Source organism: Halostella limicola (assembly GCF_003675875.1).
GTDB lineage: Archaea > Halobacteriota > Halobacteria > Halobacteriales > Natronoarchaeaceae > Halostella > Halostella limicola.
In genome coordinates this window covers 108,126-329,639 of the sequence record NZ_RCDI01000002.1, presented here as the reverse complement: position 1 = coordinate 329,639, position 221,514 = coordinate 108,126, and the positions used below count along the sequence as shown (strand labels likewise).

The following is a 221,514-nucleotide window of genomic DNA, read 5'->3' as shown; positions in this document are numbered from 1 at the left end:
ATCTGCTTCATCTTGCGAGGGTTCATCCCCCCGCCGCCTCCTCCGAACATACGCGGACGGTCGCGTTACTGCGAGAAAAGACTGACGAAGGTTATTCGCCGGCGCCCTCTCGGACCTTCACAGCCATCCCCGTCTCGAAGTCGAGCATGGCGTCGGCGGACAGCTCCGCGCGGCCGACGCCGAGCAACTCGCCGGACTCGTGGACGACCAGCACCTCGTCGTCCGGGCGCACCCCGGGGTCGACCTCGTCGACGAACTTGGCGAACGCGTTGCGCCCGTCGCGGACGAACGGTTCGCTCTCGTCGCCGACGACGACGCGGGCGGTCGGCGCCGCCAGTCCCGCCGCGAGGCGGCGCCCGCCGGCGAGCGCGAGGGTGAACCGCCCGTCGATGCCGTGAGAGACGAGGCGCCCGTCCTCGGCCAGCACCTGCTGGGGGCGACCGGTGCTGGTGCGTTTGATCTCGAGCGGTTCGTCGGGTGGGAACAGCGCCGAGCCCGCGCCGCCGCCGAACTGGTAATCGGCGACGGTGCGCAGGCGCGCCAGATCGCTTTCGTCGTCGGTCATTGCCGCCGATTTCGACCGCGATACTCGAAAGCCCTTCGACACGCGGGCGTCGGGGTCGCGCTTCGTTCCTTCCGCTGCTGGCCGAACGGGTTCGGGGAAAGGTACAGGCCCTGCCACGTATTATGGTAATAGGTAACACAGGGCCGTCCGGCGATTAGAGAAAAATATAAGCGTGCGGTTCCGATCTACGATCACAATGGATACGAAGAAAGTCGCGCTCGGGGTCGTGCTGCTCGCCGTGAGCAGCGCCATCCTCCTGGCATCCGGAATCATGCGGGGACAGTCGCTGCTCATCCCCGCCGCACTCGCCTCGCTCGGCATGGCCGCCGGGTCGCTGCTCATCGGTACGTCGGGCAGCGACGGTCGTCCGGTCTGATTCTCCGGCCCGCTTACGGCGGGACGGTCGCCGCGCTCAGAGGAGGAAGGTGTCGGGGCGTTCGCTCAGGTCGATGAACGCGTCGACTGCCTCGACCAGTTCGTCGGACGTCGACTCCTGGAACCCCATCGCCTCGACGCGGACGCCCTCGTGACGCAGGTGCGAACAGAGCCGCGAGAAGTCGCCGTCGCCGGTACAGAGGACGATGGTGTCGACGTGGTTCGTCAGCGTCACGGCGTCGAGGCACATCCCCACGTCCCAGTCGGCCTTCTTGGACCCGTCCTTGAACGTCTTGATGTCCTTGATCTTCGTCTCGTAGCCGATGTCGGTGAGCGCGTCGAAGAAGCTCTCCTCCTCGGGTGAGTCCGCCCGGATCACGTACGCGATGGCGCGGACGAGCTCGCGGTCCTGTACCCCCTTCTCCAGCAACGACGAGTAGTCGATGTTTCTGCTGTAGATGCTCTGTGCCGTGTGGTAGAGGTTCTGCGCGTCGGCGAGCATCGCGACGCGCTGGCCCGCATGTATGTCAACCATGGCTCAACAGAGGCGGCCCCCCGCCAAAATGGCTTCGACGGAAGGCCGAGCATCCGGAGGAACCGATCCCGACTGGCCCGGAAAAACGGAAACGCGGCTCAGTAACTGCGGAGTTTCTCGATGCGCTTCTCGACCGGCGGGTGCGTGGCGAGGATCTTCTTCATGAGGCCGCCCTCGCTGTCGAAGATACACAGCGCGCTCACCTCGTCGCTGACGCGGCTCTCCCGGCCCTCGGACCCGCGCTGGATCTTCTCCAGCGCGCGGGCGAGGGGGTCGCCGGAGCCGACGTACTGCGCGGCGTCGCTGTCGGCGACGTACTCGCGGTAGCGCGAGATGGCCAGCACGAACAGCATCACGAACATCTGGGTGAGGATGCCGGCGATGTAGCCGAGCACGAAGTCGGCGATGTCGTTGTCGCCGGACAGCATGACCGCCCACTGGACGGCAATGCCGAAGATGGAGGCGATCGACTGCCCGAGTACCATCGTCACCACGTCACGGTTGTCGATGTGTGCCAGTTCGTGGGCGATGACGCCCTCCAGTTCGTCGCGGTCGAGGAGGCGGATGAGCTCCCGCGAGACGACCACGACGCCCGCGCCGCGTCGCCCGGTCGCGAAGGCGTTGGGGACACCCATGTCCGCGACCATCAGCTTCGGCTTCTCTAGGTCCATCTCCTTGCAGAGGTCCTCGACCATCCAGTGGATCTCCTGGTACTGCTGTTCGTCCATCTCCTCGGCGCCGACGCTCCGGAGCGACGCCCACTTCCCGAACTTGTACTGGAAGCCGGCGAAGAGGACGGTTCCGACGAGCACCAGCGGCCACGCGCTCGTACCGAACAGGAGCAGGGCGAAGCCCGCCCCCGCGGCGTAAAACGCGAAGAGGAGGGTGCCGACGACCGCCATCCGGAGTTTGAGTCCTACGTGTCTCATACGCGGTACTATCGGCGCGCGACGCATAAATCCCTTATTCATCCTGATAGATGGTAGCGTGGACCGCTCCACGTGCGGTGCGGGGGCGCCGTAGCCCGCGGCCCGCAACGCGCCGACGGGGCAGGTTTCGCTCCCGACACAAGTGCTAAGTCCCCGCTGCCCCTGTTTCCCGGTAATGCCGGACGCCGCTCTCAGGGGGGACGCTCGCAGTCGGCCCGCGAGCGGCGCGGCCGCTCTTCTGAAAAAACGCCCGTGAGGAGCGCTCGCGGCGAGGGTGGCGTCCTCGTCCCGGGTGCGCCCGACGGGCACCGCGCGACGAACGACAGCGACACTACCAGAGACACACCATGACACGCGACATCGACTTCAGCGGCGTCTACCCGGCAATGGTCACGCCGTTCGACGCCGACGAGCGCATCGACTTCGAACAGCTCCGCGACGACGCCCGGCGCCTGGAGAGCGCGGGCGTCGACGGCCTCGTCCCCGTCGGCTCCACCGGGGAGTCCGCGACGCTCACCCACGACGAGCACGTGGAGGTCGTCGAGGCCGTCATCGACGCCGTCGACGACGTCCCCGTCATCGCGGGCACCGGGAGCAACAACACCCGCGAGGCGCTGGAGCTCTCCGAGCGCGCGGCCGACGCCGGGGCCGACGCGCTCCTGCTCATCTCGCCGTACTACAACAAGCCCGAGCAGCGCGGCCTCGTCGAGCACTACCGGACCGTCGCCGACGCGGTCGACCTGCCGCAGATCGTCTACAACGTCCCCTCGCGGACGGGGCGGAACATCGACCCCGACACCGCCGTCGAACTGGCGAGCCACGAGAACATCACCGGCTTCAAGGCCGCCAGCGGCGACCTCGGTCAGATAACCGAGATCGTCGAGCGCACGCGCGACGAGCAGTTCGCCGTCCTCTCGGGCGACGACGCGCTCACCCTGCCGACCATCTCGGTCGGGGGCAGCGGCACCATCAGCGTCGCCGCCAACGTCGAGCCCGAGCGCACCTGCGCGATGGTCGGCGCGGCGCTGGCGGGCGACTACGAGCGCGCCCGCCAGATCCACCACGAGCTCGGCGAGCTGTTCCGCGCGCTGTTCGTCGAGACCAATCCCATTCCAGTGAAGGAGGCGATGCAGGTCCGCGGGCACGGCCCCGCGCGGCTGCGCTCGCCGCTCACGCGCCTCTCCGAGGAGCACCGCGACTACGTGCAGGACGTGCTCGACGCTCTCGAAACCGAGGACCTCGAGGACGAGTACGCGGAGGTCGAGCGATGACCGTACGGCTCGCGATCACCGGCGCGACCGGGCGGATGGGCCGCGAACTGATCGCCGAGGCGGCCGACCGCGGCGACGTCGAGGTCGTGCTGGCGGTCAATCGCGACCCCGACGCCGACGAGGTGGACGGCGTCGCGGTCGAGGACGCGGCCGACTTCGAGGCGCTGGTCGCGGACCGCGAACCGAACGCCGTCATCGACTTCACCGGCCCAGAGTCGAGCGTCGAGTACGTCGAGGCGGCCGCCGACGCCGGCGTCCCGGCCGTCGTCGGCACGACCGGCTTCTCCGACGACCAGATCGACGCGCTGCGGGCTGCGAGCGAGGCGGTGCCCGTCCTCAAGGCGGCGAACTTCGCCCGCGGCGTACAGGCCCTGCTCGACGTGGTCGGCGACGCCGTCGCGAACCTGCCGGGCTACGACGTGGAGCTCGTCGAGACCCACCACAACGCGAAGCGCGACGCGCCCAGCGGCACCGCGAAGTCCATCCTTCGGGAGGTGGAGAGCGCACGGGGGATCGACGAAGGCGAGGACCGCCGCGTCCACGGCCGCGAGGGCGAGGCCCCGCGCGAGGACGGCGAGATCGGCGTCCACGCGCTCCGGGCGGGCGACGTGACCGGCGAACACGAGGTGATCGTCGCCGGCAACCACGAGGAGGTGCGGCTCACCCACCGCGCCGAGAGCCGCGGCGTGTTCGCCGCGGGCGCGGTGGACGCGGCCGTCTGGATAACGCAACGGGAATCAGGGTGGTACGACTTCGGTGACGTACTGGAGGATTCAGCATGAGTCAGGCGACGCTTCAGTCAGAGATCGAGGACCTGTGGCAGCGCTATCAGAACGACGAGATCGACGCGGAGAGCGCGGGCGCGGACGCCGCGGACACGCTCGAAGCGTTCCTCGACGCCCTGGAGGCGGGCGAGGTGCGCGCCGCCGAACGATCCGGGGGCGAGTGGGAGGCCAACGAGTGGGTGAAGGAGGGGATCCTCCTCAACTTCGGCCTCCGCGAGACCGAGGCCCGCGAGTACGGCGGCGTCCGGTACCACGACGTGCTCCCCCTGCGCGACACCGCCGACCTCGGCGAACGCGGCACGCGCAACACGCCAGACGGCACGACGATCCGGCGGGGCGCGTACCTCGGCGAGGACTGCATCATGATGAGCCCCTCGTTCGTCAACATCGGCGCGTACGTGGGCGACGGGACGCTCGTCGACTCGGCCGACACGGTCGGTTCGTGCGCCCAGATCGGCGAGAACGTCAAGCTCGGCGCGAACACGCTGATCGGCGGCGTCCTCGAACCGGTCGAGGACGCGCCGGTGATCGTCGAGGACGACGTCTCGCTCGGCGCGGGCTGTCGCGTCACCAGCGGCTTCGTCGTCGGCGAGGGGTCGGTCGTCGGGGAGAACACGCTCCTGACGCCGCGCATCCCCGTCTACGACCTCGTCGAGGAGGAGGTGCTCTACGGCGAACTGCCGCCGGAACGGCGCGCGTTCACCCGCTTCGTCGAGTCGTCGGTCGGCGAGCACGACCTCTTCGACGGCGGCGCGTACAAGCCCGCCGTCGTGGCGACGAGCATCGAGCAGGAGACGCTCGAAGCGGCGGCGAAGGAGGAGACCCTGCGCGAATGAGTTCGGCGACCCCGGCGGTGCGCAGGCTGGACGACTGGGACGCCGAGCGGCTGCGCGACCTCCGCTCGGAGCGCGGGAGCCCGCTGTACGTCCTCGACCTCGACCGCGTCCGCGAGAACTTCCGTCGCCTCGACGCCGCCTTCCCCGACGCGGACGTGCGCTACGCCGCGAAGGCGAACACGCTGGGCCGCGCGATGGCGGCGCTCGGCGACGAGGGCGCGGGGATCGAGTGCGCATCCGCCGGCGAGACCGCCCGCGCGATCGACGCGCTGTCGGGCGTCGTCGACGACCCGGGCGCTCGCGTCCAGTACACCGCAGTCAACCCGCCGGACGCCGACCTCGATACAGCAGTCGAACTGTGGCACGAGTTCCCCGGCCTGACGGTGACCGTCGGCGCGGCGGACACCCTCGACCGCCTCGCCGAGCGCGGCTACGACGGCCGCCTCTGCCTGCGCGTCAACCCCGGCGTCGGCGCGGGCCACCACGAGAAGGTCCGCACCGGCGCGGACGCGAAGTTCGGCGTCCCGTACGACCGCGCGGCCGACCTGCTCGCCGACGCCGCCGACCGCGGGTTCGACGTCGTCGGGGTCCACGCCCACGCGGGCAGCGGCATCTCGGGCGATGACCTCTCGAACCACCGCGACCTCGTCGCGCGGATGGGCGACCTCGCGCGGGACGCCCCCGTCGACCTGGAGTTCGTGGACGTGGGCGGCGGTTTCGGCGTCCCGTACCGCCCGGACGAGGACCCGCTGGACCTGGACGCCGTCGCCGAGGCGACCCGCGACGCGCTGGGCGAGGTCGACGCCGAACTGGCGATCGAACCCGGGCGCTACCTCGTCGCCGACGCGGGCGTCCTGCTGACCGACGTGAACACGGTGAAGGAGACCGCTGAGACGACCGTCGTCGGCGTCGACGCGGGGATGACGACCCTGCTCCGCCCGGCGATGTACGACGCCTACCACCACCTGCGGAACCTCGCGCCGGACGCCGCAGACCGCGAGACGGTCGCCCAGACGGTGACCGGCCCCATCTGCGAAAGCGCGGACGTGCTCTGCACGGACCGCGACCTGCCGGCCCCCGAGCGCGGCGACACGCTCGCCGTCGGCAACGCCGGCGCGTACGGCTACGAGATGACGAGCCAGTACAACTCCCGACCGCGGCCCGCGACGGTGACGCTCTCCGGCGGCGAGGCGACGCTGGCGCGCCGCCGGGAGACGCTCGCCGACCTGACGAGACTGGAGGAACCATGATCAGCTACGACAAGTACCACGGCACCGGCAACGACTTCGTGATCGTCGACGCGGACGAGGACGTCCCCGACTGGGCGGCGTTCGCGCGCGCCCACTGCGACCGGGAGACGGGCGCGGGCGCCGACGACCCCGACCGAACCACGGGCGCGGACGGCGTCCTCGTCCTCGACCTCGACGACGCGCCGACGCCGCCCGAGGTGGAAATGCGCCTCTACCAGCCGGACGGCGGCACCGCGGCGATGTGCGGCAACGGCGCCCGCTGCGTCGCGCGGTGGGTCGCCGACCGCACCGGCGCGGACGAGGTGGTCATCCACACCCCGGCGGGCACCCGCCGGGCGGAAGTCCGCGGCGATGAGGTGGCCGTCGAGATGGGGCTGCCCTCGTTCGACCCGGAGGACGTCCCCCTCGCCGGCGACGAACCGCTGGTCGAGGAGACCGTCGAGGGCGTCGAGGTGACGGCCCTGACCACCGGCGTCCCCCACGCCGTCGCGTTCGTGGAGGACGTGGACGAGGTGAATCTGGACGCGTTCGCCGCGCCGATCCGCCACGCGGACGTCTTCCCCGAGGGGGCGAACGTCAACGTCGCCGCCGAGAGCGGGGACGGCGACGGGTTCGACCAGCGCACCTTCGAGCGCGGCGTGGAGGGCGAGACCGACGCCTGCGGCACGGGCGCGGTCGCCATCGCGGTGGCCGCGCGGCGGACCGGCCGCACCGACGACGAGACCGTCGCGGTCTCGCCGCCCGGCGGCGACCTCTCCGTGCGCGTCCCCCGGCAGGGGCCGGCGATACTGCGCGGTCCGGTCGAGCGCGAGTTCGCCGGTGAACTCCCCGCCGCGCCCCAGCCATGAGCTTCGGCCCGGTCGACTTCCTGGAAGACGCGGTCCCGATAGACTCCACCGAGGACGTGAGCGAGATGCGCGACTTCCTCGTCTCGACGCTCGCCGAGCACGGCGTCGAGGCGACCGTCGACGACGCCGGGAACACTGTCGCCGCCCGCGGGACCGGCGGCCCGCACGTCCTCCTCAACACCCACGTCGACACTGTGCCGCCGCACGTGCCGTACGAGCGGGGGACGGCGCGTAGCGCCGCAGAAGAAACGAGCGGCGAGACGCCGCGAGTCGACGGCGACGTGATCCGCGGCCGCGGCTCCTGCGACGCGAAGGGGCCGCTCGCCGCCCTGCTCTCGGCGTTTCTCGGCGCGGACCTGAGCGACGGGAACGGCCGCCTCACGCTCGCCGTATCGCCGGACGAGGAGACGCTGTCGACGGGCGCTGCGGCGCTCGACCTCGACGACCTCGATCCGGACTGGTGTATCGTCGGCGAGCCGACCGGGCTGGACGTCTGCAACGCCGCGAAGGGGCGCTTCCAGGGGACGATCGCTCTCTCGGGCGAGAACGCCCACGCTGCGGAACCCCAGGAGGGGACGAACGCGGTGGACGCGCTGGAGGAGGTCCTGCGGGCTCTGGAGACGTTCGACGACCGCGACGACGCGCCGCCCGCCCACGACTCGCTCGGCGCGGCGACGCTCACGCCGACCACTGTGGCGGGCGGCAGCGCGACCAACCAGATCCCGGCGGAGTGCGAACTCGTCGTCGACCGGCGGAGCGTCCCGCCGGAGACCAGCGAGGGCTTTCGCTCGTCGCTGGAAGCCCACCTGCGCGAACGCGTGCCCGACGACGTGGGCGTCTCCTTCGACCTGACCGACCGCGAGAGCCCGTTCCTCGAAGCGTTCTCGACGCCGGCCGACGACCCGCTGGTGACGGCGCTCCGTGGGGCGGCCGGCGGCGACGTGCGTCCCTTCACCGCCGCGACGGAGGCATCCTACTTCGCCGCGGTCGCGCCGACGGTCGTGTTCGGTCCGGGCGACCTGGCCGACGAGGCGGGCGCCGTCGCCCACGCCGACCGCGAGTACGTCCGCGTCGACGAGGTGCGGCGGGCCGCGGACGCGCTGGCGGCGGCGCTCGGCGAGCTGCTCGGGTGAGCCATTATTGCAGTCTCGGAAGGGATAGATTCAGGATGGAAGAGCCACGATAGCGACGAATGGGCGCGATCGAGGTCGACGGCCTCACGAAGGACTACGGCGAGGTGCTCGCCAACGACGGCGTCGCGTTCGACGTCGCCGACGGCGAGGTCTTCGGCTACCTGGGTCCGAACGGGGCCGGCAAGACGACGACGATCCGGACGCTGATGGGCTTCCAGTCGCCGACGGCGGGGACCGCGACGGTGCTGGACGCGGACGTGCGCGAGGAATCGGAGCTCATCGCCGCCAAGGAGCGTATCGGGTACCTCCCCGCCAACCCGGCGTTCGACGAGACGGTCACGGGCCGGCAGGTGCTCGACCTGCACGGGTCGATCAAGGGCGAGCGTCGCCGGACGGAACTGCTCGAACTGTTCGACCCCCCGCTCGACCGGAAGATCCGGGACTACTCCACGGGGAACGTCCAGAAGCTGGGGCTGGTGCAGGCGTTCATGCACGACCCGGACCTGGTCGTGATGGACGAGCCGACGGCCGGACTGGACCCGCTGATGCAGCAGCGGTTCAACGATTTCGTCCGCGCCGAGCGCGAGGCCGGCACGACGGTGTTTCTCTCCTCGCACGTGCTGAGCGAGGTGCGTCGGATCTGCGACCGCGTCGGGATCATCCGGGAGGGTCGCATCGTCGCGGTCGAGCGCGTGGTCGACCTGCTCGGCCGCTCGGGGAAGTCGGTACGGGCCCGCGTCGCCGGGTCGGTCGAGGCGAGCGACGTGACCATCGACGGCGTCCACGACCTCGCCGTGCGCGCCGCCGACCTGGGGAGCGAGGAAGTCGCGGTCGGTGGCGACCCGGTCTCCGGGCCCGCGACGGAGCTGACGTTCACCTACACCGGCGACGTGAACGAACTGGTCGACTTCCTCGACGGGTGTGACCTGCTCGAACTCGACGTGGAGGAGGCCCCGCTCGAAGACGTGTTCATGCGGTTCTACGGAGACGACTGATGCTGGAGATCGCACGCTTCGACGGTCGGAAGCGACTGAAGGGCGCACTGGCGATGACGGTCGCCATCGGCGCGCTGACCGCGATGTACGTCGCGCTGTATCCGTCGGTCTCGGCGTCGGCCGACCTGGACCAACTGCTCGAGGCGTATCCGCCGGCGCTGCGCGAGGCGTTCGACGTCCGGACGCTGAACACCATCGAGGGCTTTCTCGCGACCGAACTGTACGCGTTCGCCTGGGTCATCCTGCTCGGCCTCTACTTCGCGTACGCCGCCGCCGGTCTCGTCGCCGCCGACGTCGAGCGAGGCCGGATGGACGTGCTGCTCGCCATGCCCGTCTCGCGTAGCCGGGTCGTTCTGGAGAAGTTCGCCTCGCTCGGCGTCCCCCTGGTCGTCGCCAACACGCTGATCCCGCTCGTGGTGTTCGCGTCGACCTACGCCGTCGGCGAGGAGATCGGCGTGGTCGACGTGCTCGCGGCGCACGCCCTCTCGATACCCTACCTGCTCGCCTGCGCGGGCATCGGCCTCGTCGCGTCGGTCGCCCTCGACCGTGCGTCGCTCGCGCAACGCGTCGCAGCGGGGGCCGTGTTCGGCCTCTTCCTCTTCGAGTCGCTCGTCTCGAACACGGAGTACGAATGGGTCGGCGGTATCTCCCCGACGCGGTACTACTCGCCGGGCGACGTTCTCGTCGACGGCACGTACGACCTCGCCGGATCCGTGATCCTGCTCGCGGGGACGGCGGCGCTAGTGCTTGCGAGCCGCGAGTGGTTCCGCAGGACGGACATCGAGTGAGAAACGGCAGCGAACGCGGGGCTACTCCGCGCCGTCGGCCAGTTCGTTCGCGACGCCGGTGTACGTCTCCGGCGAGAGCGACCGCAGTTCGGCGCGGGTCTCGTCGTCGACGTCGAGGTCGTCGAACAGCTCGCGGAAGTCCTCGATGGAGACCGACCGGCCGCGGGTGAGCGCCTTGACGCGCTCGTAGGCGTCCTCGTGGCCCTCGCGCCGGAGGATGGTCTGGACGGCCTCGCCGATGACCTCGGGCGTGGCGTTCAGCTCGTCGCGCATCACCTGCTCGTTCGGGACGACCTTCGCCAGGCCGTCCTGCGCTTTCGTGTAGCCGATCAGGCAGTGCGCGAGCGCGGCGCCGACGTTTCGCTTCACGGTGGAGTCGGAGAGGTCGCGCTGGAGGCGGGACTTGGTGACGTAGTCGGCGAGGAAGGTCAGGTCGCTGTTGGCCTTCGAGAGGTTCCCCTCGCTGTTCTCGAAGTCGATGGGGTTGACCTTGTGCGGCATCGTCGACGAGCCCGTCTCGCCCTCGGTCGCCTCCTGCCCGAGGTAGCGGTCGCTGACGTAGAGCCAGACGTCGAGGTCGAGGTCGAGCAGGACGTTGTTGGCGGCCCGGAGCGCGTCGAACAGCTCCGCGAGGTCGTCGCAGGGGTTGACCTGCGTCGTCAGCGGCTCGTACTCCATGCCCAGCCCCGTGACGAACTCCTCGGCGAAGCGCTGCCAGTCGACGCCGGGGAAGGCGGCGACGTGAGCCGCGAACGTGCCGCTCGCGCCGCCGAGCTTGCCCGAGAGTCCGTCGAGCGCCCGACGGATGCGGCCCGTGGCGCGGCCGAGGCGCGCGGCGTAGACGGCCATCTCCTTGCCGAACGTCGTCGGCGTCGCGGGCTGGCCGTGGGTGCGCGCGAGCATCGGGAGGTCGCGGTGCTCCCGCGCCATCTCGCCCAGGGCGTCCCGGACGCCGCGGATCTCCGACAGCAGCACCTCCTCGACGGCGGGACCGACGAGCAGGCGGTGCGCGAGGTTGTTCACGTCCTCGCTGGTGAGCCCGAAGTGGATCCACGAGGAGACGTGGTCCATCCCCTCGGGCAGGTGGTGTCGGATGTAGTACTCCACGGCCTTCACGTCGTGGTTGGTCGCCTCGTACTCGCCGTAGCCCTCCGTCTCCAGTTGCTTGACGAGGCGCGCGTCCTCCTCCGCGAAGTCCTTGTACAGCGCCCGCAGCGTCTGGCGCGCCTCGGTGTCGAGCTCCAGCGGCGTCGCGTCGAGGTCAGCGAGCGAGACGAGGTACTCGATCTCGACGCGCACGCGGGCCCGCATCAGCGCGGCCTCGCTGGCGTACGGCGCCAGCGGCGCTGTCCGGGACGCGTACCGACCGTCGAGCGGCGACACGGCGTGCAGGGATTCGGTCATACTCGTGCGTGCCGCGCCGCGAGGCAAAAGCGTGTCGGAACCCGAAGTAGCACGGACGTGTACAGGTGGCGGATCATCGAGCGAAATACTTGCGAATATATCCACGTTTTTGCATACACATGCGTTCCGGACCGCAACTACTTTGCCGTCCGCGCGACCGAACTGAGGTATGCGAATCGCAGGACTCGCCAGCAACCGCGGCCGAAACCTGATGCACATCGCCGACAAGGCCCCGGGCGGCGCCGAGCTCGCCGTCGTCCTGACCAACGACGCCGACGCGCCGGTCCTCGACGAGGCCGAGAAGCGCGGCATTCCGACCGAGACCGTCGAGCGCGACGAGGGCGAGGACCGCCGCGCCCACGAGCGCCGCGTCCTCGACGCCCTCGCGGATCACGACTTCGATCTCGTCTGTCTCGACGGCTACATGCGCATCCTCTCCGACGAGTTCCTCGACGAGGCGCCGACCACGCTCAACGTCCACCCCTCGCTGCTCCCCTCTTTCCCCGGGACGGACGCGTGGGGCGACGCGCTCGACGCCGGCGTGGACGTGACCGGCTGTACCGTCCACGTCGTCACGGACGCCACCGACGAGGACGGCGCAGTCGTCGAGGAAGACGTCGACGCCGGCCCGATCGTGACACAGGAGCCGGTCCCGGTCTACGACGGCGACGACGAGGACGACCTCGCGGACCGCGTCCTCTACGAGGGCGAGTTCAAGGCGTACCCCCGTGCGGTGAAGTGGTTCGCCGAGGACCGCGCGACGGTCGACCGCGAGGCGAACGTCGTCCGCACGCCCGAAAACGGGGACGAACAGCTCCCTCTGCGCTTCCTCGCGAGCGGCGACCGCGTCGCCGACCTCCGGTACGGCGAGAACCCCCATCAGGACGCCGCCGCCTACGCCGACTACTCCTGCGAGGAGGCGTCGGTCCTCGACGCCGACCAGCTGAACGAGGGTGCGAAGGCGCTGTCGTACAACAACTACAACGACGCCGACGCCGCGCTCAACCTCGTCAAGGAGTACGACGGGCCGGCCGCCGCCGTCATCAAGCACACCAACCCCGCCGGCGCCGCTGTCGCCGACACGCTGGCCGACGCCTACCGCGACGCGCTGTCGACCGACGCCAAGAGCGCCTTCGGCGGCATCGTCGCGCTGAACTGCGAGTGCGACGCAGAGACCGCCGCCGAGATAACGGACTCGTTCAAGGAGGTCGTCGTCGCGCCGGGCTACACCGACGACGCGCTGGACGAGCTGTTCGAGAAGGACAACCTCCGGGTCCTCGATGTAGGGCCCGGGGACGGTCGGACGGGCGAGGCCGACCGGTCCGCGCTCGACACCCCCGTCGAACAGCACACCGAGAAGCGCCTCGCCGGCGGTCGCCTCGTGCAGGAGCGCGACCGGCAGGCCCCGACCGCGGACGACCTCGAAGTCGTCACCGAGCGCGAGCCGACCGACGAGCAGGTCGAGTCGATGCTGTTCGCCTGGCAGACGATCAAGCACGTCAAGTCGAACGCCATCCTGTTCGCCGACGGCACGGAGACGGTCGGCGTCGGCGCCGGGCAGGTATCCCGGGTCGACGCCGTGGAGATCGCGAAGATGAAAGCCGAGAGCGACGCCGAGGGCAAGTCCGCGGCGGGCGCGGTGATGGCCTCCGACGCGTTCTTCCCGTTCCCGGACGGCATCGAGGCCGCCGCCGAGGCGGGCATCGAGGCCGTCATCCAGCCCGGCGGGTCGGTCAACGACGACGACGTGATCGAGGCCTGCGACGAGCACGACATCGCGATGGTGTTCACCGGGAGCCGCGCGTTCCGCCACGACTGACACCGCGGAGCGGTCCCGAACCGGCAACTCGTTCGCGGGTGCATCGCGCTTAAGCCGCACCGACCCGTCAGCCGGACGCGTGGCGGGAGCGGAGCGCAAGGGCGTCGACATGACGACGGGCGCTATCGCGCCCAAACTCGGGCGGTTAGCCTGGCCGCTGGTGCTCGGGAACCTGCTCCAGACGGTGTACAACGTCGCGGACATGTTCTGGGTCGGGCGGGTCGGCCCCGAGGCCGTCGCGGCCGTCTCGTTGATGTTCCCGCTCTCGTGGATGTTCGTCTCGACGGCGATGGGCATCACGGCGGCCACCATCGCGTTCGTCTCCCAGCACGTCGGCGCGGGCGAGCGCCGCGAGGCCGACCACGTCGTCGCTCAGACTATCCTGCTGACGCTCGCGGTGTCGGGAGCGCTGGCCGCGCTCGGGTTCGCATTTCGTCGCCCGCTTCTGACGCTCATCGGCGCGCGGGGGCAGGTGTTCGTCGAGGCGCTCGCGTACGTCGAGGTCATCTTCGCCGCGCTGCCGTTCACCTTCCTCTTCTTCGCGTTCCGCGCGGCGCTGCAGGGCGCGGGCGACACGAAGACGGCGATGTGGCTGATGGTGCTGTCGGCGGGCGCGAACGTCGTCCTCGACCCCTTCTTCATCCTCGGCTGGGGGCCGTTCCCCGAGTGGGGGACGTTCGGCGCGGGCGTCGCCACCTTCCTCTCGCGGGGCGCCGTGACGGTGGCGGGCATCGCGGTCCTGCTCCACGGCGGCTTCGGCGTCCGCCTGCGGATCGGGGACCTGCGGCCCGACCCCGACACGCTGACGGACCTCGTCGACGTGGGCTACCCGGCGACGCTGGACGGGTGGGCGCGCAGCTTCGCCGCGGTCGTGATGGCAGGGTTCGTCGCGCGGTTCGGCCCGGCGGCGACCGCCGCGTACGGGATCGGCGTGCGCCTGATGTCGATCTCCTGGAGCGTCGCGGGCGCGGTGGGGCAGGCGACGGCGACCGGCGTCGGCCAGAACCTCGGCGCGGGGACGCCGGACCGCGCCGCCCGCGTCACCTACGTCGCGACGCTCGCCACCATGGGCATCCTGTTCGCGGCGGCCGCGCTGGTCGTCGCCTTCCCCGCCGTCGCGATGCGGGTGTTCATCGACGACCCCGCCGTCGTGGCCGAGGGGATCGTCTTCCTCCGCGTCATCGCGCCGTTCTGGGCCTTCTTCGGCGGCGTGATGGTGATCCAGGGCGCGTTCCGCGGCGCGGGGAAGACGAAGGTGGCGATGGTGCTGTCGCTGCTCTCGCGGTGGGTGCTGCGCGTGCCCTTCGCCGTCGTCTTCGCGTTCGCGTGGAGCGTCGCGGTGCCGGGGCTCGGCGTCACCGTCTCCGCGCTCGACTGGGGCGTCGAGGGGATCTGGTGGGCGTTCTCCGTCGGCGCCTTCGGATCGTTCCTCGTCGCCGTGCTGTGGTTCCGCCGGGGAACATGGACCGAGGGCGTCGTCGAGGGCGAGGGCGGTCCGGAGGGGCCGCCGGCCGGGCCCGTAACGCCCACCGACGAGAGCGACCCCGAGTCCGTGGACGACTGACCCGGCCGCGCCGGTCGCGTGACTCCCTCGCCGACCGCGCAAGGTTCATGTCCGTCGCCCCGGACTGCCGCGTATGGGTTTGCTGGACCGACTGCTGGAGCCGCTCGGAGACGGGACGGCCGACGACGGCGGGGACGACCCCGACGCGCCGCCGCGGCCGTCCACGGGCGACCGCGACGCGAAGCGCGGCAGCCACGGGAGCCACTGGGACGCGCTGGTCGACGGCGACGAGGCCATCGGTCGCGCGGTCCAGCGGACGATCGAGACCGGCGACGCCGTCCGCGCGCCGCCGGTCGACGGGCGAGAGGTAGTCGGCTTCCGGGCGGGGGAGGGCCCCGTCCGGTCGACGGCCGTCACGGCCGACGGCGAGATGCTGACCGCCTACCCGGAGCTGGACGGGATCGCACAGGAGTTCGCGGTGGACGAGGAGATACCCTGGGCGAACGGCGTCGAGGCGCAGTTCCGGGGACGCCTCGGTCCGGCGTCGGCCGCGTTCTTCCCGACGGACTTCTACGCCGAGGGTGGCGAGCGGGACGGCGACCGCCGCGTCGAGCTCGCCGGACTGGCGTACTACTGCGCGCCGCAGTCCGGCGCGAGCGACGACGCGGTCGCCGACGTCGACGGGGCCGTCGGCGGAGAGGGAGCGGACGACGTGGACGGGAACGGCGGCGTCGTCGGCTTCGCGCCCTTCGACCGCGGCGACGTCGACGACTACGTCTTCCGGACGCGGGCGAAGGAAGTGACGGCGACGACGTTCGACGGCCGCGCGGTGTACCGGATCCGCGCGCCGCTGTTCCGGCGCAACGGGGAGGACGTAGACGTCTCGCTCTACGCCGCCGACCGCGTGCTTGACGGGGTCGTCCCCGAAGCCGGCGACCATCTGGAGGGCGTCCTCTGGCTACAGGGGCGGACGGAGTGAGCCGGTACCCGGTTCAGCACGGACTCACGTCGGTGCCTAACCGTCGGCTTGTCTGCGCTTACCGAGTCGGTTCCGAGAAATCTCACCCTTCGACGGACTGCGGCCCCTCCACATCCCCCGAACCTCGCGGCGGCGTCGCTGCTCGCTGCCGGGCGCCTGACGGCGTCAGTGCTCGGGCTCGTCCCACGGTTCGAATACCTGCACCGCATCCCCCGTGACGACCACCTCGTACTCGTGGTAGGGGAACTGGAGCCGGATCGACGCCGTCTCCGACGCCGCGAACAGGCCGTTCAGGGCATCCGGGCTGATCCGATCGGCGATCAGGTCCAGTTCGTCGGGGCGACGGTTCTCCAGGGCGGCGATCACCATGGAGACGCCGTCGACCGGCTCCTCCTCGGGGCCGAGCTCGTAGCGCTGCATACTTTCGAGTCGTCCACCGGTATATAAAATCCGGATGATCGTTGCGAACAGATGATCCTCGAAGGGACGTCTTGTCCTGCGAAAGCCGGGCTTTGGCGAGGGGCCGGGAGCGGGGCGTTCGCCGCGAGCGATCGTCCCGGTTCGACACTCTAAAGCGCGCGGCATCTGTTGTCGCAGGTATGGAGTATCACGAGGCGGCGAACTTCCTCTACGATCTGCGGTCGTTCGGCATCCGTCCGGGGACGGAGTCGACCGCGGATCTGCTCGCCCACCTCGACGTCGCCGACGGCCCGCGGTTCGTTCAGGTCGCGGGGTCGAACGGCAAGGGAAGCACCGCGCGGATGGTCGAGCGGGTCCTCCGCGAGGCCGGGCTGTCGGTCGGACTGTACACCTCGCCGCACTTCGATGACCTGCGCGAGCGCGTCCGGATCGACGGCAGGAAGATCCCCCGGAAGGCGGTGACCGAGTTCGTCGAGGCCGCCCGCTCGTACGTCACCGACCGGGCGGCGGACGGCGCGTCGCCGACGTTCTTCGAGGCGATGACGGCGATGGCGGTGTGGCAGTTCGCCCGCCGCGACGTGGACGTCGCCGTGCTCGAAGTGGGCATCGGCGGGAAGCTCGACGCGACGAGCGCCGTCGACCCGGTCGCGAGCGCCGTGACGAACGTCGCGCTGGAGCACACGAGCGTCCTCGGCGACACCGTCGAGGAGATCGCCCGCGACAAGGCCCACGTCGCGCCCGAGGGCGCTCCGCTGGTGACCGGCGCGACCGGCGACACGCTGGCGGCGGTCCGCGAGGTGGCGGGCGACGTGGTGACCGTCGGCGAGGGCGACGCCGACGTGACCGTCACGTACGAGGGGCGGGTCAACCACACCGAGGCGGGCGTCACCGTCGAGGGGCCGGACTGGCGCGTCGAGACGCGCCTCTCGACGATCGGCGCGCACCAGGCGTCGAACGCCGGCATCGCGAGCGTCCTCGCCCGGCAGGTCGCGGACGTCTCCGAGGAGTCGCTCGAACGCGGCCTCCGGAACGCCCACTGGCCCGGCCGCTTCGAGGTGATGCGGCAGTCGCCGACGGTCGTCCTCGACGGCGCGCACAATCCGGCCGCCTGCGAGCGCCTCGCGGCGACGGTCGAGGAGTTCGACTACGACGACCTCCACCTCGTGTTCGGCGCGATGCACGACAAGGACCACCGCGAGATGGCCGCGGCGCTCCCGACGCCGGACAGCGTGACGACCTGCAAGCCGAACCTCGACCGCGCCGAGAGCGAGGACGTGCTCGCCGAGGTGTTCGAGCGCGCCGGCGCCGGCGAGATCCACTCCCGAAACTCCGTGGCGGGCGCGTTGGAGCGGACGCTCCAGGCCGCCGGCGATGGCGACTTCGTGCTCGTGACGGGGTCGCTGTTCGCCGTCGCCGAGGCGCGGGCGCGCTGGACGAGCGCGCCGATCCCGAAGACGCTCCGCGACATAGAGGACTCCCGCGAGGCGCTGGAGAACGCCGACGTGACCGCGCCGGGCGTCTGGCGGATGCGCGGCAAGGGCGTCCACCGCGCGCTGAAGGTGCGCGTCCAGCGACGGCAGGCCCAGTACCTCAAGGAGGAGATGCTGTCGCTCGGCGGCGAGTGCGCCATCTCGGGGTTGAACGAGCGCGAGGACGTCGTCCTCGACGCCGTGCTGATGGGGACGCTCGCGCAGTTCAAGCGCCTCGCCGAGAAACTCGACGACCAGCCGTACGGGCTCTCCGTGTTCGCCGACGACGTGCGGGACGCGCTCGACATCGGCGCCGGGCCGCCGGAACGGGGCTACCCGTGGCAGGACGGCACGGCGGTGATGGGCATCCTCAACGTCACGCCCGACTCCTTCCACGACGGCGGCGAGTACGACCGCGTGGACGCCGCCGTCCGCCGCGCCGAGGAGATGGTCGAGAACGGCGCGGACGTGATCGACGTGGGCGGGGAGAGCACCCGCCCCGGCGCGGACCCCGTCCCGGCCGAGGAGGAGATAGACCGCATCGTCCCCGTGATCGAGCGGATCAGCGACCTCGACGCGATGGTGTCGGTCGACACGCGCAAGGCCGCGGTCGCCGAGGCCGCTCTGGAGGCGGGCGCCGACCTGCTCAACGACGTGTCCGGGCTCGACGACCCGGAGATGCGCTTCGTCGCCGCCGAGCACGACGCACCGCTGGTCGTGATGCACAGCATCGACGCGCCGGTCGTCCCGGAGCGCGACGTCGAGTACGACGACGTGGTCGAGGACGTGATCGAGCAGCTGCAAGAGCGCGTCCTGCTGGCCGAGAAGGCCGGCCTCGACCGCGAGCAGATCGTCGTCGACCCCGGCCTCGGCTTCGGCAAGTCGCCGGAGGAGGACATGGAACTGCTCGCCCGGGCCGACGAACTCCACGCGCTCGACTGCCCGGTGCTCATCGGCCACTCGCACAAGTCCATGTTCGAGCGCGCCGGCTACGAGCACGGCGAGCGCCTCCACCCGACCGTCGCGGCGACGGCGCTGGCCGCCGAACGCGGCGCGGACCTCGTCCGTGTTCACGACGTGGCCGAGAACGCCGCCGCCGTCCGCGTCCGCGACGCGATGGAGTCGGCGGGTCGAGAGTAGTCGTCGGCTCGCCGCGGCTCTTCTCTCCGGTCGCTGTCCTGTCCACTCGCCCCAGAAAAGTTCTATGAACCACGTTAACGTATCTCTCCCCGGAACAATGACCGTAATCGCACGCCTCGAAGTCACGCCGCTCGCGGACGACAGCATGACCGCGGAGATCGTACAGGCGCTCGAAGCGCTCGACGAGCAGGGGCTCACCTACGAGATGACGCCGACGGGGACGGTCATCGAAGCGGACTCCGCCGACGAGGCGTTCGAGGCGGCGAAGGCCGCCCACGACGCCATCGAGGGCGACCGCGTCATCACGTCGGTCGAAGTCGACGACCAGCGCGAGCGCTCGCAGGACATCGGCGACCGCATCGCCGCGGTCGAGGACGCGCTCGGACGACCGCCCCGGAGCAGCTAGAACAGCCCCGATCCCTCTCGGAGCGTCCGGTAACACTCCAGGTACTCCTCCAGCACGGCATCCCGGTCGTACGACGCGAACGACTCGTCGAGGTCCAATCGGTCCAGTCTCCCCGCGTCGACGATGGCGTCGGCCAGCTCCTGCTCGCTGGTGGTTCGGAACCCGCGCGGGCGGTTCTCGACGAGTTCGTGCGCGCTGGACTCGGCGTGGTACTCGACGATGCCGACGCAGCCCGACGCGAGCCCCCACAGCAGCTCCGTCGCGAACGGGGACCGCCGCGCGGTCTGGACGAACACGTGCGCGCCGCGGTAGATGGCGATCCGTTCGTCGCGCGAACACGACCCGACGAACTCCACCCGGTCGTCGATGCGCAGGTCGCGGGCCTGCTGCTCGTACTCCTCGCGCCGGGGGCCGTCGCCGATCACGGTCGCGGACCAGTCCCGGTCGCGCAGCTCGGCGAGCGCCAGCAGCATGCTCTCCAGGTTCGCCCCCTCGTCGAGTCGGCGGGCGTACACGAGGCTCCCGCGGTCGTCGGGCTCGGTGTCGCGGATGCGCTCGACGTCGATGCTGTCTGGGATCACCCGAACGTCGTCGCCGTCCGCGCCCGCCTCCCGCACCTCCGTCTTGACCAGCCGCGAGGGGGTGACGACGACGTCCGGTCGCCGCACGGCCCACCGCCGCGACCGCGCGCTCCCGGCGGCGGCCTCCTCGTCGCCGTACCACTCGACGATCAGCGGACAGCGGGCGAGCGTCGAGCCGATGCTCGCCGGCGTCACCTGCGCCGGCGGGAGTGCCCCCGCGTGAACGATGTCGGGCCGGACGGAAGCGATCGCGACGGGCAGACGGAGCAGGAACGACTGTCGCGCGTCGGGGCTGACCACGACGCCGTGATAAGTGATGTCGCCCTCCTCGCGCCTGTCTCCGTAACCGTCCCACCACTGCGAGCAGAGCACGTGGACGTCGTGACCGCGGTTCGCCAGGCTCTCCGCGACGCGGCGCAGTCGCCGAAGCGCTTCGGTGTCCCGCTGTTTCCACGTTTCCAACGATGCGACGGCGACGCGCATTTACGCAGGGTCACGCAGTGATCCGTTAAAAATCCCGGACGTTTGAAGGCGTGGACGAGTGGAGTACCTACAGTTGCCTGCGCACGGCAAGTGCGGCTCCGGCGACGAGTGCCAGAAGTCCGCCCAGGTTCGCTGACGGCAGGTCGGCGAACAACGCGTTTTCGTTTTCGATCTCGGCGTCGAACGAGTTCCCGTTCCACTCGTACTTCACCAGTAGCGTCTCTCCACTCGGGCACGGGTTCGACTGCGACACGCCCGAAATCGAAGTTCCTTCACCAAAGGTGAACGATCCTCCATCCCCTCCATTGAACCGCTCAAACTCACCGCCGCCGTAGACAACGACAGAACTGATCGTGACGTTAGTTGCCGACCATTCCGCAGAGATCGGCTCGCTAGTGTCAGTCGTTCCGTCCTCCGTCTTGTAGCCCGTCGCCTGGACCGACGTATCGAAGTCTTCCGGGACCTCGGTGTCCTCGGCGATACATAGCGCGACGAAACTTATCGCCGGCTGTTGGCTATCGGGCGGAGTGGTGGTTTCCGTGGTCGTTTCAGTCGTTGTCGGCGTAGTGGTGGTCGGAGTGGTCGTGGTTGGCGTAGTGGTGGTCGGAGTGGTCGTGGTTGGCGTAGTGGTGGTCGGAGTGGTCGTGGTTGGCGTAGTGGTAGTCGGCGTGGTCGTTTCCGTAGTAGTGCGAGTCGTCGTCTCAGTCGTGGTCGTCTCGGTGGTGGTGTCGGTGGTCGTCGGCGTGGTTGTCTCAGTCGTCGTGGGTGTAGTCGTCTCGGTGGTGGTTTGGGTCTCGGTCGTCGTCTCCTGCTCGGTAGTGGTGTCGGTCGTCTGCGGCGCTATCTCGACCTCGGTCGTCGTTTCTTTCTCCGTGGTCGTCTCGCGTTCGGTGGTCGTGTCTTTCTCGGTAGCGGTCTCTGTCGTCTCCTTTTCCGTCTTCGTCTCGTGTTCGGTGGTCGTCTCCTTCTTCGTCGTCTTCGGTTCCTCCTCCTCGACCGGACACTTCCCGTTCACGAGGTACGCGGCGCCGTTGTTCTCGCCGACGGTGTCGTTGCGCGGCGCGCCGACGGCGACGTCCTCGTTGCCGTCGCCGCTGAGGTCCTCCACGTCGGAGACGGCGACGCCGGCGCGGTCGCCGGCGCCCTCGCCGTGGAGTTTCGCCTCTGCGGTCGCGAGGCTCCGGTTCTCCGGTGCGTCGTCGCTGCCGTAGACGAGGTAGGCGGTCCCGCTGTTGTTGCCGGTCGAATCCGCCATCGGCGCGCCGACGAGCACGTCGTCGATCGCGTCGCAGGTCACGTCGCCGGACCCGGCCGACGAGACGGAGTAGCCGGCGCGGTCGCCGGCGTCCTCGCCGCGCAGGCGCACGTCGGCGTCGGCGAGGTCGATCTCGTCGGGGAGCGAGTCGCTCCCGTGGACGACGTAGGCCGACCCCGCGGCGTTCCCCGTGGTGTCGTTGCGCGGCGCGCCGACGAGGACGTCGTCGACGCTGTCGTTGTTGACGTCGCCCGCGTCGGAGACCGACCACCCGGCCAGGTCGCCGGCCCCTTCGCCGTTCATCTTGGTTGCCGCCGCGAGCGAGGCAGCGCCGCCGTCGGTCACCAGGTAGGCCGCGCCGGCGTTCGGCGCGGTGCTGTTGTTCTGAGGTGCGCCGACGAGCACGTCGTCGACGCCGTCGTCGTTCGCGTCGCCGGCGTTCGCGACGGCCCATCCGGCGCGGTCGCTCGCGCTCTCGCCGTGATACGCGGCGTCGGCGTCGCTCGCCGACAGCATCACGTCGCCGTCGATCTCGAAGACGTAGGCCGCGCCGGCCTCCTCGCCGGCGCCGCTGTTGCGCGGCGCGCCGGCGACGACGGCGTCGGTGCCGTCGCCGTCGACGTCCGCCGCGGCGACCGAGAGGCCGAACTGGTCGCCCGCCCCCTCGCCGAGGAGTTTCGCGTCGGCCTCGGAGAGGTTCACCGACCCTTCGAGGTCGTCGGCGCCGTAGAAGACGTAGGCCGCGCCGGCGTCGGACCCGGCCTCGTCTTCCAGCGGCGCGCCGACGATCAGGTCGCTCAGGCCGTCGCCGTTCACGTCGCCGCTGGCGACGCTGTACCCGGCCCAGTCGCCGCCGCTCTCGCCGCGGAGCGTCAGGTTCGCGTCGGCGGCGTCGTACTCCCCGTCCTCGACGGGGCCGTAGAAGAGGTACGCCGCCCCGCTGCGGTTGGCGGTGGCGTCGGCGAACTGTGCGCCGACGATCACGTCGTCGTTGCCGTCGCCGTTCACGTCTCCGGCGGGCGCGATCGCCGACCCGAACCGGTCGTCGCCTCGGTCGCCGCGTATCGTCGCCTCGGCGTCTGTGAGGTTGATCTCTCCGGAGAGCGTGCCGCCCTCCTGTTGCTGTACGACGTCCGCACCGTCGGAGGCGTCGCCGGAGTCGAACCCGTCGTCTCCCCCCGCTGCCGCGCCGATCGGTCCGAACCCGGCGACGAGAATGCCGAGTACGGTGATCGCCGCGAGAGCGACTGCACGCCTCCGTTCCTTACTCCCTCCCATCGATGGATCAGATCCGCATGAAAACACAGGAGAATGATCCTTTGTTATGAACGAGGGATCGAGCGTTCTCCTCGGATTACTCACCTCGCTTTCTATCGCGGAGCGGAGAAACGAGAAGTATGGTGGATGTTATCAAGTAAGTAGTTAGAGTTCTAACCTGTATCCCATCGTTCGGTAACGTCCGATGACGGGTGTGAAACGGTGCTGTACAGTCAGGAAATCCAACGTTACTCTCCGACGCGAGCACCGAGACGAGCGACCTCTCGCCCTTCCGGCGTTCGCCCTCCGCAGACGTCCGCAGCCAGCGAGAGCGGGGGCGTTCCGCGACCCGAACGGCTTTCCGGCCGGCGGTTGCACCCCGGCGCATGGGCTACGACATCGAACGGTATCTCAACGTCAGGAAGGCGTACGGCGCGTCGTTCGGCCCGGACGGCGAGCGCCTCGCCTTCCTGCTCGACACCACGGGCGTCCCGCAGGTGTGGACGGTCGACGAGGCCGGCGCGTGGCCGGAGCAGCGGACCTACTACGAGGAGCGGATCACCTTCGCCTCGTGGTCGCCCGAACGCGGCGAACTCGCCTTCGGGATGGACGAGGGGGGCAACGAGCGCGCCCAGCTCTTCCGCCTCGACGCCGGCGACGGTTCCATCACGTCGCTGACCGCGATGCCCGAGGCGAAGCACCGCTGGGGCGGGTGGAGCCACGACGGCGAGCGGTTCGCCTTCGCGTCGAACCGCCGCGACGAGGCGGTGTTCGACGTGTACGTGCAGGGTCGCGACGAAACGGGGGAGGAGGCCGAACTCGTCCACGAGGGCGACGGCTGGCTCTCCGTCGGCGGGTGGAGCCCCGACGACGAACGCCTGATCGTCCACGAGGCCCACGCCAGCTTCGACCACGACCTCCACGTGCTCCACCTCGACTCCGGCGAGCTGGAACACCTCACGCCGGACACCGACGACGTGCGCTACCAGAGCACCCAGTGGGGGCCGGACGGCGACGCGCTCTACCTCGTCACCGACGAGGGGAGCGACACGCTGTATCTCGCCCGCCTCGACCTCGACAGTCGCGAGGTCGAGGTCGTCGAGGACGGGGGCGAGTGGAACCTCGACGGCGTCGCGCTGGACGAGGACACGGGACGGCTCGCCTACTCCCGCAACGTCGACGGCTACACGGAACTCACCGTCGGCGAACTCGCCGGCGAAACCGAGATAGACGAGTTCCCCGACCCCGACCTGCCGGGCGGCGTCCGCGGCGGCGTCGACTTCGGGCCGGACGCCGAGCGCTTCGCGATCACCGCCAACGGCGACGCGATCAACCCGAACGTCTACGTGGTGGACGTGGAGACGGGCGAGGCCGAGTGCTGGACCGACGCCCCGACCGCCGGCATCCCGCGGGAGACGTTCCGCGAGTCCGACCTCGTCCACGTCGAGAGCTTCGACGGGCTGGAGGTGCCCGGGTTCTTCACTCTCCCCGAGGACGCCGAGGCCGGCGAGACGCCCGTCATCGTCGACATCCACGGCGGCCCGGAGAGCCAGCGCCGCCCCTCCTTCTACGGCGTCAAGCAGTACTTCCTGAACCGCGGCTACGCCGTTTTCGAGCCGAACGTCCGCGGGTCGTCGGGCTACGGGCGCGAGTACACCCACCTCGACGACGTGCGCAACCGGATGGACTCGGTCGCGGACGTCGAGGCCTGCGTCGAGTGGCTGCGCGACCACGACGCCGTCGACCCCGACCGCATCGCCGCCATGGGCGGGTCCTACGGCGGATTCATGGTGCTCGCCTGCCTCACCGAGTACCCCGACCTCTGGGCCGCCGGCGTCGACATCGTGGGCATCGCCAACTTCGTCACCTTCCTCGAGAACACCGGCGACTGGCGTCGCCACCTCCGCGAGGCCGAGTACGGCAGCCTCGACGAGGACCGCGAGTTCCTGGAGGAGATAAGCCCCATCAACAACGCCGACCGCATCGAGGCCCCGCTGTTCGTCCTCCACGGCGAGAACGACCCGCGCGTCCCCGTCGGCGAGGCCGAACAGATCGCCGAGGAGGCCGAGAAGCGGGGCGTCCCCGTCAGGAAGCTGATCTTCGACGACGAGGGCCACGGCTTCACGAAGCTGGAGAACCGCATCGAGGCGAACGCCGCCATCGCGGAGTTCCTCGACGAGCACGTGTAGCCGCGGCCGTCCGTCGCGTACCGTCGACGGCCCCCGCCGCATCGAGATGCGGATATGTTAAATTTACTCCGAACGGATCCGCAACAACTATTGTTGTTCGATCTACAGATCGGGACGAGAGTCCCCGCTCTCGAGTACCAGCTATGACTGCTATCGAAACCGACTCACTGACGAAGCGGTTCGGCGAGGACGTGCTGGCCGTCGACGACCTGAACCTGACGGTCGAGGACGGCGAGATATTCGGCTTCCTCGGCCCCAACGGCGCCGGGAAGTCGACGACGATCAACATGCTGCTCGACTTCATCCGGCCGACGGAGGGGTCGGCGACGGTGCTCGGCCACGACGCGCAGGCGGAGACCGAGGCGATCCGTCGGAAGGTCGGCGTCCTCCCGGAGGGCGCGGAAGTGTACGACCGGCTGACCGGCCGCGAGCACGTGGAGTGGGCCATCCGGACGAAAGGCGTCGACGACGACCCGGACGCCATCCTCGACCAGGTCGGCCTCGACCCCGAGGACGCCGACCGGAAGGCCGGCGGTTACTCGAAGGGGATGGCCCAGCGCCTCTCGTTCGGGATGGCGCTGGTCGGCGACCCCGACCTGCTCATCCTCGACGAGCCGTCGTCGGGGCTCGACCCGAACGGCATCCAGGAGATGCGCGACCTCATCCGCGAGAAGGCCGCCGACGGCACGACGGTGTTTTTCTCCAGCCACATCCTGCCGGAGGTCGAGGCGGTCTGTGACCGCGTCGCCATCATGAACGAGGGCCGGCTCGCGACGGTCGACACCATCGAGAACCTGCAGGACAACTCCGACGCGCAGGCCCGCATCGACGTGGAACTGGGCGGCATCCCCGACCGCCTCGACGTGTCGAACGTCGACGGCGTGGTCCGCGCCGACGTCGACGACGGCACGGTCTCGGTGATCTGCGAGGACCCGACAGTGAAAGTCGACGTGGTGAAGGCCCTCGACCGGCAGGCCGAGGTCGTCGACATCCTCTCGGAGGACACCTCGCTCGAAGAGCTGTTCAACACCTATACCGGCGGGGGCAGCGTCGAGACGGAGTCGCCCCGGGAGAAGATGGAGGCGACGCCATGAGCGTAGCGAACGTCCTGCGGAAGGACTTCAAGGACGTCCGGCGGGCGAGGCTCATCTGGGCCCCCGCGGTGTTGTACACGCTCTTCATGCTCCTGTTCTTCTGGGGGCAGACGCAGGGGCCCGATCCGCAGTTCTCCCTGCTGATCCAGAGCCTCGCCGGCATGGGCGGGGCACTACTGATCCCGCTGATAGCGCTGGTGGCGGCGTACCTCTCGATCGCTGGAGAGCGCGAGTCCGGCAGCATCAAGTTCCTGCTCGGGCTGCCGAACTCCCGGTCCGACGTGGTCCTCGGCAAGGTGCTGTCTCGCGCGGCGGTCGTCGCGGCAGGGCTCCTGCTGGCGTTCGCGGTCGGCGTCGTCGCGGCGGCGGTGCTGGTGCCGGACATGGCCTTCGAGTACGGCGACTACGCGATCTTCATCGGTCTGACGGTGCTGTACGCGGTGACCTACGTGGCTATCGCCGTCAGCATCTCCGCCGTGACGGCGAGTCGGTCGCGGGCGATGGGCGGCGCCATCGGCTTCTTCTTCGTGTTCAATCTCGTCTGGAACTTCCTGCCGGTGAACCCGAGGAACATGGTGCAGTTCCTCGCGGACCAGGTCGGCACCGACGTCTCCCAGAACGCGCTCGATCTCATCTGGGCGTCGAGCCCGACCGGCGCGTACTTCGGCTCGCTGCAACTCCTCAGCACGGGGCAGTTCAGCAGCGGCGGCGCCGACCCCTTCTATTTGGAAGGCTGGTTCATGGTCCTCATCCTCCTGGCGTGGCTGGTCGTCCCGCTGGCGATCGGCACCTGGCGGTTCCAGCGCGCGGAACTGGGCTGACACCGATCCGACTCACAACCATGACGGAACCCGACACTGACCCACCGACGTATCGGTCCGGCATCGCCGCCGAGAGACGTGTGGACGCGACGACCCCGACGGAGGTGACGCCATGAGCGTCGCGAACGTCCTCCTGAAGGACTTCAAGGACGTCCGACGGGCGAAGCTCGTCTGGGCGCCGGCCCTGCTGTACACACTGTTCATGCTCCTGTTCTTCTGGGGGCAGAGCCAGGGCACGGAACCGGACTTCTATCAGGTGCTGTGGGGACTGGCCGGCATCGGCGGCGCGATGCTCGTGCCGCTGATAGCGCTGGTGGCGGCGTACCTCTCGATCGCCGGGGAGCGCGAGTCCGGCAGCATCAAGTGGCTGCTCGGGCTGCCGAACTCCCGGTCCGACGTCGTCTTCGGGAAACTGCTCTCCCGGTCGGCAGTCGTCACCGCGGGACTGTTGCTGTCGTTCGCGGTCGGCGTGGGCGCGGCGGCGGTGCTGGTGCCGGACATGACCTTCGAGTACGGCGACTACGCGACGTTCGTCGCCGTGACCGTCCTGTACGCGCTGGCGTACGTGGCCGTCGCGGTCGCCATCTCGGCCTCGACGTCGAGCCGGTCCCGGGCGATGGGAAGCGCCATCGGCTTCTTCTTCGTGTTCAACCTCGTCTGGAACTTCCTGCCGGTCGGCCCGGCGCAGATGCTGCAGTTCGTCGCCGACGAGTTCGGCTTCGACGTCTCGCAGAACACGATCAACCTCATCTACAGCCTCAGCCCGACCGGCGCGTACATGAACTCCATGAAGCTCATCATGCCGGACCAGTTCATGCGCGGCGTCGGGGCCATGGTCACCGACCTCCCGTTCTACCTGGAGGGGTGGTTCATGGTCGTCATCATGGCCGCGTGGGTCGTGGTGCCGGTCGCGCTCGGCGCGTGGCGGTTCCAGCGCGCGGAACTCGGCTGACCACCAGTCGAGTCGGCGGGCCGTCAACGCGCCGCCTCGTGGGGAGTATTGTGACCGTCTCCGGTATACGCCGATCCCGCGACGGCGAAATACGGAGACGAACTACGACAGCCCCTCTCAGATGACGCCGGTCTTTCTCGCGGCCTCGCGGGCCGCGTGCTCCTCGACGCCGTTGCCGAGGATGGTGTACCGGTCGCGGATCTGGTGGGCGGTCGTCAGCGCCTCGATCACGGTCTCGTCGTCGATGCCGAGCTCGTCGGCGGTGGTCGGCGCGTCGATGCTGGCGAGCGCCGCCCGGATCTCGCGCCAGATGCCGCGGTCGCCGCCGTGGAGGTAGGCCGTGACGATGGAGCCGACGCCGACCTGATGCCCGTGCAGCGCCTCGTTCGGCGCGATGCGGTCGAGCTGGTGCGAGAAGAGGTGCTCCGCGCCGCTCGCCGGTCGGGAGGAGCCGGCGATCGACATGGCGACGCCGCTGGAGACGAGCGCCTTCACGACGACCCACGCCGACTCCTCCAGGCCGGGCCGCACCGTGTCGGCGTTGTCGACGAGCATCTCGGCGGTCATCTCTGCGAGCGAGGCGGCGTACTCCGAGTACTCGACGTTTTTCAGCCGGTTGGCGAGCCGCCAGTCCATCACCGCGGTGTAGTTGCTGATGATGTCGGCGCAGCCGGCGGTGGTGAGCTCCCACGGCGCGTCCGCGAGGATCTCGGTGTCGGCGACGACCGCGAGCGGCGGGTCGGCGGCGACGCTGTGGCGCGTATCGCCCTCGGGAACGGAGCCGCGGCCGGAGACGATCCCGTCGTGGCTCGCAGCCGTGGGGACGGAGACGAACCCGCGGCCGATGTCGTCGCTGGCCATCTTCGCGATGTCGATCGGTTTCCCGCCGCCGACGCCGACGAGGAAGCCGGGGTCGACCTCGCGGGCCTTGTCGATCACCGTCTGGATGGCGTCGAAGCTCGCCTCCTCGACGAGCACCATCTCCGGCTCGTTGCCGGCCTCGGTGAACGCCTCGGCGATCCGCTCGCCGGCGATCTCCCAGGGAGAGGGGCTGGAGACGATGAGCGGCGTGCCGTGCAGATGAAGCTCGTCGACGGCGTCGACCGTCTGGTCGAGGACGCCGTGGCCCACGACGACGTTGCGGGGCAGGCGGATCCACGTCGACTTGTCGAACATACCTGTGCCGTCTCGTCGGGGGGTAAAGGGGTTTACCCCTCCGAGCGACCGTGTTCGACCGGTCGCGGGGTGACAGAGTGGGATCCCCTCCTCACTGCCGATCTCCTCCCGCGGCGCCCGAGTCGTCGATTATACCGTTGAGACTGTTCTGGTTCTCAAAACCATTAGATGACATCAGATGGTTTTTGTATCCATACCGTGGACTCAATTTATACCATCGTGGCCCTTCCTTACGCACACAGCAGAACGAGGCGACGCGGTTCGCCTCGGCACCAGATAACCATGACAAACGCAACGACGCCCATCGAAGCGGCATTCGAACTGCAGCGCCGAACCGTCGAACACAGCCAGCAGCTGGTCGAGCAGAGCCTCGACTTCCAGCAGAACGCCGCCGAAGCGTTCTTCCAGAGCGGTCTCTCCGCACAGCGCAGCGCCCAGCGCCAGGCGACCGAACTATCGCGGGAAGTCTTCGACGCCCATCTCGACGCGGTCAGGTCGGCCGTCGACGACGACGAGTTCCGCGCGACGATCGACCAGCAGTTCGAGGACAACGCAGAGCAGACCCAGACGCTGCTGAACCAGCAGTACGAGCAGGGCGCCGACCTGTTCCAGCGTCTGCTGCACGTCCAGCTCGACGCGCTCGAGTCGGCAGTCGACGACGTCGACGTCCAGTCGGCGGTCGACCGGCAGTTCGACGAGTTCGAACGGAGCCAGGACGAGGCCTGGGACGAGTTCGAAGCGGAGTTCCGCGAAACGGTCGAGGACCTGTCCGAGCGGCAGAAGCGGCTGCTCGCGGAGTCGACCCAGTCGTTCCTCGACGCCCAAGAGGAGGCCGAACAACAGACCGTCGAGGGCGTTCAGCGCGCCGAAGAGACCGCCGAGTCGGTCCAGCAGCAGACCGAAGAGACCGTGCGGACCGCCCAGCAACAGACCGCCGCGGTCACCGAAACGACTCAGGAAGCCACCAGAGGAACGGCCGGTGACGCCGCCGAAGCGACCGAAGACGTCGTCGTCGAGACCACCGATGCGCTCGAGGACGTCGCCGGGCAGGAGGCCGAACAGGAACTGGAAGCCATCGACGGCATCGGCTCGACGTTCGCCGAACGACTCGCCGACGTCGGCATCGAGAACGTCAACGACCTCGCGTACGCGCAGGCGGAGACTGTCGCCGAGGCCGCTGATATCTCGGAGACTCAGGCCGAGGACTGGATCGAGGCGGCGGAGTCCCAGGAGTAGTCCCCGGTCCCGGTTTCACGACGCGGTCGTCGAGATTTTTTGCGATCCGCGACGCGCAGACGCGTCTTCTTCGACGACGCCGAGAAACACCGGCGGGTCCGTCTGGTCTCTCAAACGCACCGCGGCGCGTTGACGGTCGACCGCGGGTCAGCGCACTCGTCCCGTCGGCGCTGCTCTCGGTGAGTCCTTCGGAGGGACGGGCCGTCGCGTTCTCGCGGGACGACGGCCGCGCAGTGGATGGGAGGAGCGTGTTCCTCGAAGCGAACGCGCGACCCTCCTACCTCGCCCGGTCTAGAGCGTGTCCAGCACGCCCAGCACGCGCTCCTCGGCCTCGCGGCCGGGGTCGTGCTCGCTCCCGTCGCGGTCGCTCTCCATGTGGTCCTCGACGCTGCGGGCCATCGCCTCGTCGAGCGGCGTCGACTCCCACCCCAGGCTCGCCAGTTTGTCCGTGGCGAGGATGTGCGGGTAGTCCCGATAGAGGATGAAGTCGTCGAGCGCCAGCCCCGCCGCGGCGAGTTCCCGCTCGCCGGCGTGGACCGTCTCGATCTCGGTACCGAGGCTATCGGCGATCAGTTCGACCATCTCCCCGAGCGTGACCATCCGTCGGTCGCCGACGTTGTACGCCTCGCCCGGGTCGCCCTCCTCGGCGACGACGCGGATGGCGCTCGCAACGTCCTCGACGTACGCGCGGTGCCAGACGTTCGTCCCGTCGCCGGGAACGACGATCCGGTCGAACCGGTTCACGCGGTCGATCCAGTAGTCCAGGCGCTCGGTGTAGTCGTGCGGCCCGTACACGATGCAGGGCCGGACGCTCATCGCGTTCACGCCGTCCGCCGCCGCCGCGAACACGGCGCGGTCGCCCTCGGCTTTCCGCGGGCCGTACGAGGACTGGGAGTCGTCGGTCGCCTGCTCCTCGGTGCACTCGCACAGCGGCGTCTCGCCCTCGCGCTTCGGCAGTTCCTCCCGGCCGTAGGCGGACCCGCTGGAGACGAAGACGTAGGCGCCGACGTCGTCGAAGATCCGCGTCGCCGTCCGCACCTCGCGGGGCTTGTACGCGACGCAGTCCACGACGGCGTCGGGGTCGGCCTCGCGCGCGGCCGCCGCGAGGTCGCCGTCGTCAGTCCGGTCGCCCTCGATGTGGGCGACGTCGTCCGCATCGGCGAACGGGTTCTCGTGGTTCCCGCGGTTGAAGACGGTGACCTCGTAGCCGTGCTCGCGGAACTCGTCGACGACGTGGCGGCCGATGAAGCGCGTACCGCCGATGACGAACAGGTGGTCCATACGTGCGGGTGCGGACAGCGTCAGCAAAACGGTGGCGATCGCAGAGACGGGCCGTGTCAGCCGGAAGCAGGCGTAGCGGATCGGGCCTTTCAACTGCGACCGTCGCCCACTCTCGCCCGTGCCCGGAACGTACGTCCTCGTCGTCGATCTGGCCGAACCGGCGACCGTCGAGGTCGGCGCGCTCGGCGACCGCGAGTTCGACGCCGGCACCTACGCCTACGTCGGGAGCGCGTTCGGCCCCGGCGGGTTCTCGCGGGTCGACAGGCACCGCGAACTCGCGGCCGGGGAGCGCGACGCCCGCCACTGGCACGTCGACTACCTGCTCGGCCACCCGTCGGCGTCGCTCGCGGAGGCGATCACGTACCCCGACGCCGACATAGAGTGTCACCTCGCAGGCGCGCTTCCCGGCGAGCGGGTGTCCGGCGTGGGGGCCTCGGACTGCGACTGCGACGCGCACCTGCTCGCCGCGCCCAACCGGGAGGCCCTGCTGGCGGAAGCCCGAACGATCCGGAAAAACGAAACCGAATAGGACGGCGGCGCGTCAGTCGTCGGACGACGCCGCGAAGCCGGTCGACTCGGCAGACGCACCGACCGTCGCGGGTTCGGGCGGGGACTCGCGGACGTCCTCGGCCCCCTCCTCGGTGATGACGCGGTGGTACGCGTCCGGCATCACCTTCACGAACCGGGGGAGGTACTCCTCCCAGTTCTCCAGCACCTCCTTGCCCTTCTCGCTGTCCGTGTAGGCGACGTGGTTCTCGACGAGGCGCTTCAGCATGCGGCGGTCCTTCTCCTCCAGGGAGTCGGAGAGCGTCACCATGCCGGTGTTCGCCTTCGACTCGAAGTCGCCGGACTCGTCGAGGACGTACGCGACGCCCCCGGACATGCCGGCCGCGAAGTTCTTCCCGGTGTCACCGAGTACGGCGACGGCGCCGCCGGTCATGTACTCGCAGCCGTGGTCGCCGACGCCCTCGACGACGGCTTTCACGCCGGAGTTGCGGACGGCGAAGCGCTCGCCGGCGACGCCGTTGACGTACGCCTCGCCCTCGGTCGCGCCGTACAGCGCGACGTTGCCGATGCAGATGTTCTCGTCGGCCTCGTAGTTCGCGGTCTCGGGCGTCGTCACCGAGAGCTTGCCGCCGGAGAGGCCCTTGCCGACGTAGTCGTTGGCGCTCCCGGTCAGGTGCAGCGAGACGCCGCCGGCGAGGAACGCGCCGAAGCTCTGGCCGGCGGTGCCCCGGAGGTCGACGTTGACGGTGTCCTCGGGGAGGCCGGCGACGCCGTGGCGCGACGACACCTCGTTCGACAGCATCGCGCCGACCGCGCGGTCGGCGTTCGTCACGTCGGTCACGACGTCGACCGGCTCCTCGCGCTCCAGCGCGGCCTCGGCGGCCTCGATCAGGTCGTGGTCGAGCTGCTCGTCGATCTCGTGGGTCTGCTCGCGGATCTTCCGGCGCTGGTCGCCGTTCGGCACGGCGAGCACTTCCGAGAGGTCGACGTTGCGGGCCTTCGGGTGGTCGACGTCGTCGCGCTGGGCGAGCAGGTCGACGCGGCCGACCATCTCGTCGACCGTCTCGAAGCCGAGTTCGGCCATGATCTCCCGCAGCTCCTGCGCGATGAACGTCATGTAGTTGATGACGTGCTCGGGCTCGCCGGGGAACCGGTTGCGAAGCTCCTCGCGCTGGGTGGCGACGCCGACGGGGCAGGTGTTCTTGTGGCACTGGCGGGCCATCACGCAGCCGCTGGTGACGAGCGACGCCGTGCCGAACACGTACTCCTCCGCGCCGAGCAGCGCGCCGACCGCCACGTCGCGGCCGGTCTTCATGCCGCCGTCGACGGAGACGCGGATGCGGTCGCGAAGGTCCGTCTCGGCGAGCATCTGGTTCGCCTCCGCGAGGCCGAGCTCCCACGGGAGGCCGGCGTTCTTGATGGAGGTGCGGGGACTCGCACCGGTGCCGCCGGAGTGGCCCGAGATGTGGACCACGTCGGCGTTGGCCTTCGCGACGCCGGCCGCGATGGTGCCGATGCCCGCCTCGGAGACGAGCTTGACGTTGATGTCGGCCTCGGGGTTGGCCGCCTTCAGATCGTGGATGAGCTGCTTGAGGTCCTCGATGGAGTAGATGTCGTGCAGCGGCGGCGGCGAGATGAGGCCGACGCCGGGCGTCGCGTGGCGGACGTGGGCGATCATCTCGTTGACCTTCATTCCGGGCAGGTGGCCGCCCTCGCCGGGCTTCGACCCCTGCGCCATCTTGATCTGGAGCTCGTCGGCGCTCGACAGGTATGCCGAGGTGACGCCGAAGCGGCCGGAGGCGACCTGCTTGACGTTGCACTCCTTCTCGGTGCCGAAGCGCTCGGGCGGCTCGCCGCCCTCGCCCGTGTTCGACTTGCCGCCGATGCGGTTCATCGCGATGGAGTTGTTCTCGTGGGCCTCCGGCGAGATGCTCCCGAGGCTCATCGCGGCCGTCGAGAAGCGCTCGACGACGTCGGCGATCGGCTCGACGTCCTCGACGGGGATCGACTCGCGCTCGTCCGCGGCGAACTCGAGCAGCCCGCGGAGCGTCTGGAGGTTCTCCCCCTGGTCGTTGATCTTCTCCGCGAAGTCGAGGTAGGTGTCGTAGTCGCCCTGACGGACGGCCTGCTGGAGCGTGCCGACCGTGTCGGGGTTCCACTGGTGGTGGATGCCGTCCGAGCGGTGCTCGTACTCGCCCACGCGCTCGATGTCCGCGCCCTCGAAGGCCGCCTCGTGGCGCGCTTCGAGGTCCTCCTCGATCTCCTCGATACCGATGCCGCCCGTGCGGGACTCCGTGCCCTCGAAGTACTCGGCGACGAAGTCGTCGTCGAGGCCGACCGCCTCGAAGATCTGCGCGCCCTGGTAGCTCTCGACCGTCGAGATGCCCATCTTCGCCATCGTCTTCAGAAGGCCGTCCTCCAGCGCGCCGACGTAGGCCTCGACGGCGTCCTCCACGTCCGCGCCGTCCTCGCCGGCGACGACGTCGGCGATGGTCTGGTAGGCCAGGTAGGGGTTGACGGCGTCGGCGCCGTAGCCGACGAGCGTCGCGAGGTGGTGGACCGCGCGCGGGTCGCCGCTCTCGACGACGATGCCGGCGTGGTTGCGCAGGCCGTTCCGGACGAGGTGGTGGTGGACCGCGCCCATCGCCAGCAGGCTGGGGATCGGGACGCGGTCGGGACCCGCTGCGCGGTCCGAGAGGACGATCACGTCGTTGCCGGCCTCGATGGCCTCGCGGGCGGCGTCGCGGACGTCCTCGACGGCCTCGCGGAGGTCTTTCTCGGGACGGTAGGTGACGTCGACCGTCTTCGAGGAGATGCCGTTCGCGGAGACGTTGCGGATCGCCGCCGTCTGGGCGTCGGTGAGCACCGGCGAGTCGAGCACCAGCTGTCGCGCGTGGTCCTGCGACTCGGCGAGCAGGTTGCGCTGGAAGCCGAGCCGCGATTCGAGGCTGGTGACGAGCTCCTCGCGGATGTAGTCCAGCGGCGGGTTCGTCACCTGCGCGAACAGCTGCTTGAAGTAGGTGAACAGCGGGCGGTTGTAGTCCGACAGCACCGACAGCGGCGTGTCGTCGCCCATGGACCCGACGGGGTCTTTCCCCCGCTTCATCATCGGCTCGATGAGGTTCTCCAGCTCGTCGCGGCTGTAGCCGTACGTTGCCTGGTGGGCGCGCAGGTCCTCGACGCTCGTCCGCGGTTCGCGGTCGTCGGCGACGTCGTCGAGGTGGACCTGCTCCTGGTCGACCCACTCGCCGTACCGCTCGTCGACGAGGTCGTCGAACACCTCGTCGTCGGGGATGACGCGGCCCTCCTTCGGGTCGGCCAGGAAGATCTGACCGGGCTTGAGCCGGCCGCGCTCCTCGATGTCCTCGGGGTCGGTCTCCAGCGCGCCGGCCTCGCTGGCCATGACGAGCGTGTTGTCCGTCGTCACGTCGTAGCGACAGGGACGCAGGCCGTTGCGGTCGAGCACGGCGCCGATGCGCTCGCCGTCGGTCGCCGCGACGAGGGCGGGACCGTCCCACGGCTCGACGAGCGAGGCGTGGAAGTCGTACCAGTCCCGCCGGTCCTCGTCCATCGCGTCGTCGCCCCGCCACGCCTCCGGGATGAGCATCCGCAGGGCGTGCGGGAGGTCGCGGCCGTCCTCCATCAGGAGTTCGAGCGCGTTGTCGACGGAGGCGGTGTCGGACTGCTCGGGGTCGTTGATGACGGGCTTGATCGTCTCCACGTCGTCGCCGAGGGTCTCGCTCACGAGGTCAGTCTCGCGAGCGCGCATCCAGTTGATGTTGCCCTGGATGGTGTTGAACTCGCCGTTGTGGATGATGTTGCGGTACGGGTGCGCGAGGTGCCACGCGCCGAGCGTGTTCGTCGAGAAGCGCGCGTGGACCATCGCGAACGTCGACTTCACGCGCTCGTCGGTGAGGTCGGGGTAGTAGTCGGCGACCTGGTCGCCCTTGAGGAGGCCCTTGTAGACGACCGTCTCGCGGTCCAGCGAGCAGACGTAGAAGCGCTCGGCGCCGTCGGGCGACTCCGCCTCGACGCGGTTCTCCAGCGCGCGGCGGGCGACGTACAGCGCGCGGTCGAACCCGTCGACGTCGAGCCCGTCCGGGCGGACGAAACACTGCCGCACGTCGGGTTCGGACTCGACGGCGGTCGCGCCCAGGTCCGCGTTGTCGGTCGGTACGTCGCGCCAGGCGAAGACGTCGAGGTCGTACTCGACGAGGGTCTCCTCGACGAGGTCGGTCAGGACCGCTGCGGCGGCGTCGTCCCGCGGGAAGAACATCGATCCGACGGCGTAGGTGTCGGGCAGCGAGGCATCGAGAACTCCTTCGAAGAACTCGTGGGGCGTCTGCAGCAGGACGCCGGCCCCGTCGCCGGTCGACTCCTCCGCGCCGGTCGTGCCGCGGTGTTCGAGGTTCTCGAGCAGTTCGAGACCGTCGGCGACTACCTCGTGGCCGGTGCCGTCGTCGAGGTCCATGACGACCCCGACGCCGCAGTTGGACCGCTCGTCCGTCGGGTCGGCGAGACCCTCGGTGCGGTCCGGTCGCGTGTGTGGCTCTTTCATACCCCGTACGAACGACTGCCCCAATAAGAGGTTACTCCTAAATGGCTAAGTGTAATACACACCCATACTAGGGCATTAATATTATTGAACTACGCGAACGTGCACCGGCGATCGGTCGTCGTACGGTCGGAAAGGACGGGATCGAGCACGAAAGTAGACGATCGAGAGGGATAATCACCGGACGCGAGACTTTGGGTTTGGATGTGTGCGACAATCTGTCCAGAACGGACAAACAGTTATTTGGCCTAATTCTTGACAAACATCAGTCCATGCGAGTGAATGCCACGGCCTATTCGATAGCCCCGTTGCGGGGAATGTCGTGGGGGATCTGTCAGACCGGCGAACGGCCCCGGCGCGGTCGACGGTCGAAAGGAGGGAGGAACCGTCGGACCGCGATCGCACCGGCCTTGACTCGGCTCAGTAGGACTTCGCGAAGTAGGCCGTCTCCGTCGCCTCGTCGCCGCAGACGCCGCACTCGTCGTCGAGGGGCTCCTCGTCCCGGTCCAGCGGGGTCATGACGATCTCGGCGGCGATCTCCTCCTTGATGGCGGTCTCGCAGGCCTCGTCGCCGCACCACGGCGTCTTCACGTAGCCGCCGTAGCGGCCGATGGTGCCGAGGATGTCCTCGGGGCTGTGGGCCTCGCGGATGTTCTCCTCCAGATTCTCCTCCGCAGCGGCGTACAGCTTGTCGTACACCGCGTCGAAGTGGTCCTCGACGGCGTCGACGATGCCGCTGCGCTCCTCCTCGATCGTCTCGCCGTCGGGCCGGTGGACGACCGTCACGCGCTCGTCCTCGACCTCGTTGGGGCCGATCTCGAAGCGCACCGGGACGCCGTTCAGCTCGTGCTCGTTGAACTTGAAGCCGGGGTTGCGCTCGTCGCGGTCGTCGAGTTCGACGCTGACGCCCGCGTCTTCGAGCTCGGCGGCGATCTCGGCGGAGTACTGGAGCACCTCGTCTTTGGTGTCCTCCTGCCAGATGGGGACGATGGCGACCTGCGTGGGGGCGACCGTCGGCGGGAGGACGAGCCCCTGGTCGTCGCTGTGGGTCATGATCAGTGCGCCGAGCGCGCGCCAGGAGAGCCCCCACGAGGTGGTGTGGGCGACCTTCTCCTCCTCGTTCTCGTCGAGGAAGGTGATGTCGAACGCCTCGGCGAACGACTGGCCGAGGTAGTGGCTGGTGCCGCCCTGCACGGACTTACCGTCGGGCATCAGCGCCTCGACGGTGGTCGTCGTGTCGGCGCCGGGGAACTTGTCGTGGGGCGGCTTGCGACCGCGCAGCACCGGGATGGCGAGCACGTCCTCGTAGAGGCGCTCGTACTGGTCGAGGCGGGTCATCGTCTCGTCCCAGGCCTCGTCCTCGGTCTCGTGGGCGGTGTGGCCCTCCTGCCAGAGGAACTCCTTGGTGCGGAAGAACGGCTTCGTCTCGGTGGCCTCCCACCGGACGACGCTACACCACTGGTTCAGACGCAGGGGCAAGTCGCGGTGGCTCCGCGTCCACTGGGCCATGAACGGCGCGATGATGCTCTCGCTCGTCGGGCGGACGGCGAGTCGTTCCTCCAGTTCCTCGTGGCCGCCCTTGGTGACCCACGCCACCTCGGGGTCGAACCCCTCGACGATGTCCTTCTCCCGTTCGAGGAAGCTCTCGGGGATGAACATCGGGAAGTAGGCGTTGTCGACGCCCGTCTCCTTGAACCAGCCGTCGAGGTGGTCCTGGATCGACTCCCAGAGGGCGTACCCGCGGGGACGGGTGATGATGAACCCGCCCATCGGCGCGTAGTCCGCGAGACCCGCCTTCTGGACGACCTCGGCGTACCACTCGCCGGGGCTGTGCTCCTTGCTCTCGGTTATCCCGAGCTCCTGCTCGCCACTCATGTTCCTTCGTCGTGCCACCGTGGTAATAAACGCGCCGTGTTCGTGCCCCGCGCCGCTCGTCGCGGCGGACCGGCTCCAGTGACCGCCCCGCTCCGGCGCGGCGAGACGTGACAACGCGTGACAAAAGCCTTCTTGCGCGTCGCTGTCGTACGAAACGACGTGCCGCCGGAACGCCGATCCGTCCTTCCGAATCATGGCATCCGATCACATCGACGACGTGCTGGTTACGCTCAGCGACCCACGGCGACGGCACGTGCTGTACTACCTGCAGCAGCACGGCTCAGCCTCGATCGAGGAATTAGCGGACGTGCTCACCGGCTGGCTGACCGTCGCGGACGACATCGTCGTCACGCCGAAGCGCCGACAGGACGTCAGGCTGGGACTCTACCACTCGCACCTGCCCGCGCTCGCCGACGTGGACCTGGTCTCGTACGACCAGTCGAGCGGCGACGTCTCGCTCGAATCGCTCCCCGACTACGTCGACGCGCTGCTGGGGGAAACGCTCACCGTCGAACGGCGCGAGTCCCCCCGGGCCGCGACGGTGTCGGACGGCCCGTCCCGCGAGGAGTGACAGCGATGGCGCTCGCGGACTTCATCGAGGCGACCGAGGCGGAGGAGCAGACCGTCGTCGAGTACTCGCCCTCGCCGTCGTCGGAGCTGGAGGAGCTGTTCGCGACGCGCAACGTCCAGGTGGTTCACCGGACGCTCCCGGACGACGGGAGCCGCGGGTTCGTCGTCGTCAGGCGCGGCGGCGACTTCTACGGCGCGCTCTCGCTCGCGGCGATCGAGCGCGCGCTCGCACCGTCCGTGGGAGCCCCTGGCGCGCGCGCCGAGGCGGCGTTTCGCGACTTCCTCGATCTCTTCGACGAGACGGTGTTCACCGCCTACGACCGCCGGAAGATGCTCGCGACGTCCAGGGAGATAGAGGACCGCGCCTGGCGGGTCGGCCGGGGCGCGCTGTACGCCGGGTTCCAGTCGGCGGACGCGCTGCAGCGCCAGGCGCGACTGTACGGGCAGTTCGGCGAGAAAGAGGACCTCGACGTCCACGTCTACCTCGCCGACGACTGGGAGTCGCCCGCGCTCGACGCCGTCACGATCCACGCCGAGTCCGCCGCCGAGATCGGCGACGTGTGGTTCGTCGTCTTCGAGTCCCCCGACGAGATGTACACCTGCGCCCTGATCGCGGAGGAGCGCTCCGCCGGGGAGTTCTACGGTTTCTGGACCTACGACCCCGACACGGTCGGCGACGTCGTCGCCTACCTCCGCGGGACGTACTAAACCCGGAACGGGCTCGGCCCCTCGGTCCAGTCCCAGCCCGGCAGCCGCGTCTGGAACCCCGCCGCGAGCGCGGCGTCGAGGTCGTCGCTCCCCGCGGTGGCGTCGTCGGGGTGGTGGGTGACGTCGGCGTAGTGAAAGGCGGCCTCGCCGAGCAGGTTCAGCGGCTGCCCGCCGGCGATCATGCCCGCCAGTTCCCGCCCGAGCAGCTCGTCGACCACGAACCCCGGATAGTCGCCTTCGACGTCCAGATCCCGGAGGAGACGCACCAGCGCGGCGACGTTAACCGCCAGGTCGCCGTCGGCGAACACAGCGTCGACTTCCTCGCGGTAGCGCGCTTCGGAGACGCGGTCGACGTCTGTCTCGAAGATCTCCGTGAAGTCCGCCCGGATGTCGTTGATCAGCGGCACGACGACGTCCGCGCGCTCGCGGACCCAGTCTCGTTCCGCCCTGACGGCGTCGGGAGAGAGTCGCATCGACCGGCGATAGGGCGCCCACCGGCATCACTCCGGCGGGCGTCGACCGTTCCCCCGGCTGTCCTCCTCTCGGGGATCGACCGTTCCACCCCGTCCCTCTCGACGGCCGACCGCGCCGGCGCGGTCCGGTATTGCGAAGGCTTTTATAACAAGGAAGTAATATGCCCGAGTAAGCGGGTTCTCCCAGTCCTTCCCGCAACGAGTGGGACCGATCCCCGCGCGTGACGCCGAATCACGCCGCCCACAGGACAACCCGGACGATATCCCTATGTGTACCGTATTGCGACGAAGTGACGAATCGCCGGACAGCGCGTCGACCGCAGGGGCGGTCGCGAGCGTCCGGCGGCGCGACGACGCGTCCGGCGCACCCGCGGACGACAGGGAGGACCCCGACGGAACAATGCTATCCAGTTCTCATTATGAGTTCAGTTGACCAACAACTCGACGACCTGCGCACAGAGATCACGAGCGAACTCCCGAACGACATCACGGTGTCCGACGTCAAGTACGAGGGCCCCGAACTCGTCGTGTACACGCGCGATCCGAAGAAGTTCGCGCAGAAGGGCGACCTCATCCGAAAGCTCGCCAGCAAGCTCCGCAAGCGCATCACCGTTCGCCCCGACCCCGACGTCCTCTCGAAGCCCCGCGACGCTCGCGAACAGATCATGGCCGTCATCCCCGACGAGGCGGGCGTGACGGATCTGGACTTCCACGCTGACACCGGCGAAGTGGTCATCGAGGCCGAGAAGCCCGGCATGGTGATCGGTCGCCACGGGAGCACCCTCCGCGAGATAACGCAGGAGGTCGGCTGGACGCCCGAGGTCGTCCGCACGCCGCCGATCGAGTCCTCCACCGTCTCGAACGTCCGCAACTTCCTGAAGCAGGAGCGCGACGAGCGCCGCGACATCTTGGAGCGCGTCGGCCGCCAGATCCACCGCGAGGAGATGTCCGACGACGAGTTCGTCCGTATCACCACGCTCGGCTGCTGCCGCGAGGTCGGCCGCGCCGCCTTCATCCTCTCGACGCCCGAGACGCGCATCCTCATCGACTGCGGCGACAAGCCCGGCGCCGAGGGCGAGGTGCCGTACCTGCAGGTGCCCGAGGCGCTCGGTGCGGGTGCGCAGAACATCGACGCCGTCGTCCTGACCCACGCCCATCTCGACCACTCCGCGCTCATCCCCCTCCTGTTCAAGTACGGCTACGACGGCCCCATCTACACCACCGAACCGACGCGCGACCTGATGGGCCTCCTCCAGCTGGACTACCTGGACGTCGCCGCGAAGGAGGGCCGCGCGCCCCCGTACGACTCCGAGATGGTCCGCGAGGCGATCAAACACACCATCCCGCTGGAGTACGGCGACGTCACCGACATCGCGCCGGACGTGAAGCTCACGCTGCACAACGCCGGCCACATCCTCGGGAGCGCCGTCTCCCACTTCCACATCGGCGACGGCCTCTACAACGTCGCGTTCTCCGGCGACATCCACTACGACGACACCCGCCTGTTCAACGGCGCGGTCAACGACTTCCCCCGTGTCGAGACGCTCGTTCTGGAGTCCACTTACGGCGGCCGCAACGACTACCAGACCGATCAGGAGGACTCCGAGCGCAAGCTCAAGCGGGTGATTAACGAGACGCACGACCGCGGCGGGAAGGTGCTCATCCCCGCGTTCGCGGTGGGGCGCTCCCAGGAGATGATGCTCGTCCTCGAGGAGGCGATGCGCGAGGGCGACATCCCCGAGATGCCCGTCCACCTCGACGGGATGATCTGGGAGGCGACGGCCATCCACACCACCTACCCCGAGTACCTGCGCGACGACCTCCGCGACCGCATCTTCCACGAGGACGAGAACCCCTTCCTCGCCGACCAGTTCAACCACATCGACGGCGGCGAGGAGGAGCGCCGCGAGGTCGCCGACGGCGGCCCCTGCATCGTCCTCTCGACCTCCGGGATGGTCACCGGCGGCCCCATCATGTCGTGGCTCCGCCACCTCGGCGGCGAGGAGGAGAGCACGCTCACCTTCGTCGGCTACCAGGCCCAGGGGACGCTCGGCCGCCGCATCCAGAACGGCTGGGACGAGATCCCGATCAACGACCGCGACAGCAGCGGCCGCCGGGGCGGCAACACGCTCACGCTGAACATGGACGTCGAGACCGTCGACGGCTTCTCCGGCCACGCCGACCGCCAGGGCCTGGAGAACTTCGTGAAGACGATGAACCCGCGCCCCGAGAAGGTGCTGTGCGTCCACGGCGACGAGTCCTCGACGCAGGACCTCTCCTCGGCGCTGTACCACGACTACAACATGCGGACGTTCGCGCCGAAGAACCTGGAGACGTTCCGCTTCGTCTGAAAGCCCTCGGCGCTCCTTGGCAGTCGCGCCTCGCCCTTTCAATGTCCTCCAACGAGTGCCTTCGGCACTCGTTCCAGGCCCGCCAGTCTGCGCGAGCTACCGTGAGGCCTTCGGCCTCACGAGCCTTCACTCGCTTCGCTCGTGAAGACGCCGGCGGTCGCCGGCGTACGCTTCGAGCGCCTGCCCTCCCCCGTCCGCTCGGCATGAACGCCGAGCGCGGCCGCTTTATGATGGGTGGTTCTGCAGACGCCCGCGCTCGCTTCCGAAGCCGTTACCTCGGCCCCCGACCTCCCCTCGCACATGACGAACGCGGCGATACTGTTCGCGCTGGCGGCGATGGTCTCGTGGGGCGTGTGGGCGGTGCTCGCCGACGTGGCGACGCGGTACATCGACCCCGTCTCCGCGATGATCTTCTCCTACGCGACGAGCGTCGGCATCGCGCTGGCGTACGTCTACGCGCGGGACCAGCCCGTGGCGACGGCGAGGACCGGCGTGGCGGTCGCGCTCGGCGCGGGCGTGTTCGCGGGCATCGCGGCCGTCGCCTTCTACGCGGGGCTGGAGCGAGGGCAGACGAGCGTCGTCACTACCGTCAGCGCGCTGTACTTCGTCGTCGCGGCGGTGATCGGCGTCGCCGTCTTCGGCGAGACCGTCGAGGCGACCGACGTCGCCGGCGTCGGCTTCGCCGTGCTGGCCGTCGCGCTGCTGGCGCGCTAATCGCTCTCCGCGGCGGCGTCCGCGGGGTCCTCGACCTCGCCGGTCGCCGGGTAGACGCCCACCTGGTCGCAGAGGTCCTCCATCGGGCACGCCTCGGGCCCCTCCAGGCAGGCCGGCTTGCGCGCCGTGCAGTACTCGCGGCCGAACTGGATCATCGCCGTGTGACCGAAGCCGCACTTCTCCGCCGGTACCGTCCGCTCCAGTTCCGCGCGCACTCCCTCGTGGTCGGCGTCCGGCGGCGCGAGGCCGAGGCGGCGCGCGATTCGGTGGACGTGCGTGTCGACCGGGAAGACGCCGCCGCGGCCGCCCGAGAACAGCAGCACGCAGTCGGCCGTCTTCGGCCCGACGCCGTTGACCGAGAGGAGCCGCTCGCGGACCGCGGACGGCTCCCCCGACCGCACGAACTCGTCGAACGCCGCCTCGGAGCCGAACTCCTCCAAGACCCACTCGGCCGCACGGATCAGCACCTTCGACTTCTGGTTGTACAGGCCCGCGCCGGAGATGGTCTCGGCGAGTTCCGATCGCTCGGCCTCGGCGAGCGACTCGGCGAGGTCCCTGTCGCCAGCTCGCGCCTCGCCACCCCCGTACCGCTCCATCAGCGCATCGTGAGCGGGTTGGCTCGCCTTGTCGCTTGTGTTCTGGCTCAGGATCGTGCGGACCAGACACTCGAAGGCGTCACGGCCGCCGTAGGCCTTCTGCCAGTACATGCCGCCGAGGCGGTCGACGACGGCCTCCGATCGGGTCGTCGGGTCGTCCGCGGCGTCGAACTCCGCGGCGCGGCCGCCGCCGCTCTCGCCGCCGCTGATGTTCTCCGTCGGCTCGTCGGACATGCGCGCCACTTGGGGCGCTCGAAGGAAAGGCGTCCCGCTATTCGACGCGGACGGTCACGGTCAGGTCAGCGCCGTCCGCCAGCGCCTCGACCAGGTCGCGGTCGAACCCGGCGGCGGCGAACTCCGCGCCGAGCAGGAACGTCCGCTCGTCGACGTAGTCGCTGGTGCGGCCCACCATGCTGCGCTCGCTGGAGAGTTCGAGGTCGGGGTCGCCCCGGCCCCGCACGGTCTCCGCGTACCCGCCCACCTCGAAGGTGGCGGTGATGGTGGCGTCCGCGTCCCGGCAGGCCTCGACGAAGTCGGGGTCGAAGTCGGCGGGGGCGCGGTCGGCCTCGACCGCGAGGATGCAGTCGCCGGCGGGCGTGAGGTAGTCGTCCGTCGTCACCTCGAAGGTGCTCCCGTGCTCGGCGGTCACGTTCTCGTGGCCGCGAGCGCGGATGGTCTCTTCCATGGCCGCCGGTTGCCGACGCCGGCACTTAGCGGGAGCGCTTGACGACGGTCACCGTGACCGCGCCGCAGTCGCACTCGTAGGCGCGACGGACGCCGCCGTCGCGCTCCATCTCCAGCATCAGGTTCTCCTCGGTGAGCGGCCGCTCGCAGGCGTCGTCCTCGCAGGTCGCGGTGAGCCGTTCGAGCATGTTCGGCGCTTCGCCGCCACCTATTGTTAAAGCGACCCGTCCGCGGAGTGAAAGTGAAAGTGAAGCGACGACGTAACAATTATTTCACGTGGGTACAGTGTCGCGAGTAGTGATGACGGGCACGTGGACAGCGGCGGCGGTCGATCCGAACGACGACGGAACGCCTCCGGACGCCGAGGAGTGGGTCGACGTGACAGTGCCCGGACGCCCCGAGCGGTTCGCGGGCGAGGACGCGGTGGCGTACCGCCTGCGGTTCGACGACCCCCGCGCCGGCGACGCCCAGCGGACGGTGCTGGAACTCCGCGGCCTGTACGCCCACGCCCGGGTCTGGATGAACGGCGAACTGCTCGGCGACCACGACGCCTACTTCGCGCCGGCGAGATACGAGTTCGACCCCGAAGAACGCAACGAGCTCGTCGTCGAGTGCCGCGCGCCCGAGGACGCCTTCGGCGGGGTGCAGGCGACCGAGACGCTCCCCGACGAGGCCGCGGTCCCCGGTATCTGGTGGGACGCGCAGGTCCGCGTCCGCCCCGCGACGTTCCTCGACGACCTCTCGGTCGCGCCGCGGTTCGACGGCGACGACGCCGCGATCGAGGCGGCGGTCACCGTCGACGCCGAGGAGCCGATCGACGACTACGTCACGCTCTCGCTCCGCCCCGAGGGCTTTCGCGGCGGCGGCGCGATGGAGCGGGTCCGGGTCGCCGCCGACGCGGGCGAGCGAACGACCGTCACGCGCGAGATGGCGGTGCGGGACCCCTCGCCGTGGTGGCCGCAGGACCACGGCCCCCAGCACCGCTACACTGTCCGGGCGAAACTCGGCGACACGTCCGTCAGCGAGACGACCGGCTTCCGAACGGTCTCGTACGACGAGGACGACGGGCTGCTGGTCAACGGCCGGCGGGTGCGAGCCCGCGGCGTGAACGTCCTCCCCGCCGCCGACCCAGCGGCCGACGTGGAACGAGCGGCCGAGGCGAATGCGAATCTGGTACGCGCGCACGCGCACGTCCCGCCGCGCGAGTTCCACGAGGCGTGTGACGAGACCGGGCTACTGGTCTGGCAGGACCTCCCGCTCACTGGCCCCCGGGAGTACGACGTCGACCGCGGGCGCGAACTCGCGGCGGCGCTCGTCGACGAGTACGGCCACCACCCCAGTATCGGCGCGTACGGCGTCCACGACGACCCGCGCGACCCGTTCGCGGAGCCGCTCGGGGCCGGACGGACGAGCAGGTACCGCTTCCGCTGGCGCGCCTGGCGGACCGAGTACGACCACGGCGCCGACGAGTCGGTCGCCGAGGCGTTCCCCGACGAGGTGCCGACGTTTCCGGTGGCCGGGCCGCCCGGGACCGCGCCAGACGCCGCGCACCTCTACCCGGGGTGGAAGTACGGCGCGGCGACCGACGCCGAGTGGCTCCTCGACCGCTACCCCGACCTGGGCCGGGTCGTCTCCGAGTACGGAGCCGGCGCGCTCGCGGCCGACGTCGACGGCCCCGTGCCGGGGTTCGACGCCGAGGCCCACGCCGCGAAGGTCGACGCGGACGGCATCGACGCCTCGCAGGCGTACCAGACGGCGACGCTGAAAACCGTCACCGACGCGCTCCGCCGGCGCGGAACGGACGTGGCGGCGGCGTTCGCGCTCCGGGACCCCGCGCCGGGCGCGGGCATGGGCGTCCTCGCGCACGACGGGACGGAGAAGACGAGCTACGAGGCGCTCGCCCGCTCGTTCGAACCCGTCCAGACAGTCCTCGACGGACCGCCGTCGCCCGGAGCCGTCGGCGTGACCGTCGTCAACGACGGGCCGGACCCGGTCGAGCCCACGCTCTCGTGGGCGGCGGGCGACGCGGAGGGGACGGAGACGGTGACCGTCGATCCGGGCGAGCGGGTAGACGCGGGTGCGGCGTCGATACCGCCGGACGCGGAGTCGCTCGAACTCCTCCTGACGCTGTCCGACCGCACCGTCTTCAACGAGTACCGTTTATAACCGCCGCGCGAGGGTGTGTCAACCGTTTCCACGGCCTCGCTGGGCCGCTTGCTAACGGTTTTCAGTGGTTCTACCACCGATACATTTATAACCGAACCTGCCCAACTAACTGGTACCAGAACGTCACCGGCGTTCCGGCAGCATCGCTCGCACGGCCAGAATGACAGGGAATCCTTATCCACGGTCAGTAACACACGGTCAGCAGCGATTGCTCCGGGTCGGTGCGGTATGGCACAGAGGTTTGACTAACACATGGTAGACCAATCGAAAAACGTCGAACTCACAGAGGACGATCTCGACAACGAATCCAAAGGACAGCTCATCAAGAAGGCGGGACAGCTCCGCGACCGACGAAACGAGCTGAACCAGATGGCGTCGGAGCGCGCGTCCAAGCGCGACGACCTCAACGCGAAGACCCGCGAGAAGGTCGACGAGGCCCAGGAACACCGCGAGAAGCGCGACGAGCTCAACGAGCTGGTTCAGGAACACAAGGAGCAGCGCAACGAGCTGAACGCGAAGGCCAACGAGCTCTTCGACAAGGTCGAGGAGATGAAGTCCGACCTCGAACTCGACGAGGGTAAGGACCTGGAGGAGCTCGAAGACGAGATCGAGGAACTGGAGTTCAAGCAGCAGACCGAGGTGCTCAGCACCGAGGACGAGCGCGAGCTCATCGAGAAGATCGAGGCCAAGCGCGAGGAGTACCAGCAGCGCAAGGAGAAGCTCGACCAGAACGAGGACCTCGAGGAGTACGTCGAGAAGGCCGAGTCCGTCCGTTCCGAGGCCTCCAAGCACCACCAGAAGGTGACCGAGCTCGCCGACAAGGCCCAGGAGCACCACAACCAGATGATCGAGGCCTACCGCGAGGCCGACGACATCCGGGACGAGGCCGACGAGATGCACGAGAAGTTCGTCGAGGCCCAGGAGGCGGCCGACCGCCACCACGAGGACTTCGTCCGCGTCCAGAAGCGCCTGCGCGAGCTGGACAAGCAGGAGGAGGAAGAGCGCAAGTCCGAGCGCGAGCAGAAGGAAGAGGAGGCCAAGGAAGAGGCCGAGGAGATCTACCAGAAGTTCAAGGAAGGCGAAACCCTCGACACCGAGGACCTGATGAAGCTCCAGAAGACGGGGCTGCTGTAAGCGGTTTTCTCTCTACTCTGCGTTCTCCACCGGCGTAGCGACGCGTCCGCCGACACGACCCGGCGCGTCGCCGTTCTCCATCGCCGGCGACGCCTCGCGCGACGCCGCACTCCTCCACCCTTATCCGTTCGGACCCGTAACACGACTCCAGAGACGCCTATGCGAGACACGCTACAGTCGCTCGGACAGGTAGGGATCGTCGCGGTCGGCGCCCTGATCGCCGCCGCTGTCGGCGTGGGGCTGTTCGTGCTGGTGCCGGCCAGAACCTCCGCCGGCGTCCTCGGCGTTTTGCTCGTCGTGGCCACGGCGCTCGCGGGGCTGAAAGTCGCCGGCAACGTCGCGGGGTCGGTGTTCGCCGACTACAACGTCGGCGAGGTGGAGGTGTCGGGACCGATCACCGCCGACGGCGGCGGGATGCCGTTCCGTCCCGGGGGCGCGTCCGCGGACGACCTCGTCGAGCAGATCGAACGGGCCGACGCGGACGGGAACGTCGAGGCGCTGCTGGTGAAGCTGAACACCCCCGGTGGCCAGCCGGTCGCGAGCGACGACGTCCGGCGGGCTGTCGAGTCGTTCGACGGGCCGACGATCGCCCACGCGAAGGACCTGTGCGCGAGCGGCGGCTACATGATAGCCTGCGGCTGCGACGAGTTCGTCGCCCACGAGGACAGCCTCGTCGGGAGCATCGGCGTCATCGCGAACCAGCGGAAGTTCGCGGAGTTCGCCGACCGCTACGGCGTCGACCTCGAACGGTTCGTCGGCGGCGAGTACAAGGACACGCTCGACCCGATGAAACCGATCTCGGACGACGAGCGGGCGTACTTCCAGGGCGTCATCGACGAGAGCTACGAGAGCTTCGTCGACCTCGTCGCGGAGTCGCGCGACCTCGACCGCGAGTTCGTCGCCGACACCGAGGCCCGGATCTACCACGGCCGGCAGGCGAACGCGAACGGGCTGGTCGACGGGCTGGGCGCTCGCGACGACGTCGAGGAGCGACTCGCGGAGCGGGCGGACCTCGACGAGGCGACGGTCGAGCGGTTCGAGCCGGAGCGGGGGATCGGCGAGAAGCTGAGCATCGGCGCGCAGGCGGTCGCCCACGCGTTCGGGCGGGGGATCGCCGGCGTTCTCGCCGACCGCGACGGCTCGGTCGTCGAGTTCGAACTGAAGTAAGTCGGGGGTTTTTATTCTCCCACCGCGATGACGCATCCACAGTGACCACGCTCGTCGTGTGTGTCGACCGTACCGACGACATCGGCCGGAAGACCGGGCTGTCGACGCCCGTCTCCGGGTGGGAAGCGGTCCACTCCCTCGTGACGGACGTCGGCCTCGCCGACCCGGAAGACTCCAGCGTCAACTGCCTGCTGGAGGCGCTCCGCGTCGCCCGCGACCTGCGGGACGAGAACGAGGAGGCGGTCGTCGCGGTCGTCTCCGGCGGGAGCGATAACGTCGTCGGCGCGGACCGATCGGTCGCGCGACAGCTCGACGACCTCGTCGCCGAGCACGACCCGGACTCGGCCGTCGTCGTCATCGACAGCGCGCAGGACGAGCGGCTGGTCCCCATCGTCGAGAGCCGCGTCCGCGTCGACTCCGTCGACCGGGTGGTCGTCCGGCAGGCCCGGGACATCGAGTCCACGTACTACCTCCTGAAGCAGTTCCTCGCGGACGAGGAGCTCCGCCAGACGGTCCTCGTCCCCATCGGCCTCGCCCTGCTCGTCTCCCCCGTGCTCGCGTACTTCGCCGGGCCGGCGGTCGCGGTGTCGGCGATAACCGCGGTCATCGGCGTCTTCCTGCTGTACAAGGGGCTGGGCATCGACGAGTACCTCACCGGCCTCGCGGTCAGGGTCAGGGAGTCGCTGTACTCCGGGCGGGTCTCCATCGTCACCTACGTCGTCGCGGCGGGCCTGTCGCTCGTCGGCGTGTTCGTCGGCGCGCTGGGGGTCTCCAGCCTCGGCGGCGAGAACGGCGTGATCATCCCCGCGATGCAGTTCGCCTACGACAGCGTCCCGTGGCTGGCGATGGCGGCGCTCGCGGCCAGCACGGGCCGCCTGCTGGACGTCGCCATCCAGGAGGACAGCGTCCGCAGCTCCTACCTGAACATCCCCTTCGGCGTGGTCGCGGTCGGCCTCGTCGTCCGCGGCTTCTCGTCGTACTTCCTCGAACGGGCGGGCATCTTGCCGGCCTTCGAAGTCCCCGCGCTCAGGCTCGGTGTCGTCTCCGTCACGCCGTTCTCGCTGTCGGCGGGGCAGCGCCTCGCGACGTTCGTCGTGGCGGGCGTGCTCGTCAGCCTGATCGGCGTCCGCATCGCCTCCCACCTCGGCGGCACGAGCATCGACGAGGAGGAGGTCCCCCGCGGCGGTCCGTAGCTGGTTTATCCACGCCGCCACTCGTCGCAAGCATGGCAGACACTGCGGAGGGCGCGTGGGTCTCTCTCTTCTCGGGCGGCAAGGACTCGTCGTGGGCGCTGTACCGGGCGCTCGAACGCGGGCTCTCCGTCGACCGACTCGTCACCGTCCACCCCGAGGAGGACTCGTACATGTACCACGTCCCGGCGACGGATCTCGCCGAACTCGCCGCCGAGAGCGTCGGCGTCCCGCTGGTGGACGTCCGCCCGGGCGACATGGGCGCGGCGGACGCCGCCGAGTCGGGCGCGCAGGGCGACGCCGAACTCGAACCGCTGGAGGCGGCGGTCGCCGCGCTGGACGACGAGCTGGCGGGCGGCGTCGCGGGCGTCACCGCGGGAGCCGTCGAGAGCGAGTACCAGACCAGCCGCATCGAGGGGATGTGCGAGCGTCTCGGGATCGAGCTGTTCGCGCCCCTCTGGCAGCGCGACCCCGAGGCGCTCGCCGAGGAGATGCTCGACGCCGGCTTCGAGATAACGGTCGTGCAGGTGGCGGCGTACGGCCTCGACGAGTCGTGGCTCGGCCGGACGATAGACCGCGAGGCGCTCGACGACCTCCGGGAGCTCAACGACGAGTACGGCGTCCACGTCCTCGGCGAGGGCGGCGAGTTCGAGACGCTGGTGACCGACGGGCCGCACATGGATCGACCCATCGAACTCGAGTACGAGACGGAGTGGGACGGCTCGCGCGGCACGCTGAGGATCACGGACGCGCGGCTCGGGTGAGCGTCAGTCGGCGGCCGGACGCCCGCCGCCGCTCCTAGTCGCCGTTACGCCCCGTTCCTAATCGCCGTTTCTGATCTCCGTGTGCGCGCCGATGAGCGCCCCGGCCAGATCGAGGTTTTCCAAGTCCGTCTCGCGGTCGATGATGGAGTTGCGGATGTCGCTCCCGATGAGGGTCGTGTTCGGGAAGATGATCGAGGAGTCGACGTTCGAGTTGACGAGTTCGGCGCCGCTCATGACGTGGACGTTCTCGCCGACGGTCGTGTTCTCGACCGTCGCGTCGTCGGCGATGCGGTTGTCGCCGTTCAGGTGCCAGGCGACGGCTTCGAGGTAGCTCTCGGGCGTACCGATGTCGAACCACGCCTCGTCGAAGGTGAACGCGTACACCGGCTGGCGGGACTGCAGCCACTGGATGAACCAGCCCGGCTCGTCGGGGTTGTTGTCCCCGGCGAGGTACTCGTCCAGCGCGCCGAGGGTGTCCGCGGTGAAGGCGTAGCAGGCGATGGAGACGAGCGTGCTCTTGGGGTCGTCGGGCTTCTCCTGGAAGTCGACGATCCGCTCGCCCTCCAGTTCGACGAGCCCGTAGGACTTGGCGAGTTCCTTCGATCCGACGTCGTAGGCCGCGAGGGTCGGCTCCCCCTTGCGCTGGAAGAAGTCGACGAAGTCGGAGATGTCGAAGCTGATCAGGTTGTCCCCGGCGATGACGAGCATGTCGTCGTCGACGCCCTCGCGCTCGACGAGCTGGGCGAGCGCGCCGACGACGCCGAACTTCTCGTCCTCCTCGGAGGTGTCCTCGATGGAGAGCGTCGGCTTCTCGTACTCGCTCTCGGCGAGGTGGCGCTCGAAGTCCTCCGCGAAGCGCTCGTTCGTGCTGACGTAGACATCGTCGATCCGGTCGTCGGCTTCGAGTTCCTCGAAGATCTGGTCGACGACCGTCGAGTCGCCGATCGGCAGAAACATCTTCGGCCGATTCTTCGTGATCGGCCAGAGGCGAGTTGCATATCCTCCAGCGAGTACGACAGCGTCCATACCCTACCAGTCGACGCCCCGTAGTAAGTCATTTATCCTTCGATAGATGTGACCGCCCGACACGGTGCGGGGTCAGAGCGTCTCGTCGACGAACTCCGAGACGATGAGGTCCTCGGCGGTCCGGAGGCGGTACTGGACGGTCGAGCGCGGCACGCCGAGGTCGTCGGCCAGATCCGCGACGGTGACCGCGCGCGGCCGGTCGTAGTACCCCTGCTCGACCGCGGTCTCTAACACGTCCCAGTGCTTCGGCGACAGCTTCGCGAAGGCGCGCGAGTGGGCGTCCCAGTTGCCCGCCCGGGAGATGTGCGAGACGTCGAGCGCGAGGCCGTCGCGCAGGTTCTCCTCGATGGCGTCGTACAGCTCCCCGATCGGCTGGTCGCCGGAGTAGAGGATCCGCCAGCGGTACTCGTCGCCGTTGCGCCGGGACTCGAACACGACGCCCTCCCCGACGTGCTGGAGCACGTAGTACGGGATGGAGCGACAGCGGTGGACCTCCTCGCGGAAGGTGTAGACGGTGCGGGAGTTCGCCTTCCGGTCGAGGGTGTGGTACGTCCGCGGGGTCTCGCAGTCCTGCACGTCCAGACACTCGTTGCACCGCCCCTCGTCGAGGAACACGTCGTCGAACGCCTCCAGCGCGTCCGCTTCCCCCTTCACGTGGTCAATGCGCCACATCGTCTCTTCGGTGGTGAAACACACGGACGACCGGGCGACCAGGCTGGAGTGGTTCCGGAACACGTCCATCAACTCGTCCGCGCCGGGATCGAACCGGACGACGAACTCGAACTCGCGCATCTGCTCGTTGCGCTGCTGACCAGTAGACATTTAGCTTGTGCTAATCGCTCCGCTCGCAATACCATAAAACAGTCGGAATGTCCCCGATGAGTGTTCGCATCAGTAGAGCTAGCAATAGCTGAACCGACTCGCTTTGACGGACGCGGGAGCGGCGTCCGCGGTCCGCGAGGCGGACGCGGACTTCTTTAACGGCCGCCGGCCCGCGCTGTCGGTCGTCGGCGTCGACGCCCTGCCCGGCAACGCCGACGTCCAGATCGACGTCCGCGGCGTCAAGCGATAGGCGACCGACTTCCGCGACGGCGGGACGGCGGCTGACTGCCGCCGCTATCGCTTCTGCCCTCTGACCGCCGGCAAGCACCACCTTCTATTAGCCTCGGCTTCCTTTCCCGAACCATTCAATGAGATCGGAAGACGAGATCCGGGCCCGGATCGAGGCGCTGGAGGAGAAATACGACGCGAACGACCCGCCGACGACGCCCGTCGAGGACGAGATGGAAGTCGAACTCCTGCGGGCCATCGCGGAGCTGGAGTGGGCGCTCGACGAACGCGACGAGCCGCCGTTCTTTACCAAATAAGGCATCTTTTTCCCCTCTGGACGCCTTCGGCGGCCGTCGGCCAACAAACGCCGACCAGAAAAAGTCGCGAGCGCAGCGAACGAGGGCTCCGAAGGATCGAAGCTCCTACCGTCGGGTTGCGCGGCCCCTGGCCCCTCGTCCGGTTCGCCCTGAAAGCCTTTATCCGCGGAGCGTCGAGAGGGCGTATGCGCGAGGCCGACGCCACCACCCGCGAGCGGATGGCCGACCGGTTGCGCGAGGAGACGCTGTCGCTCTCCGCGCTCGCCACCGAGTTCGACACGACCGCCGAAGTCGCCCTGAGTCACGTCCAGCACGTCGCGCGCTCGCTCGACGGGACGGGCGAGCAGTTGCTCGCCGCGCCGCCGGAGTGTCGCGATTGCGGCTTCACCGACTTCGACGACCTGGCGAACCGCCCCTCGCGGTGTCCCGAGTGCAAGAGCGAGTCGATCGAGGAACCGTCGTTCAAGGTCGAGTAGCCGGCGCCGTGCCCGTTCGTGAACTTTCCTCCCTCTAGGAGTCGGTAGAGAATTTAACGTCTCCTAGGTGTCTCAGGGAACCAGTTACTTTGTCACACACCAATATGGAGAATATGCGCCCGGAAATCACGACCGAGGGGATCGAAGCGTACGAATGTTTAACGTGCGGGGCCAGAACGACGGGGGTGGACTCCCGCGAGTGCTCCGACTGCGGCGGGACGCTCCGACATCTGGGAAAGGCCCGGGACCTGTAGCTACGTCCCGTCGAAGTCGATCCGGCTACCGGTCGAGAGGTCGACGTCCGCCGACGGCCCGACCGCCTTGAACTCGAAGCGGTCGTCCGAGAGGTAGACGCCGCCGTCCTCGACCGACACGTCGACCTCGTCCAGCGTCGCGCCCTCGCAGGGGCCGTGCGTGCACTCGCCGTCCGACGCGCGGAACGTCGCGCCGTGTTTCTCACAGAGTATCTCGCCGTCGCGCATCGCCGCGCCGGACCCCTTGTCGAGGCGCACGTCGGTCCAGTGCTGGCAGTAGTTCTTCCAGGCGACGACGCCGTCGCCACCGCTTTCGCCGTTCAGCCGCGTCAGCACGACCTCCGTCTCGTCGAAGCCGTCGCGGACCGTAAAGAGGAGCGTCCCGTCGTCGGGCACGTCGTCCGCGTCGGCGATCCGGTCGTCCTCGTCCATGGAGGTCCTGAGAGGCCGGGCGGTTTGAATGGTGCGAAAGCGCCCCGGCGCGGGGCGGCCGTCAGTAGTGCCGGCGCTCGACCAGCGCGTCGAACAGGCGCGCCAGCAGGTTCGTCACCGGGCCGTCGCCGATCTCCACGCCGTCGACCGCGGCGACCGGGCGGACCTCCCAGGACGTGTTGGTGAGAAACGCTTCCTCGGCCTCGCGGACGTCCTCCGACGCGTAGCGACCGGTCCGGAGGGGCACGTCGGTCTCCGACTCGACCAGGTCCGCGACGACCGAGCGCGTGACCCCCGGCAGGATGGGCAGGTCCTCGCTCGGGGTGTGAAGCCCGGCGTCGTCGACGAAAAAGAGGTTGCTCGTCGCGCCCTCGGCGACGTCCCCCTCCGGGCCGCGCAGGAGCGCCTCGTCGGCGTCGACGAGCTCGTTGCGCGCGAGGATGCCGTTCAGGTAGTTGTGCGTCTTCGCGTCGGCCGGGAGCGCGGCGTCGGCCGGCTTCCGCGTCTCGACCGTCTGGACGGTCGCGGGGTCGTCCCACACTGGCGACCCCTCGACGCCACCTCGGGGGAGTTCCTTCGCGATCACCACCACCGTCGGGTCCACGTCGGGACTCGGCGTCAGCTTCCCGGGCTGGACGCCGCGGGTGATCGAGAGGCGGACGTAGGCGTCGTCGAGGTCGTTCGCGTCGAGCACCTCCTGCACGCGGACGCGCAGGTCGGCGTCGGAGACGCCGTGGTCGATGCCGAGCGACTCGCAGGTCCGTTCGAGGCGCTCGACGTGGGCGCGCCACTCGAACACGTCGCCGCCGTAGGCCCGCAGCGTCTCGAAGGCGGCGTCGCCGTACATGAACCCGCGGTCGCGGACGCTCACCGTCGCCTCTTCGGCCGGGACGAGGTCGCCGTCTACGTGGTACTGCATACGAAGTTGCGTATCAATCGCTTGCCCGCGTCGAGCGACCGGGCCGTCGATTCGTCACCGGCCTCGCGCTCCGCGGTGCCGGTGAGGATGCTCTCCGGGTGGAACTGGACCCCGACGTGGGGCTTCGACTCGTGGCGCACGCCCATCAGGACGGCGCGCTCGTCGTCGGTCCGCGCCGTCTCGACGAGGGGGTCCGGGAGGTCCGCGCGCTCGACCGCCAGCGAGTGGTAGCGTCCGACCTCGAAGGGGTCCGGCAGGTCCTCGAAGACTCCCTCGCCGTCGTGGGTGACCAGCGAGGGCTTGCCGTGGACGACCTCCGGCGCGCGCCCCACCGGCGCGCCGTGAGCGGCACAGAGCGCCTGGTGACCCAGACAGACCCCTAGCGCCGGGTAGTCGGTCTCGGCGAAGACCGGTATCGAGACGCCCGCCTCCGCCGGCGTTCCCGGGCCGGGCGAGACGACGATGCCGTCCGGGTCCAGCTCGCGGATCCCCGCGACGTCTATCCCGTCGTTGCGCCGGACGACGACGCCGTCGGCGTCGCGGTCGAGGACGGTGGCGGCCCCGCCGCCGTTCCCCGACTCCGTCGCGGGGCACGGTGAGGCGACGGCCTCGCCGACGTACTGGACGAGGTTGTAGGCGAACGAGTCGTAGTTGTCGATCACGAGGATCACGGCGCACCACCGTCGGAGTCCGCGTCGGCGGGCGCCTCGGCCGCGGCGGTCGCCGCGTCGCTCGACTCGTCGCCCTCTACCGCCAGTCCCGCCCGCTCGCCGAGCGCCTCGTCGACGGCAGTCACCAGCGCGCGGGCCTTGTCGAGCGTCTCGTCGTACTCGCGGTCGGGGTCGGAGTCGTCCACGACGCCCGCGCCGACGCGCAGGTGGTACCGGTCGCCGCTGCGCACGAGCGTCCGGATGACGATGTTCAGCGTCGCGCGCCCGTCGTAGCCGAAGATACCGACGCTGCCGGTGTAGGGGCCGCGCCGGGTCGCCTCCACCTCGTCGATGATCTCCATCGTCCGGGGCTTGGGCGCGCCGGTGATGGTGCCGCCGGGGAACGTCGCGGCTATCGCGTCGGCGAGGCTCGCGTCGTCGCGGAGTTCGCCTGTCACGGAGGAGACGAGATGCATCACCTCCGAGTACCGGTCGACGCGGCGGTACTCCTCGACCGCGACGCTGCCGTACTCGCTGACCTTCCCGAGGTCGTTGCGTTCGAGGTCGACCAGCATCGCGTGCTCCGCGCGCTCCTTCTCGTCCGTCGTAAGGTCCGCCTCCAGCTCCTCGTCCTCGGTGGGCGTCGCGCCGCGCGGGCGCGTGCCGGCGATCGGTTCCGTCCGGAGGCGGTCGCCCTCGCGTTCGAGGAGGAGTTCGGGGCTCGCGCTCACCAGGTCGACGCCGGGGAACTCCAGCAGCGCGGAGTAGGGCGCGGGGTTGACGCGCCGGACGGCGTCGAACGCCTCGACGGGGTGGACTGCGGCGGGCGCGGTCAGGCGCTGGGAGACGTTCGCCTGAAACGTGTCGCCCGCCCGGACGTACTCCTTGACGGTCCGCACGCGGTCCGCGAAGGCGTCGCGGCCGCAGTCGCTCTCGAAGGTGGCGGCGTCCGTCTCGGCGGGCGGGTCGCCGACTGTCGCGTCGCCGTCGACGGCCGCCCGCGCCAGTTCCAGCGCGCGCTCCCGGCCGCGCTCGTACGCGGCGACGATATCGTCCTCGGTCGGGGCGTCTGGCCCGCCGACGCGCGGGCAGGCGGTCACGCGGAGGACGACGCCCACCTCGTCGGCGTCCGACCCTTCGCCACCGCCGTCGGCCGCGTCGCGGGGCTCCTCCCACGCGGCGAAGCGGTCGTAGGCGGCGACCTGCAGTCGGGGGAGGCCGCGGTCGTCCTCGGCCGACGCCGGCAGGTCCTCCAGTTCGCGGGCCACGTCGTAGGAGATCCACCCGATCGCGCCGCAGGGGTAGGGAACGTCGCAGTCTCCCCGGTGGAGGGTTTCGCCGGCCAGCAACCCCTCCAGCGCGGCGAGCGAGGGGTGTCCCTTCCGGCCCGCGGCGTCGGCGCTGACGGTCAGTCGGTCGACCGGGTCGACGCCGAAGTAGCCCCAGCCGGACTGCCCGCCGGTCGTTTCGAGGTAGGCGTCGCCGCCGTCGCCGCGGCGCGCCCGGCGGTACGCATCGAAGGGATCCGGGACGCGGACGCGGACCTCGACGGGGACACGGGCGCCCGCCGGGGCGGACGCGGCCGTCCGGCGGAACGACTCGCGGTCGGTCGTCGCGACGGGGTCAGTCATGTCCGAGGAGAAGTCACCGCTCACCAACGCTCTTCCGGTTATCGGACCTTCGCCCGTTCGATCCACTCGCTGACGCGCTTCTCGGAGAGGTCGGTCTGGGCCGCGATCTCCTCGGCGTCGGCGTCGGCCAGCTGCGCGACGCTGTCGATGCCGACGTTCGCCAGGCGCTCGCCGTAGGCCGGGCCAATCCCCTTGATCTCGGTGACGTCCTCGCCGTCAGCCCCGTCGGACGGTTCGGCGGCCGTCTCCTCGCCGGCCGCCTCCGCGGTCTCGTCTTCCTCGGCCTCCTCCGCGGTCTCGTCCTCGACGGCTTCCTCGATGAGTTCGTCCTCGCTGGCGGCCTCGTCGGCCGGCTCGGCGGGTTCGCTCTCTCCGGCAGCCGGCTCGTCGTCCGCCTCGACGACCGGTTCGTCGGGTTCCTCGACGCTCGCCGCGTCGGTCGGTTCGGATGGCGCGTCGGTCGGTTCGGACGGCTCGGCCGCGCCGCTTCCCGCGGCCGTCTCGCCCGCCCCCGGGGAGGTGTCGGTCCCCTTCACCGCGTCCTCCGACCCGGTGTCGGGCTCCTCCGCGGGTTCCCGCTCGACCGTCACGCCGACGTCGCGTTGTCGCTCGGCGTCGGACTCGTCGTCGTCGAATCCGAGCAACGACTTCAGCTTTTTCAGCACCATTGGCTGACAATAGATTTTCGCCCTACTTAAACTCGTCCGCCATCGGTTCGAGACGATCCCTGAGCGCCTCGTTCATCGCGTCGACGGGGGCGTCGCGGCCGGTCCAGCGCTCGAACGCTTCCGCCCCCTGATACAGCAGCATCCACGCGCCGTCGACCGTCGTCGCGCCGGCGGCGTCCGCGTCCCGGAGCAGGCGCGTCTCCAGCGGGGTGTACACCGCGTCCATCACCGTCAGGTTCCCGTGGAGCGCGTCCGCGGGCACCGGTGAGGCGTCCTCCTCCATCCCGACGCTCGTCGCGTTGACGAGCACGTCGGCGTCCGCGAGGAGTTCGGGAACGGCGTCGAGCCCGTGGCCGCTCGCGCCGGGCACCTCGTCGGCGAGGTCGTGCGCCGTCGACTCGGTGCGGTTGGCGATCCGGACGGTCGACCCGGCGTCGGACAGCGCGAACGCGATCGCGCGGCCCGCCCCGCCCGCGCCGACGACGACCGCCGAAGCGCCGTCGAGGTCCGCGCCGTGGTCTTCGAGCGATCGGCGCGCGCCCGCGGCGTCGGTGTTGTGCCCGGTCGGGCGGTCGCCCGAGAAGTCGACGGTGTTGACCGCGCCGATGCGGGTCGCGAGATCGTCGGCCTCGACGACCTCCAGCACGTCGCGCTTGAACGGGATGGTGACGTTCAGCCCGGCGACGCCGAGCGCGTCCGCGCCCTCGACCGCGGCCGCGATGTCGCCTTTCTCCGGTTCGAACGTGACGTAGCGCGCGTCGATGTCCAACGCGTCGTACGCCGCCTCGTGCATCGGCGGCGACAGCGAGTGGCCGACGGGGTTGCCGACCAGTCCGTAGACGTCCATGTGCGACACGCCGTTCCGTGTCACAATAACAGACACGCTCTCCGGACAACGCAAGAACTACCTTCGGCGTGGCTGTCCACCCTGATGATGAAGAATCGGCTGCAACACCCTCTCGTCGCCGTCGCGGTCGTGACGCTGGTGACAATCCCGTGGGTCGTCGTCGACCTCACGGGGATGGCGGAGTCGCTCGGTCACGTGGGCACCGTCGCCGTGAGCGGACTATCGGTCCTCGGCGCGTCGTTCCTGCTCGCTTGGGGCGCCGAGACCGCGGAGAAGGACGTGCCGCGCGCGTTCGCCATCGCCGTGCTCGCCATCCTGGCGGTGGCGCCCGAGTACGCCGTCGACGCCCTGTACGCGTGGCAGGCGGGTCAGGGACGGCCCGGCGCTGGCGACCTCGCCGTCGCCAACATGACCGGCGCGAACCGGATCCTCATCGGGCTCGGCTGGTCCGGCATCGCCCTGTTCTCCATCTACCGCGCGAAGACAAGCGGGGACGTGGCGGTCGAACACAACGACGGCTTCCTCAAGGACGCCGTCCTGCTCGACCGGAGCATCGCCACCGAAGTGTTCTTCCTCGCGCTCGCGACCCTGTGGGCCTTCTTCGTCCCGCTCAACGGCGGGATCGGCGCGCTCGACCTGATCATCCTCGTCGGCATCTACGTCGTCTACATCGGGATCATCGTCCGCGGCGAACCCGAGGACGACGAGGTGCACGTTGGCGTGCCGGCGTACCTCCAGAAGACGCCGAAGACCACGCGGATACCTGCCGTCCTCGTGCTCTTCGCCTACTCCGGCTACCTCATCTTCACCGCGGTCGAGCCGTTCGCACACGGGCTGGAGGAGATCGGTATCCAGTACGGCATCCCCGAGTTCTTCATGATCCAGTGGGTCGCGCCGCTGGCGAGCGAGAGCCCGGAGCTGATCGTCACCGCCTACCTCGTGAACAAGGCGCGGACGACCGCGGCCTTCAACGCGCTCATCTCCTCGAAGCTCAACCAGTGGACGCTGCTCATCGGGACGCTCGGCGTCGTCTACAGCATCTCGCTGGGGAGCTACGGCGTGCTGGAGTTCAACTCCAAGCAGGCGGCCGAGATCTGGATCACGGCGGCGCAGAGCTTCTTCGCGCTCGCCGTGCTGATCAACTTCCGCATCACGATGCGCGAGGCGGTGACGCTGCTCGTGCTGTTCGTCTCGCAGGTGCTCATCGAGTACCTCCACATCCGGGGCGTGGTCGAGTTCATCAGCACCTTCGACCTGCTCATCGTCTACACCGTCGTCTACATGATCATCGGCGGCGTCATGTTCCTCACGCAGATGGACCACGTGCGGACCGTCGGCCGACTGGCGAAGGCGAACGCCACCGGCGGCCAGCCCGTGGTCGAGTCTGACTGACCACCGGACCGGCGGCCTCGTTCCGCGTACGCCGACGCGTCGCTGTCGACACGCTTTTTCCCGCCCGCGAACAACCGCCGCGAGTGATAGCGATCGTCGTCAGCCGCGCGGACGAGGCCTCCGAGCACGTCGGCGAGCACCTGCTGGAACTGGGCGACTGGGAGCGCCGCCGGGACGAGGAGCGGCCGGACGCCGACGGCGGCGGCGTCTACTACCGAACCGACGGCTTCGAACTCCGGACGTTCGACGACCTCCACCTGCACGTCGACGACCCGGCGGCCGCGTTCGACGACCCCGACTGGCTCGCGTTCGCGTCGCGGCACTCCGGCGACACGGGGGCGCTTCTGACGGCGCACTTCACGGGGAACTTCGGTCCCGCGGAGTACGGCGGCCAGGACCAGGCCCTCGCGGAGGCGTGTCCGAACGCCCACGCCCGCGTCGTCGCGGCGTTCGCCGAGCGCGCGCCCGAGGAGTACGACGTCGGGATGGAGTGTACGCACCACGGCCCGAGCGAGGTGAGCGTCCCGTCCATGTTCGTCGAGCTCGGCAGCGGCGAGGCCGAGTGGGAGGACCCGGCCGGCGCGCGCGCCGTCGCGGGGGCCATCCTCGACCTCCGCGGCGTCGACCCGCACCGCGACCGGACGCTCGTCGGCTTCGGCGGCGGCCACTACGCCCCGCGGTTCACCCGGATCGTACGCGAGACGGGGTGGGCAGTGGGCCACATCGCCGCCGACTGGTGTCTGGACGCGATGGGCGCGCCGGAGGAAAACCGCGACGTGGTCCGGCGGGCGTTCGAGCAAAGCGGCGCGACCCACGCCGTGGTCGACGGCGACCGCCCCGAGCTGGAGGGCGTGATCGAGGGCCTCGGCTACCGCGCCGTGAGCGAGACGTGGGCGCGGGAGGTCGACGACGTTCCCCTCTCGCTCGCCGAGGCGCTCGAAGCGGCGCTGGTCCCGGTCGACGACGGACTGCGGTTCGGCGACCGCGCGCGACGCCGCGACCCCGACTCCGACGGCGGCGGCGAGCGCGTCCCGGCCGACTTCGACGTCGTCCCCCTGCCCGACGACCTGCTCGCGGAGGCGCAGGCGATCGACCCCGACGCGACGCGCGAGGCGGTCGCGTCGGCGACGGTCGCGTTCGAGACGCGCGAGGGCGGCACGCGCGCCAGGGGCCGCGCGGCCGTCCCGGCCGGCGACGACCTCGACGACCTCGTCGAGGCGCTCGCGGCGATCCTCCGCGAGAAGTTCGACGACGTGGCCGTCGAGGACGACGCCGTCGTCGCCACCGAGACCGCGTTCGACCCGGAACTGGCCGCGAAGCTCGGCGTCCCGCAGGGGCCCGAGTTCGGCGCGCTGGCCGACGGCGAGGCGGTCACCGTCGACGGCGAGACGATCCCCCCCGAAGTGGTTCACTCGGAGCGAACGCACCGGTTCGAGACCTAATTTCGCCCTAAACTATCAGGGATCTGTCCGCGGTCGGGGGGAAAGGTAATTAACCTGCATCAAATAATGGGGCCTAAGAATGGATTCGATCGTAGACGAAGCAATCGACGAGGCCGAAGACGAGGGAGCTGATCCCACGGACCCGGGGGCGCACCGGGACGTGAACCCGTCGGGGAAGATGACTGACGACGAACTGAAAGACGTTCTCGAAGACCTCCAGACCAACATCACGGTGGTCGGCTGCGGCGGCGCGGGCGGCAACACCGTCGACCGCATGGCCGAGGAGGGGATCCACGGCGCGAAGCTGGTCGCCGCGAACACCGACGTTCAGCACCTCGTCGGCATCGAGGCCGACACCAAGATCCTGATGGGCGAGCAGAAGACGGAGGGCCGCGGCGCGGGCTCGCTCCCGCAGGTCGGTGAGGAGGCCGCCATCGAATCGCAGGACGAGATCGTCGACGCCATCGACGGCTCCGACATGGTGTTCGTCACCGCCGGCCTCGGCGGCGGCACCGGGACCGGCTCCGCGCCGGTCGTCGCGAAGGCCGCGCGCGAGTCCGGGGCGCTCACCATCTCGATCGTCACGACGCCGTTCACCGCGGAGGGCGAGGTACGGCGGACCAACGCCGAGGCGGGCCTCGAACGGCTCCGCGACGTGAGCGACACGGTCATCGTCGTCCCGAACGACCGCCTGCTCGACTCGGTCGGCAAGCTCCCCGTCCGGCAGGCGTTCAAGGTCGCCGACGAGGTGCTGATGCGCTCCGTGAAGGGCATCACCGAGCTCATCACCAAGCCCGGGTTGGTCAACCTGGACTTCGCCGACGTCCGCACCGTGATGGAGCGGGGCGGCGTCGCCATGATCGGCCTCGGCGAGTCCGACTCCGACGCGAAGGCGCAGGACTCGGTGAAGACGGCGCTTCGCTCGCCGCTGCTCGACGTCGACATCTCCGGCGCGAACTCCGCGCTGGTCAACGTCACCGGCGGGCAGGACATGTCCATCGAGGAGGCCGAGGGCGTCGTCGAGGAGATCTACGACCGGATCGACCCCGACGCCCGCATCATCTGGGGGACCTCCATCGACGAGACCCTCGAAGGCAGCATGCGCACGATGATCGTCGTCACCGGCGTCGAGTCGCCGCAGATCTACGGCCGCAACGAGGCCGCGCAGGAAGAGGCCGCCCAGCGCGCGGAAGACATCGACTACGTCGAGTAACCTCCGCGCTCTTCTCTCGGCGACGTGAGGCAGAGCAATAGATAGAAAAAGGCTCGTCCGCAATCTCCAAATATGAAAGTTCCATACGACCTTACCTCGTACGTTCGGGTGCTGAAGATGGCAAGCACCCCCTCCTGGGAGGAGTTCTCCCAGATCGCAAAGATAGCCGGTGCCGGCATCCTGTTAGTCGGGATGCTCGGCTTCGCGATTTACCTCCTGATGACGTTCGTCCCGGGGGCCTGACCGATGCCGATCTACGCCGTCAAGACAACCGCGAGTCAGGAGCGCACCGTCGCGGACATGATCATGAACCGCGAGGAGGACGCGATCCACGCCGCGCTCGCCCCCGACTCGCTGACCAGCTACGTGATGGTCGAGGCCGACGACGACGCCATCATCTCGCGCGTCCTCGAGGAGATCCCCCACGCCCGCAGCATCGTCCCGGGCGAGAGCGACATCTCCGAGGTCGAGCACTTCCTCTCGCCCAAGCCGGACGTCGAGGGGATCGCCGAGGGCGACATCGTCGAGCTCATCGCCGGCCCGTTCAAGGGCGAGAAGGCGCAGGTCCAGCGCATCGACGAGGGCAAGGACCAGGTCACCGTCGAACTGTACGAGGCGACCGTCCCGATTCCGGTCACCGTGCGCGGCGACCAGATCCGCGTGCTCGACTCCGAGGAACGCTGACGCGTTCCACTGCCCCCTGACTCGCTTCGCTCGTCGGGGCGGCGAGGTGCGCTGAGGACGCTCGTTTTCGTCAGCACTGGCGTAGTAACGGTAGCAACGCGGCCGGCCGTCGCGCAGTAAGGTCGGCCGTGCGGCGGCGGAACCGCCGTTTCGCCGTCGGAGCGAGGAACCGCCCCGCGGCGGCTACTTCCCTTAGAAAAAGCCCCTCGCGCTACGCCGTTCCTTCCTCGTTCAACTGGGCGACCACGCGCTGGAGGTCCGCCTCGCGCTCGATGGACTCCTTGACCTGCTCGCGCTGGCGGACCGCCTCGGAGTCGGCACCGTAGGCGCGGACGTACTCGGCGCGGGTGTGTTCGTCGAACGCGTGTCGGATCGCGAGGTAGCCGTCGGGCACGACGACGCCGCACACCTTGCACTCGCGGCGCTCGTGTTCGTTCGTCTGGTGGACGATCGCGCTCTCGGCGTCGCCGAACTGCTCTCCGCACCCGTCGATGCCGCATTGCCAGGCCATCGTGTCCACTCTTGCTGTCGCGCCGTAAGACTGTTTCGACGGCGGAGGGATCGAACCAGAATCCCTTTGAGTCGGCTCGGAAAAGAGGGGGCCGTGACTGCGAGCGACGAGGTCCGGGTCGACATGCACGTGAAGGTACTGGACGAGCGAGTGGTCCGGAGAGCGAAAGACCGCGGCCTGGACGCGCTGGTGTACGCCCCCCACTTCACGCGGTTGCCGGACGTCGAGGCCGCCGCGGAGCGGCACTCCGACGACGATCTGACCGTGATCCCCGCCCGCGAGGTGTTCACGGGGTCGTGGCGGAACCGCCAGCACGTCCTCGCGATCGGACTGACTGATCCGGTTCCCGACTTCGTCACGCTCGACGGGGCGATGGACGCGTTCGACCGGCAGGACGCCGCGGTGCTCGTCCCCCACCCCGAGTTTCTGAACGTGAGCCTCGACGAGGCGGCGGTCCAGCGCTACCGGGAGGCGATAGACGGCGTCGAGGCGTACAACCCGAAGGTGACGGACCGGGGGAACCGCCGGGCGGCGGCGGTCGCCGCGCGGCAGAACCTGCCGACGTTCGCCTCGTCCTACGCCCACCTCCGGAACACCGTCGGCGAGGCGTGGACGGCGTTCGACCGCGCCGACCTCGACGTCCCCGTCACGGCTGAGTCGCTCGCCGCGGCGCTGAAAGCGGGAGTCGAGCGACGGATCGGACACCGCGGCGGCCTCTCGCACGCCGCCCGGCGCTTCGCCGAGCGGGCCCACCTCGGCTGGGAGAACACGTGGGAGAAGGTCGACCGACTGTTCCTCTCGGGGACGGAACCGACTCACCCCGACCACATCGCGTACGACGGGCGGTTCGACGACGTCGCCGTGTACTGACGGCCCGGTCGCCGCGACAGCAGGATTCTTTGACGCCCGGTCCGTACCGGGGGCCGTGGCACTCGACTGGCTGTGGGGGTTCCCCAGGTGGTTGCTGGTCGGCCTCGCGCTCGGCGCCGCGTTCTCCGTGGTCGTCGCGGGCGTGTTCGTCGCCGGCGCTCGCCTGTTTCCCGACTCCGCGACGGCGAGGCGGGCGGACGCCGGTGGCGACCGCGAGCGCCCCGGCGAGGCGAAGCGCCGTGCGGAGATCCGTAGGTACCTGCAGCGCATCGACGAGCCGTACGCGGAGGACCACCTCGTCTGCGGACAGCGCGTCGCCTTCTACCTCCCGAAACGCGACGTGGCGGTGACGTTCGACGCGCACGCCTACTTCCGCATCGACGGGAGCCGGACCCGGGCGGTGCTGATAGAGCACGAGATGCCGGGCGCGCACCTCGGCGGCCGCCTGCCGTTCGAGACGCCGGAGATAGAGCGAGAGACGGACGAGCGCGACGCGGTCGGCGCGGCCTTCGCGGCGCTCGGCCTCCCGCGCGGGGCGAGCGCCGACAGGGTGAAGTCCGCGTACCGCACGCGGGTGAAGGAGGTCCATCCGGACCACGGCGGCGACGAGGAGGCGTTCAGACGGGTCCGCGAGGCGTACTCCCTCGCGAAGGAACACTCCGAGCGGGTGGAGCGGGCCTGACCGGGGGCTCGCTACTCGGCTTCGGTCACTTCGTAGGCCACGTCAGCGTCGCGGAGCGCGTCGGTCACCCGGCCGACGCTGTCGGCCGTCGCCACGACGACCACGTCGAGGCCGCGGCTCGCGGCGTCGGCGGCGACTTCGCCGGCCGCGAACGTCGTCGCGGGGTCGACGCCGGCGCGCCGGAGGGCGGCGACGGCTTCCACGCCCGCGGCGGCGACCGTGTCGGCGTCCGCGCAGGTCGCGGCCATGGCGTCCGCGTCGACGGCCCGGCTCCCGCCCGAGCGGACCGGCGGCACCTGCAACACGCTGACGTTACCGGGGTCTAGGTCGACGATACCCTCGAACCCGGTGACGCCGACGTCCTCGCCCGCCGCGGCGCTCGTCGTGGCGACGCCGGTCGCCGGCCCCGATTCGCCGGGCGTCGCGTGGAAGAGGCCGTCGCGCATCGACAGCGTCACCGTCTCGCCCTCCTCGACGTCGGCGGCGGCGATGGCGGCGTCCTCCTGGACGCTCCCCAGGATGTCCTCGGTGACGTGTTCGGCGAAGCGCTGCACGTCGGTCGCCTCCGAGAGGAGCCAGTCGACGCCCTCCTTCGTGACGCGGTAGCGCGACCGCCCCTCCTTCTCCACGAGCGCGTCGTCGACGAGTTCGCGGATGTACTCGCTGACCGCCTGGCTCGTGACGCCGACGGCGTCTGCGATCTCGCCTTGGCTCACGGCGGGCTGGCGGTCCGCGATCTCGACGAGGATGCGAAACCGCGTCGCGGTCCGCTTGTTCTCTAGGACGTCGGCCATGTCCGCACAGTTGTCGGGGGCGATTAAAAAACCCTGACGACCGTCACCCGTCCTCGAGCGGTCACTCCGCGCGCGGAAACCGCCGCCGGGTTCGGGCCCGCCCCGAGCGCTGTGATAGTGCGCGCGCCGCGCGATGCCGTCAACTCTTTAATCCGACGCCCCTACACGTTCTGACGTGAAAGTCCTCGCCCTCGCCGACGCGTTCGCCCCCCTCGCGTCCGCCTCCGACGCGCTGGCCTGGGTCGTCGTCCTCGGGTTCGTCCTCGCCTCCGCGCTCACGTGGGCCGGCCGCCGAACGGTCGCGCGCTACCTCGCGAGCGGGACGTGGGCGCTGTTCGGCGTCTTCTGGCTGTCGGTGTTCCCGACGTTCTGGTTCGAGATGAAAAGCGCCATCGAGGGGTCGCTCTCGCTGGTCGCCGTGCCGGCGTGTCTCTACACGGCGTACCTGCTGTACGACGGCCGCGAGTCGCTGCTGACGCTGTCGCACGCCGTCGGCGTGATGGGTCTGATCTACCTCCCCGCGGAGACGGTCCCGCTTTTCCGCCGTTTCCTCGTCGAGACCGTCGCGAGCCAGACCTACGCCGTCATGACGGCGCTCGGCTACTCGCCGGAGTTCGTCCCGATCGACAAGGAGGGCCCCGTTTACGGCTACCTGGCGATGTTCGTCTTCGAGGACGCCACCGGTCACACCTACACGACCCACATCGTCACCGCCTGCACGGGCATCGGGAGCATGGCCATCTTCGGCGGCCTCATCGCCGCGGTCCGGGCCCCGCTCCGCCGGAAGGCGAAGGCGCTCGCCACCGCCGTCGCGATCATCTGGGTGCTGAACATCGCCCGGAACGTGTTCATCGCGGTCGCGTTCGGCCGGCAGTGGTTCCAGCAGGACGCCTTCGTCCACGTCGCCACAGAGTACGCCGGCTATCAGGACCCGCACCTCGCCTCCTTCTTCATCGCGGACCGAGTCATCGCCCAGAGCCTCTCGGTCGTCGCGCTCGTCGGCATCACGTGGCTCGTCGTCCGGCAGCTACCGGAACTGCTCGACGTTATCGAGGAGGCGCTGTTCGTGCTGACCGGTACCGAGTACGACCTCGCGGCGGCCATCGGCCAGCCGGTGCGGGCCGACGGCGGCCCCGAGGAATGATAGGGACGGTCGTAACCGTGTATCGGGCCGACCGCACGTCTCCGTGCGGTCGATCCCGAACTGACGTACGACCGACCCGATGAGGCTCCGCGACCGCGCCTGCTTCCTGCCGGCCGCCGACGCGCTCGTCCTGTCGGACCTCCACGTCGGCAAGGCCGCCGCGTCGAACGTCGAGTTCCCGCTGGGCGAGCGGACGGACCTGTCCGAGCGCCTCGCCGTCCTGATCGACGAGTTCGACCCGGCCGAGGTGGTCCTCGCCGGCGACCTGCTGGAGGCGTTCGACTACGTGCCCCACGGGGTCGAGGAGACCGTCGACCGACTCGCAGCGACCGTCCGGGACGCCGGCGCGGACCTCGTCGTCACGCCCGGCAATCACGACGGTCTCCTCGACGCCGTGTACGACGGCTCCGCGCCAGCCGAGCACCGCCTCGCGGACGGCGAGACGGTCGTCTGCCACGGGCACGAAGCGCCCGAAACGGACGCCGACCGGTACGTCGTCGGTCACGACCACCCGGCGATAGAGATAGAGGGGAAAAAGCGGCCCTGCTACCTCGTCGGCCCGGGCGTCTACTGCGGCGCCGACGTGGTGATGCTCCCTGCGTTCACCCGTCTCGCGGCCGGCGTGACGGTCAACGGCATGCGGGCGAGCGACTTCGCCTCGCCGCTGGTGACCGACCCGGACGCGTTCCGCCCGGTGGTGTGGGACGAGGACGCCGGCGAGCCGTTGGAGTTCCCGCCGCTCGGCGAGCTACGCTCGTTCCTCTAGGTCCGCGAGCGCCGCCTCGGCGGCGCGGCGGCCGCTCTCCAGCGCGGCGTTGATCGACGACCACCCGGTGTAGTCGCCGGCGAGGTAGACCGGGCCGTCCGGCGCGCGGACGCCTGGCAGGGTCTCGCGGAAGCCCGGCGGCTGGTCGAACTGCGCGAAGGGGACGCGCTCGGTGCGGACCAGTTCGAGGTCGGCGAAGGAGTGCTCGGGGTACCACCCGGCGAGCGCCTCGCGGGTCAGGTCTTCCAGTTCGGCGTCGCTCTCCTCGCGCTCGCCGAGGAACGTGGCCGACAGGAGCGTGGTGTCGTCGGGCGCGTACTCCGGCGCGACGGCCGAGATGTCGACGACGTGGTTCGGGTCCGCGCCGCCGGCGTTCAGGATGAGGCGCTTGCCCGCGTCGAGGCGCTTGAGGGCGGGGTACGCGTAGTACTGCGTGACGCAGCTCCGGGCCTCCGTGGGGATCGCCCCGACGCCCGCCAGGTCGCGGGCCGACTGCGGGTCCGTCGCGACGACGGCGGCGTCGGCGTCGACCGTCTCGCCGCCGACGGAGACGGTCACCGGTCCGCCGCCGGTCGCCGCGCCGTCGCCGCTTCCGCCGGCGTCGACCGCGTCCACCGCGGCGTCCGTCTCGACCGCCGCGCCGGCCGCCTCGGCCCGGGACGCGATCTGCTCCGGGATCGCCGCCATCCCCCTCGCGGGGACCGCGATGGAGCCGTTCGAGAGCGCCCGGAAGGTGTACTCGAAGACGCGCTTGGAGGTCGACAGCGAGCGGTCGAGCGTGATGCCGCCGTAGAACGGCGCGGCGAAGTTCTCGACGAACGCCTCCGAGAAGCCGTAGTCGCGGAGGTACTCCCGGATGGAGCGGTCGGGCCCCTCGAAGATCGCCTCGCGGGACTTCTTCGACAGCTCCCGGCGGAGCTGCAGGGTCAGCCACTTGTCCCGGAGCCGCACCTCGCGGTTGAACACCGAGTCGGTGAGCGCGCCGATGTCCCGGAGCGGGTCCGAGAGGATGGAGCGCTCGCCCGGGCGCGCGATGCACGCGCCGGGCGTGAACGCTCGGAGGTCGAGCGCGTCGAAGTCCAGTTCGCGCTCCGCGGCGGGGTAGTCGGTGAAAAGCACCTGGAACCCCCGGTCGAACGTGAACCCGTCCTCACGGTCGGTGCGGACCCGACCGCCGACCTCGTCCTCGCGCTCGAACAGTCGCACGTCGACCCCGGCCGCGGCGAGGTGGCGCGCGGCGACCAGCCCCGCCAGTCCGCCGCCGGCCACCACGACAGTCGCGTCCTCTTGCATGCCCGATACGTGGGGCGGACGTTACAAAACGGCTGTGAGACGCGCGCCCGGCTCTCGCCGCTGACGGCGACCCGCGACCGCCGGCACGCCGAGAGAGACAGGACTTTGGGGCGGGCGCACCGACCGTCGGTCATGGACACGACGGAGGCGTTCGTCGGACTGGAGTGCGTGGACTGCGGCGAGACGTTCGACGCCGAGACGGCGACGCATCGCTGCCCGGACTGCGGCGGCATCCTCGACCCGGCGTACGACTACGACGCGGTCGACCTGGACCGCGAGACGCTCGCGGACCGGCCGTTCGAGTCGATGTGGCGCTACGAGGAGCTGCTCCCCTTCGCCCGCGACGCGGCCGTGAGCATGGACGAGGGCGCGACGCAGCTGGTCGAGTGCCCCGACCTGGCCGACGAGATGGGCGTTGGCCGCGTGCTCCTGAAAGACGAGGGCCGGAACCCGACGGGGACGTTCAAGGACCGCGGGCAGACCGTCGCCGTCACGGCGGCCGTCCAGCACGGGGCCGAGGACGTCGCGCTCGCGTCGGCGGGCAACGCCGGACAGGCCGCCTCGGCGTACGCCGCCCGCGCGGGGCTCGACTCGCACGTCTTCCTCCCCTCCCGGGCCGGGTTCACGAACAAGGCCATGGTGAACGTCCACGGCGGCGACATGACGGTCGTGGGCGGGCGCATCGGCGACGCCGGCGCGGCCTTCGAGGACGCGATGGCCGAGAACGACGACTGGTACCCGCTCCAGACCTTCCAGACGCCGTACCGCCACGAGGGCAAGAAGACGATGCTGTACGAGATCGTCGAGCAGGAGGACTGGGAGGTGCCCGACGCGGTCGTCTACCCGACCGGCGGCGGCGTCGGCCTCGTCGGCATGCACAAGGGCGCGAAGGAGCTTCGCGACCTCGGCCTCATCGACGAGGTGCCGTCGATGTACGCGGCGCAGGCGTCCGGCTGCGCGCCGGTCGTCGACGCGTTCGAGCGCGGCCTCGACCGCCACGAGCCGGTCGAACACCCCGACACCATCTGCGGCGGCATCGAGATCCCCGACCCCGGCGCGTCGCCGCTCATCCTCGACGCGCTCCGGGAGAGCGACGGCGGGGCCGTCGCCACGGACGACGACGAGATCCTCGACAGCGCCATCGCCGTCGCCCAGAACGAGGGCCTGGAGATGGGCGCGACCTGCGCCGCGGCCGCAAGCGGCGCGTGGGCGCTGGCCGACGACGGCGAGTTCGACGAGGACGACACGGTCGTCCTCCTGAACACCGGCGCCGGCAACAAGGACGACGACATCCTCCGCAGTCACCTGATGGGCCAGGGCGTATAAACCTCGGAGTCATTCGTTAGGACCGCCTTCTCTGCACGCTCGTCCCGCCTGGTTCGACTTGAGACGAGGTGTTTTGGACGAGCGCTCACTTCTGAATTAGCCACCCTAGCTATAAGGATTAGACTAGTCTAATCCCAGTCGATGCTAAGTGACGTGATGGAGGACTACCTGAAAGCTATCTACTATCTCGAGCAGGAGGACGGCGCGCCCGTCGGGACGTCCCGGATCGCGGAGTATCTGGACGTGACCTCGCCGACGGTCACCAGCATGATCGAGAGCCTGGCGGACCGCGGCCTCGTCGAGCGCGAGAAGTACAAGGGCGTCGAGCTGACCGACGAGGGGGAGACGGTCGCTGTCGAGGTCGTCCGGCACCACCGCCTGCTGGAGGCGTACCTCACCGAACACCTCGACTACGACTGGAGCGAGGTCCACGACGAGGCGGACGCGCTGGAGCACCACATCAGCGAGGAGTTCGAGCGCCGGGTCGCGGAGGCGCTGGGCGACCCCGAGGTCGACCCCCACGGCGACCCGATCCCGAGCGCCGACCTGACGCCGCCGGACGAGGGCGCGGGGACGCGCCTGAGCGAGCACACGGCGGGCGACCGCGTCCGCGTCGAGCGCGTGAGCGACCGAGACGCAGACGAACTCGCCTACCTTCAGGACGCCGGCATCGCGCCGGGCACCGTCATCGAGGTGACCGACGTCGCCCCCTTCGGCATGGTCACCGTCGCCGTCGGTGGCGACGAGCAGAGCCTGCCGGAGACGGTGGCGCGGTCGATCCGGGTGACGGTCGCCGCGGACGGCGACGACCGGTTAGTCGAAGAAGCATGACGGGCTGGATCGAAGTTCTCACGATCGCGTTCACGGCGCAACTGCTCGCGCTGCCCGGCGAGAAGGGGCAGTTCGTCATCGCCGGCCTCGCGACGAAGTACCGGCCGGCGGTCGTCGTCGCGGGCGCCGCCTGCGCGTTCGCGGGGTGGACGATGCTCGAGATCGCGCTGGGGAGCGCGCTGCAAGGCGCGCTGCCGGGTGTGTACTTAGACGTCGCGACGGCGGTGCTGTTCGTCGTCTTCGCGGGGATGCTGCTGTACTCGCTGCCGGAGAAGGACGCCCCGATGGTCGCCGACGGCGGCCTGCTGGCCGACGTCGAGGTGGCGGGCGACGGCCGCGCGGCCGGCTTCGTCCCCTCCTTCTCCGTGATGGCGGTCGGCGAGTTCGGCGACAAGACCCAGCTCATCACCATCGGGCTGGCCGCCCAGTACGCCGCCGGCTCCGCGATCTGGGTCGGCGAGATGCTCGCGATCGTCCCGGTGAGCCTGGTGAACGCGTACTGCTTCCACCGCTTCGCCCACGTGCTGGAGGAGTACGACGTGAAGCGGTACCTCTACCTGCTCTCCGCGGCGGTGTTCCTGCTGTTCGCCGCCGACGTGGTCGCCGAACTGACGCTCGGAACCTCCATCCTCCCGCTCTAGGGGTCGCACCGCCGCTCCGCTACCGCGGCGTTCGTCCCCTGTCGGACGATTTTTCACGGATCGGCCGCGAGGGTTGACCATGTCGACGCTGACGTCGGCGGTCGCGGGAGTCGCGTTCGGGTTCGCGCTCGCCGCGCCGCCGGGACCGATGAACGCCATCATCGCCGAGGAGAGCGTGATCCGGGGCTGGCGCTCGGGCTTTTTCGCGGGGCTCGGCGCGATGACCGCCGACGCCGTCTTCTTCGTGCTCGCGCTGTTCGGCGTGGTCGCGGTCGTCCAGCGGCTGCCGACGCTCCAGGCGGCGATGGTCGGCGTCGGGGGCCTGCTGATGCTGTACTTCGCGTACGGCGCGTACGAGGACGCTTCGAGCGGCTTCACCGGAGAGGGCGAGGTCGCCGACGACCGCGGGTTCCGGAAGGCGTTCGTCCTCGCGCTGACGAACCCCTACCAGATCGTCTTCTGGCTCACCCTCGGCGTCGGGCTGCTGGAACCGGGGACGCTGGACGTGTTCGCCTCCGTCCCGTACGTCGGCCACGCGCTCGCGGGGGCGTTCGTGGTCGAGACGGGGAGCCCGGCGCTTCTCGTCGGCTTCTTCGGCGGCATCGCGCTGTGGATCGTCGGGTTCCCGGCGGCGCTCGTCGGCGCCGGGCGCCGGATCGACGCGTTCGCGCCGGCCGTGGCGTACGCCAGCGCGGCGGTGTTGGCTGCGTTCGGCGTCCTGTTCCTGTCGGACGCCGCCGGGACCCTGCTCTAGAAGTCGGGGTCCGCTATCGCCGACACCTCGTCGGCGATCCACTCGCGGAACCACTTCACGCGCTTGAGGCGCCGGTGGGCGATGCTCTCGGCGGTGTCGCTCCGGACGCGGTCGGCGGCGTCGCGGCCGCGTTCGAGGACGCGCTCGACCATCTCGGCCGAGTCCATGTGCGTGCGGGCCTCGTACCCCATCCGGAGGAGCATCAGCGCCGTCCCGTTCGCGCCGACCTTGTCGAGCAGGTCCGCCTCGACGAGACACTGCGTCTCGAGGGGGAGGTCCGTCAGGTCGCCCTGGTAGGAGTGCTCGGCGACCGACTTGCAGACGGCGTCGACGAACGACTGCGGGTAGTCCCGGGCCTCGAGGTATTCGCGGGCGATGCGCGCGCCCTCCTCCGCGTGGACCTCCTGGTCGGCGTCCAGCTTGGCGATGTCGTGAAACAGTGCGGCGACGCGGGTGACGTCGACGTCGGCGCCCTCCTTCTCCGCGATCTCCTCGGCGAGCTCGACGACGTTGAGGATGTGGTTGTGCCGGTACTCGGCGGAGTGCCAGGGGTACCACCGCATCCGACCCCCTTCGTCCTCGTTCTCGACGCTGGCAGCCAGATACTCGAAGACGAACGCCGCCATCTCGTCGAACTCGTCGTCGGTAACGCGGGATTCCTTTATTTCAACCCCCACGGTACCACCCCGACAGCGCGAATCCGTTGTTCATTGGTGTGTATACAATGGCCTGTTCGACTCTTTAGCGTTACGACACTCCGAATTAAGTATGTAGAAGTCTTTCAGCCGGCCGTGACCGAACCGCTCTATCTCGATCTATCGGACGACTGTCAGTTCGAGGCGACGGTCGAGCGCGTCGTCGACGACCGGGTCGTTCTCGACCGGACGCTGTTCTACCCCGAGGGCGGCGGCCAGCCGGCCGACGCGGGGGCGCTGTCGGCCGAGGGAGCGACCTGGCGCGTGACCGACGTGCAGAAGCGGGACACGATCTATCACGCCGTCGACGGCGACCCGCCCGCCGAGGGCACCGTCGTCACCGGCGAACTCGACTGGGAGCGGCGGTACGCGCACATGCGCTACCACACCGCCCAGCACCTCCTGTCGGCGCTCCTCCTGGAGGAGTACGACGCCGAGACGACCGGCAACCAGCTGTACGCCGACCGGGCGCGCATCGACTGCGGCTACGACCGGTTCACCGAGACCGACCTCGCCGACGTCACCGCCCGGATGAACGAGCTGATCGACCGGTCGCTCCCCGTCGAGTGGTACGAACTCGACCGCGACGAGGCCGAGGCGACGCTGGACCCCGAGCGCACCCGCATCCACCTGCTCCCGGACAGTATCACCGAGGTCCGCATCGTCGAGGTCAGCGACTACGACCGAACGGCCTGCGCGGGCACCCACGTCTCGAACACCGACGAGATCGGCGAGTTCCGGGCGACCGGCCGGGAGACGAAGGGGCCGGAGGAGGAGCGGCTCTCGTTCGAACTCGTATCGTAGGGATCGAAACTATTCACACGCCGAACTGCGCCCGGGGTGCAGTTCGAGCGTATCATTCCGCTCGACTCCTGCTATAGCGTTTTACGCCGCGACCGCCTCTGCCCCAGTATGAACGTCAGACAGGTCATCCCCCGCGACGCCATCCCGAGCGTCGACGACCCGGAGTTCGTCGACGAGTACGATGGGGACCCGGACGACGAGGTGATCGCGCTCGCCGAAGCATCTCCGCCGCGGGCCTACCCCGTTCGCTACCTCCACTACCACGAGATCGTCAACGACCGGGGCCCGACGGACGACGGCGATCGGCCGGTCGCCGTCACGTGGTGCCCGCTCTGCGGGAGCGCCGTGGTCTACGACCGCCGGGTCGACGGGCCGGCCGGTAACGGGAGCGATGTGGCCGGCGACTCGGCGGTTCTGACGTTCGGCGTCTCGGGGAAACTCGCCGACGACGACCTCGTGATGTACGACCGCGAGACGGAGAGCGAGTGGAAGCAGTCCGCGGGCGAAGCCATCGCGGGCGATTTCGAGGGGACGACGCTTTCGGTCCTCCCCGCGGCGATGACGACGTGGGCGGCGTTCCGCGAGGCCCATCCCGCCGGCGTCGTTCTCGCGCCGCCCGGCGGCGAGAGCGAAGCGAGCGGCGACGGCGACGACCCCGAACCGATCGACTACGACGCCGCGCCCTACGAGGCGTACTTCGAGTCGGCGGGGTTCGGACTGGCGGCTCACCGCGGCGAGGGCGAGTCCCGCGAGTGGGACCACGCCCGCCTCGACCCCAAAGACGTCGTCCTCGGTCTGGAGTACGACGGCGACACCCTCGGGGTCCCGCTCCGCGACGTGAGAGACGCCGGCGGGGTCGTCCACGTGTCCGTCGGCGGCCACGACGTGGCCGTCTTCGCGACGCCCGACGGCCTCCACGGGTTCGAGACGGGACTGCGGTTCGAACCGGACGGGGACGGGTGGTTCCGGGCCGACGGCGCCCGCTGGAACGGGGCGACCGGCGAGAGCGACGACGGCCGAGCGCTCGACCGTGCCCCGGCCCGCAGGCTGTTCGCGTTCGCCTGGCGAGACGACCACGGTGACGCCTTTTTCGCGCCGTAGGCACCGCATTCCGGGGCCGAATAGGGCGTATAACTAATCCCGTACCGCCCGTCGAACGGAGTGTGCCGTGGCTGGGCACGAGCGCGAGCCCACCGGCTTCGGCCGGCCCCGGAGACGGGTTGTAGGTTCGACTCCTACCCGCGGCGTCGCCTTCTCGCCGTTGTCATTCTCGTGACAACCGCACGCTTCTGATTCTTAGAATGACAGGTATTTTAAACCGAACAACCCCGTGGGGGCGGTACGATGACTGACACGTCGAAGGGATCCGATCGAGAGATCGACAGGCTCTTCGAGGCGCTGGCTCGCCGACGACGACGCCGGGTGGTACGCGTGCTCGACAGCGCCGACGGGCCCGTCGCGTTCTCGGATCTCGTCGGAAAGGTCGCTGGAGCGGACGACGCCGACCGGCCGGCGGTGGACGCGGCGGCGACCCGAGAGCGGGTCCGGACCTCGCTCCGCCGAGTCCATCTGCCGGTGCTGGCCGAGGCGGGCGTCGCGGAGCGAGGGCCTGAGGGGACCGTCGTTCGGCCGGGGACGGCGTTCGACGCGGCGCTCGCGTTACTGACGGTCGGCCCGGAACCGGCCGATCGGAACCGGGCGTCCGACGGGGCCGCTAACGCGCCATGAGCGGCGACGAGGAGGCGGTCGCCGCGCTCGAATCGATCGGTCTGACCGAGTACGAGGCCCGCTGTTTCGTCGCGCTCTCGAAGATCCGGTCGGGGACCGCGAAGGAGGTCAGCCAGATCTCCGAGGTGCCGCGATCGCGCGTGTACGACGCCCTCGACCGCCTCTCGGAACGCGGTCTCGTCGACGTGCAGCGCTCGGACCCCCGTCGGTACAGGGCGGTCGATGAGCACGAGGTGCTGTCCGTGTTCGAACGCGACTTCCGCTCGGCGCTCGACGAGGTCGACGAGACGCTCGACGCGCTCGACGACCACCGCCGGTCGGAGCGGGGCGTCTGGGAGATCTCCAGCCGCGACCACGTCGTCAGCAGGACGCTGACGCTGCTCGACGACGCGGAATCGGAGGTGTACCTCCTCGTCGCCGCCGAGGGAGCGCTCGGCGACGACGTACTGGGCCGGGTCGCGACGCTCGCGGAGCGGGGGATCCGGGTTCTCGCGGAGGTGCCGTCGGAACCCGTCGGCGCGGCTATCAGGGAGGCGGTTCCCCGGGCCGACGTCTCGGTGTACGGCGGGTTCGAGGCGGCGGCGACGCGGGGGCACTGCCCGTCCCACGCCGTGATGGTCGACCGCGACGCGGTCCTGCTCAGCGCCGCCAGAGAGGGGGACCTCCCGGGAGTGACGGAGGCGACGGCCGTCTGGTGTCGCGGCGTCGACCACGGCCTGCTCGTCTGGCTCCGGGGGCTTCTCTCGTCGCGCATCGACGCCGTGTCTGCGTTCGACGCGGGCGAGTCGGACGACCCAGTCGCCGCCGCGGCCGACGCCGGCGGCGACCAGTCGGACGGCGGAGGCGCCCCGTAGCGTCAGAACGAGACGGTCGACAGGTCGGATTCGAGTTCCTCGACGTGCTCGTTGAACGCCGCGACGAACTCGCGGACGCCGTCGACGTGCGTCCGCAGGTCCCGCGCGGACGGGGGTCCGTACTGCGAGAGGAGGTAGACACCGCCCTCGCCGCCGACGCGGAGGTAAGAGACCTGCGCGCCGTCGCGCTTGAGCGTCCAGCGCTTGCCCGCCGCCCGCGCCGAGAACTCGCCGTAGTCCGTCCCCTCGTAGCGGTGCAGTTCGCCGGCCATCGCGTCCGCCACGTCGCGGATCCGGTCGACGATCCGGTCCCGCTCGGCGACGACGGTTTCCGTCGACGCAGCCTCCGGGAAGTCGGCGTCGACGCCGTCCAGCACGCCCGACAGCGACTCGACGTACTCGTTAAACGCCGCGACGAAGGCGTCGTAGTCCGCCATCGCGGTGGCGAGGTCCTCCGGGTCCGGCGGCTGGTGCTCCGAGATCACGTATATCTCGCCCCCCGACTTCCCGTCGTACCGGAGATATCGGAGCGCGCCCGCCTCGTACTTGACCGTCCACTCGGCGGCGTCGGTGCTGAACGACTCCTGCCCGTAATCGCCCCCTTTGAGCAGCGCCAGCTCGCGCGCGATCCGGCCGGCGTGGTCGGCCACCGCCGCCACGACCTCGTCGCGCCGTTCCGCGGCGTCGTCGGCCGACGCGACGTCGGCGTCTGTGCCCTCTATCATCGTTCGGAGCAGGGAACCGAGGGGGATAACCCTCCCGAAACCGACGCCCAACCCTAGAACGATGCCGTCGCGGGACGTACGGGAGACGAAATGACCGACGACGACGACGACCGCGACCCGGTCGAGAGCGAGGGGTCGATCGCGGTCGTTCCCGCGACGGACGACGAATCGCCCGCCTACTGGCTGCGCTCCGACGAGGGAGACGCGCTCCCCCTCCGGGAGGACGACATCGGCGACCTCTACGCCGTCGCCTCGCGCCTGCACAACAGGCAGGCCGACGCCGATACGCTGCCGGACCCGGTCGAGGTGACCTGCCACGAGTGCGGCAAGACGTGGCAGCACACCGGGTCGGCGGACCGGGCGACGTGCCCGAACTGCGAGACGACCACGCCTGTCGAGGGGATCGGGCCGTAGCGTCCGCTCGCGCCGTCGCGACAGCTTGATACGACCGGCGGCTGAACCCCTCTGCCGTGTCGCACGGAGAGCGATCGGAGACGGCGGTCGGTCCGGTAGCGACGAGCGAACGGGCTCGCTGGGGGCTCGTCGCCGGCGCCAGCCTCATGTCGGCGGCGCTCGGCGCGTACGAACTCGTCCCGGCGAGCGTCACGCCGCTCATCCGCGCGTCGCTGGGTGTCGGTCCCTCGGCCGCCGGCCTGCTCGTCAGCGTGATGTTCGGGACGGCCGTGGTCGCCTCCCTCCCGGTCGGCGTCGCGCTCGACCGGACGAACTCGCGGTGGGCGGTCGCGGCGGCCGTCGGCCTGTTCGCGGTCGTCGGCGTCTGGGGCTGGGCGGCGGCGACGGCCGGCGCGTACCGGTCGCTTCTGGCCTCCCGCGCGCTGGGCGGCCTCGCCTACGTCGTCGTCTGGAACGCCGGTATCGACATCGTCGGCCGGTCGTTCGACGCCGACCGCCAGGCGACCGCCGTGGCGACGTTCACCGCCAGCGGCCCGGTCGGGTTCGCCGCCGGGCAGGGCGCCGGCCCGGTGGTCGCCGACGCGTTCGGGTGGCCGGCCGTGTTCCCCGCGTTCGTCGCCGTCGCGGTCGTCGGCCTCGCGCTGTTCTGGCCGACCAGCCGCGGTCAGGGCCGCGCGTCGGACACCCCGGCCCCGACGGCGGCCGAGCTCAGGTCCGTCGTCACGAACCGGCGCGTCTGGACCGTCGGCGTGCTTGGATTTCTGGCGTACTCGCTGTACCTGTTCGTCAACACCTGGTCGCCGTCGTATCTCACCGAGGAACTCGGGCTGGCGCTCGGGCTCAGCGGCCTCCTCACAGCGCTTTTCCCCGCCGTCGGTATCCTCGCGCGGGTAACGGGCGGCGTCCTCTCGGACCGCCTGTTCGGCGGGCGCCGACGGCCGATCATCCTGATCGCCTTCCTCGTGTCCACCCCGATCGTCGGGGGATTCACCGGCCTCCGGTCCGTCCCGGTGGTCGTCGGGGCGCTGCTCGTCACCGGGTTCGCCATCCAGCTCTGTCTGGGGCTCGTGTTCGCCTACGTCCGCGAACTGGTCGATCCGGCCGTCGCCGCCACCGCCGTGGCTGTCCTGACGAGCGTCGGCCTCGCCGGCGCGTTCGCTGCGCCCATCGCGGCCGGCTCCCTCATCGGCGCGACGGGCTACGGGACGGCGTTCGCGGTCGCCGGTGTACTTGGCCTCTTCGGCGTCGTTCTGGCGTGGTACGCGCCCGAGCCGTAGCCGGCCGTACCGGAGTTAGGTCGACGGTAGCGCGTTTAAGCCGCCGCTCCTCGCACCGACCGCTCCCTTTCGCGGTGAACAGTCCGGATAACGCCTTCCTTCGACGGAGTCTCGCGGCGACGAACCTTCATGACGCGATCGTTGATCAATCTCGCAATAACGGCGCTCATGACCCCGCTACCCGCGAGAATCGGGGTTTTCAGGACGGCGTTTCGGAGCGACCGTTTCGTTTAATTCGGATACGTTGCTCACTACTCGAACCGGATACTTCCCGTCGTGATGATTAACGCTGGAACGGTGTTCCGCGTTTATGCACGGAGGACCGCACACTCGAGACAGTGTCCGAAACACCAGCCGACGACGAACGACAGATTTCGACGGACAGGGAAACGATCCGAACGTGGGCCGACCGATACGACGCGGCGCCGGTGCGAACGACCGGCGGCGCGGGCGACCACCTCCGTCTCGCCCCCGAGGAGGACGTGACGGGCGACTACGAGCGGGCCGACTGGGACGAGTTCTTCGACGAGCTCGAGGCGCGCGACCGCGTCGTCATCCTCCACGAGGACGCGGCCGCGGACCCCCTCGAAGTGACCGGCCGCGAGGACCTGATCGGCCGGAGCGGGATGGACGAGGCCGAGTTCGAGGAGCGCCTCATGGAGGGCGAGGTCGTCACCACCGAGATAACCGAGACGACCGTCGTCGAGTCCGTGGTCGTCGAGGAGACGACCGTCGAGAGCGAACTGGTCGACAGCGAGATCGTCGACAAGCGCGTCGTCGACGTCGACCTCGTCGGCCGCGAGTGCACGAACTGCGAGTTCGTCGAGGACGAGGGCGTCGACCACCGGAGCGCGTTCGACGACGACCGGTACTTCTCGTCGCTCGGCGACCCGACGACCGACCGCATCAGCGAGGCGGACAGCCCGATCAACCAGAGCACCGAAACCAAGTCGACGGGAACCGCCGACACTGCCGACACTACGAGTACCGACGAGACCGTCGACGCCGGGACCCGGGACACCGACACCACCCGATCCGGCTTCGCCGACGTCGGCGACGACTTCCCGTACCACGCGGAACTCGACGTCGACGAGACGTGGTCGGTCACCGCCGAGATCCGCGAGCGGTTCACCGTCGAGAGCCACATCGAGGGGACCGAAGTCACCGAGTCCGACAGCATCGAGGACCACGACATCGACGTCGAGGGGCTCCACCGGTCCATCGTCGAGGGCGGCATCGTCGACTTCGACCACTCGCCGGACCACGTGATGACGGAGTACGACATCGAGAGCACGTTCGACGACGAGGACCGGATCCTCACTCACTTCGACCGCGAGCGACTGGTCGAGGACGAGGTCGTCGACCGGAAGCGGCTCCGGGCTGACGTCACCGCGAGCGAGGTCTCCGAGATGGAGACGATCAGCACGCGGGACGTTCCCGCGGACGAGCGCGAGGGCGTCATCGGCGAGACGGGAACCACGACCGCCGAGGCGGACACGACCGCGGCCGGAGAGGCCGAGGCGGGTTCGATGCACACGACGCTCACCGACGACGACGTCGGCAAGAAGGTCGTGGACGACAGGGGCGACAACGTCGGCAAAGTCACCGCCGTCGAGGAGGGCGGCGAACTGATCTACGTCGACCCCCACCAGAGCATCACCGAGCGCATCCAGTCCGCGCTCGGGTGGGACGACGAGGACGAGTACCCCCTCCGCGCCGACCACATCGACCGCGTCACGGACGACGAGGTCGTACTGAAGGGCCACGACCAGCTTCCCGACCAGTAGCGCGTCTTTCGGTCGCTTTCGACGAACTCGCTGCGGTAACCGACTCGAACGGCGTCTCGCAGTGCGCCGTTTCTCCCGACAGCGCCCCGTTCGTTACTGCAGCGGCTCGGGTGCGATTAAGTGTAAGGGATACGACAATAGTCCCGGGCGGATTCGAACCGCCGTCAGCGGCTCCAAAGGCCGCTATGATTGGCCACTACACCACGGGACTGCAGCCGAACGTACCGGAGGGAACTATGTGTCGCTTTCGGTCTCTCCCGGTGTCGGGGTCGGTACTTCATCGATCTCCGCCAATCGGTGGCAACTCCGGCAGAGACAGACGACGTTCTCTAGACGGTGCGCGTCCTGAGAATCCTCGAAATCCCGCACTGGAGTTATGTGATGTACGTCTGGTTCGCGTCCCATCTCCGCTTTCGTTTTTCCACAACGCAGACATTCATGATCGTCCCGGTCTAGAGCTCGACGTTTAACCTCTCTCCAGCGGCCGTTGTATACTCGTTCGCCGTCCCCCCACTGATCCGAAAGCCAGGAACTGAGGCAGTCTCGACCACAAAACTTCCCGTACCCCTGGGCGTCTGTCGACGGTAAGATCGTCATCGAACTCCCGCAATGTTTACAATCCCGTTCGATCAACTCAAGATCTCGCAGTTCGTGCGACGACGTTCCAAGGAACTCGTCGGCCTCTTGGACGCAATCGGTGCAGAATTCACCTTCCTTGTTCGAGGGATAATATTCGAAACTGGTTCCGCAGATTTCGCACTCCGCTGATTCCTTTGCGTCTTTCCAGTTCCCGTTGTGCGCGCCGGCGTTCGGATTGCAGTCGTCGCAGTAGGACCGCCTCGATTTCGGGTCGTAGAAGTCGGTATCGCACCCTTTGCACGTCCGGTTGGGGAGCGGTTCGCCGTGAACCTTCGTGTGGTGCTGACACATCCCTCGCTCGGTGGAGAGCGTTCTATCGCAGGTGGGACAGTCCATCGGTCCGCGGTACTTCGCTGCGTACTAAAAACCTCAGCAGCGAACGGGAGCAGCCAGGCCTCTCAGTCGGCGTCGACGATCGGTTCGAGGTACTCGCACTTGTCGGCCTCGGCGTCGAAGCAGTCGGGACACTCGTCGCGGCGGTCGATGATCGTGTCGAGGCGCTCGGCGACGGTGTCGTCGATGACGCTCTCCAGGGCGCGGGCCTCGCCGCGGAAGTCCTCGACCTCGAGGACGTTCGCGAGGAACCGCTCGATGATGCAGTACGTCTGGAGCGCGTCCTCGGCCATGGCGATGCCCTCGTCCGTGAGGGTGACCCCCTTGTACTTCTCGTGGTCGGCCAGGCCGCGCTCCTCCAGCTTGCCGATCATCTCGTTGACGCTGGCGGGGCTGACGTCGAGCATGTCCGCGAGCGTCCCCGTCGCCGCGGGGCCGTCCTCGATGCGCTGTGCGAGGTAGATCGCCTTCAGGTACTGTTCGCCGGTGTTCATGCGTTACCTCCCTGCCGACCGTGCGTGTCCCAGTTCATTCTCGACGCTCCATGATCTCCGTTACTTCTTCGACGCCCTCCGCCTCCTCCTCGCGGATCGACCGCAGCGTGTCGAGGAGGCGGTCGCGGTCGAGGGCGTAGTCGGCGTCGCTCGCCTCGACCGCCTCGATGAGGTCATCGTAGAACTTGTAGGCGGTCTCCTCGTTACAGAGCGCGTCGTACAGTACCCCGTCGAAGTCGTCGGGGCTCGTCTGTCCGTACCGGGCCTCGACGAGCGTCTCTATCTCCTCGTAGGCGACGGTGTCGGCGTCGAGTTCCTCTACGAGTCCCGCAAGCCGCTCGCGGTGCTCCTCCGACTCCTCGGCGGCGTGTTCGAGGAGCTCGACGATCTCGTCGTCGAGGTCCGCCCGCTCCGACGCCGAGAGGGAATCCAGGTGGCGGTAGGCGCGCGCCTCGACGACCTCCTCCAGCACGACCCCGATCTGGAGGAGCCGGGCGAGCTGGTGGTCGCTCGAGACGCGTTGACCCAGGCTCATACCTCCCGTTCGGTGCCGGGGTCACTTAAGAATCCCTACTCTCGGCGAGAAACGCGGTCGAACGGCGAAAAGACGGACGTCGTCGCGTTACTCGCGCAGGCGCGCGGCGATCAGCTCTCGCAGGTCCTCGCGGAGTTCGTCGACGGCGACCTCGTCGAGGACGGGTACGAAGAAGCCCTCGACGAGCATGTTCTCGGCGCTCTGGGGGTCCGTACCGCGGGTCTCCATGTAGAACAGGTCCTCCTCGCTGACCTGTCCGACCGTGGCGCTGTGGGAGGCCTCGGTGTCGTGGTTGTTGATGATCAGCTTCGGGGACGCGTCGGCCTCGCTCTCGTCGGAGAGCATCAGCGTGTTCTCGCGCTGGTAGGAGTTGGTGTCCCACGCGCCGGAGCCGACGTCCTGAACCCCCTCGTAGACGGAGCGGGCTCGGTCGTCGAGGACGCCCCGGGTCACGAGGTCGGCCGTCGTGTGCTCGGCCTCGTGCCAGACGCGGGCGTTCACGTCGAAGTGCTGGTCCTCGTGGCCGAAGAACGCGCCGACGATCTGGCTCTCCGAGGAGTCGCCCTTGAGGTAGGTCTCGACGGAGCTCTTCGTGAGGCGGGAGCCGATGTTGCCCTCGATCCAGTCGATCGTGGCGTACGTGTCGGCGTGGCCGCGCTTGAGCGTGTAGTTGTACGTCTCCTCATCGAGGTTCTGCAGGGAGCCGTACTGCACGTTGCTGTTCTCGCCGGCGACGACCTCGACGAGGCCGCTGTAGTAGCGCTCGCCCTCGACGTCCTCGCCCGTGCTCTGGCGTTCGAGGATCGTGACCGAGGACGACTCCTCGGTGACGACCAGCGTGTAGTTGAACAGCGACCGGCTGTTCATCCGGGTGCGGACCTTCACGTCCTCGGCGTCGACGCCCTCGGGGACGTAGACGACCGTGCCGGTGTTGAACAGCGCCGTCGACAGCGCCGTCAGGTAGTTGTCCTGCGGGTCGACGACGGAGCCGAAGTGCTCCTTGACGAGTTCCTCGTGCTCGTCGACGGCCTCGGCGAACGGGAGGACCTCGACCTCGTCGGGGCCGACCTGGTCCTTGTCCTCCGCGGCGTTCAGCGGGTCGACGAACCCCTCGAAGTCGAGGTCGTGGAGGTTCGTCCACTCGCGGCCGGGCGTGCGGATGACCGACGGCATGTCGAGGCCGTCGAGCGCTTCGAGCGCCTCCAGCCGCGTTTCGAGGAGCCACTCCGGCTCGTCGAGCGATTCCGAGATCTCTCGTACCGTGCCCTCGTCGAGGGCGGCGTGTACCTGCGTGCTCATGTTATCCGAGGCTACCTTCCATTTCGAGCTCGATGAGGCGGTTGAGCTCGACCGCGTACTCGATGGGCAGTTCCTCCGTGATGGGCTCGATGAAGCCGGCGACGATCATCTGCTTTGCGTCGTCGTCGTCAAGTCCGCGGGACTGGAGGTAGAAGACGTCCTCGTCGCCGATCTTGCCGACGGTCGCCTCGTGGGCGACGTCGACTTTCGACTCCTGGATCTCCATGTACGGCATGGTGTCCGACGTCGACTCGTTGTCGAACATCAGCGCGTCGCACTCGACGGACGTGGAGGAGCCCTCCGCGCCGTCGGCGATGTGGACGAGGCCGCGGTAGTTCGTGCGGCCGCCGTCCTTCGCGATGGACTTGGACTCGATGGTGGATTTCGTGTTCGGCGCGTTGTGGTAGACCTTCGCGCCGGTGTCGATGTCCTGGCCCTCGCCCGCGAAGGCGATGGTGATGTGGTTGTCCGTCGCGCCGCGGCCCTTGAGGATGGTCGACGGGTAGAGCATGGTGGCCTTCGAGCCCATGCTGCCGGAGACCCACTCCATCGTGCCGCCCTTCTCGCAGATGGCGCGCTTGGTGTTGAGGTTGTACGTGTTCTTCGACCAGTTCTGCACGGTCGAGTACTGGACGTGGGCGTCCTCGCCGACGAACACCTCGACGCCGCCGGAGTGGAGGTTGTGGGTGCCGTACTTCGGGGCGGAACAGCCCTCGATGTAGTGGACCTCGGAGCCTTCCTCGGCGATGATGAGGGTGTGCTCGAACTGGCCCATCCCCTCGCTGTTCATGCGGAAGTACGCCTGCACCGGCATCTCGACCGTGACGTCCTCGGGGACGTACACGAACGAGCCGCCGGACCAGACGGCGCCGTGGAGCGCGGCGAACTTGTTGTCGCTCGGGGGGACGCACTTCGTCATGAAGTACTCCTTCACGAGCTCCTCGTGCTCCTGCACGGCCTCGTCCATGTTGCAGAAGACGACGCCTTTCTCCTCCCACTGCTCCTGCATGTTCTGGTAGACGACCTCGGACTCGTACTGGGCGCCGACGCCCGAGAGCGCCTTGCGCTCGGCCTCGGGGATGCCCAGCTTCTCGAAGGTGTCCTGGATCTCTTCCGGCAGGTCGTCCCAGCTGTCAGCGCCCTCGCGCTTGTCGACGTCCGGGCGGATGTAGGGGATGATCTCTTCGATGTCCATCCCCGACAGGTCCGGCTGGCCGGGCCAGTCGGTGGGCATGGGCATCTCCTGGTACTGTTTCAGCGAGCGGAGGCGGCGCTCCAGCATCCACTCGGGCTCGTCCTTGTCGTCGCTTATCATGCGGACGACTTCTTCCGTCAGCCCCTTGTCGGAGGTCACCGCCGCGCTCTCTTCTTTCTTGAACTCGAAGCGCTTCTCGGTGTCCGTCTCCTTGAGGTGATCTTGATCTGAACTCATTGTTGTTATCGTTGTTTAACGTCCTGGGCTTATAGCGTTGGTTCTAGCCGGGTTCGGTTACGCGGTCTCGTAGACCTGCTCGCGGACCCAGTCGTAGCCCTTGTCCTCGAGCTTCTCGGCGAGCTCCGCACCGCCGCTCATGGCGACCTCGCCGTCGATCATGACGTGGACGTGGTCGGGCTCGACGTAGTCGAGGATGCGCTGGTAGTGGGTGATCTGGAGGATGCCGGTGCCCTGCTCGTCGCGGAGGGCGTTGATGCCGTTCGAGACGTCCTGCAGGCGGTCGATGTCGAGGCCGGAGTCGATCTCGTCGAGGACGGCGATCGACGGCTCGAGGATGGCGGCCTGGAGGACCTCGTTCTGCTTCTTCTCGCCGCCGGAGAAGCCGGCGTTGAGGTAGCGCTGGGCGAACTTCTCGTCCATGTCCAGCTGCTCCATCTTCTCGGAGAGGATCTGCTGGAACTCGGCGACGCCGACCTCGCCCTCGTCGGCGGGGCCTTCCATCGGGGAGGACTCGTAGCCGGCTTCCTCTTCCTCCGCTTCCTCGTCGTCCTCGTCCTCGAAGAGCTCCTCGCGCTCCTCGATCTTGGCGTTGAGCGCCGTGCGGAGGAAGTTCGTCATCGTGACGCCCTCGATCTCGGCGGGGTACTGGAAGCCGAGGAAGACGCCGAGCGCGGCGCGCTCGTTCGGCTCGAGGTCGAGCAGGTCCCAGGTGCGCTTGTCCTCCGGGATCTCGAAGTCCTCGCCGAAGTCACCCTCTTCGAGGTGCAGCAGCACCTCGCCGTCGGTGACCTCGTACGCGGGGTGGCCCGCGATGACCTTCGCCGTCGTGGACTTCCCGCTGCCGTTCGGTCCCATCAGGGCGTGGATCTCGCCCGATTCGATGACGAGGTCGACGCCCTCGAGAATCTGCTCGTCTACGCCCTCTTCGGCGACTTCCGCGTGGAGATTGCTGAGTTCTAGTTGTGCCATGCTGAATGCTCCTCTGGTACCAGAAGGAAGGTGAGTGCGCCCCATAATGCTTTCGCAATTCGGCGTACTCGATTTCGCTCTCAGGCAAATAGATTTTGAGAAACGGAAACACAGCGGCAGTGAGCCATTCGGGACGACTCTCCGCTTGACTCCCGTCAACGGCCGTCAGGGGGCGACAGGCGGTCGTTCCCCGGAAGTACTTACATGAAGCTACTGAGCCCGGTCTGTTCCTGCCCGGACTTGACCTCGTCCCAGGAGATGTCCAGCGCTTCGAGGATGCGGGCGATCGGCCCCTTGAGCGTCTTGTCGAGCATCTTGTCCCAGTCGACCTCGAACTCCTCGGGCACCTGGTCGGCGTACTCGAAGCAGATCACGTCGGGGTCGCTCTTGAACTCGCCGTACAGCAGGTCGTGCTGGGGGTCGAACCCCTCCTCCGCCTCCATCCGGCGGAAGAAGGAGGGGTGGACCTTCTTCAGGTAGAGGCGCTTCGGCTTGCTCCCGCGCTGGAAGTTCGTCCCGAGGAAGGCGTTCGCGTACTTCGCGCCGCGGACCTGCGCGGTGTCGGTGTCGTAGTTGTCGAGGCGCTTGCCGATGCCGCCGGGGATGCCGACGTCGTCGAGGTCGACGTTGCCGCTCTGGTAGTCCTCGATGACCTCGTGCACGTAGTCCTTGACGTCCTCGAAGTCCTCGCCGTGGACGATCATGTCGATGACGTCCTTCTGGACGCGCTTGGTGATCGGCGCGATGTCCGAGCGCTGGTACTCGAAGCCGGTGATGTCGACGTCGTCGACCTCCTTGCCCTCCTTCCAGACGATGTGGCCGGCGTAGCGTTTCTTCTTGCCGGCCTGGAAGAACCGCCGGTACAGCTTCTCGAACTCGATCTGGAAGCGGTGATCCTCGGCGTTCAGTTCCTCGCGCGCGAACTCGTCGTACGACCCGTTGATGTGGTCCTCTATCTCGAAGGACTGCTCGATGGCTTCATCGACGGAGACGTCGCCGCCGAGTTCGAGCATGACGCTGTCGGTGTCGCCGTACGCGACGTCGTAGCCGATCTCGTTCGCGGCCGTCTCGGTGAAGTTGATCACCTCGCGGCCCGTCGCCGTCACGGCCGCGCCCATCTCCTTGTCGTAGAGGCGGAAGCGGTCCCAGCCCAGCACGCCGTACAGCGAGTTCATGATGACCTTCACCGCGGCCTGCTGGCGGTCGAACCGCTCGTAGTCCTCGCTGTCGGGGTCGTGCTCGTTCCGGTTCGCCTTCTTCTGCTCGCGTTCCTCCAGCAGCTCGTCGACCATCTCCCGGATGATGCCGTCCGGCTCCTTCCGGAAGTGGGTGCCGTTGGGCGCGACGTACGTGTCGCCGTCGTACGTCTCCGGGTCGACCTTCGTCTCCGGCGACGCGTTGGTCGTCACCATGCACATCGGGTACAGGCTCTTCAGGTCGAGCACGGTGACGTTCTCGCGGACCCCCGTGATGGGGTCGAAGACGGCCCCGCCCTCGTAGTCCTCGCTCTCCTGTTGCCCTTTCGACGGCAGCGCGAAGTCGCCGTGGACCTTGTGCAGGACGTACAGGTCGACCGCGTCGCCGGGCGTCGTCGCGTCCTCCAGCTTGCAGCCGACGAACGTCCGCACCTCGTCCCAGAAGGCGACGATGTCCTGCTTCCGGTCGAGTTCGACGCACAGTTCCACGTCCTTCACGTTGTACTCCAGCAGGCGTTCGGGGTCGTTCTCCCAGAGGTCGCCGATGTCGCCGGTGTAGCGCTCCTTGCCGACGCCGAGTTCGGTCTCGCCGACGGCGTCCAGCCGGTACGACTCCAGTTCCGTGAACTGCGTGCGCTTGTACGCGTACAGCAGGTCGAACACGACGCGGCCCTTCACGTCCGGGCCGCCCCAGTCGCTGCGCCACACCTCGTCGACGCGGGAGAGCCGCTCGATGGAGAGGTCGTAGTCGTGGTCGTAGCTCTGGAGCACCTCCAGGCGGTCGAGGAAGTACGGCGCGTCGAAGTCCTCGAAGTTCCACCCCGTCAGCACGTCGGGGTCTGTCTCCTCGATGTAGGTGACGAAGGCGTCCAGCATCGCCTCCTCCTCGTCGAACGTCCGGACTTCGATGTCGGCGTCCTCGCGCATGGGGTCGTAGTCGTCGAGCGCCTCGGGCGCGTCGACGCCGCCGACCGGCGCGTCGTACAGCCAGGCGACGTACTGCTCGTCGTAGGTGTCGTAGCTCGTGAGACAGATGATCGGCTCCTCGCCCTCCTCGGGGAAGCCGGAGCGGTCGTCGACCTCGATGTCGAAGACGTTCACCCGCGGCGTCGCCTCGCCCTCGACGGGTTCGACCTCCTGGTGGGGGACGTGGATGCTGCCGTCGTCGGCGCGGCGCTCGGGCACGCGGATCCCGTTCCCGACGTCCTTGTCGATGAGGAAACGGTTCGGGAAGAGGATGTCCGCCTCGTAGTGCTCGAACCGGTCGCGGATGTTCCCGACGTCCCGCGGCGTCCGGCCGTATATCTTCGTCAGTTCCTCGCCGCGGATGCTCTCGTGGCCCTCCTCCCAGCCGGTGATCCGGTCGTCGTCCAGTTTCTCGTCGTCCAGGTTCGCCGTCGGCGCGTAGAAGTACGGGCGGAACCCGAGGACGCGGACGTGTTCCAGTTCCTCGTCGGCGGTGCGGCCGAACACGTGGATGATCGGCCGCTCGTCGTCCCCGCTCCCGACGATCGTGTAGTCGACCTGCATCACGGTGAGATCGAGCGTTCCCTCGGCGTCCGGGACCGCCTCCTCCAGCGGGTCGACGACCTCCGAGGACGCCCGTCCGCCGTTGCCGGCGACGGCCCGCGCCTCCTCGACGGGGCGGTCCTCGTCCCCGAAGTCGCCGAGCCCTGTCTGGCCCGAATCAGTCATGTACTCCGGGTTGGCACCGCCTGATAAAAACCTCTGGGTTACCGCCCGCGTTCCGTCCGCGACCCGTCCGCGGGCGCGTTCCGGCGTCCGGAGCGTCCTCCGCCGGGCGGAATTTGGGACGGCAACAAGATATATAACACGGTAACATATACCAAAGGAGTGTACGATGTCCGACCACGCAAGCGCTCCCGGCGAGCACAGTGCTGATCTGCCCGAACCGGCCGGTGTCGACTCCGTCGAGGCCTACGAGACCGAGGAGGGCGTCGTGTTCTACGACGCGGAGAACCCCCTTGCGTGGCTCGAGACGAGCCAGACCCTCTCCCTTCGCGAGCAGGCCTGAGAGGGACGGTCGGACCGCTTCGGGATCGACCGGACGCGGACGTGCGGTCGTCCCGGCGGACGGCTCCGACCGACCCTGTGAACGGAACGCCTAACCGCGAACCCCTCCTACCGACGCCCATGCGAACCGTTCGCGACGACGAGGGCAACCGCTACCTCCTGCTGAAACGGTCCGCCGAGAGCAGTCGCGTCCGCGACCCCGAGACCGGCGAGGAGCGTCACGTCGAGAACGACGCGCTCTCCCCCGTCGAGGGCGAGTCGCCGCTGGAGACCGCGGCGCGCGGCGTTCCCCCGAACGTCCGTCGCGTCGTCACCGTCGCCCACGACGACCGCTCGCTCGGCCTGCTCGCCGAGATCGCGGACCGGGGTCCGGTCGGCGTCCGGACGCTGCTCGACGCCTACGACCTCTGCGAGAGCGACCTCCACGGCCTCCTCGCGGAGTTCCGCGCCGCGGCGCTCATCGAGGAAGCGCGCGTCGCGGGCGAGCGCGGCTACGCGGCGACGGAAGAGACGGTCGCGGCGCTTTCCGTCCTGCGAGACTGAGAAGCGCGCCGCGTCGCCCCCGAGGCGGCCTATTCGAGCGCCGCTATCTGGGGGCGCTCGCGGACCACCGAGGACCGGTTGCTCGTCGCGTCCTTCTCCACGCGCACCACGTCGTCCGCCGCACCAACGAGCTCGTCGTCGTGGCTGACGACCACGATCTGCTCGACGCCGAGGTCGCGCATCGACTCGACGAGGTCGACCAACCGCGAGACGTGCCCGGCGTCGAGAAACACCGTCGGCTCGTCGAGGATGAGCGGCGGCATCGGCGCGGTGCCCTCGATCCCCTCCGACAGCAGGCGGTAGATCGCACAGCGCAGGCTGAGGTTGAACAGGGCGCGCTCCCCGCCCGACAGCTGCTCGGGGTCGAGCGCCTCGCCGTCCTTCTGGTAGACCGTGAGCTCGTACTCGCCGTCGAGCTCGATCTTCGCGTAGGAGTCGTTCTGGTAGACGAGGTCGAACGTCTCGTTGACCATCCGCTCCAGGGTCTCGACGTTGCGCTGGCGCAGTTCCGCCCGCAGATCACCGTACATCTCCTGCAGGCGCTCGGTCTCGTCGTACAGCCCGGCGAGACGCTCGCGGCGTTCCTCCAGCGACTCGCGCTTCTCCCGGAGCTCGTCGAGGTTGTTCAGCTCCGTCTTCACGCCGCCGATGGCGTCCTGCAGGTCGTCGCGCTCCTCCCGGAGTTCGGTGAGTCGCTCCTCGACGTTCTCGATGTAGTCCGTCGCCCGCTCCTTCTCCTCGCGGGCCTCCTCGACGCGGTCCTCGTCGACCGCCTCCTCCAGTTCCGCCTTGCGCTTGCGCTTCTCGGCCAGCCGCTCGCGGCGCTCGTCGTTGAGCTCCGTCTTGCTCTCGCGTTTCTCGCGGAGGTCCTCGACATCGTCGGAGGCGTCCTCGATCGTCTCGGTCAGTTCGCGAATCGACTCCAGGCGGTCCCGGCGCTCGCGGATCTCGCCGCGCTGCTTGTTTATCTCGGCGATCTCTTGGCGCTTCTCGTCCGCGGCGTCAGCTCGTTCCTCTGCTCGCTCGCGCTTCTCTTCGGCCTCTGCCTCCAGTTCCTCGGCGCGTTCCAGTAGGTCGTCGCGGCGCTCGCGTTTCTCCTCGACGGCCGCCTCCTTCTCCGAGAGCAGTTGTTCGAGGTTCGACCGGTTCTCGCGGAGGCGCTCGACCGCCTGCTCCGCCTCGACGAGCGCCTCCGCGGCCTCGACCTCGTCGGCGAGCGCGTCGAGGTCGTCGCGGAGGTCGTCGCGGTCGTCTTCCAAGTCCGCGACCTCGTCGCGCAGGTCGTCGATCGACTCGACGTGGGGGGAGTCCTCTACGGGCTGGCCGCATTCGGGGCACTTCCCCTCGGCGAGCAGGGCTTCGGCCTCCTCTAGCTGCTCGCGCTTCGCGTCGAGCGTCGCAGTGACCTCCTGTCTCTCGGCGCGCAGGTCGTCGCGCTCCGCCTGCAGGTCCACGAGGTGGGCGTCCGCCTCGCCGAAGTCGACCGGCGCGTCCTCGAAGGCGGCCCGATTCTCGGCGATCTCGTCGTCGAGGTCGTCGACCTTCTCGCGCCGCTCGCCGACTTTGTCTTCGGCCTCGTCGATCTCGTCGCCGAGGTCGGAGGCCGTCTCGCGTTTCTCCGCGGCCTCCGATTCGAGTTCATCGGCGCGCTCGCGGAGGGTCTCGGCCTCGCTCTCGCGCTCGTTGATCGCCACGCGGATCGATTCGAGCTCGTCGCGCAGCGATTCGTCGTCCTCGTCCAGTTCGTCGAGCATCGCCTCGATCTCGTCGGGGTCGGCCTCGTCGAGGTCGCTCTCGGCCAGGAGTTCCTCGCGCTCCTCGCGGGCCTCCTCGCGGCGTTCGCGGCGCTCCTTGAGGCGCTCCTTGAGGCGCTCGCGCTCGCGTTCGGTCTCGGCGACGGTCTCGCGCAGGTCCTTGACGTCGCTCTCTACCTCGGCCAGTTCCTCGCGCTTCTGCTCGTGTTCCGCCAGTATCTCGACGGCCTCGTCGAGCGAGTCCTCCGCCTGCGCCTTCTGGTCCTCGAAGCGCTCGATGTCGCCGACGAGGTCCTTGCGCTGGGTTTCGAGCTCGTTCAGGCGCGCCGGGAGGTCCTTCGCCTCCTTGGACTCGATCCGCTCCTCGACGCCTGAGAGCTCCCCCCGGAGCTCCGAGAGCACGTCGTCGATGCCGAGGCGGGCCTCGTTCGCGCGCTCGCGGTACTCCTCCAGTTTCCCGAGTTGGAGGAGGTCGTCGATCATGTCTTGACGGTCGCTCGGCGAGGCGTGGATGAGCTTGTTCACCTCCCCCTGCCGGACGTACGCGCAGTTGACGAAGGCGTCCGCGTCCATCCGCAGGAGGGAGGCGACCTCGCGCCGGACGGCGCGGGCCCCCTCGACGGTCTCGGTGGGGGTTTCGAGGACGCACTTCGCGGTCTGAGCGCGGTCGCCGCTGATCCGGACTCGACGCTCGATGCTGTACGTCCCGCCGTCGTGGGTGAAGTCGAGTTCGACCTCGGCGTCCTCCTCGCCGTTGGTGATCACGTCCGCCAGATTGCGGTCGTCGAGCGCCTTCGAGCCGTACAGCGCGAAGAAGCAGGCCTCGAGCAGCGACGACTTGCCGCTCCCGTTGACGCCGTGGATGACGGTGACGCCGCTGTCGAGGGTGACGTCGGCGTCGGCGTAGCACTTGAAGTTCCGCAGGCGGACCCGTTCGAACTTCACAGGTACTCCTCCATGGACGCCTGACCGTCGCCGTCGGACTCGGCGCTCGGTTCGTCACCGTCGTCCTCGGCAGTCGTTTCGTCGCCGGCGGATTCGGCGGCCGTTTGGCCGTCCTGAGCGTCCGGTCCGCCGTCTGTCTCGGCGGCGTCGGTACCGGCGGTCTCGGCCACGTTCGCGGGGCCGTCGTCGGTCGCATCGTCAACCGTCTCGTCCGGTCCGCCGTCGTCCGGCGCCGGTTCGGTGTCGTCCGGGGCGGCGTCGAACGCGCCCGGGTCGTCGCCGATCAGGTCCCGGACGCGCCGGGAGACCTCCTCGCGGACGTTCGAATCGGCGACCTTGCTGGCCCGGACCGTCTCGTCGACGTCTCTGCCTGCCTCGCTGAGGCCCATCTCGCGGACGCGCTCGCGGACGGCGTCGTCAGGGTCGGCGAACGAGACGGAGCTTTCGACCTCCTCGGCCTCGCGCTCGCGCCGGTCGTTCACGCGGGCGACGAGCGCGCCGTGCTCGGTGGCGAACTCCTCGACCGCGGCGGGGGTGACCGGTTCGCCGTCGCCGTCGATGGTGACGAGGACGACGGCGTCCTCCAGGTCGTGCTGGCGGACCTGCTCGCGGACGCGCTCGACGCCCTCGTTCTCGGCGAGTTCGATGTCGACGAACGCGAACGTCCGCGTGGCGTCGAGGCCGCGGCGCGTGATGGCGGCGTCGCCGTCCTCGAACCGCACGATGTTGTAGCCGCGGTCCTCGCGCTCGTCGGCGCTGGCGCGCTCGGTCGACCCGCAGTAGGTCACCCAGGCGTCGGCGACCTGTGCCCTGTCAGGATGGTGGTTGTCACCGAGCAGCATCGCGTCGAAGTCGACGGTCGCCTCGGTGAGTACCCGCTCCGTGTCCCAGTCGGCGTAGGCGAACGGTTCGAACAGGCCGTGCGCGACGAGGGCGGCGTGGTCCGCGTCGTGCGGTTCGAAGTCGTAGTCGAGGTCGTCGCGCCGGGACTCGGGGACGTAGTCGAGGCCGTAGAAGGCGGTGTCGCCGACCACCTGAGGCTCGTCGTCCAGTCGCGTCGCCAGCCCGAGGTCCTCGAAGAGGTCGAGCCACTGGCCGTCGCGCTTGCCCTCGTGGTTGCCGACGACGGCGAGAAAGGGGACGCCGGCGTCCCGGAGCGAGCGCAGCGCCGCCACGGTGCCCTGCAGGTCGCGGAGGTCGGGGCGGCGGTCGTGAAAGAGGTCGCCGGCGTGGACGACGGCGTCGACGTCGTCCTCGCGGGCGTCTGCCACCACCTGCTCGAACGCTCGCAGGAAGTCCCGGCGGCGCTCGGGCGAGTGGTACTGCTGGTACCCGATGTGGGTGTCGCCCGTGTGTATCACCCGTGTCATGTACTCCCCCTTTCGCGATCGCGTCTTAAATCGGTTCCGCGACCGCGGTGAAACTGGTCCCCTCCGGCGACGCGGCGGTAGCGCTCGAACGCCGCGAGCGCCCGTCGACCCCGTCGGCGTGTCTCGGGATCGCGGGCTTCGTCTGCCGCGCGGCGGAGTCGGTCGAGGCCGACCTCGTCCGCGAACGCCGCCGCCCGCTCGACGTCGTCGACGGCAGCGTCGGCCCGGTCTATCACCTCCCGATGGCGGGCGCTGTCGCCGTGAGCGAGCGCCGCGAGGGCGCGCTTCGCAGTCGGAACGTCGACCACGCCGGGCGTGGCCGCGGCATCGGAGAAAAACCCTCGGACGCGCTCAGTCGAGATTCAGGGTGTAGAGGCGCTTCCGGGCGTCGGAGAAGGAGAAACGAGAGTCGACGACGTCCTGCTCTTCGAGACGGGTGAGCGCGTAGCGGACCGTCCGCGGCGGCAGCAGCGTCTCCTCGGCGAGTTGGCTCTGCGTGAGCGTGTCGTTGTACTCCAGTACCTTCGCGACGAGCTTCGCGCTTGGCGGGAGGTCGCGGACGTCGTCCCAGGAACCTCCGGATTCTGACGCTTCGGCCCGTGCTGACTCTGATGCACTCATCGTAGAGACTCATAGTGAATACAGGCTAATAATATTTCTCCTTCGTTTTGATTACTGTTGGGAATAAAAACCCGTTGCGACGACGACCGCGCATCGGCGGCGAATCGGTCGCATACCGCGGTGCAACGGCGGGATCGGTTCGCCCACCCGCAGGCTTTTATGAGTCAACCCCTTATGCCGTGGTGATGACCGATACTGTGGAAGACGTCGATCTCCCCTACGACGAGGAGGAGGCGTCGCAACAGGAGAAAATTGAGGCGTTACGCGAGCGGCTGGAAGTTCTCGAAGCACAGAACGAGGAGATGCGGGACAAGCTCCTCGACGCGAACGCGGAGAACAACAAGTACCAGCAGAAGTTAGAGCGGCTCACCCACGAGAACAAGAAGCTCAAGCAGTCCCCCCTGTTCGTCGCCACCGTCCAGGAGCTCACGGACGAGGGCGTCATCATCAAGCAGCACGGCAACAACCAGGAGGCCGTCACCGAGGTCACCGAGGAGATGCGGGAGGAGATCGAGCCCGACAGCCGGGTCGCGGTCAACAACTCTCTCTCTATCGTGAAGACCCTCGACGACGAGACCGACGTCCGCGCCCGCGTGATGGAGGTCAGCGAGAGCCCCGACGTCACCTACGCCGACATCGGCGGCCTCGAAGAGCAGATGCAGGAGGTCCGCGAGACCGTCGAGATGCCGCTCAACAAGCCCGGCGCGTTCGACGAGGTCGGCATCGAGCCGCCCAGCGGCGTCCTGCTGTACGGCCCGCCCGGCACGGGGAAGACGATGCTGGCGAAGGCAGTCGCCAACGAGACCGACGCCACCTTCATCAAGATGGCCGGCTCCGAGCTCGTCCACAAGTTCATCGGCGAGGGCGCGAAGCTGGTCCGCGACCTGTTCCAGGTCGCTCGCGACCACGAGCCCGCCGTCATCTTCATCGACGAGATCGACGCGATCGCGGCCAAGCGGACGGAGTCGAAGACCTCGGGCGACGCCGAGGTCCAGCGTACCATGATGCAGTTGCTCTCGGAGATGGACGGCTTCGAGGACCGCGGCGAGATCCGCATCATCGCGGCGACGAACCGCTTCGACATGCTCGACCGCGCCATCCTCCGCCCCGGCCGCTTCGACCGCCTCATCGAAGTGCCGAAGCCCGACCACGAGGGCCGGGAGATCATCTTCCAGATCCACACCCGAGACATGAACACCGCCGACGACGTCGACTTCGCGGCGCTCGCCGCCATGGCCGAGGACGCAAGCGGCGCCGACGTCAAGGCCATCTGCACGGAGGCCGGGATGTTCGCCATCCGCGACGACCGGACCGAGATCCGCCAGTCCGACTTCGAGAACGCCTACGACAAGATCCAGTCGGAGACCGAGGAAGAGACGGTCTCGAAGACGTTCGCGTAACGCGACCGCTCTCGCTTCGAGCTCGCTCGTTTTCTTCACGCTTCGTTTTCGTTCGCGGCCGAAGGACGTTCGAACGTTCCCCGGAGCGCCGTTCGCGTCCACCGACCGCTCGCCCGGCGTCTACCTCTCGGACACCCGGCAATAGCGGCTTCCTGCCAAACCGTTTTCATACAGAAACCCTCCTACATACTAGATGACGCTATCCGACATCGTCCATCAGACCGGAACCGACCAGAAGGTTCTGCGGATCTGCAACTTCACCGGCGAGCGATCGGACCTGACCGCGCTCCGCGAGTACTTCTCCTCGCAGGAGGTGTCCCTGACGACCGACCGCACGGAGAGCGGCCGACCGCGCGACGTCGCTGTCCTCGAATCCGACGGGCGGTTCCTCGCCGCGGACTCGCTGGCGGCGCTCCGGCGCTACGTCGACGGGTGGCGGGAGGGCGAGACGCCGGACGTCCGGACGGCCCCGCCGTCGGTCGTCGACGCGATGGCGGAGACGCGGTTCGAGTCCTACGACAAGCGCCGGATGATCCACGCCTCGCGTATCGTGGAGTTCCGCGGGTGGAACGTCGGCGAGGGCGAACTCCACGCCGGCTTTCAGGATCTCTCGAAGATCGACTTCCAGACGAACGTCTACCGGAACCTCGACCGGAAGGGCCTCGACGTCCACGTCTACGGCGAGGGGGACCCCGAGAGCGTCGGGGCGGCCAAGGACATGGGACTCCGCGTCCACGAGAGCGACGACGAGGAGGTCCTCCGCCACTGGTGGGTGGCGTACGACGGCGACGGCGACGACGCGCAGAAGAGCCTCCTGCTGGCGCAGGAGCGCGATCCGAACGAGTTCTACGGCTTCTGGACCGACGACCCGTCCGTCGTGGACGAGACGATCGACCGGCTTCGAACGCTCCAGACAGCGGCGGCGTCTGTCTGACCCGGGTCAGCCGAGCGCGAGAAACAGCGCGTACGGCAGTCCGAAGAGGACGGCCGTCATCGCCACCAGGATGATCCCGTAGCCGACGCCGGTGCCGATCGCTGTGTGCCACGCCGGGTGGTCGAACTCGTCGAGTGCGTCTACCATGCGACGACCGACGCGCGGCCGCGGCATAAATCCCACCGGGTACCGAGGGTCGGAAACGGGCGAGCGGTGGTTCGACGCGCTCGAACGACTCCGGACGCCTTTTATTCGCCGGTCGGCTATAGCGCCGTAATGACGAAGATCGTCGTGGTTGACAACCACGGGCAGTTCACGCACCTGGAACAGCGCGCGCTCCGCGACATGGGGGTCGACACCGACCTCATCGACAACGACACGCCGCCGGAGGAGATCGACGCCGACGGCATCGTCCTCTCGGGCGGCCCGGACATGGCCGACATCGGCCGGAGCGGGGAGTACCTGGACCTCGACGTCCCCGTGCTCGGCATCTGTCTCGGGATGCAGATCATGGCGGACGAACTCGGCGGGCGCGTCGGCGGCGGCGAGTACGGCGGCTACGCCGACGTCACCGTCGACGTGCTCGACGAGGACGACCCGCTCACCGGCTCGCTGGCGCCCGAGACGCGCGTCTGGGCGAGCCACGCCGACGAGGTGAAGGAACTGCCCGACGGGTTCGATCTCACCGGGAAAAGCGACGTCTGCGACGTCGAGGCGATGAGCGACACCGACCGCGACCTCTACGGCGTGCAGTGGCACCCGGAGGTCGCTCACACGGCGGAGGGCGAGGAGCTCTTCGAGAACTTCCGGCGCATCTGCGAGGCGTAGGCTCTCCCACGTCTCCCGAACCGGACCCCGAAGCGTAGCTTTACTTTCCCTGCGGCTCTCTCGTCTACGTAATGACCGCGACGCAGGGCGATCTGGCGAGCCTCTCCCGGTACGTCTTTCGGGCCCCGCGCTGGCACGCGAGCGTAGCGTTCGCGCTCGTCGTCGCGGCGGTCGCCGGCGTCGGCGTCTTCGACACGCGCTACCTGCTGGAGGACGTCTGGCAGGGGATCTTCTTCGTCGGGGTTCCGACGATCGCCGCGAGCATCCTGACCAGCGGCGTCGACGGCTACTTCGGCGGACAGCTGACGCCCAACCGGTCGTCGCTGCTGGCGCTGATCTGCGAGGTGTTCGTCGTCGCGGTGCTGGTCTGTGCCGGCGCTGTCGCCGCGCTGACCGCGTTCGGGCAGAACTTCGTGTTCGACGCCTTCCTCGCCGCGCTCGCCGCCATCTTCGCCTTTCGTCTGCTCGTGGTGATGGCGGTGTCGCGCCACTCCGCGCCGGTCGCCGCCATCCCGGCGAGCGTCCAGACCGTCGCCGCGGCCGTCCTGCTGTTCGTCTACAGCGGCGCGATGCGTTACTTCGCCGTCGACGGCCCGCTCATCGACGCCTTCCTCTCCCGGCAGGAGGAGGCGCCGGCCGCGCTGAACGTCGTCGTTCCCGGCGACTTCCTCGTGCTCGCCGCCGTCTGTCTGGTGTACGGCGCGGCCGCGTACGCCTTCGTCCGGATCATCGACCGGCCGTGGCAGCGCAGCCTCGGCGTGAGCGTGCTCGACTTCCTCGGCGGGTTCATCGGCCACATCGCGGAGGGTACCCGCGAACTGGAGGACTTCTTCGAGGAGATCGGCGAGGAGGCGGTCGTCCCCGTCACGGTCTGTTCGATCCGCTGCCCCGGCGGCGAGGAGAAGGCGCGGTTCGTCCTGCCGATGATCCACCCAGGGCCGATGGGCGAGATCGGCGGCGGCAACCTGCCGGTCCGGGTCGCCCGCGACGCCGACGGCCTCGCGTTCCCGCCGCACGCCACCGCCGGCCACGACTTCAACCTCGTGACGGAGCGCGAGGTCGACTCGGTCCTCGACGCCGCCGACCGCGCGATGGACGCTGTCGAGTACACCGACCGCGCCACCGAGAGCGTCCGCGTCGACGAGGGCGAGGCCTCCCTGCTCGCGCAGGCGGTCGGCGACGACCTCCTCTCGTCCGTCACCTACTCGCCGTCGTTCGCCGACGACGTCTCGTACGCGGTCGGCCTCGCGGCCGCCGCCGAGGCCCGCTCCGGCGGCTTCGACGACGTCCTGCTCGCCGACGCGCACAACTGCAACAACGGCCTGCAGGGCGAGGACCTGGGCCACGTCACGCCGGGCGGCGAGCGAGCCTTCGACACGCAGGCGGCGGCGGCCCGCGCCGGCGACCTGCTCGCCGACGCCGACCGCCACCCGCTCCGCGTCGGCATCGCCTGGGACCCGACGGAGTGGGAACCGGAAGACGGCATCGGCCCCCTCGGCGTCCGCGTCGCCGTCTTCGAGGTCGACGGCCAGCGCACCGCGTACGTCCTGATCGACGGCAACAACATGGAGCCGGGGCTCCGCGAGCGCCTCGTCGCCGGCGTCGAGGGCGTCGACCGCATCGAGGTGCTGACGACCGACACCCACGTCGTCAACCAGGTCGAGGCGACGAACCAGGTCGGCGAGGCGATCGCCGAGGGGAAACTGCTCGACCTGATCGACGACCTCGTCGAGGACGCCGTGGCCGACCTCGAGCCCGTCGAGGTCGGGATGGCGAGCGAGCGCGCCGCCGTCACGGTCTTCGGCAACGACCGCACGGAGACGCTCGCGAGCACCGCCAACGCGATGGTCTCGATGGGCGGCGGCCTCGCCGCGGCGACGACGCTCGTCGCGATGAGCGTCAGCGTGCTGATCTTCCTGTTCGCCTAACGCGACCTTTTTCCTCCTCGGGTCGCGCTTCGCCGACCACTCGGAGCAAAACGCTCGGCGAAAAAGCCCGCTCACACGCGCTTCTTCGTTCGCGGCGAACCGCGCTCGCTTACGCTGCGCGGACACTCGACTTCAGTGAAGATCCCAGTGAAACGGCGGCGAAGCCACCGCATGCTCGGCGCTACCGTTTTGCGATCCCAGTGAAAAAACCGCCCGTCAGGCCTCGTCGAAGAGGTCGTCGACCGCGGCGCGCGCGGCGAGCGCGGCGTCGTCGGCGACGCGGTCCTCGTCCGCGGACCCGTCGGGGGCGTGCACGTAGACGTCCACTTCGAGGATGCCGTCCTCGAACGTCACCGTCACGTCGAGATCGTCGACCGCCGAGTTGTCGAATCGCGAGAAGACGACGTTCTCGGCAGCTTCGGCGGCGGTCTGTACGACCTCGTCGTCGGTCGGCATCTATGCGCCGCCGGCGCCGCCGGGGCCGCCCATCGGGCCGCCGCCGCCCGCACCGCCGAGCATCTGCTGCAGTTCCTGCTGGAGCTCCTCGAACTGGTTCTGGACGCGCTCCTCCTGCTTCTCGAGCGTCTCGACGCGGATCTCGAGGCTCTCGACCTTCTCCTCGAGGTCGTCCTGGGCCTCGTCGTACTCGGTGGCGACGAGCAGCTCGCCGACCTCGCGGTACATCTGCGTGGACTCGTCGATGTCGTCGAGTTCGTCCAGGGCGTTCTGGGCCTCGGTCAGCTGCGTCTCGGCCTCGTTCTTCTGGACGGCCACCTGCTGGGCCGTCTCCTGAAGGTCCTGTAGCTCCTCGAGTTTCTCCTGTGCTTCCGGCGGCAGATTACCCTGCATACGCGGAAGGTCGTTCCCCGCATTGAAAAACCCCCGCTTTATCGTCTTCGGGTGCGGAGTCGCGGACCGCACGCCGGCGCGTCCGCCGCCGTGTCGTTACTGTTAAGTCGCTTTTGTTTAATTATCAGATAGATGAGCACAGAAGACCGTCTCGTCGGGGACGACGGCCGGCCGCTGCGCCGGGGACCGGACGACCGACCGCCCGTCGCGCTCTCTCGCGACGTCGTTTTCGAGCTCCTGTCGTGCCGCCGCCGACGGCTCGCGCTCTATCACCTCGTCGACGCCGAGTCCCCCGTCGACTTCGACGACCTCGTCTCGCGGATCGTGGACTGGGAGACGGGATCGCTCGCGCCGCCGCGCGACCACGAGCGGACGGTGTCGACGGCGCTCCACCACCGCCACCTGCCGCGACTGGCGGAGGCGGGCGTCGTCAGATACGACGCCGACGCCGGCGAGATCCACTACCGGCCGTCGCCGCGATTAGAAGAGAGCCTCGCCGACCAGCGGGACGACGACCTACCCTGAATCCGCCGTGCGCTCCGCTTGCGCTGCCGTTTGCTCGGCCACGTCGACCAGCGAGAGCCACGTGTTCAGCGCCGCACGGAGCGCGACGAGGTCAGCCGCCTCGACGGCGACCGTCACCGTCGCGCCGTCGCGCGAGACGGTCGTCGCCGACCGGTCGCCCTGGATCTCGTCGACTTCCTGGCTGACGCTCCGCTCGACGGTGCGGGCGCGGTCGAGATCGGAGTAGGAGAAAGCGAGCGTCGTCTCGTGGACGAACGTCGGCACGCTACCGGACGTCGACTTCCTTGACGTCTCGACTCCGCTCTTTCAGCAGCACGCGGTGTCCGCAGTACGGGCACCGGACCCCGCCGTACTCGTCGAGTTCGACGTCGCGCTTACAGCGGGAGCACTTGTAGCTCATTCGTCGTCTTCGGCGAGCGCGGCGCGGATGGATCGCGTGACGGTGCGACCGCCCGGAGTCTGGGGGCGGAAGGTGCCGCCGGCGAACTTGTACCCGCACTTGCCGCACTGCCAGATACCGGTCCCCTGCCGGTCGACGGCGTTGGAGCCGCAGTCCGGGCAGGCGTGGTCGTCGTTCATGTCCGACTCGATCTCGGCGACGCGGCGTCGGGCGACGCGACCGTAGCGCGCTCCGAACCGTCCGGCGCTGCCGGTTCGTCGTTTTCCTTCTTCGGCCATAGTAACGGCACGTAACCCGAGCGCGCAAATAAACCCTACGAGTTCCCCTCGACCGGCAGCGTCAGGATCTCGTGGGCGATGAGACAGAGCGCCGCCAGAAAGCCCGCGACCCACAGCGGCAGCTCCGCGATCGATCCCCCCATCCCCGTCGCCGCGTCCGCCGCTCGCGCGGCCGCTTCGAGCAGCACGCCACCGAACGCGACCATCGGGATCGCGGCGAGCACGGCGTCGTAGCGGGTGACCATCGTCTAATTAGATGTAATTATCGGCAAAAGGCGTTCGGGTACTTGCCGAATTTCGATCAGGTTCGTCGCGGTCGCGCCGGCCCGGCTGTCTACTGCAGGTCCTCGTCGTCGAGCGCGTCGTTGAGGTCCGCCCGGACCCGCTCGCCGGTGTCGCGGTCCCTCGCCGTCGTCACGACGCGGTTCTCCTGCACGCTCGACCCGTTTCTGATCAGCAGGCGGACGTTGCCGTTGTTGTCCGCGCGCGTCGCCTTCGCCCTGACGCCCGACTGCGAGCCCTTCCCGCCGGCGTCGATGGGGCCGGGGACGATCTTCTTGACGTGCGGGTGGCCGGCGACGGTCTGCACCGCGCGCCGCCCGTCGCGGCCGCCGATGAGCGTCGAGTGGGTGCCGCCGATCTTCTCGCGCGGTGCCGCGTCGACGACCTCTAGCGCGGCGTCGCCGCGCCGGTCCAGCACAGCCTCCACGGGCTCGCCCTCCTCGACCCGGTAGAACTCGTGGTGCAGTTGCTCGCGCGTCGCCCGCAGCACCTCGCGGTCGCCGGCGGCGAACACCTCCTCCGGCCGCTTGCGTCGCACCTCGTCGGCGATCCGGCCGGCGAAGTTCCGCAGTTCGATCACGCCCGTCTCCTCGCCGTCCTCGGGGTTCGTCGTGATGGTCGTCGCGGCGACGACGCGCTCATCGTCGAGCATCGTCACCGTCGCCCGGTCGCGGTCGATGTCGAGGACGACGGCGTCCGCGTTCGCCGTCCGGCAGACCAGGCAGTAATCGCCCGGTCGCTCCAGCGGGGACGCGCACTGCCGGCACTCCATGTTCGGCGGCTAACCGCCGACCGGATAAAACGTCCGCGCTTCTCGTACTGTCGGACGGAAGTCAGTGAAGAGTTTCGCGGGGACGTCACCGCGAAATATCTGAAACAGTTAGTCCGACAGTATCACGCGGCGACCTCGCTCCCACAGTTGCGGCAGTAGCGGGCGTCCTCGGAGAGGCTGACGCCACACTCCGGACAGGCTCGTGGGCCGTCTGGGTCCTCAGGGAGCGCCTCGCCGCAGCGCCGACAGAACTCGGCGTCCTCGGCGGCGGGTTCACCGCACTCGGGGCACGCCCGACGGGACTCCCACACCACCCGGCGCTGGGAGTCGTTCAGGTACTTGAACGCCGCGTAGACCCCGTTTATCACGCCGAACGACCACCACGCGGTCAGCAGCGCGATGATGACGTGTATCCCGAGGTCGCCGAAGTTCCGCTTGACGAGCACTACCCGGTCCGACGCTTCGTCCTCTATCTTCCATCCCGCCCGGAGGGCGTCGTCTATCTCGCGCCGGAGTCGTTCGCTTCGCATACCTACCGTACGACGGGCGGCGGCATAACCGTACGTCTTCTCGCCTCTACTCCCGATTCGGGTCCTCGACGCTCGCCCGGAACGCGTCGCCGCCGTACCGTATCGGCGGCGCGTCGTCGTGCACGCCGAACGCGGGGACCGTCCCCGTCGTCGACTCGACGCGAACCGTCCGGACGCCCGCCTCGACGTGCGCCAGGGCGTCGCAGAGGGGCCAGCGCCGGATCGCCTGTTCGGTGATCAGTTCGCGGGGCTCCTCCGCCGGGTCCTCGACGCGTTCGAGGACGTACGTCGCCTCCCGCGCGTCCTCGTGGTCGCTCCCGTCCGCCTGCACCGTCACGACATCCCCGTCGCGGGCGGCCTCGCGGACGGCGGCCGACGGCGTCAGCGCTACGGGGTCGCCTGCCAGTTCGAACCGCGCGGCGAACACCACCTGCTGCTCGTGATCCCCGTCCTCGAACCAGCCGTCGACGGCGAAGGCGTACGTTCCCGCGCCGAGGCCCCGCACCGAGACGTCTCCCTCGTCTGCGACGGAGTCCGTCTTCGGGTCCGGACGTTCGCTCGACGCCGCGAGGGTCCACCGGTGGTCCTCGCCGGGTGCCAGCGACATCAGCGGTTCCGGCACCATCCGGGGCGCCACGCGGAACCACTCGCCGTCGACGCGCTTCGAGAGCGACCAGTCGTAGAAGTTCGTACTGAAGGTCTGGTCGGTGTCGTTGCGGAGCGCGAACGCGAACTCGGCGACCGGGAGGTCGCCCTCCGCGGCGGAGGGTTCGAGCGCGATGGGCGCGTCTCGGTTCTCGCGGTACCAGACGACGGTGTCGACGTGGTCGCTCCCGCGGGGCGGGAAGCCGTCGGGGTCGCGGCCCTCGATATTCTCCGTCCAGTCGTCGACCGTCGTCTCGGTGGCGTCGGTGCCGTTCGTGCCGTTTTCGGCGTCGTCCGGCGAGTCGCGCGCGAGGCAGCCGGCGGCGAGGGCGGCGGTCGCGGGGAGCGCTCGGAGGAAGCGTCGTCGTCGCATACGCCGGGGTTGTCGCCTGCCCGGTAAGTACTTCGTGAAGGGTACAGTCGCCCTTTGAGCTATCCGAGGTCCAGCGGGTCGCCCTTCAGGAACTCCCGCAGGACGACCGTCGCGTACGACCCCTTCGGCAGGGTGAAGGAGAACGAGAGCGGGTCCCGCGTCACGTCCAGATCCGTGTGGACCAGGATCGCCCGCCGGTCGCCGGTCGATCCGAACTCGCCCGGGAGATCGAAGTCCCCGGGCGCGAGGTCCATCTCGTCGAGCACCTCGCGCTCTATCTCGCCGGGCTCGCCGTCCGCCAGTTCGGTCTCGGTGCCGACCAGCGGCGCGGTGACGAACGCCCGCTCGCGCTCGCAGTGGCGGGCGACCGTGTCGACGCGAGACTCGGTGACGCGCTGGCTGCGGTCGGTGTCTGGCAGGGCGACCCCGTCGGGGGCGTCGGTATCGGCGAAGCAGGCGACGTCGCCGGCGACGGGGCGGTCGAACGGGAGGCCGCGCTCCAGTCGCTCGCTCAGGATCCGGTTGAACGCGTACGACTGGGCGGCGTGGACGAACAGGCGCTGGAGGTTCGAGGGGAGCGTCTCCAGCGCGGCCCGGAAGTCCGCCGGGTCCTCGCCGCCGTTCTCGACCAGTTCGTGGAGCATCGACCGCTCGTAGCCGAGGCGGCGCGGGAAGCGGTCGAGCGCTTCCCCCCAGTCGTCGGATCCCTCGACGAATCGCCGGGCCTCGCGCGTCCCTTCGGGCTCGCTCTCGCGCGGGTTCCCGAGGTACGCCATCACCGCGTCTTCCCACTCCTCGCGGACGACGCGCAGGCCGACCTCGTGGGTGACCGGGCGCTTGCTGCCGAAGCGCTGCTGGCCGAAGAAGTTGGGCACGGCGACGGACCCGCCGCCGAACTCGCGGAGGTCGTCGGCGATGGCGTCGGCGTTCTCCGGCGCGTCGGGGTCGGCGACGCGGATCTCGAAGGCGTTACCAGCCAGATCGCCGAATAGGATCGACCGACCCGCGCGACCGACGGCCTCGATCTCGGCGTCGCGGATCTCGGGCAGGTCACCGGGGGCGACGCCCTTGACGCTGAACAGCTGGGTCGTGACGGCGTACTTGTCCTTCGTCCCGGCCCAGGAGACGCGCTCGCGGCTGATCCCCAGCGCGTCCGAGAGGCGCTTGGCGAAGTCGTTCGTGTCCCAGCCCGTGAGCGTCGCGCGGAGGACGAGGTGCTCGTAGGTGTCGGGGTCGGCGTCGACCGGTTCGAGGTCGAACCGTTCGAGTTCGCGCACGCGGAAGTCGGCGTCCTCGTCGCGGAGGCGGCCGCCGGTGCCGTCCGCGTCGCTGACGTAGTACGCCATCCCCACGGCGCGTTCGAGGTCGTGTGCCGGGCGCATCAGCGCCACCCCCTGGTCGGCGGAACGGCGGCAGTCGCGGTCATACGTGACACTGGCGGGGCGGGGCATAAGGCACGTGCGGTCGGCGGCGGCGATCTACCGGGAGGAAGGGAGGGCGCGGGCGGAGACGTCGCCGGTGGCCGAGACTGTGATGCGGCAGCCGTTCGACTCGAACGAAACCTCGCCGCCGCGGCGGGCCGCGGTGTCGGTGTTCTCGAACAGGGCCTCGAGCGCATCCGGGTCGACGGCGTCGTGGAGCGGGTCGATCGCGAGCGGGTCCGCGTCGAGTTCGTCGGCGATCGCCGCGACGACTGCCTCGGTCACGCTCTCGGTCGCTCGTCGGATCGTTTTGGTCCGCTGTTTCGTACTCATATTACCGTCCAGTGGCGGGACGGGGATAGGGGTTCCATCTCATCGTCTAGCCTCCGGCGCGAGCCGAGGGTATACATATTCGGCGCCGGGCGGCGACGACCGCGCTCCGATCCGGGCGGGACCCGAACGAGAGCGCGCGTCGGGCGGTCGCGCGCCGGTTCAGAACAGCGAGAGGTCGCCCGTCACCTTGTCGACGACCGCGTCCTCGCCCGGACCGACCGCGAGCGCGGTGACCGTTCCGGGATCTAACTGGGTGTGGCCGGCGTCGCGGACGATAGCGTGGGGGAGCCGCTCGCGCTCGGCGGCGTCGGCGAGCTCGAACAGCTGGGACTCGCCGCTGCCCTTCAGGACGACCTTCTTCTGTCCCTCGCCCTTCCACTGCTTGCGGGTCCGACTGTCGGCGTCCTCGTATGCCGACAGCGCCGCGTGCGCGACCTGCGCGGCGAGCTTGCCCTGTCCCATGCCGATGTCCGTCCGAGCGACGATGGCCTGTTTCATGGCCACACCGAGGACGGGAGCGCCTTTATCCCTGACTATCGCGCCCGCGAGAAACCGCCGGGAGCGGTCGTCCGAGCGCGGCCGAGGCCGTTTCGGTCGTCGACCGTCACCGCTCGTCCGACTCGGCCGCGGGGAGGGCGAAGGAGAACGTCGCGCCCTCGCCCGGCTCGGACTCGACCCAGATGTCGCCGCCGTGGCGTTCCACGATCCGCTCGCACAGCGCCAGCCCGATCCCGGTGCCGGAGTGCTCCTCGCGCCCGTGGAGGCGCTGAAACACTTCGAACACCCGCTCCTGGTCCTCGGGGTCGATCCCGACGCCCGAGTCGTGGACCGAGACGACCACCTCGTCGCCCTCCCGCTCCGCCGCGACGCGTATCTCCGGCGGCTCGTCCCCGCTGTAGGTGATGGCGTTGCTCAGCAGGTTCTGCAGCACCTGTCGCAGTTGGCTGGCGTCCCCCTCGACAGGGGGGAGCTGCTCGGCCCGTACGTCGGCGTCGGCCTCCTCGATCCGGATCTGGAGGTCCTCCAGCACGTCTTCGAGGAGGGCGTCGAGGTCGACCGGCACGAGCGGCTCCCCGCGCGTCTCCACGCGGGAGTACTCGAGCAGGCCCTCGATCATGTTCCGCATCCGGTCCGCGCCGTCGACCGCGAACTCGATGAACTCGCGCCCCTCCTCGTCGAGTTCGTCGGCGTAGCGCCGCTCGACGAGCTGCAGGTAGCTCGACACCATCCGCAGGGGCTCCTGCAGGTCGTGGGAGGCGGCGTAGGCGAACTGTTCGAGGCGCTCGTTCGACTCCTCGAGCTGGGCGATCGTCTCCTCGAGCCTGCGCTGGGACTCCTTGCGCTCGGTGATGTCGAGGGCCATCGTCACCCCGGCGAACACGTCGCCCCGAGCGTCGGTGATCGGGACCGCGTGGAGTACCCACTCCCGGCCGGCGTACGAGAGCTCGATCGTCCGCTCCTCGCCGTCGAGCACGGCCTCCATGGCGGGTTCGAGCGCGGCGACGGTCTCCTCGTCCCAGGCCTCTCGAAAGTACTTCCCCTCAATGTCGTCCGGGTCCTGGGAGATCCTGTCGAAGCCCTGCCCCGCCGCCAGCGTGTACTCGAGGTCGTGGTCGAACAGCGTGACGACACCGTTCGGGAAGTGCTCGGTGAGCGTCCGGTAGCGCTGCTCGGACTCCTCCAGAGCCTGCTCGCGCTCCTTGCGCTCGGTGACGTCGCGGAAGTAGACGGAGATGCCGGTCTCGGAGGGGTAGAGGTTCGCCTCGACCCAGAACCCGAGCGTGTCGTAGTAGAGCTCGTAGCTCGTCGACTCCTGGGTTTCGAGCGCCGTGTGGAAGGCGTCCCAGACCTCGTCGACCTCGCCGGCGGAGGGGAACACGTCCCAGAGGCTCTCGCCGATCAGGTCCTCCTCGGAGCGCTGCAGGAGCTCCTCGGCGCGCTCGTTGACGTGCGTGAACCGAAACTCCTCGTCGACCGCGTAAAACGCGTCGGAGATCCGGCTGAACACCCGCTGGAGCTCGCTCTTGAGCTCCTCCTCGCGCTGCCGCCGGTCGGTCATGTCGCGGGTCACCTTCAGGAAGCCGCGGTGGTTGCCTCCGGCGTCGCGGACGGGCGTGATCGTCACGTTCGCCCAGAACCGCGTGCCGTCGTTCCTGAGGCGCCACCCCTCGTCCTCTACCGAACCGGTCTCCAGCGCGACCCGGAGGTTCCGCTCGGGGACGCCCGCCGCACGGTCCTCCTCGGTGTAGAACGCCGAGAAGTGCTCGCCGACGATCTCCTCGCGGTCGTACCCCTTGATACGCCGCGCGCCCTCGTTCCAGCTCATGACGCGCCCGTCCGGGTCCAGACGGAAGATCGCGTACTCCTCGACGGCGTCCACGAGGGAGCGAAACTCCTCCCTGCTCTCCCGCAGTGCGCCCTCGGACCGCTTCCTGTCGCTGATGTCGTAGTAGAGTTCGACCCGCCCGCCGGCGTACTCGCCGGACTCGATCGGCTTGCTCTGGTACTCGAGCCATCGCTCTTCGAGGTCGTCGGCCGCGATCCGGCACTCGAGCCGGTCGACGTAACTGCCGTCTTCGTACGACGTCAGGACGGTCCGGGCGAAGGACTCGGGGGCGGCGAACTTCTCCTTGAGGGTCTCGTCGATCACCGCTCGCTTGTCTCGGCCGACGACGGCGTCGTACTCCAGCCCGAGGTACTCCTCGATCGTCTCGTCGATCCACCTGATCTCGTGCGCGTCGTCGAGCACCACGACGCCGATGTTGGCCTCGTCGAGCACGTTCGTGACCGACTTGTACGACGTCCGCGCCGAGCCGAGCGTCTTCAGTTGCTGGTCCGTATCGACGAGCTCGCGGGCGACGCCGATCGATCCCTCGAACTCGCCGCCGTCGACGAGGGGGTTGATCCGGAGCTCGCAGGGCATCGGCTCCCCCTCTGCGGTTCGGATCGCGAGTTCGAAGGTGGCGAGCTCGACGCCCTCGGCGACGTGCTCGGCGATGTCGCGCTCTATCTGGTCGACGTCGGCGTCGGCGAGCAGGAGCGAGACGTGCTCGCCGAGGAGTTCGTCGCGCTCGTAGCCGGTCATCTCGACGACCGCGTCGTTGACCGCGACGAAGTGTCCGTCCGCGTCGAGCTGGTAGACCCCGTCGTCTATCGTATCCACGAGCGCTCGGTACCGTCCGAGCGCCACGTCGTCGTCGGGGTCGTCCCAGAAGTCCCCGGCCGTTGACCCCGATCCGGTGTTCATGCGCTCCAAGAAGCCATTGAGGGTGATAAACCCCGTGGCACGGATCGCGGGCGAACGAGAGCCCCGGTGAACGTGGCGAGCCCGTTGCCGTTCTCGTCGTCGACTACGATCCCGCGGCGAACGTCGTCGAACCGACCGCAACGAGCGAACTGACCCGGTTTGCTGGATCGATCGCCGACGGTTCGTAACCCTGCATTGGAGTCCGAAAGAGGGGTCCGCCCGGCGGCCGGACCGAGGAATTTAGGCCCCTCCGCTCGCTCCTTCCCGGTATGATCCTCTCGGACGCGGACATCCTCCGCCGGCTCGAGGAGGGCGACCTCGTCGTCGAGCCGCTGGAGGACCTCGACCTGCAGATACAGCCCGCCAGCATCGACCTCCGACTCGGCCGCGAGTTCCTGGAGTTCCAGCGCACGAACATCCCCTGCATCCACCCCGACGCGGAGTGGGAGGTCGACGAGTACGTGTCGGAGACCGTCGTCGACGAGGGCGAGGAGTTCATCCTCCACCCCGGCGACTTCGTCCTCGGGACGACGAAGGAGCGCGTCGACATCCCGGCTGACCTGCTGGCGCACGTACAGGGGCGGTCGTCGCTCGGTCGCCTCGCCATCGTCGTGCACGCGACGGCGGGCGTCGTCGACCCCGGCTACCGCGGGCAGATCACGCTCGAACTCTCGAACCTCGGCACCGCACCGGTCGCGCTCACCCCCGGAATGCGCATCTCGCAGCTCATCTTCACGGAGCTGAAGTCGGCCGCGGAGCGCCCGTACGGCAGCGGCCGCGGATCGAAGTACCAGGACCAGGACGGGCCGCAGGCGTCCCGGATCGGCGGCGACCGGGAGTTCGGAGGCGACCAATGAAGTTCGTCGAGGAGATCGTCGTCGAGGAGTTCCTCCCGACGTTCCGGTCGATGCTGGCCGAGGACCTGCGCGACCGCGGCCTCACCCAGAGCGAGGTCGCGTCGGCGCTCGGCATCAGCCAGTCCGCCGTCTCGAAGTACGCCCACGGCGACGTCGCCCGCCGCGAGGAATTCATGCGGGACGAGCGCGTCCGGGAGCTCGTCGAGCGCGTCGGCGAGGGGCTGACCGAGGGCGGGATGCGCCCGGTACAGGCCCTCGTCGAGGCCGAGGTGCTGATCCGGCGACTGGAGGACGGCGACGTGCTCGCCCAGATGCACGAGGAGGCCGTCCCGGAGCTCGCAGAGTACGGCGGCGACTTCAGCATCCACGACCCCGAGAGCGAGCTCCGGACGACCGAGCGCGTCCTCGCCTCGCTCCGCCGGGGCCTCCGCCGTCTGGAGAACACGAGCGGGTTCGCCGCGCTCATCCCGAACGTCGGGTCGAACCTCGTCGTCTGCACGCCCGACGCAGACGACCTCGACGACGTGGCCGGCGTCCCCGGTCGCATCTTCGACGTGAAGGGGCGCACGACCGTGCCGAGCGAGCCGGAGTTCGGCGTCAGCGAGCACGTCGCGACGGTGCTGCTCTCCGCGCGCGAGGCCGGGCGCGACGTGAACGCCGCGCTGAACGTCCGCTACGACCCGGATCTGGTCGAGCGTCTGGAGGCCCACGGCCTCGTCACCGCGGAGTTCGAGGGCGAGGAACACGTCCGGAAGGCGGTGACGGACGCGCTCGCCGAGACGCCTGACGCCGACGTGCTCTACCAGACCGGCGGGTACGGCGTGGAACCGATCGTCTACATGCTCGGTCCCGACGCGGAGACGGTCGCCGAGCGCGTGCAGGGCCTGGTCTGAGATGGCGTCGGCCCAGTCGTTCTACGGCCGGTGGGCCGGGCTGTACGACCGCATCGCCCTGCATACGCCGGGCGTCGCGAGCCTGCGCGAGCGCGCGGCCGCGGCGCTGCGCCTCTCGCCCGGCGACACCGTCGTCGACATGGGTTGCGGTACCGGCGCGAACCTCCCGTACCTCCGCGAGCGGGTCGGCCCGGAGGGAACCGTCGTCGGCGTCGACTTCACCGGCCCCATCCTCGACCGCGCGCGGCGGCTGGTCGATCGCCGCGGCTGGGAGAACGTCCACGTCGTCCGCGGCGACGCCACGCGGCCGCCGGTCGCGGGCGGCGTCGACGGCGTCCTCTCAACGTTCGTCGTGGGGATGTTCGCGGACCCGGCCGGGACTGTCGACGACTGGTGCGACCTCGTTCGGCCGGGCGGGCACGTCGTCCTCCTCAACGCGGCGCGGAGCGACCGGTCGTACGCGGCCCCGATCAACGCCGCCTTCCGCGCCGTGACGGTGCTGTCGACGCCGCCGACCCTGACGCTCCGCTACGACGACCCGCCGGACGTGCACCTCACCGACCGCGTGCGTGCAGCGCGGGATGCGCTCCGGGCGCGGTCGGACGCCGTCGCCCACGAGGAGCACTGGTTCGGGATCATCCGCCTCTCCGGCGGACGGATCGCCTGACCGCCGTGCAACCGCGGGCTCCGCCCGGCGAGACCCCCGTCTGACGGTATCCTTTTGGTCGCGCTGTCGTACACTGTGGTATGGTGACTCGTCGGGCCCTCGCCACCCTCGCCGTCGCTCTCGCCCTCGTCTTCGCCGGATGCGCCGCCGACGGCGCCGCCTTCCGGACGACGCAACCTGGGAACGCGACGAACGAGACCGCGACGACGGAGCGGCCCACGACGACCGCGGTCGAGGCGGCCGACGAGTACTCGGTGCCCGTCAGGGGCGGGGAGCTCCCGGTCGACCCCAACCGGACGTTCGCCCGCGTGCAGGCCCTCGTCGGCACGGACGTCCGGCCGCGGACGGTGACGGTGATAGACGGATCGTCGCGGAGTTCCGGCGCGGGCTACTACGCCGAGCGCGAGTTCTTCGACATCATGGGTCTGGAGGAGACGGACTACGCGACGGACGGGGCCAGCGGCGTCACCTACGCCGACGGGCAGGTACAGATCACCACCCGCAACGCGTCCGACGCCGAGGTGGAGCGGGTGCTCGCCCACGAGTTCACCCACACCGTCCAGATGCGGTCGGGCATGACCGCCGACCTCGACTCGGTGGCGTACACCCGGCGGACGACGGACTACGCGATGACCCGGCAGGCGCTCGTCGAGGGCGGCGCAGTGTACGTCACCGACGCCTACGCCGAGCGGTTCCAGGACGGGACGGCCCGGCAGTCGAGCAGGGTCGCCGCGGAGTACGAGCGCGGCCCGGCCGGGAACCGCTACCTCTGGGCCCCCTACTACTTCGGCTACGAGTACGTCTCCGACAGCGTCGACTCGCCCGACGAGCTGTCGTCCGTGTACGAGGACCACCCCGAGACGACGGAGCAACTGCTCCACGGGCGGACGCCGGCTGCGGAACCGCCGGCAGAGCTCGAACTCGGAGCCGCGGACACGGGGGACTGGTACCGGACCGGAGCGGACACGAAAGGCGAACTCGTCACCCGCATCGTCCTCCGGAGCGAGCTCTCGAAGGGGGTGTCCACCGCCGCGGCGGCCGGGTGGGGGAACGATCGGGTGTTCGTCTACGAGCACGCCTCCGGCGACGAGGCGGCGCTCGCGTGGGCGCTCCGCTGGGACTCCCCCGACGAGGCCGACGAGGCGCAGGCGGCGTTCGAGTCCTACGCCGACCGACGGGCGGACGACGCCGACATCTCGTTCCGCGTCGAGCGGGTCACGCCGGAGACGGTCGTGGTCTTCGCCGGCGCCGAGGCGTTCGTCGAGAACGCGAGCGCCGCCGGGAAGGCGGGCGAGGTGGCGGTCGCCGTCGGCGACGCCGCGGCCGCCGAATCAGCGGCACTCCCCGCGCCGTCGTCGCTCGCTGCGCCCGTCGGTTCGGCGACCGCGTCGCCGCGTTCCCGGCCGCCGGTCGCGTGATACTCTGCATCGAGCGACATCGTTTTATTTACGGGTTCCTGAGGCGCAGAATACAATGAGGACCGCAGCCGCCCTCCTCGCGCTGCTGATCGTGACCGCGGGGTGTTCGGCCCCGTTCGTGGACGACGGCGCGACGACTGACGCCCCGGAGACGGCGAACGAAACGTCGACCGCGACCGACGGGAGCGACGGAAACGGGACGGACGCCGGCGGATACGACGTGCCGGTGCAGAACGGATCGCTGGACGTCGACGCGGACGCGGCGTACGCGCGCGCGTGCAGTCCCTCCTCGGCACCGACGTCGAACCGCGCCCGGTCGAGGTCCGGAACCTGACGGAGCGGCGCGGCTACGACCCCTCGCGGTACGAGTTCTTCCGCCTGCTGGGCGTCGGCAACGCGTCGTTCGACGCGGACCGGCCGGGCGGGACCACGACCACCGGCGGCGCCGTCTTCGTCCACCCCGCGAACGGCACGCCCGCGCGGGTCGAGCAGGTGCTGGTCCACGAGTTCGTCCACGCGACGCAGTTCAACGCGAACATGCTGCCGTGGCTCGACGCCCTCGACCGGCCGCGGCTCACGAACGACCTGCTCCAGACCCGCCTCGCGCTCGTCGAGGGCGGCGCGGTGTACGTCACCGACGCCTACACCGAACGATATCTCGACGCGCCCGCGCAGTCGGAGCGCGTCGCCGAGCGATACGCCGACGGCGACCCGGCCGAGCGGCTGTTCTACGCCCGGTACTACTTCGGCAGCCGGTACGTCGCCGCGCAGGTCGACGACCCGTCGGAACTGGAGCGCGCGTACGATGACTACCCGCGGACGACGGAACAGTTGCTTCACAACCTGACGCCCGGAGAAGAGCCCGCGCGGAACCTCTCCGTCGCGGCCGAGACGGGCGACGAGTGGCGCGAGGGCGAGAACGACACCCTCGGCGAACTCACCGCGCGAATCGTCCTCCAGAGCGAACTGAACGACACCGTCGCACGCGAGGCCGCGGCGGGGTGGGGCGCCGACGAGGTGGTCGGCATGGCGGGCGACGAGCAGGCCTACGCCTGGGTGCTTCGCATGGACGACGCGGCCGAGGCCGACGAACTGGAACCGGCGCTGACGGCGTTCGCGGACGAACGGGGGGACGAGGTCGACGCGGCGTTCGCCGTCGAGCGCGTCGCCGACGAGACGGTCGCGCTGACGGTCGGTCCCGAGTCGCTCGACGCGACGGTGACCGGCGACGACGGGAACGTCACCGTGACCGTCGAGTAAGGCGTCCGCCGTTTCTCAACTCTCCGCTCGGTCCGGATCGTACAACTCGGCGTGTCTCGTGCAGAACACGCGAAACACCGTTTCTCAGCTCTGCACTCGACCCGCCTCGTACAACTCGGCGTGTCTCGTGCAGAACTCGGGCTCCCGCAACTGCGCCTTCACCACGCCCTCCTGTCGGTGCGGGTTCGACAGCCGACAGCGCTCGTCGTCGCAGAAGCCCTCGCCGGTCGCCGCGAGGTGGACCGCCTGCAGGACGTACCCCTTCAGCGCCGCCGTGGTCCTGGGGTCGTTCTCGACGAGGAACTCCCCCTCTACCTGGTTCTCCAGCACCTCGCGCGGCGGGGCGTCGCCGGCGAACATCGCGTGCTTCTGCTTCTCCTTGTAGTACCGCTCGGGCTTGGCCGGCGCTTCGTACAGCCCGGGCACCGACACGAGCGCTGGCTGGCCGAGGACGTTCACCCGCTTGTGCCAGCGCGCGTCGTGGTCGCCCCACGTGCCGAGCGCTCGGTCCAGCAGGGCGACGTGGACGTGGTCGAGCGAGCGCTCCGCCTGCGGGAGCGCCGCGTTGAGGGCTCGCTGGACCGCGAGGCCGTCGTAGAGCACGCCGCCCTCGCGCTCCGGGTGGTCGAGCGCGCGCTCCTCGTAGCGGACGATGCCGAGCATCGTGTTCCCGGTGTCGGGGTCGTGCGGGTCGAGGACGCGCGCCTCGGCGAAGGCCTCGGGGAGGTCGTCCGTTCGGTGCTCGTCGAGGAAGCGGTCGCGCACCGCCACGTCGGCGTCGACGCGCTCGCGGAGCCAGTCGGCGACCTCGTCGGCGTCGACCGGCGGCGCGCCGTCGTACGTCGGCGGGCGGTAGAGCGAGATCCGCTCGACCGCGTCGTCGGTGGTCATACACCAAAGTTGTACTACCGGGTAGTTAAACGAACCGCGTCGACGGACGGGTCCCGCGAAAGAGAACGGCGGGCGCGAACGACGCGATCGCCGTTCCCGACCCACGCCCTCGTCAGTTCGGCGTGTACACGTACATGCAGTCGTTCGGGTAGGAGCGGCCGTACTGGCTGGCGTCCTCGCAGCAGAGGACGCGGCCGTCGTCCATCACGAACACGTTGTCGACGTTCAGCAGCGCGTCGTCGGCCACGTCGGCCGGGTCGGTCCCGTCCGGCCCGACGATGACGGGTTCGAGCGTGGAGATGTTGTAGTCCTCCTCGATCTCCGCGCGATAGACGAGGCCGCCGTCGACGCGGTCGACCCGTACGTCGCCCTGGTCGTCGCTCATGCCGTCGTTGACCTCGGAGATGCCGAGATAGACGTAGTCGCCCGGGCCGGCCCCTTCGACGCTGTCGATCCCCTCGCTCTTGCGGAACTCGACGGTCGCGCCGACCTCCTTGGCCGCGGCGCGGGTCTCGATGAACGGGACCCGCCGGAGCTCTTCGTCGACGCCGTCCGGCCCGTTGTTCTGGTACTGCTCGGCCCAGTCGAGGACCTCCTGATCGGTGACGTAGTTCTGGTTACCGTTCTCCGCGACCTCCTGATCGGCTTCCGCGATGGCCGCTTCGAGGTCCTCGTCCCAGCTCGTCTCGGCGTGGGTCTCGAGGTAGGTCTGCTGGTTCACGTCGTCGTACTCGGCGATCCACGACTCCACCTCGGCGTTGCTCGCGCTGCCGAGTTCCATCCACTCGATCTGGAGGTCGACCTCGGCCGGCGGTTTGTTCGCGGCGGCGTCCTGATTGGTCACCTTCGCGGCGTGGAGCGTCCCGCTGATCGCCATCGGGTCGTCGTAGCTCGGGATCGGCTCGTCGGTGACGAGCTTGTAGAACCCCTTGTTGACGCCGTCGGAACTGAGATAGACCGTCCGTTCGTCCTCCTGGAAGTCCGGCGCTTCCCAGGCGGCGCGGCCGCCGACGTAGTACTTCACCGGCGTCGGCTCCTCCGCCGTCGGGTCCCGGAATTCGGTGATGTATCCGGTCCGGTAGGGGTTCGGGTAGCCCTCCCCGATCGGGTCCGTGTTGTTGTCCGGATCGAACCCGCTCACCTGGTCGTTCTTCTCGGTTCCGAGGTAGTACGCGTGCAGTTCGACCCCGCCGAGGGCCCAGAACCCCTGCGGCATCCAGGAATCGTCGCCGTAGTACTCCTCCAGCGCACCCGGGATCTCGCTCGGGTTCGGCCGGTTCCAGAACTCCCTCGCTCCGCGGAGGCCGACCCCGGTCCCCTGGTCGACGATGTCGCTGACGGTTGCCGGCCCCGTCACGCGCGGGTGAGCGTACTCCTCCTCGGCCGTCACCGGCGTGTTCCACGGTGTGAGATCGCCGTAACAGTTGATGCGCGTACCGCCGATCTCGCGGAGCGCGTCCGTGTTGGCGAGGTTGATCGCGTTGTCGAGGTCGGCGTCTAACGTGCCGTCGTCGTTCCGGATGATCGGCGTCCGCACGACGTTGCCGGGGCTGTTCTCGAAGTTCGTGAACAGGTAGCCCGCGTAGCCGTCGCCCCCGTTGTTCCCGGAGTTTCCGTTGTTGCCGTCGTTGCCGCTATTGCCGTCGTTGCCGCTGTTGTCGCCGTTCCCCTTGTTCCCGCTATTGCCGTCGTTCCCGCCGTCGTCGCCCGTGGCGACGAACTGGTTCATGTCCGGGTTGTACCCCAGGTCGCCGTACCGCGAGCCCGCCAACTGGTCGATGGCCAGCCCTCCGGGCGTTTCCGGCATCCCCAGGTCCTCGTCGTTGGCGATGTTGTCGCCCTCCTCGGCGAGCAGTTCGTACTCGCCACCGGCGACGCGGACTCTGCCCTGTTCCTCTTTCGACGTGGGGATAGACAGTTCGTCGAACCCGTCGTCCTCGCCGAACTGATAGCCGCGTACGTAGCCGATACCGCCCCTGTCGAACGGCGCCGGATTGCGCCGGGCCGGATGCTGCAGGCTGAAGATGAGCGTCCCCTCCGTGACGAAAGGGCCCGTCACCTCCGCGCCGAGTGCGGTGTGTGCGAACCGCTCGATCTCCCCCTGCACGTAGGGGGCGTTCTCCGTGTCTCCGTCCTCGTCTTCCTGCGCGCTGGCGACCCCCGAAACGCTCGCCCCCAGCGACGCCGCGACCGATGTCGCCATCAGCTTCCGCCTGGTGAATTCTACCATACGAAGAGATCCCTTCTACGTCATCACAAGTAAATTTATAATAGGTATACTTTAGTGAACCATTATATAAAAGGCATAATGAAGATATATATTGGCACTTTTTAGCATGATCGGGAGCGACCGAACGGATCTCGTCTCAGAGGCCGGCGGGGAGAACTGACGGCGACTACGGGGAGCGCTACGCGATCCCTCGCTCCTCGGCTCCTCGACGGATCTCTTCGCTCCGGTTCTCGACCCAGGCGACGTACTGCTGGACCTTCTCTACGGTCACGCCGAAAAACGACGCCACCCAGTTCTCGTCCGTCCCGGGCTGGGTGAGGAAGTAGGCGGCGAGCGTATCTCGGCCCGCCTGGATGATCTCCGGCGGGACGCCGCGCTCGCCCGTCCCCGCCTCCTCGAACCCGTTGACGTCGAAGTACACGTCGGCGTACAGTTCCGCGCGCTCGGGGTCCTCGAACGCCTCCCCCCGGTGCTGCGGCGCTTCGAATCGGTACGTGGGGTCGCCGCCGTCGTGCGGGTCGCACTCGACGATGCGGACGTCGAGCACGTACTCGCGGTGGATCGACTCGTCCGCGGTCGCCGTGTCGTCGGATCGTGACATGGGTTGTGGCTCCGTCGCGCGTCCGCGAGAGGGTCCCGTCGGAGCGCGATGCGTCGGACGACTACGGATCCGACCTTAAATCTATTATATTTTCCCTATATAACGATGTGAATATGTCTGCTTTCCCGAGGATCGTTCGGAGTACCCGTCGAGACTGACCCGCGGGCAGTTTTTTCATCAGACCGAGCGTATACTCGGTATGGTCGACGCCCGCGAGTACCACGAGCGGACGAAGCACAGTCCGCGAAGCGTCCGGGAGGACGACTTCTCCCTCGACCACGACAACCGCCCGCGCCCGTACAAAGCGTACGAGAACCTGCCGCGCGAACCGCTGCGGTCGGTTCGACCGCCGCAGCCACCGACGCTCTCCGTGATCGCGGAGGCGATGGCGGACCCGCTCTCCGGAGCCGAGCAGTCCCCGCGGGCGACGCCGGACCGCGAGACGCTGGCGACGCTGTGCTACGCGGCGAACGGCGTCGTCGAGTCGATCGAACGGCAGGGCCGGACGCTGCGCTTCCGAGCCGCCTCCTGTACGGGAAAGCTGTACCACGTCGACCTCTATCTCGTCTGCGGCGACTGCGACGGCCTGTCGGCGGGCGTCTACCACTTCGACCCGGCGACGTTCGCGCTCGACGTCGTCCGCGAGGGTGACTACCGAGGTGCGCTCGCGGACGCGACGGGCGACTACGCGCCGGTGGCGGACGCCCCCGTCACCGTCGCGGTCACGTCGACGTGGTGGCGCAACGCCTGGAAGTACCGCGACCGGACCTACCGCCACGCGTTCTGGGACTCCGGCACCGTGCTCGCGAACCTGCTCGGGGCCGCCCACGCGCTGGACTACCGCGCGGAAGTCGTCGCCGGTTTCGACGACGCCGCGGTCGCAGACCTCCTCGGCGTCGACTCCGAGAACGAGGCGCCGCTGGAACTGGTGCCGCTCGGCCGGGACGCCCCCGCGCCGAACGCTCCCCCGCTCGACCCGATAGCCCCCGACGAGACGCCGCTTTCGTCGGACCCGGTCGACTACCCGCTGATCCACGACGCCTGGGAACAGAGCGCCCTGCCGGACGGCGACGCCGCTCGCGAGTGGCGGGGGCGCTGTTACGACGCGCGGGGGGCCGGCACGCGCGACGCCGGGGGCGGCGAGCGCGTCGCCCTCGACCCGGTCGACCACGAGACGGCCTCGGCGCGACCGTTCCACGCCACCGTCCGCCGCCGCGGCTCCTGCCGCGAGTTCGACGCGGACGAGGGGCCGACTCGCCGGCAGGTCGGTACCGTCCTCGACCGGGCGACTCGCGGGGTCCCCGGCGACTGGAACGGCGGCGCGGCTGCCGGCCTCGCGTTCAACGACGCCTACGTCCTCGCGGCGGGCGTCGACGGCGTCCCCGACGGGACGTACCAGTTCCTGCCGGAGACCGTGGAAATCGAACGTCTCGGCGGCGTGGACCGCCGGACGAAGCGCCACCTCGCGCTGGACCAGTCGTGGGCCGGCGACGCGCACGTCAACGTCTACCTGCTCGCCGACGTGGACGAGCTGGTCGGCCGCCTCGGAAATCGCGGCTACCGCCTCGCGCAGTTGGAGGCCGGCGTGACGCTCGGGCGGCTCTACCTCGCGACGTACGCCCATCGCGACCTCGGCGGGACGGGACTGACGTTTTACGACGACGCGGTCACCGACCACCTCTCGCCGCGGGCGGCCGGGCAGACGCCGACGTGCCTGTTCGCGTTCGGGCGGCGGGACGACTGACCCCGGACAGTCGGCCGGCGGGCTACAGTCGCCGCTCCCGGCCCACCGTCTCCAGCGCCGTCTCGACGTCCACGTACCGCGTCTCGCCGTCGCGGGACTCCAGTTCGACCTCGCCGGTCTCCAGGAAGCGGTTCCCCAGCACGACCTTCGTGGGGATCCCGAGCAGGTCGCTCTCGGCGAAGCGCTCGCCGATGGTCCGGTCGCCGTCGTACAGGAGGACGTCGTCGCGGGCCTCGTGGATCCGGTCCGCGGCCGCCCGGACCTCGCCCTCGTAGCGCAGGGGGATCACCGACGCGGCGAAGGGCGCGACGCTCCCCTGGTCCGTGACGGGCCACCAACAGCCGTCCGCGTCGGCGTGCTGTTCGATCAGCGTCTGGACCACCCGCGTGACGCCGATCCCGTAACTCCCCATCTCGACGTGTACCCGCGTCCCGTCGGCCAGATCGACCGTCAGGTCCATCGCCTCGGAGTACCGCGTCCCGAGCCGGAAGACGTGGCCGACCTCGATGCCCTCGCTCGCCTTGAGCGCGCCGCCGCAGTCGGGGCAGTCGTCGCCCGCCGCGGCGTCGTGGAACGCGGGGTGCTCGTCGGTGAGACCGTACCGGCAGCCCGCGGCCCCGCAGTGCAACAGTTCGCAGGTCCCCTCGTCGACGGGCGCGACGAACTCCTCGGAGCCGGTGCCGCCCATGACGCCGTCGTCGGCCTCGCTCACGACGAACTCGACGCCGAGCGCCTCGAAGATCCGGCGGTAGGCGTCGCGGACGCGCTCGTACCACTCGGCCAGGGAGTCGCGGTCCGCGTGGAGGCTGTAAGCATCCTTCATCGTGAACTCCTTCGTCCGGAGCAGGCCGTTCCTGGCGTGGTCGTCGCGGTGCTTCGCGCCCACCTGATAGAGCAGGAGGGGGAGGTCGTCGTACGACCGCACACGGCCGTCGACGAGGTCCACGACGCCCTCCTCGTGGGAGGGCGCGAGACACATGTCCGCCCCGTCGCGGTTCTCGAAGGTGAACATCTCGTCCTCGAAGTTCTCCCACCGGCCGCTTCGCTCCCAGGCGGACCGGTACTGCAACTGGGGCAGGCTGATCCGCTGGCCGCCGATGGCCTCCATCTCGCGCTCGAGCGTCCGGATCACCTTCCGCCGGACGCGCTCGCCAGCAGGGGCAAACGCGTACACGCCGCTTCCCAGTCGTTCGACCAGTCCGGCGCGGTGCGCGATCTCGACCGCCTCCCGATCGTGGTCGCCGGCCTCGCGGCTGGTGGGGAGGTACGCCTCGCTACGCCGCACGGGACTCACCCCCGTTCGCGGCGGTCGTCGTGCTACGTCTACTCGTGACGATACGACAGAACCAGTGCGCTCGCTCCTCGATACGGCTATCGCGGAACCCAGCCGCGGGCCACACCGGACCCGCGGTTGCTGCGGCGTGCGTGCGTCGTTCGAAGCATGCGGTAGTCGCTTCTCGGCTATCCGGCAAAGGCGTTCGGGTAGTGTGGTAGGTCCTGACACCCAGACTCGGGTGCCCGACCGACGTCGATTACCCGCGTAACCGCGACCGCGCCAGCGCGAGCGCCGTCGTCGCGATGACGCCGCCGCCGAACCCGATCCCGGTGGTCGCCGCCTCCTCGGCGCTCAGAAACGTGACGACCGTGACGAGTCCGAGTACGAACGCCGCGGTCCGGACGGATGCGGGGACGCTCTCGAACGCCGACCGCAGACGGTGATTCGCCTCGATAGCCGTCAGCGCCGCGCCGGCCGCGGCACCGGCGGCGGCGAACGCGACTGGAAGGGACGCTACTTGCTGCGCGCTCGCGTAGAGGTAGCCGCCCGACGCGAGGGTCGAACCGAGCGCGACGAGCAGAGCGATGCGGGGCCAGGAACCGCGGATCGAGTCGGCGGTTCGTCGTGAGGTCGTGGTCATCGGATATCGAAAATGTGGGGGAGGCGTGTTTATTATTAGGGATCGATCCGCCCTCGAATTATCCTCATCGAGTGGGATGCGTCGGCGCGGTGGATACGGTGGTCAGCGCGCTCCTCGAACGTCGCCAGCCCGCGGCGACGTTCGCGCTGTACATCGTCTGGTTCCACCCGAACTTGCTGACGTCGTACTCCTGCGCCCCGAACGTGATGGTGTCGGTGTCGCTGACGATCGCCGCGATGCCGCCGACGAGCGCGATCCCGCCGCTCAGGAGCGCGGACTCGACGAGGGCGATCAGCGCGGCGGCGATCGCCGTCCAGCTGTAGTCGTTCAGCCGCTGGTCGAACTCCGCGCTGATCGCCTGATAGCGATGATCGTGGCCGCTGTACGCCGCACACTGACCGAGGTCCTCTCCCCACGTCGTCGACCGCTCGACGATGTCGGTGTCGTCGTCGCCCGTGAGCGACGCCTCCTGCTTGGCGCTCTCGACGCTCATGGTGCTCGGGGAGTCCGTCAGGCTCTCGTACCGCGTCGCTTCGACCCGGGCGTAGGACGCGGAGCCGCCCTCCGGGTCCACCTCGAAGACGTAGTTCTCGGTCGCCGCGTCGTTCGTCGAATACGTCCGCGCCCCGTCCCGCTGAGCGACGCTGACAGCGACGATCTCGCTGCTCCCGGAACTCGTAACGACGGTTCTGTCGACGATTTCGATCTCCCTCTCGTCGCCCGACAGCCCCGGACCGCCGCTTGCCGCTGCCGCGCCGGGGATCGTGAGGGCGCCTGCTGCGACGCCGCTCGCCTTCAGGAGCTTCCTTCGGGATTCATCTGACATGCAATTTACCGTAGAATATATTGATAAATAAAGTTTTATGCAAGCATTGAAAAATTAACTGTTAATATGATTTTAGCTATGGAAGCCGAGTGTACAACATATCAACGTGACACCCTGTTCACCCCTCACTTCGTGCCAGTGGAACGGGAGACGACTTCGGAGGAGGCGCTCTCGCGCGGTTTCCGGGCGAGCCGTTCAGTAGCGGACCGACCATTTTCTGATAGGAGGATGTCACTACTGCCGTCGCTCATCGTGCCTGATCCCCCAACCCGGTTAAATGAACGGTGAATTAAAACACGAGCGGGGTCCGATCGTGCTGTTCGTTTCGCGCTCCGAAGCGTAGTGCAATCGTGAGGGTGTCCGGAGACAGTACCGCTCGGAGGGGGCTGATCGCGGACGGGTCGACCGAGTCGGCGCGTCAGTCGTCGGCGGGGGTGGCGCGGGTGGTCATGTCGACGTCCTCGACGTCGACGCCGAGTTCGTCGATGGCGACCTGGGCGGCGCGCTTGCCGGAGACGAGCATGGCGCCGAAGGTGGGGCCCATGCGGGGCAGGCCGTAGGTCGTCGCCGTGGCCATCCCGGTGGCGATGAGGCCGTCGTGGACGAGGCCGGTGTGCTCGACGACGGCGTCCTCGCTCTTGCCGACCCACATCGAGTCGTGGCCGGGCGAGTCGTGGCCGGGCGCGCCGTAGGAGTCCTCGCCGGTGTTGTCCATGCCCGTGTTGTGCTCCTTGGCGTGCTGGATGCCCGGCGCGTCGAGCACGCCGCGCTCGTCGAGCTTGTTGACGGCGACGGCGTCGTGGCCCGTCGCGTCGATCACCAGGTCGGCCTCGACCGCGATCGGGTCGACGCAGGTGATCTCGCGGGGCAGCGCGTGGACCGGCGTCCAGTTCATCACGATGCCGCCCACGCGGTGGTCCTCGCGGATGACGATGTCGGTGAACTCCGTCATGTTCTGAATCTTCGCGCCGGCGTCGCAGGCCGCCTTGATCAGCGCCGAACAGGCGTGGGGGCCGTTCGCGACGAACAGCCCCTCGCTGTCCTGGGACTCCTTGTAGTCGACGTCTAAGTCCTCGAGCACCTGTTCGGCCGGCTCCCGCACCGTCACCTTGTTCATCAGGAACCCGCCGAGCCAGAAGCCGCCGCCGAGGTAGTTGTTCTTCTCGACGACCATCGTCTGGACGCCCCGCTCCGCGAGTTCCTTCGCGGCCATCAGCCCCGATGGGCCGCCGCCGACGATGATCACGTCGCTGTCCGAGAAGTCCATGAACTCCTCGGTCCACTCCTGACCGATCGCGCGGGTTACCTCCGCTTCGCCGACGTCGCTGAACTGGTCGAACTCGTTCTGGTCGCTCATACCACCTAGTGTTACCACAGGATAGTTGAAAGGTGTTGCGTTGTTCCGCGCGACGGCGGTGCCCGGACCTCTACTGTGCCGGAGACGTTGCTCTATCTAAACGATATCTTATGTTTGAGCCGTCTTACCAAATCATCCGCTGATGGACTATGCGGCCTGTAATATGTATTACCCGTGGACAACCGTGATATAAGTGTCATTTAGACAAGACTCTTTAGTGGCAAGCCATTAGGGGAGGTATGCACTGGAAGCACCCCCGAAACGAGAGCAACGCGGAGCACAAGAAATACGAAACCGAGTCCGGAACCGACTGGTCGTTCATCGCCGCGATGATGGCCGCCGCGTAATCGGCTTCTCCCTTTCTGCGAGAACAGTAACGCCACGACAGCGATAGCTGCGAACGGCGAGGTCCCAGCCGATCCGGCTCAGGCGGGCATCTCCACGAGGTCGCGCTCCTCGACCGCCGTGTCCCGGCCGAGCGCGGCGTTCGCGGGGCAGTACTGCGTGGCGGCCGTGTACAGCAGTTCAGCACCGCCGACGAGGACGGCCAGTCTGGTCGCTTTCCCCCGGCCGCTACCGAGCGCGACGAACACGAGGGCAGCGCCGATCAGTCCTCGCGCGATCCGTTCCGTTCCGCCGACGTTTTTCGCCATGCTCCGCCGTTCCACGAGAACTCACAAAACCGTTGGCCCACCCGGCAGCGCGCGGAGGGTCCGCCGCCGGGTCAGTCCCAGTCGCCGCTGCGGATCCGTCGTTCAGCCGCCGCCAGCGCGGCGTCGGCGTCGAACTCGTCGACGATCCGGCGCAGTTCCGCCTCGTCGGCGTCCGCCAGATCGCGGGCGTGGGCGGCGATGTTCGGCACGGCCCGAAGCAGGTCGTCGACGATCGGGATCGCGGCGACCCGCGGGGAGCGCGAGAGCGGGTTCAGGTCGATCACGATCTCGGTCTTGCCCATCTCGCCCAGGGCCTCCGCGCGGTCGCCGTCCTCGAGCGGGACCAGCACCACGTCGGCGGCGTAGATGCCGTCCTCGTCGACCTTCCCGCGCTCGTGGTCCAGTCCCGGGATCCGCGCGTCGGCGGTCAGTCCCTTCACCTCCTCGGCGCCGTGCTCGCGCAGGTGGTCGGCGATGGCCGCGACGCGCTCCTCGGTGCGGTTGAACAGGTTCACTTCGAGGTCCGCGTCGACGGCCTCGGCGAGGTCGACCATCTCCGACGGGGCCAGCGCCGCGACGTTGCCGTTGACCGAGAGCACCGGGTGATCCGCGAGCAGCAACTGCGCCGCGGCGGCGCGCTCGGCCTCGTCGGCGCTCGGGATCGTCTCCTCGCCGAGCAGGTAGTCGAAGGCGCTGCCGCGGCCCTCCGCGTGCATCCCCTGGAGGTGCGTGATCCCCTTCTCGACGCCCTCCTCGATGCGGTGCCTGCTCACGAGGTCCTGGTAGCGCGGGTGGTCCTCGGGGATCTCCGTCTCGTCGTGGACCTCCGCGGGGACGGATTCCTCGCCGGTCGCACCGTCGCCGTTCGGGCCGTCCGCGGCGTCTCGGTCGCCGGCGGGACCCGCGACGCTCTCGTCGCTCGCGCGCTGGGGATCGTTGTCGCTCACGGGCGAGAGTGTGCGACGGGCTACAAAAAATGCCGCGGTCGATCGCCGGGGTTACTGCGCGACGGTGACGTGGCCCTCGGGGGCCTGCTCCTTCAGCGTCTGCATGGCCTCGCGGGCCTCGCCGCGCGTCGGGTACACCTCGATGCTCTGGGCCAGCGAGTCGCCGTCGGAGTCGACGAGCCGCCAGATCCAGCCGTCGTCCTGGTAGTGGAGCTCGAACGCCGGATCGTCGATCTCCAGGACGCTCGCGCCGGCGACGAGGTCGCGGACCGTCTCGACGCGGTCGCGGGCCGCCTCGCGCGTGTCGTACGGCGTCGCGCCGGTCGCGACGGCGCGCTCCTCCTCGTCGAGGAGCCGCCAGCGCCAGCCGTCGCCGTCGTCGAACAGTTCGAAGCCGGCGTCGTCGAAGTTGACCGCGCCGGCGTCGGGCGCGATCTCCCGTAAGTCCTCGATCGCGTCCATGACCGAGGCCCGGGTCTCGTAGCGGCGGCCGCTCCGGGCGTAGGTCTCGCGCTCGTCGTCGATGAGCACCCAGCCGTACCCCTCGTCGCCGTGGACGAGGCGGACGGCCGCGGTCTCGATCTCGAAGATCGGCGCGGTGTCGGCGTGACGCCGGAGCAGGTCCACGTCGGACGCGGCGGACTCGCGGCGCTCGTACTCGCGGGTGCCGGTCGCCACCTCGTCGCGGGCCGTGTCGAAGACCCGCCACGACCACGCGCCGTCCTCGGCCAGTTCGATCCCGTAGGACTCGACCACGTCGACCGGCGCGCCGGCCGCCGCGGCCCGCACGTCCGCGACGTGGTCCGTCGCGTCGTCGCGCGTGCTCTGGGGGGCGGTCCCGTCCGCGATCGTCTCGTTGTCGACCGTGACGAACCGCCAGTTCCAGTCGCCCTCGTCGTCGTACACCTGGAAGACCGGGTCGGCCATCTCCCGGACGTTCGCGTCCGGCGAGAGGTCGACGAGGAGGTCCATCGCCTCGCGGGCGGCCTGCCGGCTCGGGTGCGCGGTCGCTCCCTCGGCGACGAGGTAGCCGCCCTCGTCGATGAGCCGCCAGCGCCACTCGCCGCCGTCGGTGCTTATCAGCTCGAACGCGGCGGTCTCTATCTCCAGGATCTCCGCGTCGGGCGCGGTGTCTTTCAGCGTCTGCATCGCCTCGCCCGCGCCGGCCTTCGAGTCGTACGCCTGCCCGCTGTCGGCGAGCACGTCGCCGCCCTCGTCGATGAGCCGCCAGCGCCAGGAGTCGTCGTCGGTCTGGTACTGCTGGAACGCGGCGGTCTCGAACTCGATGAGGTCGGCCTCGGAGGCCTGCTCCCGAACCGTCTCGATGACCTCGCGGGCCTCCTCGGGCGACTCGTAGCCGCCCTCGCGGTCGGCGACGATGGTGCGGTCCTCCGTGACGAACCGCCAGTGCCAGCCGCCCTCGCCGGGGTAGATCTCGTAGTCGGCCCCCTCGACGCTGACGACCGTCGCAGCGTCCGCGGTCCGCGCCATCGTCTCGGCGCGGTCGCGGGGTTCGTCCGCGGTGTCCGCGGGCTCGTGGTCCCGCGCGACGACCTCGTCACCGTCGTCGAGGAGCCGCCAGTGCCAGTCGTTGCCCTCGGGGTACACCTCGTAGCCCGCGCTCCCGCGCTCGACGACGGTCGCGTCGGCGACGTCGTCGAGCAGGTTGTCAACGGACGATTCTGCGAGGCGGCGGGCGTCGAACGCGGCCGCGCTGGTCGCGAGCGACTCGTCGTCGGCGTCGATGAGCCGCCAGCGCCACTCGTCGCCGTCCTCGTACAGCTCGGCGCCGACGCCCTCAAGCGCCAGCACGCGGGCATCGGGGAGCAGCGACTGCATCTCGCCGACCGACGCCTCGGCGGCGTCGCGGTCGGCGTGCGCGCCCACGTCCGTCGCCAGCGCGCGGCGGTCCTCGTCGAGGAGCCGCCAGTGCCAGTCGTCGCCCTCGCGGTAGTAGTCGACCGCCGCGCCGTCGATCTCGATGAGCGGCGCGGACGGCGCGTGGTCCTTGGTGAAGCTCACCGATCCCTCGACCTCGTCGCGGACGTCGTAGGTCGCCCCGCTCTCGGCGACGACGCCGCCGTCCTCCTGCATCAGCACCCAGCGCCACTCGTCGTCGTTCTCGTACAGTCGGAACGCGGCGGTGGTGATCTCAAGCAATCCGGCGCGGCCGACGAGTTCGCGGACCTCCTCCACGGACTCGCGGGCGGCGGTCCGACTGCTGGCCGCGCGCGTGCTGTCGGCGACGGCGTCCTGCTGGATGGCGCGCCACGTCCAGTCCTTCTCGGGCGTGCGGAAGACGCTGAACAGCGTCCCCGCGGTCGCGTCGCCGATCAGCACGGGCGGCTGGTCGGCCAGGTTGAGCAGTTCGTCCTCGACGAACATGCCCTGCTTGCCGGTGACCACCGGCACCAGCACGGCCACGCCCGCCATGACCGCGATCCCCACCGTGTAGACCGCCACGATCTCGCTCGTGTAGTTGGCTCCGCTCCGCCAGTGTTGCGGGTAGGCGTAGATGAAGCCGAGCACCCCGGCCCCGCTCACCGCCGCGCCGACCAGCGTCACCTGGACGCCGCGCCAGCGGACCGGCAACAACAGGACGATGCCGAGCATCGCCAGCGGCATCCCGACCGCCGCCAGCGTGACCGACAGTCGCCAGTAGAACACGTTGACCCCGTCGACCCCCGAGTTCGGCAACCCGCTCAGAAACAGTCCGATCCCTGCGAAGCTTACCAGGTAGCCGACGATGAACAGCCAGTAGCCGTACACGTCCTTTTTCGAATCCGGTTCCCCCACGTACCGCTCGTATAGCCGGAACAGTCGTCCCGGACGAACTTCAGCCTGTGCCACGATAACTCACAACCGATGACACTCATACGGGTGTTATAATTCCCCTTGATAATTGAAATTACACGTTTCCGTAAGTAAGATCGATGACAGTACCCGGACCGCCCGGTCAGCGCAGCGTCGCGCCGGCGGCGTGGGTCCGACAGACGTCGGGATCGAACCCGGCGTCGGAGAGGCCGGTGCCGAGCGCGAACACCGTCTCGCCGAGCATCGCCATCGACGCCTGGCCGTCGGCGTCGCTCACGTCCTGGATCGCGTCGCGCACGCGCTCCGTGAGCAGGCCCGCCTCGCGCGCGAACCGGCGGGAGGCGTAGATGAAGCTGGCGAGCGTCGGCTCGCGGACCACCCGCGAGAGCGCCTTTTCGCCGGCCTGTTCGAGCGGTCCGGTGTTCCCGCCGATGACGTCCTCCGTCGGGAGCTCGCCGAAGGTAACGTACTCGACACGCGCGCGCCTCGGGATGCCGTCGAGCAGGTTGTCCTGCGGCCCGCCGGGTTCGAGGCGGATCGGGATGCCGCCGCGGGCCTGCGCGACCACGTCGCCCAGACCGGTCCCCGACTGGACCTCCGCGCCGTGGGCGATGGTGACGAGCTCGTTCTCCGAGAGCTGGCGCGAGAAGGCCCGGTTGGCCGCAAGCGCCGTACCCAGCGCCATCGCGCCGGAGACGCCGAAGCCGGCGCCGATCGGCACCTCGGACTCGGCGGTCACCTGCGCGGTCACTTCGAGGGCGTCGAGCACCCGCTCGACCGGCTCCATCTCGATGCTCGTGTCGTCCAGGTACACCTCTGTCCGGTCGGCCGGGCGGACGCTGACCGTCACGCCGTCAGAGAGGGTCAGCCCCGCGCCCTGCGACCCCGCCTTCGTCGGGTCCTCGTGCTCGTGCGGGGTGAAAAACCCCGTGACGTGTCCCGGGACGAAGGCGCTCGCGGCGTCGTCGCTCATTACCCTCCCGTGAGAAGCGCGGTCGTTAACCGTTTTCCATCTCGTCCGCGGCGCGCTCGTCCAGCGGCTCCACCACGGGCGTCGCCGTCATCCACGGGACGACGACGGAGACGGCCACCGCGAGGCCGACGACCGCACGAAAGGTCGGTCAGGGTCCGGAGTCGACGTATCAGACGGACGCGAACGGTCTTTTTCCACGTCGTCGTGGTAGCCCGAAAGCGATCGCCCGTCGAGTAGCCGGACACCACCCGCTCGCGGCGGCGTCATCAGCAACCGACGGGACAGCGATACACATGGCCCTATCAGGAAAACAGACCCCTTACGAAGACATCCTCGAACAGGAGATAGAGACCGGACTGGAGGAACTGAACCGCGGGGCGCTCGGGCTCGGCCTCTCCGCGCTGTCGGCCGGGCTGGACATCGGCTTCGGACCGCTGCTGATGGCCGTGATGGTGACGCTGGCCGGCGGCACGTTCAGCGTCGCGACGACGGAGATACTCGTCGCCAACATGTACGCCGTCGGGTTCATCCTCGTCGTCCTTGGCCGGTCCGAGCTGTTCACCGAACACACGACGCTGGCGGTGCTCCCGGTGCTCGGCGGGCAGGCGTCGGTCGGCCAGCTGGGTCGCCTCTGGGCCATCGTCTACTCGGCGAACGTGGTCGGCGGCGCGGCGTTCGCCGTGCTGATGGTCACCATCATGCCGTCGGTCGGCACCGTCGACCCCCACGCGTTCGAGGAGATCGCGCTGACGTACACGACGCAGGACGTCGTGACACTGCTCGCCGGCGGCGTTCTCGCCGGCTGGCTGATGGGCCTCGTCTCGTGGCTCGTCAGCGCCGCCCAGGAGTCGATCAGCCGGGCGTTTTTCGTGTGGCTGGTGACGACGGCTATCGGGCTGGCTCATCTCCCCCACTGCATCGCCGGGAACGTCGAGATCGTCGCCGGCCTGCTCGCCTCCTCGGAGGTCGCCCTCGTCGACTACGTCGAGTTCCTCGTCGCCGCGAGCGTCGGCAACGCCGTCGGCGGGACCATCTTCGTCGCGCTGCTGAAGTACGGCCACGTGGTCGGCGGCGGAGAGTGAGTCGGCGGAAAAGTCGATCGGGCCGAGCGAACGGGGACGGTCGTTCCCGTCCGTCCGGCGTTTACGGGCTCAGACGCTGGCGATCCCGCGGGAAGAGGACGGCTTCCCGGATGTTGTCGAGGCCGAGCATCGTCATGACGAGGCGCTCACCGCCGAGGCCCCACCCGGCGTGGGGTGGCATGCCGTACTTGAACATCTTGGTGTAATACTCGAAGGCGTCGGGGTCGAGGCCCTGCTGCTCGAAGCCCTCGATGAGGCGCTCGTGGCGGTGCTCACGCTGGCCGCCGGAGACGAGCTCCATCGTCGGGTGCATCAGGTCGAAGCCGGTCGACAGCTCCTCGTCGTCGTCGTGGTCCTTGATGTAGAACGGCTTGATCTCGCTGGGCCAGTCCGTGATGAAGTAGTGTTCGCCGACCTCCTCGCCGAGCGCGTGCTCGCCCTCGGTCGGCAGGTCGTCGCCCCAGACGAGCTGCTCGTCGAGCTGGCCGGTCGCGTTGATGCGCTCGATGGCCTCCTCGTAGGTGAGCCGCGGGAACTCGCCCGACGGCGCTTCGAAGTCCTCGTACCCGAGCGTCTCGAGTTGCTCCTGGCAGTTCTCGGCGACGCCCTCGTAGGCGGCCTTCACGACCGCCTCGCAGGCGTCCATCGCGTCCTCGTGGTCGAAGAAGGCGCTCTCGAAGTCGATGGAGGTCGCCTCGTTGAGGTGCCGCGGCGTGTTGTGCTCCTCGGCGCGGAAGATCGGGCCGATCTCGAAGACGCGTTCGAGACCGGAGCCGACCATCAGCTGCTTGAACAGCTGGGGGCTCTGGTTCATGAACGCCTCGCGGCCGAAGTACGTGATCGGGAACAGCTCCGTCCCGCCCTCCGTGCCGGTGGCGACGATCTTCGGCGTGTTGATCTCGGTACCGCCGAGTTCGCGGAACTGCTCGCGGACCGAGCGCAGCACCTCCGCGCGGATCTCGAAGATGGCCTTCGACTCCTCCATGCGGAGGTCGAGGGTGCGGTTGTCGAGCCGCGTCGAGAGGTCGGCGTCGACCTTGCCCGACGGGTCGAGCGGGAGTTCGGGGTCGGCTTCCGCGATCACTTCGACCTCGTCGGGGACGACCTCGACGCCGGTCGGCGCGCGCTCCTCCTCCTCGACGTCGCCGCTGACGCGGACGACGCTCTCGCGGTTGACGTTGACGCCCGTCTCGACGAGGTCGTCGTCCATCTCGTCTTTCTCGAACTTGACCTGGATCTTGCCGGTCGTGTCGCGGACGATGAGGAAGGCGATGCCGCCGAGGTCGCGGATCTCGTGTGCCCACCCGGCGACGGTGACGGTGTCGCCCGGTTCGGCGTCCGCGGTGTAGGTCCTGTTCTCCATACCCGCCCGTTCAGGCGGCCGAGTCTTAAAAACCGTCTTTTCGAGCCACAGGGATGGGACGCGGTCGCACAGTACGGGCGGCGCTCCCGCGGGAAAAGTTACTTTTCGTGGGGCGATTACTCCCGCGTATGAGCGAGGAGCCGCTCGACGACCTCGACAGGCGGATCGTACACAGCCTCCAGCAGGACGCGCGCAAGACCTCGGCGAGCGAGATAGCCGACCGCGCGGGCGTCTCCGCGAGCACGGTGCGCAACCGTATCCGAAACCTGGAGAAAGCGGGCATCGTCACCGGGTACCGACCCGAGGTCAACTACGAGGAGGCGGGCTACCAGCTCCGGACGCTCATCGTCTGCACCGCGCCGATCCCCCAGCGGGAGTCCCTCGCCCGCGAGGCGCTGGAAGTGCCGGGGGTCGTCGCCGTCCGCGAGGTCATGACCGGCACCGAGAACGTCCACGTCGAGGCCGTCGGGGCGGACAGCGACGACCTCAGCAGGATCGGGCAGGACCTCGACGAACTCGGCCTCGAGGTCGTCGACGAGGACCTGATACGCAACGAGTACGAACACGCCTTCCACGGGTTCGACGTCGAGGTGTAGCGACACCTCACCTCTTCTCCCCCACCCCCGTCCTCAGAGACGGGTGCGCCGACGGATCCGCCCCGTTCCCGAACTGCCCCGATCGATCGTCTAGGACGGTTCAGGAATATATAGAGAATATAATCGGGATTCACGAATCACACCAGCGAGTTTATGCGGATGCAGCAATCATTCACTCCTACGGAGCCAACCATGAGCCACAGATCGACCTCCATTATCCGCCTCGTCCCGGTCAGTACCGCACGGGCCCCGCGCCTCGCACCGAACCGCGTCGTCGGCAGGGCCCATGGCTAGGACTCAGCCTCGCGGGGCCTCCGACGACCGGTCCGGAAACGGGGCGTTCCGTGCCTACGTGATCGGCGACGACGGCGTCGGGATCGGCATCGCGCAGAACCTGGCGGACGCCGTCGAGTCGACGTTCGTCGCCGGGGACGACGAGACCGTCGCCGCCGCGGAGAGCGCCGGTCTCGACGCCCGCCCCGCGGACCTGACGGACCCCCTGTCGCTCCGGCGCGCCGGCGTCGGCGACGCGGATCTGGCCGTCGTCGCCAGCGGGCGCGACGGGCGAAACGTCCTCGTCGCGCAGCTCCTCCGGACGGAACTGGACGTCGACGACGTCGTCGTCCGCCTCGCCGACCCGCGGAACGCGGACGCGTTCGACGGCGTCGACGTGGACACAGTCTGCGTCTCCTCGATGTTCGCCGAAGAGATAGCCGACCGACTGACGACCTGACTCATGCCGAAGGAACTAGAACGAGACCTCGGACTGTTCGCGGTGATAGCGATAAGCATCGGCGCGATGGTCGGGAGCGGGATCTTCATCCTCCCCGGCCTGGCACTGAAGACGGCGGGCCCGGCCGTCATCCTCGCGTACCTGCTCGCGGGGGTACTCGTCCTGCCGGCCGCCCTGAGCAAGGCGGAGATGGCGACCGCAATGCCGGAGGCCGGCGGCACCTACATCTACATCGAGCGCGGCATGGGCCCGCTGCTCGGCACCATCGCGGGCGTCGGCACCTGGTTCTCCCTCTCGTTTAAGGGCGCGCTGGCGCTGGTCGGCGGCGTCCCCTACCTGCTGTACCTGTTCGACCTGCCGGTGAAACCGGTCGCGCTCGCGCTGGCGGCCGTCCTCGTCCTCGTCAACCTCTTCGGCGCGAAACAGACCGGGCGCCTCCAGATCGCCATCGTCGCCGTCATGCTCGCGGCCATGGTCTGGTTCGTCGTCGGCGGGCTGCCGTCGACGTCGAACGCCTACTACGGCGGCTTCTTCGACAAGGGATCCGGCGGGTTGCTCGCGGCGACCGGCCTCGTGTTCGTCTCCTACGCGGGGGTGACGAAGATCGCGAGCGTCGCCGAGGAGGTCGAGAACCCCGACCGGAACATCCCGCTCGGGATCCTCGGCTCGCTCGCGTTCACGACCCTGCTGTACGTCCTCATCGTCGTCGTGATGGTGGGCGTGACGCCGCCCGACCTGCTCAGCGACTCGGGCGTGCCGATGATCCACGCCGCCGAGGCGACGCTCGCGATGCCGGGCGTCATCGCCATCATCGTCGCGGCCGTTCTCGCCCTCGTCAGCACGGCGAACGCCGGCATCCTCTCCTCGTCTCGCTACCCGTTCGCGATGGCCCGTGACCAGCTCGCGCCCGAGTCCCTGACCGAGATCCACGAGGAGTGGGGCACGCCGGCCCGGGCGATCACGCTCACCGGCGCCGTGATGCTCCTGCTCATCGCGTTCGTCCCGATCCTCCAGATCGCGAAGCTCGCCAGCGCCTTCCAGATCATCGTGTTCGCGCTGGTCAACGGCGCCGTCATCGCCTTCCGCGAGGGGAACGTCGGCGACTACGACCCGAGCTTCGAGTCGCCGCTGTACCCCTGGACCCAGATCGCGGGGATCGCCGGCGGCTTCCTCCTCATCGGCTACATGGGGACGATCCCGCTCGTCGGTGCGGTCGTCATCACCGTCGGGTCCGGGCTGTGGTACTTCTACTACGCCCGGGGTCAGGTCGACCGCGAGGGAGCGGCGACGGACGTCATGCGCCGGACGGTCGGCCGCAAGGCCGTCGAGCGGACGAAGTCCACCTTCGAGGAAGTCGACGGCTACGAGGTGCTGGTCGCGATCACCGAGGACACGAGCGAGCGGCGCGAGCGGACGCTGTTGCGGATCGCCGCCGACATCGCGCGGGAGAACGACGGGAGCGTCACCGTCGTCCAGTTCGACGAGGTGCCCGACCAGGCGCCGCTCGAACACGTGTCGGAGACGCAGTCACCCGCCGACGTGGAGTTCGAGGAGTGGACGGCCGAACTCACCGACGAGTTCGACGTGCCGGTCCACTACGGCGAGATCGTCAGCCACGACACGAAGCGGGCTATCGTCAACTTCGCCGGGCACGAGGACGCGGACTTCCTCCTGCTGGAGCGCGCGGACGACCCGCTGTACGCGTCGGTGTTCGGCACCAGCATCGAGTGGATCACCCGGAACGCGCCCTGCGACGTGTTGCTCATCGAGGACCGCGACCTGGACCGGATCCACTCCATCACGGTCGTCACCGACCGCGGGCCGTTCGACCCGCGGAAGATCGCCGTCGCGAACGCGCTGGCGAGCGAGGCCGGCGCCCGGATCGACCTGCTCTACCCGCTCGACGGCGCGGCCACCGAGACGCGCCGCGAGACGATAGACGAGTACCTCGCGGAACTGGAGTCGCTGTGTTCGGTTCCGGTGAACCGCTCGATCGTCCGGACCGACGACCCCGAGCGGGATTTCGTCTCCGTCACCGACCCCAGTGACGTGCTGGTCATCGGCACGGACGGTGGACGGATCCGGGGGAACCTGTTCGGGCGGCCGGCGGACAGGATCGTCGACAGCGTCGACTGCACGGCGATCCAGATAGACTCGAAGGAGGGGCGGTCCGGGCCGCTCCGCCGCATCGTCGAGCGCGTCGTGTTCTGACGCCGACGGCTCAGGCGTCCTTCGCGCCCTCGACGGTCTCGCGGACCGCGTCGACGCCCTCGTCGTGGACCAGATCGCCCACGACGACCACGTCCGCGTGCTCGCCCATCGTGTGCGCGGAGTCGTAGTCGTGGATGCCGCCGCCGTAGAAGAGCGTCGCCTCGTCGAGCGCGTCGGCCGCGGCGCGGACCTTCTCGGGGTCGCCGAGGGTGCCGGAGTACTCGACGTAGACGATCTCCTGACCGAACATCTGCTCGGCGACCTCGGCGTAGGCCGCGACGTCCTCCGCGCTCTGGTCGCAGTCGGCCTGCGTGAGCTGGGCCGCGCTCGCCTCTGAGTTGAGGATGATGTACGCCTCCGTGGTCGTGCGCCCCCAGTCCACGTCGTCCGCCTTCACCCACTCCTTGTGCGCGCCGGTGATCCACGCCACGTCGCCCGCGTTCAACACGACGGGGACGAGGAAACCGTCGACCGCGTCGTCGTGGACGACGACCGCCGGGTTGCTCGGCTCCTGATAGAGCGGCACGTCGTACTTCGCGCAGGCGTCGATGACGCGCTCCATCTTCTCGCTGGTCACGTCCAGCGTGCCGCCGATCTCGAGCGCGTCCGTGCCCGTCTCGCAGACGTCCTCGAACGTCTCGCCCTCGACCAGCGTCTTGTCGGGGTCGATCTTCACGATGTGGTCCCAATCGGCCCACGCTTCAGTCATACGAGCGCATTTAAAATAGTCCGTCAAAACCCCTTCGAAACCGCCGGTCGGCGTCGGACGCGGACGCGTCCGTCGGTCCCGCCCGCCGCGTCCGTCGCCGGAACCGTTTTCACGCGACCCGTCGAGACGCGCCGCATGGACCGGAAGACGGTGGAGAGCGACACCGCGTGGGAGACCGCGGTCGGCTACGCCAGGGCCGTGCGCGCCGGGGACGAGATACACGTCTCGGGGACCACCGCGACCGACGAGAACGGGGAGCTAGTCGGCGAAGGCGACCCGTACGCGCAGGCGAAGCAGGCGCTCGCGAACGTCGAGGACGCGCTTGAGGCCGCCGGCGCGAGCGCCGACGACGTGGTCCGAACGCGCGTGTACGTCACGGACATCGAGCAGTGGGAGGCGATCGGCCGCGCCCACCGCGAGACGTTCGGCGACGTCCGGCCCGCGACGAGCATGGTGCAGGTCGAGCGGCTGATCGACCCCGAGATGCTCGTCGAGATCGAAGCCGTGGCGAAAGCAGCGTGACCGCGACCGACGGGGACCCGGCCGAATCGCGCACCGAGTCCGCGCGCGGCCGTCGCCGCCTCAGTCTTCGAGGCGCTCGCCGTCGAGCCCTCGGTCGCCGTGCTGGACGATGACGTACCGGGCGTCGTCGGGAACCTCGACGGTGATCGAGTCGCCCTCCTCGACCGTTTCACCGGACTCGCCCCAGGCGACCGTGTCCTCGCTGGGCCCGTCGCCGTGGAACGTGACCGTCAGATCCCCGGCGTCGACGGGTTCGCCGCCGTCGTGGGTGATCTCGACCCGCCCGTCGTCGAGCGTATCGAACGCAAACGAGACGTCGGGGGTGACGACCTGCGACGTCACCTCCATCCGCTCGTCGGCGCCGACCCACTCGACCGTCACCTCGGCGCCGAGGTCGGCGTCGAGGTCGATCGCGTCGCCCTCGGAGAGCTCGTCGTACCGGTCCGCGAACTGGGTCGCCGCCGGTTCGCCGTCGACCAGCACCCTGTACTCGTCGACCGAGGCGTCGATAGCGGCGTGGCCGGCGTCTCCGGCGTACACGAGGCTCGTCTCGCCGTTCTCGCGCTCCACGGCGAAGTAGCCGGACGGCCGGGCGGCGACCGACACGACGCTCGTCCCGTACGCGCCGTTGCCCACCTCGACGGTACAGGAGATGCTCACTCGGTCGCCGGGGGTCACGCCCTCGACGACGATCTCGTCCCCGGCCGTCAGGGTCTCATGGTACTCGGAGACGGGCGTCTCCTCCGGCCGCTCGTACGCGTCGTCGTCTCGGACGTCCCGCCGGTGGTCGACTTCGAGCCGGTCCGTATCGGCCGGCTGGTCACCGGTGTAGGTGATCGTCACCCGCTCGGCGTCGACGGCGTAGGCCGTCTCGAAGGACGAGCGGTCGTACGCGATGCGGTCGGCGAGGTGGTCGAACGTCTCCTCGTCCTCCGGGTCCTCCCAGCGCACCCGGACGTGCGAGAACGGGTCCGCGGCGACGGTGATCGCGTCGCCCGCTTCGACCGTGTCGTACTCGTCCGCGAACTGGGCGTCCGTCGGCTCGCCGTCGACCTTCACCGTCAGCTCCTCGGCGCCGACCGACTCGCCGCTCCGGTGCGTGACCGTCGCCTCGGCGGCCCCGTCATCGTACTCAATGTCGAAGTGGGCGTCCGGCGACGCATCGCGGTCGGGCTGGGGCGGCTGCTCGTAGGTGATCGTCACGACGCCGCGGCGGCCGTCCGTCTCCACGGACCGCTCCTGGATACCCTCGCCCCAGTTGTTCTCGACCGCCGTGCGGAGCGTCTCGGCGTCGACCGACGACTCGTCCGAGAACAGCGCGACGAACGTCTGTCGACTGGTCCGCTCGCCGAGTTCCGTCGACGCGACGGCGACCGCGTCGACCGCGTCGGCGTCGAGCGACTCCCAGCGGCGGTAGCTCCGCTCCCCGTCGAACCGGGTGATCACCCTGACGAGCTGCTCGTCGACGACGGGTTCGACCACCGTCGCGATCCGGTCGCTGTCCGCGAGCGACGCGGTCGAGCCCTCGGCCGCGCTCCGGGCGGCGTCGATGCCACCGGTCCACTGTTCACCGTCGTCGTACCCCATCGCGGCCACCAACTGCCCGTCGACCGTCCCCGTCGCCAGGTCGTCCTCGACGGACGCGTCGGCGGGGTCGTAGGACCCGGAGAACGCGACGATCGACGCGGACTGTTCGTCGTACGTCGCCGAGACGCCGTAGTCCACGGACGACGGGTCGAGCCCGAACTGGTCGGCGACGCTCTCGCCGTACTGCTCGTCGGGATCGGGGGAGATGACGACGACGCGAGAGGGGCGCTCGCCGTCTACCTCCGCGGGAAGCACCCCGAGGGCCTCGACGAGCGCGTCGGGAAGTCCGGAGTCCTCGTCGGTGGTCGTCTCGTTATCGGTCGTCGGATCGTCGGTGCCGTTGGATCGCTCGTCGGGAGCGGTCGACAGACACCCGGCTGCGGCCGTGATACCGCCGGCTACGAGGAGCCGGCGCCTGCTGATGGGGACCATTCCTCGAAAACTTCGCCGCCTTCATTCATAAAACTAATTGAATTTCACCGGAAGTTGCAGGTCGCCCGTCACCGGACGCTACGCCTCGGCCTGCCAGTCCTCGATCCGGTCGGCGCTCACGCCGTCGACGTCCTCGGCCACCGCTTCTGGGTCGGCGTCGGTCAGGTCGTCGAGGCTCTCGATGCCCGCCTCGACGAGCTTCTCGGCGGTCTTCGCGCCGAGGCCGTCGAGCGCTTCGAGGTCGGTCCCGGAGTCGCTCTCGCGGGCCTGGTACTCCTGGTAGTTGCAGATGGGACAGCCCAGTTCCCACGGGTCGTCGCCGTTGTGGACGACGAGTTCGGGCAGGTCGTGCTCCTCGCAGCGGCCGTCGGTGACCTCTATCTCGCCGCGGCGGGGGAGCGGCAGCGAGTAGTCGCAGTCGGGGTAGCGGTCGCAGCCGACCAGCCGCGAGCCGTTGCGGAGCTGCTTGATGACGAGTTCGCCGTCGTGGTCGTCGCCGCAGTTCGGACAGTCGCCGATGACCGGCCCCTCGCCGGCCTCGTCGGCCTTGCACTGCGGGCAGCCGTGGACGAACGTCTGGCGCCCGGCGAGCATCTTCACCTCGTGGAGGTCGTGCTCGTCGCAGGTCTCGTCGAGGATGAGCGGCTTGCCCGTGTTCGGGAGCGGGAGGGTGTACTCGCAGTCGGGGTAGCCGTCGCAGCCGACGAACGCGGACCCGCGGTTGCTCCGGCGGACGAGCAGGTCGTCGCCGCACTCGGGGCAGGGGCCGAGGCGCTTGTCGGCCTTCAGCGACTTCCGGAGGTGGTCGCCTATCTCCTCGCGGGAGTCGGTCAGCGAGTCGAACACCGTCTCCAGCATCTCGCGGGACTCGTCCGTGACGTCGTCGAGCGTCGCCTCGCCCTCGGCGATCGCGGTCATGTCCCGCTCAAGCTGGCTCGTCATCTCCTCGCTCGTGACCCGGTCCGCGAACTCCTCGGCCGCCTCGACGACGGCCATCGCGAGCTGCGTGGGGCGGGGCGGGTCGCCCTCGACGTAGCCGCGGTCGTAGAGCTTCTCGATGGTGTTGTGGCGCGTCGACTTCGTCCCGATCCCCATGTCCTCCATCGTCTCGATGAGCCGCGACTGCCCGTAGCGCCGCGGCGGCTGGGTCTGTTTCTCCTCCAGCCGAACGTCGCCGACGGCGAGCTCCTCGCCCTCGCTCACGTCGGGCACGTAGTTCTCGCTGGTGGAGAAGTAGGGGTACACGTCGTGGTAGCCGGTCTCGACGAGGCGCTTGCCGTTGGCCTTCAGCGACAGACCGTCCGTGCTCGCGACGACCTTGAGGTGCTCCCAGGTGGCGTCGTCGGCCACGGTCGCGAAGAAGCGCCGGACGACGAGCTCGTACACCTCCCACTCGTCGTCGGAGAGCTCGCCCGCGCCGGGGAACTCGCCGGTCGGGTGGATCGGCGGGTGGTCGGTCGTCTCCTCGTCGCCGCGGGTGGGCGAGATCTCGTCGCGCTCCAGCAGCGACTCGGCGTCGTCGCCGAACTCGCGGTGGCCGACGAACTCGTCGAGCAGGTCCTCCGGCTCCAGGTCGTCGGGGTAGACCGTGTTGTCGGTCCGGGGGTAGGTGACGTAGCCGGCGGTGTAGAGGTCCTCCGCGATGCTCATCGCGCGCTGGGCGGAGTAGCCGAGGCTGCCGGCGGCGCGGATGAACTGCGTGGTGTTGAACGGGGCCGGCGGCGCGTCCGTGCGCGTCCGGCGGTTGACGCGGTCGACCGTGACCGCGGCCGCGTCGGCGAGCGTCTCGTGGGCCTCGTCGGCGGCGGTCTCGTCCCAGACGCGCTCTGCCTCGTTGCCGTCCTCGTCGCGGTAGAAGTACTGCGCCTCGAACTCGTCGCCGTTCTTCGCGAGGTCGGCGAACAGCTCCCAGTAGTCCTCGGGGTCGAACGCCTCGATCTCGCGCTCGCGGTCGACAATGAGCTTCAGAGTCGGGCTCTGCACCCGGCCGACGCTGATGAAGTCGTCGCCGAGCTGCCCGGCCGACAGCGAGAGGAAGCGGGTGAGCGCCGCGCCCCAGACGAGGTCGATGATCTGGCGGGCCTCGCCGGCCGCCGCGAGGTCGAAGTCGAGGTCCTCGGGGTTGTCGAACGCCTCCCGGACCTCGTTTTCGGTGATCGACGAGAACCGCACCCGCTGGATCGGGGCGTCCTCGTTCACGTCGCGGACGAGCTCGTAGGCCTCTTTCCCGATGAGCTCGCCCTCGCGGTCGTAGTCGGTGGCGATCGTCGCGGCGTCGGCCTTCCGGGCGAGCAGGCGGAGCGCGCTGACGATGTTCTCCTGGGTCGGCTTCTTCTCGATGCTGGCATCTATCAGCTCGACCGGCTCGACGTCGCGCCAGTCGCTGTACTCGTCGGGGAAGTCGACGCCGACGACGTGGCCCGAGAGGCCCACGCAGCGCTTGCCGCCCCACTTGTACACGTTGACGCCGTTGCGCCGCTCGGCGTCGGCGGTCCCGCCGGAGAGGATGTCCGCGATCCGTCGCGCGGCGTTGTCCTTCTCGGTGATGATCAGTTCCACCGGGTCTCCCTCCGTCCTCGACTCATTGGGGATCGGTAGGCCGAGGGTGGGCCTAAACCTTTCGGGGCGAAACCGCCCGACAGCGCGGGTGTGCGGGCGTGTACGCGGGCGTTCGGACGCACGGACGACCCCGCGTCGGGACGGTCGACCGGCGCTCGGTCACCGCCGCAACGCGGGCGGTCGCGCGCCTCGTCCGCTCACTCCTCCTCGTCCTCGAACAGGAAGCGCAGCAGCTTGTCCTGAGCGATCCTCAGGTGGTTGTGGAAGGTCGGCGACGCGATCCCCAGCGACTCGGCGACCTCCTCGGCGGTGCGGTCCCGCGGCCACTCGAAGTACCCCGACCGGTACGCCGTCTTCAGCGCGGTGCGCTGGCGGTCGGTGAGCCGGTCCAGCAGGTGTTCGCGGTACTGCCCATCGGTCTCGATTTCGCGGTGTCGGGTTCGCTGGGCCACGAGGTCGATTCCTGGGAACTCTGCTTCCAACGCGTCGACGACGGCCCGGACGTCCGCGCCCGCGGAGACGTCCGCGAGGATACGGGCCTCGCCGTCCTCGACGACCATCGACGTGATCGTCGCGCCGTACTCCGCGAGCGTCGCGGTCACGGTTTCGGTCGTCGTCGAGAACTCGAACAGCAGCTCGTCGTCCCCGTCGTCGACGAGGGTCACGTCCTCGGCCGTCGCCGCGTCGGCGGCCGCCTCGCGGATCGTCTCGGCCTCGACGCCCTCGACGGCGACGTACGCGAGCGGGGTGTCGTCGGCCGCGAGCGTGACGCCTTCGAGCCGGAGCGTCGCGCCCGTCTCCGCCGACACGGCGGTGGGGAAGTAGCCGTCGTCGACGAGCCCGAACTCGAGTTCGATCCGCTCGTCGGTGACCAGCGCCTGCTTGCGCTCGACGGCGGCGATGGCGTGGCCGATCGTCCGGCCGAGCTCCGCGAGGACGTCGCGGTCGCGCTCGTCGAACCCGTTCGGCTCGGTCGAGTAGACCGACAGAACGCCGTAGATCGTCTTATCGTACAGCAGGGGCACGGCCGCGCCCGACCGGAACCCCCGCTCCAGCGCGGGGTCGCGCCACCGCTCGAACCCTTCGTCGGTGGCCATGTCCCGCACGACGGACACGGTGCCGGTGTCGAGCACGGTCCCGGCCGGCCCCTCGCCGCAGATGCTCCCGTTGTTCGTCTTGGAGATGTCGGCGAGGTAGCCGTCGCCGGCGCCGGCGCGCGACCGGGGTTCGATCGTGTCGTCGGCGAGGTTCTCCTGCCCGATCCAGGCGAACGCGTACGGGCCGTCGCCGGTCAGGCGCTCGCAGACGGTCTCCTCGATCTCCGCGCGCGAGGACGCCTCGACCAGCCCCTGCGCCACGTCGCGGATGACCTGAGTGATGCGGTTCAGGGCGACGAGTTCGTCGCGCTGGCGCTCCAGTTCCCGCTCTCGCCGCTCGCGCTCGGTGACGTCGCGGACGATCGCGACGAACAGCCGCTCTCCCTCGTACACCTCCTCGTGCACCGACAGCGAGATCGGCACCTCGTGGCCGTCGGCGTGGAGCGCCGAGAACGCCATGTCCTGCCACTCGTTCCCCGGCGGATTGTCGTCGACGTACCGCCGGAACCCGTCGAGGTGCGCCTGCCGGTACGCCGGCGGGATGATCGTCGTGACCGGTTCGCCCTCCAGCTCGTCCGGGTCGCGGCCGAACACGTCCTCGACGGCCCCGCTGGCGTAGCAGATCCGGTTCTCGGCCGTGACGACGAGGATGGCGTCGTTGGCCCGCCGGACGATCATCTCCAACAGCAGTTCCTCGTGGGTACCGGCGCGCTCCCGGTGGGCGGCGACGACGTGCTGGATACGGCGTGCGAGCGTCGCGGCGCCCTCGTCCACACGGACGTAGTCGGTTGGGCCGCCGCTGGTCGTCCCGTCGTCGAGGGACGGAACTGGCTCGTCGCCCTCGACGAGCACGACCCCCGCGAGCGACGGCCGCTCCTCCCGCGCGGCGGCGAGCAGGTCCGTCCCGTCGCCCTGGGGGCCGGCCGCGTCGACGACGAGGCAGTCCACGGACCCGTCGACTCGTTGCAGGGCCTCGTCCGCCGACGCCGCGGTCGTCAACGTCGCGGTTCCCTCCTCGAACAGGTCCACTGCCGCCGCGACCAGGTCGGCGTGTCGCCCCGCGTACAGCACGCCAGTCGGACGCGATCGATCGAAGATAGAGAGAGTAGATGACACTGCGGCATAACTATACCTTCTAAAACAAAAAGATATCGACAGAAACGTCTGGCGGCTACGCGTCGTCGAGTTCGGCGCGCAGGAGTTCGTTGACCGTGCCGGGGTCGGCGCTGCCACCGGTCTCCTGCATGACCTGGCCGACGAGGAAGTTCAGCGCGCCGCCCTCGCCGTCGTAGTAATCCTCGACCGCGTCGGGGTTCTCGTCGATCGCCGCCTCGACCGCCTGCTGCACCTCGTCCTCGCCGGTCTTGCCGAGGCCCTCGTCCTCGACGACCGCGTCCGGGTCGTCGCCGTCGTCGAGCATCCGGCGCAGCACCGTTTCGCGAGCGTTCTTGGCGGTGATCTCGTCCTCGGCGACGAGTTCGACGAGGCGGCGGACCTCGTCGAGCCGGCCCTCGATCGACGCGATCTCCATGTCGCGGTAGTTGAGTTCGCCGAGCAGGTTGTCGGCGACCCACGTCGCGGCGAGGTCCGGGTCGAACTCGCTCGCCAGGTCCTCGTAGAAGTCGGCGACCGCCTTCGTGGAGGTGAGCTTCGAAGCCGCCTCCCCGCTCAGGTCGTACTCCTCGCGGAAGCGCTCGCGGCGGGCGTCGGGGAGTTCGGGGATGTCGATGCGCTCCTTCCAGTCCGAGACACGCAGCGGCGGCAGGTCGGCCTCGCGGAAGTAGCGGTAGTCCTTCTCCTCCTCCTTCGAGCGCATCGAGACGGTGATGCCCCGGGACTCGTCCCAGTGGCGCGTCTCCTGCTCGACCTCGCGGCCGCGCTGGATGGCGTTTTTCTGGCGGGTCTCCTCGTAGGCCAGCGCCTTCTCCGCGCCCTTGTGGCTGGTGATGTTCTTCACTTCGGTGCGGTTGGCGGCCTCCAGGGCCTCCTCGCCGATCTCGCCGTCCTCGCCGACCGCGTCGCCGGGGACGATGCTCAGGTTGGCGTCGACGCGGAGGCTCCCGTCGCGCGTGCTGTCGAAGACGCCGAGGTACTCGAGCACCTCCTCCAGTTTGGCGAGGAAGGATCGAACCTCCTCGGAGCCCCGGAAGTCGGGGCGGGTGACGATCTCCATCAGCGGCGTCCCCGCGCGGTTGTAGTTGACGAGGGTGTAGTCGGCGGTGTCGATGCTCCCGCCCTTGTGCTGGAGGCTCCCGGGGTCCTCCTCCAGGTGCGCGCGGCGGATGCCGACGGTGCGGCGCTCGCCGCCCACGCTGAACTCCAGTTCACCGTCCCGACACAGCGGCGCGTCGTACTGCGTGATCTGGAAGTTCTTCGGCAGGTCGGGATAGTAGTAGTTCTTCCGGTGGAACGCCGTCTCCTCGGGGATGTCGGCGTCGATCGCCTTCCCAACCTTCACGGCTCCCTCGACGGCCGCCTCGTTGATCACGGGCAAGGCGCCGGGGAGGCCGAGGCAGACGGGACAGGTGCGCGTGTTCGGCTCGGCGTCGGCGGCGTCGGTCGAACAGCCACAGAAGATCTTCGTGTCCGTCTCCAGCTGGACGTGGACCTCCAGCCCGATGACGGTCGCGAGGTCCTCCTGCTGGGCAGCCTGTGCGGTCATTACGCCCCGATTCGGCGCGGCCGGGTTAAAGGCTAACGGGACGGACCGCCGTCGAGGTCGATGACGTTCTCGCGGCCGATCCGGAGCTTCTCGACGGTCCCTGCCTCGGCCATGTCCGAGACCACGCGCGAGGTCTTCGACGCCGACCAGCCGAGTTCGTCGGCGATCGCGGACTGCTTGCAGCGGCCGCCCTCCCGCTCCAACAGGCGCACGACGCGGTCCTCGTCGGTGAGTAGCTCCGGGTCCGCAACGGCGTCGGCGTTCGGCCCTCGTTCGTCTGTCGCGCTCCCGGCCGCCGCACCCTCGGCCGTCGCCGACGCCGCGGTCTCCGTCCCTCGCTCCGCGTCGCCGTCCTCGCCGGCGTCGCCGGACGACGGATCCGCGCCCTCCGCGACCTCGCCCTCACCCTCGCCGGGTCCTCCTGCGTAGGCGCGGTAGCCGAGTGCACCGACGAGACCGACGGCGACGACCGCTCCGACGACGAGGGTCGGGAACTGCGAGGGCGAGCCGTCGGGGTCGGCGTCGCCGCCAGCGCCGGTCTCTCCGTCTCCGGCGGCACTCCCGCCCTCCGTCGTCTCGTCGTCTGCCGGTTCGAACGCGACGCGCGGGCGCTCGTCGTCGAAGCTCTCCGGCCCTATCCACGTCAGGTCGCCGCCTTCGCGCTCGTCCGGCGTCGGGTCAGCGTCGGCGACCGCGTGGTCGGCCGGCGCTTCGATCGCGAGCGTGTCGTTGTCGGCGAGGTAGTAGCCGCCCTGGAACACGTCGCCCGCGACGACGGCGTCGCCGTCGGTCGCCGCGAAGCCGTCCCAACGGAACGAGTAGGTGACGACGCCCCAGCGGCGCGGCACCTCCTGGATCCGCGTCGACACGGCGAAATCGCCCGCGGCCATCTCCCGCCCTGTCGCCTCGCCGGCGTTCGCGACGACCCCCTCCATCCGGTCGCGGAACGGGTCGAGGTAGCGACTGCGGTTCTCCCGGACCCGCTCGCGGAACGCCTCGTAGTCCTCGACGTCCGCGTCCGTGGTCAGGCGCGTCCGCACTTCGAGCGTCCACGTGGCGGAGCCGTTGGCGTGGACCGCTATCCGTGTCACGGTGGTGTCGGTGTCCGGCGACCCTCCGACGGCGACGCTCGGCTGTCGCGAGTCACTGACCGACGGCGGTGCGTCGTCGACCGGGTCGGGCGCGACTGTCGCGCTCGGTGACGCACCCTGGTCGTCGGCACCGGCGGCGCTCGCGGCGACCGACGGGACCAGCGCCGCGAGACAGAGGAGGACTGCGAGCGCGGCGGCACGGCGGGCGACCATCTCGGGACGGAACCTTGCAGTCCCTCGATAAAAACCCGACGGTCCCGCGTCGCAACTCGGTGCAAACGGACGAAAACGTCCGGGAGCGGGCGCAAGCGGCCGGGAACTCGCCGGGACTATCGCCCCGGTTTAATGTCGAGTGGGAGAAGATACCGCTACGATGAGAGCCACACTGAACGTGCTGCTCGCGGCGCTGCTCGTGGTCGGGATGGTCGCCCCGGCCGCCGCGGCCGCGAGCACGGCGTCCGCGACGGCGGAACAGCATCCCGACCGCACCGCGACGGTCGCGACGAACGACTCCGCGGAGAACGACTCGGCGGTGAACGTCACCGTCGGCCAGCAGCTGTCGACGGTGGTCACCGCGACCAACGACGAGGTACAGGCCGACTTCGAGGAGACGACGTTCGAGGTAGAGTACGAGAGCACGACTGACGGCGAGCGTGCAGAGGCCGTGGCGGACCGCGCCGAGGAGCTCCGCGAGCGCGCCGAGGACGTCCGCGAGGACTACCGCGAGGCGACCGAAGAGTACGAAGAGGGCGAGATCACCCGCTCCGAGTACGCCCAGCGACTCGCCGAACTGAACGTCCGCGCGGAGAACGTGCTCGCGAGCTCCGAGCGCCTCAGCGAGCGTGCGGACAACCTGACGGCGAGCGAACTGGAGACGGCGGGACTCAACGAGTCCGCGCTCCGGTCGACCGTCGAGGGGCTCGACAACGTGACCGGCACCGGAACCGACGCACTCCTCGAACGGTTCACCGGTCAGAGCGAGGGGAAAGTCGAGATCGAGACCGCGAACGGTCTCTCCATCGAGGTCGAGAGCGAGGACGGCGAGCGCTCCCGCGAGTTCGAGCGCCCCGGCGACGGCGACGCGAACCTCACCCTGAACCGCTCCGTCGCGCTGGGGGCCGCTCAGGAAGCGCTCTCGGACGCCAACTGGACCCTCGACGAGTCCTCGACCGACGAGGACGACGGCACGTACGAGTTCGAGTTCGAACGCCGCGGCGGCGACGGCGAGGCCGAGGTCACCGTCGACGGCTCCAGCGGGACCGTCGTCGAGCTGGAGGAGAAGGTCGAGGGCGACGACGAGGACGCTGAGGAACGCGACGGCGAGGAAGAGCGCGAAGACGACGAGCGCGAAGACGAGTCCGAGAGCGAGGAGGAGAGAGAAGACGAGGAGGAACGCGAGGACGAAGAGGAACGCGAAGACGACGAACGCGAGGACAACGGCGAGCTGGAGCTCGCGGCCACGGGCGGCCCGGCCGCGCCGGGCGAGACGGTGGCGCTTCGCGCCACGGTCGACGGCGAACCCGCGGCGAACGTCACCGTGACCGCGAACGGGTCCGTCGTCGGCGTCACCGACGCCGACGGCGAACTCTCCGTCACCGTCCCTGACGACGGGGCGACGTACGAGGCGTCCGACGGCGACGGCGAGGCGGAACTGGAGATCGAAGCCGACGACGAGGGCGGCGACGACGCCGACGCAGAGGAAGATCCGGAGAGCGACGACGGGACCGACGACGACGGTACCGACACCGAGGACGACAGCGACGTCGACACCGCCGATGACGACTGAGGGACTGCGGGGTGAGCGTCGGTGAACGGATCGCTCCTGCGCGCTCTGTGCGTCGCGCTGCTCGTAACGACCGCGACCGCCGGCGGGGCCGTCGCGGACGGATCGGTATCGGCCGACTCCGCTGCGGCCGACGCCGCGACGGTTCCCACAGAGGACGCGTTCGTGGTCGACCTGCGGTCCGACGGGAGCGCCCGGGTGACGGTGACGGTCCCGTTCGACCTGACGACCGAGGAAGAGCGGGAGGCGTTCCGCCGGCTCCGGGAGAACGAGACCGCCCGCACCGGCGTTCGCGACAGGTTCGCCGACCGCATGAGCGCCACCGCGGCGGCCACGGCGAACCGCACGGACCGGGAGATGCGAATCGACGACGCCGCCGCGACGTTCGCGACGACCGACGGGGGCGACACCGGCGTCGTCGCGCTGTCGGTGACGTGGCACGGGCTGGCCGCCGCCGACGGCGACGACCTGGTGGTGACCGCGCCCTTCGCGGACGGGTTCACGACCGACCGGGAGCTCGTCGTTCGAGCACCGGACGGATACGGTCTGTCCGAGACCGCACCTGCCCCGGCGTCGTCGAACGACACGACGGCGCGCTGGGGGCCGAACGCGTCGTTCGACGGGTTCCGCGTCGTCGCGACGCCGACCGACGCGTCGTCCGAGAACGAGGCGAAAGCCAGTGCCGGGGGCGGACAGCCCGGCTTCGGCGCGGGCGTCGCCGTCGTCGCCCTGCTCGTCGCGGCCGCAGTCGGCCGCCGGCGATAGTGTCAGATATTGTTTGAATGTCTGACGCACGTTTATGGGCACGGGACTGTGCCAGTACACGTATGGCCGGCAACAGAGTCGAGGAACTCGAAGCGACGGTCGCCGAGCTGGAGTCGACCGTCGAGGGACTGACCGAGGAACTAGTCGAGGCGAAAGAGCGGATCCGCGTACTCGAGTCCGAACTTGACGCCGAGACGCCGTCGCGCGCCGCCGATGTCCGGGCTGCGCCGTCGGAGGAGGCGGACCCCGACGAAGTCCACGAAGCGGCGTCCGAAGCGGCTAAGAGTGGCGAACCCCAGTCGGAAGACGAAGACGCGGACGACTCCGAACTCGGCGACGACATCATCGTCGCGTAGGACGCGGGTCGTCCGCCCCCCTACGAGCAACCCATGCACATCAAAGAGCTCGTCCTTGAAAACTTCAAAAGCTTCGGGCGGAAAACCCGGATCCCGTTTTACGAGGACTTCACGACCGTCAGCGGACCGAACGGCTCGGGCAAGAGCAACATCATCGACGCGGTGCTGTTCGCGCTCGGCCTGGCCAGAGCGCGGGGCATCCGCGCCCAGAAACTCACCGACCTGATCTACAACCCCGGCCACGCGGACGGGGGGTCGGCGGGCGGCGGGCCCCGCGAGGCCAGCGTCACGGTGATCCTGAACAACGAGGACCGCACCGTCGAGCGCGGGCAGGTCGTCAACGCCGCCGGCAGCGAGGACGTCGGCGACGTCGACGAGATCACGATCAAGCGCCGCGTCAAGGAGACCGAGGACAACTACTACTCCTACTACTACCTCAACGGTCGCTCAGTCAACCTCTCGGACATCCAGAACCTGCTCGCCAGCGCGGGCGTCACCCCGGAGGGGTACAACGTCGTCATGCAGGGCGACGTGACCGGCATCATCAACATGACGCCGGGCGAGCGCCGGGAGATCATCGACGAGATCGCCGGCGTCGCCGAGTTCGACGCGAAGAAGGAGGACGCCTTCGAGGAACTGGAGGTCGTCGAGGAGCGCATCGACGAGGCCGAACTCCGCATCGAGGAGAAGGAGCAGCGCCTCGAACAGCTCTCCGACGAGCGCGAGGCGGCGCTCGAGTACCAGTCGCTCCGCGAGGAGAAAGAGGAGTACGAGGGCTACCTCAAGGCGGCCGAACTGGAGGACAAGCGCCGCGAACTCGACGACGCCCGGGAGTCCATCGAGGCCAGAGAGGCCGAACTCGAGGAGCTCCGGCGCGCCCTGGACGAGAAGCAGGGCAAGGTCGTCCGCCTGCAGGAGGACCTGGAGGACTTGAACGCCGAGATCGAGCGGAAGGGCGAGGACGAACAGCTCCGCATCAAAAGCGAGATGGAGGAGATCAAAGGCGAGGTGTCCCGCCTCGAGGACAGGATCGAGGCCGCCGAGGAGGCGATCGAGGACGCCGAGGACACCCGCCGCGACGCCTTCGTCAAGGTCGACCGCAAGCAGGAGGAGGTCGACGAACTCGACTCGCAGATCCGCGAGACGAAACTGGAGAAGTCCTCGGTCAAGGCAGACGTACAGGAGAAGGAGAGCGAGATAGAGTCGCTCCAGGCGGAGATCGACGCCATCGACACCGAGTACGACGAGGTGAAGGCGGAGCTACAGGAGCGCAAGGCCGACCTCGAGGAGCTGAAAACCGAGAAGAACGACCTCCAGCGCGAGCAGGACCGCCTGCTCGACGAGGCGCGGCGGCGCTCGAACGCCATCAGCGAGACCGAGGACGACATCGACGAGGCCCGCGACAGCCTCCCCGAGCTCCGGGCCGAACTGGAGGACCTGGAGGACGAGCTCGCGAAGGCCAGGAAGAACGAGGACAACATCGCGGGCGTCGTCGAAGACCTCAAGCGCGAGAAGCGCGAGCTGCAGGACGACCTCGACGACGTCGAGGACCGCCTGCAGGCCAAACAGCAGGAGTACGCCGAACTGGAGGCCCGGGCCGACGAGAGCGGGGACACCTCCTACGGGCGCGCCGTGTCGACGGTGCTGAACGCCGGCATGGACGGCGTCCACGGCACGGTCGGCCAGCTCGGGAGCGTCGACGAGCGCTACGCGACGGCCTGCGAGACGGCCGCTGGCGGGCGGCTGGCGAACGTGGTCGTCGACGACGACGGCGTCGGCCAGCAGTGCATCGAGTACCTCAAGTCCCGGAACGCCGGGCGGGCGACGTTCCTGCCCATCACGGAGATGCGCAACCGGTCGCTGCCGTCCGCGCCGAGCGACCCGGGCGTGGTCGACTTCGCGTACAACCTCGTCGACTTCGCCGACGAGCACGCGGGCGTGTTCTCGTACGTGCTCGGCGACACGCTCGTCGTCGAGGACATGGAGACCGCCCGCGAGTACATGGGCGACTACCGCCTCGTGACGCTGTCGGGCGAACTCGTCGAGAAGAGCGGCGCGATGACCGGCGGCTCCAAGAGCGGCTCGCGCTACTCCTTCTCGAAGACCGGAAAGGGCCAGTTAGAGCGCGTCGCCGAGGAGATAACCGACCTGCAGGACGAGCGGGATTCGGTCCGCTCGGACCTGCGGGACGTGGAGAGCCGCCTCGACGACGCCCGCGACCGCAAGACCGACGCGGCGGACCAGGTCCGTTCCATCGAGGGCGAGATCGAGTCGACCGAGGACGAGTACGAAAGCGTCGAGGAGCGCATCGACGAGATGGAAGCGGAGCTCGACGACCTCCGCGAGGAGCGCGAGGAGGTCGACGAGCGGATGCAGGAGATCGAGGAGGAGATCGCGGCGAAGGACGAGGCGATCGCCGAGGTCGAGGGCGACATCGAGGAGCTCGAAGCCGAGCTCGCCGACTCCCGTATCCCGGAGCTCACCGCGGAGATCGAGGACCTGGAGGGCGAGATCGACGACCTGGAGGACCGGCTGAGCGACCTCGACGACGACCTCAACGAGTACCAGCTACAGAAGGAGTACGCCGAGGACTCGATCGACGACCTCCACGAGACGATCGAGCAGGCACAGAACCGCAAGGCCGAGAAGGAGGCCGACATCGAGGAGTACGAGGCCGAGATCGAGTCGAAGGAAGCGAAGCTCGAGGAGAAGCGCGAGGCCGTCGCGGAGCTGGAAGAGGAGCTGACCGAGCTGAAAGCGGAGCGCGAGGAGATCAAGGCGGACCTCCGCGACGCGAAGGAGACCCGCGACGAGCAGAAGGAGAAGGTCGACACGGTCGAGAGCAAGCTCGGGAGCCTCCGCGAGCGCGAGGAGCAACTGGAGTGGGAGATCGAGGAGCTGGAGTCGGAGGTCGGCGACTACGACCCCGAGGAAGTGCCGGACCACGACGAGGTCGAGTCGAACATCTCCCGGCTCGAACGGGAGATGGAGAAGCTCGAACCCGTCAACATGCTCGCGATCGAGGAGTACGACGAGGTCGAGGCGGAACTCGAGGAGCTGAAGGAGGGCAAGGCGACGCTCGTCGAGGAGCGCGACGGCATCCGCGAGCGCATCGACTCCTACGAGGCCCAGAAGAAGGCGACGTTCATGGAGTCGTTCGAGGAGATAAACGAGCAGTTCGAGGACATCTTCGCCCGCCTCTCCTCCGGGACGGGGACGCTCCACCTGGAGGACGAGGAGGACCCGTTCGAGGGCGGCCTGACGATGAAGGCCCAGCCCGCGGACAAGCCGATCCAGCGCCTCGACGCGATGTCCGGCGGCGAGAAGTCCCTGACCGCACTGGCGTTCATCTTCGCCATCCAGCGGCACAACCCCGCGCCGTTCTACGCGCTGGACGAGGTCGACGCCTTCCTCGACGCCGCGAACGCCGAGCGCGTCGGCGAGATGGTCGACGAGCTGGCCGGCGACGCGCAGTTCGTCGTCGTCTCGCACCGCTCGGCGATGCTCGACCGCTCCGAGCGGGCCATCGGCGTGACGATGCAGGACGACAACATCAGCGCGGTGACGGGTATCGACCTGAGCGGCGAGGGGGTGCCGGCCGATGACTGAAGGGAGCGAGGACAACGAGGACGGAGCGAACGCGGAGTCTGCACACGAGGAGCGCGACGACCGCGGATCGGCCGAAAGCGACGGCGGCATTCCGCTCGACATCGCGGGCCACGAGGACCGCGACCCGCCCGGGACCGACGAGGACGCCGTTCCCGGCGGGAGTACGAACGGCGACGACCCCGCCGCCGTCGAGGACCTGGTCCCCGAGGAGGAGACCGACGAGGACGAGGTCGAACCCGTCGAACTCCTCGTCCAGCTGGCGAAGGAGGGCGAGATCGACCCGTGGGACATCGACATCGTCGCGGTGACCGACAAGTTCCTCGACCGGCTGGACGAGGTGGACCTGCGGACCTCCGGCCGGGCGCTGTTCTACGCCAGCGTCCTCCTGCGGATGAAAGGCGACGGCCTGCTGAGCGAGGACGAGCCCGAGGAGGACGACGAGCCGGCCCCGTGGGAGGCGCCGTTCGACGACGGGGCGCAGGCGCCCCCGCCGGACCACGACCCCGTCGAGGGGCTGGAGCGGGAGATGGAGCGCCGGCTGGAGCGCAAGCAGGCCCGCGGGACGCCGGAGACGCTCGACGAACTGGTCCGGGAGCTCCGCGAGGCCGAGCGGGAGTCGTGGTGGAAGGAGTCGCGCTCGTACGACACCAGCGACTCGCCGGGCGGGTTCCAGCGCGGGACCCAGACGCTCGACTACCGCTCCGGCGACGACATGCGCGTCGACGACGAGCCCACCCAGGACGAGGTGACGAGCAACACCCACGAGGAGGACATCGAGACGGTCATCGAGGACGTGTTCGCGACGCTGTCGGACCACTACGACGCCGGGCGCGACGAGGTACTGTACGCGGAGATCGAGGACGCTGGGGGGTCGAAGGTCCAGACCTTCCTCGCCCTGCTCTTCCTCTCGAACCGCGGCCGGGTCCGCCTCCAGCAGGACGAGTTGTTCGGCGACCTCTGGGTGCAGGACCCGGGCGCGGCGACGGGGTCCGACGAGGCGATCGCCGACTGACGCGCCCGCCGACCGAGCCTTCTGCGTGGTTTGTTACCGCTCACCACAACACTGATACCGTCGGGCAGCGTATGCGTGTGTATGACACCCACGAAGATCCGCGAGCGCCTCGCCGAGTCCGAGGGGAAAGTCGACCCCGAGGAGTACGTCTCGGCGCTGGAGTACGTCCGGGGGAGTCGCAGACGGCAGCGGGACGAGTAAGCGACCGTTAGTCGCGGACGGCGAGCGGGAAGCGTATGAACGGTCGACTCCTTTTAGCGCGTCCTCGACCACCGATCGATCGGAGGCACACTATGGCAGATTCACCCGACAGAGACACGACGGCCGAAGCGTCTCGTACGGACGACCGAGCGGCCGCGGACGACAACGGGGTCGCGAACGACCGGGCGGCCGCGCACGACCGGACCGTCGACCTGCGCGGGTCGAAGCTGCTTGCGGGGTTCGCGTCGCTGATCGGCGCGTGGATCGCCGTCTCGCCGTTCGTCTACGGCGACCTGGGCGGCGGCACCCAACTCGACGCGGCCGGCTGGAACAACGTCATCATCGGCGCGACGATATTCCTCGTCGCGGGTTACAACTTCTACCGGATGTCGAAGAGTCTGAACGTGAGCGAGGCGGCCGCGGGGCTGGTCACGCTGCTCGGCCTCTGGCTCGTCGTCGCGCCGTTCGCCGTGTTCGACATGGGGACGGAGGGGATGCTCTGGAGCACGGCCACCAGCGGCCTGGTCGCCGCGGCTATCGGCGCGTACAACGCCTACAAGGGTCGGCAGGCTCGTGACAGGGCGACGACGGCGCAGACGACCTAGTCGGCCGGCCGCTCGACCGACGACGACCACGCTTTTTCGACGCGCAGGGCGGCGAGGTGGTACTGCGTCGCGACGACGGCGAACCCGACGAGCGCCAGTGCGAACAGCCCCGGATACACCGGGGAGACGCCGTGGACTACCGCGTTGAGTACCTGTGCGACGGCGACGACGACGGGGACGACGGAGTAGAGGAGTGCGCGGCCGGGATCGGCGCGCAACAGCGCGGAGAAGTCGGAGACGGTCATGGTAAGCGGGTCTTTCCGGTAGGTACGCCAGTACCGATATGAACTTTCTGGTCCGGTAAGTTTCGCCGGAGGAGAGCTACCGGAGTTCAGACGTACTCGTCGACCAGCAGTTCCACCTGCTCCAGCGTCTCCTCGGGGACGGCCTCGGTCGGCGTGTTGATCGACCCCTCCAGCGCCGACCCGCAGTCGCAGTCGCGCTCGTCGGGCATCTCGCGGACGGCGCGCTCGACGACCTCCTTAATCGCCGTCTCGTTGGCGGCGGCGTTTTCGAGTACCTCCTGCAGCGTGACCTCGCTGTCCGCCTTCCAGACGTCGTAGTCGGTGACGCCGGTGACGGTGGCGTAACACATCTCCGCCTCGCGGGCGAGCTTCGCCTCCGGGATGGCGGTCATGCCGATGACGTCCCAGTCCTGCGCGCGGTAGAACTCGCTTTCGGCCCGCGTCGAGTACTGCGGCCCTTCGATGCAGACGTAGGTGCCGCCGACCTCGCTGTCGGCGTCGGCCGCGTCGGTCGACGCCGCGAGGTGGTCGACCATGTGCGGGCAGTACGGCTCGGCGAACGGCATGTGCGCGACCATCCCCTCGCCGAAGAACGACGGGGTGCGGTGCTTGGTGCGGTCGAACGTCTGGTCAGGGATCACGAGCGTCCGCGGCGGGAGGTCCTCGCGGAGGCTGCCGACCGCGTTGCTGGCGAGGATCCGCTCGACGCCGAGCTGCTTCAGCGCGTGGATGTTGGCGCGGTACGGCGTCTCGGTCGGCGAGTACTGGTGGTCGCGGCCGTGTCGGGGGAGAAACGCCACCTCGCGGCCGGCCAGTTCGCCGACCGTGACCGGGGCGCTCGGGTCGCCGAACGGGGTCGTCACGTCTTCCTCGCGGACGTTCTCTAACGGGAGCGCGTCGTAGATGCCGCTGCCGCCGATAAAGCCGATCATGACTTCGACTGCGAGCCGGGGCTACAAAAAACGGGCCGTTATTCCGCCAACGACCAGGCCCCGTCCTCGCCGGCGATCACGCCGCGGCGCTCCATCTCGTCTAACACCTCGTCGAGGCGGTCGGGCTGTGCGATCTCCATCTCGATGCGCTGGACGTCGTGGAACTCGGCGAGGTAGTGGCGGACGTCCTCGCGGTCGAACGTCTCCTCGTCGGCCCGTTCCATCGCCCCCTCGATCAGGTCGACCATGTCCTCGATGAAGTTCCACGGGTAGACGACCCAGGTCCACTCCTCCAGGCGCTCGCCGACGTAGTCGGGCTCGAACTCGCTGGTCTGGAGCAACTGGAGCGTCGCCGTCCGGACCTGCCCCGGATCGCGCTCGTTGACGTACTCGTAGGCGCGCTTGATAGACCCGCCCGTGTCGGCGATGTCGTCGATGATGAGCACGTCCTTGCCCTCGACGCTCCCCTCGGGCATCGGGTAGCGGACCTGCGGTTCGTCCGACTTCTGGGCCGCGCCGACGTAGTGCTCCATCTTCAGGCTGGTCAGGTCGTCCAGACCCAGGAAGTCGCAGATGCACCGCCCGGCGAACCAGCCGCCGCGCGCGAGCGCGACGATCACGTCCGGTTCGAAGTCGTCCTCCCGGACCTCGACGCTGACGTCGCGACAGAGACCGTAGATGTACTCCCAGTTGGTGATAGTGCAGTCGAAATCGTCCGGAAGATCGCTCATGGCGGTGGATCGCGGCCGTCGGTACTTAACGGTTTACAGGCAGTCGCGCGACGCGAAGCGTTCCCGTGCTAGCGTCGGGACCCCGCGTCACCCTCTGGCCGCGTCTTCCGGCGGAGGAACTGTCAGGTTCGCCGCGATATCGGCGATCGCTTTTACCTGTGAGAACCGGCTAGCGAACCATGGAACGAGGGGAGAGCGGGGGGTCCGCCGGCCGGAACCGCGCGCGGACGCGGGGCGACGAACCCTCCGCCAGCGTCCTCTACGTCGGCACGGACGGCGATGACGTCCCCGCCGCCCTCAAACGCGGTCGTCCCGGACTGTCGGTGACCACGGCGTCCGGTCCGGAAGCCGCGCTCTCCCGGATCGAGTCCGGCGACGTGGACTGCGTCGTTAGCGACGGCGAAGCCGGTGAGAACGACGGTGCGGGCGTTCTCGACGCGGTGCGTCGGTCGAATCCCGACCTGCCCGTGATCGTCTACACCGCCGCCCCGAGCGAAGAGGCCGTCGGCGAGGCGCTGGCCGCCGGCGCGACGGACGTCGTCCGCAGGCCGCCGGACCCCGGCGAACACGCGCTCCTCGCCCACCGTATCGACGCCGCGCTCGCGACCGACGGCGACGCGGCCGCCGTCGAGGAGACCCTTCGGGAGCGGGAGCGGTACATACAGGAACTGTACGAGATAACGTCGAACCCCGAGACGACGTTCGACGAGAAGGTCCGGGGGCTGCTGGAGATGGGCTGCGAGCGGCTGGACCTCGACTTCGGCTTCCTCATCGAGACCAACGAGGACGAGGGCGAATTCGAGGTCCACGAGATGCACGGAACGCACGACGGGTTCCGTCCCGGCCTCACCGCACCACTCTCTCAGACGTACTGCAAGCACGTCATCGGATCGGACGGCGTCTTCGTCCTGCAGGACGCCGCCGCCGAGGGGTACGCCGACGACCCGGCGAGCGAGAGCGGGATCGTCTGCTACCTCGGCTCCGAGGTGACGGTCGGCGACGAGGTGTTCGGGACCTTCTGCTTCGCGAACACCTCTCCCCGTGAGGCGCCGTTCACCGACGCGGAGGTGACGTACGTCGAGCTGATGAGCGAGTGGGTCAGCTACGGCCTCGAACGCCGGCGAGCGAAGGCGGAGCTCGCGGAGACGGTCGACCGCCTCGAACAGTCGAACGCCGAACTGGAGCGGTTCGCGTACGTCGCGTCGCACGACCTGCAGGAGCCCCTGCGGATGGTGACGAGCTACCTGAATCTCCTCGAACGGCGATACGGGGACGCCCTCGACGACGACGCGGAGGAGTTCATCGAGTACGCGGTGGGCGGCGCGGAGCGGATGCGGTCGATGATCCAGGGGCTGCTGGAGTTCTCCCGACTCGACACCCAGGGGGGCGAGTTCGAACCGACCGACTGCGAGCGGGTCGTCGACGAGGCGACGACAAACCTCCGGATAACGATCGCGGAGAGCGACGCCGAGGTCGCCGTGGAACCGCTCCCGACGGTCGTCGCCGACGAGACCCAGCTGGTGCAGCTGTTCCAGAACCTCGTCGGAAACGCCGTGGAGCACGGCTCCGCGCGTCCGGGAGCCGACGACGGACCGGCCGAGGGCGACGACGGATCGGACGGGAGAGGGTCAGACGGCGGACCCCGGATCCGCGTCTCGGCGGAGCGGGGCGACGGCGAGTGGGTGTTCTCGGTCAGCGACGACGGAGTCGGGATCGACCCGGCCGACGCCGACCACGTCTTCGAGATGTTCAACGACCTCGACGGCGCGGACGAGTCGGGGACGGGGATCGGCCTCGCCATCTGCCGGAAGATCGTCGAACGCCACGGCGGCCGCATCTGGGTCGACGCGGACGCCGCCGAGGGGGCGACGTTCCGCTTCACGATCCCCGACCGCGAGGCGACCGGCGACTCGGCCTGATCCGGCCGGAGGCGTGTCCCGGTGGACATCCGAGCGTTTACGTGAACTCCCCCGCAGGCACCTGCATGGTCAGACAGGTCCGCACCGCCCTCGTGGACGCGTTCACCGACGAACCCCTGACGGGCAACGCCGCCGGCGTCGTCCCGGACGCGGACGGCCTCTCGGCGAGCCAGATGCAGGCGGTCGCCCGCGAACTCGCCGTCAGCGAGACGGCCTTTCTCCTGCCGAGCGGCCCCGCGGACCGCAAGGTGCGGTACTTCACGCCGACGCAGGAGGTCGACCTCTGCGGCCACGCGACGATCGCGGCGCACGCCTTCCTCCGCGATGACGGCGCCATCGACGCGGGCGAGCACACGCTGGAGACCGAGGTCGGCGTGCTCGACGTCGACGTCGAGGACGACGGGACCGTTTGGATGACGCAGGACGACCCCTCCGTCCGGCGGGTCGACGTCGAGTACGACCGGCTCGCCGAAGCGCTCGACGTGCCGGTCGGATCGCTGCAGGACATCGGCGCCGACCTGCCGCTCGCGGTCGCCTCGACGGGCCTTCCGTTCCTGATGGTGCCGGTCAACTTCCTGGAACACGTCGGGAACGCGGACCCCGACCTCGCCGCGGTCGAGGCGATCTGCGACGAGGTCGACGCGACCGGCCTCTACCTGTTCACGTTCGACGCGCTGGACGGCGACGCGACGCTCCACGCGCGCATGTTCGCCCCCGGGGCGGGCGTGCCCGAGGATCCCGTCACGGGGACGGCGAGCGGCGCGGCCGGCGCGTACCTCCGCGAGGTGAGCGCCTTCGACGGCGAACTCCCAGACGAGATGGCGTTCGAACAGGGCCATTACCTCGACCGGCCCGGACGAGTGCGGGTCCGCGTCGGCGAGTCCGTGCGCGTCGGCGGCGAGGGCGTCCTCGCGCTCGACGGGACGCTGTCGGTGCCGGCGGACGACGAGGACGAGATACTGGAAGCCTAGAGCTCCGCGCCGCAGTTCGCGCAGAAGGAGACGCCTTCCTTGTTCGGGTAGCCGCAGTCCCCGCAGGTGACGGCGTCGACCGGCGCGTCCGCCGCCTCGTCGTCGAACACGTTCTCGGCGTCGGCCGCGAGCGTCTCTCCCGAACCCTCGTCCGTCGACGCGGCGGGATCGGTGTCGTCGTCGTGCGGTTGTGGCGACCCGGTTCGGCCGGCGGACGCACTCGCGCCGTCGTCGGGCGCGCCTTCGGCGCCGACCGTCGGCCCGCTCCCGAGGGCTTCCGACTGCCGGTCGGCGGAGGCGCTACCGTCGGCGTTCCCGCCCGACGAGGAGGGGACGATCGGGTCCTGCCGGGGCGACGCCGCCGACGCGTTCTCGGCTTCGTCTTCGGTCTCGGCGACGACGCTCCGGTCGTCGTCGCGCGTCCCGTCCGCGGGCGCGTCGGCCGGTTCGGCGTCGACCGCTCTGTCGATCGCGAGGAAGAACGCGGCCCACGACCCGACCTGCCAGACGAGGACGCCGACGACCGCCGACCCGAGCGCGACCGGCAGGTTCGCCGCGGCGACGGCCTCGTCGACCCGCGACGGGAAGTCCGCGGCGAGGATCGCGACGGTCTCGCCGAGGCCGACGCCCAGGCCGACCACCGCGATCCCGATGCCGACGGCGAACGAGAGAGCCGACAGTCCCCGATAGTACAGTGCGAGGCGAAGCGCTTGCGTCGTGTTCATCGTCCGTACGATAGTGACAGCTGGGTATAATATCTTGGGCCGCGGAGTTCGCGATCGAAAGTGTACTCGGAAGCGAGTTACGTTATTTACGCAACGTTCGCAAGGTTCTTTAACGCTGTCGTGGTTCCGTCAGGTACAGCATGCCAGTACTGTCTCTGGAGGAGATCGGGGCGGAAGACATCGACGACGTCGGTGGCAAGGGCGCTTCGCTGGGCGAACTCACCGGCGCCGGACTGCCCGTTCCGCCGGGCTTCGTCGTCACTGCCGGCACCTACCGGACGTTCATCGAGGAGGCCGGGATCGACGAGGAACTGTTCGAGGTGGTGGACGTGGACGTCGAAGACTCTTCTGCCCTCGCCGAAGCGGCCGACCGCGCGCAGGAGCTGATCCTGGGCGCGGAGTTCCCCGACTCCCTCCGGAAGGAGGTACTCGGTTCGTACTCGAAGCTCGGCGACGGCGAGGCGTTCGTGGCGGTCCGCTCGTCGGCGACGGCGGAGGACCTGCCGGACGCGAGCTTCGCCGGACAGCAGGAGACGTTCCTCAACGTCACGGCGGAGGATCTGCTCGACCGGGTCCGCGAGTGCTGGGCTTCCCTGTTCACCCAGCGGGCCATCTACTACCGGAAGAACCAGGGGTTCGACCACAGCGTCGTCAACATCGCCGTCGTCGTCCAGCAGATGGTCGACGCCGAGAAGAGCGGCGTGATGTTCACCAGCCACCCCTCGACCGGCGACCCGCGGATGATCGTCGAGTCCGCGTGGGGCCTCGGCGAGGCGGTCGTCTCCGGCTCCGTGTCGCCCGACAACTACATCATCGACCGCGAGTCCGGCGACCTGGAGGAGGTGACCGTCGCGGAGAAGAAGATCATGCACGTCCGCGACGACGACACCGGCGAGACCGTCGAGCGCGAGGTGCCCGCGGAGAAACGCGAGGAGCGCGTCCTCTCGGACGACGAGCTCGACCGCCTGCGCGAACTCGGCGAGCGCGTCGAGGACCACTACGACACGCCCCAGGACGTCGAGTGGGCCATCTACGACGGCGAGGTGTACATGCTCCAGTCCCGGCCGATCACGACCATCGACGAGGGGGAGATCGGCGAGGCCGACGAGTCGCGCGTCGAGACCGACCCGACGAACGGCTCCGGCGCGGCGAACGGCGCTCAGGCCACTGACGGGGGCGGCGGGGTCGAGACGGCGAGCGCCGAGAGCGGCTCCGACGACGGCATCCTCGTCCGCGGGCTCGGCTCCAGCCCGGGGAACGCGAGCGGCGCGGTCCGTATCGTCGGCAAACTCGACGAACTCGACAAGGTCGGCGAGGGAGACATCATCGTCACCCAGATGACCACGCCGGACATGGTCCCCGCGATGAAGCGCGCGTCCGGCATCGTCACGGACGAGGGCGGGATGACCAGTCACGCCGCCATCGTCTCCCGCGAGCTGGGCGTCCCCGCGGTCGTCGGCGCGGGCAACGCGACGACGGTGCTCACGGACGGCCAGCACGTCACCCTCGACGGCGACAAGGGGGCCGTCCGTCAGGGTACCGAAGAGCCCGACGAGCAGCGCGAGCCGATCGAGGAGGCCCGGCCGAAGACGCCGGTCAAGCCGATGACCGCGACGGAGGTCAAGGTGAACGTCTCCATCCCGGAGGCCGCCGAGCGCGCCGCGGCGACCGGCGCGGACGGCGTCGGCCTCCTCCGGATCGAGCACATGATCCTCTCGCTCGGCCAGACGCCCGAGCGGTACATCGAGGAAAACGGCAAGCGCGCCTACGTCGACGAGATCGTCGACGGCGTTCAGGGGGTCGCCGAGGAGTTCTACCCCCGACCGGTCCGCACCCGGACGCTCGACGCGCCGACCGACGAGTTCCGCGAGCTCGAAGGCGGCGAGGACGAGCCCGACGAGCACAACCCGATGCTGGGCTACCGCGGCATCCGCCGCAGCCTCGACGAGCCGGAGCTGTTCAAGTGCGAGCTCGAGGCGTTCCGGCGGCTCTACGAGATGGGCTACGACAACGTCGAGATGATGTTCCCGCTGGTCAACGACGCCGAGGACGTCCTCCGCACGAAGAAGCTCATGGAGGACGTCGGCATCGACCCCGACAAGCGGACGTGGGGCGTGATGATCGAGACGCCCGCGTCGGCGCTCGGCGTCGAGGGGATGGCCGAAGCGGGCATCGACTTCGCCTCCTTCGGGACGAACGACCTCACGCAGTACACGCTCGCGGTCGACCGCAACAACGGGGAGGTCGCCGACCGCTTCGACGAGCTCCACCCTGCCGTACTGGAGCTCATCGGCGACACCATCGCGACCTGCCGCGAGTACGACGTCGACACGAGCATCTGCGGCCAGGCCGGCTCGAAGCCGAAGATGGTGCAGTTCCTCGTCAACGAGGGCGTCAGCTCCATCTCCGCGAACATCGACGCCGTCCGCGACGTCCAGCACGAGGTCAAACGCGTCGAGCAGAAGCTGATGATCGACTCGGTGCGGTAATCGCCGACAGGTCCTTTTTCCGACACTCCGCGCGCGGAGCGGACGCTTTTTCCCTCCGTGTGCATCACGGGTTCGTGATGAGAACGAAGACGATAGCGATCGGTCTCGTCGTCGTGATGGTGGCGCTCGCCGGCTGCGGCGGCGTCCTCGGCGGCGACGACGGCGACGGGGAGGAGACGCTCGCGAACGGGACGGTCGGCAACGACACGGCGGCGAACGGGACCGGCGGGGACGCCGCGTACCCGCCCGGCGTGACGGAGTCCGGGCTGGAGGACGCGGCCGCACTGGCGAACGCCCACAACGAGAGCCTGTCGGGGGAGGCCTACCAGCTGAACGTGACCCAGCGGCAGCGTATCGAACAGAGCGGGCAGAACGTCACCTCGGCCGCGGAGCGGTCGATCCGGGTCGACGGCGAGGGGACCTTCCTCGTCGACGCGACGAGCGCCCGGGTCAACCAGACCGTCTGGGGGAACCAGTCGACCGCAGTCAGCCGGATCGAGTCGGGCAACGACACGTCCTACCAGCGGATGGACCCGGCGCAGCTCCGCCAGCAGCTGTCGGGGCACGTGCTCCTGCGGGGCTACCTCGAAGGCGGTAACTACGCCGTGGAGTCGACGAGCGACGGGCAGGTTACCCTCACCGCCGACGAGTGGCAGGGGTCGGACGCCGTCCCCCTCGACGGCGAGAACGTGAGCGCGTACGAGTCGACGGTCGTCGTGAGCGAGGACGGTCGGGTGCAGGAGATGACCGTCCACATCGAGAGCTCGCGCAACGACGCGAGCATGGCGATGGACGTCGACTTCGCGCTCGACGACGACGGCGACGTGACCGTCGAACGGCCCGAGTGGGTCGACGAGGCCTGACCAGGTCTCGCCAGCGCGGGCCGGAACACAACGAATAAACCGTTGTCCCGGGTATCCGTTTTCATGCGAGCCGAGCCGCAGGACTTCGACCGGGTGCTCTCCTCGATGTGCACCGAACCGCACCCGGCCGCGCGCGAGGCTGCCGAACGCTTCCTCGCAACGAACCCGGGCGACCCCGGCACGTACCCGACGGTCGCCGAACTGGAACGCCGGGTCGTCGACGACCTCGGGACGATAACCGGGCTGGACGACCCCGCGGGCTACGTCGCCAGCGGGGGCACGGAGGCGAACCTCCAGGCGCTCCGGGTGGCCCGCAACCGCTCCGACGCCGAGTCCCCGAACGTCGTCGCCCCCGAGAGCGTCCACTTCAGCTTCCAGAAGGCCGCGGGCGTGCTCGACGTGGACCTCAGACTCGCGCCCGTCGACGACGACTACCGCGCCGACGTCGCGGCGGTTTCCGACCTCGCCGACGAGGAGACGGCGCTCGTCGTCGGCGTCGCCGGATCGACCGAGTACGGGCGCGTCGACCCGATCCCCGAACTCGGCGCGGTCGCCGACGAGGTCGGCGCGCTGCTGCACGTCGACGCGGCGTGGGGCGGCTTCGTCCTCCCCTTCACCGACCGCGAGTGGAACTTCTCGCACGCGCCGGTCGACACGATGACCATCGACCCCCACAAGGTGGGGCAGGCCGCCATCCCCGCCGGCGGCTTCCTCGCCCGCGACGAGTCGCTGCTCGACGCCCTCGCGGTCGACACGCCGTACCTCGAATCGCGGGGGCAGGCGACGCTGACCGGCACCCGGAGCGGCGCGGGCGTCGCCAGCGCCGCGGCGGCCATCGACGCGCTGTGGCCTGCCGGCTACCGCGAGCAGTACGAGCGCTCGCAGGCGCTCGCGGAGTGGCTGGCCGACGCGCTCGCCGACCGCGGTTACGACGTCGTCGACCCGGTGCTCCCCCTCGTCTCGGCGGACGTGCCGGACCGGGAGTTCGCTGCGCTCCGCGACGAGGGGTGGCGCATCGCCCGGACGGGCGCGGACGAACTCCGCGTCGTCTGCATGCCCCACGTCACCCGGGAGATGCTCGAAGCGTTCGTCGGCGACGTGGACGCGATCCGACAGCGTCGAAACGCCAACATTTAGGTCGCTCCCCTCGCAGTCCCCGGCAGTGACCTCCCCCGCGATCGCGACGGTCCTCCCCCTCCAGGCGTTCCCCCTCGACGCCGTCGTACAGCTGTTCGGCCCGGACTTCAGCGCGTTCGAGACCACGGTCCGGACCGCGACCGGAGTGAGCGGACTGCTGTTGATCCTCGTCTACTCCTTTCTCATCGCGTTCGCCCTGCCGCTGCCGAGCGAGGTAGTACTCATCCCGGGCTACGCGGGCATGGGCTTCGCCCTGCCGGACGCGGTCGAGTTCTCGCTGGTCATCCTCGTGAGCGGCGTCGGTAAGGCGGCCGGGAGCGTGCTGGCGTTTCACCTCGGCCAGGAGGCGAAACGCGCCGGCCCCGTGATCCGGTTCCTGCGTCGGTCCCGGTTCGAAGTCGTCGAGTGGTCCGAGAAAAGCGCCGTCGAACTCGCCCGCAAGTACGGCTACGCCGGTCTCGCGCTCGCCCTCTGCGTCCCCGGCTTCCCCGACACCATCTCCATCTACGCCTTCGCCGTCCTCGAACGCGATTACTACCGCTTCGCAGCGGCGACGTTCGCCGGCAGCGTCGGCCGCCTGCTCGTGACGATGGGGCTCGCCAGCGGCACCGTCGCCGCGTTCGGTCTGTAGCCCGCCGCTCGTTCGGCGAGCGGCCGGGCGATCGCTCCTGACGGAACGCCCGCGCCGCGGCCGACTGTCGAGTGAACGGCGGAGATATCACCCGCTTCGAGGCGATGCAAGCGACCGAAATCGGGTGTTTTACACCCGCACCGAAGAGAAGGGGACGTATGAGCCACGAGGACTTTCCCACGGACGACCCCGCGGTGGTGACGTGCGGCCTGCCGTACGCGAACGGCGACCTGCACATCGGCCACCTGCGGACTTACGTCGGGGGCGACGTGTTCTCACGCGCCCTGGAGACGCTCGGTCAGGAGACCGCGTTCGTCAGCGGCTCCGACATGCACGGCACCCCCATCGTCGTGCAGGCCGAGCAGGAGGGCGTCGACCCCGAGGAGTTCGCGCTCGACTGGCACGAGCAGTACGAGGAGACGTTCCCCGAGTTCGCCGTAGACTTCGACAACTACGGCCACACTCACGACGAGACGAACACGGAGCTGACCCTCGAAATCGTCCAGAAGCTGGAGGAGGAGGGGTACGTCTACGAGAAGGAGATCAAGGTCGCCTGGGACCCCGCGGACGACCAGCCCCTGCCCGACCGCTACGTCGAGGGGACCTGCCCCTACTGCGGCGAGCAGGCCCGCGGCGACGAGTGCGACGAGGGCTGCGGGCGCCACCTCGAACCCGGCGAGATAGAGGACCCCGTCAGCACCATCACGGGCAACCCCGCGGAGTACCGCGACCGGACGCACAAGTTCTTCCGCGTCTCCGAACTGTCTGACTACCTCACCGAGTTCCTCGACCGCCTCGAAGGCACGTCGAACGCGCAGAACCAGCCCCGCGAGTGGATCGAGTCCGGCCTGCAGGACTGGTGTATCACCCGCGACCTGGACTGGGGGATCGACTACCCCGGCGAGGACGACCTCGTCCTGTACGTCTGGGTCGACGCGCCCATCGAGTACGTCGCCTCGACGAAGCAGTACTCCGAGCGCGTCGGCGCGGACGCCTACGACTGGGAGGACCCGTGGAAGGGCGACGGCGAGATCGTCCACATCATCGGCCGGGACATCATCCAGCACCACACCATCTTCTGGCCCGCGATGCTCCGCGTCGCGGAGTACAACGAGCCCCGCGCCGTCATGGCCAGCGGGTTCATGACGCTCAACGGGCAGGGCTTCTCCACCTCGCGGAACCGCGCGGTGTGGGCCCGCGAGTACCTCGACGAGGGGTTCCACGAGGACCTCCTGCGGTACTACCTCGCCACGAACGGCGGGTTCCAGCAGGACGTGGACTTCTCGTGGGAGAAGTTTCAGGAGCGCGTCAACGGCGAGCTCGTCGGCACCGTCGGCAACTTCCTCTACCGGAGCATGCTGTTCGCCTACCGGAACTACGGGGGGACGCCGGACGCGGACGCCTCCGACGACGTTCTGGAGCGGATCCGCGAGGCCGTCGACGAGTTCCGCGAGGCCCTCAACGACTACTCGCCGCGGAAGGCCAGCGAGGCCGCCGTCGACCTCTCGCGCTTCGGCAACGAGTACATCCAGCGCAACGAGCCCTGGAAGCTGGTCGACGAGGACCCCGACGACGCCGCGCAGGTCATCCGCGACTGCGTCCAGATCGCCAAAGCCGTCGCCGTGCTGATGCAGCCGTTCACCCCCGGGAAGGCCCAGCGCCTCTGGGAGCAGCTCGGCGAGGACGGCGAGGTCGGCGACGCCACGGTCGAGGACGCCCTCGAAGCGCCGCCCAGCGACTTCGAAGAGCCAGAGGAGCTGTTCGAGCAGATCGAGGACGAGCGCGTCGAGGAGCTCAACGAGAAGCTCGAAGCCCGCGTCGAGGAAGCGACCGAAAGCGACGAGGGGGCTGACGAGGAAGACGAACCCGAGATGACCGACGACGACGCGGACGCAGAGATCGAACCGCTCGCCGACGACCGCATCAGCTTTGAGGAGTTCCAGTCGATCGACATGCGCGTCGGCCGCATCGAGAGCGCCGAGGGCATCGAGGGGGCCGACGAACTCGTCCGGCTGGAGGTCGACGTCGGCGCCGAGACCCGCCAGATCGTCGCCGGGCTGAAACAGCTCCACGACGTGGACGACCTGCCGGGCACGAAGGTGGTCGTCCTCGTCAACCTCGAGAAGGCCGAGCTGTTCGGCGTCGAGAGCAACGGCATGGTGCTCGCCGCGGGCGAGCAGGCCGATCTGCTCACCACTCACGAGGACGCGGAACCGGGGACGAAGATCCGGTAGCTACCGGGCTCGGAGACGGGGAGTGCCCTGAACGGGTCCGGCGCCGAGCCGACCCGAACGGACCCTCCGGCGACCCGTCAGATGTCGTCGACCAGATCCGCGAAGTTCTCGGTCGGTTCGATCGGCATCGTCTGGGCCTCGAGGCCGTGACGCTGCAGGGCGAGCGCGGTCTGGTACGCGGCGTCGCGGTCCGTGGCTTCGAACGTGACGAGGAAGTCGTACTCGCCCAGTATCGCGTACGACTCCATCAACTCGGACTCGTGCTCCTCGATCTCGCCTTCGATCTCCTGCCACAGCACGGCCAGTTCCTGCGCGTTCTGGAAGTTCTGCTCGCCGACGTTCACGAGGGCTGCGTAGTCTGGCATGGGCGGGAGTCCAACGCCGACGCGGAAAACCGTTCGCCCGAGGGCGGGGCGACAGCCGATCGGCAACTCCGCGCCGCCGGGACGACCGTCGCCCCCGGAACACCGCACTTTTTGAAACCGGTCGCGTAGCCCGACGCATGAGAAACGCGAAGATCGTTTGCACCCTGGGGCCGGCGTCGGACTCCCGGGAGGCGATCCGGGACCTGGCGGACGCCGGTATGACGGTCGCGAGGCTGAACGCGAGCCACGGCTCGCGCGAGCACCGCGCCGACCTCATCGACCGCGTCCGACAGGTGGACAACGAGACGGAGGACCCCCTCGCGGTGATGATGGACCTGCAGGGGCCCGAGATCCGGACCGCGCCGCTCGAGGAGTCGATCCACCTCGAAGAGGGGAGCGAGGTCCGTTTCGTCGAGGGGGAGACGGCGACGCCGGAGGAGGTCGGCCTCTCCCTGCCCGTCGAGGGCGTCTCGGAGGGCGACCGGATACTGCTCGACGACGGGCGCATCCAGACGACCGTCCTGCGCACCGAGGGCGACGCCGTGGTCGCGCACGTCGAGGACGGCGGCGACCTGGCCGGGCGCAAGGGCGTGAACATCCCCGGCGTGGACCTGAACCTCGACGTCGTCACGGAGAACGACCGCAAGGACCTCGAACTCGCTGCCGAGAAGGGGGCCGACTTCGTCGCCGCCTCGTTCGTCCGCGACGCCGACGACGTGTTCGAGGTCAACGAGGTGCTGGAGGAGTTCGACGCCGACATCCCGATCATCGCGAAGATCGAGCGGGCGGGCGCCGTGGAGAACCTCGACGAGATCATCGACGCCGCCTACGGGGTCATGGTCGCGCGCGGCGACCTCGGCGTCGAGTGCCCGATGGAGGACGTGCCGATGATCCAGAAGCGGATCATCCGGAAGTGCCGGAACGCAGGCGTGCCCGTGATCACGGCGACGGAGATGCTCGACTCGATGGTCCACGAGCGCCGGCCGACCCGCGCCGAGGCCTCCGACGTGGCCAACGCGGTCATCGACGGCACCGACGGCGTGATGCTCTCCGGCGAGACGGCCATCGGCGACCACCCCGTCCGCGTCGTCGAGGCGATGGACCGCATCATCCGGCAGGTCGAGCGCAGCGAGGAGTACGCGGAGCTCCGCGAGCAGCGCGTCCCGACGGCCGACGACGCCCGGACCGACGCGCTCGCCCGGTCGGCGCGCTACCTCGCCCGCGACCTCGGCGCGAGCGCCATCGTGGCGGCCAGCGAGTCCGGGTACACCGCCCTGAAGACCGCGAAGTTCCGCCCGGGCGTCCCGGTGGTCGCGTCGACGCCGAACGACCGCGTCCGCCGGCAACTGGCGCTGTCGTGGGGCGTCAACGCGCAGTACGCCCCCTTCACCGACGAGGGCGCCGACGCGGTCGTCGAGAACGCGGTCGGAGCCGCGCTCGACGCCGGCGTCGCCGAGAGCGGCGACACGGTCGTCGTGCTCTCCGGGATGATGACGGAACTGGAGGGCGCGAGCACGACGAACATGCTGAAGGTCCACGTCGCCGCGGAGACGCTGGCGACCGGTCGGAGCGTCGTCGGCGGCCGCGTCGTCGGACCGGTGGCCCAGAGCAGCGACGGCGACCTCTCGGACGTCGAGGAGGGCGCGATCCTGGCGCTCGACGAGTCGTTCGACGACGAGTTCGAGGGTGACGCCTCGAAGCTCGCGGGCATCGTCGACGCCGCGCCCGGGATGACCGGCTACCCCGCGATGGTCGCGCGCGAGCTCGGCATCCCGATGATCAGCGACGCCCGACTCGACGCGGTGGACGGGACCGTCGTCACGCTCGACGCCGAACGCGGCGTCGTCTACGAGGGCGACGTGGAGTCGGCGCAGGCGGACCGCCCGCGCTGAGGAGATCGCGGCCGCGACGGTCCGCCGCCCGTTCCCGGCGCAGCGGTCGCGCGCCGCGGGACCCGCGGACTTTTCACCACGGCGGGGCAACGGTCGGTCATGCCCGCTGACTCCGCTCGCGACGTCCCCGACAACCCCGAGGACGCCGACGACGGCTGGAAGTTCGAGCTCGACGAGGTCGACGAGGAGGGGATGGTCGACGACCGCGACCCCATCGAACCCGGGTCGCCCACGATGGAGAACGCGCTGTTCGTCCTGCTCGGCGCGCTCGTCACCGTGGGCATCATCGTTCGCGTGATGATGACGCTCGGCGCGTGACCTCGGGACCGCGGACCGTCTCGCTCGCGCGTACTGTTCGTCCGCCGACCCGTCACCTGCAAAAATGTTAATCGTCCCCGGTCCGAACGGCCGGGTATGGCCTCGACGCTACTGCAGCTCGCGGGTGACGTGCTCAGTCTCCCGTTCCTGCTTACTGTCAGCGGGTTACTTCTCGTCATCCTCGAGGCGTTCGCCCCGGGCGCGCACTTCATCGTCGTCGGCGTCGCCCTGCTCGTCGCGGGGCTCGTCGGCCTCGCTCTCGGCGGGTTCGCCACTCCCCTCGTGCTCGCCGGCCTCGTGTTCGGCGTCGGCGCGGTGACGCTGTACGTCTACCGCGAGTTCGACTTCTACGGCGGCAAGGAGTCCGGACGCACGAGCGACTCCGACTCGCTCGCGGGCGCAGTCGGCCGCGTCACCGAGCGCATCACCGCGTCGGGCGGCGAGGTGAAGCTCGAAGACGGCGGCTTCAACCCCTACTTCCGCGCCCGGAGCGTCGACGGCGAGATCGCCGAGGGCGAGGAGGTGATCGTCGTCGACCCCGGCGGCGGCAACGTCGTCACGGTCCAGTCGTTAGACACCGACCACCGCGACGAGATCGACAGGGAACTCGCGCGCGAGCGCTCCGACCCCGGCGAGCGGACCGACGGCGCGTCGGAGACCGACGACGCGGTCGAAACCGACACCGAGCGAGAAAGCACCGGATAAGCCGCGGTTACCTTCGCGCCCCCTCGGAACTCTTTTTACGTAGGTGTCCATAGAGAAGAATATGTGGTCACCCACAATCATGCAGCTCGCGCCGAGCCTGACCGTCGTCGCGCTGCTGCTGCTCGTGCTCGCGATCGTGACCGTCTACAGCATGGTCGAGATCGTCGACGCGACCGAGAAGCGCGCGCTGACGGTGTTCGGCGAGTACCGGAAGCTGCTCGAACCGGGTATCAACATCGTCCCCCCGTTCGTCAGTAACACGCACGTCTTCGACATGCGGACGCAGACCCTGGACGTGCCCCGGCAGGAAGCCATCACGCGCGACAACTCCCCCGTCACCGCGGACGCGGTCGTCTACATCAAGGTGATGGACGCCAAGAAGGCGTTCCTCGAGGTCGAGGACTACAAACGCGCCGTCTCCAACCTCGCCCAGACGACCCTCCGCGCCGTGCTCGGCGACATGGAACTCGACGACACGTTGAACAAGCGCCAGGAGATCAACGCGAAGATCCGCAAGGAACTCGACGAGCCCACCGACGAGTGGGGTATCCGCGTCGAGAGCGTCGAGGTCCGCGAGGTCAACCCCTCGAAGGACGTCCAGCAGGCGATGGAGCAACAGACCTCCGCGGAGCGCCGCCGCCGCGCCATGATCCTGGAAGCGCAGGGTGAACGGCGCAGCGCCGTCGAGAAGGCGGAGGGTGAGAAGCAGTCCAACATCATCCGCGCCCAGGGTGAGAAGCAGAGCCAGATCCTCGAAGCGCAGGGTGACGCGATCTCGACCGTCCTCCGCGCGAAATCCGCCGAGTCGATGGGCGAGCGCGCGGTCATCGACAAGGGGATGGAGACGCTCGAATCGATCGGCCACGGCGAGTCCAACACGTTCGTCCTCCCTCAGGAGCTCTCCTCCATGATCGGCCGCTACGGCAAGCACCTCACCGGCAGCGACATCAAGGAGAACGGCGACGTGCTCGACAGCCTCGACTTCGACGCCGACACTCGCCAGATGCTCGGCCTCGACGACATCGAGGAGATCCTCGGCCAGATCGACGAGGAGGCCGAGATGGACGTGGAGGCGATGGAGCAGGAGGCCCAGGCGATCAAGGAGGGCCAGGACCCCGCCGACATCCGCGACCCGGACGAGGTCATCGAGGAGATGGACAAGGACTTCCAGCCCGAGGAACGCACCGAGAGCGAGTCGACCGACGACTAGGCGAAGCCGTTTTAGGTGCTTCCCACGAACGGAGGGTAGATGCCCGGTCCCCGAAACGTCGACGAGAGCAAACGCGCGACGCTCCGCCGCTTCGCGGCGCTCGGAGCGGCGAGCCCGCTCGCCCGCTTCCAGAACGACGACGAGGACGGCGGGAGCGACGCGCGCGACGCCATCGCCGGCTACCTGTCGGCGACCCCCGGCGCGCACTTCTCGAAGATCCGCGACGACCTCCAGCTCGGCACCGGCGAGACGCAGCACCACCTCCGTCAGCTCGAGTCCGCCGGCGCGCTGGAGAGCCGGAAGGACGGCGATTACCGGCGCTTTTTCGCCGCGAAGCGCTTCAGCGCGTTCGAGCAGGTCGCCCTCGGCTACCTCCGGCGGGAGACGCCGCGGGGCATGCTGATCGAACTCCTCCGGAACCCGGACGCTACCGGGTCCGACCTCGCCGACGCGCTAAGCGTCTCCCGCCCGACCGTCAGCAAGTACGCCGGCGAACTGGACGAGGCAGGACTGCTCTCCCGCGAGGACGGCTACGCCGTGGAGCGCCCAGAGACAGTCCTGACGCTGCTGGTCAGGTACGCCGACTCGTTCGACGACGACGCGGTGGCGTTCGCCGCCGACGCGGCCGACCTGATCCGGTTCGACCCCTGAGCTTTTCGGGGTCGCCGGCACACTCCGTCGTATGGACACCGTCGCCGTCACCGGCGGAAACGGGGAACTCGGGCGGGCCGTCCTCGAACACCTCGGCAGTCGTGGCTACCGCACGGTCAACCTGAACCGCGGGAAGCGCCGCGAGGACGCCGCCGACGAGTACCTCACGACGGACCTGACCGACGCCGGGGAGACGTACGGCTCGCTCGCCCGGAGCGACGCCGACGCCGTCGCCCACCTCGGGATGATCCCGACGCCCGAGCGGACGCCGGGGTACGTCACGTTCGAGAGCAACGCGATGAGCACCTATCACGTGCTGGAGGCGGCCGCCTCGCTCGGGATCGACACGGTCGTCCTCGCGTCCAGCCTGAGCGTCCTCGGCGCCGGGTTCGAGGAGGACCCGGTCGACGTACGCTACCTGCCGGTCGACGAGGAGCACCCGATCACGCCGACGACCTCGTACGGCCTCGGGAAGCAGACGCTGGAGGTCGTCGCCGACGGGTTCGGCCGCGCGGACGGTCCGCCGACGACGGTCAGTTCGATCCGGTTTCCCTGGGTGACCAGCGAGTCGGCGATGCGGGAGACGTTCGCCGAGCCCGACCGCTCGCTCGACGCCCTGCGGGAGCGGGGAGCCTTCCACACCGCGCGGAACACGCTGTTCGCCTACCTCCCGATCGACGACGCCGCCCGGGCGGTCCGGCGCGCGGTCGAGGCCGACTTCGCCGGCCACGAGCGGTTCTTCGCTGTCGCCGACGACACGGCCGCGGCGCTGCCGAGCGCGGAGTTGGCCGACCGGCTGTACGCAGACGCCGAGCGACGGTCGCCGCTGTCGGGACACGAGAGCCTGATAAGCAACGAGAAAGCGGGGGAGGTGCTGGGGTGGGCGGCGGAGCGGTCGTGGCGGGAGTTGGTGTGAGCGGCTAGGGGTTCAGACCGAGACCTTCCACGTGGTGCTGGATGAGTAGCCCCACTTCTCGACGTCGACGCCGTGAGCGCTGTTCTGGATCGCGGTCATGTTGGTCCCGACCTCCTTCGCGGTCATGTCGAGGGCCTCGCCGATGAGCCGCGACTTGAAGTAGGTCTTCGTCTGACCCTTCTCGCGGAGGTACTGGAGGATGCGCTCTTGCTTGTCGGAGAGGTCGGTCGCGGCGGAGGCGGTGGTGCTCATACACTACCGGATGGTAGAGTCATCCTTAGAGGGTTTGGTACAGGCGGTTAATCGGCTCCCGTCTTGCGGTTTTCTGTTTCTCACACCTGATACTGGGCGCGGCGCGAGGTCCGGTTGGTACGGGAGGGAAACGAGTCGTTGACCCGCGGTCGGCCGCGAGAAGCGACCGGCTATTCACAGATAGGTGATAGAAACGTCGGCTTACCGCCGGTTCGCAGCCAGCGGGCGTTCGGAATTCCAGAAAGTTCTTATCCGGACGGCGACCACTGCTGACAATGAGTCGACGGGCGGTCGAGGTGAGCGTCGTCCTCCCGGCGTACAACGAGGAGGCGACGCTCCGGGACACGGTCGAGACCACCCTGGAGTCGCTCGCGGCGTTTCTCCCGGCGGGCGCGTTCGAGGTGATTGTGGCGGAAGACGGCTGCGACGACCGGACCCCGGCGATCGCCGACGAGCTCGCCGCCGCGGACGAGCGCGTGCGGCACTTCCACAGCGACGAGCGCCTGGGACGCGGCGGTGCGCTGGAGCGGGCGTTCGAGGCGGCGAACGGCGAGACGCTGGTGTACTTCGACACCGACCTCGCGACGGACATGCGCCATCTGGAGGAACTCGTCGAGAGCGTCCGGTCGGACGAGTACGACGTCGCGACCGGGTCGCGGTGGATCGACGGGCGCGAGGCGGACCGCCCCGCCAGGCGGGGCGTGCCGAGCCGCGGCTACAACTCGCTGGTCCGCCTCTTTCTCCGCTCGGACCTTCAGGACCACCAGTGCGGATTCAAGGCGTTCGACCGCGAGGCGCTGTTCACGCTGCTCGACGACGTGGAGGACGACCACTGGTTCTGGGACACGGAGGTGCTCGTCCGCGCGCAGCGGGCGGGCTACCGCGTCAGGGAGTTCCCGGTCGACTGGACGCCGAAGGGCGACACGAAAGTCGACCTCGTCCGGGACGTGTTCGGCATGGGGAGCCAGATACTGCGCACCTGGTGGCAGGTCGGCGTCTCCCCGCGGATCGACCGCCGTGTCACCCTGACGGCCGGGACGCTCCTGACGTTCGTCGCCGTCGCGCTGATGACGCAGTACCTCGACCCCGCGACGGTGCTCGAACACATGGCGGCGGCTGACAGGGGGCTGGTCGCCCTCTCCGCGCTGGTGTACCTGCTGTCGTGGCCGCTCCGGGGGGCGCGCTACCGCGACATCCTCGCGGAACTGGGCTACGAGGAGCGCGTGGGCTTTCTCACCGGCGCGGTGTTCATCAGCCAGACCGGCAACCTCGTCTTCCCCGCGCGGGCGGGCGACGCCGTCCGCGCGTACGTGGTGAAGGCCCGGCGGTCGATACCGTACCCCACCGGGTTCGCGTCGCTGGCCGTGGAGCGCGTGTTCGACCTCCTCACCATCACGGCGCTGGCCGGCACCGTCCTGCTCGGCCTCGTCGCCACCGGCGAGGCCGGCGCGCTCCAGTCGGCCGTACTCGGCACCGACCGCGACAGCGGGCGGGTGGCGGTCGCCGTCGCCGCGGGGGTCGGCGCCGCCGCCATCGCGGCCGTCGCAGCCATCGTCGCGACGGCGCGCTCCGACCGGAACCTCGTCCGCGAGGGCGTGACGCGCCTCAGTTCGGACAGCTACGCCGAGTACGTCGCGGGCGTCGTCGAGCAGTTCGCCGGCGACGTTCAGACCGTGGCCAGCGACGGCCGGGCGTTCGCCCGCGTCGGCGCGTCCAGCCTGCTCATCTGGGGGCTGGACGTGGTGACGGCCATCCTCGTTCTCGTCGCGTTCGACGGCGTCGCGCTCCCGCTCCCGACGCTGCTCGCGGTCGGCTTCTTCGCCGTCAGCGTCGGCAACCTCGCGAAGGTGCTGCCGCTCTCGCCCGGCGGCATCGGCCTGTACGAGGGCGCGTTCTCCGTGCTCGTCGTCGGCCTGACGCCCGTCGGGTGGGGCGTCGCCCTCGGCGCGGCCATCGTCGATCACGCGGTCAAGAACGCGGTCACGATCCTCGGCGGGGTCGCGTCGATGCTGCTGCTCAACGTCTCGCTGACGACCGCCGTCGAGGAGAGCGCCGACGCGCGCGACCAGGACCGCTCCGTCACCGACGACTAGTAGTGCGGCGTGACGAACGGCCCGAGCGCCCCCGCGACGGCGTGGGCGAGCGCGGACTCCCTGTCGACGATGCCGTCCGTGAGCGCGCCGGCCGCCCCCTGGTCCCGCGCCACTCCGTCCTCGCCGAGCAGGTCGTCCATCACCGGGCCGAGTTCCTCGCCGGCGTCCACGCGGTCGGCGACGTCTCCCGGCAAGCGGAGGCTCGGCCCGGCCCCGCGTCCCGTGCGGTCGCCGTCGGTGACGGCCGCCCACATGATCAGGTAGAGGCCGTCGGTGCCGGCGAACCGGGCGACCCCGCCCTCGATGCCGACGCCGAGGTCGTAGTCGCCGGCCGCGAGGGCCCGCTCCGCGCGGTTCACGGCTCCCTCGACCGTCTCGGCGTGACCGGTCGGCTGCTCGCTCACGCCGGAGTCGACGGCGACGGGGTCGACGCGGACCTCGCCGCGGTCCGCGAGGGCTCGCTCGGTCGCTGCGACTTTTACCGGGTTTCCGCTGCCGACGCTGACGCGCATACGGGGCGATCCGACTCCGGCGACGTGTAGGTTGTCGTTCCGGCCGAACCGGACGGTTTGAACCTTCCCGTCGGGCGCGCCGAAACCGGGCCGAACCGCCGTTTCGCCGGGGACGACCCCGAAATACCGAAACGTTTAAATGTCGGTGTTCCTAATTCCGTTAGCAAGGACTCACTCCGGGATTTTTACCAGCGGACCTCCCCGGACAGCTTCCGCCCTCTCGTACAAATGACTGAGAACACCCGAACACGCGTACGCACGCCAGAAGACGAACGCGAGACCGAGCAATCCGACGAGAGCCTCTCCTGTCCCGAGTGTAACGGACGGCTCGTCAACGACGAGGAGCACGGCGAAACCGTCTGCGAGGACTGCGGCCTCGTCGTCGAGGAGGACTCGGTCGACCGCGGCCCGGAGTGGCGTGCCTTCGACGCACAGGAGAAGAATCAGAAGAGCCGCGTCGGCGCCCCAACGACGAACACGATGCACGACAAGGGGCTGTCGACCAACATCGACTGGCGCGACAAGGACGCCTACGGTAACTCGCTGGGGTCCCGCCAGCGCGAGAAGATGCAGCGCCTGCGCAAGTGGAACGAGCGCTTCCGCACGCGCGACAGCAAGGAGCGCAACCTGAAGCAGGCGCTCGGCGAGATCGACCGCATGGCCTCCGCGCTCGGCCTGCCGGAGAACGTCCGGGAGACCGCCAGCGTCATCTACCGCCGCGCGCTCGAAGAGGACCTGCTGCCGGGCCGCTCCATCGAGGGCGTCTCGACGGCCTGCGTCTACGCCGCCGCCCGCCAGGCCGGCGTCCCGCGCAGCCTCGACGAGATCGCTGAGGTCAGCCGCGTCGAGAAGAACGAGGTCGCCCGCACCTACCGCTACGTGGTGCGCGAACTCGGCCTCGAAGTGAAGCCCGCCGACCCCGAGAGCTACGTCCCGCGGTTCGCCTCCGGCCTCGGCCTCTCCGACGAGGCCGAGCACCGCGCGCGCAAGCTCCTGCAGAACGCCAAGGAGAAGGGCGTCCACAGCGGCAAGTCGCCGGTCGGCCTCGCGGCCGCCGCCGTCTACGCCGCCGCCCTGCTCACCAACGAGAAGACCACGCAGGCCGCCGTCAGCGAGGTCGCCGACATCTCCGAGGTCACCATCCGCAACCGGTACCACGAACTGCTGGAGGCCGAGGAGAGCCTCGGACTGGCGTAACGACTCGTTTTCGCCGTCGTTCGACGACGACACGACGCTTCTCGGAAACCCGCCCGTGAGCAGCGCGTTCGCCGCGACGGGACCGCTCGCCGTTCCGGCGACTGACAGGTGAGACGCCGTCGCACGTCGTCGGGTGTCACGCAACCCATATCCCCGTCCGTGACTGGTGTACAGGTGATGACTGACCCCGCCTACAACTGCGCGCAGTGCGGTCGCGAGATGAGCTACGTAACCACCAAACACAACGGCTGCCCCGGCTGCGGGCACGTCCCGCTCCACAGCGCCGACTGACCGGCCGGCGAGCGGGCCGACCTCTCGGTTCTCCCGGTACGATACGTCCCTTTTTTCTCCCGTCGCCGCCATCTCCGGATATGGACTTCGACTCGTTCGTCCTCGCGGCGGCGACCGCCGACCTGGACGACGAAGCCGACGCCCGCGAGCACGCGGACGCCGTCGAGTTCCGGATGGATCTTGCCGAGGACCCGCTCGAACAGCTCGACGACTACGACGGCGTCCTCCCGCTCATCGCGACCAACCGCGCGGAGTGGGAGGGCGGCGAGGCGGACGACGCCGGGCGCCTCGACGACCTCGCGGCCGCCGCGGAGCACGACCTCGTCGAGGCCGTCGACGTGGAGCTGAACGCCGTCCGCCACGGCGGCGGGAGCGGGGTCGTCGACCACGCGCGCGAGCACGACGCGGCGGCCATCGCCTCCATCCACGACTTCGACGGGACGCCGTCGGCCGACGAGATGCGGGGCATGCTCGCCGACGCCGTCGGGAACGCCGACGTGGGGAAACTCGCGGTGACGGCGAACGACCCCGCGGACGTGCTGACGCTTCTGATGCTCACCCGCGAGTTCAGCGCGCAGGGCGAGTCCGTGGCGACGATGGCGATGGGCGAGCCGGGCCGGCACTCCCGCGCCGTCGCGCCGGTGTACGGCTCGCGGATCGGGTACGCGCCGGTCGACCCCGACGAGGCGACCGCGCCCGGCCAGTACGACCTCGCGACGCTCCGGCGGTTAGTCGAGGACTTGCGGTCGAAACCCGAAGTTTAACCAGCGACGGGTCGGTATCACCCGTCAGAATGGTTCATCTGCGATCGATCATCGCGGTCGGCCTCGCGTTCGTCTTCCCCGGTCTCGGCCACGCGTACCTGCGTCAGTGGGTGCGATCGGTCATGTGGGTCGCGCTCTCCCTCTCGGCGTCGTTCCTCCTGATGCCCGACCCCGCGACGGGCGGGACGGCCATGGAGAACCTCGCGGCCACCGTCGAGAAGCTCTCTACAGCGGAGCAGTTCATCCTGCTGTCGCTGACGCTGTTCAACATGATCGACGCCTACGTCATCTCGGTGCAGCAGGCGCAGTTCGACCCGAACGCGGTCCACTGCCCCCACTGCGGGAGCGAGATCGACGAGGACCTGGAGTTCTGTCACTGGTGCACGACGCGGCTCGACGTCCCCGGCGAGGACGACCGCGCGGAGCGCGCCGAGCCTTGATCGGGGTCCGACGCGGCGATTACTTCTCGATGATGCTCTCCTCGACGGCCTCGCCGAAGTGCCGAGCCGTGTCCTCGTAGTACACCTTGACCTGATCGCCGGCCTCCAGGTCGGTGACCGCGGTGCGGCCGTCCTCGGTCGCGACCTTGACGGTCTCGGCGTTCTGGATGAGCGTCTCGAAGCGGTCGCCGTTCTCGGCCTCGAACTCGACCCGGAACATCGGCCGCTGCTCGATCTTCGCCCGGCCGACGATCGCCTCGCGGGTGTTGCCGTCGGTGTCGACGATCTGGACCTCGTCGCCGCTCCGGACCTCCGAGAGGTACTTCGTGCCGCCGTCGGGCGTGCGGACGTAGGCGTGGACCGCGCCGGCGTTGACGCGGAACGGTCGGGAGGCGACGTACGGCGACTCCGCGGTCTCGGCGTGGACGAACACGAGACCGCGGGACATCGACCCGACGAGCATCCCCTCGTCGTGGTCCATCAGCGACCCGGTGTCGACGCAGACGCGGTCGGCGCTGCCAGCGCGCTCGACGGTCAGCACCTCGGCGTACTCCAGATCGAGCGTCTCGCGCTCGGCCTCGTCGCGCACCGCGCAGGTCTCGCGGATCTGGTCGGGGTCGTCAGTGTCCAGCAGGACGGCGTCGGCACCGATCTCCAGCGTCTCGAAGGCGGTCTTAGCCTCCTCGGCGGTCGTGACGCCGGCGATCAGTTCCGTCTCCTCGCCGATCCGCGCGATGAGGTTCTCCAGCGGGATGATCGTCCAGTCCTCGCCGACGATGATGGTGTACTCCGCGTCCCGCGCTGCGGCTTCGGCGAACGCCTCGTAGTCCTCGTCGAAGATGCGGACGTACGCGCCGTCGGCGCGCTCGTCCTCGCGGCGGAGCGTCGAGAGGTCCGCGGAGCCGGAGAAGTCGTTCGGCAGGTCGACGGAGCCGTCGCCCTCGCCCTCCTTGCCGACGACGTAGGCGTCGGCGCGGCCCCCCTCGCTCTCCTCGACGTCGTCGATCACGTCGACGTCGCCGCCGGTGCGGAAGGCGGCCACGTTCACGTCGCCGAGTTCGCGCACCCTGTCGACGTCCCCCTCGTCGACGAGCACCCAGTCCACCCCCGACTCGAGGCCGGCGGTGATCCGCTTCCGTCGCGCGTCCCAGTCGCCGACGCTGTCGTCGGCTTTGAGCCACACTGATCGTGTCATATTGCACCACTCGAATGGGGCGGGCATGAACGTGGCGGAATCGTCAGTACCGGCCGCGCGTCGCACGGCGGTCCGCCTACGCGTCGGCCTTCCGGAGCGTCCACACCTGCGTCGTGTCACCGTCCGAAAGCGGCGCGCCGTCGAAGCCGCCCGCGACCTCCCACGTCTCGAAGGGCGACGCCCGGACCAGCAACTCCACTTCACGCTTCGGCAGCAGCTTCAGCCGGTGGCTCTCGGCGAACACCCGCTCGCCGCCGTCTTCCCCGTCTCTCTCGGGGGCGTACAGTTCGTTCTCGACGAGGATCTCCTGTTCCACCTCGTCGACGACGCGGGTCCGCGTCCGGTACTCGTGGTCCTCGCCGCGGAACTCCGTCCGCTCTTCGCGCCACTCGCCGTACTCCTCGCAGATCACGTCGAAGCCGGGAACGAACACGTCGAAGACGAACTCGCCGCCGGGCGCGAGGGCCTCATGGATCCGCCTGAGCGCGGTGGTTTGCTCCTCGACCGTCCGGAGGTGCTGAACGGCGTTGAACGGGCAGTAGACGAGGCCGTACTCGCGGTCGACGCGGAACTCGCTCATGTCGGCTTCCCACACGGTCGGATCGAGACCCTCCTCGGCCGCCTTCTCACGGAGGAGCGCGAGCGCGTCGGCGGACGCATCGAGGCCATCAGCGTCGACGCCCGCGCGGAGCTGGTCGAGGTACACGCGGCCGGTGCCGCAGGCGAGTTCGAGCGCCGGCCCCTCGGCCCCCAACGCGCGGTCGACGTAGAACGCGGCGTCGTCCCGGTTCGCCGCGGCCATCTGTGCGTCGTAGAAGCGGACCCGTTCGCCGTGATAGCCGTGGTCGCTGTCGACCATACTTGTGGCTCCGATGGGGCGACGAAAGGCGTTACGGGGGTGTGCTCCCCGATAGCACGGCTCGGCAGGCGTTCCGTCTCAGCAGATCTGCCACCCGCCGTCGACGTGGAGCAGTTCGCCGGTGGTGTATCCTGCGCCTTCGCTCGCGAGAAATAGCGCGGCGTCCGCCACGTCCTCGGGTCGGCCGGCCCGGCCCTGCGGGACGGGCTTGAGGAAGTCGCCCTCGTTCGCCTCCTCGGTCCACCCTTCGAGGAACTCCGTCGCGATCTGGCCGGGCGCGACGGCGTTGACGCGGATGTCGTGCTCCGCGAGCTCCAGCGCCGCGCCGCGGGTGATCATCCGTACCGCGCCCTTCGTGGAGTCGTACTGCACCTGCCCGTGCTGGGCGAGGTTGGAGCTGATCGACGCGGTGTTGACGATGGCCCCGCCCTCGCCGCGGTCGATCATGTCGTTCGCGGCGGCCTGACAGCCGAAGAAGACGCCCTTCGCGTTCACGCCGTGGATCTGGTCGAACTCCTCGGCCGTTATCTCGCGGAACCCGCCCTCGATGAACAGGCCGGCGTTGTTCACCATCACGTCGACGCCGCCGAACTCGCGGGCGGCCTCGACGACCGCCTCGATCTCCGCCGGGTCGCTCACGTCGGTCCCGACGAACTCGGCGCGCCCGCCGCCCTCCTCGATCGCCTCGTGGGTCGGCAGGTCGGCGTCGACGTCCTTCGGGTCCTCGCGCAGGTCGGCGTTTATCACCGTCGCGCCGGCGTCGCCGAACGCGAGCGCGATTGCCCGGCCGATGCCGGAGCTACCGCCCGTGACGATCACCGTCTCGCCGTCGAAGTCGAATGTCGTTTGACCCATGTGCGAGCCGTACGCCGGGGGAGGGAAAAAACGGTAGGGGAACTTACCGGTCAGGCTTCGACGGCCAGGCCGGCTTTGCGGAGCGCCTCGTCGACGCTCGCGTCGTCGTGGACGATAGCGGCGACGCCGCGCGCGATCGCCTCGGGGTCGTCGTGCTGGAAGATGGACCGGCCCATCGAGATGCCAGCGCCGCCGGCGTCCATCGCGCCGCGGACCATCGACAGCGTCTCGCGGTCGGTGCCCTTGCTCCCGCCGGCGATGACGACCGGGAGGCGCGTGGACTCGCAGACGTGTTCGAAGCTCTCTGCGTCGCCGCTGTAGCCCGTCTTCACGACGTCCGCGCCGACCTCTTCGGCGAGGCGGACGGCGTGGCCCAGCGCCTCCGGGTCCTCGGAGTCGACACCGGGGCCGCGCGCGTAGGCCATCGCCAGCACCGGCATGCCGAGGCGGTCGGCCTCGTCGGTGACCTCAGAGAGCTGGGTGATCTGGTCGGGCTCGTGGTCGCTGCCGACGTTGATGTGAAACGAGACGGCGTCCGCGCCGGCCCGGACCGCCTCCTCGACGGTGCCGGTCATGCGCTTGTCGTTCGAGTCGGGGCCGATAGAAGTAGAGGCGTTCAGGTGGACGATGTAGCCCTTGCCGTTCTTGTTGTCGTGGACGCGCGGGGCGATCCCCTTCTGGGTGAGGACGGCGTCCGCCCCGCCTCGCGTCACCGCGTCGATGGTGGACTCGATGTCTTTCAGGCCCTTTACCGGGCCGAGTGTGATGCCGTGGTCCATCGGGACGATGACGTAGTTTCCGTCTGTCCCGATGCGTGTCAGACGTGCGTCGATTCCGCTGCTCATGGTATGTGAAACTGTGGCAAGTGCAGGTTATGTGTGTTCTGGTTCTGGCACGCGTTGCGCGTACCCGGACTCCGCGCCCTCCTTGAGTTCCCGGGCCTTCGCTTCGAGGTCCGCCGCGACGTCCTCGGCGGGGCGGCCCTCCCCGTGGCCCTCGGCGACGATGTCGACCAGCGCGGAGCCGACGATGATGCCGTCCGCGCCGCCCTCGACGATGCGCTCTGCGTGCTCGCCGGTCTTGATGCCGAAGCCGACCGCCTTCGGCACGCCCCACTCTTCCAGGCGGGCGAGCGCCTCGTCCGTCTGGTCGCTCACGTCGTCGCGCGCGCCGGTGACGCCCAGGCGGGCCTGCACGTACACGTAGCCCGACACCTGGTCCATGATGCGCTGCAGGCGCTCGCCCTCCGTCGTCGGCGCGACGATAAACACGAGGTCGAGACCGAGGTCGTCGCAGGCCTCCCGGAGCGGGTCGGCCTCCTCGGCCGGCAGGTCCGGGACGACGAAGCCCTCGATGCCGGCCGCCGCCGCGCGCTCGACGAACGGGCGGGGACCGGGGTTGTCTCCGAACTGGTAGATCAGGTTGTAGTACGTCATGCAGACCAGCGGCACGTCCACGTCCAGTTCCTCGACGAACTCGAAGAACTTCTCGGGGGTCATCCCCGCGTCGAGCGCGCGGGTCACCGCGCCCTGGATTGTCGGCCCCTCGGCGACGGGTTCGGAGAACGGCAGGCCGAGCTCGATGACGTCCGCGCCGCCGCGGGCCAGCGCCTCGACGTAGGCCTTCGAGGACTCGTAGTCCGGGTCGCCGACGGCCAGATACGGGACGAACGCGGGGCCGTCTGCGAACGCCTCGTCGATCCGGCTCACAGGCCGGCACCTCCCTCGAACACGTCCATGTCGGGCGCGGCCTCCAGGTCGCGCTTCGCGCTCTCCTCGATGACCGATTCGAGGTCCTTGTCGCCCCGCCCGGAGACGTTGATCACGGTCACGTCGCCGAGCTTCTCGGGGTTCTCGTGGGCGAAGCCGAACGCGTGGGCCGTCTCCAGCGCCGGGATGATCCCCTCCTCCTGCGAGAGGCGGTGGAACGCCTCCAGCGCGCCCTCGTCGTCGACGTTGACGGGCGTCACCCGCCCCTCGTCGACGAGGTGGGCGAGCTCCGGCCCGACGCCGGCGTAGTCCAGCCCCGAGGAGACGCTGTGCGACTCCATGATCTGGCCGTCGGAGTCCTGCAGAAGTTTGGTGCGCGCGCCGTGGAGCACCCCCTCGTCGCCGGTCGACAGCGACGCGGAGTTCGGCGCGACGCCCTCCTTCTCGTCGACTTCCAGCGAACTGCCGCCGGCCTCGACGGCGTAGAGGTCGACCTCCTCGTCGCCGACGAACTCGTGGAAGGCGCCCATCGTGTTCGACCCGCCGCCCGCGCAGGCGAGGACGCTGTCCGGGAGTCGCCCCGCCCGCTCCCGGATCTGCTCGCGGGCCTCCTCGCTTATCACCGACTGGAAGTCCCGCACCATCACCGGGAACGGGTGCGGGCCGACGATGCTCCCGATGACGTAGTGGGTGTCCTCGACGTTCGTCGCCCAGTCGCGCATCGTCTCGTTGATGGCCTCCTTCAGCGTGCCCCGCCCCACGGTCACGGTGTTCACCTCGGCCCCGTTGAGCCGCATGCGGAACACGTTGGGACGCTGGCGGTTGATGTCGCGCTCGCCCATGTAGATCTCGCAGGGCATCCCGAGGTGGGCCGCGGCCATCGCCGTCGCGGTGCCGTGTTGCCCCGCGCCCGTCTCGGCGACGATGCGGTCCTTGCCCATGTACTTCGCCAGCAGGACCTGCCCGAGCGCGTTGTTCAGCTTGTGCGCGCCGCCGTGGACGAGGTCCTCGCGCTTGAGGTACACCTCCGCGTCGTAGCGCTCCGACAGCTGTTCCGCGTGCTGCAGGGGCGTCGGCCGACCGCCGAAGTCCCGGAGCCGCCGCCGGAACTCGTCCATGAAGCCGTCCTCGTTGTCGAGGACGTACCGCTCGTAGGCGTCCTCCAGTTCCTCGATGGCCGGCATCAGCGCCTCCGGCACGTACTGTCCGCCGTACTCTCCGAACTTGCTCGTGCTCATCGTGTCAGTCGCTCCGTGTTGTCGCGGACGAGGTCGGTCTCCGCCGCGGTCTCGCCGTCGGCGTCCCGAACCCCGTCCATAATCGCGGACCCGACGAGCAGGCCGTCCGCGCCCGCCGCGCGCATCCGCGTCACGTCGTCTCGCGTCGCTATGCCGCTCTCGGCAATGAGCGTCACGCCTCGCGGGGCCGCTCCCGCGACGCGCTCGAACGTGCTCAGGTCGACCTCCAGCTTCGCGAGGTCGCGGTTGTTCACGCCGACCACGTCCGCGCCCGCGTCGACCGCCCGCTCCAGTTCCTCGCGGGTGTGGACCTCCACGAGGACCTGGAACCCGCGGTCGTGGGCCGCTTCGATCAGGTCCGCGAGGTCGTCGTCGACGAACCGCGCGATGAGCAAGACGACGTCCGCCGCGACCGCGTCGAGCTGCGCCTCGCGCAGGACGAAGTCCTTGCGCAGGACGGGCACGTCCACCGCCTCGCGCACGCGCCGGAGGTTCTCCGGCGACCCGTCGAAGTGCTCGGGTTCGGTCAGCACCGACAGCGCGGCCGCGCCGCCGTCGACCATCGCCCTCGCCAGTTCGACCGGGTCCGCGTCGGTCGTTCCCTCGGTCGTCGGGCTCGTCGGCTTTACCTCGGCTATCACCGGCACGCGGCCGTCGGCCTCCGCGGCCGCCAGCGCGTCCGGCAGCGAGCGGGCGTCGACCTCGACGCGCTCCCGGTCCTCGTCGCCGCGCTCTCCGGCGGCGTCCAGGATGGACCGCACCGCCGGCGCGACCTCTTCGGCGTTCATCATCGTACATTAACGGACGGATTTGTACATAAGGCTTGCGCACGGGACGTGGTCTCGTCGGCGTGTGAGGCGATACGGAGATGGGAGCAAGAACCGAAGCGGCCGGATGACGCCCTCACGGCGGGCGATTCGGCGGCCGCCGCTCAGAACAGGTCGCCCTTCCCGCGCGCCGACGGGTTCTTTTCGAGCGTCGGTATCTCGCCCGTCTCGGCGAGGCTCTTGAAGCGGTCGAGCGACTTCTCGGCGATCGTCTCTGGCACGACGTCAAGGACCTCCATCGCGGCGTCGCCCGCCGGACCCCCCGGCGGGTCGAACCGGAAGCGGACGGTCACCTCCGTCCCCCGCTCGCTCGCCGTCTCGTCGAAGCGCACCGACCCCTCGTTCGGCACCGTCGCGCCCGGAAGCGACTCCCACTCGACGAGTTCGCCGGGTCGGTCCTTCACGATTCGCGAGTCCCACGCGAGCACCCGGCCGAGCGGCCCGCGAACTTCCCAGTGCTGGCGGTTCTCGCCGGCGGGCGACACGTCGGCGAAGTGTGCCATGATCCGCGCCAGTTGGTCCGGGTCGCGCCACATCTCGTGGAGTTCCTCCGCCGGCCGGCCGACGGTGACGGAACGTTCCACCTCCACGGCGTCGGCGGGCGCGCCGGTGTCGTCGCTGCCGAGAACCGAGGCGTCGGCGACCGTCGCCCCCGTGTCCGGTCTCGATCCCCTGATGCTGCGGTACGCCAGCCAGCCGCCCGCGGCCGCCAGCGCCGCGCCGCCGAGCGACCGCCGTCTGAGCCCGGCGAGCACGAGGGTTCCGCCGATGACCGCGAGGCCGGCTCGCTCCGCGGTGACGACGCCGACCCCGGTCGGCCGGTCGGCACGCACGTCCGCGGCCGTGGGCGGGTCGTCGCGCACCGGACCGTCCGGGTCCGGGTTCACGGCGACACCCCCCTATCGGAGCGCTCTGCCGTGGGTAGTTCGCGTCCCGGTTCGTCCGCCCGTTCGACCGCCGTTCCGCCCGACTCTCGTCCGGCGGCGACGATAGCTAACATACAGTCTTCCCCCCGGAGTAGCCCTCGACAGGAGCGGCATTGTATCTTCGCCCGCGACGCTCGGCCGGCGGTCCGGCGCGTCCCGCGTCCACGGGCGAATCTTCAAGTCGGCGTCGGCACATTTCCAGCACATGGAAGACGCCGGCATCTACGCGCGGGAGTCGCCGTACCTCGAACGGTACGTCCAGCTGGGGATCGCCAGCGGGCGGGTCGTGAACGTCTCGTTCCCGGACGCGCCCGAGGGCAACGCCGAGGAGGAGCACGACCTGCTCGACCGGGTGTTCGCCTACCTCGGCGGCGAGGAGGACGACTTCGCCGACGTCCAGATCGCGCTGACGGTGCCGACCGACCAGCGGACGGTGCTAGAGACCGTCCGCGACCTGCCCTACGGCGAGCAGATGACCGTCGAGGCGGTCGCGCGCATGACGCCGGGCCTCTCCGGCGACGAGGAAGAGGACCAGCGGACGGTGCGGACCGCCCTCGCCGAGAACCCCGCGCCGCTGCTCATCCCCGACCACCGCGTGCGCGACGGCCCCAGCGCCGCCTCGCCGCCGGTCGAACAGCGACTGCGGTCGCTCGAGGGGCTGTAGCCTACCCCAGGCGCGGCCGCACGAACATCTCGAACAGGTACAGCGAGAACGCCGCCAGCGCGAGGAGGCTCACCGCGCCGCCGCCGTAGGGGGCGTCGTCGGCGAGCAGCAGGTACCCCTGCGAGAGCCCCGTGAGGACGAACAGGCCGCCGGCGACGCGCAGCCCCATCTCGTCGGGGTTACGAACGCGAAGCAGGACGCCGAAACCGACCATCACTAGCGAGAACGCGAGGTCGGTCAGGGAGTTCGCGGCCGCGTCGCCCGTCGCCAGCGCGTACGCGGCGATTATCAGATAGAGGACGCCGGCGGCGACGGTCAGCGCGCGGACGTCGAGGAACTCCCGGGGCGAGCGCATGGGCGATAGCACTCCCAGCGACCGGAAGTAGCTTGTGCACTCAGCCGGCCATCCCGCCCCGGTCGACGCCCAGCCCCTCGTGGACGGCGAACTCCAGGGCGTTGACGAGGTAGTGGGCGACGACGACGGCGAGGAAGCTCCCCGTGACGATGAACAGCGCCGCCAGCACGAACCCGAGCGTCCCGGTGACGACGACGCCGCCCGGCCCCTGCATCCCGTGGCCGAGCGCGAACGCGGCGGTGGAGACGACCGCCATCGCCCACGGCGAGACGGCGAAGCCGGTCGAGACGGCGCCGACGACCGCAGCGCGGAAGAGGAACTCCTCGAACGCCGCGATGACGGGGAGGACGACCCCGAGCAGCACCGCCCACCCCGCCGCGGAGTCGGGGGCGAGCACGTCGCGGAGTTCCTCGTTGCTCTCGACGCCGACGCGGTCGAGCGCGGCGGCGGCGACCTCGTTGGCCACGTAGAGGGCGACGCCGGCGGCGACGCCGACGGCGAGGGCCGCCCAGCCCGTGCTCGCCGGCGTCGGCTCGATCCCGAACGCCGACGCGGGGACGCCGGTGTACCACGCCGCCGCGACCAGCAGCGACCCGAACAGCCCCTGCGAGAGCGCGACGTTCACGAGCAAGGCGCCGGTCGAGAACTCGGGGTCGTCGTCGGGCGACAGCGTCTCGTGGGACGGCGACCCGGGCGGGAACGGGTTCTGCGGGTTCTCCGCCGCTCGCCCCGTCGTAGCCGCCGCGTCGGGGTCGGCCGTCGCGCCCGGTTCGGGCGTCCCGTCGGTCTCGGCCGTCGGTTCGGCGCGCTCCGGCGAGTCGCCGACGGTTTCCGCGGACGACCGATCGGGGGCTTTCGCAGACGGATCGTCCGCGGCGTCGCTGGCGAGCAGGTCCCGCTCCTCGGTCGGCGCGGTGATCGACCCGCTCTCGTCGGTCATCGCCGTCCGCGTCGCTCGGGACAGCAGCAACAAAAGAGAGAGAACGACGAAGGTGACGCCCGTGAAGGCGGCCCAGTCGGCCACGCTTACTGCGGACTGGGACTGGAGCTACCGCGGCCGACCTGGTGTTCCAGCGCCGAGCCGGTGATGCTCTTGATGCGGTCGACGAGGCCGTCCTTCTCGGTCTCGCCGGCCAGCGCGACTTCCAGCACTTCGCTGAGGTGAGTGACGGGGACGATCTCGATCTGCTCCTCGTACTCCTCCTCGATCATCACGTCCTGCTCGTTGGCGGCCGGGATGATGACGGTGTCGAGGCCGGCCTTCGCGGCCGCCTCGATCTTGTGGGTGACGCCGCCGACCGGCAGCACGTCGCCGCGGACGGAGAGCGATCCGGTCATCGCGAGATCCTGCCTGACGGGGGCGTTCTCCAGCGCGGAGATGACGGCCGTCGCCACCGTGATGGAGGCGGAGTCGCCGTCGACGCCCTGCTGGCCCGCCTGGACGAACTGGATGTGGACGTCCTTCTCCGAGATGTCCTCGTCGGAGAACTTCTTGATGATGGCGGAGACGTTCTGGACCGCCTCCTCGGCCATCTCCTGAAGCTTCCCGGTGGCGATCACTTGGCCGGGACCCTGCGAGGGGGTGACCTCGGCCATGACGGGGAGGACGATACCGCTGTCCTCGCCCATGACGGCGAGCCCGTTGACGCGGCCGACCACGTCGCCCTCGGAGACGGTTAGCTCGTAGTCCTTGCGGCGCTGGATGTAGTCGTCGGCGAGCTGCTGCTCGATCGAACGACTGCGGCGCTTGGCCTGGAGCACGTGGTCCCGGGTGGTGAACTCGGCGTCCTCGGCGCGGGCGATGTCGCCCGCGACGCGGACGAGCCCGCCGAGGTCGCGGAGCTTCAGCGTCAGGTGGCCCTTGCGACCCGCGCGGCGCTTGGCTTCGAGGATGACCTCCTCGATGGCCTCGGGCGTGTAGTGGGGCAGGCGGCCGTCCTTCTCGACCTCCTGCGCGATGAACCGCGCGTACTTGCGGCGCATCTCGGGCGTGTCCTCGATGGTGTCGTCCATGTACACCTCGTACCCGTACCCCTTGATCCGGGAGCGGAGCGCGGGGTGCATGTTCTCCATCGCGTCGAGGTTCCCCGCCGCGATCATGATGAAGTCACAGGGGACGGGCTCGGTCTGGACCATCGCGCCCGAGGAGCGCTCGGACTGGCCCGTGATCGAGAACTCGCCCTCCTGGATCGCGGTCATCAGCTTCTGCTGGGAGCGGATGTCGAGGGTGTTGATCTCGTCGACGAAGAGGACGCCCTTGTTCGCCTTGTGGATCGCGCCGGGTTCGACGCGGTCGTGGCTGGGCGTCTCCATGCCGCCGGACTGGAACGGGTCGTGGCGGACGTCGCCAAGCAGCGCGCCGGCGTGCGCGCCGGTCGCGTCCTCGAACGGCGCGGTCTGCTCGTCGGCGGCGTTGACGATGAGGTTCGGGATCATCGCGTCGCTGCCGCGGTTGCTGTAGCGGAAGGCGAGGTAGACGACGCCCGCCGCGAGGATGCCCAGCAGGATGCTTGCGCGGGAAAGCAGCGTGTAGCCGAGGACGATCGCGATGATGATCCACATCAGGAACGAGCGCATCCGGTTCTTCTTCCGGGCCTCGTCCTTGTGGGCCTCGACGATCTGCTCGCCCTTGCCCGCGGGAACCGTCCGCACCTTCGGCTCGTTCCCGTCGTCGGGGTTGTGGTAGACGAGCACGTCCTGCAGGTCCTCCTTGGGGAGGAGTTCGCTCATCGCCTTGGCGAGCATCGACTTCCCCGTCCCGGGGGTGCCGATCATCATCACGTGGCGGCGCTGCTTCGCCGCCTTCTTGACGATGTCCCGAGCGTTGTCCTGCCCGATCACCTGGTCGACGAGCTGGTTGGGCACGTCGATGTCTTCGGTCGACTCTATCTGGAGTCCGCCGAGGAGGTTGTCCTCAGCGTCGTCGTCGACGATCTCCGAGTCGACCTCGCTACCGAGGTCGCTCAGCGGGTCGTCGTCGGTGTCCTCGTCCGCCCCGACGCCCGCCCGCGTCGCGGGCGGATCGTCGACGGTCTCCGAGCTCTCGTCCGGGTCGGGGTCGACCGCTTCCCGCTCTCGGGGAGCGTCGACGCCCTCTCCGGGCTCGCGACCCTCCTGTTCGGAGGGAACGTCGTCTGGGTCCGTGTCGTTACTCATAGAATGCTTTACTGGATAATTGGAAGGGTGGAGTACTGATATACTTTCTCCCCTCTCCCGTCGTCCGCCCATTGCCGTTATACCGGTACTTCAGGCCCTCTATTGCTCGTGATGTCTCTCTCCGGCGACTCGCCACCCTTATAAATCCCTGGATGGCAAGTACGAACGATGATACGGGGCTTCTACATCGGCCGCTTCCAGCCCTTCCACAACGGCCACCACAACATGGTCAGGGAGATCGCCGAAGACGTCGACGAACTCGTCCTCGGCATCGGGAGCGCGGGCGACTCCCACAGCAAGCACGACCCCTTCACGGCGGGCGAGCGCATCATGATGGTGACGAAGTCGCTGGTGGACGTCGACCTGGTGACGTACGCCGTCCCCATCGAGGACCTGGAGCGCAACTCCGTGTGGGTCAGCCACGTCCAGAGCATGAGCCCGGACTTCGACGTGGCGTACTCGAACAACCCCCTCGTCATCCAGCTGTTCGACGAGGCCGGCGTCGAGGTCCGCCAGTCCCCGATGTTCAACCGCGAGGTGCTGGAGGGGACGGAGGTCCGAGAGCGCATGATCAAGGGGGAGAACTGGCGACCGCTGCTGCCCGACCCCGTCGTGGAAGTCGTCGAGGAGATAGACGGCATCGAGCGGATCCAGCGCGTGAGCGAGTCGGACAGCAACGGGGGCTGAGGTCGGTTCGCGCGGCCTTCCGGATCGCGGGGGCGCCCCGAGACCGTCTCGCGAGGGCGTCCCGACCCGGCTTGCGGGGATCGCCCTGGCACCGAGCGACCGCGACGGCGGCGGCGAAGAGTGCCATATTTGCCTCCGGCGCCGCAATCCCCGCCCATGATAACGCTCGCGTCGGACTTCGGGACGCCGTACCCCGCGGCGATGAAGGGAGTGATCCTCGACCGGACGGAGGCGCAACTGGTCGACGTGGCCCACGACTTCCCGCGGCAGGACGTACGCGCGGCGGCGTTCTGGCTGCGGGAGGTGCTCCCCTGGTTCCCGCCGGCGGTCCACCTCGTCGTCGTCGATCCCGGCGTCGGCACCGACCGCGCCGCCGTCGTCGTCCGCGCCGGCGACCACGCGCTCGTCGGGCCGGACAACGGGGTGCTCGTCCCCGCGGCCCGCGAACTCGCCGGCGAGAGCGACGGGATCGAGGTCTTCGAGATCGACGACGAGGACGCCCGCAGCAGCACCTTTCACGGCCGCGACGTGTTCGCGCCGGCCGCCGCGGACGTCCACCGTATCGGCGTCGACGCGCTCGATTCGCTCGACGCTCTGACCCCGGTCGACGGCTGTGAGGACCTCTCCTTTCCCGAACCATCGGTCGACGGCGACGACGTGGTCGGCGAAGTCCTCGTCGTCGACGGCTTCGGGAACGCCATCACCAACGTCCCGGGCGACGTGATCGAGGGGGCGGCGTCGGTCCGGGTGAACGGGCAGTCCGTCCCCGTCGGCGAGACGTTCGCCGCCGTCCCGCAGGGGCAGTGGCTCGTCACCGTCGGGAGCCACGGCAACGTCGAACTCGACGTGAACCGCGGCCGCGGCGACGAGGCCTTCGGCGTCGAACCCGGGGACGACGTGCGCCTGTCGTTCGAGTGAGCGCCCGAACAGTTCCGATGTTGAGGTCGGACTAACGATCGGCGGTTTTGTTCTTTTATATAATAGTGAAATAAATACGCGCCGACTGAGACGCGATCTGTTGCGGACGATCGGTGCGGTCGGCGTCGGGCTGGCGAGATGCTCCAGCGGCGGGGGCGACGAGGTGCAGTCGGGCCAGTCGTACGTCCGGACGTTCGAGACGCCCGGCGAGCACCCGTTCTTCTGCATCCCTCACGAGGGCGCGGGGATGGAGGGGACTATCCTCGTCGAGGAGTAGCGCGAGCGTCGGTACAGGACGCGAAAAAACGAGCGTCGCTACGCCGTCACTCCGCCGAGATGACGTCGTCGATGCGGGCGATCATCGTCGCCGCCTCGGTGGCGGACTCGACGGCCTCCTTCTTGACCGCGGCGGGGTCGACGATGCCGTAGTCGACGGGGTCGCCGACCTCGCCGGTCTGGCCCTCGGCGATGAGGCCGGCGCGCCCCTGCGAATCGTGGGCGGCCCGCAGGTCGACCAGCGCGTCGATCGGGTCCATCCCGGTGTTCTCCGCGAGCGTGCGCGGGAGCACGTCGACGGCGTCGGCGAACGCGTCGATCGCGAGCTGCTTGCGGCCGCTGGTGCCCGTCGCGGCGTCGCGGACGGCGTCGGCGACGGCGATCTCCGTCGCGCCCGCGCCGGGGACGACCTCGCCCGTCTCGATGGCGGCGGTCACCACGTCGAGCGCGTCCTCGACCGCGCGCTCGAGTTCGTCGGCGACGTGGTCCGTGCCGCCGCGGACGAACAGGGTGACGGCCTCGGCGGCCTCGCCGCCCTCGATGAACGCGAGGTCGTCCTCGCCGTACGTCTCGGTGCGGACGCGGTCGGCATAGCCGAAGGCCGTCTCCTCGATGTCGTCCAGCGTGCCGACGCGGCCGGCGCCGGTCGCGCGGGCGATCCCCGTGGCGTCGCTGTCGCTCAGGCTATCGAACGCCAGGATGCCGCGCTTGGCGAGGTAAGCGGCGACGCGGTCGTCGACGTCGCCGGTGGAGAAGACGACGTCGACGCCGGCGTCGTCGATCGTCTCCGCGTAGCCCCGGAGCTCGCGCTCCTCGGACTCCATGGCCGCGGCGAGCTGGTCGGGGGAGTCGACGGCGTACTCGGCGTCGACGTCGCCCGTCCGCACTTCGAGGTCGACGTCGAGGACGGCGATGGCAGCGTCTTCGACGCTCGTCGGCATCCCCTCGGCGGCGGGGTCCTCGTCGAGGATGATGCCCTCGATCAGCTCCGTGGCCGTCGAGCTGGCGCCGACGCGGGTGTGGACTGTGACGTCGTCGCGGTCGACGCTCCCGTCGCGCTCGGCGTGGCGGACGGCGGCGACGACCCGCTCGGCGAGCGTCTCGGCGGCGACGCCGCCGGTCCCCTTGCCGGTCATGCTGCTCTCCGCGACCTGCGCGAGCAGCTCGTCGTCCACGTCGACGTCGAGCGCCTGCTCCTCTATGGCCTCGGACGCGATGGCCGCGGCCTCGTGGTACCCCTCGACGATGGTCGTCGGATGGACGTCGTCCTCCAGCAGGTCCTCGGCTTTCGCGAGCAGTTGCCCGGCCAGCACGGCGGCCGTCGTCGTGCCGTCGCCGACCTCGGCCTCCTGGCTCTCCGCGACCTCGACTATCATCTCGGCGGCGGGGTGTTCGATGTCCATCTCCTGCAGGATTGTCGCGCCGTCGTTCGTGATGACGACGTCGCCGGCGTCGGAGACGAGCATCTTGTCCATGCCCCGCGGGCCGAGCGTGGTCCGGACGGCCTCGCTGACCGCCTTGCCGGCCGCGATGTTCGACTGCTGGGCGTCCTTGCCGTGCGTCCGCTGGCTGTCCTCCGAGAGTACGAACATCGGCTGTCCGCCCATGCGTCGCTGGGGATTTGATTCTGCCATGGTGAATCCTCGACAGAGAGTCGTTTGCGGTTCTATATAAATTTTGCTGGATTTCCCCTGGAACCCCCGCGGCGGCGCCGGGTCGCGGAGCGCGGTTCCGGCGGTCCACAACCGTTATCCAGAAATACCAGGGGTGCGGAGGGGTGGCCAGATGCTGGAACTGGAACACCGGTTCCGGGTCGTCGACGTCCACGCCCGCTTGAACCCGGACGACGCGTCGGCGGTCCGGGGGCGGGCCATTTCGCCCGAGAAACTCGAACGGGAGATGCACCAGGCCGGGGTCGTCAGGTCGGTCGTGTTTCCGGACTCCTCCCCGGGCGGCGGTTATCTGCAGGCGAACAACGCCGTCGCGCGCCTCTCCGTCGAACGCCCGTTCGTCGCGTTCGCCCGCATCGACGGCCCGCGCGACGCCGGCGACTCGACCGGCGCGCGCCTGCGCAACCTCGCCGCATCACGTGAGGAGTGGCACACCTCGCCCGAGGACGTCGAACAGTACGCCTACGACGACCGCTTTCACGGGTTCAAGCTCGACCCGGCCGCTGACGGCCTGCCGGACGAGGCGGTGCTCGACGAACTGGAGGCGGTCGGCCTCCCCGTCATCGTCCACGGCGGCGAGGCGTGCCCGCCGGAGACCGTCGCCGAGACGCTCCTCGGCCGGTCGTTCCCCGTCGTCGTCTCGCACTTCGGCGGCCACCCGCTGAACCGCGACCTCATGGACGAGGCGATCGACCTGCTCGACCGCTACGACGACTACTACCTCGACACCAGCCTCGTGCGCTACCGCGAGCAACTGGAGCGCGCGCTGCTCGAACACCCCGACCGCGTGCTGTTCGGGAGCGGCGCGCCCTCGACCCACCCGAACGTCGGCGTCATGGAGGTCCTCACGTTAGACGTCTCCGAGGACAAGATGCGCCGGGCCTTCTCGAAGAACGCCTCCCGCGTGATCGACGCGCTCGCCCCCGAAAGCGAGCGCTAGGGGATCTCCCGCTCGTACACGTTCACGGTCTCGGTCTCCCCGCCGATCTCGATCTCCCGCTCGCCGACCCGGTCGAAGTGCTTCTCGTAGAACGCCGTCCCGACCTTGTTCTCCGCGAGCACAGACTCCTCGACGCGGTCCACGTCCCGCGCCGCGAGGTCCTCGACCGCGCGGTCGAGCAGGCGCTCGCCGACCCCCCGCCCCCAGTGGTCGGGGTCGACGTAGATGCTGATCTCGCCCTCGACCGCCGCCTCCGACCCGCCGCTCGCCGCGTAGCCGACCGTCTCCCCGTCGTCCTCCGCGACGAACAGGCGCTCCGCGTCCGCCGCGACTATCTCCTCTAACACCTCGGGCGAGTAGTGCGTCGAGAGCATCGTCTCGACCGCGTCGTCCGGCAGGACGCCGTCGTACGTCTCCCGCCACGCGCGTTCGGCCACCCGCCGGACGCCGTCGATGTCGTCGGACTCCGCGCGTCGCACGGTTACGTCGTTTGCCATGAAGTAACGTAGCACGCTTTGCGACAAAAGAGAGGCGGGTGGGGAACGTGATGCGAACCCCGCGGCCGAGAGTGCGTCCCGGCCGGAGGCCGGGCGCGCGACTCGGGGAAAGGCAGGCCTGCGAACGAGCAATGCACCCGCGAGCGTGTCCGCCCGCGGCGGACCGCTCGTTGCGACGCAGCGCAAACGCTCGGCTCAGCGCATCTCGTACCGCTCCACCACGCGGTCGTGGCGGTCGTCCAGCCCGTTCGGGTTCCGCCGGTCGGTGCCGTCGCGGCGGCGGGCGGCGAGGCCGTCCTTGCAGCCGCCGACGGCGTTGCTGACGACGGACCGACCGGTGCCGAACCAGGAGCTGGGCTTCACGTCGCCGCGGAACACGTCCCGGGCGGTACCGAGGGCGTCGCTGAGGGCGAGGCCGATCATCCGCCGGGGGACGGTCGGGTGGACGCCGTAGTTCTTGCAGAGCTGGTACGCCACCGACCGGTGGCGCCAGCCCCAGTCCCGGACGGCGCGGCCGCCGTCCGCCCCGTACTCGCCGCGGACGCTCATCTCGGGGGCCCAGGTGACGGCGCGGTCGGTGGCGGCGAGGCGGTGGGAGGCGTCGCGCGCGCCGCCCGTCTCGAGGTACTCGTCGAAGCCGCCGATCTCCTCGACTGCCTCGCGGTCGAAGACGACGTTGTCGCCGTTGAAGAACGTGACCGAGCGCCCGGCGAACGTTCGGGTCTCCTCGGACTCCGTGGTCATCCCCGCCCGCAGCGTGCGGTGGGTGGGTCCCGTCACCGCGGCCGCGCCGTCGGACAGCGCCGCCGTCACGGCCTCGGTCCAGGAGGGCTCGACGGCGAGGCGGTAGCTGACGAGGCCGACCGCGTCGCCGGTCGCCTCGGCGATACCGGCGTTGCGAGCGACGTTGACGTTCCTGTCGGACAGTTCCAGAAGCACGTCGACGTCGTCGCGCTCGCGGACCATCCCGGTCGTGCCGTCGGAGGAAGGGCCGTTGACGACGACGATCTCCGCGTCGGGGACGTGTTCGGCGAGCGCGTCGAGACAGCGATCCAGTTGCTCTCGGCCGTTGAGCGTCGGAACGACTACCGAGAGCTCCATACCACCCAGTAGAACGGGGAGCGATTAAAAGATCACTGGATACGAACGTAGAAGGTCAGTCGACTGACGCGTTCCAGTACGACACCGAGGCGAGCCCGTCGCCGAGCGGCGAGCGCCCGACGGTGGTGTCGAACTTGCGGAACGTGCTGGCGAGGCTGTTGGGAATCTTCCGGTAGAACCCGTACGGGAGCACGAAGTCGTGCTCGTCGCCTACGAGGCGCAGGCCCGCGCGCGACAGGAGCGCCTCGACCTCCGTCCGGGAGTAGAGCCGGGAGCCCATCGGCAGCAGCCAGTTGTAGATGCTCCGCGAACTGAAGCGGTTGAACGTGTCGAAGAAGACCCGGTTTTTCGAGACGCGGCGCATCTCGCTCAGGAACGCCGCGGGGGTGTCCGCGAGGTGGAAAAAGCGCATCGCGAACACCGTGTCGAAGTGATCGTCGGGGAACGGGAGCCGTCCGGCGTCGCCGCGCATGAACTCCAGTTTGTCGTCGACGCCGGCCGACCGGGCCTTCTCGCGGCCCTGCTGCAGCATCGGACCGGAGATGTCCAGCCCGACGACGTCGGCGCCTCGCTCGGCGAGCATCACGGTGAACCGGCCGGTACCGCAGGCGATCTCGAGGATCCGCTCGCCGTCGACGGGTCCGATCGCGTCGAGGACGGCTTCCTTCTCGCGGCGGTCGATGAGCCGGCCCCCGCGCGAGAACCGCTTCTCCTCGTACTCCTCGGCGACATCGGACTCCTGATACCACTCCTGTCCCTTCACGCTGTCGTGACTTCCTCGCCCATGGGATAAAACGGTACTGGAGTCGTCTCACTGCTCGGAGCGAGAAAACTGCTTTGTTACTCGGTACCATACAGGAGCGTATGCCCACTTGTGACCGCTGCGGCGCGACCAACGACGTCGAGGCGCTCGTCCGCCACGAGCGCGGCGACCTTCTCAGGGTGCACTGCCCCGACTGCGAGCGGCCGATGGGCCAGTACCGCGATCCGAGCAAGCGCTGACCGCCGATCGGGGCTCCACTGCTCGGCTGCGGGTGAGTACCCGCTTCGTCGGCCTCTCGTTCAGGTATCCGACGAGCGACTCGTTCCGATCGCCGAACTCCTCGATTCGTTGTCGGTTACCCCTCGTTATTCTGGAACCCACCCCTGTCACGAACGGTGTGGTGCGCCGCCGCGGCCGCGCGTCGCGAAGCGGGCGAACGTTCGCTTTTCGAACCGGGGTCGGTACGTATTCGGCACCCGCGTCGCAACAAACCGGCCGAAGAGAGCGGGAAAGCGCCGTCGTCATGCGCGACCTTATTTGGTAATAATACACCTAATATTGTCTCCATTGTTTGAACCCCCATATAGCCAAGTTTTACTTACAAGCTTTGCCGACCACGTGGTATGAGCACCAGCACGACGGACGACCGCTCGAAGGACGCCGACGATCCGCTCTCGGACTCGGAGTACCGCGACCGCCTCAGCGAGCTCCCGCCCAGCGCCAAACTCGTCGCCAAGGTTCTGGAGACCGACTCCCCGCTCTCGCAGGGCCAGCTCGCCGACGAGTCGCTGCTCCCCGACCGCACGGTCCGGTACGCGCTGAACCGCCTCGAAGAGGACGACCTCGTCAGCTCGCGGTACTCCTTCCAGGACGCCCGCAAGCAGGTCTACTTCCTGAACAACTGACCGCGCCTCTCGCCGCGACCGCCCGTTCTTTTGTCGCCGCCGCCGAACGCCTCGTATGGACCGCATCGACCGCGTCGCCGTCCCGTTCGAGGGAGCGCCCGGTGGCGCGACGAACGCGTACGTCGTCGGAACGGACGGTGCCCTGCTCATCGATCCAGCCGGCGTCACCGACGAACTGGACGCCGTCGTCAGCGAGCGATCCGTCGCCCACGTCGCGGTCACACACGCGCACCCGGACCACGTCGGCGGCGTCGCGGCGTACGCCGACGACCTCGACGCGACTGTCTGGTGCCGCGCCGGTCGCGCCGACCGCTTCGAGCGAGCGACGGGGATCGCTCCCGACGCGACGTTCCGCGAGGGGACCGCGATCCCCGCGGTGGGCGGCGTCACGGTGATCGACGCACCGGGGCACGCGCCGGACCACGTCGCGTTCCGCGTCGGCGACGCCGCGCTGGTCGGCGACCTCGCCGTCGCCGAGGGGAGCGTCGCCGTCACCGCGCCCGACGGCGACATGCGCGCCTACTTCACCTCGCTCCGTCGCCTGCGCGCGGCCGGCGTCGCGCGTCTCTTCCCGGGGCACGGACCCCCGATCGAGAACCCCCGGGAGACGATAGCTCGACTCCTCTCGCACCGCCGCGACCGGGAGCGCCGGGTGGCCGCCGCCGTCCGCGAGGGAGCCCGAACCGTCGACGAGGTCCTTGACGCCGCGTACGACAAGGACCTCGCAGGCGTCCGCGACCTCGCCGCGAGAACGGTCGAGGCCCACCTCGACAAACTCGCTGTCGAGGGGCGGGTTCTCCGAGACGGCGATCGGGTACGAACCGTAGACGGGGCGTGATTTCGGCGTTCGCGGCGTCGCCCGACGGGTGAATAGCTTCTTGTTGCTGTGTTACGTTACCAAACAACATGGACTTCACGACCTATCCGAACGACCCCGACGCCGTCGCCCGGCGGCGGATGCCCGACTCGATCAACTCCTCTCAGGCGAAGCTCGTGTACTACTACCTCAGGGTGACCGACTGCGAGACGGTCGACGAGCTGTCCTCGGAACTCGACATGCGGCGGATGACGCTGTACGACGTCCTGGAGACGCTGGAGGGGAAAGGGCTGGTCGAGAGCCGGGGCGACCGGTATCGGACGAACTGACGCGGTCGACGACCGCGCTCCTTTAGTCGCCGCAACGGCTCCGTCCGGTATGGAGAGCCTCGAAGCCGAACTCGAACGCGCCCGCGCGCTGGACGTCGCGGACCTGGCCGACGCCATCGAGGACATCGGCTTCGAGTGTACCCGCTGCGGAGCCTGCTGCAAGGCCGAGGACGAGGACCCCCACACCGCCACGGTGTTCCCCGACGAGGTCCGAACGTTGCAGGAGGCGGATCCGGACGGCGACCGGGACTGGCGCGACGTCGCCCGCCCGATGCCGTACGGCCTCGACGAGACGGCCGACGGCGTCGAGGGCGAGACGTTCGAGTGGGCGCTGCAGACCGACGGCTGCGGCGACTGCACCTTCTACGCCGAGGACGACGACGGCGTCGGCGCGTGCACGGTGCACGAGGACCGCCCGCTCATCTGCCGGACCTACCCCTTCAGCGTCGCGCTTGCAGGCACCAGCCAGCCGATGGGCGAGGCGGTCGACGAGTCCGGCGTCGTCCGCGCCCACGAGTGCGAGGGCCTCGGTCGCGACATCTCCCGCACGGACGCCGAGGAGCTCGCCGCGGCGCTGAAAGAGCGGGCGGTCCGCGAACTAGAGGAGGCGATCGACGTCCGCGACGAGTACGCGCCGGCCGACCCCGACCCGGGGGAAGTGGTCGTTCACGACTCCGAAGGCGTGAAGTCCGTCGACGGAACTCCTCGAAACCGCGATTGACGTGAACGATCGGCGGTAATTCTTTAATGCATGACTTCCAGTTTCCGATTGGAGGTCTGACCTTGGAAATCTCTGATGAACTCCTGTGTCTGTTCAGCGCCGACGTGTCCGTGACGGACGACAAGTACGTCGTCGAAGTCCCCCGTCGAGAGGTCGAGACGGGGTCGGTCGAACCCGGCGAAACCTACCGCGTCGCGCTCATCTCCCGCGAGGAATCGGAAGACAGCGAGGAATCGTCGTCGACCGGCGCTCCCCCCGAACCGCAGCCGCCGGTCGAGGTCGGCGAGACCCGCTACGTCGAGATCGAGGACATCGGCAAGCAGGGCGACGGCATCGCGCGCGTCGAGCGCGGGTACGTGATCATCGTCCCCGGTGCCGAAGTCGGCGAGCGCGTCAAGATCGAGGTGACCGAAGTGAAGTCGAACTTCGCCGTCGGCGAGATCATCGAGGAAACGTTCTAAAACGACTTTTTTGCGGACGGGTGCGCCATCGGCGCACCGCACCCGCAAAAAAGCTCGCTCGAGAATCCCGCTTAGTCGTGCTTCGGGGTGCGCAGCGCTCTCTCGCGGTGAACCGCGCTTTCCGTTCGCACGGATTCCGGTAGAGATACGTCGTCCAACCTACCGCTCCGTCGTCACGCTCGCCTCGATGGCGGTCTTCCGCAGGTGATCGACCACCGTCGGGTCCACGGACCAGAGCCCGTAGTAGGTGTCCGGTTCGCGTTCGACGGCGACGAGGGCGCCCTTGGCCGCGTCGTTGCCCGCGCCGTCGAAGAGCACGAGCCAGACCCCGGACATAGCGTGGCCGCCTTCCTCTCGCACGGTGACGCCCGGGTGGTCCGTCGGGGCCCACTCCGGGCTCTCGAAGACGGTGACGCCGGTCCCCTCGTCGGCGATCGACTCGTACAGCTCCCACTGGTCGTCCATCGCCGAGAGGCGCTGGTGGCCGGAGGCGTACAGCTCGCCCTCGCCCGCCCACCAGGCCTTCTTCTCGATCCGCTGAGAGAGCGTCCGCAGCCCGTCGCGGTCGCCGTAGTCCGCGATGAAGATCGTATCGACCGGCTGCGCGCCGGACACGGCGCCGCCGAGGTCGTCGACCGTCGCGTCCCCGTGCAGGATCGGGCCGTCGAGGAGCACGTCGTCGTGCAGGACGGCGAACTCCCGCTTCTCGCCGGCGATGGTCTCCCCCTGGGTCACGGACTCGACGTCGAAGAACGCGGAGAGCTCCTCGCCGAGCGCGTCGACGACGGCCTCCGAGCAGTCGGAGTTGAACACCGCGAGCGTGAGCCTGTCGGGCACGAGCTCGTCCGCGAGACGGCGGCGTCCGAAAGCGTCTGCGTCGGTCATTATCTCCCGTCGGATAGACCGGTGCCCGCTCAATAAGCGTTCGCCGGCGCGTCCTGACCTGTCGTGAACGGGACCTCTCAGCGCGCTCGCGTCGCTCGCTTACAGCGATCAATCGGCGCTCTCGAACGGCCGCACCGTCGTGAAGTCCGCCACGTCCGCGTCGATCTCTATCTCGTCCGCCGACTCGTACGGGCGGTTCACGACGATGTCGCCCGCGCTGCTCTTGCCGATCCCGGGGATCGCCGCGAGCTCGTCCATCGACGCGCTGTTCACGTCGAGCGGGTGTGGGACGCCGGTCACCGAGCGGTAGCCGTGGCCGACGATCGCCACGTCGAGCGTCTGCCCGAGTTCGCGCTCGCCCGGGATGCCGACGAGCAGCGGGTAGGTGCCGAGCTGGCGGCCGAACGTCTTGCCGTCCTGGTGATACTCAAGCGTGACGTCCGGCAGGACCGTGCCCACCGGGGCGACGCGCTTGAGCATCGGGTTGTCTATCTCCTCGCGGACCTCCTGCTTGTACCGCTTGAACTGCTGCTTGTGGTCGCGCGCGAGGTCCGCGCCGGTCTCGGCCATGTCAGTGCCCTCGAACGCCATCACCTGCCGAATGTTCACCCGGCGGAGCATGTAGCCCTCGTCGTACACGCGCCGGAGGAACGCCTTGTTGTGCTCGAACGTCTCCTCGCGCTCGCCCTTCAGCCCGTGGACGAGGTTGATGCCGGGGAGGAGCTTGGGGAGCCGGTTCGGCGCGTCGTCGCCGACGGAGGGGCCGGTACTCGGCTCTTCTCCCGGCCGCCACCCGGCCTCCTCGTTGACGATGCGGACCGCCTCGAAGCACTCCTCGGCGGAGACGTTGAGGTTGTTCTCCTCCTGCACGACTGGGTCGGCGGACTCCAGGCCGAACGCGGCCGTGTCGCCGGGCGTGTTGTGCTCGGCGATGATCCGGATCCCCTCGCGGGCCTTCTCCGGCCATTTCACGACCGTGATGGGGTTCATGTTGTCGAGGTGGAGCGTCTCCAGATCGGGTGCCACTTCGCGGATACCGCCGTAGAGTTCGCGGAGCGCGTCGGGGTTCGGCGCTTCGCCGTCGCCGCCGTACGCGAGGATGTCGGCCTGCCGGCCGAGGCGGAAGTGCCGGACGCCGCGGTCCGACAGCGCGTCCACCTCGTCGACGACGCTCTCGGGCGGGCGGAAGTCCGGGTCGCCGTACATCGGCTCCGTGCAGAACGAGCAGCGGTACGGGCAGCCGCGGGAGGTCTCGAGTTCGGCGATGAGGTAGTCGGGGTGGTTCGGGTGCTGTTCGACGACGAACGCGCCCTGTCGCGCCCAGCGGGTCTCCTCGGGGACGCCGCGGTAGCGGTCCTCGAACCCTTCGAGGCCGTTCTCGACGATGTCGTGGGCGGCGGCCTCCACGTCGGCCATCGCGAGGAAGTCGAAGTCCAGGTCGTCGCGCTCGGTCTCGCTCGCGCCCTCGTTGGCCTCGCCGACGCCGAAGCGGACGGGGCCGCCCATCATCGAGACGCCGTTCGCGGTCCAGGCGAGCTCGCGAACCTCGTCGGGTTCGGCGGGGGTGCCGCCGACGTACTTCCCGGGAACGGTCATGCCGCCGATGTAGCAGAACAGGTCGGCCTCCTCCACGTCGCGCCACTTGTGGCGGTCGTCGCGGAGCTCGTCGATGGTGTGGTAGGTGACGTTCTCGCGCGGGACGCCCGCGTCGACGAGCGCGCCCGCGGTGTAGCGGGGATACGTCGAGACGTACGGCGGGACCCCGAAGTGCGCCGGCTCGTCGACGTAGCCGTCGACGATGGTCACGGAGAGGTCGGCGGGGTCGGTCATACGCCGGCGTAGACGCTCGACGGGTAAAACGGTGACTACACGGGAACGCGGAGCCGCCGCCACAGCCCGCCGCTACCCGTGCGTTGATGGGCGTGCCGGCGCTACGTGGAGGCATGCCCAAGACCGAGGAGATCAAGTGCACCAACGACGACTGCGAGCTCGACATGTTCGAGAACCACTACACCTACGACGTGCCGGAGGACCTCGGCGTCGAGGACCTCGTCTGTCCCTACTGCGCGGAGACCGAGGGCCTCGAACTGATCGAACTGTAGCCGCGACCGCCGCCCGTCGCCGCCGACCGAGCGCGGCACATTTAGGCGGCTGGAGCCCGTAGTTCGCGACGATGACACTGCGCGAGATCGGCAAGTCGGTCAGCGACACCGTCCTCAAACAGGTCGGTCGAGCCGCCAGCCGCCTCCAGGAGTCCAAGTCGCTGTCGACTGACGTGCTCGAAAGCGACGACGCGTACCTGGTCGTGTTCGACGCGCCCGGCGCCGAGAGCAGCGACGTGCAAGTGCGGTTCGTCGACGACGACGTGCTGGTCCGGATCGACCGGTTCCGCGACTACCACGAGGGCTACGAGATGCGCTTCCCCGGGCGCGGCCTCGCACTCGAGGGAAGCGCCGAGTTGCCCGACGACGCGGCCGTCGACGCGGAGGCGGCAAAGGCGACGCTGACGGAGTCCGGCGAGCTCCGCGTGCGCCTGCCGAAGATCGGGCCCGACGAGAGCGGCGGCGCGACCGACGACGGCGACGCGACGATCAGCGCCTGATAGGGACTGGGACCCCGCGTCGGCGAGGTACCGAAACGAAGTACGACCGTCCCGTTGACTACTCCTCTACCGTCATCCCCTCGACGATCTCGAACTCCTCGTCCCCCGAGAAACGCGTCGGGTCGAACGCGGGGATCCCGTCGCCGTCGAGGACCGCCTCCGCTGCCGCCTCGCCCAGCGCGGGTGAGCGCATGAATCCGTGGCCCTGCCACCCCGCAGCGACGTAGAGCCCGTCGCGCAGCTCGCCCAGCAGCGGGTCGTGGTCGGGCGTCGCCGTACACAGCCCCGCCCAGGCGTCGGTGACGTCGGCGTCGTGGCCGATCCGGTGGGCGAGCCCGTCCCGCACATCCGCGACGAACCAGTCGTCGGCGTCGCGCTTCCAGTCGTCGGGGTCGCTCTCGACCTCCTCCGTGCCGTCGCCGGCGAGCAGGCCGTCGCCGTAGGGGCGCACGTAGAACCCGCCCGTGGCGTCGTAGGTCAGCGGCACGTCCGGGCCGTCGACCGTGGTCAGCGCCTGCACGCGGTAGGGTTTGAGCGCGACGGGGACGCCGGCGTCGGCGAGCAGTCGTTTCGTGTGCGCGCCCGCGGCGACGAGGACGGCGTCGAACGCCCGGCGCTCGCCGTCGACGACGACGCCGGCCGGGTCCGTCGCCACGCTCGCTTCGACGCCCGTCTCGATCCGCGCTCCCGCGGTTTCGGCCTTCTCCGCCAGTAGTTCGGCGTACGTCGCGGGGCGCACGCGACCGGCGTCCCGCGCCACGGCGGCGACGGCCACGTCGTCGGTTCTGAGCGCCGGCCACTCCGCCGCGAGGTCGTCGGGGTCGACGAGTTCCACGTCGCGGCCGTTGTCCCGCATCCGCGGCACGTGCTCGCGGATCGCCCGCTCGCGCCGCTCGTCGCCCTCGCGGGCGAACCAGACGTACGGCGTCTCCTCGAACTCGAACTCGCCTTGCCCGGAGAACTCCCGGAAGCGCTCGACCGCGCGGTCGGCGACCCGCGCGTCGACGTCCTCGGCGAAGGCGTCGTAGCAGATACCCGCCGCGCGGCCCGTGCTCGCGCCAGCGATATCGCCGCGTTCGAACAGCGTCACGTCCGCTCCCCGGTCCGCGAGGTCGTAGGCGGCCGTCGCGCCGACTGCGCCGCCCCCGATGACTGCGACCTTCATAACTGACGGTGCGTCCGGGGGGTACTTGGTCGTAGCGGCGCGCGGTCACGCGGTCAGCGGGGCGGGTCGTGCGCGGCGCCGCCGGCCCCCTCGCTCGAGGCCGTCTGCGACCGGTTCCCCACGGGCGAAAACCCCATACCGGGCCGGGGTTTGGCTAGTGATAAACAAGTTCTTATGACTAGACAGCTCTAACTCCGAGCCAGATCTACTCGTGAGAGAACACAGTACCAAGTACGGAACCGGAGACCTCGAATTCTGCGGAGTGGACGGCGAGACACGCGGGACCGTCGCGGTCGCCGACGACGCGACGGCGGAGGGCGGTCGATAATGCGAGGACGTAATCACGACTGGTGGCCGAACAAGCTGAGCCTGGAGGTCCTCGACCAGAACGCTCGCGACGTCAGTCCGTACGGCGAGGACTTCGACTACGCCGAGGAGTTCGAGAAGCTCGACCTCGAGGAGGTGAAGGCGGACCTCAAGGACCTGATGACGTCGTCGCAGGAGTGGTGGCCGGCCGACTACGGCCACTACGGCCCGCTCTTCATTCGGATGGCGTGGCACAGCGCCGGCACGTACCGCACCGTCGACGGCCGCGGCGGCGCGGGAAGCGGCACGCAGCGGTTCGCCCCGCTCAACAGCTGGCCCGACAACGCGAATCTCGACAAGGCGCGCCGGCTGCTGGAGCCGATCAAGCAGAAGTACGGCCGCAAGCTCTCGTGGGCGGACCTGATCATCCTGGCCGGCAACGTCGCGCTCGAGTCGATGGGCATGCAGACGCTCGGCTGGGCCGGCGGCCGCGAGGACGTGTTCGAACCCGACAAGTCCGTCTACTGGGGCCCCGAGGACGAGTGGGAGGCACCCCAGGACGACCGCCGCGACGAGGAGGGGAACCTCGAGGAGCCGCTCGGGGCCACCGTGATGGGGCTCATCTACGTGGATCCCGAGGGACCGAACGGAGATCCGGACCCGCTCAAGTCGGCGGAGAACATCCGGGAAGCGTTCGGCCGCATGGCGATGAACGACGAGGAGACGGCCGCGCTCATCGCGGGCGGGCACACGTTCGGCAAGTCCCACGGCGCGTCCGACGACGACATGGGTCCCGAGCCCGAGGCGGCCCCCATCGAGGACCAGGGCCTCGGCTGGACCGACTCCGGGAAGGGCTCCGAGACGACCACCAGCGGCATCGAGGGCGCCTGGAACGCCTGGCCGACGATGTGGGACACCTCCTACCTCGACAACCTGCTCGACTACGAGTGGGAACTGACGGAGAGCCCCGTCGGCGCGAAGCAGTGGCAGCCGAAAGAGGAGGAGGCGTACGACACCGTCCCGGACGCCCACGATCCGTCGGAGAAGCACGCCCCGATGATGATGACGACGGACCTCGCCCTCAAGCGGGATCCGGAGTTCCGGGAGATCATCGAGGGCTTCCGCGATAATCCGCCCGAGTTCCTGGAGGCGTTCGCGAGCGCGTGGTACAAGCTGATCCACCGCGACATGGGCCCGCAGGAGCGGTTCCTCGGTCCGGACGTCCCCGAGGAGACGATGCTCTGGCAGGACCCGCTCCCCGACGCCGACTACGACCTGATCGGCGAGGAAGAGGCCGCCGAGCTCAAAGAGGAGATCCTCGGCTCGGAACTGACCGTCTCCCAGCTGGTCAAGACCGCCTGGGCGGCGGCGTCGACGTACCGCGACAGCGACAAGCGCGGCGGCGCGAACGGCGCCCGCATCCGCCTCGAACCGCAGCGGAGCTGGGAGGTCAACGAGCCGGCGCAGCTGGAGTCGGTGCTGTCGACCTACGAAGCGATCCAGGAGGAGTTCAACGGCTCGCGCTCCGACGATGTCCGGGTCTCGCTCGCCGATCTCATCGTGCTGGGCGGCAACGCGGCCGTCGAGGAGGCCGCTGCGGACGCCGGCTACGACGTGGAGGTCCCGTTCGAATCCGGCCGCACGGACGCCACGCAGGAACAGACGGACGAGGAGTCGTTCGAGGTGCTCAAGCCCGAGGTCGACGGGTTCCGCAACTACTTCGGCGGCGAGTACGACGTGCCGGCCGAGGAACTGCTGGTCGACCACGCCGACCTGCTTGACCTGACGGCGTCCGAGATGACCGTTCTGCTCGGCGGCATGCGCGCGCTGGGCGCGAACTACCAGGACTCTGACCTCGGCGTCTTCACCGACCGGCCGGAGACGCTGACCAACGACTTCTTCGCGAACCTGCTCGACATGGGCTACGAGTGGGAGAAGGCCTCCGAGTCCGAGGAGGTCTACGAACTGCGCGACCGCGAGACGGGCGACGTCGAGTGGAGGGGGACCCGAATCGACCTCATCTTCGGCTCGCACTCCCGGCTTCGGGCCATCGCGGACGTCTACGCGAGCGAGGAAGAGACGTTCGTTAACGACTTCGTGGACGCCTGGAGCAAGGTGATGAAGCTCGACCGCTTCGACCTCGAGTAATCCGTCGAGCGACGGGTCGAGAACGACCCGACGCGCTGCTGCCGGTCTTTTTTCGCCGTGCGACCGCTCGCCGCTGCGTCGCTACGTCCTCGTGCGGAGGCCTCGATTTACGTCCGCTCCGAGAACGCGTCGACTCCGCGTGCGGGGTAGCCGACGACGGTCGTCGCGCCGGCGTCTCTGAGGGCGGCGACGCGCTCGCGGACGGTCTCCGGTGACCCGACCAGCGCGTAGTCGCGGACCGCCTCGCTGAGCACCTCACGGGCACGCCCGGTCGCCGCGCTGTCGGTGGGCGCGCCCTCGGGCAGCGCCCGGGCGACCGGTTTCCGGCGGGCCGCGTAGTCGCCGACGGCGTCGAGGATGGCGTCCTCGTCGTCGGTGAGGACGGTCGGCGCGTAGACGGCGAGGTCGGCGTCGAGGCCGGCCTCGCGCAGCGAGCGGAGGTCCCGCTCGGTCGTCCGAGAGAGCAGTTCGTACTGGGTGCCGCCGGTGGCCAGCGCCACGCGCTCGACGCCCTCGGTGCCGACCCAGGCGTCGGGGGCGCGCTCGAACGCCGCGCCGAGCCGCGGGGCGACGGCGCGCCCTCGCTCCTCGTCCGTGAGGTAGGCCGGGTGCCCCGCGACGAGGACGCGGCGAACGCCCTCCGGGAGCCACCCGGTCAGCGAGTCGTCGCCGAGCGGGTCGAACCCGTCGGCCCGGACCGGCGTGGTCACCAGCACCTGGCGGTCCTCGGCGAGGGCGGCGAGCGTCTCGGCGTCCGGGAGGTGCTCCCGGCCCTCGTAGTCGACGGCGACGGTCTCGAACGGCAGGTCCGCCGCTCGCTCGACGCGGCACTCGCTCGGCTTCAGCGCCACCGCGTCGAGACCCGTGACGGCGGAGTCGGCACTGGTCAGCATCGGCGATCACCTATCATGTGGAGAGAACTATCGTCCGTGCGGAACGCGACCCATCGTCTGTGCGACCATGTAGCCCGGACTGGGGCGCCGACGCGCAAAAGCGTATCGTTCGGTACGAAGATTCTCCGAGAGGCGAGGGGTCCGCACTCGGCCCGCGCTCAGGCCCGCGATTCCGGATCGACGCGCTCCGGGGCGCGCCAGTCGGTCGTCAGCTCGAAGAAGTCGACGACGATGCGTCCGGTCGCGCCCCAGACGGTGTAGCCGTCGACCCGGAAGTAGTGGATGACGATGTCGCCGTAGTGAGGGTGCTCCCGGCGCTCGTACTCGTAGTTGTCCTCGTCGAGCATGTCGGCGACGCTGAGGACCGCGATCTCGGCCACCTCGTCGTCGCTCGGGGCGTACTCCCGGTCGGGGACGCGCGCGACGAACGGCGTCACCGCGTACTCGGTGATCGTCCGGATGTCGTCGACCCGGCCGAGCACCTCGACCTCGTCGGGGCGGAGGCCGATCTCCTCGTGGGCCTCGCGGAGCGCCGTCGCCTGCAGGTCCTCGTCCTCGGGCTCGCGCCCCCCGCCCGGGAAGCTCATCTGACCGGGGTGCTCGCCGAGGTGCTCCGCCCGCTTGGTGAACAGGAGGTGCGCCTCGCCGCCCCGCTCGACGACCGGGATGAGGACCGCGGCGTCGTACTTCTCGCCCGTCACGGCCCGCGGCGCGTGCTCGGCGACGCGGTCCAGGTCCAGTTGCATGTCCGCTCGTGTGAAGTAGTGGGCCGGGAGCCCTTAGACTCGCCGGTCCAGCGCCGTCCGCGTCTCCTCCAGCGACACCGGGGCCCACGCCTCCACGTCGTAGCAGACGTCGAGCAGCGTCGCCGCCCGGTCGTCGTCGCCGGCGTCGAGCGCCGCCTCGGCGTCCTCGCGGACGCGCTCGCGCACCCGCTCGCCCAGCGCCTCGCGGTCGACGCTGCGCTCGTCGGCGTCCATGATGTGGGGCAGGTCCTCGGCCCCCTGCGGGAGCGTCGGGAACGCCGTCGGCCCGTCGACGATCAGGCCGTCGTACTCGACCAGCGCGTACGCCGCGACGGCGTCGTCGACCGCCTCGTCGGCCTCGTCCGGGTCGAACTCGTCGCCGCGCCGGTAGGCGAGCTCCGAGAGCGCCGTGTGTAGCTCCTCGCGGGTCAGCGCGCCGAAGAGGTCGACGATCCCGGCGAGGCCGTCGTGCGTCGCGTCCATGCGAGTGGCAAGACGCCCGCGTCGTATGATCGTTGCGGCTCGGCGGCGGCGGTCGCCGGGCGGGCCGTCGACGGGCAGCCGACCGGGACCGGGCCCGTCCCCGTCTGCCGGTCAGATGTCCAGCGCGTACCCGGCCGCGGCGGCGACCCCGCCGCAGACCGCGAACAGCGCGACGCCGCCGGCGAACGACCCGGTGGCGTCCCTGACCGCGCCGACGAGCGCCGGGCCGAGGAAGCCGCCGACCTCGCCGACGGTGAACACCAGACCGACGGCGGTCGCGGTGAGCCGCGGTCCGATATCGTCCAGTTCGACGGGGAGCGCGCGGACCAGTGGCGCGAGCCCGCCGACGCCGACCCCGACCAGGACGAGCGGCGCGGCCGCGACCCACCCGCCGCCGTCGACCGTCAGCAGGCCGACCGCGCCGAGCGAGCAGGCGGCGCCGCAGGCGACTACGCCCTCGCGGCGGCGCTGCAGCCGATCGGCCAGCGAGGGGACGACCAGCGTGCCGCCGATCTGTGCGCCGACGAAGACGCTGGCGACCGCCCCGGCGACGGCGGCCGACGCCCCGCGCGACTCGAAGATGGCGACGACCCAGCCCTGGAGGCCGTGGGTGACGAACAGGTACATCGTCCCGACGACCACGAGCAGCGCCATCGACCGGTTCGTGACGACGGCGGCGAGGTCCTGCCGCAGCGTCCGGTCGTCACCGTCGTCCGACGCGCCGGACGAGCGGGCCGCGACGCCCCGCCCGGCGGTCCACGCGGCGACCGCGCCCCACAGGGCGGCGTACGCGAGGGCGGCGACGCCGGTCGCGAGGAACAGTTCGCGCCACCCGCCGAGCAGCGGGCCGAGATACGGTCGGCCGACGCCGAACGCGGTCGCGGTGCCGAGGTACGACCCGAGCAGGTACACCGACGACGCCGTTCCGACGCGCTCGGCGGGGAACAGGTCCGCGACGAGCTTCGGCAGCCCGAACGTGATACCTGTCGCGCCGACGCCCACGAGGAGCGTCCACAGCAGCATCGTCCAGAAGTCGCCCGCTCCGGCCCGAAGGACGTGTCCGATCCCGAACAGCGCGACCGCCGGCCGATCCCCCGACGCGGCCCGATCCGGTCGATCAGGACGCCGCTCGCGAGCCCCAGCGGGATGTACGTCAGCGGCACCGCCCCGGCCAGGACGCCCGCTTCGGTGCCCGTCAGGCCGAGGTCGTCGATGACCGGCGAGAGGTACGCGGGGAGGCTGAACCAGACGAACATGAGACAGAAGTAGCTCCCGCCGCCGAGCAGCAACAGGAGGTACCGACCCGCGGCGTCGCTGTCGCGCGGCAGCATCCCGTCCCCGCCTTCGACGACCGGCGGGAAGTGCCGTTCGCTCCCGGCCTATCTGTCCGCAGTGACGCGGTCGACGGCCTCCGCGGAGGCGCGCCGGACCGCCTCGGGATCGACCGGCGCGTCGGTCCACGCGGGGAGGCGGTCGTCCTCGCCGGGCGGCCCCACGGCGTCGGCGTAGTCCGCGACCTGCTCGCGCTCGGCCGCGGCGTCGTAGGAGAGGTCGTTGAACGACGCGTCGGCGGCGTACTGGCGGACGAACCCCTCGGCCGCCTCGCGGTAGCGCTCCGGGAGCGCGTCGTAGTCGGGCGAGACGCCGTGGTCCTCGACGACCCGGAACAGCGCCGCGCCGACCTGCCGGGACATCTCGGCGAGGCCGGTCGGCCCGCTCACCGCCCGGTGGTCGTGCTCGTGGCGGCCGAGGTCGACCTGCGCGGTGCCCGAAAAGCCCGCGTGGTCGAAGGCGTCGCCGAGGGTGCCGACCTCGAGCCCCCAGGCGCGCTGGGCGCGCAGGCTGCGGGCGAGGTCGGCGGTCATCGCGAACTCGCCGGCCAGCGCGTACCGGAACGCGCCGAGGTAGTCGAGCACGTCGGCGTCGTGGGCGTCCGCGAGCGCCCGGACCAGCGGCGCGTAGAACAGGCGAAAGAGGCGGCCGTACAGCCGGCCGTTCTCGACGCGGGCGTAGTAGCCCTTCGTGAACTCGTACCCCTCCGACAGGGGCGCGAGCAGGCGGGGGACGTGGCTCGGGGCGTACGTCGTCGCGTCGGCGTCGTGGACGGCGACGTACGCCGCGGACTCGGCGGCGACGCCGAGGGCCAGCCACACGTCGCGGCCCTTGCCGAACCCGTTCTCCAGGCCGGCGTCGTCGAGCATCGCCTCGACGGAGGGCGCGTTGCACCACAGCAGGTCGATCGGCGCGTCGAAGGTCGACAGCCACTCCGCGAACTCGGGGACGCGGTCGGCGGGCGCGCGCAGCGCGACGATAACACGGCGCGGCGAGACCGCCGACAGCGTCGACAGCACGCGCTCGGCGGCGAGGCCGGCGTACTCGCGGTCGGTCATCGGGACGACGACCGCGCTCCGGTCGGTCGGCGCGGCCGGCGTCGGGTCGTCGAACGCGTGCAGCGTCGCGACCCGCTCCTGAACGTACTCCATCACCCGGCCCTTGGAGCGCGCGACAAAAACCTCGGCGGATCCGGATGATGGTCAGGCCGGCGCGGCCTCGCTCGGCAGGCGTCCCGCGGCGTACAGAACGAGCAGGACGACGAGGACGGCGACCAGCGCGACGGCGTAGCCCCGGAACACGGCGTCGAACGCCACGCCGGCGTCGGTCAGCCCGCCGAGGGCGGCGCTGCCGGTCGCCTGGACGAGCATCATGCTCGCGCTGTACAGCGAGTAGGCGCTCGCGCGGTTCTCGTCGGGCAGTGAGTCGAGCAGGTACGTGTCCAGCGCGGGGAAGAGGCTGTGGATGACGTAGCCGAGTATGAGGCTCACGAGGAGGACCGCGGCGAGCCCCTGAACGACCGTCAGCGCGAGCAGGGCGGCGACGAACGCGCCGAGGATGGACAGCATGAGCGGGACGTACGCGATGCGCTCGGCGATGCGGCCGGTGAGGACGAACGCCGGAACGCCGGCGGCGAACACGGCGGTCAGCGCGTTCCGGGCCATCGGCTCGCCGAGGTCCTTCGCCTCGACGAGGTAGGTCACGTAGAAGTTGAACACGCCGTTCCAGACGAACCCGGTCGCGCCGATGATGGCGACGCCGGTGACGATGATCGGCCACTGCCGCCGCAGGGCCGCCAGAACGGCGCGGTCCTTCGTCCCGGCGGACGGCATCTCAGCGCGGCGGGCGATCAGGAAGAAGACCGCCGTCGTCGCGCCGGCGACGGCGCTTATCAGCCAGAACACCGCCCGCCAGTCCGCGACGGCGAGCACGCCGCCGACGACGAGCGGCGCGCCGACGGCCGCGAGCTGGCTCGACATGCCGTGAACGCCGATGGCGCGGCCGACCCGGTCGGGGAACAGTTCGCTCACGAGCGGGTTGGCGGCGATGAAGTACGCCCCGCTGGTCACCCCCATCAGGAGCGCGCCGGCGGCGAGCGCGTAGAACGAGTCCGCGACCGCGGTGATCGCGGCCGCGGCCGTCAGGAGCGCCCCGGATCCGAAGACGACGGAGTGGCGGGGGACCTTCGTGAGCAGGTAGCCCGTCGGGAGCCGGGGGAGCGCGCTGCCGACCCAGGTCATCGTCACCACCAGACCGATGGTACCGCCGGAGAAGCCGAACGCGGTCCGCAGCGGCTCTACGAGCGGCGCGAACACGACTCGCGCGAGGTTGACGAGAAACACCATGGTGCACAGCGACCCGAACAGCCGCCCTCGCCGCCCCCCGCCGAGCCCCGCATCGTCCGTCAGGAACACGCTCCGGGGTACGCGGGACGGTACTTCAAGCCTTACGAATCGAAACCGCTCGGGGGTGGTTTTTTGACAAGGAGTCGCATAGGTCGGGGTATGAAATCCGTCCGGAAGGCGCTACGCAACGGGGAGCTGTCGAAGGACAACTACGGGCGGCTCAGCTGCACGGACTGCGACGAGACCCTCAAGAGCCGGAACGACCCGTCGGAGATCGGAACGATCAGGCTCTGCCCCGGCTGCGAGAGCGAGTGGCAGGAGCTCTGAGGGCGGCGGACCGGCGTCGTCACTCCGACTGTCCGCCCCGCCGCGACGCCGGATCGCCGAGAAGCTCGCGCACCTCGTCCCTCGCGGCGGCCGCGCACGCCGCGTCGGCGAGCTCTCGGGCCGCTTCCGCGTTGGTCGCTTCCACGTTCGCCTTCACGTCGGGGACGGTGACGGCGCTCATGCTCAGTTCGTCGAGGCCGAGCCCGACGAGCAGTTCCGTCACGTCGGGGTCGCCCGCCATCTCGCCGCACATCCCGACCCAGGCGCCCCCCTCGTGACCGGCCCCGACGGTCCGGCGGATCGCCCGCAGGACGCCGGGGTGGAGGGGGTCGTGGAGGTCCGCCACGCGGTCGTTCTCCCGCGCCGCGGCCATCACGTACTGCGCGAGGTCGTTCGTTCCGATAGAGAGGAAGTCGACGCGCTCGGCCAGTTCGTCCGCGACGAAGACGGCGCTCGGCGTCTCGATCATCACGCCCAGCTCCGGGCGGGCGTGGGCGACTCCTTTCTCGTCCAGCGCGGCGGCCACCTCGTCGACTTTCGCCAGTGCCGCCTCCAGTTCCTCGGCGGTCGCCACCAGCGGGAACATGACGGAGAGGTCGCCCTCGCCGTCCGCTGCGGCCCGCAGGAGCGCGCGCAGTTGCGCCTCGAACAGGTCGGCGTCCGGGCCGAGCGACCGCCGGATCCCGCGCTCGCCGAGGAAGGGGTTCTCCTCCGCCGGCAGGTCGAGGTAGGGGACCTGCTTGTCGCCGCCGACGTCGAGGGTGCGGACGACGACCCGGCCGTCCGGGAACGCGTCCAGCGCCTCGACGTAGGCCTCGTACTGCTCGTCCTCGTCGGGCGGCGACTCGCGGTCGAGGAAGAGGAACTCCGTGCGGTAGAGGCCGATCCCGTCGGCGCCGCGCTCCGCCGCCGGCTCGACCTCCGCCGGCCGGCCGACGTTCGCGGCGACCTCGATCTCCCGGCCGTCCGCGGTCGAGACGGGGTCGGGTCGGATATCGGCGAGGTCCTCCGTCGCGGCTCGCTCGCGCTCCTCGTCGGTCGGGTTCACGACCAGTTCGCCCGCGTCGCCGTCGACCAGCACCTCGGTCCCGTCCGGCACGTCGGCGAGCGCGTCGCCGACGCCAACCACGGCCGGGAGCGCGAGCGAGCGCGCGAAGATGGCCGCGTGGGAGGTGCGGCCGCCGGTCGCCGTCGCGAACCCGGCGACGCGCTCCGGGTCGAGCTGCGCCGTGTCGCTGGGCGTCAGCCGCTCGGCGACGACGACCGCGCCCTCGGGGAGCGACGACAGGTCGACGCGGTCGCCGTCGGTGAGCAGGCGGACGAGGCGGTCCCGCACGTCGCGAAGGTCGTCCGCCCGCTCGGCCATCCGGCCGTCCATCCCCTCGAACCGCTCGACGTGGTCGGCGAACGCCTCGTGGACCGCGTTGGGGGCGGGGAGGCCGCCGTCGATGGCCTCGTGGACCGCCGACTCTATCTGCGGGTCCTCGACGAACTGGACGTGCGCGTCGAACACGGCCGCCTCCTCCTCGCCGATGGCCTCGGCGACCCGGTCGCGCTCTCGCTCCAGTTCCGCCCGCGCCGCCTCGCGGCCGGCGGCGAACCGCTCGCGCTCCGCGCCGGCGTCGACGCCGCCCGCCGGCGGGTCTGGGAGGTCGGCCGAGGGGTCGTACCGGACGACCTCGCCGACGCCGGCCCGCGGGGTGACGCCGGTCCCGCTCACCACTCGGCGTTCGTCGCTCATCCCTCTAGCTCGTCCTCGGGCGTCGTGAGGATCGCTTCGAGCGCGTCGAGTGCGGCCGTCGCGTCGACGCCGTCCGCGACGATGCGAACCTCGTCGCCGCCCCGCACGCCGAGACCGGTGACGGCGATCATGCTCCCCGCCGAGACGAGGTCGCCGTCCGCCGGCCCGACCTCGACCTCGGCGTCGTGCTCGTTCGCCTCCTCGACGAACAGGGCGGCCGGGCGCGCGTGCAGGCCGTCCTCCGGCACGACGGTGACGGTTCGCTCCTCCGTCATGCCGCCGTCACCGCCTTCCCGCCGAACGCTCGCCGCTCGTTCGCGTCTCTCGAGGCTGTCATCGTCTGTAGATGTACGGCGCGGAACTTGAGCGTAGCGTCCGGTGCGGACCGCGTCGGGCGCGGCGGCGACGCGTCGGTCGAACGCAGGACTACTCGAACACCGCGTCGAACGCCTCCGCGCCGAGCGGGTCGAAAGTGCCCGCCGCGACGTTCTCCTCGACGTGCTCGACCGAGCTCGCGCCGACCAGCGAGCAGGTGACGCCCGGCGCGCTCCGCGCGAAGTTGATCGCCTGCTGGGCCGTCGTGTCGCCGGCCAGCTGCGCCGCCACGTCGTCGGGGATCTCGTCGGCGAGTCGCCCCTGCGCGATGCTCGCGCTCGTGAAGACGTTCAGCCCCGCGTCGTTCGCGAACCGGAGCGCGCTCTGCTTCCCGTCCGGCGAGTCGTGAGCCGCCACGGTGAACGCGTCGGCCATGACGACGTTGAACGGCAACTGGATCGCCCTGAGCCCCGTCGTGTCGTTGCCGGCGTCCTCGGCGGCGGCCCGCGCCCGCGAGACGACTTCCGAGAGCGAGAGGTAGCTGTCGTGCTCCGGCGGAACCCGGAAGGCGTCCCACGTCGCCACCCCGTAGGCCTTCACGTCGCCGGCGGCGACGCGCTCCTCCAGCCGCCGGAACGCGGCCTCCAGCCGGTCGTACACCTCGTCGCGAGAGCGCTCCGCCAGTTGCGTCTCCGCGTTGTGGACGTAGTACAGGTCGACCGCCTCGACGTCGAGGTTCGACAGCGACCGGTCGATCTGGTCGTCGAGGAAGTCCGGCGCGATGCAGTGGCTCCCACGCGCCAGGTCGTCGCGGTCGATCAGCCCCGGTTCCACGTACTCCTCGCGGACGTATTCGCCGGGGTTCGCCGGCCGCTCGCCGTCGAACGAGACGAACCCGCCTTTCGTCGCGACCAGCACGGCGTCGCGGTCGACGTCCGACTCGTCGAGGGCCGCCCCGACCACCCGTTCGCTGCGCTGGCAGCGGTAGTTGATCGCCGTGTCGACGACGTTCACCCCGCTTTCCAGCGCGGTGACGATAGCCTCGCGGTACGCGTCGTCGACCTCGTCTGTGGGGTCGCCGAGGTACGTGCCGACGCCGACGCTCGACACGACGCCGTCGCCGTACCGCCGGAAGAAGGTGCGTCCGAACTCGTCGCCGAAGCGGTCGCGGTAGTCCCAGGTTCCCTGACCGGTGGCCATGGGTCGCCGTACGCGCTCGCCGTGCAAAAAGGGCTACACGTCGCCGTCGAGCGCCCCGAACAGCCGGTCGGTGAACTCCTCGCGGGAGACGCCGTCCGAGGGACCGATCCCCTGCATGTGCTCGACCGACACCTGCCCCCCGCCCATCCGGGCGTGCCCTCCCGCGTTCGCCATCGGGATGTCCTCGACGACCGCCCTGAGCGCCTCGCCCATGTGGACCCGGTCGTCCCGCGAGCGCCCCGAGAGGTGGAGCGTGCCCTCGTACTCGCCGTAGACGACGACCGCCGTGACGCCTTCGAGGCTCGTCAGTTCGTCGGCCGCCTGCGGGATGGCGTCGACGACGGGCACGTCGCCCACGTCGGACACCGCGAACGAGCCGCGGACTTCCCGGTCGTTGATCGCGCGGGCCTTCGTCTCCAGCACGCCGGCGCTGACCTGCGGGTTGGCGATCCGGTCGAGCACCGCCTGGTCGACGCCGGGGTAGAGGAAGGCGCAGGCGTCGAACTCCGCGGAGGAACACCCCTTGGTCAGCCGGTTCGTGTCCGACTGGACGCCGTAGAGCAGTCCGGTCGCGACCTCGTCGGTGAGCGCCGGGGTCGACTCGTCGCCGCTCGAGTTCGGCGACGCGCCGAGCGACCGGAGGTACTCGGTGAGTATCGTCGCGCAGGCCCCGTAGTCCGTCCGCACGTCGGTAAAGTCGTCGCCCCGTCCGTTGCCGGGGTGGTGGTCGACGACGGCGGTCGGTTCGACCGACGACGCGCCCTCGAACCCACGCGGCGCGTTGTGGTCGACCAGCACGACCTCGTCGGCGACCAGGTCCGCGGCGGTCTCGATGCGCTCGAAGTCGAGGCCGAGCACCGTCTGGAACGCGCGGTTCTCCTGGTGGCGGATCTCGCCCGGATACTGGAGGGTCGCGTCGGTGTCGACCGACTCCGCGATCGCCGCGACGGCCATCGCCGAGGACATCGCGTCGGGGTCGGGGTTCGGGTGCATCAGCACCGCGACCTCGTCGCGGTTCGAGAGCAGGCGGCGGAACCGCTCGCCGGGGGACCGCCGGAGCCACCGGAGGGCGACGCCGATCCCCAGAAGCAGTGCGATACCGCCGAGGCCGATCAGAACGATCTCGACCGGCTCCAGCGACGCCGTCCACGCCTCTACCCCTTCGTGGAACGTGAACGGCCGTGTCGACGGCCACATACCCCCCACCTCTTTGTGAACGAACAAGAATCTTCCCACTACGGGCCATCACCGAGATACGCGTCGATCGCGGCTGCGTACCCCTCTCTGAACGTCGGATACGCCGGTTCGTACCCGAGGGACCGGAGCCTGTCGTTCGAGCAGCGCTTGCTCGTCCGGAGCCGCCGCCGCGCAGTCTCGGAGAGGGTTCCGTCGGCCAGCCGCTCCGCCTTGGTGCGCTTCTCCGGCGGGTCCTCGCCGCACTCCGCCGCCAGCCAGTCGGCGAACTCCCACTTCGAGACGGGTTCGTCGTCGACCACGAGCACCGCCTCGTCGCGGGCCAGGTCCCCCTCCAGCAGGTATCGCACTGCCCCGGCGGCGTCGTCGCGATGGACCATGTTCAGGTACCCCTCGGTGACGGGCCCCTCGACGTAGCGCTCCAGCCGGTACCTGTCGGGGCCGTACAGCCCCGCGAACCGAGCGACGGTGCCGTCGATGCCGTGTTCCGCGGCCGTCTCTCGCGCGATCCGCTCCGCCTCGACGAGCACCTCGGTCTTCTCGGTCGTCGGCTCCAGCGGCGTCGCCTCGTCGACCCAGTCGCCGCCGTGGTCGCCGTACACGCCGGTGCTCGACGTGTAGACGAGCCGCTCCGGCGGCGACGACCGCTCGCCGAATGCATTGACGACCGTTCGCAGCCCCTCGACGTAGACGCGTCGGGCCGCGTCGGCGCCGCGACCGCCCGAGCTGGCCGCGAACACCAGCGCGTCGGCGTCCGGGACGCGATCGAGGTCGTCCCGGTCCGTCACGTCTGCCCGCACGGGCTCCAACCCCGCCCGCTCGACCGCCTCGATACCGCCGTCCGACCGCCGGACGCCGACGACCTCGTGACCGCGTTCGCGCAACTGGCGGCCGAGTTCGAGGCCGACGTACCCGCACCCGAGAATGGCGACGTTCATAGCCGGTGGTTCGACCGCAGTGACGTAGTAGCTACGGCTGCCCGTTCGCGATGGCGTGCTGGACGTGGACGAACTCGTCGAAGCTCATCGGCGCGCGGCGCTCGATCTTCTGCTGGACCTCCTTCGGGTCGAGGTCGATCGCCAGGTCCCGCGAGACGGCGTCGACGTCCATCACGCCGGTCGTCATCCCCAACAAGAGGTGCTCGCAGGCCATCTCGACGACCGTCTCGGCGTCGGCGACGCCGTCGGCCAGCGACTGGACCTGCGCGGCCTCCTCCAGGCTCAGCGACGGCGATTCGTCTTCGACGAGGGCCGTCAGTGCGTCGCGATCGAGGGTCGTCTCCTCGACGGCCGCGTCTATCCCGACCGCCTCGACCGCGTCGGCGAGGTCGGCCTCGTACTCCGCCCGCAGGTCCGCCGGCGTCAGCCCGTCGACGTCCATCCGCTGCTCGTGGAACATGACCCGACGTACGCGATCGCG

At 69.4% G+C, this 221,514-nt stretch carries 219 protein-coding genes, 1 tRNA gene and 1 pseudogene (1 of these 221 cut by a window edge); 111 read left to right on the top strand and 110 right to left on the bottom strand.

From position 1 onward, the window contains the following. Nucleotides 1-50: the 5' portion of a nascent polypeptide-associated complex protein gene (locus D8670_RS09700; RefSeq protein ID WP_121817912.1), read on the bottom strand. The gene continues 352 nt to the left of window position 1, outside the view; 50 of the gene's 402 nt are visible here — the first part of the coding sequence; the start codon lies at nt 48-50; the stop codon falls past the left edge of the window. A gap of 41 nt (nt 51-91) precedes the next feature. After that, on the bottom strand, nt 92-565 hold the full coding sequence (locus tag D8670_RS09695; RefSeq protein ID WP_121817911.1) for a PUA domain-containing protein: 474 nt from the start codon (nt 563-565) through the stop codon (nt 92-94). A gap of 196 nt (nt 566-761) precedes the next feature. Here D8670_RS09695 and D8670_RS09690 point away from each other — a divergent pair, with 196 nt between their 5' ends. Next, a complete protein-coding gene (locus D8670_RS09690; protein WP_193569345.1) occupies nt 762-941 on the top strand; it encodes a hypothetical protein in 180 nt (59 codons plus the stop codon). Between the two features lie 36 nt (nt 942-977). Here the strand turns inward: D8670_RS09690 and D8670_RS09685 are convergent, their stop codons facing one another. Both D8670_RS09685 and D8670_RS09680 read right to left on the bottom strand, forming a co-directional pair. Continuing rightward, entirely contained in the window at nt 978-1,475 is a 498-nt protein-coding gene (locus D8670_RS09685; RefSeq protein ID WP_121817910.1) for a LabA-like NYN domain-containing protein, read from the bottom strand. Nucleotides 1,476-1,573: 98 nt separating this feature from the next. Continuing rightward, nucleotides 1,574-2,404, bottom strand: a complete 831-nt coding sequence (locus D8670_RS09680) for a M48 family metallopeptidase (protein ID WP_121817909.1) — start codon at nt 2,402-2,404, stop codon at nt 1,574-1,576. A gap of 347 nt (nt 2,405-2,751) precedes the next feature. On the opposite strand from D8670_RS09680, the gene dapA reads away from it, so the two are divergent. The 8 genes from dapA to D8670_RS09640 are packed head-to-tail and all read left to right on the top strand — an operon-like array spanning nt 2,752 to nt 10,310. Beyond that, on the top strand, nt 2,752-3,675 hold the full coding sequence (gene dapA, locus D8670_RS09675; protein ID WP_121817908.1) for a 4-hydroxy-tetrahydrodipicolinate synthase: 924 nt from the start codon (nt 2,752-2,754) through the stop codon (nt 3,673-3,675). After that, nucleotides 3,672-4,457: a 4-hydroxy-tetrahydrodipicolinate reductase gene (dapB, locus tag D8670_RS09670; protein ID WP_121817907.1), complete on the top strand. Its 786-nt coding sequence runs from the start codon at nt 3,672-3,674 to the stop codon at nt 4,455-4,457. Before dapA ends, dapB begins: the two co-directional genes overlap by 4 nt. Then, complete coding sequence (locus D8670_RS09665) at nt 4,454-5,296, top strand: 2,3,4,5-tetrahydropyridine-2,6-dicarboxylate N-succinyltransferase (RefSeq protein WP_121817906.1); 843 nt, start codon at nt 4,454-4,456, stop codon at nt 5,294-5,296. The genes dapB and D8670_RS09665 overlap by 4 nt, the downstream gene beginning before the upstream one ends. After that, nucleotides 5,293-6,546, top strand: coding sequence for a diaminopimelate decarboxylase (gene lysA, locus D8670_RS09660; protein WP_121817905.1), 1,254 nt, complete (start codon nt 5,293-5,295; stop codon nt 6,544-6,546). Before D8670_RS09665 ends, lysA begins: the two co-directional genes overlap by 4 nt. After that, on the top strand, nt 6,543-7,394 hold the full coding sequence (dapF, locus tag D8670_RS09655; protein ID WP_121817904.1) for a diaminopimelate epimerase: 852 nt from the start codon (nt 6,543-6,545) through the stop codon (nt 7,392-7,394). Before lysA ends, dapF begins: the two co-directional genes overlap by 4 nt. Further along, nucleotides 7,391-8,527 carry a M20 family metallopeptidase gene (locus D8670_RS09650; protein ID WP_121817903.1) on the top strand — a complete coding sequence of 379 codons (1,137 nt, stop codon included), beginning with the start codon at nt 7,391-7,393 and terminating at the stop codon, nt 8,525-8,527. The genes dapF and D8670_RS09650 overlap by 4 nt, the downstream gene beginning before the upstream one ends. A gap of 59 nt (nt 8,528-8,586) precedes the next feature. Further along, nucleotides 8,587-9,522: an ABC transporter ATP-binding protein gene (locus D8670_RS09645; RefSeq protein ID WP_121817902.1), complete on the top strand. Its 936-nt coding sequence runs from the start codon at nt 8,587-8,589 to the stop codon at nt 9,520-9,522. After that, on the top strand, nt 9,522-10,310 hold the full coding sequence (locus tag D8670_RS09640) for an ABC transporter permease subunit (protein ID WP_121817901.1): 789 nt from the start codon (nt 9,522-9,524) through the stop codon (nt 10,308-10,310). The genes D8670_RS09645 and D8670_RS09640 overlap by 1 nt, the downstream gene beginning before the upstream one ends. A 21-nt stretch (nt 10,311-10,331) precedes the next feature. On the opposite strand, the gene purB is transcribed toward D8670_RS09640, so the two are convergent. After that, a complete protein-coding gene (gene purB / locus D8670_RS09635) occupies nt 10,332-11,714 on the bottom strand; it encodes an adenylosuccinate lyase (RefSeq protein ID WP_121817900.1) in 1,383 nt (460 codons plus the stop codon). A gap of 169 nt (nt 11,715-11,883) precedes the next feature. Here purB and purH point away from each other — a divergent pair, with 169 nt between their 5' ends. From purH to D8670_RS09620, 3 genes are all read left to right on the top strand, one after another. After that, nucleotides 11,884-13,533 carry a bifunctional phosphoribosylaminoimidazolecarboxamide formyltransferase/IMP cyclohydrolase gene (gene purH, locus D8670_RS09630; protein ID WP_121817899.1) on the top strand — a complete coding sequence of 550 codons (1,650 nt, stop codon included), beginning with the start codon at nt 11,884-11,886 and terminating at the stop codon, nt 13,531-13,533. A gap of 109 nt (nt 13,534-13,642) precedes the next feature. Further along, nucleotides 13,643-15,097, top strand: a complete 1,455-nt coding sequence (locus D8670_RS09625) for an MATE family efflux transporter (RefSeq protein WP_121818578.1) — start codon at nt 13,643-13,645, stop codon at nt 15,095-15,097. Between the two features lie 73 nt (nt 15,098-15,170). After that, nucleotides 15,171-16,016 (top strand): hypothetical protein, encoded by an 846-nt coding sequence (locus D8670_RS09620; RefSeq protein ID WP_121817898.1) that lies wholly within the window; start codon nt 15,171-15,173, stop codon nt 16,014-16,016. A gap of 165 nt (nt 16,017-16,181) precedes the next feature. On the opposite strand, the gene D8670_RS09615 is transcribed toward D8670_RS09620, so the two are convergent. After that, complete coding sequence (locus D8670_RS09615) at nt 16,182-16,436, bottom strand: HalOD1 output domain-containing protein (protein WP_121817897.1); 255 nt, start codon at nt 16,434-16,436, stop codon at nt 16,182-16,184. Between the two features lie 179 nt (nt 16,437-16,615). Between D8670_RS09615 and folP the strand changes: the two genes are divergently transcribed. Continuing rightward, nucleotides 16,616-19,045 (top strand): dihydropteroate synthase, encoded by a 2,430-nt coding sequence (gene folP / locus D8670_RS09610; RefSeq protein WP_121817896.1) that lies wholly within the window; start codon nt 16,616-16,618, stop codon nt 19,043-19,045. A 97-nt stretch (nt 19,046-19,142) separates the two neighbouring features. Then, the gene (locus D8670_RS09605; protein WP_121817895.1) at nt 19,143-19,451 is read left to right on the top strand and encodes a thiamine-binding protein; all 309 of its coding nucleotides are present in this window, start codon (nt 19,143-19,145) and stop codon (nt 19,449-19,451) included. Here the strand turns inward: D8670_RS09605 and D8670_RS09600 are convergent. Both D8670_RS09600 and D8670_RS09595 read right to left on the bottom strand, forming a co-directional pair. Further along, nucleotides 19,448-20,515: a glycosyltransferase family 4 protein gene (locus D8670_RS09600; RefSeq protein ID WP_121817894.1), complete on the bottom strand. Its 1,068-nt coding sequence runs from the start codon at nt 20,513-20,515 to the stop codon at nt 19,448-19,450. The genes D8670_RS09605 and D8670_RS09600 overlap by 4 nt on opposite strands. Before the next feature lie 67 nt (nt 20,516-20,582). Beyond that, nucleotides 20,583-23,048 (bottom strand): integrin alpha, encoded by a 2,466-nt coding sequence (locus tag D8670_RS09595; protein WP_121817893.1) that lies wholly within the window; start codon nt 23,046-23,048, stop codon nt 20,583-20,585. Between the two features lie 365 nt (nt 23,049-23,413). Here D8670_RS09595 and D8670_RS09590 point away from each other — a divergent pair, with 365 nt between their 5' ends. From D8670_RS09590 to D8670_RS09575, 4 genes are all read left to right on the top strand, one after another. Continuing rightward, on the top strand, nt 23,414-25,216 hold the full coding sequence (locus D8670_RS09590) for a S9 family peptidase (protein ID WP_121817892.1): 1,803 nt from the start codon (nt 23,414-23,416) through the stop codon (nt 25,214-25,216). Nucleotides 25,217-25,359: 143 nt separating this feature from the next. After that, nucleotides 25,360-26,310, top strand: coding sequence for an ABC transporter ATP-binding protein (locus D8670_RS09585; RefSeq protein ID WP_121817891.1), 951 nt, complete (start codon nt 25,360-25,362; stop codon nt 26,308-26,310). Next, on the top strand, nt 26,307-27,131 hold the full coding sequence (locus tag D8670_RS09580; protein WP_121817890.1) for an ABC transporter permease: 825 nt from the start codon (nt 26,307-26,309) through the stop codon (nt 27,129-27,131). Before D8670_RS09585 ends, D8670_RS09580 begins: the two co-directional genes overlap by 4 nt. Nucleotides 27,132-27,243: 112 nt before the next feature. Continuing rightward, on the top strand, nt 27,244-28,083 hold the full coding sequence (locus tag D8670_RS09575; RefSeq protein WP_121817889.1) for an ABC transporter permease subunit: 840 nt from the start codon (nt 27,244-27,246) through the stop codon (nt 28,081-28,083). 117 nt (nt 28,084-28,200) lie between these two features. Here the strand turns inward: D8670_RS09575 and D8670_RS09570 are convergent, their stop codons facing one another. Next, nucleotides 28,201-29,259: an NAD(P)-dependent glycerol-1-phosphate dehydrogenase gene (locus D8670_RS09570; protein WP_121817888.1), complete on the bottom strand. Its 1,059-nt coding sequence runs from the start codon at nt 29,257-29,259 to the stop codon at nt 28,201-28,203. 282 nt (nt 29,260-29,541) lie between these two features. Here D8670_RS09570 and D8670_RS09565 point away from each other — a divergent pair, with 282 nt between their 5' ends. Further along, nucleotides 29,542-30,495 (top strand): helix-hairpin-helix domain-containing protein, encoded by a 954-nt coding sequence (locus D8670_RS09565; RefSeq protein WP_121817887.1) that lies wholly within the window; start codon nt 29,542-29,544, stop codon nt 30,493-30,495. A gap of 291 nt (nt 30,496-30,786) precedes the next feature. Here D8670_RS09565 and D8670_RS09560 read toward each other — a convergent pair whose 3' ends face one another. Next, the gene (locus D8670_RS09560; RefSeq protein ID WP_121817886.1) at nt 30,787-31,776 is read right to left on the bottom strand and encodes an NAD-dependent epimerase/dehydratase family protein; all 990 of its coding nucleotides are present in this window, start codon (nt 31,774-31,776) and stop codon (nt 30,787-30,789) included. Nucleotides 31,777-31,894: 118 nt separating this feature from the next. Here D8670_RS09560 and D8670_RS09555 point away from each other — a divergent pair, with 118 nt between their 5' ends. Continuing rightward, entirely contained in the window at nt 31,895-32,305 is a 411-nt protein-coding gene (locus D8670_RS09555) for a GIY-YIG nuclease family protein (RefSeq protein ID WP_121817885.1), read from the top strand. Nucleotides 32,306-32,317: 12 nt separating this feature from the next. On the opposite strand, the gene gltB is transcribed toward D8670_RS09555, so the two are convergent. Continuing rightward, nucleotides 32,318-36,841: a glutamate synthase large subunit gene (gene gltB / locus D8670_RS09550; protein WP_121817884.1), complete on the bottom strand. Its 4,524-nt coding sequence runs from the start codon at nt 36,839-36,841 to the stop codon at nt 32,318-32,320. Nucleotides 36,842-37,258: 417 nt separating this feature from the next. Then, the gene (gene proS / locus D8670_RS09545; RefSeq protein WP_121817883.1) at nt 37,259-38,713 is read right to left on the bottom strand and encodes a proline--tRNA ligase; all 1,455 of its coding nucleotides are present in this window, start codon (nt 38,711-38,713) and stop codon (nt 37,259-37,261) included. A gap of 193 nt (nt 38,714-38,906) precedes the next feature. Here proS and D8670_RS09540 point away from each other — a divergent pair, with 193 nt between their 5' ends. Beyond that, entirely contained in the window at nt 38,907-39,284 is a 378-nt protein-coding gene (locus tag D8670_RS09540) for a DUF7344 domain-containing protein (protein WP_121817882.1), read from the top strand. 5 nt (nt 39,285-39,289) lie between these two features. Beyond that, on the top strand, nt 39,290-39,991 hold the full coding sequence (locus D8670_RS09535) for a DICT sensory domain-containing protein (protein ID WP_121817881.1): 702 nt from the start codon (nt 39,290-39,292) through the stop codon (nt 39,989-39,991). Here the strand turns inward: D8670_RS09535 and D8670_RS09530 are convergent. Next, entirely contained in the window at nt 39,988-40,464 is a 477-nt protein-coding gene (locus tag D8670_RS09530; protein WP_121817880.1) for a DUF7984 family protein, read from the bottom strand. The genes D8670_RS09535 and D8670_RS09530 overlap by 4 nt on opposite strands. Nucleotides 40,465-40,883: 419 nt before the next feature. On the opposite strand from D8670_RS09530, the gene D8670_RS09525 reads away from it, so the two are divergent. Both D8670_RS09525 and D8670_RS09520 read left to right on the top strand, forming a co-directional pair. After that, nucleotides 40,884-42,815: a beta-CASP ribonuclease aCPSF1 gene (locus D8670_RS09525; protein WP_121817879.1), complete on the top strand. Its 1,932-nt coding sequence runs from the start codon at nt 40,884-40,886 to the stop codon at nt 42,813-42,815. Between the two features lie 300 nt (nt 42,816-43,115). After that, the gene (locus tag D8670_RS09520; protein WP_121817878.1) at nt 43,116-43,529 is read left to right on the top strand and encodes an EamA family transporter; all 414 of its coding nucleotides are present in this window, start codon (nt 43,116-43,118) and stop codon (nt 43,527-43,529) included. On the opposite strand, the gene D8670_RS09515 is transcribed toward D8670_RS09520, so the two are convergent. From D8670_RS09515 to D8670_RS20895, 3 genes are read right to left on the bottom strand one after another with little or no spacing between them, the layout of a single operon-like run. After that, complete coding sequence (locus D8670_RS09515) at nt 43,526-44,359, bottom strand: endonuclease III domain-containing protein (protein WP_121817877.1); 834 nt, start codon at nt 44,357-44,359, stop codon at nt 43,526-43,528. The genes D8670_RS09520 and D8670_RS09515 overlap by 4 nt on opposite strands. A gap of 37 nt (nt 44,360-44,396) precedes the next feature. Further along, the gene (locus D8670_RS09510) at nt 44,397-44,810 is read right to left on the bottom strand and encodes a DUF371 domain-containing protein (RefSeq protein ID WP_121817876.1); all 414 of its coding nucleotides are present in this window, start codon (nt 44,808-44,810) and stop codon (nt 44,397-44,399) included. Nucleotides 44,811-44,835: 25 nt separating this feature from the next. Further along, on the bottom strand, nt 44,836-44,997 hold the full coding sequence (locus D8670_RS20895) for a hypothetical protein (RefSeq protein ID WP_162994251.1): 162 nt from the start codon (nt 44,995-44,997) through the stop codon (nt 44,836-44,838). 112 nt (nt 44,998-45,109) lie between these two features. Between D8670_RS20895 and D8670_RS09505 the strand changes: the two genes are divergently transcribed. The 5 genes from D8670_RS09505 to D8670_RS09485 all read left to right on the top strand — a co-directional run bounded on the left by D8670_RS09505 (nt 45,110) and on the right by D8670_RS09485 (nt 51,230). Then, a complete protein-coding gene (locus tag D8670_RS09505; RefSeq protein ID WP_121817875.1) occupies nt 45,110-46,975 on the top strand; it encodes a glycoside hydrolase family 2 protein in 1,866 nt (621 codons plus the stop codon). 252 nt (nt 46,976-47,227) lie between these two features. Beyond that, nucleotides 47,228-48,109 carry a coiled-coil protein gene (locus D8670_RS09500; protein WP_121817874.1) on the top strand — a complete coding sequence of 294 codons (882 nt, stop codon included), beginning with the start codon at nt 47,228-47,230 and terminating at the stop codon, nt 48,107-48,109. Between the two features lie 159 nt (nt 48,110-48,268). Next, a complete protein-coding gene (gene sppA / locus D8670_RS09495; protein WP_121817873.1) occupies nt 48,269-49,276 on the top strand; it encodes a signal peptide peptidase SppA in 1,008 nt (335 codons plus the stop codon). Nucleotides 49,277-49,317: 41 nt separating this feature from the next. Continuing rightward, complete coding sequence (locus tag D8670_RS09490) at nt 49,318-50,469, top strand: DUF373 family protein (RefSeq protein ID WP_121817872.1); 1,152 nt, start codon at nt 49,318-49,320, stop codon at nt 50,467-50,469. Between the two features lie 32 nt (nt 50,470-50,501). Then, the gene (locus D8670_RS09485) at nt 50,502-51,230 is read left to right on the top strand and encodes a diphthine--ammonia ligase (protein ID WP_121817871.1); all 729 of its coding nucleotides are present in this window, start codon (nt 50,502-50,504) and stop codon (nt 51,228-51,230) included. A 57-nt stretch (nt 51,231-51,287) separates the two neighbouring features. Here the strand turns inward: D8670_RS09485 and D8670_RS09480 are convergent, their stop codons facing one another. Beyond that, on the bottom strand, nt 51,288-52,256 hold the full coding sequence (locus D8670_RS09480; protein WP_121817870.1) for a nucleotidyltransferase family protein: 969 nt from the start codon (nt 52,254-52,256) through the stop codon (nt 51,288-51,290). A 72-nt stretch (nt 52,257-52,328) separates the two neighbouring features. After that, nucleotides 52,329-53,078, bottom strand: coding sequence for a helix-turn-helix domain-containing protein (locus D8670_RS09475; protein ID WP_205254068.1), 750 nt, complete (start codon nt 53,076-53,078; stop codon nt 52,329-52,331). Nucleotides 53,079-53,181: 103 nt separating this feature from the next. Here D8670_RS09475 and D8670_RS20890 point away from each other — a divergent pair, with 103 nt between their 5' ends. From D8670_RS20890 to D8670_RS09465, 4 genes are all read left to right on the top strand, one after another. Further along, entirely contained in the window at nt 53,182-53,328 is a 147-nt protein-coding gene (locus tag D8670_RS20890; protein WP_162994250.1) for a RidA family protein, read from the top strand. Between the two features lie 118 nt (nt 53,329-53,446). Then, on the top strand, nt 53,447-53,623 hold the full coding sequence (locus D8670_RS20885) for a hypothetical protein (protein WP_162994249.1): 177 nt from the start codon (nt 53,447-53,449) through the stop codon (nt 53,621-53,623). Between the two features lie 185 nt (nt 53,624-53,808). Next, nucleotides 53,809-54,099: a transcriptional regulator gene (locus tag D8670_RS09470; RefSeq protein ID WP_121817868.1), complete on the top strand. Its 291-nt coding sequence runs from the start codon at nt 53,809-53,811 to the stop codon at nt 54,097-54,099. Nucleotides 54,100-54,203: 104 nt separating this feature from the next. Further along, nucleotides 54,204-54,353: a rubrerythrin-like domain-containing protein gene (locus D8670_RS09465; protein ID WP_310732514.1), complete on the top strand. Its 150-nt coding sequence runs from the start codon at nt 54,204-54,206 to the stop codon at nt 54,351-54,353. Here D8670_RS09465 and D8670_RS09460 read toward each other — a convergent pair whose 3' ends face one another. The 6 genes from D8670_RS09460 to D8670_RS09435 all read right to left on the bottom strand — a co-directional run bounded on the left by D8670_RS09460 (nt 54,354) and on the right by D8670_RS09435 (nt 59,500). After that, nucleotides 54,354-54,785 (bottom strand): Rieske (2Fe-2S) protein, encoded by a 432-nt coding sequence (locus D8670_RS09460; RefSeq protein ID WP_121817866.1) that lies wholly within the window; start codon nt 54,783-54,785, stop codon nt 54,354-54,356. Between the two features lie 61 nt (nt 54,786-54,846). Further along, complete coding sequence (locus D8670_RS09455) at nt 54,847-55,704, bottom strand: aminotransferase class IV (RefSeq protein ID WP_121817865.1); 858 nt, start codon at nt 55,702-55,704, stop codon at nt 54,847-54,849. Next, on the bottom strand, nt 55,689-56,375 hold the full coding sequence (locus tag D8670_RS09450) for an anthranilate synthase component II (RefSeq protein WP_121817864.1): 687 nt from the start codon (nt 56,373-56,375) through the stop codon (nt 55,689-55,691). The genes D8670_RS09455 and D8670_RS09450 overlap by 16 nt, the downstream gene beginning before the upstream one ends. Beyond that, entirely contained in the window at nt 56,372-57,985 is a 1,614-nt protein-coding gene (gene pabB, locus D8670_RS09445) for an aminodeoxychorismate synthase, component I (protein ID WP_121817863.1), read from the bottom strand. Before pabB ends, D8670_RS09450 begins: the two co-directional genes overlap by 4 nt. 38 nt (nt 57,986-58,023) lie before the next feature. Beyond that, nucleotides 58,024-58,653 (bottom strand): helix-hairpin-helix domain-containing protein, encoded by a 630-nt coding sequence (locus D8670_RS09440; protein WP_121817862.1) that lies wholly within the window; start codon nt 58,651-58,653, stop codon nt 58,024-58,026. Nucleotides 58,654-58,675: 22 nt separating this feature from the next. Next, nucleotides 58,676-59,500, bottom strand: coding sequence for a shikimate dehydrogenase (locus tag D8670_RS09435; RefSeq protein WP_121817861.1), 825 nt, complete (start codon nt 59,498-59,500; stop codon nt 58,676-58,678). An 87-nt stretch (nt 59,501-59,587) separates the two neighbouring features. Between D8670_RS09435 and D8670_RS09430 the strand changes: the two genes are divergently transcribed. The 5 genes from D8670_RS09430 to D8670_RS09410 all read left to right on the top strand — a co-directional run bounded on the left by D8670_RS09430 (nt 59,588) and on the right by D8670_RS09410 (nt 64,231). After that, nucleotides 59,588-60,892 (top strand): sodium:calcium antiporter, encoded by a 1,305-nt coding sequence (locus D8670_RS09430; RefSeq protein ID WP_121818577.1) that lies wholly within the window; start codon nt 59,588-59,590, stop codon nt 60,890-60,892. An 83-nt stretch (nt 60,893-60,975) separates the two neighbouring features. After that, nucleotides 60,976-62,334 carry a D-aminoacyl-tRNA deacylase gene (locus tag D8670_RS09425; RefSeq protein ID WP_121817860.1) on the top strand — a complete coding sequence of 453 codons (1,359 nt, stop codon included), beginning with the start codon at nt 60,976-60,978 and terminating at the stop codon, nt 62,332-62,334. A gap of 79 nt (nt 62,335-62,413) precedes the next feature. Beyond that, on the top strand, nt 62,414-63,547 hold the full coding sequence (ftsZ, locus tag D8670_RS09420) for a cell division protein FtsZ (RefSeq protein WP_121817859.1): 1,134 nt from the start codon (nt 62,414-62,416) through the stop codon (nt 63,545-63,547). A 72-nt stretch (nt 63,548-63,619) separates the two neighbouring features. Further along, nucleotides 63,620-63,790, top strand: a complete 171-nt coding sequence (locus D8670_RS09415; protein ID WP_121817858.1) for a protein translocase SEC61 complex subunit gamma — start codon at nt 63,620-63,622, stop codon at nt 63,788-63,790. Between the two features lie 3 nt (nt 63,791-63,793). Then, nucleotides 63,794-64,231: a transcription elongation factor Spt5 gene (locus D8670_RS09410; protein ID WP_121817857.1), complete on the top strand. Its 438-nt coding sequence runs from the start codon at nt 63,794-63,796 to the stop codon at nt 64,229-64,231. 211 nt (nt 64,232-64,442) lie between these two features. On the opposite strand, the gene D8670_RS09405 is transcribed toward D8670_RS09410, so the two are convergent. After that, nucleotides 64,443-64,742, bottom strand: coding sequence for a DUF7565 family protein (locus D8670_RS09405; RefSeq protein WP_121817856.1), 300 nt, complete (start codon nt 64,740-64,742; stop codon nt 64,443-64,445). Nucleotides 64,743-64,865: 123 nt separating this feature from the next. Here D8670_RS09405 and D8670_RS09400 point away from each other — a divergent pair, with 123 nt between their 5' ends. Next, on the top strand, nt 64,866-65,612 hold the full coding sequence (locus D8670_RS09400; RefSeq protein WP_121818576.1) for a PHP-associated domain-containing protein: 747 nt from the start codon (nt 64,866-64,868) through the stop codon (nt 65,610-65,612). A gap of 55 nt (nt 65,613-65,667) precedes the next feature. Beyond that, nucleotides 65,668-66,294, top strand: coding sequence for a J domain-containing protein (locus D8670_RS09395; RefSeq protein WP_233752218.1), 627 nt, complete (start codon nt 65,668-65,670; stop codon nt 66,292-66,294). Nucleotides 66,295-66,305: 11 nt separating this feature from the next. On the opposite strand, the gene D8670_RS09390 is transcribed toward D8670_RS09395, so the two are convergent. Continuing rightward, entirely contained in the window at nt 66,306-67,088 is a 783-nt protein-coding gene (locus tag D8670_RS09390; RefSeq protein ID WP_121817855.1) for a DUF7839 domain-containing protein, read from the bottom strand. Nucleotides 67,089-67,263: 175 nt separating this feature from the next. Between D8670_RS09390 and artA the strand changes: the two genes are divergently transcribed. Both artA and D8670_RS09380 read left to right on the top strand, forming a co-directional pair. Then, nucleotides 67,264-68,232: an archaeosortase A gene (gene artA / locus D8670_RS09385; protein WP_121817854.1), complete on the top strand. Its 969-nt coding sequence runs from the start codon at nt 67,264-67,266 to the stop codon at nt 68,230-68,232. A 79-nt stretch (nt 68,233-68,311) separates the two neighbouring features. After that, entirely contained in the window at nt 68,312-68,998 is a 687-nt protein-coding gene (locus D8670_RS09380; protein ID WP_121817853.1) for a metallophosphoesterase, read from the top strand. Here D8670_RS09380 and D8670_RS09375 read toward each other — a convergent pair. Further along, nucleotides 68,981-70,291 carry an NAD(P)/FAD-dependent oxidoreductase gene (locus D8670_RS09375; RefSeq protein WP_121817852.1) on the bottom strand — a complete coding sequence of 437 codons (1,311 nt, stop codon included), beginning with the start codon at nt 70,289-70,291 and terminating at the stop codon, nt 68,981-68,983. The genes D8670_RS09380 and D8670_RS09375 overlap by 18 nt on opposite strands. Before the next feature lie 132 nt (nt 70,292-70,423). Here D8670_RS09375 and D8670_RS09370 point away from each other — a divergent pair, with 132 nt between their 5' ends. The 4 genes from D8670_RS09370 to D8670_RS09355 all read left to right on the top strand — a co-directional run bounded on the left by D8670_RS09370 (nt 70,424) and on the right by D8670_RS09355 (nt 73,843). Next, a complete protein-coding gene (locus tag D8670_RS09370; RefSeq protein ID WP_121817851.1) occupies nt 70,424-71,617 on the top strand; it encodes a threonine synthase in 1,194 nt (397 codons plus the stop codon). A gap of 141 nt (nt 71,618-71,758) precedes the next feature. Further along, nucleotides 71,759-72,448: a metal-dependent transcriptional regulator gene (locus D8670_RS09365; protein ID WP_121817850.1), complete on the top strand. Its 690-nt coding sequence runs from the start codon at nt 71,759-71,761 to the stop codon at nt 72,446-72,448. Continuing rightward, entirely contained in the window at nt 72,445-73,089 is a 645-nt protein-coding gene (locus tag D8670_RS09360) for a TMEM165/GDT1 family protein (protein ID WP_121817849.1), read from the top strand. The genes D8670_RS09365 and D8670_RS09360 overlap by 4 nt, the downstream gene beginning before the upstream one ends. A 79-nt stretch (nt 73,090-73,168) precedes the next feature. Continuing rightward, nucleotides 73,169-73,843 carry a LysE family translocator gene (locus D8670_RS09355; RefSeq protein WP_121817848.1) on the top strand — a complete coding sequence of 225 codons (675 nt, stop codon included), beginning with the start codon at nt 73,169-73,171 and terminating at the stop codon, nt 73,841-73,843. Here the strand turns inward: D8670_RS09355 and D8670_RS09350 are convergent. After that, nucleotides 73,840-74,520, bottom strand: coding sequence for an HD domain-containing protein (locus tag D8670_RS09350; RefSeq protein WP_121817847.1), 681 nt, complete (start codon nt 74,518-74,520; stop codon nt 73,840-73,842). The two genes, D8670_RS09355 and D8670_RS09350, sit on opposite strands and share 4 nt — an antisense overlap. Nucleotides 74,521-74,634: 114 nt before the next feature. On the opposite strand from D8670_RS09350, the gene D8670_RS09345 reads away from it, so the two are divergent. The 4 genes from D8670_RS09345 (at nt 74,635) to D8670_RS09330 (ending at nt 77,924) form a co-directional block, all read left to right on the top strand. Continuing rightward, on the top strand, nt 74,635-75,342 hold the full coding sequence (locus tag D8670_RS09345; protein ID WP_121817846.1) for an alanyl-tRNA editing protein: 708 nt from the start codon (nt 74,635-74,637) through the stop codon (nt 75,340-75,342). 108 nt (nt 75,343-75,450) lie between these two features. Further along, nucleotides 75,451-76,443: a DUF3179 domain-containing (seleno)protein gene (locus D8670_RS09340; protein ID WP_121817845.1), complete on the top strand. Its 993-nt coding sequence runs from the start codon at nt 75,451-75,453 to the stop codon at nt 76,441-76,443. A gap of 243 nt (nt 76,444-76,686) precedes the next feature. Then, nucleotides 76,687-77,070 carry a DUF7344 domain-containing protein gene (locus D8670_RS09335; protein WP_121817844.1) on the top strand — a complete coding sequence of 128 codons (384 nt, stop codon included), beginning with the start codon at nt 76,687-76,689 and terminating at the stop codon, nt 77,068-77,070. Continuing rightward, nucleotides 77,067-77,924, top strand: a complete 858-nt coding sequence (locus D8670_RS09330; protein ID WP_121817843.1) for a TrmB family transcriptional regulator — start codon at nt 77,067-77,069, stop codon at nt 77,922-77,924. The genes D8670_RS09335 and D8670_RS09330 overlap by 4 nt, the downstream gene beginning before the upstream one ends. A gap of 2 nt (nt 77,925-77,926) precedes the next feature. Here D8670_RS09330 and D8670_RS09325 read toward each other — a convergent pair whose 3' ends face one another. Then, the gene (locus D8670_RS09325) at nt 77,927-78,649 is read right to left on the bottom strand and encodes a profilin-fold protein (RefSeq protein WP_121817842.1); all 723 of its coding nucleotides are present in this window, start codon (nt 78,647-78,649) and stop codon (nt 77,927-77,929) included. Nucleotides 78,650-78,739: 90 nt separating this feature from the next. Between D8670_RS09325 and D8670_RS09320 the strand changes: the two genes are divergently transcribed. The 3 genes from D8670_RS09320 (at nt 78,740) to D8670_RS21500 (ending at nt 82,127) form a co-directional block, all read left to right on the top strand. Beyond that, nucleotides 78,740-79,063, top strand: coding sequence for a hypothetical protein (locus tag D8670_RS09320; RefSeq protein WP_121817841.1), 324 nt, complete (start codon nt 78,740-78,742; stop codon nt 79,061-79,063). 56 nt (nt 79,064-79,119) lie between these two features. After that, nucleotides 79,120-80,340 carry an MFS transporter gene (locus D8670_RS09315; RefSeq protein ID WP_233752217.1) on the top strand — a complete coding sequence of 407 codons (1,221 nt, stop codon included), beginning with the start codon at nt 79,120-79,122 and terminating at the stop codon, nt 80,338-80,340. Between the two features lie 338 nt (nt 80,341-80,678). Then, complete coding sequence (locus D8670_RS21500; protein ID WP_121817840.1) at nt 80,679-82,127, top strand: hypothetical protein; 1,449 nt, start codon at nt 80,679-80,681, stop codon at nt 82,125-82,127. Nucleotides 82,128-82,265: 138 nt separating this feature from the next. Here the strand turns inward: D8670_RS21500 and D8670_RS09305 are convergent. From D8670_RS09305 to D8670_RS09270, 8 genes are all read right to left on the bottom strand, one after another. Further along, nucleotides 82,266-82,338, bottom strand: a tRNA-Gln gene (locus D8670_RS09305). A 23-nt stretch (nt 82,339-82,361) separates the two neighbouring features. After that, a complete protein-coding gene (locus tag D8670_RS21645; RefSeq protein ID WP_255459023.1) occupies nt 82,362-82,724 on the bottom strand; it encodes an HNH endonuclease in 363 nt (120 codons plus the stop codon). A gap of 440 nt (nt 82,725-83,164) precedes the next feature. After that, nucleotides 83,165-83,593, bottom strand: coding sequence for a metal-dependent transcriptional regulator (locus D8670_RS09295; RefSeq protein WP_121817838.1), 429 nt, complete (start codon nt 83,591-83,593; stop codon nt 83,165-83,167). A 34-nt stretch (nt 83,594-83,627) separates the two neighbouring features. Further along, on the bottom strand, nt 83,628-84,128 hold the full coding sequence (locus D8670_RS09290; RefSeq protein ID WP_121817837.1) for a ferritin-like domain-containing protein: 501 nt from the start codon (nt 84,126-84,128) through the stop codon (nt 83,628-83,630). Between the two features lie 87 nt (nt 84,129-84,215). Continuing rightward, entirely contained in the window at nt 84,216-85,427 is a 1,212-nt protein-coding gene (gene sufD, locus D8670_RS09285) for a Fe-S cluster assembly protein SufD (protein ID WP_121817836.1), read from the bottom strand. Nucleotide 85,428: 1 nt separating this feature from the next. Beyond that, nucleotides 85,429-86,859 carry a Fe-S cluster assembly protein SufB gene (gene sufB, locus D8670_RS09280; RefSeq protein ID WP_121817835.1) on the bottom strand — a complete coding sequence of 477 codons (1,431 nt, stop codon included), beginning with the start codon at nt 86,857-86,859 and terminating at the stop codon, nt 85,429-85,431. A gap of 57 nt (nt 86,860-86,916) precedes the next feature. Next, nucleotides 86,917-87,831, bottom strand: a complete 915-nt coding sequence (locus D8670_RS09275) for an ABC transporter ATP-binding protein (RefSeq protein WP_121817834.1) — start codon at nt 87,829-87,831, stop codon at nt 86,917-86,919. Between the two features lie 200 nt (nt 87,832-88,031). Beyond that, on the bottom strand, nt 88,032-90,722 hold the full coding sequence (locus D8670_RS09270) for a DNA-directed DNA polymerase (protein WP_121817833.1): 2,691 nt from the start codon (nt 90,720-90,722) through the stop codon (nt 88,032-88,034). Between the two features lie 166 nt (nt 90,723-90,888). On the opposite strand from D8670_RS09270, the gene D8670_RS20880 reads away from it, so the two are divergent. Both D8670_RS20880 and D8670_RS09265 read left to right on the top strand, forming a co-directional pair. Beyond that, entirely contained in the window at nt 90,889-91,062 is a 174-nt protein-coding gene (locus tag D8670_RS20880) for a DUF7331 family protein (protein WP_162994248.1), read from the top strand. A 119-nt stretch (nt 91,063-91,181) separates the two neighbouring features. Beyond that, entirely contained in the window at nt 91,182-91,604 is a 423-nt protein-coding gene (locus D8670_RS09265) for a DUF7346 family protein (protein WP_121817832.1), read from the top strand. A 29-nt stretch (nt 91,605-91,633) separates the two neighbouring features. Here D8670_RS09265 and rad50 read toward each other — a convergent pair whose 3' ends face one another. From rad50 to D8670_RS09245, 4 genes are read right to left on the bottom strand one after another with little or no spacing between them, the layout of a single operon-like run. Next, a complete protein-coding gene (rad50, locus tag D8670_RS09260; protein ID WP_121817831.1) occupies nt 91,634-94,303 on the bottom strand; it encodes a DNA double-strand break repair ATPase Rad50 in 2,670 nt (889 codons plus the stop codon). Next, nucleotides 94,300-95,673: a DNA double-strand break repair protein Mre11 gene (gene mre11 / locus D8670_RS09255; RefSeq protein WP_121817830.1), complete on the bottom strand. Its 1,374-nt coding sequence runs from the start codon at nt 95,671-95,673 to the stop codon at nt 94,300-94,302. The genes rad50 and mre11 overlap by 4 nt, the downstream gene beginning before the upstream one ends. Further along, nucleotides 95,670-95,981, bottom strand: coding sequence for a DUF7966 family protein (locus tag D8670_RS09250; protein WP_193569343.1), 312 nt, complete (start codon nt 95,979-95,981; stop codon nt 95,670-95,672). Before D8670_RS09250 ends, mre11 begins: the two co-directional genes overlap by 4 nt. 43 nt (nt 95,982-96,024) lie before the next feature. Then, nucleotides 96,025-96,294, bottom strand: a complete 270-nt coding sequence (locus tag D8670_RS09245) for a MarR family transcriptional regulator (RefSeq protein ID WP_121817829.1) — start codon at nt 96,292-96,294, stop codon at nt 96,025-96,027. 185 nt (nt 96,295-96,479) lie between these two features. On the opposite strand from D8670_RS09245, the gene pan1 reads away from it, so the two are divergent. Both pan1 and D8670_RS09235 read left to right on the top strand, forming a co-directional pair. Next, a complete protein-coding gene (gene pan1 / locus D8670_RS09240) occupies nt 96,480-97,694 on the top strand; it encodes a proteasome-activating nucleotidase Pan1 (protein ID WP_121817828.1) in 1,215 nt (404 codons plus the stop codon). Nucleotides 97,695-97,887: 193 nt separating this feature from the next. Continuing rightward, nucleotides 97,888-98,628 (top strand): hypothetical protein, encoded by a 741-nt coding sequence (locus D8670_RS09235; RefSeq protein WP_121817827.1) that lies wholly within the window; start codon nt 97,888-97,890, stop codon nt 98,626-98,628. 6 nt (nt 98,629-98,634) lie between these two features. On the opposite strand, the gene D8670_RS20875 is transcribed toward D8670_RS09235, so the two are convergent. Continuing rightward, entirely contained in the window at nt 98,635-98,775 is a 141-nt protein-coding gene (locus D8670_RS20875; protein ID WP_162994247.1) for a hypothetical protein, read from the bottom strand. A gap of 129 nt (nt 98,776-98,904) precedes the next feature. Here D8670_RS20875 and D8670_RS09230 point away from each other — a divergent pair, with 129 nt between their 5' ends. Together D8670_RS09230 and D8670_RS09225 are read left to right on the top strand one after the other, a co-directional pair. Next, the gene (locus D8670_RS09230) at nt 98,905-99,456 is read left to right on the top strand and encodes a GMP synthase subunit A (protein ID WP_121817826.1); all 552 of its coding nucleotides are present in this window, start codon (nt 98,905-98,907) and stop codon (nt 99,454-99,456) included. Between the two features lie 71 nt (nt 99,457-99,527). Continuing rightward, entirely contained in the window at nt 99,528-101,384 is a 1,857-nt protein-coding gene (locus D8670_RS09225; RefSeq protein WP_121817825.1) for a DUF2070 family protein, read from the top strand. A gap of 216 nt (nt 101,385-101,600) precedes the next feature. On the opposite strand, the gene D8670_RS09220 is transcribed toward D8670_RS09225, so the two are convergent. Further along, a complete protein-coding gene (locus D8670_RS09220) occupies nt 101,601-101,840 on the bottom strand; it encodes a DUF3194 domain-containing protein (RefSeq protein WP_121817824.1) in 240 nt (79 codons plus the stop codon). Next, nucleotides 101,841-102,233 carry a prefoldin subunit beta gene (locus D8670_RS09215; protein WP_121817823.1) on the bottom strand — a complete coding sequence of 131 codons (393 nt, stop codon included), beginning with the start codon at nt 102,231-102,233 and terminating at the stop codon, nt 101,841-101,843. Between the two features lie 132 nt (nt 102,234-102,365). On the opposite strand from D8670_RS09215, the gene D8670_RS09210 reads away from it, so the two are divergent. Next, the gene (locus D8670_RS09210; RefSeq protein ID WP_121817822.1) at nt 102,366-102,758 is read left to right on the top strand and encodes a DUF7344 domain-containing protein; all 393 of its coding nucleotides are present in this window, start codon (nt 102,366-102,368) and stop codon (nt 102,756-102,758) included. On the opposite strand, the gene D8670_RS09205 is transcribed toward D8670_RS09210, so the two are convergent. The 11 genes from D8670_RS09205 to D8670_RS09155 all read right to left on the bottom strand — a co-directional run bounded on the left by D8670_RS09205 (nt 102,750) and on the right by D8670_RS09155 (nt 111,039). Then, nucleotides 102,750-103,022 carry a KEOPS complex subunit Pcc1 gene (locus D8670_RS09205; protein WP_121817821.1) on the bottom strand — a complete coding sequence of 91 codons (273 nt, stop codon included), beginning with the start codon at nt 103,020-103,022 and terminating at the stop codon, nt 102,750-102,752. The two genes, D8670_RS09210 and D8670_RS09205, sit on opposite strands and share 9 nt — an antisense overlap. A gap of 1 nt (nt 103,023) precedes the next feature. Next, complete coding sequence (locus tag D8670_RS09200; RefSeq protein ID WP_121817820.1) at nt 103,024-103,158, bottom strand: DNA-directed RNA polymerase subunit P; 135 nt, start codon at nt 103,156-103,158, stop codon at nt 103,024-103,026. Next, complete coding sequence (locus tag D8670_RS09195) at nt 103,155-103,436, bottom strand: 50S ribosomal protein L37ae (RefSeq protein WP_121817819.1); 282 nt, start codon at nt 103,434-103,436, stop codon at nt 103,155-103,157. The genes D8670_RS09200 and D8670_RS09195 overlap by 4 nt, the downstream gene beginning before the upstream one ends. 35 nt (nt 103,437-103,471) lie before the next feature. Next, nucleotides 103,472-103,681, bottom strand: coding sequence for a hypothetical protein (locus D8670_RS09190; protein WP_121817818.1), 210 nt, complete (start codon nt 103,679-103,681; stop codon nt 103,472-103,474). An 89-nt stretch (nt 103,682-103,770) separates the two neighbouring features. Beyond that, the gene (locus D8670_RS09185; protein ID WP_121817817.1) at nt 103,771-104,490 is read right to left on the bottom strand and encodes a DUF2103 domain-containing protein; all 720 of its coding nucleotides are present in this window, start codon (nt 104,488-104,490) and stop codon (nt 103,771-103,773) included. 122 nt (nt 104,491-104,612) lie between these two features. After that, nucleotides 104,613-105,020, bottom strand: coding sequence for a zinc ribbon domain-containing protein (locus D8670_RS09180; RefSeq protein WP_121817816.1), 408 nt, complete (start codon nt 105,018-105,020; stop codon nt 104,613-104,615). A gap of 46 nt (nt 105,021-105,066) precedes the next feature. Beyond that, complete coding sequence (locus D8670_RS09175; RefSeq protein WP_121817815.1) at nt 105,067-106,038, bottom strand: hypothetical protein; 972 nt, start codon at nt 106,036-106,038, stop codon at nt 105,067-105,069. Between the two features lie 59 nt (nt 106,039-106,097). After that, a complete protein-coding gene (gene truD / locus D8670_RS09170) occupies nt 106,098-107,420 on the bottom strand; it encodes a tRNA pseudouridine(13) synthase TruD (protein WP_121818573.1) in 1,323 nt (440 codons plus the stop codon). Between the two features lie 96 nt (nt 107,421-107,516). After that, nucleotides 107,517-107,792, bottom strand: coding sequence for a HalOD1 output domain-containing protein (locus D8670_RS09165; RefSeq protein ID WP_121817814.1), 276 nt, complete (start codon nt 107,790-107,792; stop codon nt 107,517-107,519). 159 nt (nt 107,793-107,951) lie between these two features. Next, nucleotides 107,952-108,290 (bottom strand): peptidyl-tRNA hydrolase Pth2, encoded by a 339-nt coding sequence (gene pth2 / locus D8670_RS09160; RefSeq protein ID WP_121817813.1) that lies wholly within the window; start codon nt 108,288-108,290, stop codon nt 107,952-107,954. A 106-nt stretch (nt 108,291-108,396) separates the two neighbouring features. Next, nucleotides 108,397-111,039 (bottom strand): PAS domain S-box protein, encoded by a 2,643-nt coding sequence (locus D8670_RS09155; protein ID WP_121817812.1) that lies wholly within the window; start codon nt 111,037-111,039, stop codon nt 108,397-108,399. A gap of 269 nt (nt 111,040-111,308) precedes the next feature. Here D8670_RS09155 and dcd point away from each other — a divergent pair, with 269 nt between their 5' ends. From dcd to D8670_RS09125, 6 genes are all read left to right on the top strand, one after another. Next, nucleotides 111,309-111,896, top strand: coding sequence for a dCTP deaminase (gene dcd / locus D8670_RS09150; protein ID WP_121817811.1), 588 nt, complete (start codon nt 111,309-111,311; stop codon nt 111,894-111,896). Beyond that, entirely contained in the window at nt 111,893-112,789 is an 897-nt protein-coding gene (locus D8670_RS09145; protein WP_121817810.1) for a thiamine-phosphate synthase family protein, read from the top strand. Before dcd ends, D8670_RS09145 begins: the two co-directional genes overlap by 4 nt. Nucleotide 112,790: 1 nt before the next feature. Continuing rightward, entirely contained in the window at nt 112,791-113,456 is a 666-nt protein-coding gene (locus tag D8670_RS09140; protein ID WP_121817809.1) for a class I SAM-dependent methyltransferase, read from the top strand. Between the two features lie 80 nt (nt 113,457-113,536). Then, nucleotides 113,537-114,874, top strand: coding sequence for a hypothetical protein (locus D8670_RS09135; protein WP_121817808.1), 1,338 nt, complete (start codon nt 113,537-113,539; stop codon nt 114,872-114,874). Nucleotides 114,875-114,929: 55 nt separating this feature from the next. After that, nucleotides 114,930-115,208, top strand: a complete 279-nt coding sequence (locus tag D8670_RS09130) for a hypothetical protein (protein ID WP_121817807.1) — start codon at nt 114,930-114,932, stop codon at nt 115,206-115,208. Beyond that, nucleotides 115,151-116,134: a hypothetical protein gene (locus D8670_RS09125; protein WP_121817806.1), complete on the top strand. Its 984-nt coding sequence runs from the start codon at nt 115,151-115,153 to the stop codon at nt 116,132-116,134. Before D8670_RS09130 ends, D8670_RS09125 begins: the two co-directional genes overlap by 58 nt. 84 nt (nt 116,135-116,218) lie before the next feature. Here the strand turns inward: D8670_RS09125 and D8670_RS09120 are convergent, their stop codons facing one another. From D8670_RS09120 to D8670_RS09110, 3 genes are all read right to left on the bottom strand, one after another. Beyond that, nucleotides 116,219-117,025: a DUF7001 family protein gene (locus D8670_RS09120; protein WP_121817805.1), complete on the bottom strand. Its 807-nt coding sequence runs from the start codon at nt 117,023-117,025 to the stop codon at nt 116,219-116,221. 112 nt (nt 117,026-117,137) lie between these two features. Continuing rightward, entirely contained in the window at nt 117,138-119,255 is a 2,118-nt protein-coding gene (locus D8670_RS09115; RefSeq protein WP_205254067.1) for an alkaline phosphatase PhoX, read from the bottom strand. 178 nt (nt 119,256-119,433) lie between these two features. Beyond that, nucleotides 119,434-119,856: a hypothetical protein gene (locus tag D8670_RS09110; protein WP_121817803.1), complete on the bottom strand. Its 423-nt coding sequence runs from the start codon at nt 119,854-119,856 to the stop codon at nt 119,434-119,436. A 199-nt stretch (nt 119,857-120,055) separates the two neighbouring features. Between D8670_RS09110 and D8670_RS09105 the strand changes: the two genes are divergently transcribed. Continuing rightward, nucleotides 120,056-121,600 (top strand): SagB family peptide dehydrogenase, encoded by a 1,545-nt coding sequence (locus D8670_RS09105; RefSeq protein ID WP_121817802.1) that lies wholly within the window; start codon nt 120,056-120,058, stop codon nt 121,598-121,600. Nucleotides 121,601-121,622: 22 nt separating this feature from the next. On the opposite strand, the gene D8670_RS09100 is transcribed toward D8670_RS09105, so the two are convergent. The 8 genes from D8670_RS09100 to D8670_RS09065 all read right to left on the bottom strand — a co-directional run bounded on the left by D8670_RS09100 (nt 121,623) and on the right by D8670_RS09065 (nt 131,086). Then, nucleotides 121,623-122,885, bottom strand: a complete 1,263-nt coding sequence (locus tag D8670_RS09100) for an aminoacyl--tRNA ligase-related protein (protein WP_121817801.1) — start codon at nt 122,883-122,885, stop codon at nt 121,623-121,625. A gap of 247 nt (nt 122,886-123,132) precedes the next feature. Next, nucleotides 123,133-123,516, bottom strand: coding sequence for a hypothetical protein (locus D8670_RS09095; RefSeq protein ID WP_121817800.1), 384 nt, complete (start codon nt 123,514-123,516; stop codon nt 123,133-123,135). A gap of 64 nt (nt 123,517-123,580) precedes the next feature. Beyond that, a complete protein-coding gene (locus D8670_RS09090) occupies nt 123,581-124,342 on the bottom strand; it encodes a hypothetical protein (protein ID WP_121817799.1) in 762 nt (253 codons plus the stop codon). A gap of 418 nt (nt 124,343-124,760) precedes the next feature. Continuing rightward, nucleotides 124,761-125,699: a sulfide-dependent adenosine diphosphate thiazole synthase gene (locus D8670_RS09085; protein WP_121817798.1), complete on the bottom strand. Its 939-nt coding sequence runs from the start codon at nt 125,697-125,699 to the stop codon at nt 124,761-124,763. 425 nt (nt 125,700-126,124) lie between these two features. Beyond that, nucleotides 126,125-126,352: a YgaP family membrane protein gene (locus D8670_RS09080; RefSeq protein ID WP_121817797.1), complete on the bottom strand. Its 228-nt coding sequence runs from the start codon at nt 126,350-126,352 to the stop codon at nt 126,125-126,127. A 71-nt stretch (nt 126,353-126,423) separates the two neighbouring features. Further along, on the bottom strand, nt 126,424-127,158 hold the full coding sequence (locus D8670_RS09075; RefSeq protein ID WP_205596920.1) for a 4-phosphopantoate--beta-alanine ligase: 735 nt from the start codon (nt 127,156-127,158) through the stop codon (nt 126,424-126,426). Nucleotides 127,159-127,350: 192 nt separating this feature from the next. Continuing rightward, nucleotides 127,351-130,149: a DUF1508 domain-containing protein gene (locus D8670_RS09070; protein ID WP_449272250.1), complete on the bottom strand. Its 2,799-nt coding sequence runs from the start codon at nt 130,147-130,149 to the stop codon at nt 127,351-127,353. Between the two features lie 106 nt (nt 130,150-130,255). Next, entirely contained in the window at nt 130,256-131,086 is an 831-nt protein-coding gene (locus tag D8670_RS09065) for a pantoate kinase (protein ID WP_121817794.1), read from the bottom strand. A gap of 293 nt (nt 131,087-131,379) precedes the next feature. Here D8670_RS09065 and D8670_RS09060 point away from each other — a divergent pair, with 293 nt between their 5' ends. Continuing rightward, entirely contained in the window at nt 131,380-132,168 is a 789-nt protein-coding gene (locus D8670_RS09060; RefSeq protein ID WP_121817793.1) for a formate/nitrite transporter family protein, read from the top strand. Nucleotides 132,169-132,229: 61 nt separating this feature from the next. On the opposite strand, the gene aspS is transcribed toward D8670_RS09060, so the two are convergent. Beyond that, the gene (gene aspS, locus D8670_RS09055) at nt 132,230-133,531 is read right to left on the bottom strand and encodes an aspartate--tRNA(Asn) ligase (RefSeq protein WP_121817792.1); all 1,302 of its coding nucleotides are present in this window, start codon (nt 133,529-133,531) and stop codon (nt 132,230-132,232) included. A 128-nt stretch (nt 133,532-133,659) separates the two neighbouring features. Between aspS and D8670_RS09050 the strand changes: the two genes are divergently transcribed. From D8670_RS09050 to D8670_RS09040, 3 genes are all read left to right on the top strand, one after another. Then, the gene (locus tag D8670_RS09050) at nt 133,660-134,127 is read left to right on the top strand and encodes an Lrp/AsnC family transcriptional regulator (RefSeq protein ID WP_121817791.1); all 468 of its coding nucleotides are present in this window, start codon (nt 133,660-133,662) and stop codon (nt 134,125-134,127) included. A 286-nt stretch (nt 134,128-134,413) separates the two neighbouring features. Beyond that, nucleotides 134,414-134,860, top strand: a complete 447-nt coding sequence (locus D8670_RS09045) for an NAD-binding protein (protein WP_121817790.1) — start codon at nt 134,414-134,416, stop codon at nt 134,858-134,860. 3 nt (nt 134,861-134,863) lie between these two features. Beyond that, nucleotides 134,864-137,071, top strand: a complete 2,208-nt coding sequence (locus D8670_RS09040; RefSeq protein WP_121817789.1) for an amino acid permease — start codon at nt 134,864-134,866, stop codon at nt 137,069-137,071. A gap of 10 nt (nt 137,072-137,081) precedes the next feature. Here D8670_RS09040 and D8670_RS09035 read toward each other — a convergent pair whose 3' ends face one another. Further along, nucleotides 137,082-137,780: a phosphoglycerol geranylgeranyltransferase gene (locus tag D8670_RS09035; RefSeq protein WP_121817788.1), complete on the bottom strand. Its 699-nt coding sequence runs from the start codon at nt 137,778-137,780 to the stop codon at nt 137,082-137,084. Nucleotides 137,781-137,915: 135 nt separating this feature from the next. On the opposite strand from D8670_RS09035, the gene D8670_RS09030 reads away from it, so the two are divergent. Beyond that, the gene (locus D8670_RS09030) at nt 137,916-138,302 is read left to right on the top strand and encodes a RidA family protein (RefSeq protein WP_121817787.1); all 387 of its coding nucleotides are present in this window, start codon (nt 137,916-137,918) and stop codon (nt 138,300-138,302) included. 60 nt (nt 138,303-138,362) lie between these two features. On the opposite strand, the gene D8670_RS09025 is transcribed toward D8670_RS09030, so the two are convergent. From D8670_RS09025 to D8670_RS09005, 5 genes are all read right to left on the bottom strand, one after another. Then, nucleotides 138,363-140,321: a type IV pilin N-terminal domain-containing protein gene (locus D8670_RS09025; RefSeq protein ID WP_121817786.1), complete on the bottom strand. Its 1,959-nt coding sequence runs from the start codon at nt 140,319-140,321 to the stop codon at nt 138,363-138,365. A 78-nt stretch (nt 140,322-140,399) separates the two neighbouring features. Next, the gene (locus D8670_RS09020) at nt 140,400-142,880 is read right to left on the bottom strand and encodes a DNA topoisomerase I (protein ID WP_121817785.1); all 2,481 of its coding nucleotides are present in this window, start codon (nt 142,878-142,880) and stop codon (nt 140,400-140,402) included. Nucleotides 142,881-143,077: 197 nt separating this feature from the next. Beyond that, nucleotides 143,078-145,093 (bottom strand): bacterio-opsin activator domain-containing protein, encoded by a 2,016-nt coding sequence (locus D8670_RS09015; protein WP_162994246.1) that lies wholly within the window; start codon nt 145,091-145,093, stop codon nt 143,078-143,080. Nucleotides 145,094-145,148: 55 nt separating this feature from the next. Continuing rightward, a complete protein-coding gene (gatB, locus tag D8670_RS09010; RefSeq protein ID WP_121817783.1) occupies nt 145,149-146,639 on the bottom strand; it encodes an Asp-tRNA(Asn)/Glu-tRNA(Gln) amidotransferase subunit GatB in 1,491 nt (496 codons plus the stop codon). A gap of 32 nt (nt 146,640-146,671) precedes the next feature. Further along, nucleotides 146,672-147,943 (bottom strand): helix-turn-helix transcriptional regulator, encoded by a 1,272-nt coding sequence (locus D8670_RS09005; protein WP_121817782.1) that lies wholly within the window; start codon nt 147,941-147,943, stop codon nt 146,672-146,674. Between the two features lie 160 nt (nt 147,944-148,103). On the opposite strand from D8670_RS09005, the gene D8670_RS09000 reads away from it, so the two are divergent. From D8670_RS09000 to D8670_RS08975, 6 genes are all read left to right on the top strand, one after another. Beyond that, the gene (locus D8670_RS09000) at nt 148,104-149,516 is read left to right on the top strand and encodes a DUF7096 domain-containing protein (protein ID WP_121817781.1); all 1,413 of its coding nucleotides are present in this window, start codon (nt 148,104-148,106) and stop codon (nt 149,514-149,516) included. Nucleotides 149,517-149,537: 21 nt separating this feature from the next. Beyond that, nucleotides 149,538-150,278 (top strand): DUF7345 domain-containing protein, encoded by a 741-nt coding sequence (locus D8670_RS08995; RefSeq protein WP_121817780.1) that lies wholly within the window; start codon nt 149,538-149,540, stop codon nt 150,276-150,278. A 62-nt stretch (nt 150,279-150,340) separates the two neighbouring features. Continuing rightward, a complete protein-coding gene (locus tag D8670_RS08990; RefSeq protein WP_121817779.1) occupies nt 150,341-150,634 on the top strand; it encodes a DUF7518 family protein in 294 nt (97 codons plus the stop codon). 33 nt (nt 150,635-150,667) lie between these two features. Beyond that, entirely contained in the window at nt 150,668-154,243 is a 3,576-nt protein-coding gene (gene smc, locus D8670_RS08985; protein ID WP_121817778.1) for a chromosome segregation protein SMC, read from the top strand. After that, nucleotides 154,236-155,255 carry a segregation/condensation protein A gene (locus D8670_RS08980; RefSeq protein ID WP_121817777.1) on the top strand — a complete coding sequence of 340 codons (1,020 nt, stop codon included), beginning with the start codon at nt 154,236-154,238 and terminating at the stop codon, nt 155,253-155,255. The genes smc and D8670_RS08980 overlap by 8 nt, the downstream gene beginning before the upstream one ends. A 293-nt stretch (nt 155,256-155,548) precedes the next feature. Next, nucleotides 155,549-156,061, top strand: a complete 513-nt coding sequence (locus tag D8670_RS08975; protein WP_162994245.1) for an SPW repeat protein — start codon at nt 155,549-155,551, stop codon at nt 156,059-156,061. Here the strand turns inward: D8670_RS08975 and D8670_RS08970 are convergent. The 3 genes from D8670_RS08970 to D8670_RS08960 form a co-directional block, all read right to left on the bottom strand. Next, nucleotides 156,058-156,306, bottom strand: coding sequence for a hypothetical protein (locus D8670_RS08970; protein WP_121817775.1), 249 nt, complete (start codon nt 156,304-156,306; stop codon nt 156,058-156,060). The genes D8670_RS08975 and D8670_RS08970 overlap by 4 nt on opposite strands. Nucleotides 156,307-156,392: 86 nt before the next feature. After that, nucleotides 156,393-157,238 carry an S-methyl-5'-thioadenosine phosphorylase gene (gene mtnP, locus D8670_RS08965; RefSeq protein ID WP_121817774.1) on the bottom strand — a complete coding sequence of 282 codons (846 nt, stop codon included), beginning with the start codon at nt 157,236-157,238 and terminating at the stop codon, nt 156,393-156,395. 38 nt (nt 157,239-157,276) lie between these two features. Continuing rightward, on the bottom strand, nt 157,277-157,969 hold the full coding sequence (locus D8670_RS08960) for a phosphoribosyltransferase (protein WP_121817773.1): 693 nt from the start codon (nt 157,967-157,969) through the stop codon (nt 157,277-157,279). 179 nt (nt 157,970-158,148) lie between these two features. Between D8670_RS08960 and D8670_RS08955 the strand changes: the two genes are divergently transcribed. Further along, on the top strand, nt 158,149-159,888 hold the full coding sequence (locus tag D8670_RS08955; protein ID WP_121817772.1) for a sensor histidine kinase: 1,740 nt from the start codon (nt 158,149-158,151) through the stop codon (nt 159,886-159,888). Between the two features lie 65 nt (nt 159,889-159,953). Beyond that, nucleotides 159,954-160,859: a PhzF family phenazine biosynthesis protein gene (locus tag D8670_RS08950; RefSeq protein WP_121817771.1), complete on the top strand. Its 906-nt coding sequence runs from the start codon at nt 159,954-159,956 to the stop codon at nt 160,857-160,859. Here the strand turns inward: D8670_RS08950 and D8670_RS08945 are convergent. Beyond that, nucleotides 160,856-161,584, bottom strand: coding sequence for a zinc ribbon domain-containing protein (locus D8670_RS08945; RefSeq protein WP_121817770.1), 729 nt, complete (start codon nt 161,582-161,584; stop codon nt 160,856-160,858). The genes D8670_RS08950 and D8670_RS08945 overlap by 4 nt on opposite strands. A 140-nt stretch (nt 161,585-161,724) precedes the next feature. Between D8670_RS08945 and ppsA the strand changes: the two genes are divergently transcribed. The 5 genes from ppsA to metG all read left to right on the top strand — a co-directional run bounded on the left by ppsA (nt 161,725) and on the right by metG (nt 168,938). Beyond that, the gene (gene ppsA, locus D8670_RS08940) at nt 161,725-164,073 is read left to right on the top strand and encodes a phosphoenolpyruvate synthase (RefSeq protein ID WP_121817769.1); all 2,349 of its coding nucleotides are present in this window, start codon (nt 161,725-161,727) and stop codon (nt 164,071-164,073) included. Between the two features lie 77 nt (nt 164,074-164,150). After that, complete coding sequence (locus D8670_RS08935) at nt 164,151-164,936, top strand: hypothetical protein (RefSeq protein WP_121817768.1); 786 nt, start codon at nt 164,151-164,153, stop codon at nt 164,934-164,936. A gap of 63 nt (nt 164,937-164,999) precedes the next feature. After that, the gene (gene mfnA / locus D8670_RS08930; protein WP_121817767.1) at nt 165,000-166,073 is read left to right on the top strand and encodes a tyrosine decarboxylase MfnA; all 1,074 of its coding nucleotides are present in this window, start codon (nt 165,000-165,002) and stop codon (nt 166,071-166,073) included. Between the two features lie 40 nt (nt 166,074-166,113). Then, the gene (locus tag D8670_RS08925) at nt 166,114-166,704 is read left to right on the top strand and encodes a YqaA family protein (protein ID WP_121818572.1); all 591 of its coding nucleotides are present in this window, start codon (nt 166,114-166,116) and stop codon (nt 166,702-166,704) included. Between the two features lie 158 nt (nt 166,705-166,862). Next, the gene (gene metG / locus D8670_RS08920; protein WP_121817766.1) at nt 166,863-168,938 is read left to right on the top strand and encodes a methionine--tRNA ligase; all 2,076 of its coding nucleotides are present in this window, start codon (nt 166,863-166,865) and stop codon (nt 168,936-168,938) included. Nucleotides 168,939-169,015: 77 nt separating this feature from the next. Here metG and D8670_RS08915 read toward each other — a convergent pair whose 3' ends face one another. Next, entirely contained in the window at nt 169,016-169,303 is a 288-nt protein-coding gene (locus D8670_RS08915; protein WP_121817765.1) for a GYD domain-containing protein, read from the bottom strand. A gap of 137 nt (nt 169,304-169,440) precedes the next feature. Between D8670_RS08915 and pyk the strand changes: the two genes are divergently transcribed. The 6 genes from pyk (at nt 169,441) to D8670_RS08885 (ending at nt 174,995) form a co-directional block, all read left to right on the top strand. After that, complete coding sequence (gene pyk / locus D8670_RS08910) at nt 169,441-171,195, top strand: pyruvate kinase (RefSeq protein ID WP_121817764.1); 1,755 nt, start codon at nt 169,441-169,443, stop codon at nt 171,193-171,195. A 99-nt stretch (nt 171,196-171,294) separates the two neighbouring features. Further along, on the top strand, nt 171,295-171,513 hold the full coding sequence (locus D8670_RS08905; RefSeq protein ID WP_121817763.1) for a DUF7312 domain-containing protein: 219 nt from the start codon (nt 171,295-171,297) through the stop codon (nt 171,511-171,513). 96 nt (nt 171,514-171,609) lie between these two features. Next, entirely contained in the window at nt 171,610-172,218 is a 609-nt protein-coding gene (locus D8670_RS08900; RefSeq protein ID WP_121817762.1) for an NfeD family protein, read from the top strand. Nucleotides 172,219-172,279: 61 nt separating this feature from the next. After that, complete coding sequence (locus D8670_RS08895) at nt 172,280-173,428, top strand: SPFH domain-containing protein (protein ID WP_205254066.1); 1,149 nt, start codon at nt 172,280-172,282, stop codon at nt 173,426-173,428. Nucleotides 173,429-173,467: 39 nt separating this feature from the next. Next, complete coding sequence (locus tag D8670_RS08890) at nt 173,468-174,079, top strand: winged helix-turn-helix transcriptional regulator (protein ID WP_121817761.1); 612 nt, start codon at nt 173,468-173,470, stop codon at nt 174,077-174,079. Nucleotides 174,080-174,110: 31 nt separating this feature from the next. Next, nucleotides 174,111-174,995 carry an NAD-dependent epimerase/dehydratase family protein gene (locus tag D8670_RS08885; RefSeq protein ID WP_121817760.1) on the top strand — a complete coding sequence of 295 codons (885 nt, stop codon included), beginning with the start codon at nt 174,111-174,113 and terminating at the stop codon, nt 174,993-174,995. Nucleotides 174,996-175,007: 12 nt separating this feature from the next. On the opposite strand, the gene D8670_RS08880 is transcribed toward D8670_RS08885, so the two are convergent. Continuing rightward, nucleotides 175,008-175,247, bottom strand: coding sequence for a DUF7123 family protein (locus D8670_RS08880; protein WP_121817759.1), 240 nt, complete (start codon nt 175,245-175,247; stop codon nt 175,008-175,010). A gap of 275 nt (nt 175,248-175,522) precedes the next feature. On the opposite strand from D8670_RS08880, the gene D8670_RS08875 reads away from it, so the two are divergent. Then, a complete protein-coding gene (locus D8670_RS08875; RefSeq protein ID WP_121817758.1) occupies nt 175,523-177,340 on the top strand; it encodes a flippase-like domain-containing protein in 1,818 nt (605 codons plus the stop codon). On the opposite strand, the gene yjjX is transcribed toward D8670_RS08875, so the two are convergent. Continuing rightward, nucleotides 177,337-177,852: an inosine/xanthosine triphosphatase gene (gene yjjX, locus D8670_RS08870; protein ID WP_121817757.1), complete on the bottom strand. Its 516-nt coding sequence runs from the start codon at nt 177,850-177,852 to the stop codon at nt 177,337-177,339. The genes D8670_RS08875 and yjjX overlap by 4 nt on opposite strands. A gap of 228 nt (nt 177,853-178,080) precedes the next feature. Here yjjX and D8670_RS08865 point away from each other — a divergent pair, with 228 nt between their 5' ends. From D8670_RS08865 to D8670_RS08855, 4 genes are all read left to right on the top strand, one after another. Continuing rightward, nucleotides 178,081-179,049, top strand: coding sequence for a transcription initiation factor IIB (locus tag D8670_RS08865; protein WP_121817756.1), 969 nt, complete (start codon nt 178,081-178,083; stop codon nt 179,047-179,049). A gap of 177 nt (nt 179,050-179,226) precedes the next feature. Further along, nucleotides 179,227-179,340: a zinc ribbon-containing protein gene (locus D8670_RS21490; RefSeq protein ID WP_162994244.1), complete on the top strand. Its 114-nt coding sequence runs from the start codon at nt 179,227-179,229 to the stop codon at nt 179,338-179,340. A gap of 80 nt (nt 179,341-179,420) precedes the next feature. Further along, nucleotides 179,421-180,104 carry a type I 3-dehydroquinate dehydratase gene (locus D8670_RS08860; protein ID WP_121817755.1) on the top strand — a complete coding sequence of 228 codons (684 nt, stop codon included), beginning with the start codon at nt 179,421-179,423 and terminating at the stop codon, nt 180,102-180,104. A gap of 29 nt (nt 180,105-180,133) precedes the next feature. Continuing rightward, nucleotides 180,134-180,544: a zinc ribbon domain-containing protein gene (locus D8670_RS08855; protein WP_121817754.1), complete on the top strand. Its 411-nt coding sequence runs from the start codon at nt 180,134-180,136 to the stop codon at nt 180,542-180,544. Nucleotides 180,545-180,563: 19 nt separating this feature from the next. Here D8670_RS08855 and D8670_RS08850 read toward each other — a convergent pair whose 3' ends face one another. From D8670_RS08850 to D8670_RS08815, 8 genes are all read right to left on the bottom strand, one after another. Further along, on the bottom strand, nt 180,564-181,739 hold the full coding sequence (locus tag D8670_RS08850) for a 3-dehydroquinate synthase II (protein ID WP_121817753.1): 1,176 nt from the start codon (nt 181,737-181,739) through the stop codon (nt 180,564-180,566). Nucleotides 181,740-181,815: 76 nt separating this feature from the next. Beyond that, a complete protein-coding gene (locus tag D8670_RS08845; RefSeq protein ID WP_121817752.1) occupies nt 181,816-182,598 on the bottom strand; it encodes a class I SAM-dependent methyltransferase in 783 nt (260 codons plus the stop codon). A 78-nt stretch (nt 182,599-182,676) separates the two neighbouring features. Next, nucleotides 182,677-183,453, bottom strand: coding sequence for an SDR family NAD(P)-dependent oxidoreductase (locus tag D8670_RS08840; protein WP_121817751.1), 777 nt, complete (start codon nt 183,451-183,453; stop codon nt 182,677-182,679). Between the two features lie 50 nt (nt 183,454-183,503). Beyond that, nucleotides 183,504-184,298, bottom strand: coding sequence for a 2-amino-3,7-dideoxy-D-threo-hept-6-ulosonate synthase (locus tag D8670_RS08835; protein WP_121817750.1), 795 nt, complete (start codon nt 184,296-184,298; stop codon nt 183,504-183,506). A 27-nt stretch (nt 184,299-184,325) separates the two neighbouring features. Next, nucleotides 184,326-185,162, bottom strand: a complete 837-nt coding sequence (gene trpA / locus D8670_RS08830) for a tryptophan synthase subunit alpha (RefSeq protein WP_121817749.1) — start codon at nt 185,160-185,162, stop codon at nt 184,326-184,328. After that, on the bottom strand, nt 185,159-186,400 hold the full coding sequence (gene trpB, locus D8670_RS08825; RefSeq protein WP_121817748.1) for a tryptophan synthase subunit beta: 1,242 nt from the start codon (nt 186,398-186,400) through the stop codon (nt 185,159-185,161). The genes trpA and trpB overlap by 4 nt, the downstream gene beginning before the upstream one ends. Then, complete coding sequence (gene trpC, locus D8670_RS08820; RefSeq protein ID WP_193569342.1) at nt 186,397-187,191, bottom strand: indole-3-glycerol phosphate synthase; 795 nt, start codon at nt 187,189-187,191, stop codon at nt 186,397-186,399. Before trpC ends, trpB begins: the two co-directional genes overlap by 4 nt. 140 nt (nt 187,192-187,331) lie before the next feature. Beyond that, nucleotides 187,332-188,114, bottom strand: a complete 783-nt coding sequence (locus D8670_RS08815) for an SRPBCC family protein (protein ID WP_121817747.1) — start codon at nt 188,112-188,114, stop codon at nt 187,332-187,334. A 244-nt stretch (nt 188,115-188,358) separates the two neighbouring features. Between D8670_RS08815 and D8670_RS08810 the strand changes: the two genes are divergently transcribed. Beyond that, on the top strand, nt 188,359-188,817 hold the full coding sequence (locus D8670_RS08810) for an MGMT family protein (RefSeq protein WP_121817746.1): 459 nt from the start codon (nt 188,359-188,361) through the stop codon (nt 188,815-188,817). 1 nt (nt 188,818) lies between these two features. Here the strand turns inward: D8670_RS08810 and D8670_RS08805 are convergent, their stop codons facing one another. The 3 genes from D8670_RS08805 to lonB are packed head-to-tail and all read right to left on the bottom strand — an operon-like array spanning nt 188,819 to nt 192,328. Further along, nucleotides 188,819-189,172, bottom strand: coding sequence for a hypothetical protein (locus D8670_RS08805; RefSeq protein WP_121817745.1), 354 nt, complete (start codon nt 189,170-189,172; stop codon nt 188,819-188,821). Nucleotides 189,173-189,212: 40 nt separating this feature from the next. Continuing rightward, complete coding sequence (locus tag D8670_RS08800) at nt 189,213-190,196, bottom strand: CPBP family intramembrane glutamic endopeptidase (protein WP_121817744.1); 984 nt, start codon at nt 190,194-190,196, stop codon at nt 189,213-189,215. A 2-nt stretch (nt 190,197-190,198) separates the two neighbouring features. Then, the gene (gene lonB / locus D8670_RS08795; RefSeq protein WP_121817743.1) at nt 190,199-192,328 is read right to left on the bottom strand and encodes an ATP-dependent protease LonB; all 2,130 of its coding nucleotides are present in this window, start codon (nt 192,326-192,328) and stop codon (nt 190,199-190,201) included. Nucleotides 192,329-192,496: 168 nt separating this feature from the next. Between lonB and D8670_RS08790 the strand changes: the two genes are divergently transcribed. From D8670_RS08790 to D8670_RS21485, 3 genes and pseudogenes are all read left to right on the top strand, one after another. Beyond that, the gene (locus D8670_RS08790) at nt 192,497-193,015 is read left to right on the top strand and encodes a nicotinamide-nucleotide adenylyltransferase (RefSeq protein ID WP_121817742.1); all 519 of its coding nucleotides are present in this window, start codon (nt 192,497-192,499) and stop codon (nt 193,013-193,015) included. Nucleotides 193,016-193,171: 156 nt separating this feature from the next. Beyond that, nucleotides 193,172-193,933 (top strand): SAM hydrolase/SAM-dependent halogenase family protein, encoded by a 762-nt coding sequence (locus D8670_RS08785; protein WP_121817741.1) that lies wholly within the window; start codon nt 193,172-193,174, stop codon nt 193,931-193,933. Between the two features lie 151 nt (nt 193,934-194,084). Further along, nucleotides 194,085-194,210: pseudogene (locus D8670_RS21485) on the top strand (plastocyanin/azurin family copper-binding protein); the annotation flags it as partial. A 46-nt stretch (nt 194,211-194,256) separates the two neighbouring features. Here the strand turns inward: D8670_RS21485 and thsA are convergent. Continuing rightward, a complete protein-coding gene (thsA, locus tag D8670_RS08775; RefSeq protein WP_121818569.1) occupies nt 194,257-195,801 on the bottom strand; it encodes a thermosome subunit alpha in 1,545 nt (514 codons plus the stop codon). 193 nt (nt 195,802-195,994) lie between these two features. Between thsA and D8670_RS08770 the strand changes: the two genes are divergently transcribed. Then, on the top strand, nt 195,995-196,819 hold the full coding sequence (locus tag D8670_RS08770; protein ID WP_121817740.1) for an amidohydrolase family protein: 825 nt from the start codon (nt 195,995-195,997) through the stop codon (nt 196,817-196,819). On the opposite strand, the gene D8670_RS08765 is transcribed toward D8670_RS08770, so the two are convergent. From D8670_RS08765 to D8670_RS08755, 3 genes are all read right to left on the bottom strand, one after another. Further along, complete coding sequence (locus tag D8670_RS08765; protein ID WP_121817739.1) at nt 196,816-197,316, bottom strand: GNAT family N-acetyltransferase; 501 nt, start codon at nt 197,314-197,316, stop codon at nt 196,816-196,818. The two genes, D8670_RS08770 and D8670_RS08765, sit on opposite strands and share 4 nt — an antisense overlap. A 195-nt stretch (nt 197,317-197,511) precedes the next feature. Then, a complete protein-coding gene (locus tag D8670_RS08760; protein ID WP_121817738.1) occupies nt 197,512-198,417 on the bottom strand; it encodes a glycosyltransferase family 2 protein in 906 nt (301 codons plus the stop codon). Between the two features lie 55 nt (nt 198,418-198,472). After that, nucleotides 198,473-199,180: a class I SAM-dependent methyltransferase gene (locus tag D8670_RS08755; RefSeq protein WP_121817737.1), complete on the bottom strand. Its 708-nt coding sequence runs from the start codon at nt 199,178-199,180 to the stop codon at nt 198,473-198,475. 101 nt (nt 199,181-199,281) lie between these two features. Between D8670_RS08755 and D8670_RS20865 the strand changes: the two genes are divergently transcribed. From D8670_RS20865 to D8670_RS08730, 6 genes are all read left to right on the top strand, one after another. Next, the gene (locus D8670_RS20865; protein WP_162994243.1) at nt 199,282-199,419 is read left to right on the top strand and encodes a hypothetical protein; all 138 of its coding nucleotides are present in this window, start codon (nt 199,282-199,284) and stop codon (nt 199,417-199,419) included. A gap of 384 nt (nt 199,420-199,803) precedes the next feature. Continuing rightward, entirely contained in the window at nt 199,804-200,085 is a 282-nt protein-coding gene (locus tag D8670_RS08750) for a MarR family transcriptional regulator (RefSeq protein WP_121817736.1), read from the top strand. Nucleotides 200,086-200,140: 55 nt separating this feature from the next. Beyond that, complete coding sequence (locus D8670_RS08745) at nt 200,141-200,923, top strand: MBL fold metallo-hydrolase (RefSeq protein WP_121817735.1); 783 nt, start codon at nt 200,141-200,143, stop codon at nt 200,921-200,923. Between the two features lie 68 nt (nt 200,924-200,991). Continuing rightward, the gene (locus D8670_RS08740; protein ID WP_233752215.1) at nt 200,992-201,231 is read left to right on the top strand and encodes a helix-turn-helix domain-containing protein; all 240 of its coding nucleotides are present in this window, start codon (nt 200,992-200,994) and stop codon (nt 201,229-201,231) included. Between the two features lie 49 nt (nt 201,232-201,280). After that, nucleotides 201,281-201,952, top strand: a complete 672-nt coding sequence (locus tag D8670_RS08735; RefSeq protein WP_121817734.1) for a YkgJ family cysteine cluster protein — start codon at nt 201,281-201,283, stop codon at nt 201,950-201,952. Nucleotides 201,953-202,014: 62 nt separating this feature from the next. Continuing rightward, nucleotides 202,015-202,413, top strand: a complete 399-nt coding sequence (locus tag D8670_RS08730; protein WP_121817733.1) for a TRAM domain-containing protein — start codon at nt 202,015-202,017, stop codon at nt 202,411-202,413. Between the two features lie 159 nt (nt 202,414-202,572). On the opposite strand, the gene D8670_RS08725 is transcribed toward D8670_RS08730, so the two are convergent. Further along, nucleotides 202,573-203,298, bottom strand: coding sequence for a hypothetical protein (locus D8670_RS08725; RefSeq protein ID WP_121817732.1), 726 nt, complete (start codon nt 203,296-203,298; stop codon nt 202,573-202,575). Between the two features lie 108 nt (nt 203,299-203,406). Then, nucleotides 203,407-205,128: a radical SAM protein gene (locus D8670_RS08720; protein ID WP_121817731.1), complete on the bottom strand. Its 1,722-nt coding sequence runs from the start codon at nt 205,126-205,128 to the stop codon at nt 203,407-203,409. A 113-nt stretch (nt 205,129-205,241) separates the two neighbouring features. On the opposite strand from D8670_RS08720, the gene D8670_RS20860 reads away from it, so the two are divergent. Next, nucleotides 205,242-205,400, top strand: coding sequence for a DUF7559 family protein (locus tag D8670_RS20860; protein WP_162994242.1), 159 nt, complete (start codon nt 205,242-205,244; stop codon nt 205,398-205,400). Nucleotides 205,401-205,471: 71 nt separating this feature from the next. Continuing rightward, nucleotides 205,472-205,900 (top strand): Hsp20/alpha crystallin family protein, encoded by a 429-nt coding sequence (locus D8670_RS08715; RefSeq protein WP_121817730.1) that lies wholly within the window; start codon nt 205,472-205,474, stop codon nt 205,898-205,900. Between the two features lie 58 nt (nt 205,901-205,958). On the opposite strand, the gene D8670_RS08710 is transcribed toward D8670_RS08715, so the two are convergent. Beyond that, on the bottom strand, nt 205,959-207,065 hold the full coding sequence (locus D8670_RS08710) for an NAD(P)/FAD-dependent oxidoreductase (RefSeq protein WP_121817729.1): 1,107 nt from the start codon (nt 207,063-207,065) through the stop codon (nt 205,959-205,961). A gap of 327 nt (nt 207,066-207,392) precedes the next feature. Here D8670_RS08710 and katG point away from each other — a divergent pair, with 327 nt between their 5' ends. Beyond that, nucleotides 207,393-209,519: a catalase/peroxidase HPI gene (gene katG, locus D8670_RS08705; RefSeq protein WP_121817728.1), complete on the top strand. Its 2,127-nt coding sequence runs from the start codon at nt 207,393-207,395 to the stop codon at nt 209,517-209,519. A gap of 107 nt (nt 209,520-209,626) precedes the next feature. Here the strand turns inward: katG and D8670_RS08700 are convergent, their stop codons facing one another. The 6 genes from D8670_RS08700 to D8670_RS08675 all read right to left on the bottom strand — a co-directional run bounded on the left by D8670_RS08700 (nt 209,627) and on the right by D8670_RS08675 (nt 215,318). Further along, a complete protein-coding gene (locus D8670_RS08700) occupies nt 209,627-210,412 on the bottom strand; it encodes a DUF7388 family protein (protein ID WP_121817727.1) in 786 nt (261 codons plus the stop codon). Between the two features lie 158 nt (nt 210,413-210,570). Continuing rightward, on the bottom strand, nt 210,571-211,158 hold the full coding sequence (locus D8670_RS08695) for an NUDIX hydrolase (RefSeq protein WP_121817726.1): 588 nt from the start codon (nt 211,156-211,158) through the stop codon (nt 210,571-210,573). Nucleotides 211,159-211,191: 33 nt separating this feature from the next. After that, entirely contained in the window at nt 211,192-211,641 is a 450-nt protein-coding gene (locus tag D8670_RS08690) for a DUF7109 family protein (protein WP_121817725.1), read from the bottom strand. A 111-nt stretch (nt 211,642-211,752) separates the two neighbouring features. Beyond that, a complete protein-coding gene (locus tag D8670_RS08685; RefSeq protein WP_233752214.1) occupies nt 211,753-212,664 on the bottom strand; it encodes an MFS transporter in 912 nt (303 codons plus the stop codon). Between the two features lie 356 nt (nt 212,665-213,020). Further along, nucleotides 213,021-214,124: a glycosyltransferase family protein gene (locus D8670_RS08680; protein WP_121817724.1), complete on the bottom strand. Its 1,104-nt coding sequence runs from the start codon at nt 214,122-214,124 to the stop codon at nt 213,021-213,023. Nucleotides 214,125-214,175: 51 nt separating this feature from the next. Continuing rightward, on the bottom strand, nt 214,176-215,318 hold the full coding sequence (locus D8670_RS08675) for an MFS transporter (protein WP_121818567.1): 1,143 nt from the start codon (nt 215,316-215,318) through the stop codon (nt 214,176-214,178). Nucleotides 215,319-215,477: 159 nt separating this feature from the next. Here D8670_RS08675 and D8670_RS20855 point away from each other — a divergent pair, with 159 nt between their 5' ends. Next, a complete protein-coding gene (locus D8670_RS20855) occupies nt 215,478-215,645 on the top strand; it encodes an HVO_0758 family zinc finger protein (RefSeq protein ID WP_162994241.1) in 168 nt (55 codons plus the stop codon). A 19-nt stretch (nt 215,646-215,664) separates the two neighbouring features. Here D8670_RS20855 and ptsP read toward each other — a convergent pair whose 3' ends face one another. The 6 genes from ptsP to D8670_RS08645 form a co-directional block, all read right to left on the bottom strand. Beyond that, nucleotides 215,665-217,386 (bottom strand): phosphoenolpyruvate--protein phosphotransferase, encoded by a 1,722-nt coding sequence (ptsP, locus tag D8670_RS08670; protein ID WP_121817723.1) that lies wholly within the window; start codon nt 217,384-217,386, stop codon nt 215,665-215,667. Continuing rightward, nucleotides 217,383-217,661, bottom strand: a complete 279-nt coding sequence (locus D8670_RS08665; RefSeq protein ID WP_121817722.1) for an HPr family phosphocarrier protein — start codon at nt 217,659-217,661, stop codon at nt 217,383-217,385. Before D8670_RS08665 ends, ptsP begins: the two co-directional genes overlap by 4 nt. 151 nt (nt 217,662-217,812) lie before the next feature. Next, on the bottom strand, nt 217,813-218,901 hold the full coding sequence (locus D8670_RS08660; protein ID WP_121817721.1) for an aldo/keto reductase: 1,089 nt from the start codon (nt 218,899-218,901) through the stop codon (nt 217,813-217,815). 33 nt (nt 218,902-218,934) lie between these two features. After that, the gene (locus tag D8670_RS08655; RefSeq protein ID WP_121817720.1) at nt 218,935-220,098 is read right to left on the bottom strand and encodes a DHH family phosphoesterase; all 1,164 of its coding nucleotides are present in this window, start codon (nt 220,096-220,098) and stop codon (nt 218,935-218,937) included. A 38-nt stretch (nt 220,099-220,136) separates the two neighbouring features. Then, nucleotides 220,137-221,033 (bottom strand): SDR family oxidoreductase, encoded by an 897-nt coding sequence (locus tag D8670_RS08650; RefSeq protein WP_121817719.1) that lies wholly within the window; start codon nt 221,031-221,033, stop codon nt 220,137-220,139. Nucleotides 221,034-221,064: 31 nt separating this feature from the next. Continuing rightward, complete coding sequence (locus tag D8670_RS08645) at nt 221,065-221,493, bottom strand: DUF5791 family protein (protein ID WP_121817718.1); 429 nt, start codon at nt 221,491-221,493, stop codon at nt 221,065-221,067. Nucleotides 221,494-221,514 lie beyond the last annotated feature (21 nt).

Excerpts from the sequence above, each read along its gene's own strand:
- D8670_RS09695 (WP_121817911.1), bottom strand. The coding sequence starts at position 565 with ATGACCGACGACGAAAGCGATCTGGCGCGCCTGCGCACCGTCGCCGAT.
- D8670_RS09690 (WP_193569345.1), top strand. The coding sequence starts at position 762 with ATGGATACGAAGAAAGTCGCGCTCGGGGTCGTGCTGCTCGCCGTGAGC.
- D8670_RS09685 (WP_121817910.1), bottom strand. The coding sequence starts at position 1,475 with ATGGTTGACATACATGCGGGCCAGCGCGTCGCGATGCTCGCCGACGCG.
- D8670_RS09680 (WP_121817909.1), bottom strand. The coding sequence starts at position 2,404 with ATGAGACACGTAGGACTCAAACTCCGGATGGCGGTCGTCGGCACCCTC.
- dapA (WP_121817908.1), top strand. The coding sequence starts at position 2,752 with ATGACACGCGACATCGACTTCAGCGGCGTCTACCCGGCAATGGTCACG.
- dapB (WP_121817907.1), top strand. The coding sequence starts at position 3,672 with ATGACCGTACGGCTCGCGATCACCGGCGCGACCGGGCGGATGGGCCGC.
- D8670_RS09665 (WP_121817906.1), top strand. The coding sequence starts at position 4,454 with ATGAGTCAGGCGACGCTTCAGTCAGAGATCGAGGACCTGTGGCAGCGC.
- lysA (WP_121817905.1), top strand. The coding sequence starts at position 5,293 with ATGAGTTCGGCGACCCCGGCGGTGCGCAGGCTGGACGACTGGGACGCC.
- dapF (WP_121817904.1), top strand. The coding sequence starts at position 6,543 with ATGATCAGCTACGACAAGTACCACGGCACCGGCAACGACTTCGTGATC.
- D8670_RS09650 (WP_121817903.1), top strand. The coding sequence starts at position 7,391 with ATGAGCTTCGGCCCGGTCGACTTCCTGGAAGACGCGGTCCCGATAGAC.
- D8670_RS09645 (WP_121817902.1), top strand. The coding sequence starts at position 8,587 with ATGGGCGCGATCGAGGTCGACGGCCTCACGAAGGACTACGGCGAGGTG.
- D8670_RS09640 (WP_121817901.1), top strand. The coding sequence starts at position 9,522 with ATGCTGGAGATCGCACGCTTCGACGGTCGGAAGCGACTGAAGGGCGCA.
- purB (WP_121817900.1), bottom strand. The coding sequence starts at position 11,714 with ATGACCGAATCCCTGCACGCCGTGTCGCCGCTCGACGGTCGGTACGCG.
- purH (WP_121817899.1), top strand. The coding sequence starts at position 11,884 with ATGCGAATCGCAGGACTCGCCAGCAACCGCGGCCGAAACCTGATGCAC.
- D8670_RS09625 (WP_121818578.1), top strand. The coding sequence starts at position 13,643 with ATGACGACGGGCGCTATCGCGCCCAAACTCGGGCGGTTAGCCTGGCCG.
- D8670_RS09620 (WP_121817898.1), top strand. The coding sequence starts at position 15,171 with ATGGGTTTGCTGGACCGACTGCTGGAGCCGCTCGGAGACGGGACGGCC.
- D8670_RS09615 (WP_121817897.1), bottom strand. The coding sequence starts at position 16,436 with ATGCAGCGCTACGAGCTCGGCCCCGAGGAGGAGCCGGTCGACGGCGTC.
- folP (WP_121817896.1), top strand. The coding sequence starts at position 16,616 with ATGGAGTATCACGAGGCGGCGAACTTCCTCTACGATCTGCGGTCGTTC.
- D8670_RS09605 (WP_121817895.1), top strand. The coding sequence starts at position 19,143 with ATGACCGTAATCGCACGCCTCGAAGTCACGCCGCTCGCGGACGACAGC.
- D8670_RS09600 (WP_121817894.1), bottom strand. The coding sequence starts at position 20,515 with ATGCGCGTCGCCGTCGCATCGTTGGAAACGTGGAAACAGCGGGACACC.
- D8670_RS09595 (WP_121817893.1), bottom strand. The coding sequence starts at position 23,048 with ATGGGAGGGAGTAAGGAACGGAGGCGTGCAGTCGCTCTCGCGGCGATC.
- D8670_RS09590 (WP_121817892.1), top strand. The coding sequence starts at position 23,414 with ATGGGCTACGACATCGAACGGTATCTCAACGTCAGGAAGGCGTACGGC.
- D8670_RS09585 (WP_121817891.1), top strand. The coding sequence starts at position 25,360 with ATGACTGCTATCGAAACCGACTCACTGACGAAGCGGTTCGGCGAGGAC.
- D8670_RS09580 (WP_121817890.1), top strand. The coding sequence starts at position 26,307 with ATGAGCGTAGCGAACGTCCTGCGGAAGGACTTCAAGGACGTCCGGCGG.
- D8670_RS09575 (WP_121817889.1), top strand. The coding sequence starts at position 27,244 with ATGAGCGTCGCGAACGTCCTCCTGAAGGACTTCAAGGACGTCCGACGG.
- D8670_RS09570 (WP_121817888.1), bottom strand. The coding sequence starts at position 29,259 with ATGTTCGACAAGTCGACGTGGATCCGCCTGCCCCGCAACGTCGTCGTG.
- D8670_RS09565 (WP_121817887.1), top strand. The coding sequence starts at position 29,542 with ATGACAAACGCAACGACGCCCATCGAAGCGGCATTCGAACTGCAGCGC.
- D8670_RS09560 (WP_121817886.1), bottom strand. The coding sequence starts at position 31,776 with ATGGACCACCTGTTCGTCATCGGCGGTACGCGCTTCATCGGCCGCCAC.
- gltB (WP_121817884.1), bottom strand. The coding sequence starts at position 36,841 with ATGAAAGAGCCACACACGCGACCGGACCGCACCGAGGGTCTCGCCGAC.
- proS (WP_121817883.1), bottom strand. The coding sequence starts at position 38,713 with ATGAGTGGCGAGCAGGAGCTCGGGATAACCGAGAGCAAGGAGCACAGC.
- D8670_RS09540 (WP_121817882.1), top strand. The coding sequence starts at position 38,907 with ATGGCATCCGATCACATCGACGACGTGCTGGTTACGCTCAGCGACCCA.
- D8670_RS09535 (WP_121817881.1), top strand. The coding sequence starts at position 39,290 with ATGGCGCTCGCGGACTTCATCGAGGCGACCGAGGCGGAGGAGCAGACC.
- D8670_RS09530 (WP_121817880.1), bottom strand. The coding sequence starts at position 40,464 with ATGCGACTCTCTCCCGACGCCGTCAGGGCGGAACGAGACTGGGTCCGC.
- D8670_RS09525 (WP_121817879.1), top strand. The coding sequence starts at position 40,884 with ATGAGTTCAGTTGACCAACAACTCGACGACCTGCGCACAGAGATCACG.
- D8670_RS09520 (WP_121817878.1), top strand. The coding sequence starts at position 43,116 with ATGACGAACGCGGCGATACTGTTCGCGCTGGCGGCGATGGTCTCGTGG.
- D8670_RS09515 (WP_121817877.1), bottom strand. The coding sequence starts at position 44,359 with ATGTCCGACGAGCCGACGGAGAACATCAGCGGCGGCGAGAGCGGCGGC.
- D8670_RS09510 (WP_121817876.1), bottom strand. The coding sequence starts at position 44,810 with ATGGAAGAGACCATCCGCGCTCGCGGCCACGAGAACGTGACCGCCGAG.
- D8670_RS20895 (WP_162994251.1), bottom strand. The coding sequence starts at position 44,997 with ATGCTCGAACGGCTCACCGCGACCTGCGAGGACGACGCCTGCGAGCGG.
- D8670_RS09505 (WP_121817875.1), top strand. The coding sequence starts at position 45,110 with ATGACGGGCACGTGGACAGCGGCGGCGGTCGATCCGAACGACGACGGA.
- D8670_RS09500 (WP_121817874.1), top strand. The coding sequence starts at position 47,228 with ATGGTAGACCAATCGAAAAACGTCGAACTCACAGAGGACGATCTCGAC.
- sppA (WP_121817873.1), top strand. The coding sequence starts at position 48,269 with ATGCGAGACACGCTACAGTCGCTCGGACAGGTAGGGATCGTCGCGGTC.
- D8670_RS09485 (WP_121817871.1), top strand. The coding sequence starts at position 50,502 with ATGGCAGACACTGCGGAGGGCGCGTGGGTCTCTCTCTTCTCGGGCGGC.
- D8670_RS09480 (WP_121817870.1), bottom strand. The coding sequence starts at position 52,256 with ATGGACGCTGTCGTACTCGCTGGAGGATATGCAACTCGCCTCTGGCCG.
- D8670_RS09475 (WP_205254068.1), bottom strand. The coding sequence starts at position 53,078 with ATGTCTACTGGTCAGCAGCGCAACGAGCAGATGCGCGAGTTCGAGTTC.
- D8670_RS20885 (WP_162994249.1), top strand. The coding sequence starts at position 53,447 with ATGAGATCGGAAGACGAGATCCGGGCCCGGATCGAGGCGCTGGAGGAG.
- D8670_RS09470 (WP_121817868.1), top strand. The coding sequence starts at position 53,809 with ATGCGCGAGGCCGACGCCACCACCCGCGAGCGGATGGCCGACCGGTTG.
- D8670_RS09465 (WP_310732514.1), top strand. The coding sequence starts at position 54,204 with ATGGAGAATATGCGCCCGGAAATCACGACCGAGGGGATCGAAGCGTAC.
- D8670_RS09460 (WP_121817866.1), bottom strand. The coding sequence starts at position 54,785 with ATGGACGAGGACGACCGGATCGCCGACGCGGACGACGTGCCCGACGAC.
- D8670_RS09455 (WP_121817865.1), bottom strand. The coding sequence starts at position 55,704 with ATGCAGTACCACGTAGACGGCGACCTCGTCCCGGCCGAAGAGGCGACG.
- pabB (WP_121817863.1), bottom strand. The coding sequence starts at position 57,985 with ATGACTGACCCCGTCGCGACGACCGACCGCGAGTCGTTCCGCCGGACG.
- D8670_RS09440 (WP_121817862.1), bottom strand. The coding sequence starts at position 58,653 with ATGGTGCTGAAAAAGCTGAAGTCGTTGCTCGGATTCGACGACGACGAG.
- D8670_RS09435 (WP_121817861.1), bottom strand. The coding sequence starts at position 59,500 with ATGGACGTCTACGGACTGGTCGGCAACCCCGTCGGCCACTCGCTGTCG.
- D8670_RS09430 (WP_121818577.1), top strand. The coding sequence starts at position 59,588 with ATGAAGAATCGGCTGCAACACCCTCTCGTCGCCGTCGCGGTCGTGACG.
- ftsZ (WP_121817859.1), top strand. The coding sequence starts at position 62,414 with ATGGATTCGATCGTAGACGAAGCAATCGACGAGGCCGAAGACGAGGGA.
- D8670_RS09415 (WP_121817858.1), top strand. The coding sequence starts at position 63,620 with ATGAAAGTTCCATACGACCTTACCTCGTACGTTCGGGTGCTGAAGATG.
- D8670_RS09410 (WP_121817857.1), top strand. The coding sequence starts at position 63,794 with ATGCCGATCTACGCCGTCAAGACAACCGCGAGTCAGGAGCGCACCGTC.
- D8670_RS09405 (WP_121817856.1), bottom strand. The coding sequence starts at position 64,742 with ATGGCCTGGCAATGCGGCATCGACGGGTGCGGAGAGCAGTTCGGCGAC.
- D8670_RS09400 (WP_121818576.1), top strand. The coding sequence starts at position 64,866 with ATGCACGTGAAGGTACTGGACGAGCGAGTGGTCCGGAGAGCGAAAGAC.
- D8670_RS09390 (WP_121817855.1), bottom strand. The coding sequence starts at position 67,088 with ATGGCCGACGTCCTAGAGAACAAGCGGACCGCGACGCGGTTTCGCATC.
- D8670_RS09380 (WP_121817853.1), top strand. The coding sequence starts at position 68,312 with ATGAGGCTCCGCGACCGCGCCTGCTTCCTGCCGGCCGCCGACGCGCTC.
- D8670_RS09375 (WP_121817852.1), bottom strand. The coding sequence starts at position 70,291 with ATGCAAGAGGACGCGACTGTCGTGGTGGCCGGCGGCGGACTGGCGGGG.
- D8670_RS09370 (WP_121817851.1), top strand. The coding sequence starts at position 70,424 with ATGGACACGACGGAGGCGTTCGTCGGACTGGAGTGCGTGGACTGCGGC.
- D8670_RS09365 (WP_121817850.1), top strand. The coding sequence starts at position 71,759 with ATGCTAAGTGACGTGATGGAGGACTACCTGAAAGCTATCTACTATCTC.
- D8670_RS09360 (WP_121817849.1), top strand. The coding sequence starts at position 72,445 with ATGACGGGCTGGATCGAAGTTCTCACGATCGCGTTCACGGCGCAACTG.
- D8670_RS09355 (WP_121817848.1), top strand. The coding sequence starts at position 73,169 with ATGTCGACGCTGACGTCGGCGGTCGCGGGAGTCGCGTTCGGGTTCGCG.
- D8670_RS09340 (WP_121817845.1), top strand. The coding sequence starts at position 75,451 with ATGAACGTCAGACAGGTCATCCCCCGCGACGCCATCCCGAGCGTCGAC.
- D8670_RS09335 (WP_121817844.1), top strand. The coding sequence starts at position 76,687 with ATGACTGACACGTCGAAGGGATCCGATCGAGAGATCGACAGGCTCTTC.
- D8670_RS09330 (WP_121817843.1), top strand. The coding sequence starts at position 77,067 with ATGAGCGGCGACGAGGAGGCGGTCGCCGCGCTCGAATCGATCGGTCTG.
- D8670_RS09325 (WP_121817842.1), bottom strand. The coding sequence starts at position 78,649 with ATGATAGAGGGCACAGACGCCGACGTCGCGTCGGCCGACGACGCCGCG.
- D8670_RS09320 (WP_121817841.1), top strand. The coding sequence starts at position 78,740 with ATGACCGACGACGACGACGACCGCGACCCGGTCGAGAGCGAGGGGTCG.
- D8670_RS21645 (WP_255459023.1), bottom strand. The coding sequence starts at position 82,724 with ATGACGATCTTACCGTCGACAGACGCCCAGGGGTACGGGAAGTTTTGT.
- D8670_RS09295 (WP_121817838.1), bottom strand. The coding sequence starts at position 83,593 with ATGAACACCGGCGAACAGTACCTGAAGGCGATCTACCTCGCACAGCGC.
- D8670_RS09290 (WP_121817837.1), bottom strand. The coding sequence starts at position 84,128 with ATGAGCCTGGGTCAACGCGTCTCGAGCGACCACCAGCTCGCCCGGCTC.
- sufD (WP_121817836.1), bottom strand. The coding sequence starts at position 85,427 with ATGAGCACGCAGGTACACGCCGCCCTCGACGAGGGCACGGTACGAGAG.
- sufB (WP_121817835.1), bottom strand. The coding sequence starts at position 86,859 with ATGAGTTCAGATCAAGATCACCTCAAGGAGACGGACACCGAGAAGCGC.
- D8670_RS09275 (WP_121817834.1), bottom strand. The coding sequence starts at position 87,831 with ATGGCACAACTAGAACTCAGCAATCTCCACGCGGAAGTCGCCGAAGAG.
- D8670_RS09270 (WP_121817833.1), bottom strand. The coding sequence starts at position 90,722 with ATGACTGATTCGGGCCAGACAGGGCTCGGCGACTTCGGGGACGAGGAC.
- D8670_RS20880 (WP_162994248.1), top strand. The coding sequence starts at position 90,889 with ATGTCCGACCACGCAAGCGCTCCCGGCGAGCACAGTGCTGATCTGCCC.
- D8670_RS09265 (WP_121817832.1), top strand. The coding sequence starts at position 91,182 with ATGCGAACCGTTCGCGACGACGAGGGCAACCGCTACCTCCTGCTGAAA.
- mre11 (WP_121817830.1), bottom strand. The coding sequence starts at position 95,673 with ATGACACGGGTGATACACACGGGCGACACCCACATCGGGTACCAGCAG.
- D8670_RS09245 (WP_121817829.1), bottom strand. The coding sequence starts at position 96,294 with ATGAGTGCATCAGAGTCAGCACGGGCCGAAGCGTCAGAATCCGGAGGT.
- pan1 (WP_121817828.1), top strand. The coding sequence starts at position 96,480 with ATGACCGATACTGTGGAAGACGTCGATCTCCCCTACGACGAGGAGGAG.
- D8670_RS09235 (WP_121817827.1), top strand. The coding sequence starts at position 97,888 with ATGACGCTATCCGACATCGTCCATCAGACCGGAACCGACCAGAAGGTT.
- D8670_RS20875 (WP_162994247.1), bottom strand. The coding sequence starts at position 98,775 with ATGGTAGACGCACTCGACGAGTTCGACCACCCGGCGTGGCACACAGCG.
- D8670_RS09230 (WP_121817826.1), top strand. The coding sequence starts at position 98,905 with ATGACGAAGATCGTCGTGGTTGACAACCACGGGCAGTTCACGCACCTG.
- D8670_RS09225 (WP_121817825.1), top strand. The coding sequence starts at position 99,528 with ATGACCGCGACGCAGGGCGATCTGGCGAGCCTCTCCCGGTACGTCTTT.
- D8670_RS09220 (WP_121817824.1), bottom strand. The coding sequence starts at position 101,840 with ATGCCGACCGACGACGAGGTCGTACAGACCGCCGCCGAAGCTGCCGAG.
- D8670_RS09215 (WP_121817823.1), bottom strand. The coding sequence starts at position 102,233 with ATGCAGGGTAATCTGCCGCCGGAAGCACAGGAGAAACTCGAGGAGCTA.
- D8670_RS09210 (WP_121817822.1), top strand. The coding sequence starts at position 102,366 with ATGAGCACAGAAGACCGTCTCGTCGGGGACGACGGCCGGCCGCTGCGC.
- D8670_RS09200 (WP_121817820.1), bottom strand. The coding sequence starts at position 103,158 with ATGAGCTACAAGTGCTCCCGCTGTAAGCGCGACGTCGAACTCGACGAG.
- D8670_RS09195 (WP_121817819.1), bottom strand. The coding sequence starts at position 103,436 with ATGGCCGAAGAAGGAAAACGACGAACCGGCAGCGCCGGACGGTTCGGA.
- D8670_RS09190 (WP_121817818.1), bottom strand. The coding sequence starts at position 103,681 with ATGGTCACCCGCTACGACGCCGTGCTCGCCGCGATCCCGATGGTCGCG.
- D8670_RS09185 (WP_121817817.1), bottom strand. The coding sequence starts at position 104,490 with ATGGAGTGCCGGCAGTGCGCGTCCCCGCTGGAGCGACCGGGCGATTAC.
- D8670_RS09180 (WP_121817816.1), bottom strand. The coding sequence starts at position 105,020 with ATGCGAAGCGAACGACTCCGGCGCGAGATAGACGACGCCCTCCGGGCG.
- D8670_RS09175 (WP_121817815.1), bottom strand. The coding sequence starts at position 106,038 with ATGCGACGACGACGCTTCCTCCGAGCGCTCCCCGCGACCGCCGCCCTC.
- truD (WP_121818573.1), bottom strand. The coding sequence starts at position 107,420 with ATGCGCCCGGCACACGACCTCGAACGCGCCGTGGGGATGGCGTACTAC.
- D8670_RS09165 (WP_121817814.1), bottom strand. The coding sequence starts at position 107,792 with ATGAGTACGAAACAGCGGACCAAAACGATCCGACGAGCGACCGAGAGC.
- pth2 (WP_121817813.1), bottom strand. The coding sequence starts at position 108,290 with ATGAAACAGGCCATCGTCGCTCGGACGGACATCGGCATGGGACAGGGC.
- D8670_RS09155 (WP_121817812.1), bottom strand. The coding sequence starts at position 111,039 with ATGAACACCGGATCGGGGTCAACGGCCGGGGACTTCTGGGACGACCCC.
- dcd (WP_121817811.1), top strand. The coding sequence starts at position 111,309 with ATGATCCTCTCGGACGCGGACATCCTCCGCCGGCTCGAGGAGGGCGAC.
- D8670_RS09145 (WP_121817810.1), top strand. The coding sequence starts at position 111,893 with ATGAAGTTCGTCGAGGAGATCGTCGTCGAGGAGTTCCTCCCGACGTTC.
- D8670_RS09140 (WP_121817809.1), top strand. The coding sequence starts at position 112,791 with ATGGCGTCGGCCCAGTCGTTCTACGGCCGGTGGGCCGGGCTGTACGAC.
- D8670_RS09135 (WP_121817808.1), top strand. The coding sequence starts at position 113,537 with ATGGTGACTCGTCGGGCCCTCGCCACCCTCGCCGTCGCTCTCGCCCTC.
- D8670_RS09130 (WP_121817807.1), top strand. The coding sequence starts at position 114,930 with ATGAGGACCGCAGCCGCCCTCCTCGCGCTGCTGATCGTGACCGCGGGG.
- D8670_RS09120 (WP_121817805.1), bottom strand. The coding sequence starts at position 117,025 with ATGACCACCGACGACGCGGTCGAGCGGATCTCGCTCTACCGCCCGCCG.
- D8670_RS09115 (WP_205254067.1), bottom strand. The coding sequence starts at position 119,255 with ATGGTAGAATTCACCAGGCGGAAGCTGATGGCGACATCGGTCGCGGCG.
- D8670_RS09110 (WP_121817803.1), bottom strand. The coding sequence starts at position 119,856 with ATGTCACGATCCGACGACACGGCGACCGCGGACGAGTCGATCCACCGC.
- D8670_RS09105 (WP_121817802.1), top strand. The coding sequence starts at position 120,056 with ATGGTCGACGCCCGCGAGTACCACGAGCGGACGAAGCACAGTCCGCGA.
- D8670_RS09095 (WP_121817800.1), bottom strand. The coding sequence starts at position 123,516 with ATGACCACGACCTCACGACGAACCGCCGACTCGATCCGCGGTTCCTGG.
- D8670_RS09090 (WP_121817799.1), bottom strand. The coding sequence starts at position 124,342 with ATGTCAGATGAATCCCGAAGGAAGCTCCTGAAGGCGAGCGGCGTCGCA.
- D8670_RS09085 (WP_121817798.1), bottom strand. The coding sequence starts at position 125,699 with ATGAGCGACCAGAACGAGTTCGACCAGTTCAGCGACGTCGGCGAAGCG.
- D8670_RS09080 (WP_121817797.1), bottom strand. The coding sequence starts at position 126,352 with ATGGCGAAAAACGTCGGCGGAACGGAACGGATCGCGCGAGGACTGATC.
- D8670_RS09065 (WP_121817794.1), bottom strand. The coding sequence starts at position 131,086 with ATGAGCGACGACGCCGCGAGCGCCTTCGTCCCGGGACACGTCACGGGG.
- D8670_RS09060 (WP_121817793.1), top strand. The coding sequence starts at position 131,380 with ATGGCCCTATCAGGAAAACAGACCCCTTACGAAGACATCCTCGAACAG.
- aspS (WP_121817792.1), bottom strand. The coding sequence starts at position 133,531 with ATGGAGAACAGGACCTACACCGCGGACGCCGAACCGGGCGACACCGTC.
- D8670_RS09050 (WP_121817791.1), top strand. The coding sequence starts at position 133,660 with ATGAGCGAGGAGCCGCTCGACGACCTCGACAGGCGGATCGTACACAGC.
- D8670_RS09045 (WP_121817790.1), top strand. The coding sequence starts at position 134,414 with ATGGCTAGGACTCAGCCTCGCGGGGCCTCCGACGACCGGTCCGGAAAC.
- D8670_RS09040 (WP_121817789.1), top strand. The coding sequence starts at position 134,864 with ATGCCGAAGGAACTAGAACGAGACCTCGGACTGTTCGCGGTGATAGCG.
- D8670_RS09035 (WP_121817788.1), bottom strand. The coding sequence starts at position 137,780 with ATGACTGAAGCGTGGGCCGATTGGGACCACATCGTGAAGATCGACCCC.
- D8670_RS09030 (WP_121817787.1), top strand. The coding sequence starts at position 137,916 with ATGGACCGGAAGACGGTGGAGAGCGACACCGCGTGGGAGACCGCGGTC.
- D8670_RS09025 (WP_121817786.1), bottom strand. The coding sequence starts at position 140,321 with ATGGTCCCCATCAGCAGGCGCCGGCTCCTCGTAGCCGGCGGTATCACG.
- gatB (WP_121817783.1), bottom strand. The coding sequence starts at position 146,639 with ATGACCGCACAGGCTGCCCAGCAGGAGGACCTCGCGACCGTCATCGGG.
- D8670_RS09005 (WP_121817782.1), bottom strand. The coding sequence starts at position 147,943 with ATGGTCGCCCGCCGTGCCGCCGCGCTCGCAGTCCTCCTCTGTCTCGCG.
- D8670_RS09000 (WP_121817781.1), top strand. The coding sequence starts at position 148,104 with ATGAGAGCCACACTGAACGTGCTGCTCGCGGCGCTGCTCGTGGTCGGG.
- D8670_RS08990 (WP_121817779.1), top strand. The coding sequence starts at position 150,341 with ATGGCCGGCAACAGAGTCGAGGAACTCGAAGCGACGGTCGCCGAGCTG.
- smc (WP_121817778.1), top strand. The coding sequence starts at position 150,668 with ATGCACATCAAAGAGCTCGTCCTTGAAAACTTCAAAAGCTTCGGGCGG.
- D8670_RS08980 (WP_121817777.1), top strand. The coding sequence starts at position 154,236 with ATGACTGAAGGGAGCGAGGACAACGAGGACGGAGCGAACGCGGAGTCT.
- D8670_RS08975 (WP_162994245.1), top strand. The coding sequence starts at position 155,549 with ATGGCAGATTCACCCGACAGAGACACGACGGCCGAAGCGTCTCGTACG.
- D8670_RS08970 (WP_121817775.1), bottom strand. The coding sequence starts at position 156,306 with ATGACCGTCTCCGACTTCTCCGCGCTGTTGCGCGCCGATCCCGGCCGC.
- mtnP (WP_121817774.1), bottom strand. The coding sequence starts at position 157,238 with ATGATCGGCTTTATCGGCGGCAGCGGCATCTACGACGCGCTCCCGTTA.
- D8670_RS08960 (WP_121817773.1), bottom strand. The coding sequence starts at position 157,969 with ATGAGCGATCTTCCGGACGATTTCGACTGCACTATCACCAACTGGGAG.
- D8670_RS08955 (WP_121817772.1), top strand. The coding sequence starts at position 158,149 with ATGGAACGAGGGGAGAGCGGGGGGTCCGCCGGCCGGAACCGCGCGCGG.
- D8670_RS08950 (WP_121817771.1), top strand. The coding sequence starts at position 159,954 with ATGGTCAGACAGGTCCGCACCGCCCTCGTGGACGCGTTCACCGACGAA.
- D8670_RS08945 (WP_121817770.1), bottom strand. The coding sequence starts at position 161,584 with ATGAACACGACGCAAGCGCTTCGCCTCGCACTGTACTATCGGGGACTG.
- ppsA (WP_121817769.1), top strand. The coding sequence starts at position 161,725 with ATGCCAGTACTGTCTCTGGAGGAGATCGGGGCGGAAGACATCGACGAC.
- D8670_RS08935 (WP_121817768.1), top strand. The coding sequence starts at position 164,151 with ATGAGAACGAAGACGATAGCGATCGGTCTCGTCGTCGTGATGGTGGCG.
- mfnA (WP_121817767.1), top strand. The coding sequence starts at position 165,000 with ATGCGAGCCGAGCCGCAGGACTTCGACCGGGTGCTCTCCTCGATGTGC.
- metG (WP_121817766.1), top strand. The coding sequence starts at position 166,863 with ATGAGCCACGAGGACTTTCCCACGGACGACCCCGCGGTGGTGACGTGC.
- D8670_RS08915 (WP_121817765.1), bottom strand. The coding sequence starts at position 169,303 with ATGCCAGACTACGCAGCCCTCGTGAACGTCGGCGAGCAGAACTTCCAG.
- pyk (WP_121817764.1), top strand. The coding sequence starts at position 169,441 with ATGAGAAACGCGAAGATCGTTTGCACCCTGGGGCCGGCGTCGGACTCC.
- D8670_RS08905 (WP_121817763.1), top strand. The coding sequence starts at position 171,295 with ATGCCCGCTGACTCCGCTCGCGACGTCCCCGACAACCCCGAGGACGCC.
- D8670_RS08900 (WP_121817762.1), top strand. The coding sequence starts at position 171,610 with ATGGCCTCGACGCTACTGCAGCTCGCGGGTGACGTGCTCAGTCTCCCG.
- D8670_RS08895 (WP_205254066.1), top strand. The coding sequence starts at position 172,280 with ATGTGGTCACCCACAATCATGCAGCTCGCGCCGAGCCTGACCGTCGTC.
- D8670_RS08890 (WP_121817761.1), top strand. The coding sequence starts at position 173,468 with ATGCCCGGTCCCCGAAACGTCGACGAGAGCAAACGCGCGACGCTCCGC.
- D8670_RS08885 (WP_121817760.1), top strand. The coding sequence starts at position 174,111 with ATGGACACCGTCGCCGTCACCGGCGGAAACGGGGAACTCGGGCGGGCC.
- D8670_RS08880 (WP_121817759.1), bottom strand. The coding sequence starts at position 175,247 with ATGAGCACCACCGCCTCCGCCGCGACCGACCTCTCCGACAAGCAAGAG.
- D8670_RS08875 (WP_121817758.1), top strand. The coding sequence starts at position 175,523 with ATGAGTCGACGGGCGGTCGAGGTGAGCGTCGTCCTCCCGGCGTACAAC.
- yjjX (WP_121817757.1), bottom strand. The coding sequence starts at position 177,852 with ATGCGCGTCAGCGTCGGCAGCGGAAACCCGGTAAAAGTCGCAGCGACC.
- D8670_RS08865 (WP_121817756.1), top strand. The coding sequence starts at position 178,081 with ATGACTGAGAACACCCGAACACGCGTACGCACGCCAGAAGACGAACGC.
- D8670_RS21490 (WP_162994244.1), top strand. The coding sequence starts at position 179,227 with ATGACTGACCCCGCCTACAACTGCGCGCAGTGCGGTCGCGAGATGAGC.
- D8670_RS08860 (WP_121817755.1), top strand. The coding sequence starts at position 179,421 with ATGGACTTCGACTCGTTCGTCCTCGCGGCGGCGACCGCCGACCTGGAC.
- D8670_RS08855 (WP_121817754.1), top strand. The coding sequence starts at position 180,134 with ATGGTTCATCTGCGATCGATCATCGCGGTCGGCCTCGCGTTCGTCTTC.
- D8670_RS08850 (WP_121817753.1), bottom strand. The coding sequence starts at position 181,739 with ATGACACGATCAGTGTGGCTCAAAGCCGACGACAGCGTCGGCGACTGG.
- D8670_RS08845 (WP_121817752.1), bottom strand. The coding sequence starts at position 182,598 with ATGGTCGACAGCGACCACGGCTATCACGGCGAACGGGTCCGCTTCTAC.
- D8670_RS08840 (WP_121817751.1), bottom strand. The coding sequence starts at position 183,453 with ATGGGTCAAACGACATTCGACTTCGACGGCGAGACGGTGATCGTCACG.
- D8670_RS08835 (WP_121817750.1), bottom strand. The coding sequence starts at position 184,298 with ATGAGCAGCGGAATCGACGCACGTCTGACACGCATCGGGACAGACGGA.
- trpB (WP_121817748.1), bottom strand. The coding sequence starts at position 186,400 with ATGAGCACGAGCAAGTTCGGAGAGTACGGCGGACAGTACGTGCCGGAG.
- trpC (WP_193569342.1), bottom strand. The coding sequence starts at position 187,191 with ATGATGAACGCCGAAGAGGTCGCGCCGGCGGTGCGGTCCATCCTGGAC.
- D8670_RS08810 (WP_121817746.1), top strand. The coding sequence starts at position 188,359 with ATGGAAGACGCCGGCATCTACGCGCGGGAGTCGCCGTACCTCGAACGG.
- D8670_RS08805 (WP_121817745.1), bottom strand. The coding sequence starts at position 189,172 with ATGCGCTCGCCCCGGGAGTTCCTCGACGTCCGCGCGCTGACCGTCGCC.
- lonB (WP_121817743.1), bottom strand. The coding sequence starts at position 192,328 with ATGAGTAACGACACGGACCCAGACGACGTTCCCTCCGAACAGGAGGGT.
- D8670_RS08790 (WP_121817742.1), top strand. The coding sequence starts at position 192,497 with ATGATACGGGGCTTCTACATCGGCCGCTTCCAGCCCTTCCACAACGGC.
- D8670_RS08785 (WP_121817741.1), top strand. The coding sequence starts at position 193,172 with ATGATAACGCTCGCGTCGGACTTCGGGACGCCGTACCCCGCGGCGATG.
- thsA (WP_121818569.1), bottom strand. The coding sequence starts at position 195,801 with ATGTTCGTACTCTCGGAGGACAGCCAGCGGACGCACGGCAAGGACGCC.
- D8670_RS08770 (WP_121817740.1), top strand. The coding sequence starts at position 195,995 with ATGCTGGAACTGGAACACCGGTTCCGGGTCGTCGACGTCCACGCCCGC.
- D8670_RS08765 (WP_121817739.1), bottom strand. The coding sequence starts at position 197,316 with ATGGCAAACGACGTAACCGTGCGACGCGCGGAGTCCGACGACATCGAC.
- D8670_RS08760 (WP_121817738.1), bottom strand. The coding sequence starts at position 198,417 with ATGGAGCTCTCGGTAGTCGTTCCGACGCTCAACGGCCGAGAGCAACTG.
- D8670_RS20865 (WP_162994243.1), top strand. The coding sequence starts at position 199,282 with ATGCCCACTTGTGACCGCTGCGGCGCGACCAACGACGTCGAGGCGCTC.
- D8670_RS08750 (WP_121817736.1), top strand. The coding sequence starts at position 199,804 with ATGAGCACCAGCACGACGGACGACCGCTCGAAGGACGCCGACGATCCG.
- D8670_RS08745 (WP_121817735.1), top strand. The coding sequence starts at position 200,141 with ATGGACCGCATCGACCGCGTCGCCGTCCCGTTCGAGGGAGCGCCCGGT.
- D8670_RS08740 (WP_233752215.1), top strand. The coding sequence starts at position 200,992 with ATGGACTTCACGACCTATCCGAACGACCCCGACGCCGTCGCCCGGCGG.
- D8670_RS08735 (WP_121817734.1), top strand. The coding sequence starts at position 201,281 with ATGGAGAGCCTCGAAGCCGAACTCGAACGCGCCCGCGCGCTGGACGTC.
- D8670_RS08725 (WP_121817732.1), bottom strand. The coding sequence starts at position 203,298 with ATGACCGACGCAGACGCTTTCGGACGCCGCCGTCTCGCGGACGAGCTC.
- D8670_RS08720 (WP_121817731.1), bottom strand. The coding sequence starts at position 205,128 with ATGACCGACCCCGCCGACCTCTCCGTGACCATCGTCGACGGCTACGTC.
- D8670_RS20860 (WP_162994242.1), top strand. The coding sequence starts at position 205,242 with ATGCCCAAGACCGAGGAGATCAAGTGCACCAACGACGACTGCGAGCTC.
- D8670_RS08715 (WP_121817730.1), top strand. The coding sequence starts at position 205,472 with ATGACACTGCGCGAGATCGGCAAGTCGGTCAGCGACACCGTCCTCAAA.
- D8670_RS08710 (WP_121817729.1), bottom strand. The coding sequence starts at position 207,065 with ATGAAGGTCGCAGTCATCGGGGGCGGCGCAGTCGGCGCGACGGCCGCC.
- katG (WP_121817728.1), top strand. The coding sequence starts at position 207,393 with ATGCGAGGACGTAATCACGACTGGTGGCCGAACAAGCTGAGCCTGGAG.
- D8670_RS08700 (WP_121817727.1), bottom strand. The coding sequence starts at position 210,412 with ATGCTGACCAGTGCCGACTCCGCCGTCACGGGTCTCGACGCGGTGGCG.
- D8670_RS08695 (WP_121817726.1), bottom strand. The coding sequence starts at position 211,158 with ATGCAACTGGACCTGGACCGCGTCGCCGAGCACGCGCCGCGGGCCGTG.
- D8670_RS08690 (WP_121817725.1), bottom strand. The coding sequence starts at position 211,641 with ATGGACGCGACGCACGACGGCCTCGCCGGGATCGTCGACCTCTTCGGC.
- D8670_RS08685 (WP_233752214.1), bottom strand. The coding sequence starts at position 212,664 with ATGCTGCTGTGGACGCTCCTCGTGGGCGTCGGCGCGACAGGTATCACG.
- D8670_RS08680 (WP_121817724.1), bottom strand. The coding sequence starts at position 214,124 with ATGGAGTACGTTCAGGAGCGGGTCGCGACGCTGCACGCGTTCGACGAC.
- D8670_RS08675 (WP_121818567.1), bottom strand. The coding sequence starts at position 215,318 with ATGGTGTTTCTCGTCAACCTCGCGCGAGTCGTGTTCGCGCCGCTCGTA.
- D8670_RS20855 (WP_162994241.1), top strand. The coding sequence starts at position 215,478 with ATGAAATCCGTCCGGAAGGCGCTACGCAACGGGGAGCTGTCGAAGGAC.
- ptsP (WP_121817723.1), bottom strand. The coding sequence starts at position 217,386 with ATGAGCGACGAACGCCGAGTGGTGAGCGGGACCGGCGTCACCCCGCGG.
- D8670_RS08665 (WP_121817722.1), bottom strand. The coding sequence starts at position 217,661 with ATGACGGAGGAGCGAACCGTCACCGTCGTGCCGGAGGACGGCCTGCAC.
- D8670_RS08660 (WP_121817721.1), bottom strand. The coding sequence starts at position 218,901 with ATGGCCACCGGTCAGGGAACCTGGGACTACCGCGACCGCTTCGGCGAC.
- D8670_RS08655 (WP_121817720.1), bottom strand. The coding sequence starts at position 220,098 with ATGTGGCCGTCGACACGGCCGTTCACGTTCCACGAAGGGGTAGAGGCG.
- D8670_RS08650 (WP_121817719.1), bottom strand. The coding sequence starts at position 221,033 with ATGAACGTCGCCATTCTCGGGTGCGGGTACGTCGGCCTCGAACTCGGC.
- D8670_RS08645 (WP_121817718.1), bottom strand. The coding sequence starts at position 221,493 with ATGTTCCACGAGCAGCGGATGGACGTCGACGGGCTGACGCCGGCGGAC.